This is a genomic window from Klebsiella sp. GFKo11 (assembly GCF_056490265.1).
In genome coordinates, this window is record NZ_CM151369.1 from 2,295,906 (window position 1) to 2,523,559 (window position 227,654).

The following is a 227,654-nucleotide window of genomic DNA, read 5'->3' on the forward strand; positions in this document are numbered from 1 at the left end:
TGTTGTCGCCATCATGGGTCATGATGTGCTCGCCAACCATTTTGCCGTAGAAATCCAGTTTGTTGCCGTTCTTATTATAGATTTCTGCTGCGTTAGCGGCACCAGCGACTAATAAAGCTGGAACCAGAATTGCCAGTACTTTTCTTTTCATTATATATATTCCCTTTTAATCATAATTAATATGAATGTTGTCATTCCCTCCGGGGAGACTATTTGATATTAGCGATTAAGTTCATTTTTCTTTAAATGAAAGATGTAAGTAAATTATATCTAATATTACAAAATGTTTCTGAGTGATTCTTTATATTTAAAATCTATGAATTTGTTTTAATTTATTTCTTGTGTTTATGTTTTTCAATAACATGAAGTTATGTGTTTTTATAAGTAATTTGTACTACTGATGAGATTTACAATTTAAATGATTTTGTAATCTATATTTTTGTGACTAATGTCCACGGGTAAATTCGTTTTTTGCATGCGCCATTTCAAAAGGATAGGGCGGTGAGACTTTACGGTGAATAAACCTAGGGTATTAATCTTGTTTAGGTGGAATCAGCAGGAAGTGCAGGCAAACTCTCACCTGCTTTCATCAATTTGCATTATTTAAAATAAGATAGAATTCATTGAAAATATGTGGCGATTAGCAGTAGAGCGAATGGAGCGAGAACCAGGCTTAAAGAGGATAGAGAGATCTGCTGCCTGGAAAGCATTTTTATTATACAATGTGACAAATATCACTATTTTTGACTGCTGTCGGCGGTATCTGTTGTTGAGTAAATGGAGAGTAAGCTAATGGAAGATAAAGCGAAACGGAGTCCTGGAGGTAAACTTGCGCTGTGGGCATTTTATGTCTTTTGCGGTTACTTCCTCTGGGCGATGGCGCGCTACTGGTGGGTTGTTGGGCAGATCCAGAGCGTACCTGGCGTGACGATTGACGGCGAGTTAGGTTCAACGGCAGGTAAATGGATCGGTGCATTGCTGGGTTTTTTGGTGTTGGGTATCGTTGGCGTCGTTCTCGGTGCGATCGCCTGGTACACGCGACCTAATCCACAGATGTATGAACATCACGATTAAAGTTGCTATGCTCGTTTCTGGCCTTATCACAAAGGAACGCGCATGGAACTTGTTGACTGGCAGCAGCGGTTTGAATCCTGGTTAATCGGACATCACTCGCAAGAGGATTCTGCTCACGATATTTCACACTTTCGCCGGGTTTGGGCAACGGCTCAGCAGTTGGCCAAAGATACTGATGTTGATCGGCTGGTGATCCTGACCGCCTGCTATTTTCATGACATCATCAGCCTGGCGAAAAATCATCCTGAGCGAAGTCGCTCCTCGGCGATGGCGGCGGAAAAAACGCTGGCCATCCTGCAGTCATCTTTTCCTGACTTCCCCGCAGACCGCTATCCGGCGGTCTTGCATGCTATAGAAGCGCACAGTTTTAGCGCTGCAATTCCCCCGCAGAGTGAAGAAGCAAAGATTGTCCAGGATGCCGACCGACTCGAAGCATTGGGGGCGATTGGCCTGGCGCGCGTTTTTGCCGTGTCCGGCGCGCTCAACAATATTTTGTTTGATGCCGACGATCCCTTTGCCGACAGACGCGAATTAAATGACAAGAAGTACGCGCTGGATCATTTCCAGTGCAAGTTGTTGCGCTTGCCTGAAACCATGCAAACCGAAAAGGGCAGGGCAATGGCGGTGCACAATGCGCGTTTTCTGGTGCAGTTTATGGCTAAGTTAAGTGCGGAGCTTTGCGGAGACCCTCTGGCCATTGATGAGGCGGTTTTACAGCGCTTTGATCCACTGGCATAAAACGGCTTGCGCTATTTATGGTAACCTCTGCAAAAATAGTCGGGCTGGTTGAGGTTATGTCGCAAAATTTATCCAAGGAAAGTCTCCCATCTTTGAAGGCCGAGCATAACGGAGAGGATGCCCAGGCGTTGTTGCGTCAGATGATGGCGATATACGATGTAAAAACGCTGGTGGCACAGTTAATCTCTGTTGGTGAGCAGCACTGGAGCCCGGCCATCCTGAAGCGCGTAGCGACGGTGCCTCACGCAGCAAATCGTTTAAACGCACAGGAGAGAGCCCATCTGTTGACGCTCCTGCCGCAGCCGCCAGCGCATCATCCGCACTATGGATTCCGCTTTGTCGATCTGTTTGCCGGTATCGGCGGTATTCGTAATGGTTTCGAGGCGATTGGCGGGCAATGCGTTTTCACCAGCGAGTGGAATAAGCATGCGGTGCGTACCTATAAAGCCAACTGGTACTGCGACCCTGAGCAGCATCGTTTTAATGAGGATATTCGCGATATTACCCTTAGCCATCGCCAGGATGTGCGCGATGAGGAAGCGGCGCAGCATATTCGCGAGGCTATCCCGCAGCATGATGTTCTGCTGGCTGGTTTTCCTTGCCAACCTTTTTCTTTGGCTGGCGTATCAAAGAAGAATGCTCTTGGTCGGGCGCATGGTTTTGCCTGCGAAACGCAAGGGACGCTGTTTTTTGACGTTGTCAGGATTATTGCCGCCAGGCAACCCGCTATTTTTGTGCTGGAAAACGTCAAAAACCTAAAGAGTCACGACAAGGGGCGAACGTTTCGCATCATTATGCAGACGCTGGACGAGCTGGGCTATGAAGTCGCCGATGCCGATCATACCGGAGCGGACGATCCGAAGGTCATCGATGGACGCCATTTTTTACCTCAGCACCGCGAGCGTATTGTGCTGGTTGGCTTCCGTCGCGATTTGCAACTGCATGAAGGGTTTACCCTACGTGATATCTCCACGCTCTATCCTGCTAAGCGCCTGACATTTGGCGAGCTGCTGGAGCCCGCGGTGGATGCTAAATTTATTCTCACCCAGGTGCTGTGGAAGTATCTCTATCGCTATGCGCGCAAGCACCAGGAGCGGGGTAACGGCTTTGGTTACGGATTAGTTGACCCTATGAATCCGCACAGCGTGGCGCGTACGCTGTCGGCGCGCTACTACAAAGTACTTGTAGATATAGTAAAAAAGGACCTCTGAACCCATTGTTATTTATGGCAAATGTATCATCTGTGTAATTCCGTCTATTTATAAAAAAGGACATTTGATGAGAAAAGAACGAACTTAGTCTTATTGGGGGAACACGCTTCTTTATGAAAGTATTTTATATTTCAAAAGTGATAAAAGAGCCATTTGAATGATTTATTTTACTAGTTTTCCAATAAGCTGGCTCAGTCTGAGCATGATTTTGAAAAAAATATTTTGATGAACTCCCTCGTTAATATCAATTACTCGTTCCTTATTGTTAAATACAGGAACCCAATATTTCGTTATATGGCTTTCATCAAAAAACAATGAATGACCGCCATTAAAATATCTATTTTTAATTTTCTGCCCATTAAATATTTTAAATCCAAGGATTCCAGCCAAACCGGAATTCTTGACTATCGCGCCATTGAATAATAATGGATAATCATGGATGGCACATTCATTTAAAATTTGCACATCACGATTGTTAGAAAGAAAATTAAACTTATAGTCTTCAGGTAAAACACTTCCACAAAGAATTATAAGGTCTAAGCTGTTTGTCAATCTATCATCATTTAATCTCTTAATGCCTTCCATCAATAAAAAAGTACCAAAACTATGTGCGACACAAATAATCTTATTGCTTCTATTATTATTGATCCATTGTTTTAGCTCAAGGGTAAAGTGATCTAAAATTTTATCTCGATTTTTTGACTTAAGAAATGAATAAGTGGAAATTAAAGTATGTTTATAATGAAAGAATGTCTGTGTTTGTGATTCAGAATTATTGACGATGATTCTCTCAATATCTTCTTGCCAAGAAGCATAACTTCTAATTCCATGAACAGTTAAAACTGAAATGTTATAATTACCTCTTTCATAATTTGAAAAAACAGTAAGAAAATGTTTGATTTCGGCTTTGGCATTATTCAACCAAGAATAATCACCAGCAGAACTCTGCTCTAATCTGAAACCTTTATCTTTAAACGCTGCAGTTCTTTGTTCAAGGTTATCAATAATAGCAGTATATCCCAAAATAAAACCTGGGCTTTTGACTTTATTTTTATAAATAGACTCAACAATTGCTATACCACCGAAATTATCCGGTTCCCCACCTGAAAGTTTAGGCAGTCCCATGTCTATTAAAGCAATTGAGTAATAAGTGCTTCTAAGAAGTCGAACTGCTGAATTAATGGAGTCACATTCATCAATCCATTTTACAGGAATATCATGTTCTTGATTTAGCAGTTGAATTATTTTGGTTCTACGTACTGCATCATCATCTACGACAATTATTTTATTCATTCTAAATCCAAAATGTTAATTATTTCTTTTTTCCAGTTAAGACTTGAGTTTTCATAAAATACGCAACCAAGTGCATTGTTTATGTATTTTTCTTTGAATATGTTTTTTATTGAGGTTAGGTCATAGCGTTTATCATCCTCAGCAAATGATTTATATTGGGTTAGGATGATGTATTTAATCTTGGACTTTTTTCTATGAATGTGTTTTGCTATCTCTAAACCACCGAATACCTTTGGATTACTTGGTGGTTGGCCTTGAGTTTTATCAAATGTAGGCAGGCTCATATCAATAATAGCTAAATCGAATTTTTCAGAATTTAGTATTTTAATACCGCTAGAGACTGAGTGTGCCAATGTGATTGTAGGGTCGGAGAATATTTCATTCATAAATATACGTATTTTATCACTCTTATATAAATTATCTTCAATGATAAGAATGTTCATATTTACTCCAAATTTATTACAATTATTTGTTTGAAAGTATCATCGTTTAATTCAACTGTAAATCGACTGTTTTTAAATCCATCTTGAATATTCTTAAATACTTTATATAGGCCAGTGCCTCCTTCCATTTTTAATCTATCACTATAATCGTTGTTGGGATATGAGTCGACTTCATCAGTAATATTTCTTTTAAAAAGTTCAAACCGCTTATCATAGGATATTTCATTTTCGACTGAAATGGTTAATTGTGAATCAATGACTGTAGTAGTAACGGATATAGGAGTACCAACGAGGTCTATACCATGTCTAAGGCAGTTATTATACATAGTTACTAGTGAACGAGTTAAATTTAATAACGAGGCATTACTTAGTTTTAAAGAATCATGCTCATTATTTCTTAACTCAATTTTTATTTTTTGGGGAGAGTAAATTCCTTCTATATAATCTTTTGAGGCAATGAGTAAAGTAGCTAATTCAATATCTTCATCTAATTCTTTACTTGGTCTACGAAACCAATTTTCAATGTCTGATAATTTTTCGCTGATGTTGAATTTTGCAAGTTGAATTTTTTCAGAAATTAATCCATTTTCTATAATTTTGTTATTTTTTGAAAGTGCACTTAATAATTTATCACACTCTGCTCTGAAGTTAGGTTTAACAGCCTCATTGATAATCGTTTTCATGACTATAAAACAATGGTCAAGTTGTCTCCAGATAAATTCTTCAATTGACTCTTTAAAGTCTTCATATGAAAAATTATTATTCCCTGTTGCCTCAATCATATTATTCATAAATTTCATTAATTCATTATATTTTTCTGTTGTAGCAGAAAATATAAATCCTGAAGTTGTTTTATTTTCTAAGATTGATTCTTTATTAGAAATTATAGGTATGAGAAGATCATTCGTATCAACAATAAATGAGTCAATTTTATTTGAGAATTCTTGAATGCAACTATTTAGATGTTCTTTTTCGTTAGTATCAATGTTACTAATTTTAGTTAACCAAAATGTCGGTTCCTCATATGTATTATCGCTGATTTTCAGCGTAACTAATGAATCAGCTTCAAAAACACTCCTTATTTGATTTGGCAATACCCCATGTCTAAATTCAGAGCTTAAATAGCGAACAAGGCCATATTCACTATTCATTATAAAGTCATTGATCATATTTGAATAAATAATCCCGTAATGATATAACTTCGCTTCATCTCCCGACTTTACATCAATTGTGTTTAAGCTTTCAGCGTCATTGCTATTATTTGAAGAAATATAATAATCTATATGTATAGAAAGATCATCGAGATGTATTTTTCTCACTGTTTCGTAAGCAAGTTTATAAAAGTCTGTCTTGGCTAGGAATATTCCATTGAAGTCTATATGGATCAAGTTTGATAAATGATGCTTGGTCAGTTTATTGACTAGCAGTTTACTGTATATTTTACCTTCTTCATTGTTGAGTGAAATGACTTCATCATCATTTAACTTAAATATAACTCTTTTCTCTATTAGGATATTTAATATTTTTATCCTTTCCGTTAACATTAATAGTATTATATCTATATTTTCAAGGCCACTAAGAATGTCTTCAACGCATACGTTCTTTAATAGAAATAATTCTTTACTTGTAATTTCATTTTTTAAATAAAATATATCACTGGGTTTTACAGCTTTAAAATTTTCTAGGTATCTATCTACAAAATATGATACATTACCAATGTAATCTTTATCAATGTGGCGAAAAATAAAATGGCTAAATATTGCTGCATTTAAACTATCAGCTGCAATTTCAACATCTTCGTCTAGCAAATATGCTAATTCTAAAACTGGGAATAAGATTAGACTTGAACTATTAATAAGTGCACTATCGACAATTCTACGAATAAGAAGATTATACTCTTTAATTTTAAATAGCGTTGACGCTATAATATAACACTTATCAGGAGGAGTGAGATCTTGCAAAGCATTTATTTTTTCTAATAGCTTTAGGATTAGCTCCTTATTTATATTACCATTATTAACTTCATTTGATAACTGGAGTCTTAGGTTTCTAGATTCCGAAAATAAATAATTTTTATCTTCGAAGATGTCATTGTTTATTAGGTGTCTATTAGAAAGTAGATTATCTAATCGAGCTTTGTTTTTTGGAGTGAAACAATATTCAGAATTACAGACGCTGATTAGGGATAGTTTTAGCTTTTCTGTATTTTGATACGGATAAGATGCATAAAAGCTAGGCAGAATTGGAATTATAAAATCAAAGCACAAATATCTAAACTTTAGATCTTCAACAGCTTCTATTGCTGAATAATATGATGACGGATTTCTATAAGCATTGATTAAATTAATTAACAATAAATTCATTAAATCATCTGCTGGCCTCGTTAACACTTCGCGAAGCTTAGTGCTATTTTCAAATAGTAATGACCTTGCATAAATCTCTAGTGTCGTAAAATTACTAGGATTGTCTAATAAGCTACTCTCACAAAGAGTAATTGTCTCATCATAGTCTCCTTGCGAGTATCTTTCTAAAATTATACTTTCATTATTTTTTACAATAACTTCAAATTTAAAATTCAATGAGTTGTGAAGTTTCTTCCAGTATGTTCCTTTTTCAATGACGGAAATCTCTTCGATAAATTGTCTTATGTCATGAGTAGTTTCTTCTTGGGTTACTATGTTCATAGTAATAACTTCCAAAAGACATCTCTTTATTATTTGATATTTGTCAATTGGAAACAATCGTTGTGAAAATTGTAGAACATTATATAGATCAATGTCTGGATCAAGGGTTGTAGGCTGTAAAATAAAAGATATAAAGTCTGCATAGTTAGTATACTGTTTTCTTAATCTATCAAGAGTATCTATTTTAATTTTTTGCTTATATGATAAACTACTAATAGATGTGTGTTTTTCAAAGAGATGATTTGTTATATGAAATATTCGAGGAAAATCTTTAACAACAAAATCTTCTTTAATGATTTTTGCACCGGAAGCTACATTTATCGCCATTAAAACGTCATAATACCATATGCTCTCCCCAAATTTTTCTTTTACTTCGTTGAGTAAATTATAACATTCCGAATATTCTTTTGTGACAAAAAAATTCTCAATGCGCATCTTATAATCATCAAATTCATGAAAGTGATTGATGTTATCTTTATAAAATTCTAGGAATGTGAATAATATGAAAGATGTTGGTACATCTTTTTCTAAAGTGGTACTTATAAAGTATTTATTAGAGAAAGAGTAAAGGTTTATTAACTTCCTGAATTGAACGTTTTTATAGCAGTCTCGTGAGAATGTTATATGTTCTCTATTGTTTATTTGCTTTAGTGCCATTTCTAATCTATTCAAGGCTGAGATTTTTCCTTGAGTGAATTTAGTTTTTGCATCTCCATAGCTTCCTAGTATTTTTTTTATTTTGTTTGAATTAATAAAGTTCTGAATGAAGTTAACCACAATTAATTTCCTTGAATATGGAATGGCTACCGCACTGACCGGAAGTCAGCATAAAATTATTCTATGAACGAATGATATTTTGGTCAACCAAAATCAGTGTACCATTACAAACGTCTCAAGTGCCCCATCGGAATATACCGGCCCAGTACCTCTCTAGGCCTATATCCGCATCACATCATGGGCATGGATTTTGTCTCTGGTGCGTTGGTGGATGGAAGGCGATTGTAAGTATCCCTGAAAAACGAACCATTCACTTTTAGAGATCTTCCGACATACTGATTATGTCCCCTGAGGAGATCGCTATGCGTAAGATCCGATTCACCGAGCACCAGATCATCGCCGTCCTGAAATCCGTCGAAGCTGGCAGGACCGTCAAAGATGTGTGTCGCGAGGCCGCTATTTCCGAAGCCAGTTGCTACAACTGGAAAGCGAAATATGGTGGGATGGAAGCCGCTGATATCAAAAAAATCAAAGATCTTGAGGACGAGAATCGTCGTCTGAAGCAGATGTTTGCCGATCTCAGCCTTGAATGTCGGGCACTGAAAGACGTTATCGAAAAAAAGCTTTAGAACCAGCGATAAAGCGGGAGCTTGTCAGCTATCTGACGGCACAATTTGCCATGAGCATCCGCCAGGCGTGCAGGACATTATCGCTGAGCAGGACGGTATATTTTTATCAGCCCGATACCCGGCGCGATGAACCGGTGATAGAGACGCTGGCAGAGGCGGCTGAACGCTATCCCCGCTACGGATTTAAGAAGCTTTTTCAGGTGCTGCGCAGGCAGGGCAATACCTGGAACCATAAAAGAGTTCACCGTATTTACTGCCTGCTGAAACTGAATTTTCGCCGTAAGGGAAAACAGCGCCTGCCGGTACGTAATCCGGCTCCGCTGGCGACGCCAGAGGCGATGAACCAGAGCTGGTCCATCGATTTTATGCACGATGCACTGGTGTGCGGCAGACGCTTCCGGACCTTCAACGTGGTGGATGATTTTAACCGCGAAGCACTGGCGATCGAAATTGACCTGAATATCCCCGCGCAGCGGGTCGTGAGAGTGCTGGAGAGGATCGTGGCGAACCGCGGATATCCGCTGAAAATGCGGATGGATAACGGTCCGGAGCTGATCTCGCTGACGCTGGCACAATGGGCAGAAGAGCATGGTGTGATGCTGGAATTTATCAGGCCCGGCAAGCCCACGCAGAATGCCTTTATCGAACGGTTCAACCGGACGTACCGGACAGAAATACTGGATTTTTATCTGTTCAGGACGCTGAATGAAGCACGGGAAATCACAGAGCGCTGGCTGGCTGAATATAACAGCAAGCGTCCTCATGAATCCCTGAATAACCTGACGCCGGAGGAGTACCGGCTGATGGCTGAAAAAACGGAAATCTCAAAAAGTGTGTGGAACTAAAACGGGTATGCTTACACGATCATCGAACTGCTCACGCATAGATATTTGAGGTTATGCGAAGGGCAGAACCTGCTCTCAATGGAGGTTGCAGAGATGCTTATGTAAGCATATCGCTTAACCAGATCATTCATTTTTAGAGCTCCCGGCATACTGATTATGTCCCTGGAGGAGATCACCATGCGTTAAGCCCGATGCACTGAACACCAGATCATCGCCGTTCTGATATCCGTCGAAGCCGGACGCATTGTTAAGGATGTCTGCCGCGAAGCCGGGATCTCTGAGGCCTCGTACTACAACTGGAATGCGAAGTTTGGCGGTATGGAAGCCTCTGATATCAAAAAGATGAAAGACCTTGAGGATGAAACAGCAGGCTGAAACAGATGTTTGCTGACCAGAGTCTCGAGTGCAGCGCACTGAAAGACGTTATTGAAAAAAACCTTTAAAACCAGCGATAAAGCGTGAGCTAGTCAGCTATCTGACGCAGTGGGCGCTGTACTGCCGGTTCGTAAACCAGGCCAGTAAGGGCAGGGACCGCTGTCGGGTTTTTGCCACATATACCTGCCTCTGCGGGCCGCACACACAGCATGCGGCACATGGCTTTAATACTGAATTCAACTTGGTAGTTATCGATAAAGATATACTTCATTTCAGGCGTTTCACGAAGTATGAAGCGGTGCCCATTTGGCCTATGGTTGCTATTTATCACGCTCAACTAGGCGGCGTTCGAGTTGGGCAATCTTCTCAGCCTGTTCGCTCTCGCGCTTATACGCGGTTGCCTGATGCTGCTGTTTGCTGCGCCAGTTAAAGCTGAGATTCATAATGACGGAGTCCACGGATGACAAGTAGACTGGCCCCATGAACCTCCAGACAGTTGGTATCACTTAAGTTAGTGATAGCCTTAATACTAGTTTTTAGACTAGTTGTTGGAGTCCGGATGATTGATGTTTTAGGTCCAGAGAAGCGCAGACGGCGCAGAGTTCAGGAAAAAATCGCCATTGTTCAGCAGAGCTTTGAGCCTGGTATGACTGTGTCTCTGGTTGCCCGGCAGCATGGTGTTGCTGCCAGTCAGCTGTTCCTGTGGCGTAAGCAGTACCAAGAAGGCAGTCTCACCGCCGTTGCCGCAGGTGAACAGGTTGTACCCGCATCGGAGCTGGCCTCTGCGATGAAGAAAATTAAAGAGCTGCAGCGCCTGCTGGGAAAGAAAACCATGGAAAACGAGCTGCTGAAAGAAGCCGTTGAATATGGCCGACAAAAAAAATGGATAGCGCACGTGCCCTTGTTGCCGGAGGATGGCGAATAAGCCTTGTCAGTCGTTTCCTCCTGGTCTCGCGTGCGCAACTGCATGCCATGGCCCGTCGGTCGAAGGACTGGCAGGATCGTCGATGCAAGCGCAAGCCTGATGATACTAAAGCGCTGGCCCGTATCCATACCGTTATCGGCGATCTACCCACCTATGGTTATCGTCGGGTATCCGTGGCGATTCAGTAATCAACGTGGGGAGCAGAGCACCCGCGGCGTATCAGTGGCAGTGTAATCAACAATTCGTCTATATGTTTTAGATACTGTATACATGAACAGTTTAATGTGATAGGGTAGTATTAGTGATTGAGCGTCACACATTCAACCCAGATGGAGTTAGTATGAAAGAGTTACAACCTGTGATTAATGAACTTATTCAACAATCACGGGGCGCAGATCAGCTTAAACAAAAAGAAGAATTGTGTCTTTTGAAAAAAGTTCTGGAGATCTATGACCAAAAGGTTGTGGCAGAAGTGTTACGAGCAGTGAGTGGCAGTGACTGGACTCGTGAAACTATCAATCGCTGGGTGAATGGCAAGTTAACAAATAAGCGATTGGTTGATGTCGAGATTAAGATGCTTAAGAGCCTTTTACCGTCACCGCCAGCGCATTATAATCAAAGTCGTTTTCGTTTTGTCGACCTCTTTGCCGGTATTGGCGGGATTCGTAGTGGTTTTGAGGCCATCGGTGGAAAATGCGTATTTACCAGTGAGTGGAATGAGTATGCCGTTAGAACTTATAAAGCTAATTGGTACTGTGATGAAAATGATCATATTTTTAACTCAGATATTAGAGATGTCACCCTGAGTAATCAGGATGATATCACTGAAGAACAAGCTTACACCCATATTGACAAAAGTATTCCTGATCATGATGTCCTGTTGGCAGGCTTTCCTTGCCAACCCTTCAGCCTAGCAGGTGTCAGTAAAAAGAATTCTTTAGGACGTAAACACGGGTTTGAATGCGATACGCAGGGAACACTCTTTTTTGATGTTGCCCGCATTATCATGGCAAAACAGCCTGCTGTTTTTGTCCTAGAGAATGTGAAGAACCTGAAGAGTCACGATAAAGGTAAAACCTTCCGTGTCATCATGGATACCTTAAATGAACTAGGGTATGACGTCGCAGATGCTGATTCTATGGGGGCAGATGATCCTAAAATTATTGATGGGAAAAATTTCCTTCCTCAACATCGCGAACGTATTGTATTAGTGGGATTTAGGCGTGATTTAAATCTCGCTGAAGGTTTCACTCTTAGGGACATTGTCAAAGAATTCCCACAACGGCGACCGGCAGTTAAAGATTTGCTCGATAAGGAAGTTAATGACAAGTACATATTGACGCCAAAACTCTGGGATTATCTTTATAAGTATGCTAAAAAGCATAAAGAAAAAGGGAACGGATTTGGATTTGGGCTTGTAAATACTCTAGATAAAACAATGAATTGCAGGACTCTTAGTGCTAGGTATCACAAAGATGGATCTGAAATTCTAATTGACCGTGGGTGGGATATGAGCATTGGAGAAAAGGAATTTAATGATCTTGAAAATATGGCTCGTCGTCCACGTAGGTTGACCCCTAGAGAATGCGCTCGACTAATGGGGTTTGAGCAGCCTGGAAAAGAAACTTTTCGGATCCCCGTATCTGACACCCAAGCATATCGACAGTTTGGAAACTCAGTCATTGTACCGGTTTTTGCTGCAGTGGCACGTTTACTAGATTCAAGAATTGCACGCGCTGTTGAAATCCGAAAATCAAAGAAACTAAGCAATGCAAGTTGATTGTTAAAAAAAGCGCCCATAGCGCTTTTTTTATACATTGAGTATCGTTAAATTAGAAGTAATCAACTAAGTATTGGTCGACATTATGAATAGCAGACTCAGCGAACATTTTATTTTTGCAGCAGGAAAATCGTTGAGTGCGGTTGATGCTGTACCCTCCAGATCTAATCAGCATGAGATAGGAGGATTGGTTAGAGTAGGCTTTGGAGAAGCAATAGGTGGCATTCCATCTGGGGAAAAGCTACAGATCCCATGTTTGATGGTTTGGTTATCTGATGATGACAGTCATCTGATAAGCACAACAGTAACTTGGTATGATGCAAGAGTTGGTAAAGCGCACCGTGCCCCTGAATACCGACTTTACTATCCAGGTAACGAAGTAACGGAACGGATCGGGGAAGGCGATTTTCTACTAACTGCTCTTCGGCATAACAACGAGTTGGTAATCTGTTTTGCTCCCAAAGATAGCCAAGTCGAATGGCAACTGCGGTCGTTATTCGGGCTTGCTTCAAGTAATATTGCAGATCATCATTTCCATGGTGCCGAGTTATCCGATAAAACGTTGTTGCTACCTATAAGAATTTTTCTTGAAGAAATTGGGATTATCTTCGAGCCTGAACCAGATCCCCGAGATGCAACTTTGGAGTGGTTGCTTTCTCGATATCCCGATGGTTTTCCTACCTCCAAAGTTTTTTCAGAATTGGCACGTGAGCGAGTTGGTCGCTATTCTGTTGGTGCACCCGATGAAACACTCATGGCCTGGCTGGAAGAAGAAGAGATGCTATTTCGTGTGATGGAAAGGCATATTGTCAGGCAGCAACTTCAGGCTGGATTCGGAGCTGAGAAAGATGATGTTGATGCTTTCATTCAATATTCTTTGAGTGTTCATAATCGTCGCAAGAGTCGTGTCGGTTTCGCATTTGAGAATCATCTCGAAACTGTATTTATGGAACATGGCCTAGTTTTTGAAAAAGGCAGTCGCTGTAATGTTACTGAGAATAATTCAAAACCTGATTTTTTATTTCCTTCATTTTCAGCCTACCATAACCAAGAGTATACTCAAAACAAGCTGATCCTTCTCGCCGCTAAAACTACATGCAAAGACCGCTGGCGTCAGGTTTTAGCAGAGGCTGCTCGTATTCCAAAAAAACATCTGATCACGTTACAATCATTAATAAGTACTAACCAATTAGAGGAAATGAGATATCACCAATTACAGTTGGTGATTCCATCTCCTGTACTTGCGCTTTACTCCCCTGACAGTCAGGGTTTCTTAATGCCCCTATCGGAATTTATTGGTGTCGTCAAAGGTACTACTCTAGTGTGATCAAAAAGTGTCATTTCATCTATGGGCTCAATTACTTTCAGTGAGTACCTACAGTGATCATGACCCCGAATTTGCTCCAGTCATAATCAGGAATAACCGGTTTCATATTGGCTGCATATTCTGGCACCCGACAGATTTTTCTGCAAATTCGGACGGGGTCATCTATCCCAGCGCCGAATGGGGACGTCTCTGGTTATAGTGTATGCGCTAGGCCTCGATTTTGCACCGTGCGTCCTCCAGGAACATAATTTGTATTAGCTCAAACTTGATCTGACGGTTTTCACTGGCAGCACACAATCAAATCTGACAGTCTGCTTTGAGCGAGGAGCGGAAGTTCGCATTTGTCATGACCGCCGGGATGCAGGACTAACATTGGTGCGTAATAATCAACGAGGATCAGTTCAAGCCTATTTCATCCCTTGATTTTTTCATTTCCTGTATGTGTAGTGGATCGGTAATTCAGGACACCTCGAAATCCTGTTAATGTTAAAACAGTGAAAATGAGGTGATGCATGATCAAAACTCGTCGGACTAAACGTACCTTTTCCCCGGAGTTCAAGCTTGAAGCTATCGAACAGGTGGTTAAATACCAGCGTGATGTCAGAGAAGTCGCGCTGGCACTCGAGCTCAACCCTGACCATTTGCGTAAATGGATACGGTTGTATAAGCAGGAACTTCAGGGTATTGAGCCCGCTGGTAATGCTATTACCCCTGAACAACGCGAAATTCAGCAGCTTAAAGCGCGGATAAAGCGCCTTGAGATGGAAAAAGAAATACTAAAGCAGGCTGCCGTGCTGATGAGCGAAATCCCCGGGAAGCCGTCGCGCTAATCACACGGCTGAAAGCAAAGTGGCCAGTGCGGGTTCTTTGTCATTTATTCGGTATTCACCGTAGCGTTTATTACGCGCAGGTGAAGCGTCCTGTTAATGTGCAAAGAATTGAATTACGAAGTCGGGTGAGGGCTTTCCATGCTCTCAGTCGTGGCGCAGCCGGTAGCCGGGCAATCAGTCAGATGTTGCGCCAGAGTGGCGTTGATGCAGGCCGGTGGCTGGCACGACGACTGATGCGGGAATGCGGGCTGACAAGTCGACAGCCGGTTAAACATCACTACCGGGTAAACGAAGACAAAAGTCCGCCATTGCCAAATTTACTGAACCGGCAATTTAACCCCGCCGCACCAAACCGCGTCTGGTGCGGCGACATCAGTTTTATTCGCCTGCAGGACAAATGGTGTTATCTCGCGCTCGTTGTTGATTTATATTCACGGCGGATTATCGGTTCAGCCCTCTCATTAACCGCTGATGCTGAGTTGGTGTGTAGGGCTTTGCGTAATGCACTGGAAACACGACCGCGTGATGGCCGCCTGCTGTTTCATTCAGATCAAGGTGTTCAGTATAAAAGCAATAAATACAGAAAGTTACTCTGGCGTTATGGGGTAATGCAAAGTATGAGTCGCAGAGGGAATTGCCTGGATAATTCGCCGATGGAAAGAGTCTTTCGCAGCCTTAAAAGTGAATGGCTTCCGAAAGGTGGTTATGGTGATTTTAGCCATTCGGTACGCGATATAAACCAGTGGATTAATGGTTATTACAACGTTTATCGACCTCACACGAACAACGATGGTTTACCGCCTTGCTTACATGAAGAAAAGTGGAAACAGGTTATCCCGGTGTCCTGATTTTGTGATCCACTACAATGGCCTTAAGGTGGCCCGCTCAGTTTTCGTTTCGCTGAAAGCGCATGCGGATGTTGCCGTGATAACGTTCTTGGATCGAATAAGTCATATGTAACTTAATGAGGTAAGGGTTATCCGGCACCGGCCTGCCACTCAGGGTGATGATATCCCCCTTGGTACTCTCCGCTATCGAAAGATGGTCAAAATAGGTGTCGTCCGTCAGAATAGCACAATGCAGATCTAGCCAAGGAGCGAAAATCAGCCGACAGAGGCCTTTACTCGTTTTCAGGTATTTATTGTTAGACTTATCAAAGCTCAATATGGCATCTACCGCCGCAGAATTCTCATAGCACCAAGCCTGATACTCATCGAAGAACGCTCTACCAGAAACTACCAGTTTACTGCCATTGTCGACAGTATCACTTTCACACACGAAAGTGAGGATATCTGCAAAATGGGCTACCTGCATATTGCATTCCGCGTCGCGACGCAACTGCGTTGAAAGAACGTCGTTCCAAATTATTTTCAGTGCGTTATCAGCCCAATAGCTGTCTTCATTATGTATTGGTGAGGTTTTTATCCCTCTGGCATAATATTCTTTATCGGAGATTGAGATGACTGTCTTCTCTTCGAAATCGTCAGTTTTATTACAGAACTGTGTACTGCTAAAGAGTGTCGTCAGAAAGTGTGTTTTGAGTTTTTCTCGGAACAAAATCGAGACGTTATGACCAAGAATGACAAGACGATCCTCATCAATTTCGGCTTTCTCAATATCCTGACGCTTGCTCTGCATCACAGCATCGCAATATGTAGCAAGCGTCTGTTGAAACCGGTCCTTGCAGGCTCCGAAATCTTCCTGATGGGGGAGCGCAAACTGAGTTTGTTGTTCAGTATGTTCACGCATGGCGTTCAGAGCATAGGCAACTCTCTCTTTTTCGCGGTAATCAAACATATCCCCTTCGAGAGATTGTTTACGCGGGAAGAAGCCCGCAGCGATATTTTTGATTACATCGAAATGTTTTATAACAGTAAGCGTCGGCATGGTTCCAGCGATCAGATGTCACCGACAGAATATGAAAACCAGTATTATCAACGGCTAGGAAGTGTCTAGATTATCCGTGGCGATTCAGCACTATTCCGCGCAGCTATTTAGTAAATTTTGGCCAAAAGGTAATTCTCAACGGCCAGATGCCCCGCTAACCTGGCGTATAAATCGAGTAATCGTTTAAATAGAATTTCATTATGCTCCTGGCGCACAGTTGGTTCTGATGAAATCATTAAATTGACAGCCGCAATCACATCGTCCAACTCCTTTCTGTATACATATGGCACAATAATATCATTCATCTCTTCGCGTATGACGCTATAATCGCAGACATTATTGTTTAAGCTATTATTTAACCATATCGCAAAGATCAATGAATCCAGTTTTTCTTTCGCTTGTCGATACTCTCTCATCACGACCTCCGCCAGGTTTGCACAAAACAAAACACCTTATATTACTTACCAGTTCAACATTATTTTTAATGCTGAACTTACTCAGAAGCCTGCTCTGTTATAGTAAACCTGCTTAATATCTTTGTTATAAGCACTGGCTATATCTTTTAGCTTCAGTCCCGCCAGGATAAAAGATATTAACAACGCATCTTTTTTAGATATTTCGACAAACCTTGATGCCGCCGCATAGATGATATCCACCGCAGATACCGGCATCCGCCTTTGCATCAAAGCTGAGCATACGCCTGAGAATCCCACATTCAATTGCGCCCCAAGAATTTCCAGATAAGATGCTTCCAGTTCGTTGAATCGGTACCCACCGGTTGAATAGACAACCACGCTAATAAGTGGGAAGTGTATTTTTATATAGAGTGCTGACTGAAGGACGGCTATGTTACTCCATGGATAATCGATAACGAGACATCGCAAATAATACTTTTCTGATGCTGCCATCACGTTACTAACGATAGCCTTAGGATCTTCAAACGAACAATATAAAATTTTTTCAGTGCATGTTGCCCTGCACTTCACCCTCGAAAAGTAACTATCAAACCCCAGATCAAAATATCCAGAACCAGAAATAACCAATAACATTATTCACTCCCTATGTAATATCACCACACCCAATCATGCGAATAATAATATGTCCAGACACTATAAAAAATCATACCCCATCGTTTCTTTTTACCAGGATGAGATACAGGGCTGAGCTTATCTCTAATACAAAATCAGTAACGTTCACATCGGCGTAAAAACCGCTATTGAAGAACCTATTCGCTTATCGCAAATGGTGAGCCTCAATAATACTTACTGTTCGCAGGTGTATTTCATTGTTAAATGACTTATCCTGTTCTGAGCGTGTCAGCGACGGCGCCACTTCTTAATTATAGGTAACCACAAACGTCGCACTCGCATTCGCCTGACCGGCGGTAACCGTCGATTCAGTCTGAATGTATCTTGCCTGATACTGGAAACTGTAGGCCGACTCACTACCTTTACTTCCCGACCAGATTGTCGCAGGTTCATTCAACACTATCGGGACGCTATTTTTTAATACCTGGACTCCAACCCCGGTCGCGGAACTATCATCACCACTATCATCTATTTTTATAATACCGTTTGCCGCGTGATTACCATCAGCCGTTGCATTAAATTGCATAAAGATGTTACCAACATTCTCGCAGGTGGTAAGATCTATATTGAACGGTACCATATTGGTGGTACTCCCAGGCCCCATAAATACGGACCTATTGTGTCTTCCCAAATTAACTTTAATATCAGCGTTACTGATTTTGCAGGTTGGGGACTTTACCGTAATGCACAATCCTTTTACACTAAACTTTAAGGCGTTGACCCCCTCAAGATAAATATCACCGAGATAATCATTCAGGCAATACTGGCCTGGAGGTGGTAAACCGCTGGTATCAGGAATGCGCCAAAAATAAATAGTGGGTTTTTTGCTTTCTGAATTAAAATACCTGCCCCCAGAAAAGGGGCGTGCTGTTGGATAAGGCATAAAAAGGGAATCGAAATCAATACCATCCTGTTCACCCATTTGAAAACTGTAACCAATCCCCGGTAGACGATCGATACTGTAAACATATCCTGGCTTGCTTTGATAAGCCGGTCCAACGGGAGCGCCACCAATACTATTGTAGCCACTCGGTTCTGAACCACTACAAGTTATATTCCATTCCGTATTATTGGTCAGAGTCATGCCGCCATAGGTGAATAATAAATCTCCAGGCTGGCGATTAAACACATCTACTGTAAAATATTTATTACCCAGATTGACGCTATATTCAATTGTTTTACCACTGGTCATCACGCATGCAAGTATTGTGGGGATATATCCTAGATACAGGAAAACAGATAACCCTAGTATCATTTCTCTTTTCATTTTTTGTCTTCCTTAATCATCTATTTGCAAAGGTTTCGGCTGGTCTGTTGATTAACGGAATACGCAAGCTGGCAACGCTGAACACTATTGTCGCCCCAGACCACATGTAAAACCCCCTTGATGTCCGGGACTCTGGCATATAGCAGCCCTCCTTGTCCCACGGCCCCGATGGCTATTTCTTTGCTGTCAAAGACCTCAGCACCCAATGGCGGCGTATTGCCATCACTGAGCGTGACATTGGCAAACCATGGGTAGCCAGTACGGGTCGCAAATTTTACCTTCACGGCCGCGCCTGAGTCAGGAACGACGACCGTGCTACTTGATACGATCTCAACTTGATCGCTAATTCCTTGCGGATCGAGATCCAGCCAGTTTTCTGTAAATGGGTTCAGATAAGGGATAATGGTGTAACCACGATTATCCACTGGACGTCCAATACGGTTGGCCACCGTTGCACCGGCAGCCTTAGGGGCCTGTACAATGGCGAATGTTTCACCAATATCAGGTGTCGCAATCACCCCTCCTTCATGCGCAACTAACGCGCCGGAAGTCCCAAGGGAGTACTGCTGTTGATTCTTGCCGGCGCTGGCGCTCGCATTCAGATAGGCATAATGAGTTCGGTAACTACCGTTTGCTCCAATGGAACTCTCATGGCCCCCTTCCTTTGGCATATCGTAACTTGTCGTCAGGCCATAGCTGAGTTCGTTCTTTTCACCCCGACTCCCAGTATAAGTCGCTTGTAACTGGTTGCCGTTATTCTTGTCATAATTGAAACGAGTATGAATATTGCCATTACCGCTAATAGGTATAGAGAAAGAAATTCCGACTATTTGGTTATTTTTATGGTTAGCATCCTGACTTTTCTGTGCATAGATATAGTAGCCCAGGCGTTTATAATTATTCGAATATCCTAGCTGATAGGAGTGATAGGTACCATGCTTCCAGTTTTCACTCCATATGCCATAAAATGACAAGCTACCGCCGCCGATTTGTTGCGATAGATTGGCTGTATACTTTGTCATTTCGCGGTAAGTATAGTTGTCATGGTCATTAGCCGATGCCGCATCACGAATTGAAATATACCTTGCATCGTTACTGTGACTCATTGATAAGGTAACTCGGGTATCACTGGTCAATGATTTTGTTGCCGAAACGCGCCAGCGATACCCATCCAGCCAGTCATTTTCAACAGTTTTCCAGGAGGAACGCGAAACATCGACAGCCAGTGCTCCCCAGTAAGTATTTAATGCACTACCGACAAGAGTGGAGTAATACCCATCGGTTCCATTTACCCCCATATAGCCGCTAATATAGTCATTAAAACCATACTGCAGAGTTAATTCTCCGAATCCCGGACGGTTTGAGATATAGCTGTCATCCAGATATCCCATCGACAAATCGTAATACAGCGCCTCCTTACGAACCAGGCCAGGTATGGAAGCATAAGGCACAGTAAACGTGTCCTGGCTGCCATCGGCCTCATGAATCGTCACGATCAGGTCGCCACCTGAATTCGTTGGATAAAGGTCCGCAAAGGAGAATTTACCTGGCGGAACGGTGGCCTCATAGAGTAAGGAACCATTTTGAGTGACGGTGACGCGCGCGTTTGTCCTGGCGATTCCCGTTACCGTGGGTGCAAAACCACGTCGTGACCCTGGCAGCATCCGTTTGTCAGTCGCAACCCTGGCGCCCACGAAGCTGACGCTGTCGAAGAAGGTGCCATCTGTCCATCCCTGCCCGAGCCTAAGGGTTGAGCTCAAATCGAAAATGCTTTTCTCGGCGTATGTCGAAATATTATCCCACTGAGTATCGTTATCATTTGCCTGATAACTAGACTGGTGGTAAAAGCGCCAGCCGTAAGCGCGAAAACTACTATCAAGCCCGACATAACTGTAATTATGACTATCGCCATGATTGATGCTCTGATAACTATTCGCCTGATAACGTAATACTGCTGCTGGAACACCAACATCGATACTCTCAGGATTAATCTCGCCTCGATACTTCGGTTTTTGTAACGCCTGCGGGATGGTTAAATTTAACGCATTCTCCCCGACGTCATAATGCCATGAAATGCCAGCATTGATCTGCGATAACTGGAGACATGAAGCCTTTTCTGGCCACGTTTTATCTTTAAGCCTCATCACTCTAAATAATACTGGTGTTATGCAGGGCTCAATTTTTTCTCCCACCTTCTGTAGCTCGAATTCAACTTCGCTCGCATACGAACCATTTAAGTAAAGCTTACTGCGATACTTCCCGACATTCATCGGATTACCATACTTAAATTTCTGGAGATCGATATGTGTCGCGTTATGCAAATGCGCACTATTGAAATTAAATGCGTCTTCTGACCATGCAACACCCCATGGTATTATTATTATTATTAACCCAACATTGATCTCCATGAATTTCATAATAATGTCCTTTACTGAGGATAATTATGAGTCACAACAGCACCATAATCATTGATGGTTGTAAAGCTGAACTTACCTGGCATGGCTTTCAGTGTATGCTCTTTATTATTTATGCTCATCGTTGAAAATGGCGCCACCATACCAGCAGGTTGTTTATTCCCATTAATCGTGATGCTATCAATGGTGATGTACCATGGAGATGGGTTATTCACAAAGAGTGTGTTATTATCATTGTGAAATTCCCAGGTTAAAGATTTGGCAGCCTCGCTGACATTTCCCTTTAATGTTATCGGACGATAAAATAACTTAATACGTGAACGAATCGATAACTGTAAATAGTTGCTACCTTGACTGTTTTTAGGCTCTGGCGGTATATCCAACATGTTAAACCAGTACAATGACTCACGATCTTGTGGAAGCGCGGCGCCGCTAAAAACCAGACGATAGGTCTGTCCTTTTCCTGGTTCAACACGAATAATCGGCGGCAGAACCACAAAAGGCGCCATGTCTTTGCCTGTATTATTTTGTATTGTGCCACCATCAACCCATACTTGCGTCAGTGACGGCATATCCCCTGAATTAGTGACTCTGACTGATACCTCTTTCCGGTCAGATGGAAAGATCACTCTGGTCCCATCAATGACAATATTTGCATTCGCGAAAGGTATATATACGAATAAAAGAAACGTAAAAAAGTAACGAGTCATATTTCAACACCTCCCTGTTCTCTGAGCAGGCAGCCCCTGCTGGAGCTGCCTTAACGTCTTACGGATAAACGATAGTGAAGTTCACGTAGGAACTCACTTTCCCAGCCTCAGCGGCATTTGTCGCAAAGTAACGTGCATAGAAAGGCAGTGTCGCAGAACCATCGACAGGCGTCACGACCGTTGAGTTACCACCCGTGACTTTTCCGGTCGTTGGATCAATGGTTTGGTTTGCAAGGTCAATTACACCATGATTATTATTCAGTAGCTCGATATCAACATTATCCGCGCCATTATCAGAGCCACCAGCAGGAATGGTATTTTTTAGTCGCCCCTCCGTTGAGACATATTCATTCGGTTCAAAATAGACCGAAACATCTGAAGCACTTGCACAATTTTCAAGACCAATAGTGAAAGGTGTTGTCCCCGCAGTTTGATTCGCGGCAGACAATGCAGACACCTGAACAGTGGGTAGTGTGACAATTTTATCTTTATCACCGCTGATGACAGTACAGGTATTAGTAATAATTTCACCATTGAAGGTCACTTTTCCATCAGCAGCCAGCGCCACTGTTGGGGCAAAGATCATTACTGCCGCTGCTGACGCCATTCCTTTGATGAACATGTTCATAATTAACCCCTTATCTGTAATTTTCAATAAATTTACGTAACACTCATCATCAAGTCACTTAAAAAACACAGCGAGATCCTCGAGGCATCACATTAAAATATTGAAATACGTAATTTTCATTACCTATGATCCATTTTGGAATATGCTGTGCAATTTCATTTTAAATTGTCTCTGGCATTTGTTCAAGGCTAAAAAGTAAGACATGTAACGATAAAATTTAAATAATCCTAAATGCTTGTATTTAAAAAAATAGACAATAGGCAGTTTTCATCATGAAAAACAATAGGTTATTATTAAGATTGCTATTGCAGCTAAAAATTTAAAAATGAGATACTGCACACTAATTATAATTAGCTACATTCTCATCCCCCAATCTACGCCGTCAAATTTTACTAAAAAGGGGATGTAATATTCACACTCAGTACTTACGGTGTGACCTGCTCCCCGTTGATTAATACACCGCGATGTTAGTAATGTCTTCATATTGACCCGCTCCCCGTATGTGATCCATTCATAATCAGGAATAACCGGCTTCATTCTGGCTGCATATTCTGGCAACCGGCAGATTTTTCGGCAAATTCAGAGGGCGTCATCCAGCCCAGTGCAGAATGGGGACGACTCTGGTTATAGTGTATGCGCCAGGCCTCGATTTTGCACCGTGCATCCTCCAAAGACATAAACCAGTTCTCGTTCAGACATTCCTGCCTTAACCTGCCGTTGAAGGACTCCACCGTCGCATTATCCGTCGGTGTTCCCGGGCGTGAGAAGTCGATTCTGATGCCTCTTTCGTACACCCATCTGTCCAGCATTTTCCCTGCAAATTCAGAACCATTATCGGTTTTCAGCAACTGAGGTAAAGGACGTCTGAGCGCTATGCTATTCAGCATTTCTGCCACTTCTGTTGAACGCAAATTCTGCCCCACGCAGATCCCCAGGCATTCGCGGGTGTACAGGTCGATAACCGTCAGCAGGCGCAGTCGTCGCCCGTCAAACAGCGCGTCCGAGACAAAATCCATGCCCCAGACGTGATTCGGATACAGACCCTGAGGCTGCGGTTGTCGGCGCTGGGCCGATTTATTGCGGCGTGGCCGTTTGAGGCGCAGCGACAGACCCTGCTCACAGTAGAGACGGTATATCCGTTTGTGATTATCGCGCCAGCCTTCCCGCCTGAGCATCACGTATACCCGGCGGTACCCGTAATGAACCCGGGTTTCGGTTATCTCACGGATGCGTAGCCGCAGTGCGCTGTCGTCGGCGGCCACAGAACGATATCGAAACGAGCTGCGGCTGACCCGCAGCGCAAAACAGACCTGTCTCTCACTGGCACCGTAGCGGGCTTGCAAATCCCTGACCCATTCGCGCAGGCGTGCCAGCGTCAGCTCTTTTTTGCCAGCACGTCCTGCAGCATCGCCTTGTCGAGGCTCAGATCGGCAACCAGCCTCTTCAGCCGCAGATTTTCCTCTTCCAGCTGCCGCATGTGTTTGAGTTCAGAAGGGGAAATGCCGCCGTATTTCTTACGCCACGTATAGAAGGTGGCATCAGAAATGCCCAGCTTACGGCAGACATCCGGCACGGACGTCCCCAGCTCAGCCTGCTTGAGGGCAAAGACAATCTGCTCTTCGGTGAATCGTGACTTTTTCATCGGCACCACCTCCGTTCAGGGGAGTGTTTATCATGCCGGAATTCTGTTTCTGAATGGAGCAGGATTTTGGGTCAGGGTCACTTCAGGTTGGTTGCTTATTCGGGCAACTAGCCCACTAAGGCTGCTTTTTGTTGAGCTCAGCAATCAGAGCTGCTTGCTCTGTTTCAGTCATGTTTGCTATCAGCTTGGCTAATTCTGCCGTCAATTCGCTTTCACAAAAGAAGTAGTTTATCGGAACTCCAAGTTCATCGGCCATGCGCTTAAGTGTATCGATATCCGGGATGTGCCTTCCTTTCTCGTAATGGTTCATGCGACCACTCGCTGAGCTTGGTTCCATACCAATTCGGATACCCAATTCTCGCTGAGTGATCCCGGCTTTGGTTCTGGCTGTTTTGAGCCTGTCAGGTATCGGGTTTGGGTGAGCCACGTAATCATCATCATTGCCTTAGAGTGCTTAGATTGTCTAAGTTTCGCCAGTTTCTGTATACTTAGCAATCCTAAGTTCATAAGTTTGGAATTTTGTTAATGAAGTCTGCAGTAAAGTTGCATCCCTATATTTATAATTTATTGATAGAAAAGGATTTTAAAGATTTCAGTACCACTCAGCTCAGGGATGCATTGCTGAAAATTACGGATGAATACAGCCAAGTGAGCGAAGCTAGGAAGTTCATCTATCGCCAGCTTCTTCGACTAGAAGCACTGGGATTTATATGTAAAATTGACAATAGGGATGGGCGGCCCAAGAAATTGTACAAAAAAACGGCGCTCTTTTATTCCGCGACATTCACATCGGGAAAAATACCCAAAAACTCACGCCTTCATACAGTGCCAGCAACACTTGACTCAGAAGCAGCTGATGTCGATATCTTTTTAAATGGCCTTAAAAAGGAAAAGCTAATTCATGAGGCCAAACTCGCCGTCGTTCTTAGCGAAATCGAGGAGTATAAGTCTCTTATGGAGCGCTTTCCAACTAAGCGAACTTATTTGACAGGCCTATATCAGCAGGCCAAAAATCAGTCTGCTACATTACTTGGTAGAGTGACGGCTTTATCAAAAGTACTTGGACAGGATAGCATTGAGAATCACATATGCTGAGGGAATGGCAGAATCAGTGTGCTGATGCAGCACTAAATAAATATCAATCGGGGTCGCCGCATTTTTTATGTCTTGCTTGCCCCGGTGCTGGCAAAACTGTAATGGCTGCTGAGGTTGCAAAGCGAATGCGAGAACTCGATCTAGTAGATATCATTATATGCTTTGCCCCTTCAACAGCAGTGGTTTCATCTATAAAAAGCACATTCTCATATGTTTTAAAAAGTAATTTTTGTGGGGGGCTTGGATCAGTTGGAGCTGCTTACACGTATCATAATCTCATGTATTTTGGTAATGAATTCTGGAATTCTTTACAAAGACACCGATTATTAGTGATATTTGACGAAATTCACCATTGCTCCGGTGATTCACTTGATAATGCCAATGTTTGGGGTGGGGAAATTCTTACTCACGTTCAAAAATGTGCAACATATACATTGGCATTAACCGGAACCCCATGGCGAACTGATAATGTGCCGATAGTATTATCAAATTACACCAATCCGGATGGTGAGATCTGCTGCGACTACATCTACGGCTTGCATGAAGCCATTATCGATAATGTTTGCCGCAAGCCTAAGATTGCGCTTATCAATAGCGATAATTTAGTTTTTTGTTCAGATACGGCTACAAAAAGTTTCGGATCTGTTTCAGAATTGTTGAGCGAAAATTTAATTTCCTACCAATCAATATTTTCGCACCCCGAAGCAATGAAGTATGTTATTAAAGCCGGGTGCGAAAAACTTCGCGAAATCAGACAGGTTAACTCTGATGCAGGGGGATTGGTAGTTGCTTCTTCAGTTGAACACGCGTACCAACTTCTGGCTATTCTGGAAAATGAATTTGCACAAACCGCAACGATTGTGACATATCAGGATAAAGAAGCACTTTCTAAAATAGGGTATTTCCGGCAAGGAACTACCGAATGGATCGTTAGTGTCGGCATGATAAGTGAGGGTGCAGATATTCCTCGGCTTCAGGTCTGCTGCCATCTGAGTACTGTTAAAACTGAACTTTACTTTAGACAGGTGCTTGGCCGAATTCTTCGTGTTAATCAAAGAAAAAATCAGGAAGCTTGGTTATTCACGATAGCTACAAAAGAATTAACATTATACTCTGAGCGGTTAGTTACGGATTTGCCTGAAGATTATAACATTTTGCAGGAAATACGTAAATCGGCATCAATTAATATAGGTGTTAATTTATTTGACTTATTAGAAGTAAAGCAGAATAATGATATGAATAAAGAGGGTGGTTTTTCTCTTAAAATGGATTTTAATGAAGGTCAGCAATCAATCTTCACTGTGAAAGAAAAAACTAATAGATTGAAGATAAATTCGTTTTATCAAAAAGTTATTGATGCATTTGTGTATCCTAATGGATGATTACCAGTGGCTCATGCAAACTGAAAATAACAGTAGATTACTGCAGGGAAGCATTCACCAGTTCGGCGCTTGTATTTAAATTCCCACCCATGTTTTAATGGGACTTCAAGTTAAATTATTTCCGTATTTGAGGTTACTATTTAAGATAGGTATGAATAAAAATAGCATTTCATTTGAAAGTTAATGTAAATTACATAGGAAATGCCACAGGGTTATTAGAAATACGCACTAAAATTTTGGATTTTAAACTAAGTGCCTGTTTTCGAGGATGCATAAATATCTCAAAAACAGGCCTGGATTTATAAAAATATCATTGACTTTATGTGTGTTGTTTACATTTCTTTAATTCCTGAAGTTCGATGATTAAACATATTTCTCTTGAAAGAGACTTATCAAGCTGATTTTTTAGTTCTAAATTTTCAAGACGGAGTCTTTTTATATCAAGTAGATCAGTGTCTTTTCCGTTATTTTTATAGCTATCAATTTTTTTAATTAAGTCGGTGAAAATTGGTCTGGATTTTTTTATACTACCCTTAGATTTTCCTGCCTCGAGTGAAACAGCGTCATAACTTATTTTCGTACCTAAAGGAACATTTACGGGAACATTTTTTATTAAGCGTTCTAAAGCAGAAAAATAAATATCAATATTTTTCATTTAATGTCTCCTGATTTTGAGTTATATACGTTGAGGTATTTTTCAAGCAATTGAAGATCTTGTTTTTCTGTTCTATAAGTTAAAGAATTTACATCAACTTTTTCTAATAATTTAGTTTGTGCTTGAATTACTAACTCAAGCTTGTCTTTTTTAATAATAGCGTTTTCACAACTTAAGCAACTAACTAAGGAACGCGTTGAACGTTGTGTACATACTTCTAATGTTGTACACCCGCCAAGACAAGTTTCAGTGTATGCCAATTGACCTAGTTTAAATAATCTCACAGTCTCTTTCTTATCAATGGATATATTATTTTTAATGTTATTTTCAATTATCCTTCCTTGTGTACCAAATAACTTATTATCAGATAGTAAGATTAAATCAACGTAATCCAGTGCCTGAGTATAATTTTGTATTTCTTGGTATTCTGCAGCAAAGTGAGACTTGTCATTCGAAACTAAATCCTGTGCAAATGCGCTTCCGCGAGAGTAGTAAAGAGTCATTTGAGTTGATAAGTGTTGTAATTGCCTGCGTAATGAAGTTAATGATACTAATCCAGATCTTGAAGCATATAATGCAAGAGAACGTCTAAATTGATGTGTCTGCAGAGGCCAGTATTGCCCGATATCAAATTTAGATTCAGCTTCCCAAGCTCTAAACGGGTCGATTTTCTTTAGTTCAGCGATGTCCTCTTTTGTTATCATGACATTTAGCCATGAAATTTTCTTCATTTCATCTTTTGGTGCTAACTCAGCAGGTAATATTATAGAGTTTTCTATTCTAGGTGCGGTTCTTACTATACCTAAATAAGATGTACGCACAAAAAGAGGGAGGTTGTGAACTTCATATGAAAAATCTTCTATTTGATTAACTATAAAGAGACTTATTTTACTGGAAATGCATGTGGCATTATAGCCAACTTCATTAGTAACCCATTTAGCCTCTCTTTCCGATAGTTTGGTCGTTCTACCATTTATAATGTAATGATTCTGACCATTTTTATGGTAGATTTGTCCGCAGTTAATATGTAAATTTGTTGCTTCATCTATTCTCATACCCGTGAAAACTTGGATTGCTAATCGGCATCTAAATAATATGCTATTTATTAGATATAATATTCCTTTGATATTTGCATTGGCACCAAAATAGTCAAATATAAACTCCAGGTTATATTTTCTTGTAATGTTGGCAATATTGTACTCTGTAGGAGTGTGAATATATCTAGAATTGTGTGAAAGCTTACATGTTTCATCGTATTTAGATTTTATTTCTAGCATGAACTGTAAAAGAATATCAATATTTTCAAATAGTACTTTTATGTCTGAGGTAATGCTATTAATATATGAGAGATAAATTCTTGGCGGGATTGGTGGGAATTGCTTTAGATTATTCCTGTAATTTATTAAAGTAATATTCATCTCGGTCAGTTTTTTTATATCACAAAATTCAAATGGCTTGTTTTCATTGTCAACATCATTGAAAGCCAATAAAAATCTCCTAACATCATACATTGTTCCAGGTTTCAAGGACATTAAACAGTTATTAAGATGCTGTTTAGATATTAATAATTCCGGGATGGTTATATTTAATTCAGTACAGTATCTGGCTAAAGTATTTAATGTAGAACCAAGATTAGATATATTCTTAACCTGATATGTCTTTCCATTTCTGTACCAGATGTAAGCAAAAATTAATTTTTTCAAACTAGAAATCATATTGTCTATAAGATCTCCTGTCTCACCTTTAGCCCAATGTTTGAATGAAAGTAGACAAGGGCGATTTTTTTATCGTAACAACTAAAATCCCACTCATCGTCAGAGTATATTGAAATAACCTCCCCATAAATACTTCGGCTTATAACATGGGATGGTAATGGGGTATGTTTATCCGGCAGATAAACAGGATCAGGTGGGGACATTTTTTCTGTAAGAAAAATATTAGCGGAAAGAACCTTGTTAGTTTTCATTTGTAATTGCCCCAATGTTTACTAGCATTTCTAATTTGCCTTCCCAATATGAGTCAAGATTTCCCTGTGTATACACTTCATGTTTAATCTTATCTACTAAATGGATATTAATTTCGGCTATGCAGTTAACTATTTCATCAATTCGTATCAATACAGGATCATAAATATTATGCCAGTCATCATAGGTTCTAGATAAACCTTGAGTATTCTCAATGCAATATTTACAGCTAAGAATCTTTCGTAAATCATTTTCATCTGCATGTATTAAGAAGTTAGCGCAAAATAAGCAACCCTCTGGTTGCTTACAATCTGATTTAAATGCCAACTCGCCAGAAATACTCGTCGGGTTATCAACGTCTTTGCATCCACCGACAGAGGTTAATGTTTTATGTGGAGCCTCTGTGCCCGTAATTACATTGGACAATTTGGTTAGAAAGTCACTAAGGTCCTCTGTTTGCTTAGTAAACGTTCCAGAAGAATAATGATTCAATATTGTCGATTCAGTATTTTGTAAAAGTTTCGCTGCAACAGACGGGTCTGCATTGTTAATTAGCCATTCAGCTTTCAAACATCTCCATTCTCGTGCAACAATTAAACCTTTCGTATAGCCTAGGTCAAGCATCAGGGATTTTATATTTTTAGATATATCAACCAGATCTTTATGCGATTCATACTTTTCACCAAAAGATGGTATTAAGAAATCAGATCGATCTCCGAGTAAGTAATAATGTCTTAACTTCAAGTAAATTTTAAAAGCTGGCAGGAATTTACTGGTTATTCTAAAGTGTGTTTTCTTATTAAATGATCTGAATTTTATTAAACAAAAATCAATGCTTTCCTTCTGAACACAATATTCTTCATTCCATTTTATATTTAATAGTTGAGTAGGGTTCATTCCTGTATTTGCTATTAAGAGAAAAGTAAAAGATGCAATTGCGTCACGTAAAAAGTCCCGTTTCTGTTGTGAATTGATATCTGTATCATAAGCATTCGTTTTCTTAAGAAGCAGTATTGAACGACGAATGGTTCTACGTTGAGTTTCGTGGTCAGTAATTCCAATATCCCTGAGCTCATTAGGCGTAACTATCCGACCATGTTTGTAATTAAAGCCAGAATTTACTTTTTTTTCCTTTGTTGTCCCATTATCATTTAAATTGGTCTGACACCAGCATTTTATTGGGAAAATCCAAACAGTATTTTCATGGATCTTTAGAAATTCAGGTACTTTCCATGCATAGGGATATGTCTTTTTATTAGTAATAAAATCATGTGCACCATTAATAACTGAATGTAATATTTGAATGTTTTCACTAGCGTGTAGGTCGTCGGGGGGGAGCGTTAACTCTCTATCTCTTAGGGATGTTTTCACTTTTGGAAAGCATTGATGTAGTTCTTCAGAAACTATTTCCTTTAACACGTTAATTAAAGTTTGTAGTTTATCTGTTATTGTGCTCGCTTTGTTTTTACCTAAAGCGACTTCCTCCCAACAATGATTGACATACGAATTAATTGCATCAATGCAACTCATTTCATTATCTAGACAGTTATGTATTCCTTTTGAATCACACCATCTGATAAATTGAAATAATCGTGATAAATTATACGATATTTTGGATTCGCGGATTCCTCCAAAAAGTAACTGATTTATTACGTATACGTATATCTTTCTTATGAGAGGTTTTCTGTTAATATTGATGTTATCTGCATATATATTGGAGCCACTTATTATTATTTGTTGATAAAATAGTGAGTTAATATAATGGTTTTTTCTGTTGAAATTAATTCCGATTATACTAAGATCTATTGGCTCTGAACTTTCGTTAAATGGTTGCGATATTATTGTTGACATTACATTCAAATTTTTCATAAACACTCCATATTGACATGTCCTAAAAGAATGTTAATATAATCCTCATAATTTTCTTGATGTGTCATTAATGTATCAAGGTTACTTTTATAATTTAAATACCTATCTGTCATTTCAGTAGAGGTATGACCCATTCTTGCTTTGACATACTCTCTGGCTTCATACAAGCTTTGCTTTCCTTCTTCAACTAATCGCATCTGTGACTCTGATAAGTTCATACCAAATGTAGCTCGTAAATCATGAAACCGGAAAATATACTTGTTATTAGATAATTTAACCCTCATTGTAGGAATAACTGTTTTAGAAATAAATTGTCTTACAGCCTCTCCATTGTGCATTGTTCTTTCATTAGACTGAGTATTGGATGATTTTAATGATTCCTTGCCAAGATAATATGGAACTCCTCTATTGCTTAAAAATAAGTAATCTTTGAATTCATGATTTTTTATTTTATTTACTCTGTTAAGGTAGCGTTCACTTAAAGTATAAACCCTAATTTTGTTATAGAGTAATTTGGGGAAGATAAGTATCAAATTCTTATCTTTCTTGGTATCAATACTTGTACCATGCCCAGTTGCTAATGTGAAACTACTATCACTGATATCTATTGGTTTACAAAAATGGGACTTTCTTAAAGTTAACACTGTTTGTATCCTTGCTCCAGTAAGCAATGCAATTAGATGGATTAATAACATTTCAGTGTTTCTGGTGTTATTTATTGTTTTAATTAATTCTAATTGCTCTTGTTTAGGTAAAGGTCTTAGTCTACCTTCATCGATTATCTCGTTAGAAAAAGGATCATAATTGGGGGAGGGTATTATTTTTAAATCAGTTGTTACTTTTTTAATATGAAAAGCAGAACCCTTTGCGTCATTGGTTTTTATATATAGGTCACGCTCATTCCAGAGCGGGTTTAATGGTTTAAAATAATTCTCCTCAGCTAAATAACGATAAAATTTAATCATTGAAGATACTCTTCTTTTTGCAGTGTGAGAACTAAGTTCATCATTTTGAACAAGAAGGAGTAAATAATTCCTGTATCGATATGTCGGCCGTAATAACTTCATTTTAGGAAAGCTAAACATATCTATGTTATTATCATCAATGTAATTTTTGAAATGAGTTAAATCTGACATGATGCTGTGATAAGTTGATATTTTATAGTTAAAATCGCTATTTGCTTTTGCAATTATGTATAAAATACCCTCACGCCATGGTGAGCCATCTTTGTTTATAATTATTGGAAAGTAGTTGTAGTTATAACTTTTGATTATCTTCCCATTTACTTTAAGGGGAGGTATAGCCTTTCTTGAGTAGCTGTTCTTTGAGTCAAGCTCAATGGTCTCCCCCTCAGGGTCATTTACATGAGTAACCTTTGTCATGGTAACTTGTCTTAAGGTTTTCTTCCGGTTTAGACTCATAGCAACTCCAACTGATTGATTGTCATTTTTTTAAATCTACAAAGTATGGTGCTTATGCTTGAATCTACAAGTAACAAAGATGGTGCGGAGATCCTCATCGATCGCGGTTGGGATCGTCCTCTGGGTGAAAAGCATTTTGATGACCCTGAAAACCAGCTTCGTCGTCCACGCAGGCTGACGCCCCGCGAGTGCGCGCGTCTGATGGGGTTTGAATCGCCGCAGGGCTATCATTTTCGCATTCCGGTTTCGGATACTCAGGCCTATCGTCAGTTCGGCAATTCAGTGGTGGTGCCGGTGTTTGCTGCGGTGGCAAAGCTTCTGGAACCGCGGATAGCGAAAGCGGTGGCCTGGCGCGAGCGCGAGGATAACCATGGCCGACGTCCACGATAAAGCCACCCGCAGCAAAAATATGCGCGCTATCGGCACGCGCGATACCGCGATTGAAAAACGGCTGGCGGGGCTGCTGGCCCACTCTGGGTTTTCCTTTACCGTCCAGGATGCCGCGCTACCGGGGCGTCCGGATTTTGTGGTGACCGACTATCGGTGCGTTATCTTTACCCACGGCTGTTTCTGGCATCATCATGATTGCTATCTGTTTAAAGTCCCCGCGACGCGCACCGGGTTCTGGCTGGATAAAATCGGCAAGAACGTGGTGCGCGATGGTCGCGATATTGGGCTGCTGGCAGAGCAGGGATGGCGGGTGCTGGTGGTTTGGGAGTGCGCGCTACGCGGGCGGCAGAAGTTAAGTGATGAAGCGCTTGGTGAGCGTCTGGAAGAGTGGATCTGCGGCGGTGGCGACAGCGCGCAGATCGACACTCAAGGCATTGGCCTGCTGAAGATTACTTCTCTGCCTTACAAGAGGTAATTTCGCTGCGTGCAGGGAACAGGTACTTCCCGAGCGTCACCAGCACCACTGCAAAGATAATAACCCCGAGCGCCAGCCACTCGACCGGCGACAGGCTCTCCCCGGCGAAACTGGTGCCGAGCAGTACAGCGACCACCGGGTTAACGTAGGCATAACTGGTTGCAACGGCTGGCGTCACGTTACGAATCAGGTACATATAGGCATTAATGGCAATAAGAGAGCCAAATATAGCCAGGTAGGCGACGGCCAATATGCCGGACCAGGATGGCATCTGGGTTAATTTTTCGCCAGTCAGCACGGAGGCGACCATCAGAACAATTCCTGCCGCCAGCATCTCAATAGCACCCGCCATCATCCCCGTCGGCAGCTCAACTCGCGAACCGTAGACGGAACCAAACGCCCAGCTCATCGAGCCGATAAGAATCAGCAGCGCACCCCACGGGTTGCCGTTAAGGTTGCCACCGCTGTTGAGCAGCACAATCCCCGCGAGGCCAATGGCGATACCTAACCACTCCAGCTTGCGAGTCGCAATACCAAAAAAGCGGCTAAAACATAGCGTGAATAGCGGTACCGTCGCGACCATCACTGCTGCAATCCCAGATGGTACGTGCTGGTGCTCGGCGAGGGTGACAAAACCGTTACCGACGGCCAACAATAAAATACCAATCAGCGCTGCGTTGAGCAGCGGTTTTCGCGCAGGAAGCTTATGCCCGGTTGCCAGCAGCCATGCGGTCAGCACCGCGCCTGCGGAAAGAAAGCGCACACCAGCCATCATCAGCGGAGGCCAACTGGTCACGCCAATAGCAATGGCAAAATAGGTGGAACCCCAAATGATATACAGCGCAAACAACGCCCCGATGAGCGGTAACAGCTGACGGGTAGACATACTTCCTCACGATGGTGCAGAGATAGAAAGGGGACACATAGTAAACGTGAAAACTATCGTGCTGGCGAGCGCTTTAATTCGCCTGCTATGGTTAAATTTTTGTTGACTCTAGACACCTGTGGGCGAAAAAGCGCTTTTGCTTCATACTTCAGGAGGAAAAACCATAAATGAAGGAATGCAATTTTGGCGGGAAGTAGTCTTTTAACCTTATTGGATGATATCGCAACTTTACTTGACGATATTTCTGTCATGGGAAAACTGGCGGCGAAAAAGACAGCGGGCGTGCTGGGCGACGATTTATCGCTTAATGCTCAGCAGGTTACTGGCGTGCGGGCTAACCGTGAACTGCCAGTAGTTTGGGGAGTTGCCAAAGGTTCATTTATTAATAAAGTGATCCTGGTACCGCTGGCGTTATTAATCAGCGCGTTTATTCCTTGGGCCATTACGCCGTTACTCATGCTGGGCGGCGCGTTTCTATGCTTTGAAGGCGTTGAGAAGGTGCTGCATACCTTGCAGGCCCGTAAACATAAAGAAGATCCGCAGGTTCGCCAACAGCGGCTTGAGGCTCTGGCAAACCAGGACCCAATGGCCTTTGAGCGGGATAAAGTGAAAGGGGCAATTCGCACCGACTTTATCCTTTCAGCTGAAATTGTCGCGATTACCCTTGGTATTGTGGCCGAAGCGCCGTTGTTAAATCAGATTCTCATCCTGTCTGGTATCGCTCTGCTGGTGACCGTGGGTGTGTATGGGCTGGTGGGGGTCATTGTTAAGCTCGATGATATGGGTTACTGGCTGGTGGAGAAAACCAGTACGTTGGCGCAGTGGTTGGGTAAAGCCCTGCTGGCTATTGCACCGCGCCTGATGAAAACCCTTTCTGTAGTAGGGACGCTGGCGATGTTTCTGGTTGGCGGCGGCATTGTGGTTCATGGAATTCACCCTTTGTACCAGGCCATCGAAAATCTGGCTCTGGGGCAGAATAGTATGATTGCTTCGCTGCTGCCGATGGTAGCGAACCTGGTACTGGGGTTCATCGTTGGTGCCGTGGTGCTGGCTGGCGTGAAAGCCATCGCCAGTTTGCGTCGCCCTGCGGAGTAAATTAGCTCCAGGCTGTGCAAAGTGGCTCAGCTTCGTCTAAGGTAAGTTTGTTTCTTCCTGATACCGGAGGCAAAAAATGGTCTTGTTGGTCAGTGATGAAGTAAGGCGGAAAAATGGCGGCCCACGCATGGTCGTGACCGGGTTCGCCAGCGGTATGGTCGAGTGTCGTTGGTATGACGGTCATGGTGTTAAGCGCGAAGCATTTCGCGAGGATGAATTAATCCGCGGAGGGGGAGGGAAGCCGAATCATTCCTGAACCTGATAAGCGCCCGACATGAGTCGGGCGTTTTTTATATGATTGAGTACCTGACTAATATGGGACGTTGATGACCTTTGCTTCTTTGACCGTGCTGCGAGAGAACGATGGATAAGCCGATGCGGGTGAACAAACTTCGCCATGTGTTAAGCCCAGGATATGTGGTTAATCTCTGCTTTTTTATCGTTTTCTGCTTTTCCACGCTGCTGATATGGCGTGAGGTCAAGATCCTGGAAGAAGCGTACGTTGCAAATCAGCGTAACAATCTTGAAAACGTCACCCATGAACTGGATGGCCTGCTGCAGTTCAATATCGACAGAATGATCTTTTTTCGCAACGGCATGCAGTCGGCGCTGGGAACTCCGTTGGATTTTGCGGTGCTGCGAAAGGCCGAGCAGGATTATTTAGAAAAGCGGCATGAGCCAATATGGTCCGTCGAGTTACATAACCGGCGGACGCTTCCCGTGTATGGTGTAGCCGATGCTTTTGTCGATAGTGACGATCTTCTTTCTCGCGATACTCCTTTTTCCGGTAATGAGCTGATGGCGAGCCTTGAGCTCGGGTATTTGTTGCGCCTGGCCAATAACAACCGGGGCTTTACCGAGCGTATGCTGTACGTTTCGCGCAGCGGTTTTTTTATCACTACGGAACCGCCGAAGAATTCGACTCAGGCGCTGGGGCTGTATTCACGGGCAATTAGCGCTTCGTGGTTTATTCAGCAAACGCAGCGTAATAACCCGGCTCGCGGTATTGTCTGGCAAACTTTTCCTGGTGATGAACCGCAGCGCGAAGCACAGGTGGTGACGGCCTCTATCCCTCTTGATTATCAACGCTACTGGCTAGGCGTACTGGCGATGGATTTCTCCGTACGCGAAATGAGGACCTTTCTTGTTAACGCAGTAAAGAATGGCCAGGAGGGTGAATATCAACTTTATGATAATCGCCTCAATTTAATTGCGTCTTCCGCATCTGATAACGTGTTAACCCTGTTATCACCGCAGGAACAAGAACAGCTGCGGAGTGCTTTTTCCCATGGCAATCAGGGGGGATTCGTTTATTAACCCGCTATATCAGCTGGGAAAAACTACGTAACTTTGACGGAGTGCTGCTGCGTATTCACTCGCTTAAAGAAGGTGTTCGCGATGATTTTGGCCGCATCACCATTGCTTTGATGCTGATGTGGCTTATGTTCACCCTGATGCTGATGATCTCCTGGCTGGTTATTCGCCGAATGGTGCGCAATATGAGCGTGTTGCAAACGTCTCTTGAGTGGCGAGCCTGGCATGATGCGCTGACGCGTTTGTTAAACCGCGGTGCGCTGTTTGAACGCGCTAGCGAGGCGACCAGCTTAAGCGAACGTCTGAAACGACCTATCGCGGTGATTCAGCTCGATCTGGACTATTTCAAAGGCGTTAACGATCGACACGGGCATCAGGCCGGCGATCGCGTATTGGCGCTGGTGGGCAGTACTATCGCGAGTCATATTCGCGAGGGCGACCTTGCTGGTCGGGTCGGCGGAGAAGAGTTTTGTATTGTGATGCCGAATACGACGCTACATGAAGCGGCAGCCATTGCAGAACGGATTCGAGTTCGCATCAATGGCCGCGAGATTTTACTGCGAAACAGGTCGAGTCTGCGTATTAGTGCCTCCTTTGGCGTAAGTAGTAGTGACGATTCAAATGAGTTCAACTTTGAAAACTTGCAGTCGATTGCCGATCATCGGCTGTACCTGGCTAAGCAAAATGGGCGTAATCAGGTCTGTGCTGAAGGATGATGTTACATTTGTATGGTGGATGAATTGTTCGCCAGGTCATCTTTGATAGTTACTTTTATGAGATTTATCTTAAAAAATATTTCCGTATGAACCGCCGTTCGTAGAAGAACGAACCGCACAATCCCTTGCCTGGTCAGCCTTGCCAGCGGTGATGGTGACATTAGGGATATTTCTCAATAATTTACTCCATGAATGACTATTGTCATGCAAAATAATTGAGGGTAATGTTTGCAACGCATCGGATTTCCTGGTGTAACGAATTTTCAAGTGCTTCTTGCATTAGCAAGTTTCATCCCGACTCGTGCGAGTCGGGATTTTTTTCGCCTGGAATTAGCGATTGATTTCAGTCACGCTGAAGTCATGAACATCAAGTTCAAAGGCTTCAGCCAGCTCGCGCCAGGTGTGATAATCACGACCATCAATGCTTACATGATGCGGATCGTCCCGCGCTCGCTGTACCTCACTTTCACTGATTTCATTAATCGCTGCCAGCAGGGCGTCAACATCGACACTTTCCCCGCCCTTGCTCTGTTTGGCGGTATTCATTCTGGCTACCTCGCTTAACCCGGATACGCTGTTTAAGTATAGATGGTTTACAAAAACATCAGTTATGGGGGTGAGCGCTGCGCGATCGTCCGTTTTGTTCTACACTGGCTCAAAAATAGAGGAGATGAGTTATGCAGGTAAACGATCGTGTCACGGTGAAGACCGATGGTGGCCCACGTCGATCGGGAGTTGTGCTGGCAATAGAGTCGTTTAGCGAAGGGGTAATGTATCTGGTATCGCTGGAAGACTATCCCCTGGGGATCTGGTTTTTCAACGAAATAGGGCATTCGGACGGCGTTTTTGTTGAAAAAGAAGATTAACGCTCAATCAGGCACGCTGGCGGCTTCTGCCGCCAGTACTCTTCAACGTATATTGACGTGGATCCCGGAAGTGATGTTCTCGGCCAGTCGCACAATGTGATAAATCACCTGCTTATTGTGAGTCTGAATTTTCTTTTTAATATTGCCTTTGTGCGATGAAACGGTTTTAGCCTTAATGTTCATCTGTGCGGAGATGTGGGTGGTCCCATATCCGGCCATCCACATCTGTAACATATTTGATTCAGTCTGGCTTAGGGTAAGCGTTGGGATATTAATCCGTGCAGTGCGATAATTCTCATACTTCAGGCGATTGGCCAGAATATCGTCAAGGTCTTTTGCAGTCAGTGATTTTGAGCTAATAAGCAAGTTTTTGCGTACCAGAAGATAGTGTTCGAAATGAATATTCGCCAGCGACATAAAGATAAAAAATAGCGTACCTGGATTCTGGTTGATGATTTGCCGGGTGATGCTTCCAATTAGTAGAACATGTGTTTTTCAATAAACGTCCCGATGACTTTTTCGTGGATCTCTACTGAACGCGAGAAGCAGATTGTTTTACGAGCCAAGCGCTTAATGCGGGTGCGCAGCGTCAGGTTATTGCGCTCAATCCGTTGGGTGAATATTTTTCCGGTCAGATGCTTATCCTTCGGCACCTCCCGGCCATAGCTGCCCCAGTCGTCGCTGGTGATCATGCCGATGTTGAATGGCGTAAGCAGTGCCAGTAGTTCCCGGCAGGTTTCATCGGTACGGGGACCAAAAGTGTAGGCCAGTACACCCCCTGTTTTGGTGTTATACGCGTACCAGAGCCAGTGTTGCCGGGCTTTACTGCCAACGAAACTCCATTGCTCATCAAGTTCGCAGATAAGCGCCACATCAGCATGAGCAACGGGCGAAGACGTTATTCGCTTTGGCGTGAGTTTTTTAAAGTCCGGATGACGGTGTTAATGCCAATTTTCAGTGTTCTGGCGGTATCGCGAACCCCGGCGCCATTGAAGGCCATTTCAGTGATCAGCTCTTTAATGCCCGGCTTACGGGCCTCATAAGTGTAAGTGAGCTGAAAAACGCGGTGGCAGTCACGGCAGCGAAATCTGTCATGGCCTTTAGGGTTCTGACCATGGCGGTAGACCTGTGCAGACTGACAACGAGGACAATGAATGTTAACGCTGGCCATGAAAGAACCTCAAAAGCCCGCATTATACATCAGATTCAACTAATTAGAGGCATCACCCCCAATCGGGTAAAACTGCACAAATCCATGATAATCGTTGACATGACCCATCCTCAATCAACACGTAACGATAATTTATCCTTCGCCAACAAGCGCGATGAAGTCCATTTTAGTTAGTCATAAACAAACAGCTGCTATGCTGGAACCATTAAGCAGTCTGAACTATTTCGAAATAATGCCTATAATCTGCCAGGAATATTCTCAAAGTAAAGGCTGTGAATCGCTATGTGGTAGATTTAAAAACAATAAATACCCGGTGCATATAAGGTTGCCATTTTTGGCTTATTTTAAAATAGGATTATCCTTATATTGAGTGCTTAAATTATCACCTTGTAAATGATGGGTTGAAATTGATGGGTAAGAATAATTGAACATATGCCTATGGAATGTTGATGCCACTTGCTTCTTATGTACGACGATCCTGCTTCATTCACCTCCTCCCCAGGAAGAGTGGCGGGCTTAACGCTTTAATGCCACAATGCTTTTTTATCGGTTTGTGGGATGAATGATGAAAAAGATTGTGTTTGCTGGCGCGTTGTTGGCTCTGACCGGATGCGTTCAGGTTGATAACTATAGCGATGTCGTTAAGGCGCCAGCGCCCGCAGGGCTGGAAGGATACTGGCAATCGGCGGGTCCGCAGAGTGAAATGATGAGCCCGGATGCAATTGCTAGCCTGATTGTGACCAAAGATGGCGATACCCTTGACTGCCGACAATGGCAGCGGGTGATTACCGTGCCGGGTAAATTAATGAAACGCGATGACGCGGTCTACAATGTGACCTCTGCTTTGGATGTTTATCCTGTCGAACGCGAAGGCAATACGTTACGTTACGATCGTATGACGCTAAAGCGGGTCGATCGCCTCACTCCAGAGTGCGAAGTGGCGTGGAAAAAGGCCGTGACGGATAAAAACGAACAATAGCTGATTAGCGGGCTGATTCCATTTTCAGCCCGCGATTTTCCTTTCTGCTAGAGCACTTCTTCAATTACCCAAACGCTAACGCTGCCGCCGTTACAGGTGAAAACTCCGTTGCCTTCATCATCGGTTTCAATCACTTCCTCGCGGTTGTTGAGAAAATCCCGCCAGCGCTTATTGCCATAGTTTGCGCCGAGAGGGAGTGATTTCTCTCCATCATCACCATTTGAAAGTACGACTACGCAGCCCGGATCTTCATCGGTGCCGCTGCGGCTGAAGGCGATACAGTTTGGATGATCGAACCATAGCGTCTGAACACCGTGAGCAAATTGCTGACGGGCATCGATCAGTTCGTGTAACTGCTCAATAACCGGCATTTCAATGGCGTAGGTCTGGCCGTCACCTCCGGTATCTTCATAGCTGGCACCGAAGAGGTCGGCATAAAAAACCGATGGCACCCCATTTTCGCGTAGCAGAATCAACGCGTACGCCAATGGTTTAAACCACGGTTCTACTGGCGCTTCAAGCGCCTGAAGCGGCTGCGTATCATGATTAGTCACCAGCGTTACGGCATGGAAAGGATCAGCTTCGACCAGCGTACCGCTAAAAATCTGGCTCATGTCATAGTCACGACCCTGGCGCGATGCCTCGTGGAATTTCATCTGCAGGGGCGCATCAAACAGCAATGTTTTACCGTCGACCAGCGCGATATATTGCTGAAGCTTATCCACCTCATGGGACCAGTATTCTGCAACGATAAACAGCGGTTTTGTCGCCACTTCCTGGACGTGGTCGATCCACTCTTTATAAAACCAGGCTGGAATGTGTTTAACTGCGTCAAGGCGGAAACCATCACACCCGGTCTGCTCCATGACCCAGCGCGCCCAGTACTTAATCTCCTCAGTTACTGCCCGATTGCGATAATCGATATTTTCGCCCATCAGGTAGTCGAAATTACCCATTTCATCATCGACCTGATCGTTCCAGCCTTCGCCGGTGTAGTCGTTGACGATTTTAAACACACCGTCTTCATCCGGATTTTCTATATGGTCGATTCCGCTAAAGCATTTGTAATCCCAAATAAACTCGGAGTATTGCCCTGCGCGAACGGGGAAGGTGTATCGCGTCCAGGCTTCGCACGCCACGATCTCCTCCGAGATTTGCGTGCGGTCTTGCTCATCGACACGTTGAATATGCACGGCCTCTTTTTCATCAGCCCCCATTTTGTGATTGACCACCACATCGAGCAGGATGGCGATATCGTGCTGGCGTAGCGCAGCAATGGCGGCCAGCAGTTGGGATTTATCGCCATACTTGGTCGCAACAGAGCCTTTTTGATCAAATTCGCCGAGGTCAAAAAGGTCGTAGCTGTCATATCCGACAGAGTAACCGCCGGAGGCTCCTTTGTAGGCAGGAGGCAACCAAATCATATTTATCCCGATTTCATTCAGGTTTGGCGCCAGGGCTTCGACTTCACGCCATAGTTCACCGCCGGTTGGGTAGTACCAGTGAAAACACTGCAATAACGTGGGGTTTTTCATCTTCCATGCTCCAGACGTCATCAAGCTGACCATTGCAGTATGAGAGATATCCAGCAAAATGGAGGAATTTACGCTTCGCTTTCACTATGTACTAAAAGGCATCGTATATAATTATTTGGAATAAGATGTAGCTTATCGATGTTGGTAGCTGAGGCTAACCGCCTTACACTAAAGCAAAATATCACTCTGTTAGGAGTCTCTATGAAATTAGCACTTCTGGGTCGCCAGGCGCTGATGGGCGCGATGGCCGTCGTTTTAATGGCTGGCGTCAGCACAAAAACGTTTGCTGCTGAAAATTTGCTCAATCAGGTTAAAGAGCGTGGCACCCTACGTGTAGGTCTGGAAGGCACTTATCCGCCATTCAGCTATCAGGGTGATGACGGGAAACTTACCGGTTTCGAAGTGGATTTTGCTAATGAGCTGGCGAAGCATCTTGGCGTGAAGGCCGATCTCAAGCCAACAAAATGGGACGGCATGCTGGCATCGCTGGATTCCAAACGTATTGATGTGGTGATTAATCAGGTCACCATTTCCGATCAGCGCAAGAAAAAATATGACTTCTCTACCCCCTACACTGTGTCCGGTATTCAGGCGCTGGTGAAAAAGGGTAACGAAGGCGTGATTAAAACCGCAGCCGACCTGAAAGGTAAGAAAGTTGGCGTTGGCCTGGGCACTAACTATGAAGAGTGGCTGCGCCAGAATGTACAGGGTGTCGATATCCGTACTTATGATGATGATCCGACGAAATACCAGGATCTGCGCGTAGGTCGTATCGACGCCATCCTGGTTGACCGTCTGGCGGCGCTCGATCTGGTGAAGAAAACCAATAATACCCTGGCGGTCACCGGTGAAGCTTTCTCCCGGCAGGAGTCTGGCGTTGCGCTGCGTAAAGGTAACGAAGACCTGCTGAAAGCGGTTGATGGCGCCATTGCGGATATGCAAAAAGACGGTAGCCTCAAAGCTTTGTCGGAAAAATGGTTTGGCGCTGACGTGACGAAATAACGACCAGCGGTGAAAAAAGGCGCTCTTGATAGCGCCTTTTTTTATTTCGCGCGTATCTGCGTGCATAATTAGGGATAACTCAGTCTGGAGGTCTTATGTCACTGCAAAATTTAACCCTTTTCCCGCGTCTGGAACTGATTGGCGCGCCAACGCCGCTGGAATACCTGCCGCGTTTATCCGATCACCTCGGTCGTGAAATCTTTATCAAGCGCGATGATGTTACGCCACTGGCGATGGGCGGCAATAAGCTGCGTAAGCTTGAGTTTCTGGCGGCAGATGCGCTGCGAGAGGGCGCGGATACGCTGATTACCGCAGGGGCAATCCAGTCAAACCATGTTCGCCAGACGGCGGCGGTAGCGGCCAAACTAGGCCTGCACTGCGTAGCGCTGCTGGAAAATCCGATTGGGACCCGCGCCGAAAACTATCTGACGAACGGCAATCGCCTGCTGCTTGATCTGTTTAATACGCAGGTTGAGATGTGTGATGCGCTGACCGATCCTAATGCCCAGTTGGAAGAGCTGGCGACCCGACTTGAAGCCCAGGGCTATCGCCCGTATGTGATCCCGGTTGGGGGTTCTAACGCCCTTGGCGCACTGGGTTATGTCGAAAGTGCGCTGGAAATTGCTCAGCAGTGTGAAGGGGCGGTTGAGCTGTCTTCTGTGGTTGTTGCATCCGGTAGCGCAGGCACTCATGCCGGCCTGGCCGTGGGTCTTGAACAACTGATGCCGAATGCTGAATTGATCGGTGTGACCGTCTCGCGCAAAGTTGCTGACCAACTGCCAAAAGTGATTGCGTTGCAGCAAGCGGTGGCAAACAGTCTGGAGCTGGAAGCCAGGGCAGGGATCCAGCTGTGGGATGATTATTTTGCACCTGGCTACGGCACGCCAAACGATGAAGGGATGGACGCGGTAAGATTGTTGGCGCAGCTTGAAGGTATTTTGCTGGACCCGGTATATACCGGAAAGGCGATGGCCGGGCTGATTGATGGTATCAACCAAAACCGCTTTAAGGATGAAGGGCCGATTTTGTTTATTCATACTGGCGGTGCGCCCGCACTGTTTGCTTATCATCCTCATATCTAATGCAGAACAAATAGAATGCAAGAGAGTATCCAACTGGTTATTGATTCCGCACCTTTTCTGCTGAAAGGTGCGGTATTTACGCTACAGCTCAGTCTTGGCGGGATGTTTTTCGGCCTGGTTCTGGGGTTTATTCTGGCGCTTATGCGCATGTCACCCGTCTGGCCAATCAAATGGCTGGCGCGGATGTACATCTCAATTTTTCGCGGCACGCCGTTGATTGCGCAGCTGTTTATGATCTATTACGGTCTGCCGCAATTTGGTATTGAACTGGATCCTATTCCAGCGGCGATGATTGGCTTGTCGCTCAATACTGCAGCTTACGCGGCAGAAACGCTGCGTGCAGCGATTGCCTCTATTGATAAAGGGCAGTGGGAAGCGGCGGCAAGTATCGGTATGACGCCCTGGCAGGCGATGCGTCGTGCCATTTTGCCGCAGGCTGCGCGCGTGGCGCTGCCGCCGCTCTCTAATAGTTTTATCAGCCTGGTGAAAGATACCTCGCTGGCGGCGACCATCCAGGTCCCTGAGCTATTCCGTCAGGCCCAGCTGATTACCTCGCGTACGCTGGAAGTTTTCACTATGTACCTGGCTGCTTCGCTGATCTACTGGGTGATGGCGACGGTGCTGTCGACGCTACAGAACTATTTTGAAAACCAGCTGAACCGCCAGGAGCGTGATCCGAAATGAGTGCCATCGAAGTTAAAAACCTGGTGAAACAGTTCCATGGTCAAACAGTGCTTCACGGTATCGATCTTGAAGTACAGGAAGGTGAAGTCGTGGCGATCATCGGTCCCAGCGGCTCGGGTAAAACCACCTTGCTGCGCAGCATTAATCTGCTGGAACAGCCGGAAAGCGGGACGATTCGTGTAGGCGATGTGACTATTGATACTGCACGCAGCATCAGTCAGCAAAAAACGGCCATTCGCCGCCTGCGCCAGCATGTAGGCTTTGTGTTCCAGAGCTTTAATCTGTTTCCGCATCGCACGGTGATGGAAAACATTATTGAAGGGCCGGTTATCGTGAAAGGGGAGGATAAAAATGAATCCATCACCCGCGCACGTGAATTGCTGGCGAAAGTGGGCCTGACGGGGAAGGAAAACAGCTATCCGCGTCGTTTGTCCGGTGGCCAGCAGCAGCGTGTGGCGATTGCCAGAGCGCTGGCGATGCGGCCCGATGTGATTTTGTTTGATGAGCCGACATCGGCGTTAGATCCCGAGCTGGTGGGGGAGGTGTTGAATACCATTCGTCAACTCGCGCAGGAGAAACGTACCATGGTTATCGTGACCCATGAAATGAGCTTCGCCCGCGATGTGGCTGATCGAGCCATCTTTATGGATCAGGGGCGTATCGTTGAACAGGGTGAGGCAAAATCGCTATTTTCCAACCCTCAACAGTCACGTACCCGTCAGTTTCTTGAAAAATTCCTGATGCAGTAGCCCTAATCCGCTGGCAGCGTTACGACTGGGAAAAAACGGTCGGACGCTGACAGATTATCGACGTTTCTGCCCATTTTTCTTTTCATCAGAAAGTTGAATGCTTTCGCACCGCTAAGAAGTCAGACCTGTTATGCACATCAAAGATTCCAGTGGCATCAGTCGGCATACTTTCCGACAGAATCCTCCCGTCGCGACAACTGCAATCTAATAAGTGCGATGGCTACGATATTTTATACATATAAATAAGATTTATGTGTTAGCTTTATGTATTTATAATAATGATTATCAATCAGGAGTTATTTGGTCAGTTATGAGGGACAATGATTTTTTCAGCTGGCGGCGGGAAATGCTGCAACAATTCCAGTCCGTTGCTGCGGGAGAGGGCGTTTATAATCTTCTTCAACAGCAATCAGAAGAACTGGAATATGACTACTTCGCGCTCTGCGTACGGCATCCCGTGCCCTTTACTCGCCCCCGGGTGACCCTGAAGTCGACTTATCCGCAGGCCTGGATGTCGCACTATCAAGCCGAGAATTACTTTGCTATCGACCCGGTACTACGCAGCGAAAATTTCCTTCGCGGGCATTTGCCATGGGACGACAAATTATTCCATGATACGCCTGAGTTATGGAATGGTGCTCGCGATCATGGGTTGCGAAAAGGCGTGACGCAGTGTCTGACGCTACCGAACCATGCCCAGGGATTCTTATCCGTTTCGGGCGAAAGTCGCAGTCCGGGCCCCCTGGCGGAAGATGAACTGGAGATGCGCTTAAGAACGCTGATTGAGTTGAGTTTATTGACGCTATTACGGCTGGAAGATGAGATGGTCATGCCGCCGGAAATGAAATTTAGCCGACGCGAACTGGAGATTTTGAAATGGACAGCGGAAGGAAAAACCTCGGCTGAGGTCGCTATGATTCTGTCTATCTCAGAAAATACCGTCAATTTCCATCAAAAGAATATGCAACGGAAATTCAATGCACCAAACAAAACGCAGATTGCCTGCTATGCCGTGGCAACGGGGTTAATTTGAGCTAATCCTTTGTTCTGCGTGCCAGACGTGATACCGGCTGTCAGTAATACTTTCAGCCGGTGAATACTTACTGACGATATGCCTGCTTAATTTGCTTGACGGTGCTGGAGAATACGGCGGCCTGAGCCTCATCTTCCATCTGCGCAATTTGCCTTTCCATTTTAATCATCACGCGACCTGCATCCGCCTGGCCCATGGCTTGAAGCATCAGCGTTAACAGCGCTTTCAGGCAGGAAACTTCCTGTGCCAGTTCTTGATTATTTTCTGCAGTGGAAAAATCTGGTGTGCTCATCGATATCCTCGTTTGCTCTCTGCGCAAATGCGCATTACTAAAAGTGAAGGCGGCGAAGTATAGCACAAGCAAAGGGAAAAAAAGGAGTGCTTGGTTTCTGTTCTTTCATCTAAGCTGTGAATGATTTAATTCACTGAATAATACGTATTCATGAGATCTAAACGCGTTAATTTTCTACACCAGTCCTCTATCGTTAATAATTGTTACATATCTTGTTTCGTATTTATCATCTGCGAGATGTGTTGTGTTCTTGCATAATCTGTATGATGAATGTTAAAAAATTTACATAATGCAAATCACTGTTATGTATGACTTTCCACTTAGTGTGCAGGCAGATTTCCATAAGTCAGTAAGAAATCTTTCATAGGACATTTTTTTGGCTTTTAAAGTTACGATAAAACCCGGTAATATGTATGCGATAAGCTATCAGTAGCGTTATCCCTAATTCTGGAGATTATTCCTTTGATCAACGTCCTTCTTGTTGATGATCACGAACTAGTGCGCGCAGGGATACGACGCATTCTGGAAGATATAAAAGGAATTAAAGTTGTCGGTGAAGCGTGCTGTGGTGAGGACGCTGTGAAATGGTGTCGCGCTAATCCCGTCGATGTTGTCCTGATGGATATGAATATGCCGGGTATCGGGGGGCTTGAGGCTACCCGCAAAATTGCCCGTTCCGTGGCTGACGCCAAAGTGATTATGCTCACTGTTCATACCGAAAACCCGCTTCCGGCGAAAGTGATGCAGGCCGGTGCGGCTGGTTACCTTAGTAAAGGTGCTGCACCGCAAGAGGTCGTGAATGCGATTCGCTGTGTGGCATCAGGCCAGCGCTATATAGCTTCAGATATCGCCCAGCAGATGGCGCTCAGCCAGATTGAGCCTGAAAAGGCAGAATCGCCGTTTGCCAGTTTGTCTGAGCGTGAATTGCAGATTATGCTGATGATCACTAAAGGTCAGAAGGTCAATGAGATCTCAGAGCAGTTAAATCTGAGTCCTAAGACGGTGAACAGCTACCGTTACCGAATGTTCAGCAAACTGAATATTCATGGCGACGTGGAGCTGACGCACCTGGCAATCCGCCATGGCCTGTGTAATGCGGAGTCGTTAGCAAGTCAGTGAGTGATGTTTTTGACGCAAAAGCTTTCCTGAAGACAGTGACCAGCCAGCCGGGCGTCTATCGTATGTATGATGCTGGCGGTACTGTCATCTATGTGGGTAAAGCAAAAGATCTGAAAAAGCGGCTCAGTAGCTATTTTCGCAGCAACCTGGCTTCGCGTAAAACCGAAGCGTTGGTGGCGCTTATCGCGCAAATTGATGTCACCGTCACGCATACTGAAACGGAAGCGCTGCTGCTCGAGCATAATTACATTAAGCTGTATCAGCCGCGTTATAACGTGCTGCTGCGAGATGATAAATCCTACCCTTTCATTTTCCTTAGCGGTGATACCCATCCCCGGCTGGCCACGCATCGCGGTGCAAAGCACGCTAAAGGCGAGTATTTTGGCCCATTTCCAAACGGCTATGCGGTTCGTGAAACTTTAGCTCTGCTGCAAAAAATTTTCCCAATCCGTCAATGTGAGAACAGCGTGTACCGCAACCGCTCGCGTCCATGCCTGCAGTACCAGATTGGTCGCTGTCTGGGGCCGTGTGTCGCCGGGTTGGTCAGCGAGGAAGAGTACGCTCAGCAGGTTGATTACGTGCGCTTGTTCCTTGCGGGTAAGGACGATCAGGTGTTAACGCAGTTGATCGCTCGCATGGAGAAAGCCAGCCAGTCGCTAGAGTTTGAAGAAGCTGCACGGATCCGTGACCAGATTCAGGCGGTACGCCGGGTCACGGAGAAGCAGTTTGTTTCTAACAACGGTGACGATCTTGATGTCATCGGCGTAGCTTTTGAGGCCGGAATGGCCTGTGTGCACGTACTGTTTATTCGTCAGGGTAAGGTGCTGGGCAGCCGCAGCTATTTCCCGAAGGTACCCAGCGGAACCGAGCTTGGGGAAGTGGTGGAAACTTTTGTTGGTCAGTTCTATTTACAGGGTAGCCAGATGCGAACGCTACCGGGTGAGATCCTGCTGGATTTCAACCTGGGCGACAAAACCCTACTGGCTGATTCGCTCTCAGAACTGGCCGGACGGCGTGTTAACGTACAGACCAAGCCTCGTGGCGATCGTGCTCGCTATTTGAAACTGGCGCGAACCAATGCCGCCACGGCGTTGACGACCAAACTCTCTCAGCATTCGACTATTACCCAACGCTTACAGGCACTGACGACGTTGCTTAAGCTCCCCGCCATCAATCGGATGGAATGCTTTGATATCAGCCACACGATGGGGGAACAAACGGTCGCGTCGTGCGTCGTTTTTGACAGCAATGGGCCGCTGCGGGCGGAATATCGTCGCTATAATATTACCGGTATCACTCCGGGTGATGATTATGCCGCGATGAACCAGGTTCTGCGCCGTCGTTACGGCAAGGCAATCGAAGAGAGTAAAATTCCTGATGTTATCCTGATAGATGGTGGTAAAGGGCAGCTCGGACAGGCGAAAATGGTCTTTGCCGAGCTGGATGTACCGTGGGATAAAAACCACCCTCTGCTATTGGGCGTAGCAAAAGGCAGCGATCGTAAAGCAGGGCTGGAGACGTTATTCTTCGAACCTGAAGGGGAGGGCTTTAGTCTTCCGCCGGATTCACCTGCGTTGCATGTTATCCAGCATATTCGCGATGAATCACACGATCATGCCATCACTGGTCACCGTAAAAAACGGGCGAAAGTGAAAAGTACCAGTACGCTGGAAACCATCGAAGGGGTGGGGCCAAAGCGCCGGCAAATGTTGTTGAAATATATGGGCGGTCTGCAGGGGCTACAGAAAGCCAGCGTTGAAGAAATTGCTAAAGTGCCGGGTATATCTCACGGTCTGGCAGAAAAGATCTTCTACTCGTTGAAACATTAGGGGCTCTGTAGCAACATAGGGCTAATTTTTACTTACAACAGATAGTTACCCGTTACTATGCGATTTAATATCCCTACGTTGCTTACTCTGTTTCGCGTCATTCTTATCCCTTTCTTTGTACTGGCATTTTACCTGCCGTTTGTTTGGGCTCCCTTTGCTTGCGCGCTGATTTTCTTTGTCGCTGCCGTAACCGACTGGTTTGATGGCTATCTGGCGCGTCGCTGGAATCAGAGCACGCGCTTTGGTGCCTTCCTGGATCCGGTTGCGGATAAAGTCATGGTTGCGATCGCGATGGTGCTGGTCGCTGAGCATTATCACACCTGGTGGGTGACGCTACCGGCCGCAACGATGATTGCCCGTGAAATTATTATCTCCGCCTTGCGTGAGTGGATGGCTGAGCTGGGTAAACGCAGCAGCGTGGCGGTTTCGTGGATCGGTAAAGTGAAAACAACGGCACAGATGGCGGCACTGGTGTGGATGCTGTGGCGGCCAAATATCTGGGTTGAATGGGCGGGTATTGGCCTGTTCCTCGTAGCGGCGGTGCTGACGCTGTGGTCAATGCTGCAATATTTGAACGCTGCACGCGGCGATTTGCTTGATCAGTGATCGTTTCGGCGCAATTTTCAGCAAACAACACAAGGTTTTAAAAAATAACGTTGACTCATTGCGCCAGGTAAGTAGAATGCAACGCATCGAACGGCAGCACGGTCTGCCAGACGATAACAAAATCAAGCGATTAGCAATTCAGCTTGGTGATGCGGGAATAGCTCAGTTGGTAGAGCACGACCTTGCCAAGGTCGGGGTCGCGAGTTCGAGTCTCGTTTCCCGCTCCAATATAAAAACATCGGCAATTGCGGGTGTTGCAGTATTAAGGCGCGTTAGCAAAGCGGTTATGTAGCGGATTGCAAATCCGTCTAGTCCGGTTCGACTCCGGAACGCGCCTCCAATTACTATCCCGAGCCCGGGTGGTGGAATCGGTAGACACAAGGGATTTAAAATCCCTCGGCGTTCGCGCTGTGCGGGTTCAAGTCCCGCTCCGGGTACCATTGGGATAAAGCTAATAAAATCAATGATAAGCAGTGTCGTGTAAAACCACCTACGGGTGGTTTTTTTATGCCTGAAATTCTCCTTTCCAAAGATGCGTCCGAAGATAATTTTTCAACGAACGCATAGCGATTCATTTTTTCTGACCGCCAACAACCGGCACAATTTTAGTTTTCCTGTCGTAAATCGCCGTTTGTCTCGAATTCTTATGGCCTGAAATTGCCTGTTTCTCCTCGAGGCTTCCTTCCAGATCAGAGACACCTTTCGCTTTCAGATCGTGGAAAGTGAAATCTATCTGCAGGTGTGGGTTCTTTTCCTGTGCTGCGATTTTCGCGTCGCGCCAGCGTGAATTAAAACCGTCGCGGGTGTATTTGCTGCCGCTGGTCTGGTGAATGACAAACAGGCTACGGATACCAGGCTTTAACGGCAGGGAACGGGCGAGGGCGACAGCGGCGCGCAGGCGTGGCGACCATGCTTTGATTTGCTTTACGCCTGTTTTTCCCTGGCGGATAAAGATCCCGGTTTCGCGTATCTGGTCTTCAGTCAAAGCCAGCACATCGCTTTGTCTGGCCAGACACAAATAAGCGATTTCCATGGTGGCGCGAACCACGTCCGGAGCAACGTCGTAAACCGCTTTATATTCTTCGTCGGTGATGTAACGCTCTCGGGCTGTCTCTTTAAACTTCTTAACGCCCTGACAGGGATTATGCTGGACGTAACCCCGCTCATAACCCCAGCGGAATACCCGCGAAAGAAAACTCTTTTCCCGGTTGGCCTGCGTTCGGCTGGACAGGCCGCGCTGATCCATGTAACGGCGGATATGTTCTGGTTTAATTTTATCAGGGTTAATTTTCCCAAAAACGGGTAGAACTTTGCCTGAATACTTTACATAGTCTTTTCTGGTTTCAGCTGCCAAATCCATAAAATCAGGGGAGCACATAAACTGATCGGCGAGAGTCTGAAAGGTTCTCCTCTCTTTTTCTTCACCCACAGCTTTTTCATATGCCAGCCAAACGGCTGATTGCGGCTCGGTTAGCGCGCAAAGCCGTATGGCTTTGTTATCCTTATTCCTGAATTCATATGCCGCTTTACCACGGTAGACGCGGGGCGGCATCCAGTTATCGGCAGGGTTTTTACGCTTTCCGGCCATTGAATACCGCTCCGAAATCTGGTTCTTCTTCCTGCAACTCTTCGGTGTTCTGGTTGCGGTATTTTATCGGGTTAGTGAAGTGGCCCCATGTTGTTTTGGGGTGCCCATCAGCCCTTTCTATGAAGAAGATACCAGCCCGGCGCAGTGCTTCGCATTGCCTGGTTTTAAGAGGGGTTCCGGTTAGTTCAATCATCTCCTCCCTTGAGATGATGTCGTTTTCGTGTCGCATGGTCTTTCCTCATCATGCCGACTATCGCGTTATCAGCTTCTTCGCATGCGCGTTCGATTTCAGTCCTGGTCAGGGTCTTCTTTCGTACGCTGGCGGATAACCGGCCAATCTTGATATCGAAATCTGAGAGCAATACAGCTCCCGGTTGCCATCGCAGCATAGCGTTCTCCGTTTTCAAAGGGGGCAGCTATGCTAGCGATGGTTGGTTTTTATTTCTGATTATGCTTAATCTGATTTGGTTTATTCCGTAGCGCACCATTTTCTCTGGTGATTTTCACGCTATAGGGAAAATGAAAATCAAACTCGCAACGTGCGCAGGCTTCGATCTTACCTTTGGTGCCATCAGGAAAAATAACGTGAATGGCATCCCCTCGCTTCAGGGTGATTTTGAGCATATCAGCGCACCTGTAATGAACGTTCGCCAATCTCAAGGCGAGCGCCCGGTACTGGTTTTAACAGTTCTTCCGGTATCTCTCCGCCGTCAGCGGTAATCTGGGCCGCTGCTGCCTGTGCCGATTCGATGATCTCCTTGATTGCCTTCTTATCTGGGATAATAACTGTTTTCACATCGACCAATTGAATACCATCAATTTCGTCAGGGATTTTTTCAACATCATCAATGATGACACTGACGCTACCTTTACGGGCAGTAAACGTGTTTTTGGCTGTTTTCAGCTTATCTAGCCCGGCCGCCATCAGGCAGGAGAGAATATACTTACGCAGAGCCTTATCCTTATTCTCAAAGGACTTCTTACGTTCGGCCAGGCGTTTTATTTCATCATCGCAGGTGCTGGCATTGCCGAGGTTATTACGTGCGATAACCATGATGGAATCCAGTTTATCGGCCAGTTCTCCTTCCATGCCTTCAAGGGTATCAGCGATCATTTCCGGAGTCAGTTCATCAGAGCTTTCCAGCAGTTGCAGCAAGCTCTGGTAGTCGGCAGCGATGGCAATAGCAGTGGTGGAAGTCATTATGCTTTCTCCTCGGATTTATTCAGTTCGGCGATACGTCCATTTTTGATATCAGTCAGGCGGCGTAACCGGCCACTGAGGTATCTAGAACGCTGAGTGTCACCTTTTGATTCTGCATCCTTGCGGTGCACTTCGAGTTTTCGGGCAATAGTGCCAAACACCTTTTCAACTTCGTTAACAGACACTCCAGTAGATAGGGTTTCAGCAACGGAGGTAAGGTCGTCGTCTAATTCCTGACGAAGCCGCACTATATCTTCAATGCTTTCGCTGGCTTTTTTGATTTCGAATATCTCATTCAATTTTGAGGTGTATTCATTGTCGTTATGCATGTTCATGTAAACGTCTGCACCAAATCCGAGGTGGGATAGTGCTTTGGTTGTAGCGTCAGTCAGTGATTTTTTGGCGGCTTCTTTCTCCATTTTTAATGCACCATCCCCCCCCTTGGTAATGTAATCCGTATGTCCATAAGCCGGAATGCGCCCCTTCTTTCCGTCCCGGAGGTACCAGAGTTCAATCCGAATTGTATGTACGGATAAACAGAATAATGAGCCATCCCCGTCCCTTACCGGCTTCTGGCCAATTATTTTTCCTGATTGGTCCTGTATTGGCTCCATAAGCGGCACACCTCGATCTATGCGCTCTCCTTTGATATCAACGCCCCAACCGGTTCCTTCCATTCCGAAAACTTCCGTTGCGCGCATCAGCATGTACTGCGCCCGGATTGAGTGAAGCCCTGCGCCGAAACTGTTCTTTTCGACGAAGGCCGGATCTGTTCGCTGGACTCGATTCCAGACACTAAGGTTTGCTTTGGCCTGGTCGTCACTCAATTCAGATAGATATGATTCAATTTGTTTTGAGGCTATATTTTCATTTGGTTGAGTTGCTGGAATCAAATCTCCGGCATCTGGCATGCGATCTTTGAGGTTGATATCACGAGCCAAACGAGCGGCTTCGCCTGCCACTTTTTCAGCCTTAACGCTTAACTTCTCTTCCGGCTCAGCCCCCTCGCCAGATGCATATACCCCATAGCCCATATCGTTGAGCGTCTCACGCGCCTGTTTGGCCTGGGTATCGGTTACAACCGACGGCGGCACTTCCTCTTTTTCGCCCACGTTTGAGGCGGTATTTTGCGTTGCCTCTGGTTCTTTAACGGATCCCGCCTCGGTTTTTTCAAAGCGGCCATTTGCCTCCAGCCATGAATCGATGTGGCGCCGCAGGCTGTCAGGGAAATGGTAGGTATCTTTCGCCGGTACGTTCTGCACCACACCGAAGATGCTGGCGCGGTCGTATTTGAGTATCTGCGGAGTGGTGTGCAGCGATGCAGACCAGCGTTTAAAGTCTTCCCGGTCATCGGAAATCATCTTCTTAGCGTCCAGAAGGTTTCCGGATAGTACCGGCGCATCAGGCGCCAGCGGGAGAAGGGCGGTAGCGATCTCCTGATCCAGCGTTGCATAAGTGTGTTTATACCCGCGCTTAGAAATTACCACGGGTGTTTTATCATCGGTGCTGGTGCTGAGAGCGGTATTTTTATATACGCCGGGGGCCAGTTCGTCGCGCTTGCCCGGATTCTCAAGCCAGCGTTTAACGAACTGAGAGATAGCCGCTTTGCCTGGCGTCTGGTTTTCAAAATGGGAGAAAATACCCTGAACAAGATTATTCAGTCCTTCCACGTGCATGCTTTGAACCGGGAAGTTATTTTGCAGGGCGCATAGCACGTTAAAGTTAAAGCGATCTTCCTCTTCAAATTCCCCATCGTGGTTTTTCAGGTTATCCAGATAATCCACAACCTGAGAATAAAGGTGGCCATCAATCGCAGCGGTGCTAAAAAGCAGGACGGCAGCAAAGCGTTCCTCTGCGGAAACGGTCATCAGGTCGATCACTTCATCGTCGGCAGGTAAACCAGCACTACTTCCGGAAGCTCTATCCTGCACAGTAGAAATCCATTTTTCACCGTCAAAAGTATGCTGCAGGGCGAATGACTCATCGAACTGGCCAACGGTAGGCAGCGGCTGGCCTTCAATATGTTCCCACAGTTTCGGTTTGAAATAGTTGTCACCATTGGCCGGGTATGACTCCCAGAGTTTGCCGGTCATAATGCTTTCGGCCACTTTTTTGTTTGGCGCATCGATGGCGATCGCCAGCTGCACGGCGCCGCAGTCTTTAATCGCCGATTTCTTTGGCTCAAATAAGCCGTTGTAGATGGTCATTGGTCTTTCCTCTTGGTTTCTGGCGCAGGTCACGCGCCGGTTAATTAAAACGGTACGTCGCTTTCTTCAATCGGAGAGTGATCGATGCACAGCAGCTGCTGAATCTGGTCTTCAATAACACCCAGCACCTTCTTTGCTTCGGCAGAGATTTTCTCTTTCTTCGCGCGAAGGGCATTAACCTGCATACCAATAATGTCGATTGGCTCTAAAGCCGGAATGGCAACCTCTACCGTTTTGGTAGTAACGAGGACATACAGATCAGGGTATTGCTGTGACATGTCACAGGTGAATGAGTGATAAGACGTTGGTAGATATGGGTTCGTTGTGGCCATAACGTAAACAGTTACGGGGATGGTAAGCGCTTCCATAGCGACTCCTTGTTGATGTATACTCAGAGCCGATCAGTGTTGACTCTGTCGGCATTGGTCTTTCCTCATCACAAGCTTGGTCGCTTGTGATAAGTCCGAATGGTTTGGTCACCGTTCGGGGTAACTGGCCCGCCTTGTGCGGGCCTTTTGCCATCTAAAGGTTGCCGGTCTTTCCCGGCTGTCAGGGCTGGTCATGCCCGTTGGTCATTGGTCTTTCCTCCCGGTCTTTCCCGGCGCCAGAGCTGGTCAGGCTCACTGGTCTTTCCTCACGGGGTCCCTCTTTTCGAGGGCTTCAGTTTTCACTGAAGGGTCGCATAAATCGTTACTGTGTTAAAAAAATGCCCGGGGCGCCCGGGCCAAGACTACACACAGCAATTCGTATTCGTTGCGGTCTTTCCCGCATGTCATCGTACTGTCGGCGACCCGAAGAATTGTTTGCCTGTCTTTTATCCACTTCAGGCTCAGTGGTATCCTCTAAGTCCCTACAACACAGAGGATTTAATGTGACTGATTCATCTATCCTGGAACGCATTGCAAAACTTGAACGCTGCCAACAAGCGAGCCAGCTAATCATTAATGCTCTTTGTCGTCGTCTCAGTGACGAAGAAAAGATTGAGCTAATGAAAGAAATGTCAGCTCAGGCCAAAAAGTATGGAGATCCTAAAATTTCAGAGATCGCTCAAGGGATCATCGCTGGCTGAGTCATTTCCTGGCACAACGTAGTAACCCAATGGGCGCGACTTAATTACTTGTCGCGCTTTTTTCAACACGATACTTGGGTAAAGCTGGCCTGGAGGACAAAGAGCCTCAGCCGCTAAAGCGATAGCTTCTGCAACCTTATCTGCGGTCCCACTCTCAATAAAATCTAAGCCCTTACTCATATTTTCACCTCACCCTTAACGCCGGGGCGGCGGAACGTTTCTGAACAACTGCCGCGTGGTTAGTGCGTCGTTGATGTGATGTAATTTAGGTAAATCTAACAAATTGGTCAATGATTAAATTAGAAAAAACGAACAGTATGGGCGTAAAAAAATACATCTATCTGATTAGAAAGGGATTATTTTTGTTTGCGGGCTTGCAGTAACTCTTCAAATAAACGATTGAAACCGTCTACTTTTTCGCGAAGTTCCGTTAAATGCCGCTCTTTTTCAGATTCAGGGAGTGACGAAAAGAGTTTTAAAAGCTCTGTTTCTCGTTCATCTAACGGCGGCGGGGTGTCTACCGGGGTTCCCGGAGTGGCGGATTCATCGCCGTAAAGTATCCAGGTAGGGCTGCATTGAAGTGCGTTACTTAAAGCGAATAGGTTTTTCCCGCCAGGCTCACTATCACCGGTCTCCCACTGGGAGATAGTGACGTGCGCGACGTTAACCAGCTTCGCTAAAGCGCGCTGAGTAAGTTTGAGATCTTTTCTACGCGCTCTGATGCGCTCACCTGGCATTGTCATAGTTAGATAATTCTAAATTTCCTTGACTTCGTTATCTCGAACACCTAATTTGTTAGGAAAATCTAACAGGAGGGTGTTTCATGTTAACAACTGATGCGATCAAATATTTTGGTAGTAAGAGAAAACTGGCTGAGGCCGCTGGCGTTAAGGCTCCTACTGTCTATGCGTGGGGGCGTTTGGTTCCTGAAGGTAAAGCGGCTCGTTTGTCTCTGATGACTGATGGCGAACTTGTTTATGACCCAAAGGCTTACCAACTGCCAGCCAAATCAGCTTAACAATTGGCGGCATCGAAATCTGATTACGCTTAATCAATTTTCAGCGACAGGAGACGCTCGAAGTGGAATACCTCGAAGAACTTAAACGAGAGATCTTTAACTGGGCAGCGGAAAGCGGGCAGGAGCTGGTTGCTATCGAGATAAGCCGCATGTGGTTTCGTCTTGGTGGTAATACCGGTTCGCTGAAGCTGCACCAGATCGAAGATGCAGATGGAAACGCCGACTGGCGGGCAATCAACAACAACCGCCAACAAATTTTTCGTTGGTTGCGAGGCGAGACCAAAGCCGCGAGAGCCAAAACTCTGGCGCTGGTCAAAGCGATGGAAGCGGCGCTGCCAGCAGAACGTTACGCGCGCTTGGGTATGTCCACCCAGTATTTAATTTGTGTGGCCATTCGTGAGTTTGCCGCGGCGATTATCGCGTTGTTACTCGACGCCAGAGACGGGCCGCAGCAAGTCGCCAGAGCATTGCAAGCTATGCGAGAAACACAGCGCCTGACCAGCGTTTAACCTGTACCGAGGAAAGACCAATGAGAACACAAGACCGCATCACCTGGCGGAACGGGTTTCGCCGGAACGGGGTACAAGTCCCGATAGAAGATATCGAATCGATTTTTGAGGAACGTCGCGCTGCTGCGCTGACAATCTGGGAACGCTATGAGCTGCGCAAGGCAGACCTGCAGGAAGCGGGACTCACCCAGAAAGAATACGAAATCGCCTGCCGCCAGCTGGCTGACTCGCTGGGGATTTGACTATGAGTATGACGCTTATGGCCAAAGCAATGGCAATCAAGACTGGAAACCCGATTCGAAAACTGGTGCTGATCAAACTGGCTGATAACGCCAATGATTACGGCGAATGCTGGCCGTCTTACAAACATATTGCGGATCACTGCGAGTGCAGTAAAAGCGCGGTGCGTGACCATATCGATGCGTTAATTTCTATGGGCCTGCTGGTGAAAGAAAATCGTCCGGGCGTAAAAAACGGGAAGGGTAACGCGTCGAATTTGTACTGTATGAAACTTGATAACCCTATGCCGCCAAAAAGCATAGCCCCTATGCCGTCAGAAAGCACAGGTATGCCGCCAAAAAGCATAGCCCCTATGCCGTGTGGCGGCACCAGAACCAGTCACTCTTTTGAACCAGTCATAGAACCTATAGATCCCCCTAACCCCCAGACGGGGGAAGGCGAAGAAAAAATTAATTCTGATGCTAAAAAAGCGCTGAAATTTTACAACGAGCAAACCGGTACCCGCTGCCGTGACCTGAAACCGTTTGTGATGATGCTGACGCCGACCACCACCCGGGAAGGTTACACCCTAGACGAATTGCAGTTAGTTATCCGCTGGGTGCTGGCCACATGGCGCCGCCGTGGCGATAGCCTGCCGAAGCCAGCGAACATCTGCCGGGTAAACCGCTTTGATGGTTATCTCGCTGACGCTGAAGCATGGGCGGTGACCGAAACCGATATTGATCCGGAAGCCGTTATGAACGGCTACAACGAAATTTTTGCTGATGTTCTGCCCGCTGCTGAACTGGACACAGACCGCCGCCGGATGATCACCAGTCTGGCCGCCCATATGAAAAACAAAACCACGGGCGCATTTCTGGGTTATTTCGAAAAATTCCGCGCTGACGCCTCCGATTTTTACTTTGGTGAAAATGGCGGATGGCGCGCCAGCTTTGACTACCTGATGAAGCCTGAAACATTGCGTAAAACTCGTGAGGGATCGCTATGACTCCGCAGGAACTGGAATCTTGTGTACTGGCTGGACTGCTGAACGGTGGAGCAAGTCCGGACGCTTTCGACGTGATCGCATCGACGCCTGAAGAATCATTCAGCATTGTTTTTCATCGTCGCGCCTTCTCGGAAATCAAAAAACAGGCGTTGACGAACGGTCTGATCGATATGCTGTTTGTCAGTGAGGCTCTGGGAGGGAGTAGCCTGGCTGATTTATCAGAGATTTCGCGTATGCCCGCCACGGTACCAAACCTGAAAGGTTACGCCGGGAAAATGGTTAAGGCGTGGCGCAGTCGCCGTATGGCTGAATTACTGCAACATGGTGCTGATGGTATCCGCCAGGCGAATAATCAGGAGCAGCGCGATCAGATTGTCGAAACTGCCGTGGCGCAGCTGCTGGACATGACCGGCGACACTGGCGACGTGCAGCCGGTACACATGAGCGAATTATTGCCGGTGTACATGGAAACCATGCAGAAGCGCATGGACGGCGAAGAGGGTACTCGCAACCTGAAAACCGGGATCGAGGAACTGGACGATGCGACCGGCGGAATCAACCTGCAGGATTTGATTGTCGTCGCCGGGCGTCCGGGCATGGGAAAAACAGAATTTGCGCTGAAGATTGTCGATGGTGTTACCGCTGCTGGCGGTGGCGCGTTGATATTCAGCATGGAAATGGCCGCTGCGCAAATCGTAGAACGCTCTCTGGCGGGTTCTGGCAACATGTCAGTGTCACGCCTGCGTAATCCCCTCGACATGCAGGACGAGGACTGGGCGCGCTTTACAGCGGCCATGGAGACCATGAACGGGCGCGATATCTGGATCGTTGATGCTACCGATCTGACGATTGAGCAAATCCGCGCCGTTGCCGAAACGCATAAGCGCCGGTATCCGCATCTGGCGATGATCGTTGTCGATTACCTTGGCCTGATTAAAAAACCGAAGGCAGAGCGTAACGACCTCGCGATCGCCCACATATCCCGAAACTTAAAAACTATGGCTATGCGCCTGCATACGCCGACGTTCGCGCTTAGCCAGCTTTCCCGCGCCGTGGATTCCCGCCCGGCGGCCCAGCGCCGCCCGGTCATGTCAGACCTGCGCGATTCCGGTTCCATTGAGCAGGACGCCGACAGCATCATGTTTCTGTACCGCGATGAGGTTTACAACCCGGAAAGCCCGGCGGCTGGCGTCGCTGAAATTATCCTGGGTAAAAGCCGCTTCAGCGCCGCAGGCGCAATTATTTATCAGGAATTTAAAAACGGACACTTTCTGTCAATGGATCAGCATGTTGGCAAAGAGAAAACACGTATCCAACTGGAGGCCGCGAAACCCCGGAAACAACCCCGTAAATACTCAGAGAAATTCAATACCGATGCATTTTAACCGCGCCTGACCAGCGCGATTTAACTGAGGAAAGACCAATGACCACGAATTTAAATTACCCAAAACCCGTAAAACCGGATGATGGCTGCAACTGGCTCCCCGTTATTCTCTGGCGCATGAACGCCGGCGCGCGCGCCCGTAGCCGTTCCGTGTTCGTTGCGGCGCCACGTCCGGCCCCTGTGCCCGGTATCACCCCGCAAAAACCGATTAAGCGTGAATTTATCGCCCCTACGGTTTCCGGCCGCAGGCGTAAAACCCACATCGGCACCGTGATTTATTCCAGAGGTGAAAAAAGCGTTCGCCTTAGCGAAGGTGCGACCGTCTGGTCTGCTGGCTCCAATGAGCATTTCGATAAAAAAACGGGCCAGCGCGTCGGCAGTATTGGCCGTCACCGTCTGGTGCTGGAGAGTATCCGCCCATTGCAGGCCAGCGACGCACAACAGGACGCCGGGAGCGTCACCGCGCAGCAGCTGGTATCCGTGATGAAAGGCAAAACGCTTTCTTACCAGGGCATTCTGGCATTAATCCAGAAGCACTATCCAGATTGTCAGGTGACGATTAAAGAACTTCACGATCGCGTATTTGGCATGTTCACGTCGAATTATGTGGGTATCACGCGTCACGACGATATGCCGCTGGTTCACTTCACGCTTAACAGCGTCGATCCCCGTTATTACATCGAGTCAGCGAAGAACAAGAGGGCATAAGGCATGGCCGGGCAATCAGATTACTTGCCGCCCGGCTTACCGCTTAATCGCGCCAAATGGCCGCAGGAGTGCCAGATCAAAGAGCACTACGACATGCGGGCCGCGGCACTCATACGCCAGCTGTTCGAGAAAAAAGTAACTCGACAGGCCATCGTAGAGCAGATTGCAGCGACGCCGGAAAGCTACCGGGAGTTTTTCAAAGAACGATTAAATTTTTGGCGGGAGAAGCGGACATGAAATTTTCAACACCTGATTTTATGCATTGCAGCCGCAGGACGCTGATGCTGTTCGTACTCAGTGCAAACGTTGTTGGCTGGATAGTCATTATCGCTCTGATATGGGCTGGATGTGAGGTGGCGCAGTGGGCGCTGGAATGTCTCCGCAGTAGTGGGGTGCTTGCGTGAATAACAAATACACCCTGATTTATGCGGATCCTCCATGGACTTACCGCGACAAAGCCAAAGACGGGGAACGCGGCGCCGGGCACAAATACCAGACCATGACTGTGCTCGATATCTGCCGTCTCCCGGTCTGGGAACTGGCCGCTGAAAGCTGCCTGCTGGCTATGTGGTGGGTACCGACTCAGCCGCTGGAGGCGTTGCGAGTCGTCGAGGCGTGGGGCTTCCGTCTGATGACCATGAAAGGCTTTACGTGGAACAAATGCTACAGCCGGCAGACCGACAAACTGGCCATTGGAATGGGCCATATGACCCGGGCAAACAGTGAGGATTGCCTTTTCGCAGTGCAGGGGAAATTACCCGCCCGACTGGATGCCGGGATCGTTCAGTCATTCACGGCCCCGCGTCTGGAGCATTCGCGCAAACCGGATATCGTGCGCGAAAAGCTGGTGCAGCTGCTGGGCGATGTACCGCGTATTGAGTTATTCGCCCGCCAGTCGTCGCATGGTTTCGACGTATGGGGAAATCAGTGTGATTCGCCTGCGGTGGCGCTGCTGCCGGGCATTGCTGAATATATCGGGGAGGTTGCTTAACCATGAAAAACACTATTCAGGATTTAATGAATCACCAGTTCGCCATGCTGGAGACCGTCACCGATCCCAATATCAAAGGCGACCTACTTCAGGAAGAGTTATCGAGGGCAAAGGCGGTAGTTGAGATCGTCGGGGTAATGGTCGGTACTTATCGCGTCGCCCTCGACGCTCAGAAGGCTATTTATGACGGTACCGCAGGCAATGTGCCTAAGATTATGGGGATCGAAAAATGATAGAGAAATACACTCCAGCCCAAGAGTTGTTTATCAGGCAGCATATCAAAAGCTCCACTGCGCGGGAATTAACTGAAATGTTTAACGCTCAATTTGGTACAAATAAGAGCGTGGGCGCTATCCGTATCTGGTGCAAATCTCATGGGTTAGGAAAGCAGTTTTTAATTGAGCCGCGCTATACCGATGAGCAGCTAACTTTCATTTATGCCAACAGGAATCTAACGAATGCTGAACTAACAGAACGGTTCAACAGGCGATTCGGTACCGATAAAAAACCTGACAATATCAAGGATGTAAAGATAGCTCGTGGATGGACTCGCGAACCTAAAGGCCGGAAACGCATTCTTCCCCAGTACATCACTGTTAATAAAGAGAAAATTAGACTCGATGTATACGTATATGAATGCGTACATGGAAAATTACCGACCGGTTATTCGGTTATACATCTGGATAATGATCTTAATAATAACAATATCGATAATCTGCGCGCTGCCCCTAAAGAAATTCACCGCCTGTTTTCTGGCGCGGGTTACTCTAAAATGCCGCAGGTGCTTGCTCCGGCGCTGTATGCACAAGTTATGCTCCGCCATGCGATTAAACGCTTGTCCAGTTAATTGGGGTGGTTAATGGCTAAATCATCCGCAGAACGTAAAGCCGCGCAGAGGGCGCGGCAGTCTGCCGCCGGGAACCGGAAAATTGAGCTGGTTCTCGACGCGCAGGAACTGGACATGCTGGCGCGTAATTGCGCCGCCCGGCGTCCGGGGCGTGAACCGTACGAACTGGTCGAGTACATCGCTATGCTGATCCGTCAGGATGATGCGCGGCTTAGTGGCCACATCAAATCGATCAGCAAACGTCTGTGTAGAAAATGCGGTGAGACGCTGCCGATCACCTCCTGCCCGTGTGCTGGTGATTCGCAATGCTGGGTAACGCGAGGGTGGCACGAAACCAAACTGTCAGCATAGCGAACAACCATACCAGATAAAACAGAACCGTCAGAAATGGCGGTTTTCTTTTGAATTCAATTGGATATTTTCAGATTTATTGTTGATTTTTAACGATTCGTGCTCTTAAAAATTTGCGCTCACTGTCAGTTGGTAGTATATATACTGTAATTTTATACAGTATTGTTGTTGAGGGAGAGGTAGTGGTTGATAAGAAAGACGCAGGAGACCTTCTCCCCGACGATGGTGATGTGCTGATAACGTGTGAAAATGGGAAGATTAAGAAGACGAGAATCGTCCATTCCGATGAGCACGTAGCGACACTTAACGCGTTGTTTGAATTAGCTAAATTGACGGGTTATACCATTATCAAACCAGACGGCAATATGCTATAATTACCCCGTTGGCCTGAACACCCAACACCATGTAATTCTGAACAATTGCTGCGCTAAAGGGGAAACCAATGGCGCAGTATTCTTTTGTAAAAGCACCCGGCGGTGTATTAATTCCGGCAGCGCCTGACGCCCGCGAATTCTTGGAAAAAAAAGTTCGCATGGGCGGTATTTTGTATGCAGATTTTAAGCAGGCAAGAAACCCGGCGTTCCACCGCAAATTTTTTGCCCTCCTGAATCTGGGATTTGATTACTGGCAACCTTCCGGCGGTGCAATATCGCCAGCTGATAAAAAACTGGTTCGTGGTTATGTGCAACTGGTGGCCCACTATGCCGGGCATGCAGACACGTTGCAGGAACTGGCGGATCAGTACCTCCGGGATGAGGCAGAAAAACGCGCAGGGAATATCAGCGCGGTTAAATCGTTTGAAGCATTCCGTTCCTGGGTAACTATCGAAGCCGGTTTTTATACCGAATACCAGATGCCTGATGGCACTAACCGCAAAGAACCCAAATCTATATCGTTCGCAAAAATGGACGATGTAGAATTTTCTCAGCTGTATAAATCCGTATTAGACGTCCTCTGGAATTTTATTTTATTCCGCACATTCCCCAATCAGCAGGCAGCAGAAAACGCAGCCTCGCAATTATTCAGCTATGCCGCCTGAGAAATATCGCCATGACCAAAGACGATAAGCGCTGGCTGGAAGACGTTGCATCACTGGGTTGCGTCGTATGCAGAAATCTTGGCTACGGCGCTACACCGGCAGAAGTTCACCATATCCGCAAAGGGCAGGGCATAGCCCAGCGCGCCGACCACAAAGAAACTCTCCCGCTTTGCCCTCCACACCACAGAACCGGCGGCCACGGCGTAGCTATCCACGCAGGGCAAAAAACATGGGAAGAAAACTACGGAACGGAGACTGAATTGCTCGAACAGGTCACTAACGAGGTAAAGGAATTACGCTTATGCAGAATTTAATTCCGTCTCTAAGAGCAGCAGATAACGCTAAAAAATGCGGTTGGCCAACGCGTCCGGAAAGCATGAAATTCTGTTCAGGCTCCTTTTTCATTCTGGCGGGCGGCGATTTTGCCCTTCTCTATGCTCGCGCACGCGCGCGTTTAGGGGGCTGATTTATGCCGCTGGTCGCCACCTTCCGTACAGACTGGTTCAGAGTCATTACCGACCTGACCAGAAAAAACCTCACCACTCAGCAAATCGCCGATGAACTTGGCGTTTCAAAATCCGCCGTCCTCGGCTGGAAATCTGGATCAGAGCCTCGCCATGGTCACGGTGAAGCGCTGATTGCTCTCTGGTGTCTGGCTACCAGCTCAGACCGTAAAAAACTCCCTACTGTGCTTTACCGCCAGTGGTGGACGTTCCGCCGCCCTGTTTTTGGTCGGGAAACTGACCAGAAGGGCAACACACAATGACGACTCACTAATTCAGGAGTGAAAAAAAATGGCTCGACCGAAAAAAATCGTTGAGACGCCGGGGCAGGAAAAAGCGGCTCTGGAAGAAAAAACGCTCGTTACAGAGGGGCAGTTAATTACTGCTGAACAGAACGGCGCGCAGCAGCAGGGGAACGGCAGCGACGAACAGACCGTGCAGCAAAAAGTTTCAACCCTGCTTGATGGTACTCAACTGGCAGAACGTAACGCCATTCTCGCCACGCTCAACGCGCAGGGCGCTGCTATCGTTGCCCGCTTCGAAGAGTACGACTTCACCGACATTATCGGCCACCCGCTGACCAACTGCCTCGACTTCCTCAATCTGGTACACAAAGCCACTGAGGTAAGGACTGGCGGTACGGCGGAGCAGGTGACAAACGAGGAAGGCAAAAAGCAACCCGTGCGCAGTGCGCCGGTATTAACCGAACACGGCTGGCACGTTCCGGGCTAAGGAGATTTTTATGTGTGGTGGATTTGACCCGAAAAAAGTTCTCGATCCTGCTGGTTTGTTCACTAAGGACAAAACCCCGGACGTACAGACAACTGACCCACAGGCTGAAGCCGACGCCGCGTCCAATGCTGCTGCACGTGCAGCTAATGCCGATGCAGCCGCGCGCAAAAAGCGCAAGGCAGGTTCTTCACTGCTGGCCAGCGGTTCTACTGGTGCCACAGATTCCGGCAGTTCTTTGCTGGCTTCTGGCGCACAGGCCGCAAAAAACACGTTAGGGGCTTAACTCATGGATCAACTCGCCAGCAGGCTAATCAAGCGCGCTGACACGCTGAAAGCAAATCGCCAGGTGCACGAAAGCGTCTGGCGGGAGTGCTACGACTACACCTATCCGCTGCGCGGGGCCGGGTTTTCGTCTGAGGTGCTGGACGCACAAAGCGCGAAACATAAGGTTGCAAAGCTGCTGGACGGCACAGCCACCGACAGCGCCCGCATGCTGGCGTCCGCGCTTATGTCAGGGATGACCCCGGCGAATGCTCAATGGCTGAACCTTGACAGCGAATTACTGCCTGATGACGCTAAGGCGTGGTTGTCCACCTGTGCAACGCTGGTAACGGCGTTAAATTTGCCGCGTTGCTCCGTCAGTTAATTGATTCACCCTCTGGCATGGTGGCAGTTGCGGAGAGAAACGGCGATATCGTTGGCGCGATAGCGGCGGTGGTGACCGATCACTATTTTGCTGATGCGACGATTTCCTATGAACTGGGGCTATACGTTGAAAAAGCTCACCGGGGAACGATGGCTGGTTACCGTCTGGCGAAAGAGTACATCGACTGGGCGAAAGAAAAAGGCGCTGACCAGATTGATATGGGTATTACAACCGGCATCGATGAAGAACGTACCGGGCGGCTGTATGAGCGGCTCGGGTTGCAACATGTCGGCATCGTCTTTTCTGGGGGTAAGTAATGGCATGGGTAGCTTTAGCATCCGCAGCGGTTTCAGCGCTGGGGGCGTTCAAACAGGGCAATGATGCACAGGCAGCAGCAAACTATAACGCCGCTCAGGCCAGCGCTGATGCTGATGCAAACACCGCCGCCGCCAAAGTGCAGGCGCAACGTATTCGCCAGCAGGGAGCACAACAGGCCTCTTCGGCGAATGCCTCATACGGTGCGTCAGGCGTTGAAGCTGGGGAAGGTACTGCACTTCGCGTTACATCCGGCATCGCCGGTGATGCTGAACAGGATGCATACACAACGATTTTGAATGGCGTAAATGGTTCTAACCGGATGCGTGCGCAGGCGCAGGCAGATGTGATTAGCGGCCAACAGGCTAAACAGTCCAGCATGCTTAGCGCTGGGGGTTCTTTGCTTTCATCCGGATCGAAGATGTACACCGGCTGGAAAACACGATAGGAGATAAAAACGTGAGAATACCAACGGGAAATTTTGGCAATTTAACCCCGCAAGCGCAGCAGAGCCGCGTATCTCTGGGTAATGTTACGGCGGTCGGTAACGCCCTTTCCGGGTTTGGTGCCGCGGTAGGGCAGGTTAGTGATGACTTGCAGCGGGTACAGGATAAAGCTGATGTAGCCGCGACGCAGGCGATACTAACGGATCTGGATGCTAAATCTAATGACCGTTGGGAAAACCCGCAAACCGGCGCGATGGTAACGCGACAGGGCTTTAATTCCTCTGGCGTAGTGACTGATATGGATAAGGCCGACGCTTCGGAATACGAGGAGGCCCGTAAACGAGTACCGCCCAGCCAGATTAACTATTTTGATGCGCAGTGGCAGGCTGGCCAGGTCCGCCGAACCAGCACCTACAGTTCGTTCGAGCGCTCACAGACAGATGCAGCCCAGCGCCAGCAGTTAAACGCGACGGTGAGCACCTCCGTAGAGCAAGAGGCCAGCGCTTACGATAACCCGATGCAGGCCAGTTTGATTCGTGGTGCCCGCAAGCACTCGATTGAATTATATGGCCAGGCTCGCGGGTGGAGTCAGGAAAGCATCGATGGCGCAATCTCCGAAGCAAACCAGAAAGCACTTGAGCAGCGCGCGCAGAACTATGCAGTAACAAATCCCACTGGCTGGTTGAATGGTGATTTTTCACTGGTAAACAGCAGCACCGGGGAGCTTGATATGCGCGCGGTTGGCCTGGTGGAATCCGGCGGCAAGCACCGTAATGCCGACGGTAGCCTCGTGCAAGGTCCCGTAACGAAGAGCGGGGAACGAGCACAAGGTGAATATCAGTTGATGCCGGATACAGGAAAGGAGCTTGCGGCTAAACGTGGCGTGGAATACAACCCCGATGACCCGGTGCAGCATGCGCAGCTGGCTCGCGATTATGCCGGGCAGCTCAGTAAAAAATACCAGTCAGAACCACTGGCCGGGGCCGCGTATAACTGGGGGATTGGTAACGTCGATAAACTGATCTCTAAAGTAGGCGACCCGCGCAAAGGCGAAATATCGATGGCTGATTTCGTTAAGCAACTGCCTGCTGAAACTCAAGGTTGGCTGTCCCGCTATAACAAAAACAAAACCGGCCTTGACCCCGTGGCTGTGAATAAAATCGACAATATCGCCGAGTCACAGATCCGCCAGCAGCGTACGGCGCTGCGCCAGCAGATTGACCCGATTCTCAATAATACGATGGCGCAGCTGTATAACGGCGAGGTGCCGGACGCTATGCCGAACGCTTCCACCATTCTGTTTGCATATGGTGAACAGGGGCAGACGGCGGTCAAGCAGCTGGATATTGCGATCGATAACGCCAGAACTTTCCAGGCTATTCAGTACGTCACCCCGGCAGAACAGCAGGCCGAACTGGCGAAAGTGAAACCGCAGGCAAACGACCCGGATTATGCGCTAAAACTTGATGCGCACGGCAAACTTAGTGCGCTGGTGCAGAAGAGTAACGCCAATATTCAGGCGCAGCGTGATGCTACCCGCTTTAACGATGCGCTGATCTCTGGCGAGAAACTCGACCCGAGCAACAAATCCATGCAGAAGGCGGCGGACAATACGACATCGGCGCTTAACTTCCGCATTAACGACGCCACCACTCACGACGCTATCGTGCAGCAGGTTAACCAGACGGGCATTATCCCGTCGCAGGTTACATCGCAACTGAATGCTATTTCTCGCTCTGACAGTCCGGATGTGGTGAAGCAGGGAGCTAATTTGTTCGATTCCCTGTACAGGACGGATCCTGCGTCTATTAGCGACATGCCAAAGGACATGCAAAGTTTTTATCTGACAGTTAAACAGTTATCCGATGCTGGAATGGCACCCGATGCGGCTGTAAAACAAGCACAGAACGTGACCTACAACCAGACCGACGCACTGAAATCGCAATTGTCTTCTACGCAGAGCACGAAGGAGTACAAAAAAGAGCGTGCCAGCGCGATGGATTCCGCAGTCAGCAGCATGAAACCGTGGTACAGCTTTGGCGGCCCCGCCGCGGATGACCAGAATCCTAATGCTGTAAAATTCCGTAATGACTACCAGTCACTGTATGACATTAATTATCGCAATTCGGGCGGTAACGCCGAATTAGCTAAAAAAATGACCAACGTACAGATATCCAGAACATGGAGTATTAGCGATGTAAATGGCAGTGCTCAGTTTATGAAATACGCGCCTGAAGCTCTTTATAACTACGGGCCGTCTGGTTGGCAGGCTGCGCAGTGGAAAGAAGAAAAAGAAGAACTAATGTATGGGGAACGCAGTAAAGAAATATTAACGAGCCCAACAGAGCTTGGAATAACTTCCGGGGCTGCGCCAGTAATAACCACCAATACACCTGAATCTCGTATCGGCGGAGAGCTAGAGATTACACCAGATTTGGATACCCATCGCGACCGCAAATATTCAGTTGTTGTTCGCATGAAAGATAAAGATGGAATCGAGAGCGTACAGCCTTATTACGATAAATTTGGTCGTCCCATGCGCTGGAAACCTGACATTGAAAAATGGGGGCCGTATCAAAAAATGCAGCAGGAGAGGGAGAAACAAGGCGAAGAGGAAATATCACGCGGTAAAGATATTCGGGGCTTTAAAGAAAAACATCGTGCGCTCGATGAACAGTATCAGCGCTTGCATGATGAGCGTATGAACAGGGTCAAAAACTACTTTTCATGGAGTAATGAATAATGCCTTTCTACCCACAATCTGACGAACCGCTAAGCGTAATGGATAATGCTCTTCAGGAGCCAACTGGTTTTGATGTATCTCTGCCTGAAGGAACCAACCCGGAACCGCTGCAACAGCAACCGTCTGTATGGGATGCCGCTTTTCGTCAGAATAACCTGCTGGCCGGAATGTTCCGCCCGGCTAAACAATTCGAACCGGCGGACGGGTATAACCCTTATTCTGATAAAAACGAACTAAAGGGGTACGAACAATGGGGATCCGCCTTTGCGGATTCAAAATCTCCAGAGGAAACCGCCTGGATTAAAAACCAGATAGACGATGAAAACGAAGACCGCCAGTTGCTGTCTGAAGCAGGCGCTGAAGGAACTCTGGCCAGTATCGCTGCCGGAATTATCGACCCTGTCACGGTCGCATCGATGTTTATTCCCGGTGCGCAGGGAAGCCTGGCTGCTCGTATTGGTTCTCAGATTGCTATTGGTGCCGCCGGTACTGCGCTTAGCGAAGTTGCGCTGAATAACCAGCAGTACACTAGGACGCTGGGGGAAAGTGCAGCGCACATCACAGCCGGAGCTATGTTCAGCGGTATTTTTGCAAGTGCTGGTGCAATGTTATCCCCCGGAGTCAGGGCCGCAGCCACGCGGGAAATGGCCGATGCACTTGAAAATGCAGGTATGGCTGACGCTATTAACCGGGGAATGGACAGCCTACAGGATGGCGGGAGCGTGGGTGCTATGCAGATCAGGCAGGCAACCCTTGACGATCTCACCCTCGACGGAGGAAAAGCGGCGGATATTGCGTTAAAAGCTGGCGGATACATGACACCTATATCACGGGTTATATCGTCGCCGTCTCGCAATGCGCGGATCACAGCGCTAGAGCTGGCGGAAAATAACTTTGCGCTGCGTGGTAATCAGCGCGGGTTCGAGACCCCCGTTGCCGCTGAAACCCGTGTGCGTGGCTGGCGAAGGGAAGAAGCTGCGGTGGTGGTAACCAATAAACAGGCGTATGCCAAATATAAAGCTGATGGCGGAGATCTCAATTACACCAGATTCCGCGAGGAAGTTGGAGACGCCATGCGAAATGGCGATATTCATGGGAACGCTGCTGTTCAGGATGCTGCACGTGCATTGCGTCAGGTGGTAGACAGGGTGAAAGTAGCCCAGCAGGATTTAGGTTTACTCCCTCCTGATGCGGAGCTAAAAGCGTTGGGACAGACCAGTTATTTTCCTCGAGTCTACAGAGTGGGGAAAATTGTTGAGGAGCGCGATAAATTCAGCGATCTTTTAGTTAACTGGTGGTCGCGTGGTGCTTCGGCTATGTCACGGGAAGATGCAGAGATCGCCGCAGACGCAACGATAAATAAAATTGTTGGAGCAAAAATCCCCCAGGATTTTACGAACGTTTTTACTGTTAAAGTCCCAGGAAGTTCCCGGCAGCGTACTTTAAATCTCCCAGACAATATGATGCGGGATTATCTGGAGAGTGATGCTAACTACGTATTGCAGAGGCATATCCGAGAGGCTTCTCCTGATATCGAGTTAACTCGTGTGTTCGGAAACCGTAACCTTGAGTCCCAACTTAAGGCGATACAGGATGAATACGATGAACTGATGCGGGCGCGCCCCCAGGATCAGGCTAAATTAGCCAAAGCCCGTGATAATGATATCCGGGATATTACGGCCATGCGTGATCGGCTGGTTGGTACGTATGGAATGCCTGACGATCCATCATCCTTTTTTGTACGAGCTGGCCGCGCTATGCGTAATGTAAACTTCGTAACTAAACTCGGCGGTATGACGGTTTCCGCTATTCCCGATCTCGCTCGAGGAGTGATGGTCAACGGGTTCAGTAAAACCATGAAGGGTTATGGTGCGCTGATATCCAAGTCGCCGGCGTTTGCAGCCAACAAAAGCGAAATGAAAAAGATGGGGGTTATGGTCGAAACGGTGCTTAACTCCCGTTCGCGTCTGATGGCTGATCTGGTTGATAGCTCTACTCGCACGAACGCGGCCGAAGCTGGGTTAGATCGCGTTACTGATGTATTCGGAAAGCTCACATTAATGGGGCAATACAACGACATTAACAAAGCGATTAACGGTATGGTAACCGCTGACAGTATTCTTTCCGGGGCGGCTCCAGCTTCCCGTATTGCGAAACTGGGTATCAGTCCATCTACAGCCGCGCGCATAAACGAACAGTTTCGTAAGCATGGTGAGGTGCTTGATGGTTGGCATATTGGCAATTTTGAAAAATGGGATGATGATTACGCTGCAGGTGTATTCCAGTCGGCAGTTTTGAAGGATACCAACAACATTATTATCACGCCGGGGGTAGGCGATACGCCACTATGGGCCAGTTCACCAATCGGACGCACAGTTTTCCAGTTCCGCTCCTTCACGACGGCATCATATAACAGGGCAACAATTGGCGGTTTATCAGAAGGTACCGCGCAGTTTTACTACGGCACAGCATTTCAGATTGCCCTCGGTGCGCTCACGTATGCGCTTAAACAGGCTGCGAATGGTAAAGAAATCGACTGGTCTCCGCAAAAACTGGCACTTGAGGGTGTTGACCGTTCCGGTATCCTTGGCCCGCTGATGGAATATAACAACATGGCTGAAAAGGCATCCGGCGGGATGGTAGGGCTAGGGCCATTGCTCGGCACCGGAACGCAGTCCCGTTACGCCAGCCGCGGCTTTATCGGTTCTGCTCTGGGGCCAACCTTTGGCCTGCTGGATACCGTTACAGATGTAACCGCCGGCGTGCTGAATGGCGACGCCGGCGACCGTGTGCTGCATAGCGTGCGAACGCTGTTACCCGGTAATAATCTGTTCTGGATTGCACCGCTGATTAACCAGGTCGACCCCGGTATGCGTTAATCGCAATCAGATTTATTTACCGTGAATGTAAATAACGGGGTGTCTACTGCCGAGTAAAAGTAATAGTGCAGTTTTACACCCCGCTGTTTGAAGGCATCAAAGTACCAATTGCCATACCCGAATGGTGCACAATATTTGTTCACAATTTGCTGTTTAGTTAATGAGATGGATTGTTTGTCAGGGATGTTAGCTTGAGTAACGGGTTTTCTGGTGTCGGTAGCACCTATGACTACCAGGAGAGAAACATCTTTTTCACCAACATCTAAAGCTTTTAAGCGCACGCTTCTATTGACAATTTCATAATTAGCCACGCCAACAATTTCTGGTTTGAGTGATTTTGCCATTTCCCCATCTGGAGGGAAGTCATATTTAACTTCTTTGGCGCATACGGTAGAAGTTACGATAAACAGTATTAAGGGGAATAAAGTTTTCACAGGGAGCCTCTGAATGAAAATAATTATATTAATGTCGGCTAGTTTTATACGTACATCGCTGCATATGCAATAGTCAGGATTCCGACCTCTAGCCCGGCACATTATAGCCCTATGGATAACCACGGGGCTTTTTTATGCATTCAGATTACAAAACCCGCCTGACCGCTCTTAGCGATAAGCTCACCGATGTAGTTCTTGAAGAAGCCGATCCGGATAACTGGCCGGGGGCAGGGAAGGAAATCACAAAGCACACCAAACAGGAACGCGGTGATCGGTACTGGCATAAGAAGAACGCGGCCGCATCGCTGACGCTGCTGGTAAAAGTCCACTCTCTGATTGGCATGCATACGCGCGGGGGAACACCTAAACCCGGCGGAGAGGATCCGGACGATGAAGCGTTCCAGTTAGGGCAGCAGGTAGCAGCTGCTGAACGTAAAGCGCTGGAAGTGATCGAGAGGCTGCAACAAAAAGGCAAAAAATGATTTCGTTCCTCGCCTTTTTCCTGATGTGGGCGGAGCGGATGAACTGGGATGTGCCGGACTGCCACTATAAAGCCTGCCACTGGCTGGAGCATCGCGGAAACCTCGCGGTGCTTCGCTGTTTTCGTGGCTTTGGTAAATCCACTATTCTGGGCGTTTATAACGCCTGGCGGTATTACTGCGATCGCCAGTACCGCATTCTGCACCAGTCGGAATCCGATACTACTGCCAGAAAGACCAGCCGCGACACCCAAAACGTTCTGCGCAACCATCCACTGACGAAAGGCATGTTGCCGGACGGCATCGGTACCATCGAGCAATGGTGGGTAAACGGCGCGCTGGATATGCGTAACGCCAGCATGTTCGCAAAAGGCATTCTGTCGAACGTTACCGGTGCCCGTGCCAACGAGTGCCAGAATGATGACGTGGAGGTACCCGGCAATATCCAGACTCCGGAGGCTCGCGAAAAACTGCGCTATCGCCTAAGCGAGCAGACGCATATTTTGATACCCGGTGGCCGAAAATTGTTTATCGGTACTCCGCATACCCACGACAGCCTTTACGATGAAAAAGAAGCGGAGGGCGCCGATTGCCTCACAATAAAGCTGTTCGATAAAGAGCATCGCGTCGAAGCGAAGAAGGCGACCAGAAAACGATACCGGGTACCGTTCCGCCCGGAATATGTTTTCGTTGGGATCCATAAAGCCGCCCGGCTTCTGGTCGAGGGTACTGATTACCGGTTGACTGAAGACGGTGTGGAATTTGCTGCACCGCCTGAAACGGTCGTGGATTTTTACGCCGGCTGCGCGTGGCCGGGCCGTTTCGATCATGATGAATTACTGCTGCGCCGTAAAGAGTGCCGCACAGTCAACGAATGGGATAGCCAGTACCAGCTGCACAGTAAACCGATTGGCGAAGTTCGACTCGACCCTGACCGTATCCGAGAATACAACGTACAGCCTGAAATCCGATACGCGAACCGCTCCTGCTCAATGTGGCTTGGCCAGACGCAAATTGTTGGCGCTGTCGCCTGGTGGGATGTGGCCACCGGCAAAGTTAAGGCCGACGCCTCGGCGTTCTCCTTGGTGTTCACTGACGCACGCGGGCATCTGTACTGGCATGTTTGCCAGGGGCTTACAGGCGAACTGGCGGAATTCGACGACAACGACAAAATCACCGGAGGCCAGGTGATGCAGATTAAAGAACTGGTGCTGAAGTATCAGATCCCGCTGGTATGCGTTGAGGTGAACGGCCCCGGCAGCTTTGCCGGGAAATTGCTGATACAGGCGCTGAAGGGGACCGGCTGCGGCGTACGGGAAGAGTTCAGCGTCACCAATAAACAGAAACGCATACTTGATGCATTCGAAGCGCCGCTGTCGTCGCGGTTCCTCTGGGCGCATACCGACGTGCTCGACGGCCCTATGTACGACCAGATGCGCGATTTTAACCCGGCGCTGACTAATCAGCCCGATGACTTTATCGACTCCGGCTCCGGGGCTATCAGCTCAACACCAGTGCGTATTGGTAAATTGGTCGGGATTCCGACCGCGCAGGCGCGGGAACATTGGCAACCAAACGATGGCGATCACATGGTCGCCGTAGATTACTAGCCGCCGGAGTCCCTCGTATGTCGGTACCGAACCAGACACCCTATAACATTTATACTGCCAACGGGCTGACCACTGTCTTTGCCTATGAGTTTTACCTGATCAGCGCCAGCGATATTCAGGTGACCATCAACGGCAACGAAGTAACATCCGGCTATACCGTGTCTGGTGTAGGGAGTACCAATGGCGGCGAGGTGACTTTTCTCACCGCCCCTGCCAATGGCGCTACTGTCATTTTTGAACGTGTTACGCCGACTTACAGGCTTACTGATTACCAGGACAACGGCGACCTGTTGGCCGATACGGTTAACAAAGATTTTGACCGCCTCTGGATGGCTATTCAGCGCGCATTCATTTATCTCGGCGTTGCACTTAGCCGCCCGCTTTTTGGTGGTGGACCATTCAATGCGGATGGTTACCGGATTGCAAATATTGCTGATCCCATTAATGATCAGGATGCAGCGACAAAAAAATTTGTTGTCGAAAATGGGAAAACAAATCTAGCGAGGACGCTACGCGTCCCGGAACCCAGCGTCGGAATGCTGCCTAGTGTTGCGGCCAGGGAAAATAAGATTCTTGCCTTTAATAGTCAGGGGGACCCCATACCTGTTCTTCCGGAGTCAGGAAGTGCAGCTGATGTGATGATCGAGCTGGCTTCGGATGTTATAGGGGCGGCATCGGTCAACTATATCCACGTATTCAACGTTCCCACCAGGCCATTTGCTTACTATCTGGCTAAAAACTCTGGCGATGTCATGCTGGCTATAAGAGAGGCTGCTGCCTCGGGTGAGGCTGTCATCTTCGAGTCCGGGAAAACATATGATATCGACGAGAACGACATCCCATTCGCTCAAAGGACAGGATTTATTGGCCCGGAAGGAAGTTACGTTAATTTCAATATAACTAATCCCGTGGGGACTTACGGTACTTTTGATTTGCGCACGAGCAATTCTCTCGGTGGAGGAAGGTTTAACCGGTTTCGTAATCTCCGGTTTCGATACCCCAATCAGGTAACTGCCTTAACAGACACAATAACCGCGCCTGTCGTGTACCCGCCTATTTTTCACGGTGGTGCATTCGAGTCCCGGTTTGAATGCCTGGATGTTGGCAACGCGTATTACGCATTTCGACTCGGGGGGATTGTTAATAGCGCTGACTCGGGATCTTCGTCAAGGGTTGTAATCGACCAGATAATCGGCGCACCTCTTTATATTGGGGTGTCATTAACTCAGGTTCTGGACGTTCCTGTTATCCAAAATATCCGGTGGAATTATAACTACGTTGCAGGAAGTACATCTCCATATAACTATGACATAACCCTAAAACAATGGATGCATGATAATGCCGTGGCGTTCAGGTTTGGGCGTATTGACTGGGCCACTATCAACAACCTGTTTGCTTACGGCTATTGCTATACCTTTTTTATGCAGGCATGGGGTTTTACAGGTTCTGCAGACAGGCTTAAATTCGTTGGTTGTACGGCAGATCATTGCGTATACCCAGTTTATGCGCAAAATTTTACCAATTACCTGATGTTTATTGCCTGCGGATTAACTGGCGATCGCGGCTCTGAGTTTTCCCGTATCGCTCCTAACATTATTTATATTAACGATGTTGGCGATCCAGACGCTGTCGTTTCATTCATTGGTTGCACATTAAATAACTTCACTGGTTCTGTAATAAGGACTAATGGTCCTACTGTAGAGCTTCTCGGTGGGAAAATCTGGGGTTTTGGTTATGACTCCAGTGCATCTCTAATCCGAAACGCCATTGAATTAACAGCATCAGCGACAGTAAAAATTAACGGCACCAAAATCTATGCGTCAGCGGGATTATATACACGTTGTGTGTATGACGGCGGCCATGGTAATTCTGAATTGCATATAAGTGGCGGCGCTCAGCTAATCGGTGCGACATACGAATCCTACCGATGGGATGGCGGTGTTGATGGGGGTAACAAAGAATACATCGAACGCGGCGTGACAATTACAGGTGCCACAACGTCCGTCAACATTCGCGGGGTCGCTTCTTTTTATCAACAGAAACATGAATACCCCAGCATTTCCATGCCTGTCTCTGGAACATATCAGTCTGGAGATGAAGTAAAAAATATGACCTTTACAATACAGGGGGTTGCGGGTTCTCGTTACGTGATTAAGAGCTGGCTACGCGTGACTACGGGTAGCTCACACGTTCTGAATGTTGACTGGGTTGCGCAGAAAGTACCTACCGGGGATTAATTATGAGCATTACCATCGCGAGAAAAATAACCCAACAAAACTCGGCATCATCGCTGGGTTTTCAGATTGAAGAGGCTGAAGGTGCTGTTGACGTAACCTATACCGCAAACTCAATCGTCTTTATATCTGGTGACATAGCCACGGTTGAGTTTGAAGTGACGGTGGCAGGGTACGGACAGACAGGTATTCGCCATATTGATTGCCCCTATTCGGGTGGTGATAGTCCGCTTGAAGACGCTGAAGAGTTTCTCAAGCAGGCAATCGAAGAGTTAGACGCTAAATCTGCTGAAATCGCTGCGAAAAAGCAACAAGAGGCGGAGCAAACAGAATTAGCCGAAGAAATGGCTAAAGGCTTAGTGAGTGATTCAGATGGGTAAAATTAACGCTCGGCAGTTAAAGGTGGGCCAGCGAGTAACAATCAGGACTCATGATGGTAAAAAACTCAGTGGCATTCTGGTTGATAAATGCGACTGGTCAGTCGGTTGTCCTGTGGTTGAAGCTAACGGTATTAAATACGGCATCGGTTATCAGGCTAAAATTTTAGACAACTCGATGTCGAAATTTTAACTTAGTCAGGATTCCGACCAATAACGCGCATTACCTTCAGTCACTACTCTTAGTGATCCCCATGGGGGTAAGGCATGCGAATGAAGAATTTGCCGGATGTGGCGGCGGGAACGTCGTATATCACGTCCACAGTTAGTGGCAGCTACTGGCTGCTACAACTTCTCGATAAGGTAAGCCCCAGCCAGTGGGCGGCTATCGGCGTTCTGACCAGTATCGTTTTTGGTCTGCTTACCTACCTCACCAATCTGTATTTCAAAATTAAAGACGACCGGCGGAAGGCACAGGACTATGAGCAACAAAGCTAAGTTCAGCGCCGCAATGCTGGCGCTTCTGGCCGCCGGTGCATCTGCGCCGGTGCTGTTCGATCAGTTTATCAGCGAAAAAGAAGGTAACGCGCTGGTGGCCGTTGTTGATCCCGGCGGTGTTTGGTCTTTGTGCCACGGAGTAACCGTAATAGATGGCAAGCGCGTCATAAAGGGACAAAGAGCAACCGAGGCACAGTGCAAGAAGGTTAACGCTATCGAGCGCGATAAAGCTTTGGCGTGGGTTGAAAAGAATGTGTATGTTCCACTCACGCCACCGCAGAAGGTCGGCATAGCCTCATTCTGCCCGTATAACATCGGACCGGGTAAGTGCTTCCCCTCGACGTTCTACCGCAAGCTGAATGCCGGCGACCGCAAAGGGGCATGCGCGGAGATCCGCCGGTGGGTATTCGACGGTGGCCGGGATTGCCGGTTAACCAAAGGACAGAAAAACGGCTGTTACGGGCAGGTTGACCGCCGGGAGCAGGAAAGTGCATTAACGTGCTGGGGACTGTACGAATGAACGGTAAAACCAGACTGTTGATTGTTGGGGGAGTGCTGGCGGTATGCGCTGGCATTTTCTGGGCGGGGTACTTGAAGGGCTGGTACAAGCATTCTGAGCAAGTAAACAGCCAGGCTAAAGAAAGGCTACCTAAGCAGGAAAAAGCGGTTGCCGCTGGCGAGCAGAAGGCGGCGACGGCGAACGTCGAAGCCAAAGTGATTTACCGTACTGTTTATCGTGATGTGGTGAAATATGTCAATGACCCGAATCGTACTGTGTGCAAGTTTGATAGTGACGCTGTGCAGCTGCGCCAACGAGCAATCGACGCGGCCAACGCCATCCCCGGATTTGATGAACCGGCCGTGCAAGCTAAGTAACGCTGGCGCAGATAGCGACGCTGATCTGCTGGCGGATACACAGTCAGCGGAGTGCGTGCGGGAGCTGCGTACCAATATCTACCGCTGGCAATCGTGGTATCGTGCTACTGAATAAATATTGAATTTGGGGTATGATAAGCGTCAGAAGATAGTCTAAAATATCGCTGTAACTTATTGTATTCATGTTGCTAATTTATTGGTGTATGTTCGGATTTATTTCATATCTAATTGATATTTATAATAACCACCACCAATTTAAAATCCCTCGGCGTTCGCGCTGTGCGGGTTCAAGTCCCGCTCCGGGTACCATTGGGATATAGCAGAATAATCAAAGCAATAAGCAGTGTCGTGAAACCACCTCCGGGTGGTTTTTTTGTTTTTGTCCCCAGTCTATTATTAAAAAGATTAACTCTCCTGAATGGGTGATGTCAGGTGGTTTTCTCTCGCTATTTCCGCTACTGTAAGCGCCATTTTTCTACGACCACGAGACTGTTTATGAAAACCGGACCCCTGAACGAAAGCGAAGTTGAATGGCTGGATGAGATCCTGTCGAAATATGCAGAAGAAGGCACCATCATGGATGTTGCCGAACTTGATGGATTGCTGACGGCAATTCTCTCCGGGCCGACGGAAATTGAACCTGCGCAGTGGTTGTTGGCTATCTGGGGCGGGGCGGATAAAGTGCCGCGTTGGGCCAACGATCGCGAACGCGATCGCTTTGTGAACCTGACGCTGCAACATATGAGCGATACTGCCGAGCGCTTAAGTGATTATCCTGAACAGTTCGAACCCATGTTTGGCTGCCGTGAAGAGGAAGGGCAGGAGTTAACCATCGTAGAAGAGTGGTGCTTCGGTTATATGCGCGGCGTCGGCCTCAGTGACTGGTCTGCTTTACCAACTGAGCTACAAGCTGAACTGGATGCCATCGCCCTGCACGGCACCGAGGAACGATTTGAAGCGCTTGATGAATTATCCGCTGAAGAGTTCATTGCCAGCGTAGAGCGTATTCGTCCGGCGGCTCTGGCGCTTTACAACTACTGGACTGAGCATGCTCAGCCGGCTGACGTCCAGCAGCCAATACGAAATGAGGCGAAAATTGGGCGTAACGATCCTTGCCCATGCGGTAGCGGTAAGAAATATAAGCAGTGCTGCTTAGCAAAATAAGTAAAGGGGCCAATTTGGCCCCTGATTTTTTATCCCACCGCAGGCAGCAATCCTGCGACGATAGCAAACTGAATGGCCACAATTCCGATTCCGCACAGCAGAACCAACCACAGCGCGGGTGACCCCCCAGCGACTCGCCAGGCGGAGTCAGGATGCTGCTTACGGCTTTTCATCACTAATAACGAAGGTAGCATTAGCGCCAATACTGCCAGCGCGACCCCTGCATAACCTAAGGCCATCACGAAACCGCGTGGATAGAATAGGGCGAACGCCAGAGGGGGTAAAAAGGTGATTACACCACTCTGTATACGCCCGGCCGGACCATTTTTACGTTGGAACAAATCGGCCAGGTAGTCAAACAGGCCAAGCGCGACGCCGAGAAATGAAGTCGCCAGCGCCAGGTCTGCAAAAAGATGAACCGCCAGCTCAACGTGCGACGAGGCAACGACTTCACGAATCGCTTCTAACAGCCCGTTGAGTCCGGCATTTTGTGCCAGCAGAGCGGTAAAAGTTGGAGAATCAATACTGCCCAGGGTTGCCAGTTGCCAGAAAATATAGGCAACCAGTGGAATAAAGCTTCCGATGACAAATACCCGACGCAGCTTGCGTATATCCCCGTTCAGATAGCTGACGACGCTGGGTATGCTGCCGTGAAAACCAAACGAGGTAAAAATTACTGGAATCGCCGACAGCGCCAGCCCTTGCTGTAGCGGCAGAGTCAACAAGTTTATCTGATGAATATGCGGTAGCAGAAGCGCCAGCATAATAGCGAGGAAAATGATTTTGGCGCTGAACAGAAAGCGGTTAAAGAGATCAACCAGTGACGTACCGATACAAACCACCGTCCCGCCGATGCCTGTAAACAGCAGTACTCCAACCGCAGGTGGTAGCGTCCAGCCCAGCCATTGATTGAGACTTGAAGCCAGCAGTTCACCGGCACCGCTAATATAGGCCGCGGTAAGTGCGTACAGTAAGAACAGCATGCAAACACCGGTGGCCCACTGCCCGTAACGCCCCAGATAGCGCGCCGCCAGGGAGCCCAGCCCCGTGTCAGCCGGAACGTGCTGATAAACTTCAAGCAACAGTAACGCGGTGTAACACATCAGCGCCCACAGGGCGATCAGCAAAACTAACGTTACGCCGAAACCTACGCCTGCTGATGCCAAAGGCATCGCCAACATCCCTGCGCCGATGGTGGTGCCAGCGACGATTAAAATACTACCAAGAGTGCGGTTCTTCACGCTTTTCTCTATCCATGACGGATTACACAATGAATTATGCCGCGCAGAGTATGTGAAATCAGTGATTTCGTCAAATGCAGGTTACAGTGTGTGTAATAATAAGTTTACGATTTTGAACGTTTACGTTAAGCCTGCGCTGGCGCAAGAATCGGAATAATAAGCGGGGTTATCCTGTGCGTTTTATGGGGGATATTATGCAATCAATTCATGGTCATGAAGTTCTACAGATGATGATCGCTTCAGGCGAACCTTACACCGTGGCCAGTCTGGAAGCGGCGATTACCAGCCGTTTCGGGACGGATGCACGATTCCATACCTGTTCGGCGGAAAACCTGAGTGCGGCGGAGTTAGTGGCATTCTTGCAGAAAAAGGGCAAATTTATTGCCGCAGAGGAAGGGTTTAATACGCACGAAAGTAAAATTTGTCGCCATTAATAGGGCGGCGATCGCTAAGCGTCGCCGCCGTCTTCATTAATTTTGGGTATCGAGCGTTGCCAGCTCTTTATCAATAAAGTACAGACCTTCGCCGCTTTTACCTGCGAGGGTCAGTTTATCAATAACGGATTTAAACAGTTTCTCTTCTTCATGTTGCTCAGCAACATACCATTGCAGGAAATTAAAGGTCGGATAATCCTGGCTGGACATTGCCGCATGAGCCAGTTCGTTAATTTTCTGCGTAATGAGTTGTTCGTGTTCGTAGGTGACGCGGAACAGGTCGTCCAGTGAAGTATATTCGGCAAACGGTGAGGCGATGGCATTGATGCACGGCAGGCTGCCGGTATCGGTCAGGTAGTCGAACAGACGCTGCATATGGGTCATCTCTTCTTGCGCGTGGCGGCGCAGAAACGCGGCGGCGCCTTCAAAGCTGTGGTAGCTGCACCATGCGCTCATTTGCTGATAAAGCAGAGAAGAATAAAGTTCAAGGTTCATCTGTGCATTAAGTTTGTCGATCATTTCAGTTTTCAGCATCTGGCTTGCTCCGCAAATAAAGTCAAAGGTGATTGTGCCGTCACTATAATTTGTTATTAATTTATTTGCAAAAAGTAAATTAATAAATTCATTTATTACTAATGCAAATGGGAATAACACGCATTGGCAATTTAATAAATAATGAGAATGGTTTTAATTTAATATTATCAATATTAATTATGGGTCCGACTTATTCTTGAAAAAGGGACGCGCGACTTCGAGTGGCTATGAGCGCTTGGGTTAGCCTGGTGAGAAAAGGGTGGGGGGTAAGAAAGCAACGCCCGGATGCTGTGGGAGATGAAAGTGTGAGGCGATATGCAATTTATAAAACAACTTTTCATAAAATTTGAAAGTATGTTCGTAAGGTAGTATTGTTCTTCACAACGTTAACGAACTATCGCGGGAAAACCCGCACAGCATTCAGGAGAGTAAAGCATGAAAATCGCACTGATGATGGAAAACAGCCAGGCGAACAAAAACGCCATCATCCTCAACGAGTTAAACGCTGTTGCAGACGAGAAAGGTTTTCCGGTTTACAACGTCGGCATGAGCGATGAAAACGATCACCACCTGACCTATATCCATCTGGGTATCATGGCCAGCATCCTGCTGAACTCTAAAGCGGTAGACTTCGTGATCACCGGCTGCGGTACCGGCCAGGGTGCAATGATGTCTCTGAACATCCATCCGGGCGTAGTTTGTGGCTACTGTATTGATCCTGCTGATGCGTTCCTGTTTGCGCAGATTAACAACGGTAACGCGCTTTCTCTGCCATTCGCGAAAGGTTTTGGCTGGGGCGCAGAGCTGAACGTACGCTTTATTTTCGAGAAAGCGTTCACAGGGCGTAACGGCGAAGGGTATCCGCCGGAGCGTAAAGAGCCTCAGGTACGTAACGCTGGCATTCTGAACACCGTTAAGGCCGCAGTAGTGAAAGATAACTATCTGGATACGCTGCGTGCTATCGACCCAGAGCTGGTGAAAACTGCCGTGTCTGGCCCGCGCTTCCAGCAGTGCTTCTTCGAAAATTGCCAGGACAAAGAGATCGAAGCGTTCGTTCGCCAGATCGTCGGTTAATCTCCTGCAAATATCCAGGGCCAGCGCTGCTGGCCTTTTCTTTTGGGCTATTTCTTTTTGTTGGACACGTTGCTACCGGCATCTTTTGCCAGGTGCAGGCTATCAATCATTCCCACCAGACAAATCAACGCAATAAAAATAAACGACAGACGGAAGCTGATCCCCGGCAGACTTGTGAGATTAAACCATTCACTGAACTTCTCCCCAATACGAATACCGATCGCCCCGAGCGTAATCCCAAGCCCAACGGCCAGCTGCGAAGCGGTGCTGAACAACGTATTGGCATAGCTCATTTGCGCCGAAGGCACATCGGCAAAAGCAAGGGTGCTGACGCCGGTAAATTGAATAGAGCGGAATACCCCGCCGAGATAGAGAATCACGAAAATCAGCCAGACTGGCGTTTGTGGTGTTAAAAAAGCGCAGGCCAGCAGCGAGAGTACATTCAGCGCACCGTTGATCAGCAGCAGGCGGCGAAAACCCAGCCAGCGAATTAACGGCGTTGTCGCGGGCTTGATGGTTAAATTACCAACGAAAACGGCCAGCACCAGCAACCCTGAGTGGAATGGGTCCATACCAAACCCGACCTGAAACAGCAGCGGCAGCAGGAAAGGGACGGCGCTAATTGAGGCACGGAACAGCGAGCCGCCGTACATAGTGACCTTGAAGGTCGGTATTTGCAGCGCATCGAGGCGCACCATCGGCCAGGCTGCGCGACGGAAATGGCGCAGTGAGAACAACATGCTGCCAAGGCCTAATACCAGCAGCGCCGGAGTTTGCCAACTCAAAGGTTGACGATCGCCGAGAAATTCCATGGCGGTGACCAGGCTAATCATGGCGATTGAAGTGGCAAGGAAGCCGGGAAGGTCAAAAGGCCGTGGTTCATCTTCACGAATGTTTGGGATGATGCGCAAAGACAGGGCCATAGCGATGAGCCCAAGGGGCACGTTAATAAAGAAAATCCAGTGCCAACTGGCATAGCTGGTGATAAATCCGCCCAGCGGCGGGCCGATAATGGGGGCCACTAATGCCGGCCAGGTCAGGGTGGCAATCGCCTTAATGAGCTGATGCTTCGGTGTCGTTCGCAAAACTGCCAGTCGGCCTACTGGAACCATCAGCGCGCCGCCTATTCCTTGCAGAATTCGCATCGCCACGAAGATGTCGACGTTGGTTGATAACCCGCAAAAAACAGAAGCCAGCGTGAAAATCGCCAGCGCGAGAGTGAAGATTTTGCGTGCGCCGAAGCGATCGGCTATCCAGCCGCTGGCCGGTATCAGCACGGCCAGCGTAATGAGATAGGCGCTAATACCGATATTGAGATCGACCGCTGTGACGCCAAAGTCTTTCGCCATGTCCGGCAGGGCAGTGGCGATCACCGTGCCGTCGAGGAACTCCATAAAAAACGCGCCAGCCACCAGCAGTGCGGGTGCTGAAAAAGAACGATCGTCCCTGGAAGAGATGTTTGTGCTCATTGTCGTGTCGCTGCCATAGCAAAGAGGGGCCAAACTCGACGCAGAGCATGTTGCTTTAACTGTTCGATTCAGCTCATTTTTGTTTAATATTTAAATTATTTTTGTAAAAACAGTGTGATTTGACGCATGTTCATATTGATTTTTGTGATGTAAGTCATATTATAGTCCTGTAGACATTAACACCTGCATAACAAAAACGGAGTCAATCCATGAAGCTGCGCAAAATCCTCAAAAGCATGTTTGAAAACTACTGCAAAACCTTCAAAGACGTACCCCCTGGCGGTATGTTCTGATAAAAAAACCTGCTGCGGCAGGTTTTTTTATCTCTTAAGATTTAGGTTACTATTACGCTCCTGAAAAAAGGAGTAAAAAATGTCTCAACATCTCACCGAAAATGACGAGTTGGTTTCCGACGTGGTTGCCTGCCAACTGGTCATCAAACAGATTCTCGACGTTATTGATATCATCGCCCCTGTCGAAGTGCGCGAGAAAATGACCACTCAGTTAAAAGCCATCGATTTTGCCAGTCATCCTGCATCGGCCGATCCGGTTACGCTGCGGGCGGTACAAAAAGCCATTGCCTTAATTGAACTGAAGTTCACCCCGCAAGGTGAGGCACACTAAATACATAGCCCCGCCATCAAGTGATGGCGGGGCGTCGTTATGTGGTTAGTGGGAAACGGCGGTACGGGCCGGCGTCTCCTGAGTATTGTTAAATAACTTGCTGTTGCCCCAGCACTCTTCGTAGCGGTGACCGACTAAATCTTCAACGATGAGGCGCACATCCGGTGTGATGTCGGCAATTTTGCCGCCAGCTTTAATCCGCGCGACTTCCTGCAAGACCACCATATGCGCTTTGCGATCCAGCTTCATCTGCTTACTGAAGACGATCGCCGCCAAAGCCAGCAGGACTACGCCCACACAGAACACGACCGCAATAGCGGTTACCGCGCTTTCAGGTTGCGTATGCGCTTTTGACTGGAAGCCGTAGAAGCTGAGGATAGCGCCCATTGTGAAGACGATGATAGAGCGTAGGATTTTCCCGGAAAAGGTCATTGCGCCAGCATAGATACCTTCACGACGACGGCCAGTATAGATCTCGTCAACGTCGGCTAAAAAGGTATATACGGTCCAGGGGATGTAGTACACGCCGCCCGTGCCCAGTCCGAACAGGACGGTGATACCAAACATCAGGATGGTTGCCAGATGTGCAGGCAAATGGAAGAACCACAGCGAGGTATAAAGCAGCACGGCAAAAATAACCACGCTCAGCGCCAGAATGTAGGGCTTACTAAACCCTTTTTTCACGCACAGGCCGATAAACAGCGCCGTAGAGACCAGTTGCAGGATGGAATTCAGGCTATTTAGCCCGGCGACCATCGCCGGATCGTGCTGCAGGACGAAAATAACAAAGTAGGTAAAGATAGACGCAAACAGCCATTCTGCGCCGAAACCACAGAGGTACATGCCCAGATGTTTACGGAACACGCGCAGATAAAAGGTAGAACGCATATCCTTCGCCAGCATAAGCAGAGTATTGAGTAAGCCTTTTTTCTCACTATTGCTGACTTCCTCTTCGCGCGGACGTTCCCAGCTGCAGTACCACAAGCAGGAGATCGCAACGATGAGAATGATCCCGTAGGTCAGGCCGGTCAGGAAAAATGGGGTCGCGGATTCTTTGCCGTAAAGCAGGATGAACTGACCTGGAATAAATGCTGCCAGGAAGTTAGCCAGTTTACCGAAGATCGCTTTGTAGCCAGTAAGCTTTGAGCGTAGTGAAAAATCGTCGGTCATTTCGGTCGCCAATGTTTCATAGGGGACCATGATCGAGGTATAAATGATTTCAAAGACTACATAAGTGCATAGGTAGTACCAGAACCCAAGACCTTCTACCCAAAGCAGCGGGTAGAACATCATGAGCGGAATACCGATTAATAAAAAGAAGCGGCGGCGTCCGAAGCGTTTGCCGAGACGCGTTTTACCAAAATTATCGGTGAGATAACCCATAAGAGGATTACTGATCGCGTCGATAATACTGGCGACGGAGAAAATGAGCGAAGCCTCGATCAGCGTCAGCCCACAAAATGTTGTATAAAAATAAAGCAGCCATGCGCCGCTGATTGCCAGCGCGCCGCTTCCCAGTAAATTCCCGCCGCCGTAGGCTAACTGATGGCGTAACAAAATCGGTCTTCCCTGCAGCCCCTGAGGGGCTGAAGCCGCGTATCTTGCCATTAAAATAAACTCCGTGTTTTAAATTTTTGAAACACTGTTTTTATATTCTTAAGTGATGGATTTGAACGTGATCTACATCACTAAAAACCGGCTAAATCCCATGCCTGAGCATTAATGAGATCCAGTTAAAAGTTTTTAATGCTTTTTAGGAATAAAAACGGCGCCGAAGCGCCGAAAAAGATGGGTTGGTGAGAATTGTCTATAAGGACATTGATGATATTAATATATGGTTTTTGGGCATTTATCAGCGATACACCATTTGCTGTGAGCGTTAATTATGTTGGTTGCTGACCAGATCTAACAAACGAAGGTCGGTTTGTTGCACGCACGTTCCATCCTTATCCGCATTGCGCACTTCATCGAGAATGGTTTCCAGCAGGATACCGTCCTGGCGCTGTTCTTTTTCCAGCAGCGTTAAAAAATGCCAGGTGGCATCGTCGCTTTGCGCTTTAGCTTCTTCCGTCAGGTCGATCAATATACTGCTGCGTTGCTGATAATCAGCAACGGTGGTAGCAAAAAGATCTTCGAGGGAAGCACACTCTGGTTGGCTGGAACCTTCAGATTTCACCACCGGCACGGCGCCGGTTTTTTTCATAAAATCAAAAACCCGCATCATCTGGGTTACCCTGGATTGCGCCCTGCTGCGCAAAAACGTTGCGGTACCGTTTAACCGTTGCTGAGTACACCACTCACTTAAATGTAGATATAAGTTTGATGCATGGAATTCAAGATTCATTTGGTTATTCAGTTTCTTAACCATTCCTGGGACGATCATAAAAATATCCTTATTAACCTGTAAAGGAGTCCTGGCTACACCCTGAATCATCTTCCTTAGAGAGTCTTAATTCGGGACACATGACGTGCAGGTAAAGTACCAGAATAATAATTATCTGTACTTCAAATATATGAGGGGTAATTAAATTGCGATTACCGATGAATGTAGAATAGCGCCACTGGGTGATTAAGGAAACTCTCATATGATGTTATTTACGTTTCGTTACACCATCCATAATTAACTTTATTTAAGTGTGTTTATGTAATGGTAACTATTTTTCATTAGGTCATCGTTGTTTTTATATACATGATTTTAAATGATATTTATTGCTTTTGTCGTTGATTTGTAGTAGTTCTAAGTAACTAAATGAAATTACGCTTCATTTATATTGGGTTATGGTTTTGATTGTGTGTTAATCTGTTCTTCGTAAAAGGTGTAAATTGCGTTAGATTATGTTTTTTGTGATTTTAGAAACAAGGCATAACGATAATTTAAAAAAATACTGCTTTTGTAAACACACGATTGTTATTTGGCTATCTGAAGGAGTCAGAAATGAAAAAAGTAGCGGTGCTGTTAGCACCTGGTTTCGAGGAAGGTGAAGCGATTGTGATTATTGATATTCTTCGTCGCTTGCACATCAATGTAGAACTACTGTCCTGTGCCGAATCGCGCGCGGTGGTGAGCTATCACGATATTCCTATGGTCGCAGACAGCACGTTAACAGAACGAGCACAGACGCTTTATGACGCGGTGGTTCTGCCTGGCGGCCCACAAGGAAGCGTGAATCTTGCCGCCAGCCAGGAAGTGGTGGCGTTTATTGCGGCCCACGACACAGCCGGTAAGCTGATCTGCCCAATTTGTTCGGCGGCGGCGCGGGTATTGGGCGGCAACGGTTTGCTGAAGGGGCGTCGCTATGTCTGCTCCGGGGATCTCTGGCAGAACGTGAGCGGGGGAGAATACGTTGATGCGCCGGTAGTGGAAGACGGCAACCTGATCAGCGGTAAAGGCTTTGGTTACGTTTTTGATTTCTCTTTCACCGTTGCGGCACGCTTGTTGGGCGATGAAGCCCCCGTGCGCAATCATGCCGAGCATATTTATTGCCGCTGGTGATGGAAAATCTGAATCCACAAGGATAAGTCTGCTGGTGATATAGATAATATTGCTAATGCGAGCGTTAATTGTCTGACAATTAGCGCTTTTTTTATGTCTTTTTTCGCTGTTTTTATGCACGCAATTACTGTAATTCCGCGATGTGATAGCGCTCTCGTATGGAGAAATAATTTCCGGTTAATACTATTTTAACAACGGCAGTAATGAATCAGGTTTTCCTAATGCCTTGTTTTACGTCCGATTAAAATTTTAAGTCTTATTATTCCCTACATAAAAGCGAATTAAAGCTGGAGTTTACCATGCACAAATTTACTAAAGCGCTGGCGGCGATTGGTTTCGCCGCAGTTATGTCACAATCAGCTATGGCTGAGACGCTTAAGCTTGGCTTTCTGGTGAAACAGCCCGAAGAACCGTGGTTTCAAACTGAGTGGAAATTTGCCGATAAGGCCGGTAAAGATTTAGGTTTTGATGTGATTAAAATTGCCGTACCTGACGGCGAGAAAACCCTGAATGCTATTGATAGCCTGGCGGCCAGCGGAGCTAAAGGTTTCGTTATCTGCACCCCGGACCCGAAACTAGGGGCTGCTATTGTCGCCAAAGCGCGCGGCTATGATATGAAAGTGATCACCGTCGACGACCAGCTCGTTAACGCCAAAGGCAAACCAATGGACAGCGTTCCGCTGGTGATGATGGCTGCCAGCGAAATCGGCGCCCGTCAGGGGCAGGAGCTGTACAAAGAGATGCAGAAACGCGGGTGGGACGTGAAAGATACCGCGGTCATGGCGATCACCTCTGATGAGCTGGACACTGCCCGTCGCCGCACCACCGGCTCGATGGATGCGCTGAAAGCCGCTGGCTTTCCGGAAAATCAGATCTATCGCGTGCCAACCAAATCTAACGATATCCCCGGCGCGTTCGATGCCGGTAACTCCATGCTGGTTCAACATCCGCAGGTTAAACATTGGTTAATTGTCGGCATGAACGACAACACCGTACTGGGTGGCGTGCGTGCGACCGAAGGCCAGAGTTTTAAAGCCACTGACGTCATCGGTATCGGCATTAACGGCGTGGATGCAGTCAATGAACTCTCCAAAGCGCAGGCCACCGGTTTCTATGGTTCTCTGCTGCCGAGCCCGGACATTCACGGTTATAAAACCAGCGAAATGCTCTACAACTGGGTAACGAAGGACGTCGAACCGCCGAAATTCACTGCGGTTACCGACGTGGTGCTGATTACCCGCGACAACTTTAAAGAAGAGCTGGCGAAAAAAGGGCTGTAAGGCCTGGTTGACCGGGCCTCTCGTATTAAGCGGGAGGCTCAGTCCAGAAAAGCGGAGTCGTTATGCAACAGTCTACCCCTTATCTCTCATTCCACGGCATCACCATGACTTTCCCGGGCGTTAAAGCGCTGTCCGATATTAGCTTTGACTGCTATGCCGGACAGGTTCACGCCCTGATGGGAGAAAACGGCGCCGGGAAATCTACGCTGCTGAAAGTGCTCAGCGGCAACTACATACCGACGGCCGGCAGCCTGCAAATCAGCGGCCAGCAGATGGCGTTTAACCACACCACCGAAGCCTTGAATGCCGGAGTGGCGATTATTTATCAGGAACTGCATCTGATCCCGGAAATGACCGTGGCGGAAAATATCTACCTCGGACAACTTCCACACAAGGGCGGGATCGTTAACCGCTCGCTACTTAATTATGAAGCCCGCTTACAGCTTGAGCATCTGGGACTCGATATCGACCCGGAAACACCGCTCAAATATCTCTCTATCGGTCAGTGGCAAATGGTGGAGATTGCTAAAGCGCTGGCGCGTAACGCCAAAATCATCGCCTTTGATGAGCCAACCAGCTCCCTGTCTGCGCGGGAAATCGAAAACCTGTTCCGGGTTATTCGCGAACTGCGCGAGGAGGGGAGGGTCATTATTTATGTCTCTCACCGTATGGAAGAGATTTTTGCATTAAGTGATGCCATCACCGTGTTCAAAGATGGTCGCTACGTGCGCACATTTGACAATATGCAAGAGGTTAACCACGACGCCCTGGTGCAGGCGATGGTGGGCCGTGAACTGGGCGATATCTACGGCTGGCAACCGCGTGAATACGGCAACGAACGCTTGCGTCTGGAGCAGGTGAAGGCACCGGGCGTGCGTCAGCCGATCAGCCTGTCGGTGCGCAGCGGTGAAATCGTTGGCCTGTTCGGGCTGGTTGGGGCCGGGCGCAGCGAGCTGATGAAAGGCTTATTTGGCGGCAGCAGGATAACCAGTGGCCAGGTCTACATTGACGGCCAGGCTATCGACATCCGCAAACCCGCGCAGGCGATTCAGGCTGGAATGATGCTCTGTCCGGAAGACCGCAAAGCCGAAGGGATTATTCCGGTTCACTCGGTGCGCGACAACATCAATATCAGCGCACGTCGTAAGCATATTCTTGCAGGATGCGTGATTAACAACGCCTGGGAAGCGGAAAATGCTGACCAGCATATCAAATCGCTCAACATCAAAACGCCGGGCCCGGAGCAGCTGATTATGAATCTCTCTGGCGGCAATCAGCAGAAAGCCATTCTTGGCCGTTGGTTATCGGAAGAGATGAAAGTGATCCTGCTCGATGAGCCGACGCGCGGCATTGATGTCGGCGCTAAGCATGAAATTTACAACGTTATTTACGCATTAGCGGCATCAGGCGTCGCGGTGGTCTTTGCCTCCAGTGATTTACCCGAAGTTCTCGGCGTCGCGGACCGTATCGTGGTGATGCGTGAGGGCGAAATCGCCGGTGAATTGTTGCATGAACATGCGAATGAACAGCAGGCATTGAGCCTTGCGATGCCCAAAGTGAGCCAGGCGGTCGCCTGAGTAAGGAGTTTATGATGTCATCAGTTACCTCTTCAGGTACTTCCCGGTCGGCTTTCAGCTTCTCCCGCATCTGGGATCAGTTTGGCATGCTGGTTGTTTTCGCCGTGCTGTTTATCGGCTGCGTGATTTTTGTGCCCAATTTTGCCTCATTTATCAATATGAAAGGTCTGGGGCTGGCTATCTCGATGTCCGGGATGGTGGCCTGTGGGATGCTATTTTGCCTGGCATCCGGTGACTTTGACCTGTCGGTTGCTTCGGTTATCGCCTGTGCGGGGGTCACCACGGCGGTGGTGATTAACCTGACCGAAAGCATGTGGATTGGCATTACGGCTGGCCTGCTGCTAGGGGCACTGAGCGGCCTGGTGAACGGTTTTGTCATTGCCCGCTTAAAGATCAACGCCCTGATCACCACGCTTGCGACGATGCAGATCGTTCGCGGTCTGGCCTATATTATTTCTGACGGTAAAGCGGTCGGGATTGAGGATGAGCGTTTCTTTACCCTGGGCTATGCCAACTGGTTTGGTCTGCCTGCGCCAATCTGGCTGACGGTTGGCTGCCTGATTATCTTTGGCCTGCTGTTGAATAAAACCACCTTTGGCCGTAATACCCTGGCGATTGGCGGCAACGAAGAAGCCGCGCGTCTGGCAGGCGTCCCGGTGGTGCGGACCAAGATTATCATTTTTGTCCTCTCCGGCCTGGTTTCCGCAGCGGCAGGGATTATTCTGGCCTCGCGTATGACCAGCGGTCAGCCGATGACCTCGATTGGCTATGAGCTGATTGTGATTTCGGCCTGCGTGCTGGGCGGCGTGTCGTTAAAAGGCGGGATTGGTAAGATTTCCTACGTGGTTGCCGGGATCCTGATCCTCGGGACCGTGGAAAATGCGATGAACTTGCTGAACATCTCGCCGTTCTCGCAGTATGTGGTGCGCGGCGTGATTCTGCTGGCGGCGGTAATCTTTGACCGTTACAAACAAAAAGCGAAACGTACGGTTTGATTATTCCCAACCTTTCAGTCTAATCCTAAACCATTGCCAGCGCCCGCTGAGCTGGCAATGACTATCAAAAATGGCGAGGCTGGTCACACTGTCTATACTTACATGGCTAACATTTAGTTAACACCCAGCATTGTGCTGGCCATGATAAGGAGGAACCAGGGTGGCTGACCAGATTTCCGTACCGCCTGCGTTAACCGGAAACTACGCTTTTTTCTTTGACCTCGACGGCACGCTTGCCGGTATCAAACCCCATCCCGATCAGGTGGTTATTCCTGCTGATGTTCTACAAACGCTGCGCCAGCTTGTGCAGCAGCAAAATGGAGCGGTGGCATTGATTTCAGGGCGCTCAATGGCTGAGCTCGATGAGCTTACCCATCCTTTCCGACTGCCGCTTGCCGGCGTCCACGGGGCTGAGCGCCGTGACATCAATGGTGAAACACATATCGTCACACTGCCTGACTCACTCCTCAAGACCCTTTCAACACAGCTGACAACGGCGATGGGTGCACTACCGGGTTGCGAGCTGGAAAGTAAGGGGATGGCTTTCGCGTTGCACTATCGCCAGGCGCCGCAGCAGCAAAGCGCGGTGCTAGCGCTGGCACAAGAAATCGTGCAGCGCCATCCTATTTTGGCGCTGCAGCCAGGTAAATGCGTGGTGGAGATCAAACCGCGCGGAGTGAATAAGGGTGAGGCGATTGCCGCTTTTATGCAGGAAGCGCCATTCAAGGGACGTAAACCGGTATTCGTCGGTGATGACTTAACCGATGAAGCGGGTTTTGGCGTCGTCAATCAATTGGGTGGCGTATCGGTCAAAGTGGCGGGTGGCGAAACGCAGGCGCGCTGGCGCTTGCCGGACGTGGCCGCAGTACATCTTTGGATAAATAACATCGCGAATAATGGGCAACAACCAGACGCGCTAACCGACAGGAGAGATGGCTATGGGTCGCTTAGTCGTAGTATCTAATCGTATTGCCCCGCCGGATGATAAAAAGGCCAGCGCCGGTGGCCTGGCCGTGGGGATTATGGGGGCGTTAAAAGCAGCGGGAGGATTGTGGTTCGGCTGGAGCGGGGAAATTGGTGACGACCAGCAGCCGCTGAAAAAGGTGACTCAGGGGAATATTACCTGGGCCTCTTTCAACCTTAGCGAGCAGGATCACGACGAATATTACAATCGTTTTTCCAATGCCGTATTGTGGCCCGCGTTTCACTATCGCCTTGATTTAGTGAATTTTCAGCGCGAGGCCTGGGAAGGGTATCAGCGGGTGAACTCCACGCTGGCTGATAAGCTGCTGCCGCTAATTGAACCTGACGACACCGTCTGGATCCATGATTATCACTTACTGCCATTGGCCAGTGAACTGCGTCAGCGCGGGGTAAATAATCGCATTGGCTTCTTTTTGCATATCCCGTTTCCGACGCCCGAAGTTTTTAATGCGTTGCCGCCGCATGCTGAACTGCTTGAGGGACTTTGCGATTACGACCTGCTGGGATTCCAGACCGAGAGTGACCGGCTGGCGTTTCTCGACAGCGTATCAATGCAGACCCGCGTGACGACGCGCGGTGGGAAAAAGCATCTCGCGTGGGGCAAGCCTTTCCACACAGAAGTTTATCCGATAGGCATCGATCCCGATGAAATTGCGCGCAGCGCAAAAGGGCCGTTACCGCCAAAACTGGCGCAACTGAAAAGCGAACTTAAGGGCGTACAAAATATCTTTTCCGTTGAACGGCTGGACTATTCGAAAGGGTTACCTGAACGTTTTCTGGCCTATGAGGCGCTGCTGGAGAACTATCCGCAGCATCACGGCAAGATTCGCTATACCCAAATTGCGCCGACTTCGCGCGGTGATGTTCAGGCCTATCAGGATATTCGTCATCAGTTGGAAACCGCAGCCGGACGGATTAACGGTCAGTATGGTCAGTTGGGCTGGACGCCGCTCTATTACCTGAACCAGCATTTTGAACGCAAGCTGTTGATGAAAATCTTCCGCTATTCAGACGTTGGCCTGGTCACGCCGCTGCGCGATGGCATGAATCTGGTGGCGAAAGAGTATGTGGCTGCCCAGGATCCGCAAAACCCGGGCGTGCTGGTGTTGTCGCAGTTTGCCGGCGCGGCAAATGAACTGCCTACAGCGTTAATCGTCAATCCTTACGATCGTGATGAGGTCGCTGCCGCGCTGGACCGGGCATTAACCATGCCGCTGGCAGAACGCATCACGCGCCATTCGGCTATGTTAGCGGTGATTAAAGAGAACGATATTCACCACTGGCAGGCGCGGTTTATTGCCGATCTAAAGCAGATTGAGCCAAGGAGCGAGGAGAGCCACTTAGAACGCAAGGTGGCGACCTTCCCCAAACTCGCCTAGAGGCTGAGCGGCTGGCGCCTCCCCGGCGCTAGCCCTTTTCAAGACAAACCAGCAGCACGTCAACGCCGCTGCTGCCGACGATATCCTTCGCCGAGCAGGTAGCGCGCGAAAACAGGCTTTGGTTGTGGTTACCGCAAATCACCAGGTCAACGCGATGCTGCTGGCAAAAATCCTTCACGTGATGACCCAACCCGCCGCTGGCGATAATCGTCTTCTCGATAGGATAATCGGCGTGGTGAGCGAGTTCGGCCAGAAAACCGCGCGTCTCTTCCTGCATTATTTCCCGTAAGTTTTCCATCATCGGCGCTGCAAACTGGTTATACAGCTCCGGGTCCGTCGCCAGCGTGATCAGGCTAACTTTAGCATTGACCGGACGGGCGATAGAAACGGCTTTTTGAATCAGCACCCGGCTTTCCGGGGTCGGCGCAACGGCGACTAACAGATGTGAGTAGGGCATCAAGCCTCCTTGAGATACGCAAAATAACCCTTTTCTATTGTCTTTACTCCGATTCCTTAGCTTTCGCAAGGTTTATCAGCAGCGGAAAAAAAGAGCTATGTTTCATCTGCAAAAGAGCTATTTCTCATTAATGGTCCGATCTTTTGCATTAAAAGAAACGTTGTTTTATAAATAAGTGAAGCGTGTTCCTCTACTCTTTGTATTTTTGCCATCGAACGCTTTTGGCTGGCAAAAATGAAAAGGTAACGCTGTTTCCATGCTCTTACTGTAGTCCTATATCAACTCCATTTTTGGCTGAAGTCGCCAAAAGGATTGTCGGAGTTCTCTAAAAAAAGACACAGGATTTACGGCGATGAAAACACGTAAAATCGGTTTGGTTAACTACCTTGCCTACGGATCGGGCGATTTCCTCGGTGCGGGGACCACAGCACTGACTGCAGCATGGCTGCTCTACTTCTACACCACCTTTTGCGGTCTTTCCCCTATTGAGGCGACGCTTATCTTTGCCACTGCCAGGGTTCTGGATGCAGTGATCAGTCCGCTGATGGGCTTCCTGACGGATAACTTCGGTTCGACCTGGCTGGGTAAACGTTTTGGCAGACGTAAGTTCTTTATCCTGCTGGGTATCCCGCTCGTCTTTAGCTACTCCATTATGTGGGTAGGGGACATGGGCTTCTGGTACTACCTGCTGACTTATCTGCTGTTTGATATTGTCTACACCATGATTCTGGTGCCGTATGAAACGTTGGTACCGGAGATGACCGATGACTTTAAACAGAAGACCAAATTCTCCGGTGCGCGTATTTCGATGGCGCAGATGTCGGCGATTCTGGCTTCCTTCCTGCCGGGCGTCCTGCTGACTATCTTCGGTAAGGATAATGCGGTCTCTTTCTTCTATGCGAGTCTGGTGTTCTCGGTACTGTGCGCAATGATGCTGACCTTTGTCTGGTTCTTTACCTGGGAGCGCCCGCGAGAAGAGTGGACGGAAGCGGCGCTACGGGCAGAAGAGGAGAAGCAAAACCTGACCCTGTCCCAGAGCCTTAACCGCCTGTTTATTGAGTTAAGCTCCACCTTGCGGATTAAGATTTTCCGCCAGCATCTGGGCATGTATCTGGGAGGCTATATCGCTCAGGACGTGTTCAACGCGGTCTTTACCTACTATGTGGTGTTTGTGCTGATGCAGGAAGCCTCCATGGCCTCTAACCTGCTCGGCACCATGGCTATCTTCCAGTTTATCGCGGTTATCGCCATGATCCCGCTGTGCATCCGCTTCGGACCTGCTCCATCGTACCGGATGGTGGTGGTGCTGTTTGGTCTGAGCTCGCTCTCCTACGCGGTGCTGTATTACGCCGGGCTCAGCGATGTTTACTCGCTGCTGCTGCTGATTTCCGCAGTTGCAGGCCTGGGACGCGGCGGTATCAACTATGTACCATGGAATACCTACACCTATATTGCTGACGTAGATGAAGTGATTACCGGACAGCGCCGTGAAGGGATCTTTGCCGGGATCATGACTCTAACCCGTAAAGCCTCCCAGGCGGGCGCGGTGATGCTGGTGGGGATCATTATGCAGTTTTCCGGCTTTGTCTCCGGACAGAAAACCCAGCCTTATGAAGTCAGCCACACAATCCTGCTGATCCTCAGCGTGGGGACATTAGTGGTGCTGGCCTGCGGTTTTCTTGTCTCTCTGCGTTTTAAGCTCAACCTGCAAACCCACAGCGTTCTACGTACTGAAACGCTCAAAATGCGCGAGTCTGGTCGTGCGCAGCCGGAAACGGCGACCGCTCAGGATCGTGAAGTGGTGGAGATGCTGGCCGGGATGCCGTACGAATCCCTGTGGGGCAACAACAATATCGGTTACCTGAACCGCAATAAACCTGCCGCGCCGCCGTTGAAGCAACGTTCAGAATTGAATTCGACATATAACAGAGGTTAAGGATATGAAGGTTTGGCCTGTCAAACATAGCCCATTACTGCGTCAGCCAGAGCGTTTTATCGCCCGTAATGAACTGCAAGCGCTGATCCAGAAGGTAACGCACAACCTGGTCAATATTAAGGATGAAAGCGGGCAATTTTTACTGCGCCTGGACGATGGGCGCATCATTGACACCAAAGGCTGGAACGGCTGGGAGTGGACCCACGGGGTTGGCCTGTACGGCATCTATCAGTATTACCAGCAGACTGGCGATATCGCGATGCGTGAGATTATCGATAGCTGGTTCACTGATCGCTTTGCTGAAGGAGCAACCACCAAAAACGTCAACACGATGGCGCCGTTTCTGACCCTGGCTTACCGCTATGAAGAGACGGGCAATAGCGCATATCTGCCCTGGCTCGATAGCTGGGCAGAGTGGGCGATGCACGATATGCCGCGTACCGAGTTTGGCGGCATGCAGCACATCACCCTGGCGGAAGAGAACCATCAGCAGATGTGGGACGACACGTTGATGATGACCGTCCTGCCGCTGGCCAAAATCGGCAAACTGCTCAACCGCCCGGAATATGTAGAGGAAGCGGTGTATCAGTTCCTGCTGCATGTACAGAATCTGATGGACCGCGAGACCGGACTGTGGTTCCACGGCTGGAACTACCAGGGGCAGCATAATTTTGCCAGGGCTCGCTGGGCACGCGGCAATAGCTGGTTGACGATTGTGATCCCGGATTTCCTTGAGCTGGTGGATCTACCTGAAAGCAGCGCCGTTCGCCGTTATCTGGTGCAGGTGCTGAATGCGCAGATCGCGGCGCTGGCCCGTTGCCAGGACGACAGCGGCCTGTGGCATACGCTGCTTGATGACCCAAACTCCTATCTGGAAGCATCGGCCACCGCCGGTTTTGCCTACGGGATCTTAAAAGCGGTACGCAAGCGCTATGTGAGCCAGGAATATGCAGAAGTGGCGGAGAAAGCGATTCGCGGTATCGTGCAGAATATCTCTCCTGAAGGGGAATTGCTGCAAACCTCATTCGGTACCGGAATGGGCTCGAATCTCGATTTTTATCGTGAAATTCCGCTCACGTCGATGCCGTATGGCCAGGCGATGGCAATTCTGTGCCTGACGGAATACTTACGGAAATATTTTTGAAAATTCGGGGAGGAGGCGAGCTGTGAAAAGGATATTAGCATTTTAGCCGGGTGGCGGCTAACGCCTTACGCCGGCCTACAAAACACGCAGTATCTGTAGGCCCGTGCAAGCGAAGCGCCGCCGGGCAATCTCTGTCATCGGTCTCAAACCCGGCGCTTGCCGGGTTTTTCCTGCAAATTACATACGCTCTACGGTCTCAATACCCAGCGTATCCAGACCCTGCTTCAGCGTTTTCGCGGTCAGCTGCGCCAGCTTCAGGCGGCTGTTGCGCGTCTCTTCGCTTTCGGCACTTAGGATCGGGCAGTGCTCGTAGAAACCCGAGAACAGGCCCGCCAGATCGTAGAGGTAAGAGCACATCACATGCGGAGTACCTTCACGTGCGACAACGGTTAGCGTCTCTTCAAACTGCAGCAGGCGGGCAGCCAACTGCGCTTCACGGTCCTCGGTGATAATAACCGGAGCCGCCGCCAGCGCGCTTTCATCGATATCCGCTTTACGGAATACCGAGAGCACGCGGGTATAAGCATACTGCATGTAAGGCGCGGTGTTGCCCTCAAATGCCAGCATGTTGTCCCAGTCGAAGATATAGTCGGTGGTCCGGTTTTTCGACAGATCGGCGTATTTCACCGCGCCAATCCCGACGGCGTTCGCCAGTTTTTCCAGCTCTTCGGCAGGCATATCCGGGTTTTTCTCGGCCACCAGACGGCGGGCGCGTTCCAGCGCCTCGTCCAGAAGGTCGGCAAGCTTCACGGTGCCACCGGCACGGGTTTTAAACGGTTTGCCATCTTTGCCGAGCATCATGCCGAACATGTGGTGCTCCAGCGGCACAGAATCTGGCACGTAACCTGCTTTACGTACGATGGTCCACGCCTGCATCAGGTGCTGGTGCTGGCGTGAATCGATGTAATACAGCACGCGATCGGCATGCAGATTCTCGTAACGGTATTTTGCGCAGGCGATATCGGTGGTGGTGTAGAGGTAGCCGCCATCCTTCTTCTGGATGATGACGCCCATCGGTTCGCCTTCCTTGTTTTTGTACTCATCAAGGAACACCACGGTTGCGCCTTCGCTCTCCACAGCCAGACCTTTGGCTTTCAGGTCAGCAACGATACCCGGTAGCATCGGGTTATACAGGCTTTCACCCATCACGTCGTCACGGGTCAGCGTCACGTTCAGGCGGTTATAGGTTAGCTGGTTTTGCGACATAGTTATGTCAACGAGCTTGCGCCACATTTCGCGGAAATACTCATCGCCGCCCTGTAGCTTAACCACGTAGCTACGTGCGCGTTCGGCAAAGGCTTCATCTTCGTCGTAGTGTTTTTTCGCTTCGCGATAGAAACCTTCGAGGTCCGCCAGCGCCATTTCACCGGCGTTTTCCTGCTGTTGTTTTTCCAGATAAGCGATCAGCATACCGAACTGGGTGCCCCAGTCGCCAACGTGGTTAGCGCGGATCACTTTATGGCCGAGGAACTCCAGGGTTCGCACTGCGGCATCGCCAATAATGGTCGAGCGCAGGTGACCCACGTGCATCTCTTTCGCCACGTTCGGTGCGGAGTAGTCAACGACCACAGTTTGCGCCTGCGGCTGAGCTACGCCCAGACGCTCTGATTTCAGCGCATTGCTGACGTTTTCCGCTAGGAATAGCGGATCGAGGAAAATATTGATAAAGCCCGGACCGGCGATTTCGACCTTGTTGGCAATGCCGTTCAGGTCAAGATGAGACAGTACCTGCTCTGCAAGTTGTCGCGGCGCCATGCCCAGTTTTTTAGCAACGGCCATCACGCCATTGGCCTGATAGTCACCGAACTGGACTTTTGCTGACTGGCGAACCTGAGGTTCGCAATCGGCGGGCGCACCTGCCGCGATCAGGGCGTGGCTGACTTTTTCTGAGAGAAGAGCCTGAATATTCACCGAAATACCTTACGTTTAACACACCGTGACCCTGACGGGGCGGCGCTGGAATGTGGACAAATAAGAGCGGGAGTATACTGCATTTGCGCCCATGAGTCAGCACCGCGCATAGGCTGCTAAGCCACACGCTTAATGAATAACTTTTCACAGGTTATTACTGAATATTGCGGGTTGGTCAGGCTGGGGAAACGCGCTAGATTAGCTCTTTTTAGCGAGTACCGAGGCTTACAATGGCGAACTGGCAGCAAATTGATGAACTGGACGATATTTCCGCGGACTTGCCGCGTTTCACCGAGGCGCTAAATGCGCTTGCTAGCCGGCTTGGTCTCGATATTGCGCCGCATGATGCCGACCATATTTCCCTGCGCTGCCACCAGAATACGACGGCAGAGCGCTGGAGGCGCGGCTTTGAACAATGCGGTACGCTGCTGTCGGAGAATATCATCAACGATCGCCCGATCTGTTTATTTAAACTGGATGAGCCGATTTGCATGGCGCACTGGCGTTTTAGCATCGTTGAACTGCCGTGGCCGGGCGAAAAACGCTATCCGCATGAGGGCTGGGAGCATGTCGAAATCGTCCTGCCAGGTGAGGCTGAATCGCTGAATTCCCGTGCGCTGGCGCTGCTTTCTGATGAAGGGCTCAGCCAGCCGGGGATTTTTGTGAAAACCAGCTCACCGAAAGGGGAACACGAGCGACTGCCGAACCCGACGCTGGCGGTGACGGATGGTAAGGTCACTATCAAATTCCATCCGTGGTCGATTGAGCAAATTGTCGCCAGCGAACAATCTGAACGGTGACAGTGTGAAGTGACGCGGCGTCTGCAGCAAAAAATCGTGACATTCTGTCGTGCCTGCGATGTCAACGGAGAGAAGAATGACTTTACTGGAAGTGTGCTGTTACAGCATGGAGTGCGCGCAAGAAGCGCAGCGTAGCGGTGCCGATCGCATTGAGCTTTGCGCCGCGCCGCAGGAAGGCGGCCTGACGCCTTCGCTGGGCGTTCTTAAATCGGTTCGTGATACGGTGATGATCCCCGTTCATCCGATTATTCGTCCGCGCGGCGGTGACTTTTGCTACACCGCAGGTGAGTTTGCGGCGATGCTTGATGATGTCATCGCTGTACGAGAATTAGGGTTTCCCGGGCTAGTGATCGGTATTCTGGATGCCGACGGCCAGATTGATACGACGCGAATGGAAAAAATTATGGCAGCAGCGGGAACCCTTGCAGTCACTTTTCATCGTGCCTTTGATATGTGCGCCGACCCGCGCCAGGCCTGCTCTGAGCTGTCAGATCTCGGCATTAAACGTATCCTGACATCAGGCCAACAGGCGTCCGCCGAAAAAGGAATTTCATTAATCAGGGAACTTATTTCCCGAAGCGATACTCCAATCATTATGGCTGGTGCAGGAGTCCGCGCTGCCAACCTGTCGGTGTTTTTGCAGGCGGGGGTTAAAGAGGTACACAGCTCGGCAGGCCAGTGGTTACCGTCGCCGATGCGCTTTCGCAACCCCGGATTATCGATGTCTACGGATGCCGACGCTGATGAATACTTACGCTACGCCGTGAATGGCGAAGCGGTAGCGGAAATGAAGCGTATTATTACCGCGCAGAGAGATTAAATAGTTTTTAGCTGCACATCATGTCGCCCAATATGATGATTGCCCGTACCAGGCCCCTGCCCATTAAACAGGGGCCTTTTTTTATCCAAAATCCGCGTTAGCTTATCATCCTGCTTTTTTCTTTCGCCGCTAACGACTGCTGCGTTTCTGGTTTGGTCGCAATAATCACCGCGCGCAGCGGGGCTGGGTAGCCTTCAAGCGTTTTACTGCTGTCGTTCGGGTCGAGGAATTCGGCCAGCGATTCGGTAGTCATCCACTCGGTGCGGCGCTGCTCGTCAGTTGAGGTCACACATGCATCAACAATGCGCACGTCGATAAACCCGCACTTCTCCAGCCACATCTTTAGCGCGGCGGCAGACGGGATAAAGTAGACGTTACGCATCTGGGCATAGCGGTCACCCGGGACCAGAACGGTATTTTCGTCCCCTTCAACCACCAGCGTTTCAAGTACCAGCTCACCGCCGGGAACCAGCTGATCTTTTAGCTGCCACAGGTGATCGAGCGGGGAGCGGCGATGGTAGAGCACGCCCATTGAAAATACGGTATCAAAGGCGTTCAGCGCCGGAAGTTGCTCGATGCCCAGCGGCAGCAGATGCGCACGCTGGTCATTGCCCAGCAGTTTACGTACCGCTTCAAACTGGCAAAGGAACAACTGCGTTGGATCGATGCCGACCGCCAGATGGGCTCCGGCGCCAATCATGCGCCACATGTGGTAGCCACTGCCGCAGCCGACATCAAGAATAGTGCGCCCGGTGAGGTCAGAAAGATGCGGCAACACGCGTTCCCATTTCCAGTCGGAACGCCATTCAGTATCGATATTCACGCCGTAAAGCGAATAAGGCCCTTTACGCCACGGCATCAAATTCTTAAGCAGATTTTCAATGCGCAGTCGGTGGCCCTCGCCGAGCGGTTTTTCGCTCTCAGCGGTCACGCTATGCAGCAGATCCAGGCGGTACGGCGCAAATTCAGGCAGAAATTCAACGGCACGTTCCCACTCACGATATTTGCCGTGCAGCGCTTCGCGTTGCCAGGTCGCAACCTGCGCGGGCAGGGTCTCCAGCCAGTGCGATAGCGGGCTTTTGGCAATCAACTGATAAAAATTGCTGAAATCAATCATGCCACTTCCCCGGATTTTACGGCGATTAACGACCCGAAGTTAAAGCACTGGAACCACAGTTCAGCATGTTCGAAACCCGCTTTACGCAGGCGCGCTTTGTGGGTCTCTACGGAATCGGTGAGCATGACGTTTTCCAGCATGCTGCGCTTTTGGCTGATTTCCAGCTCGCTATAGCCGTTGGCGCGTTTAAAGTCGTGATGCATGTTAAACAGCAGCTCGCCGACATTGTCATCTTCGAAGCTGAATTTCTCCGACAGCACCAATGCGCCGCCCGGATTCAACCCCTGATAGACCTTATCCAGAATGGCCTGGCGTTCGCCTGGCTCTAGAAACTGAATCGTGAAATTCAGCACCACCATTGAGGCGTTCTCAATAGTGACGTGGCGGATGTCGCCTTCAATAACGTCGACTGGCGTCGGCGCTTTATAGGCGTCAATATGACGACGACAGCGCTCGACCATCGCCGGGGAGTTATCGATAGCAACAATTTTGCAGCCAGAATGTGCAATGTTGCGGCGTATAGACAGCGTCGCCGCGCCGAGCGAGCAGCCAAGATCGTAGACCTGGGTGTCTGGCTGAACGAAGCGCTCAGCCAGCATGCCGATCATCGAAATAATATTGGAATAGCCGGGAACAGAACGCTGGATCATATCCGGGAAGACTTCAGCAACCCGTTCATCAAAGGTCCAGTCGCCGAGACTGGCAATCGGCGCGGAAAAAAGCGTATCGCGGTGAGACATAACGTTAAACCCGAAAAATCGAAAACGGCGTATTGTGCGCTAACGGACGGAGAAAACCAACTCCCAGGGCATATACCAGAAGTTAGCCAGCACCATCAGCAACAATGAGCACCAGGTGGCGCTCATGCCGGAACGACGCCAGCGATACAGACGATGATGAAAACCGTAAGAGTGCATCAGGCGTCCGGCAATCAGTAAAATTCCACAAACGTGAATCATCCAGATCTGCGCACCGTTCATTTCCATAAACAGTAGCAAAATCAGTCCGATGGGAACATATTCGACTGCGTTTCCATGTACGCGGATAGCAACCTGCAGCTCGCTGAAACCGCCGTCGCCGTAGCCGACGCGATATTGTGTTCGCAGGCGGACAACGTCGTAAGAAAACTTAATAAGCAATAACGCACCTAAAACGGCATACAGCGCGCTGACCATACTAAAAACTCCCTTTCATTCCGTCCGGTGGCTCCATTCAGGATAGCAGGATATCAGAAAAGAGTGCTTTGCTGCGGAATTGACGGCGCATCACCTATTTCCGGTAGGGCAGAGCGCAGATCGTTCCACAGAGTATCGACCAGCTCCGTAGCCTGGGCAATGTCTGGGGTGTGGAGGAATAAATACGGCGTTGTTGTCTGCGTCCACTGCGGTAATTTTTGCAACCAGACGCCAAAGAGATCGCGATTTTGCGCCATATCGTCGCTGCCGATAAAACGCACCAGCGGGTGGTGGGCCGTCACCAGCGCATGGACAGGTACTTTAGGCTTCTTTTTTTGCGCATCGATCATCGCCGGGGTTCGGGCGACGGCGCTATGCACCGGGCGGCTATCGAGGATCACGCGATTGACGCTACGCTGATGTAGTCCGCGATTGAATTGCTGTTCCGCTTCGCCTTTAGCGAAAAATTCCGGGTGTCGTACCTCAACACCGTAGCTGAACTCACGCGGAAGACCGTCGAGGAAGTTCCACAGGGCAGGGAGATCCCGTGGGCCGAAGGTGGCGGGCAGCTGTAGCCAGTATTGACCGATGCGCGATGCCAGCGGGGCCAGCCGGGTGAAAAATTCATGACTTAAGTCGTCGCAGTTGCGCAGCGCCGCCTGGTGCGAAATGGTAGCCGGAAACTTAAAGCAAAAGCGAAAGTCATCGTGAGTTTGTTCATACCAGCGGCTGACAATCTCGGCTTTCGGTAAGGCGTACAGGGTGGTGTTGCCCTCCACGCAGTTAAAGTGGCGAGCATACTCTTCAAGGCTGGTGATACCCAGGCGCACCCACTTCGGATGCGCCCACTGGGGAAGCCCAATATAAATCATAAAGCCGAAAGGACTTCCTCGGTGCTGCGCACGCGGGCGATACGCGGGAAGATATTCGTCATGCTGCCCTGGTGCTGGTCGGCGGAGGCTGCGCTGCAGGCGTCTTCGGCAATAATCAGATTAAAGCCCAGTTCCCAGGCGTTACGCGCTGTAGATTCGACGCCGATATTGGTCGAAATACCGCACAGAATAATGGTATCGATACCGCGACGGCGGAGCTGTAATTCAAGGTCGGTGCCGTAAAACGCGCCCCACTGGCGTTTAGTGACTTCAATATCGCTATCCTGCTTACCCAGCGCGAGCGGATAGGTCCACCAGTTTTCTGGCAATGCGTGCGCGCCAGCCTGGGCGTCAACAGGCTGCTTCAGTGCTTCAGCGAAATCAGCCGACCAGCCAACGCGTACCATCACCACCGGGGAACCCTGCTGGCGGCACTTTTGCGCCAGACGTGCCGCCTGGGCAACCACTTCATCGGCGCGGTGCGGACCACCAGCAAAGGGTAAAATACCTTCTTGCAGGTCGATGATCACCAGCGCGGTATTTTTTGCATTGAGTTCTAACATGATATCCCCGTATCTTCTTTTGTTGTCTGGCCGCTACAATACCGTTGCCGATCCTGCTCAAGGGTAACAAATTTTGTTAATTTTTGTGAGCACAGGCAATAAGCGCACGGCAAAGCAACGTAGCACGCTGTGCCGGGCTTATCGTACGGCATAATTTCCAGTATAATAGCCGCCTTTTTTCATTCAGTTGTGACATCAGCTAAAGCTGCGACCTCGTCGCCTGCAAGGCAGGCAACAATCCGCCTGCGGCTAAGTTAAGGGATATCTCATGCGTACAGAATATTGCGGACAGCTCCGTCTGTCCCACGTAGGGCAGCAAGTGACTCTGTGTGGTTGGGTCAACCGTCGTCGTGATCTTGGTAGCCTTATCTTTATCGATATGCGTGACCGCGAAGGCATCGTGCAGGTGTTTTTCGATCCGGATCGTGCGGATGCATTAAAGCTGGCCTCCGAACTGCGTAATGAGTTCTGCATCCAGATAACCGGCACCGTGCGTGCGCGTGACGAAAGAAACGTCAACAACGATATGCCTACTGGCGCAATCGAAGTACTGGCGTCCGATCTGACCATTATCAACCGCTCCGAAGCGCTGCCGCTGGATTCCAACCACGTCAACACCGAAGAAGCGCGTCTGAAATACCGCTATCTGGACCTGCGTCGCCCGGAAATGGCTCAGCGCCTGAAAACCCGTGCCAAAATCACCAGCCTCGTACGCCGCTTTATGGACGACCACGGCTTCCTTGATATCGAAACGCCGATGCTGACCAAAGCCACGCCGGAAGGTGCGCGTGACTATCTGGTGCCTTCTCGCGTTCATAAAGGCAAATTCTACGCGCTGCCGCAGTCTCCACAGCTGTTCAAACAGCTGCTGATGATGTCAGGCTTCGACCGCTACTATCAGATTGTTAAATGCTTCCGTGATGAAGACCTGCGCGCTGACCGCCAGCCGGAATTCACCCAGATCGACGTCGAAACCTCTTTCATGACCGCCGAGCAGGTGCGTGAAGTGATGGAAGCGCTGGTGCGCAGTCTGTGGAACGACGTGAAAGGCGTGGCGCTGGGTGACTTCCCAATCATGACCTTCGCTGAAGCCGAACGCCGTTATGGTTCAGATAAACCAGACCTGCGTAACCCGATGGAGCTGGTGGACGTGGCCGATCTGGTCAAATCCGTTGAGTTCGCGGTCTTCGCGGGTCCAGCTAACGATGCCAAAGGCCGCGTTGCGGCGCTGCGCGTTCCGGGCGGTTCCGCGCTGACGCGTAAGCAGATTGATGAATACGGCAAATTTGTGCAGATCTACGGCGCTAAAGGCCTGGCTTACATTAAAGTGACCGAGCGGGCGAAAGGCCTCGAAGGCATCAATAGCCCGGTAGCTAAATTCCTCAACGCCGAAATCGTTGAAGCCATTCTTGAGCGCACCGGTGCGCAGGATGGCGATATGATTTTCTTCGGCGCAGATAACAAAAAAGTGGTTGCCGATGCGCTGGGCGCGCTGCGTCTGAAGCTGGGTAAAGACCTGAATCTGACTGACGAAGCCAAGTGGGCCCCGCTGTGGGTTATCGACTTCCCAATGTTTGAAGACGATGGTGAAGGCGGCCTGACCGCGATGCACCATCCGTTCACCTCGCCGAAAGATATGTCTGCCGCCGAGCTGAAAGCGGCGCCGGAAGACGCTGTTGCTAACGCCTACGATATGGTCATTAACGGCTATGAAGTTGGCGGTGGTTCCGTGCGTATCCACAGCGGCGAAATGCAGCAGACCGTGTTCGGTATTCTGGGCATTAACGAACAAGAGCAGCGCGAGAAGTTTGGCTTCCTGCTGGACGCGTTGAAATACGGTACTCCCCCGCACGCCGGTCTGGCATTTGGTCTTGACCGTTTGACCATGCTGCTGACGGGTACCGATAATATCCGTGACGTTATCGCTTTCCCGAAAACTACCGCAGCTGCCTGCCTGATGACCGAAGCGCCAAGTTTCGCGAATCCGGCGTCCTTGGGCGAACTGGGTATTCAGGTTGTGGCGAAAGAGACAAAAGAGTCTCTGGAGAATAAGTAAGATGTCATTCAAGCTGCCCGTTTCCGTTCTGGTGGTGATTTATGCCGAAGATACGAAGCGGGTGCTGATGTTGCAGCGTCGCGACGATCCTGCGTTCTGGCAGTCGGTCACCGGCAGCCTGGAAGAGGGTGAAACCGCGCCGCAGGCTGCCGCGCGTGAAGTAATGGAAGAGGTCGCCATTGACGTTGCTTGTGAGCAACTGGCTTTGGTTGACTGTCAGCGCACGGTAGAATTCGAGATATTTTCTCATTTACGTCATCGCTATGCGCCGGGCGTCGAGCGTAATACGGAATTTTGGTTCCGTCTTGCGCTCCCCCATGAACGCCAGATTGTCTTTACGGAACATCTGGATTACCGCTGGGTTGATGCGTCGGAAGCCGCCACGTTGACCAAGTCCTGGAGCAACCGGCAGGCGATTGAAGAATTTGTAATTAACGCCAACTAATTTTCCCCAGAATTTTAGTTATCAGGAAGGCGGCAAGTTGGGACTTCACCCTGAGCTTACTTGGGTAAGTGATGGGTGAGGGCCAATGTAGCCAACGCGCCTGAGGGCTAAAAGGCGACGGAAAAAGGCTTTTTTGGAGATATTATTTTATGGCAGGTCATAGTAAATGGGCCAACACCAAACACCGCAAAGCGGCACAGGATGCCAAGCGCGGTAAGATCTTTACTAAAATCATTCGCGAGCTGGTTACCGCAGCGCGTCTGGGCGGCGGCGATGCGGGTTCTAACCCACGTCTGCGTGCGGCAATCGATAAAGCGCTGGCTAACAACATGACGCGCGACACGCTGAACCGTGCTATCGCACGCGGCGTTGGCGGTGATGATGACGCGAACATGGAAACCATCATTTATGAAGGTTACGGCCCTGGCGGCACCGCGGTTATGGTGGAATGCCTGAGCGACAACCGCAACCGTACCGTTGCTGAAGTGCGTCATGCGTTCACCAAAACCGGTGGCAACCTCGGAACTGACGGTTCGGTCTCTTATCTGTTCAGCAAAAAAGGCGTTATCTCCTTTGAAGCTGGCGATGAAGACGCAGTGATGGAAGCGGCGCTGGAAGCGGGTGCTGAAGACGTTGTGACCTATGATGACGGTGCGATTGACGTTTACACTGCATGGGAAGAGATGGGTGCTGTACGTGATGCGCTGGAAGCTGCTGGCCTGAAAGCAGATGCTGCTGAAGTTTCTATGATCCCGTCAACCAAAGCGGACATGGATGCAGAAACTGCACCGAAACTGCTGCGTCTGATCGATATGCTTGAAGACTGCGACGACGTGCAGGAAGTTTATCATAATGGTGAGATCTCTGATGAGGTCGCCGCAACGCTCTAATGTTGCCGACCGTTAAACGACTAACCGGAGGCGCGTGATGGCTATTATTCTCGGTATTGACCCGGGGTCGCGCGTCACTGGTTACGGCGTCATCCGTCAGGTTGGACGCCAGCTGAGCTATCTGGGCAGTGGATGCATTCGCACCAAAGTGGATGATTTACCGTCTCGCCTGAAGCTGATTTATGCGGGCGTCACAGAAATTATTACTCAGTTCCAGCCGGATTATTTCGCCATCGAACAAGTTTTTATGGCGAAGAATGCCGATTCGGCGTTAAAGCTTGGGCAGGCTCGCGGAGTGGCAATTGTCGCTGCGACGAATCAGGATCTGCCGGTGTTTGAATATGCTGCCAGGCAGGTGAAGCAAACCGTCGTCGGTATTGGCAGCGCAGAGAAGAGCCAGGTGCAGCACATGGTGCGCACGTTGCTCAAGCTTCCGGCTAACCCGCAGGCCGATGCGGCAGATGCTTTGGCTATCGCCATTACCCACTGCCACGTCAGCCAGAACGTCGCCCAGATAGGCGAAAGCCGTCTGAATCTGGCGCGTGGACGGTTACGCTAATCTATACCGCCTCGGCGACTACTGGCTGAGGCGTTTCTACTCCATTCGCTGAAATTAACTCTAAATTTGGATGCAGCCAGAGGCTGGCCGGAGTGACCGTTTTTCGTTCCCACGGAATAGAGCCTAAAAACCAAAACTTCCAGAATCGCAATTTTGCTTCCGGGTTACTGTGCAGCAGTTGTTCAAACGTTTCGACATTGCCCACCGGAATACATAACGCATCTTTATAAATATCAAACACAAATTTTGAACAGAACTGACGCGATGAATCGTATTTAAACCCTGTGTGATAAAGCTTATGCAGACGTGAGGGAACTTGTTCCATGAGCGAGAGCTTTTGCTCAGTGGTTAAATCGCCGCGCAGACGGCGAACAGCGTAACTATGGTTGGCTGAGCGGTGAATAAACTGCGTTAGGGTGGTTACTCCCGAAAGTGGGACCCGACTTTCCGCCACCAGGTAATCATCACCATTATGACCAATGATGATACCCACATGATTACACCAGCACTGAGAGGCCGTTGATATCTGGCCAAATAATGCAGTGCCAATACAGGTGAAAACAATATCTCCGGTTTCATATTTAACGGAGGAATCAATAAGCATTTTGTCATTCCTTTGGCTTTATACAAAAAGACGATGTATCCGCTATCATATCCTGGCAATTCGTCATTGATGGAAAAGCATTAGTAAAGATTTGATAAATAATATGTCATGACTTGGGGTAATTCATCTGTGTAAAAGGAGGAGCAGCAGGCCGTATTTTTTTGTGATGTATAAAATAAAATGCGTTGAAAATAATAAATACCTTCTTAAACTCTGCGTCTTTTATAGAATGAAAAATATTCGGAATGTAAGAGAATCACAAACGACGGAAGGATTATTTTGTGTGTGGTTAAAAATGCGCCACAAGGTTAGCCGTGTTCAGGTCAAACAGTTTGCGGACAGCAGATGTTAGGGGATAACGCATTTTTCATCTGGATATCTATCCAGCCTTTTTTTATGATACTGCATTAGACTTTCAGCCCTTAATCCAGGAGCTCCATGTGATAGGCAGACTCAGAGGCATCATTCTCGAAAAACAACCCCCGCTGGTTTTACTCGAAACGGGAGGCGTAGGCTATGAGGTTCACATGCCGATGACCTGCTTTTATGAGCTGCCGGATGTGGGCAACGAGGCGATAATTTTTACCCATTTTATCGTCCGTGAAGATGCTCAACTGCTGTTTGGTTTCAATAACAAACAGGAGCGCACGCTGTTTAAAGAGCTGATTAAGACCAACGGCGTTGGTCCGAAACTAGCGCTGGCAATCCTCTCTGGCATGTCGGCACAGCAGTTTGTTAATGCCGTTGAACGCGAAGAGCTGGCAGCGCTGGTGAAACTGCCGGGAATCGGTAAGAAAACTGCAGAACGACTGATCGTCGAAATGAAGGACCGCTTTAAAGGGTTACATGGCGATCTGTTCACTCCGGCGGCCGATCTGGTACTGACATCGCCCGCAGGTCCGGCTGACGATGATGCAGAACAGGAAGCGGTTGCTGCGCTGGTGGCACTGGGCTATAAACCTCAAGAGGCCAGCCGAATGATAAGCAAAATCGTTCGTCCGGATGCTAATAGTGAAACGCTAATTCGCGAAGCGCTACGCGCTGCGCTGTGAGGTAAGGGATGATTGAAGCTGACAGGCTGGTATCGGCGGACAGCACCGGTTTTGAAGAAGCGGCTGACCGTGCAATCCGTCCTAAAATGCTGGCTGAATATGTGGGCCAGCCGCACGTTCGCTCGCAAATGGAGATTTTTATCCAGGCGGCGAAACTGCGCGGTGATGCGCTCGATCACCTGCTGATTTTTGGCCCTCCAGGGCTTGGGAAAACCACGCTGGCGAACATTGTTGCCAACGAGATGGGCGTAAATCTGCGCACCACTTCCGGCCCGGTACTGGAAAAGGCGGGCGATCTGGCGGCGATGCTGACCAACCTTGAACCGCACGATGTCTTGTTTATCGATGAGATCCACCGCCTTTCACCGGTCGTTGAAGAAGTGTTATATCCGGCAATGGAAGATTATCAGCTGGATATCATGATTGGCGAAGGACCTGCGGCTCGTTCAATAAAAATCGATCTGCCGCCGTTCACTCTGATTGGCGCTACCACCCGCGCCGGTTCATTGACTTCTCCGTTACGTGACCGTTTTGGTATTGTGCAACGTCTGGAGTTTTATCAGGTGCCTGACCTGCAATATATTGTCGGGCGCAGCGCTCGTTTTATGGGGCTGGAAATGAGCGAGGAGGGGGCGCTGGAAGTCGCGCGGCGCGCGCGCGGTACGCCGCGTATTGCCAACCGCCTGCTCAGGCGCGTACGCGATTATGCCGAAGTGAAGCATGACGGCACCATTTCGGTAGAGATTGCCGCGCAGGCGCTGGATATGCTTAACGTAGATGCCGAGGGCTTCGATTATATGGACCGTAAGCTGCTGCTGGCGGTAATCGACAAATTCTTCGGCGGGCCGGTGGGGCTGGATAACCTGGCCGCGGCGATAGGGGAAGAGCGGGAAACCATTGAAGATGTGCTGGAGCCGTATCTGATCCAGCAGGGCTTTTTACAGCGTACACCGCGCGGGCGGATGGCGACGGTGCGGGCCTGGAATCACTTTGGAATCACGCCGCCGGAAATGCCGTAATCGTTGCCCGGGCGATGCCCGGACAACGAGTTTGCGTCAATGCTCGCAGGTCAGGTTGCGGATTTCTTGCTCATGCTGATAATAAACAACAGCGCGGCGCACAGCACCACCGAAGGCCCCGCCGGGGTATCGTAGAACGCTGAGAAGGTTAATCCACCCGTTACCGCAATTATCCCCACGCCAACCGCTACGCCTGCCATTTGCTCCGGCGTGCGGGCAAAGCGACGCGCCGTCGCTGCGGGGATAATCAACAGCGAAGTGATAATCAGCGCCCCAACAAACTTCATCGCGACGCCAATGGTTAGTGCGGTGACCAGCATTAAAAGCAACTTCACCCGCTGTAGCTTCACGCCATCAACAAAAGCCAGGTCCGGGCTGATAGTCATCGACAGCAGGTTGCGCCATTGCCAGAACAGAATCGCCAGCACGATAACGACGCCGATAGCGATTGAAATCAAATCTTCAGGCGTCACTGCCAGCAGATCGCCAAACAGGTAGGCCATCAGGTCAACGCGCACGTTCGACATCAGGCTGACGACCACCAGACCCAGCGACAGCGCGCTGTGCGCCATAATCCCCAACAGAGTATCTATTGCCAGGTGAGGGCGTTTCTCCAGCCATACCAGGCCGCCCGCCAGCAGTAACGTCACAACGATAACCGCATAGAAAGGGTTGACGTTCAGCAGTAAACCAAAAGCGACTCCGAGCAAAGAGGCGTGAGCAAGAGTATCGCCGAAGTAGGACATACGGCGCCACACGACGAACGAACCGAGCGGGCCTGCCGCACAGGCGAGCATAACGCCGGCCAGCCAACCGGGTAAGAGTAATTCAATCATCAGCGGTCATTTCCCCGACGCAGTACAATCCGCCCCTGCAGGTCGTGGCGGTGATTATGATTATGACGATAAATTCCCAGCTGTTCCGCGCCGCGCTGGCCGAACATTGAGATAAATTCCGGATGCATGGAGACCACTTCCGGCGCGCCGGAACAGCAGATATGTTGGTTCAGACACAATACTTCATCGGTTTTCGCCATTACCAGATGCAGGTCGTGGGAAACCATCAGCACGGCGCAGTTAAGCTCCTGACGCAGTTGGTTAATCAGATCATAGAGCGCCACCTGGCCGTTGACGTCCACGCCCTGGGTCGGCTCGTCGAGCACTAACAGTTGCGGTTGATTGAGTAAAGAGCGAGCCAACAAGACGCGCTGCGTTTCGCCGCCGGAGAGTTTTTGCATTGGAGCGTCGATCAGATGGCCTGCCTGAACGCGTTTTAGCGCGGGCAGAATGTCCCGTTTATGGGTACCCGGACGCAGGCGCATAAAGCGGCTGACGGTCAGCGGCATGGTGGCATCAAGGTGCAGCTTTTGCGGGACATAGCCGATACGCAGGTGACCATCCTGTTTGATAACACCGTCAGTTGGTGCTACCAGACCAAGAACAACTCGCACAAGGGTGGATTTGCCAGCACCATTAGGGCCCAGCAAGGTTAAAATTTTGCCTGGTTTTAAGGAGAGCGAAATGTCAGACAGCACGCGCCTTTGGCCGAAGACCACCGAGACGTTTTCCAGAGTTATTAGATTTGTCATGTCAAATTAAGGGTTGCACAAGCGAGTGAATGTTATAATATCACATCTTTCTCATTCATTACGATGATTAGACTCATTATGTTACATAAAAATACGCTTCTTTGCGCTGGACTTAGCGCCGCTTTTTTGTTCGCCCATTCACCGTTGGTAAACGCCGCAGTTGTCACATCGCTTAAACCGCTGGGCTTTATCGCTTCAGCCATCGCCGATGGCGTAACGGATACCCAGGTTTTGCTGCCCGATGGGGCCTCAGAGCATGATTATTCACTGCGTCCATCAGATGCAAAACGCTTACAGAACGCAGACTTAGTTGTCTGGATTGGTCCTGAGATGGAAGCGTTTATGGATAAGTCAACGCAAAGCATTGCGTCGAATAAAAAGGTGACGATTGCCCAGCTTGACGGCGTGAAACCGTTGCTCATGAAAGGGGCAGACGATGACGACGACCATGATGGTCACGATCATGCTGCCGATGAAAAAAGTGACGATGATCACCATCATGGCATCTATAACATGCATCTATGGCTTTCCCCAGAGATAGCGCGGCTATCGGCGGTTGCAATCCACGATAAATTATTGGAACTTATGCCGCAGAGTCGAGCCAAACTTGACGCCAACCTGAAGGATTTTGAGGCAAAATTAGCCGCAACCGACAAACAGGTGGGGACCGAGCTGGCACCGCTGAAAGGGAAGGGATATTTCGTTTTTCATGATGCCTATGGCTACTTTGAAAAACATTACGGTTTGACCTCATTGGGCCACTTTACCGTCAACCCTGAAATACAGCCTGGTGCGCAGCGTTTACACGAAATCAGAACACAGTTGGTTGAGCAAAAAGCAACTTGCGTTTTTGCTGAGCCACAGTTCAGGCCAGCGGTTATAGAAGCTGTCGCCAGGGGAACATCCGTGCGCATGGGAACCCTGGATCCACTTGGAATCGGAATTAAGCTGGGTAAAGAAAGTTATCCGCAATTCCTGAGCCAAATGGCGAATCAGTATTCAAGCTGCCTGAAAGGAGAATAACGAGGAAGTGAATACGTGCAACAGATAGCCCGCGCTGTCACTCAGGCATTTAACAATCTGCCACGACCTCACCGCGTTATGCTGGGGTCACTTAGCGTTCTTACCTTAGCGGTCGCCGTCTGGCGACCCTATATCTACCACCATCCAGAATCCGCGCCTATTGTCAGAACTATCGAGCTGGAGAAAAGCGAAATTCGCTCACTGCTGCCGGAAGCCTCAGAACCCATTGATCAGGCGGCGCAGGAAGAAGAAGCCATCCCACAAGATGAACTGGATGATAAAGCGGATAGCGATTCTGGCGGTCACGAGTACGTGGTATCCACAGGCGACACGCTCAGCAGCATTCTTAACCAGTACGGCATTGATATGGGCGATATCGCGCGGCTTTCCTCGGCAGATAAGGAACTGCGTAATCTGAAAATCGGCCAGCAACTCTCCTGGACTCTAACGGCGGATGGCGATTTGCAAAGCCTGACCTGGGAGATGTCGCGCCGTGAAACCCGAACCTACGACCGGGTGGCCAACGCTTTCAAAATGAGCAGCGAACTGCAAAAAGGCGATTGGGTCAACAATGTACTCAAAGGTACCGTTGGCGGCAGCTTCGTCTCCAGCGCCCGCGATGCTGGCCTCACCAGCACCGAAATCAGCGCGGTCATCAAAGCCATGCAGTGGCAGATGGATTTCCGTAAACTGAAAAAAGGCGATGAATTTTCGGTCCTGATGTCGCGTGAAATGCTTGATGGCAAACGTGAGCAGAGCCAACTGCTTGGCGTACGTTTGCGTTCCGACGGCAAAGATTACTTCGCGATTCGCGCCGAAGATGGCAAATTCTATGACCGCAACGGTACCGGGCTGGCAAAAGGCTTTATGCGCTTCCCGACCGCGCGTCAGTTCCGCGTTTCATCGAACTTTAACCCGCGTCGTCTTAACCCAGTTACCGGTCGTGTCGCCCCGCACCGCGGCGTCGATTTTGCGATGCCGCAGGGGACGCCGGTGCTGTCAGTGGGTGATGGTGAAGTGGTGGTGGCTAAACGCAGCGGCGCAGCAGGTTACTACGTTGCCGTTCGTCACGGTCGGACCTATACCACGCGCTATATGCACTTGCGTAAGCTGCTGGTGAAACCCGGTCAGAAGGTGAAACGCGGCGACCGCATTGCGCTGTCGGGCAATACCGGGCGTTCTACCGGCCCGCATCTGCACTATGAAGTGTGGATTAACCAGCAGGCGGTTAACCCGTTGACGGCGAAACTGCCGCGTACAGAAGGGCTTAGCGGTTCCGACCGTAAGGATTATCTGGCGCAGGCAAAAGAGGTTATCCCACAGCTTCGCTTTGACTAACAACCCGCCAGTTAAAGCCGGTGCCCATAGCGCGCCGGCTTTTTCTTTTGTACGTTACCCAACGTATCGCTAAACTAAGCCATTATCTTTATTGAGTGGAACTTCTGCGGATTGGGCATGGAAACGAAAAAAAATAATAGTGAGTTTATTCCAACGTTTGAAAAATCCTTTTTACTGCCGCGCTATTGGGGCGCCTGGCTGGGGGTTTTCGCATTCGCCGGTATTGCCCTGACGCCAGCCTCGTTTCGCGACCCTATTCTGGGCAAGCTGGGCCGCTTTGTCGGTCGCCTCGCAAAGAGTTCGCGCCGCCGGGCGCAGATCAATCTGCTGTACTGTTTCCCGGAAAAGAGTGAGCAGGAACGCGAAGAAATTATTGATCAGATGTATGCGTCTGCGCCGCAGGCGATGGTGATGATGGCTGAACTGGGTCTGCGTGACCCGCAGCGAATTCTTTCCCGCGTTGACTGGCAGGGCAAAGAGATCATCGACGAGATGCAGCGCAATAACGAGAAAGTGATCTTTCTGGTACCTCATGCCTGGGGGGTCGATATTCCAGCGATGCTGATGGCTTCCGGCGGGCAAAAAATGGCGGCGATGTTCCATAATCAGGGCAACCCGGTATTTGACTACGTCTGGAACACCGTACGCCGTCGTTTTGGCGGACGAATGCATGCGCGCAATGATGGCATAAAGCCGTTTATTCAGTCGGTGCGTCAGGGCTACTGGGGGTACTACTTGCCGGATCAGGACCACGGTGCTGAGCACAGCGAGTTTGTCGATTTCTTTGCTACTTATAAAGCGACGCTACCGGCGATTGGGCGTTTAATGAAAGTGTGCCGCGCCCGCGTTGTGCCGCTGTTCCCGGTTTATGATGGCAAAACGCATCGCCTGACGGTGCTGGTGCGCCCGCCAATGGACGACCTGCTGGAGGCGGACGATAACACTATCGCCCGGCGGATGAACGAAGAAGTCGAAATTTTCGTCAAGCCCAATACCGAGCAATACACCTGGATCCTTAAGCTGTTGAAAACCCGTAAGCCGGGCGAAATTGAGCCATATAAGCGCAAAGAGCTGTATCCGAAAAAGAAGTAATCCGCGTTTACGCGTGCGGACGAAAAAAAACCTGCCGGCGAACGCTGGCAGGTTTTTTTATGGCAGAGAAAAATTACTCGACGGTCAGGATACGGGTGGTGTTGGTGGTACCGATGGTGCTCATTACATCACCCTGGGTCACGATAACCAGGTCGCCGGTGACCAGATAGCCTTTATCGCGCAGCAGATTCACTGCGTCATGGGCTGCGGCGACGCCATCACTTTCGCTGTCGAAATGAACCGGGGTCACGCCGCGGTACAGTGCCGTCAGGTTCAACGTGCGTTCATGACGAGACAGCGCAAAAATCGGCAGGCCGGAGCTGATGCGCGAGGTCATCAGTGCGGTACGGCCAGATTCGGTCATGGTGATAATGGCCGTGACGCCCTTCAGGTGGTTGGCCGCATACATTGCTGACATCGCAATGGCTTCTTCCACATTGTCGAACTGGATGTCCAGACGGTGTTTAGAAACGTTGAGGCTAGGGATTTTTTCCGCACCGACGCAGACGCGGGCCATCGCGGCAACGGTCTCTGACGGGTACTGGCCTGCAGCGGTTTCTGCTGACAGCATTACGGCGTCGGTCCCATCCAGCACGGCGTTCGCCACGTCCATAACTTCAGCGCGGGTTGGCATCGGGTTGGTGATCATTGACTCCATCATCTGTGTCGCGGTAATGACTGAACGGTTCAACTGACGAGCGCGGCGGATCAATGCTTTCTGAATGCCGACCAGCTCCGGATCGCCAATTTCTACGCCGAGATCGCCACGGGCGACCATCACGACGTCGGATGCCAGAATCACATCATCCATTGCGTCCTGGCTGCAAACCGCTTCCGCACGCTCTACTTTGGCAACGATTTTAGCATCGCAGCCGGCATCGCGCGCCAGGCGGCGAGCGTAGTTCAGGTCTTCGCCGCAGCGCGGGAAGGAGACGGCCAGGTAATCAACGCCAATTTTTGCGGCGGTAATAATATCGGCTTTGTCTTTATCAGTCAGCGCTTCTGCTGAGAGGCCGCCGCCGAGTTTGTTGATGCCTTTGTTGTTGGACAACGGCCCACCAACGGTGACTTCGGTGAACACTTTCAGACCCTGCACTTCAAGCACTTTCAGCTGTACGCGACCATCATCCAGCAGCAAGATATCGCCCGGAACCACATCAGCCGGCAGGCCTTTATAATCGATACCGACTTTCTCTTTGTCGCCTTCACCTTTACCCAGGTTAGCGTCAAGCAGGAATTTATCGCCGATATTGAGGAAGATTTTGCCTTCTTTGAAGGTAGATACGCGGATTTTCGGACCCTGTAGGTCTCCGAGAATCGCAACATGACGACCCAGTTTTGCCGCAATCTCACGAACCTTATCCGCACGGATTTGGTGATCTTCCGCGGTACCGTGAGAGAAGTTCATACGTACCACGTTAGCGCCAGCGGCGATAACCTTCTCAAGGTTGTTGTCGCGATCGGTTGCCGGGCCTAAGGTGGTAACGATTTTGGTTCTGCGAAGCCTTCTGGACATGTAATACTCCGTTGACTGAAACAACTTTGGTGTTGCGTGAACATGGATTCGATAGCGCCAGCGAGCAAAGTTGCTATGCCAGAACATTACCGACGGTGTAATAGGTTACTGCTTTGTTTCTACTTTTATTGGTCATTGCTGTGTACACTGAGCTCTTTATCAAAGCGCGATTCCTTGAGCGCTTCCTTGACCCTCTTCAAGTTATCTCTGAATTTTGCGCCCCGACGCAGGGTAAAGCCGGTTGCCAGCACGTCAATCACCGTCAACTGCGCCAGCCGGGAGACCATCGGCATATAGATATCGGTATCTTCCGGGACATCCAGCGTAATGGCTAACGTTGACTCGCGAGAGAGCGGCGTGCCGGGAGAGGTAATAGCGATCACCATAGCATCGTTTTCACGGGCTAGCTGCGCCAGCTCCACCAGGCTTTTGGTCCGACCTGTGTGTGAGATAATCACCACGACGTCGTCGTCATTACAGTTCATACAACTCATGCGTTGCAGAACAATGTCGTCGGAGTAAATGACCGGTACGTTGAAGCGGAAAAATTTGTTCATCGCATCGTGGGCGACGGCGGCTGAAGAGCCGAGGCCAAAAAAGGCAATTTTTTTGGCCTGTGTTAACAGATCGACCGCACGATTGATGGCCGACATGTCGAGAGAATGGTGGACCTGATCTAAACTGGCCATTGCCGATTCAAAAATCTTCCCCGTGTAGGCCTCTACGCTGTCGTCTTCATCGACGTTGCGGTTAACATAGAGTGTCCCGTGTGCCAGGCTTTGGGCCAGATGCAGTTTGAAATCCGGGAAACCACGGGTCTCCAGACTGCGGCAAAAACGGTTAACGGTCGGCTCACTAACGCCAGCTTCAAGGGCCAGGGCCGCGATGCTCGAATGAATGGCCTGCGCGGGGGTTGCAAGGATGACTTCCGCCACTTTGCGTTCAGATTTGCTAAGGTGTTCCAGTCGGGACTGGATTTTTTCCAGCATGTTCATTATTAACAAGGCGCTCATCAATGGAAACGATTTCATTAATGGGTGAAATCATCAGGCGTTTTAGCAAGAATATACCTCTCCGTAGTCGGAAACGGTGAGGAATGACCTTAAAAAATGTTGTTTTTTTTCATTACATGATCAGAGTCGTATTTTAGTAACTGAGAATCGGTCGAAACAACGAACAATATTAGCCGTATGCCCAAAATGTCGCCCTGTATTTTTCCCCCTGTGCGATTTAGCCGCGGGAACCGGGGCAGAGGGTTTCGGGAAATTCGTAAACACAGTACGATGCAGTGAAAGAAAATTACAAATATAGCCTGGCACAAGCACCAGTCTATCAACTAAGGAGAATGACATGGCGGTAACGCAAACGGCCCAGGCATGCGATCTGGTCATTTTCGGCGCGAAGGGTGACCTGGCGCGACGTAAATTGCTGCCTTCCCTGTATCAGCTTGAGAAAGCTGGCCAGCTTCACCCTGACACTCGCATCATCGGTGTTGGGCGTGCCGACTGGGATAAAGACGCTTACACCAAGGTAGTACGTGAAGCGATGGAAACCTTCATGAAGGAAAAAATTGATGAAGGTTTGTGGGATACCCTGAGCGGGCGTCTGGACTTTTGTAACCTTGATGTCAACGACACCAAAGCATTTACCCGCCTGGGTAAAATGCTCGACCAGAAAGAGCGGGTCACTATCAACTACTTCGCCATGCCGCCAAGCACGTTTGGCGCGATTTGCAAAGGACTGGGCGAAGCGAAACTGAACGCCAAACCGGCGCGGGTAGTGATGGAGAAACCGCTGGGTACCTCCCTTGAAACCTCCCGCGAGATCAACGATCAAGTCGGTGAGTTTTTCGAAGAGTGCCAGGTCTACCGTATCGACCACTATCTGGGCAAAGAGACGGTACTGAATCTGTTGGCACTGCGTTTCGCCAACTCGCTGTTCGTCAATAACTGGGATAGCCGCACTATCGATCACGTCGAGATCACCGTGGCGGAAGAGGTCGGTATTGAAGGTCGCTGGGGTTACTTCGATCAGGCCGGGCAGATGCGCGATATGATCCAAAACCACCTGCTGCAAATTCTGTGCATGATTGCGATGTCGCCGCCGTCGGACCTGAGCGCTGACAGCATCCGCGATGAGAAAGTAAAAGTACTGAAGTCTCTGCGCCGTATCGACCGCACCAATGTGCGTGAAAAAACGGTACGCGGCCAGTACTCTGCCGGTTTTGCGCAAGGCAAAAAAGTGCCGGGCTACCTTGAAGAAGAGGGCGCGAATAAAGCCAGCCATACCGAGACCTTTGTGGCTATCCGCGTGGATATCGACAACTGGCGCTGGGCGGGCGTGCCGTTCTACCTGCGTACCGGCAAGCGTCTGCCGACCAAGTGCTCTGAAGTCGTGGTTTACTTCAAAACGCCGGAACTTAACCTGTTTAAAGAAACCTGGCAGGAGCTGCCGCAGAACAAATTGACCATTCGTCTGCAGCCTGACGAAGGGGTCGATATTCAGGTACTGAACAAGGTTCCTGGGCTTGATCACAAGCACAACCTGCAGATCACCAAGCTGGATCTGAGCTACTCAGAAACCTTTAATCAAACGCATCTGGCGGATGCTTATGAGCGTTTGCTGCTGGAAACCATGCGCGGTATTCAGGCGTTGTTCGTGCGTCGTGATGAAGTGGAAGAAGCGTGGAAGTGGGTTGACTCCATTACCGAAGCCTGGGCTGCCGATCGTGATGCGCCGAAGCCTTATCAGGCGGGCACCTGGGGGCCGGTCGCCTCCGTGGCGATGATCACCCGCGATGGCCGTTCATGGAACGAGTTTGAGTAACCGACAGGCTAATCCGGTTGAGTTATTTTACCGGTAACATGATCTGACGCAGAAAGTCGCGTAATTTTTAATCTTTTAAGCTCCGGGAGGATTCACCCCCGGAGCTTTTTTTATTACACTGCACTCAGTATTTTGCCCCTGAGCCCCGGTACTGGTGCCTTAAGCATCAAGAGACATCGTCAGAACGCTGTGGCCGGACAGATGAAATTTGAGGAGCCTTTATGAATTCTGAAATGTTACGGGTAACAAATCGCATTATCGAACGGTCACGCGACACCCGCAGCGCCTACCTCGCACGGATTAACCAGGCCAAAACTGACACCGTCCATCGTGCCCAACTGGCCTGCGGTAACCTGGCACACGGCTTCGCCGCCTGTCAGGCGGATGATAAAGCTTCGCTGAAAAGCATGCTGCGTAATAACATCGCCATCATCACCTCTTATAACGACATGCTGTCCGCCCACCAACCCTATGAATATTATCCGGATATTATCCGTAAAGCGTTGCACTCAGCTAATGCGGTTGGCCAGGTGGCGGGTGGTGTTCCGGCGATGTGCGATGGCGTGACGCAGGGGCAGGACGGGATGGAGCTGTCGCTGCTAAGCCGCGAGGTTATCGCCATGTCTGCCGCGATCGGCCTGTCGCATAATATGTTTGACGGCGCGCTGTACCTGGGGGTTTGCGACAAAATCGTTCCTGGCCTGACCATGGCAGCGCTTGCATTTGGTCATTTGCCGTCCATTTTTATTCCATCCGGTCCGATGGCTAGCGGTCTGGCGAACAAAGAAAAAGTACGCATCCGCCAACTGTACGCGGAAGGGAAAGTCGACCGCATGGCGCTGCTGGAGTCTGAAGCCGCCTCTTACCATGCGCCAGGCACTTGCACCTTCTACGGCACCGCCAATACCAACCAGATGGTGGTTGAGTTTATGGGGATGCAATTGCCGGGATCATCATTCGTTCATCCGGATGCGCCGCTGCGTGAAGTATTAACCGCTGCTGCTGCCCGCCAGGTAACCCGCCTGACCGGTAACGGTAATGAGTGGATGCCGCTGGGCAAAATGTTTGACGAAAAAGTGGTGGTCAATGGGATTGTGGCGCTACTGGCGACCGGTGGCTCTACCAACCATACCATGCACCTGGTGGCGATGGCGCGTGCGGCGGGGATCATCATCAACTGGGATGATTTCTCTGACCTCTCAGACGTGGTACCGCTGCTGGCGCGTCTTTACCCGAACGGCCCGGCGGATATCAACCACTTCCAGGCGGCGGGTGGCGTACCGGTATTGGTACGCGAGCTGATGAAAGGTGGCCTGTTGCACGAAGACGTTAACACCGTGGCCGGTTTTGGCCTCTCTCGCTACACCATGGAACCGTGGCTGAATAATGGCGAGCTTGACTGGCGCGAAGGGGCGACAGCGCCGCTGGACGACCAGGTTATTGCCACCTTTGACAAACCGTTCTCTCGCCATGGTGGCACTAAAGTGCTGAGCGGCAATCTTGGTCGCGCGGTGATGAAAACTTCCGCTGTACCGGTAGAAAACCAGATTATTGAAGCGCCGGCGATTGTGTTTGAGAGTCAGCACGACGTGCTGCCAGCCTTTGAAGCTGGGCTGCTGGACAAAGATTGCGTGGTAGTGGTTCGTCATCAAGGGCCAAAAGCGAACGGCATGCCAGAATTACATAAACTTATGCCGCCACTTGGTGTATTATTGGACCGCCGTTTCAAAATTGCGCTGGTGACCGATGGTCGACTTTCCGGCGCATCAGGTAAAGTTCCATCAGCAATCCACGTGACGCCTGAAGCGTACGATGGTGGTCTGCTGGCGAAGGTGCGTGATGGCGATATCATCCGCGTCAATGGACAGACCGGCGAACTTACGCTGCTGGTGGATGAGGCTGAACTGGCTGCGCGTCAGCCGCATATTCCTGACCTGAGCGGTTCGCGTGTGGGAACCGGCCGGGAAATGTTTGCTGCGCTGCGTGAGAAACTCTCCGGAGCGGAACAGGGCGCAACCTGCATCAATTTTTAAGACGATTCGATTTATAGATCTGGCGAGAGAAAATCTGATGAAAAACTGGAAAACAACTGCAGAAGCAATCCTCACCTCCGGCCCGGTTGTACCGGTAATCGTGGTGAAAAAGCTGGAACACGCTGTACCGATGGCGAAAGCGCTGGTTGCAGGCGGCGTACGCGTACTGGAAGTGACTCTGCGTACCGACTGCGCAATGGACGCTATCCGCGCGATCGCTAAAGAAGTCCCGGAAGCGATTGTTGGTGCGGGTACCGTCACTAACGTTGAGCAACTGAAAGAAGTCACCGAAGCTGGCGCGCAGTTTGCCATCAGCCCGGGCCTGACCGAATCCCTGCTGAAAGCGGCGACCGGCGAAGGCACCATTCCGCTGATCCCGGGGATCAGCACCGTATCCGAGCTGATGCTGGGTATGCAGTATGGCCTGAAAGAGTTCAAATTCTTCCCGGCTGAAGCTAACGGCGGCGTGAAAGCGCTGCAGGCGATTGGCGGCCCGTTCGCGCACATTCGTTTCTGCCCGACTGGCGGCATTTCTCCGGCTAACTATCGCGATTATCTGGCGCTGAACAGCGTTCTGTGCATCGGTGGTTCATGGCTGGTGCCAGCGGATGCGCTGGAAGCTGGTGATTACGACCGTATTACCAAACTGGCTCGCGAAGCGGTAGAAGGCGCGAAGTAATCTTCGCGCTTTAAACTGAGGCCCGGTCTGCGCAAGCTACCGGGCTTTTATATTTTATCCTGTCACCACGACCGCCGCTGCCGCCGTTTTGGCGCGCGCAACCGCTTCATCAACGCTATCTGCTATCGCCAGCGTCACGCCCAGTCGACGAGAACCGTCAATTTCCGGCTTACCAAACAGACGCAGTTGCAGACCTGCGCCAACCGCCGCCTGGATATTACTGAAGGTGACGTTCTGGCTACTTAACTGCGGTAGGATCACCGCCGAGGCCGCCGGGCCGTACTGGCGGATTGCGCCAATCGGTAGGCCGAGGAAGGCGCGAACGTGCAGGGCGAACTCTGATAAATCCTGCGAAATCAGCGTGACCATGCCGGTGTCGTGCGGGCGTGGTGAGACTTCGCTAAAAATTACATCATCACCGCAGACGAACAGCTCGACGCCGAACAGGCCGTGACCGCCCAGAGCCAGCACCACTTCGCGGGCTATTTCCTGCGCACGTTCCAGCGCCAAATCGCTCATCTGCTGTGGCTGCCAGGATTCACGATAGTCGCCATCTTCCTGACGATGACCGACCGGTGCGCAGAAATGTACGCCATCCACGGCGCTCACGGTCAGCAGGGTAATTTCAAAATCAAAATTCACCACGCCTTCAACGATAACGCGACCGGCTCCGGCGCGCCCGCCTTGCTGTGCATATTGCCAGGCTTCAGCCAGCTGTTCACTGGAGCGAATAAAGCTCTGACCTTTGCCGGAAGAACTCATCACCGGCTTGACGATGCACGGCAGGCCGATCCCTGCGACAGCTTCACGAAACGCCACTTCGCTATCGGCAAAACGATAGGCTGAGGTCGGTAGCTTCAGCTCTTCGGCAGCCAGGCGACGGATTCCTTCGCGGTTCATGGTGAGCTTCGCCGCCCGCGCGGTAGGGACGACCTTCTGCCCGGCTTGCTCCAGCGCCACCAGGGTATCGGTGGCGATAGCTTCAATTTCCGGTACGATGAAGTCAGGTTTTTCCTGTTCGATTAGCGCCTGCAAGGTTTCGCCGTGCAGCATATTGATGACATGTGAACGGTGCGCTACCTGCATCGCTGGCGCGTCCGGGTAACGGTCGACGGCGATGGTTTCAATCCCCAGGCGCTGGCATTCGATAGCTACTTCTTTACCCAGTTCGCCGGACCCCAACAGCATTACCTTTGTTGCCGCAGGGCGCAGCGCCGTGCCTAATACAGTCATAACTCTCTTCCGCAGTAAAAAAACATGCGCCGCATTATAAACGAAAACGTTTGCGTCTGTCTTTATATGCGTAATTTGAGTTCAGCGTGAAAATTTGCTATACTGTATAAAAATACAGTATAAAGAGGCTGCATCATGGCGGTTGAAATTAAATATGTGGTGATTCGCGAAGGTGAGGAAAAAATGTCTTTTGCCAGCAAAAAAGAGGCCGATGCTTACGACAAAATGCTCGATCTGGCGGAAGTGCTCAACGACTGGCTAGTTGACTGTCCGCTGACGCTTGATGAAACCCAGCGCGATAGCATGTCAATGTGGCTGGCAGAGCGCAAAGAGACCTTAAATCATATTCTGCGGTCCGGGAAACTGCCGGAAGCCGAAAGCAGCGCTGATGAACAACACGCCCAGGCGGAGATCGTCGAGGATAATGCCGACGCCGACACCGTCCTTGAAGTAGCAGCTGAAGTTCAGGCTAAACCACGTAAAGTAAAAGCCGCCTGAGTGTGCTCTCTGCCGCCGGGGTCTCTGGCGGCAAAAATTCGGTTAAGCCCCTTTCTGAGGCTAAATTTGCGCTTCTTTAGCAGTCCATAACATTTCCTGACATCGCGTCGTTTAGGCTGGTGGTATCGCTTATCGCGCAACGAGGAAAAGTATGGCTAACTGGCTTAATCAACTGCAGTCTCTGCTGGGTCAGCAGGGGCGGTCTTCTTCATCTGACGATCAACCAAGCGGCAAAAATCTGCTGTTGCCGGGTGCGCTTGGCGGGCTGGCAGGGCTACTGGTTGCCAGCAAATCATCGCGTAAACTGTTGGCTAAATACGGCACGGGCGCGCTGCTGGTCGGCGGTGGGGCGGTAGCAGGCAGCGTGTTGTGGAATAAATACCAGCAAAAAATGCGTGCAGGCTCGCCACAAGAACCGGCTTACTCACCTTCAGCCTCCGCGCCCGTTCAGGCGCAATCTTCAACGCAAGTCGAGCTCGACGCCCGCAGTGAACGGCTGATTATGGCGCTGGTCTTCGCCGCCAAAAGCGACGGGCATATTGACGAACGCGAACGGGCCAGCATTGAAGAGCAGCTACGCGCAGCAAACATTGACGTGCAGGGGCGGGTGTTAATCGACAGGGCGCTGTCTCAGCCTCTCGACCCTCAGCGCCTGGCGCAGGGCATCAGCAACGAGCAAGAGGCGCTCGAAGTGTATTACATCAGCTGTGCGGTCATTGATATTGACCACTTTATGGAGCGCAGCTATCTGAATGCGCTCGGCGAAGCGCTAAACCTGCCGCAGGACGTTCGCAAAGATATCGAACAGGATATTCAGGCGCAAAAACAAGCAATAGCGCCTTAAATCCTCACGTTTCGCTTGCATCGCTGGCGACTTTTGCCACCCTTATATACCTGTCATCCTTCAGCACGCTTTGGGGCATGCTGAAGGATAAATAATATAAGCCGCAGAAGACGAAGCAGATGCCACCAAAAGCAAAACGAATCCCTCATGCCATGACCTTACATGGCGATACCCGAATTGATAATTACTACTGGCTGCGTGATGACGAGCGCTCTCAGCCGGAAGTGCTTGATTATCTGCGCCAGGAAAACGAGTACGGGAAAAAAGTCATGTCTTCGCAAAGTAGTCTACAGGATAGGGTACTGAAGGAAATTATTGATCGTATTCCACCGCGCGAAGTATCGGCACCGTACAGCAAAAATGGCTATCGTTACCGTCAGGTCTATGAGCCGGGCTGCGAATACGCTATTTATCAACGCCAGTCGGTGCTAAAAGAAGAGTGGGATGAGTGGGACGTTCTGCTCGACGGTAACAAACGGGCGGCCGGTAGCGAGTTCTATACCCTCGGCGGCTTAGGGATCTCACCGGACAACCACATCATGGCGGTCGCGGAAGATTATCTTTCACGGCGGCAATATAGCTTGCGCTTGTACTCTCTGCACAACGATAACGAATACCCAGAGGTGCTGGAAAACGTCTCGCCTGATTTTGCCTGGAGTAACGATTCACAGACCCTGTGGTATGTGCGTAAACACCCGACCACGCTGCTGCCGTATCAGGTCTGGCGCCATCGTCTTGGTACCCCGGCCAGTTCAGATATCCTGGTATATGAAGAGCAGGACGATACCTTCTACGTCAGCGTTCACAAAACCACCTCCCAACAGTTTGTGGTGATTTATCTGGCCAGCGCGACCACCAGCGAAGTACTGCTGCTGAATGCAGAGATGACCGATGCCGAGCCGATCTGTTTTCTGCCGCGTCGCAAAGATCATGAATACAGTCTCGATCACTATCAGCATGCCTTTTATCTGCGATCTAACCGTGAAGGTAAGAACTTTGGCCTTTATCGCAGCACGCTGCGCGATGAGCAACAGTGGGAAACCTTAATTCCTGCCCGCCACGAGGTGATGCTGGAAGGCTTTACCCTGTTTACCGACTGGTTGGTGGTCGAAGAACGTCAGCATGGGCTGACCAGTCTGCGGCAGATCAATCGCAAAACGCGGGAGTCACAGGGCATTGCGTTTGACGATCCGGCCTATGTGACCTGGCTCTCTTATAACCCGGAGCCAGAAACTTCCCGTCTGCGTTACGGCTACTCCTCCATGACCACGCCGGATACGCTATTTGAACTGGACATGAATACCGGCGAGCGGCGGGTACTCAAACAACAGGAAGTAAAAGGTTTTGATGCCAGCCATTACCGCAGCGAGCACCTGTGGATCAAAGCTCGTGACGGCGTTGAGGTTCCGGTGTCTCTGGTCTACCGGCATGAACATTTCCGCAAAGGAGCCAGCCCGCTGCTGGTCTACGGCTATGGTTCCTATGGCGCCAGCATGGATGCGGATTTCAGCGCCAGCCGCCTGAGCCTGCTCGACCGCGGTTTTGTTTTTGCTATCGCTCATATTCGCGGCGGCGGCGAACTGGGCCAGCAGTGGTATGAAGACGGTAAGTTTCTATGCAAGAAAAATACCTTCAACGATTACCTCGACGTCTGTGATGCGCTGCTGGCGCAGGGCTACGGCGCGCCCCACTTATGCTACGGCATGGGCGGCAGCGCGGGCGGTATGCTGATGGGCGTAGCGATTAACCAGCGACCGGAACTGTTTCACGGCGTGGTCGCTCAGGTTCCTTTTGTTGATGTCGTGACGACGATGCTCGATGAGTCGATCCCGCTGACCACCGGTGAGTTTGAAGAGTGGGGTAACCCACAGAATGCAGAGTATTACCACTATATGAAGAGCTACAGTCCTTACGACGGCATCCTGGCGCAGGCCTATCCGCACATGCTGGTGACTACGGGTTTGCATGACTCGCAGGTGCAATACTGGGAACCGGCAAAATGGGTGGCAAAACTGCGCGAGCTGAAAACCGACGACAACTTGCTGTTGCTGTGTACCGATATGGATTCTGGTCACGGTGGTAAATCCGGACGCTTTAAAAGCTACGAGGGCGTGGCGCTGGAGTTCGCGTTTCTGATTGGCCTGGCGCAGGGGACGCTGCCAGGCCGGGCACAAGCGTAGAGCTGGTTACTCCCCGAGATAGTGTTTAAGCGTCAAGCGCAGCTCGGGGCTCATACGATCCAGGTTATTGAATAACCAACGCAAATAGCCGGGGTCGTTTTCCGCTATTTCAGAGACCGCCTGGCCGCGATATTTGCCGAAGGTGAAGGTGGATAGCAGCGCCGGGCGGCCGGTAATCGTGGCCATATCATCCGGCGACCAGCCGGAAGTTTTGATTATGTCGAGCAGCAGGGCGGCGGTGATATAGCAATCGTACAGCGCCCGGTGATGATGCAGCCCCGGTGGCGTGGTAACGCTGAGCTTGCGCGATTTATACAACCCCATGTTGCTGTACTTAATTCCCGGCCACAGGCGGCGCGCCAGCTTCATGGTGCAAATCCACTCGCCCTGCATTTCCGGCAGCACCCGACGGTCAAAGCTGGCGTTGTGGGCGACGTACCACGGGCTGCCCATGTACAGCGGCACAATCTCCTCAATCCACGGCTTATCGGCGACCATCTCTTCGGTAATATGATGAATTGCCATCGCCTGCGGGCTGATGGGGCGGTCGGGGCGAACCAGATGGCTCATCGGATTGGTAATTTGTCCGTCCACTATATCTACCGAGGCAATTTCAACAATGCCCCCCTGCAATCCGCAGGTTTCTGTATCGATTACGCGCAGCATGGCTTGCTCCAGGCCAAAGAAACCAGCGTAATAGAATGCGCAGGTCTTGCCAACTCAGATGTCCACAGGGGACGGGAATTATTTCTGTTTCGGCTCATACGGCAGGCGGGAAAGAGAAACTGATGCCAGACGATGGGCTATCAGCCGTTCGCGAAACCAGTCGCGCAGGTGCGCTGGCTGCTCTCTTTCGACTAAATCGGCGACTACCGGCATATTGTAGCGCTCTTTAAAGGCGACGCCGGCCGCAGCAAGATCGACATTCACTTTGTCCATCTCCTCCTGGGAAATTTTAGCCAGGTTCTTTTCCATCGGTTTCTCCTTTGATAATGCCGCAAAAAGTACTAAGCATACGGCAAAAAGGCAAGTCTCAGACGCTTAGCTCGACTGTGTCATTATACAGGGTTATTCTCTGTACTACATACATAACAAAAAGGAATGACGACTATGCCAATCATCGCCGGACGCGCGCTGCGTCTGTCTCTATTTCTCACCTGCAGCCTGACTGCAGCAGGCGCATTTGCCCACGCACACCTGCAACAGCAGCTTCCGGCAGCTAACGCTGAGGTGAATGCGTCGCCGCAGGCGCTGACGCTGAGCTTCTCCGAAGGAATCGAAACGCAATTTAGCGGCGTGACCCTGACCGGGCCGCAGCAGAAAACTGTTGCCCTCGGCAAACCCACCCGCGATGAGAGCAACAAATCCCAACTGACGGTGCCCGTCGAGCAGGCGTTAACGCCGGGTGAATATACCGTTGACTGGCATGTGGTCTCCGTAGATGGCCATAAGACCAAAGGACAATACACCTTTACCGTGAAGTAAGCCGATGCTTAGCGGAGTCTATGTCAGCTTACGTTTTATCCATTTTATCTCGCTGATGATCGCCTTCGGCTGCGTGCTTTACGGCGCGTGGTGGGCGCAGGTGACCTTGCGTCGTTTGCTGATGCAGCGCTTCTATCCGCTGATGCGCCATTTATTGTTGGCGAGCGCGCTGTCAGCGCTGTTGATGCTGATGGCGCAGGGTGGGTTAATGGGCAACGGTTGGCCGGATGTCTGGCAACCCGCCATCTGGCAGGCGGTTGCCGGGACGCAGTTCGGCAGCGCGTGGGTGTGGCAAATTTTGTTGGCCCTGGTCGCGCTGGTGGTGGTATGGCTGAAACCACGGCGTCCGGCCCGCTTGCTGCTGATCCTCCTTTGCGCACAATTATTGCTGCTGGCAGGTGTTGGCCATGCCGCGATGAATGAAGGTTGGCAGGGGATACTGCAACGGACAAACCATGCAGTGCATCTGTTTTGTGTCGCCAGCTGGTTTGGCGGTTTGTTGCCGTTTATCTACTGTTTACGCCTGGCGCATGGGCGCTGGCGGCAGGCCGCTATTTACACCATGATGCGTTTTTCGCGTTACGGGCATCTGGCGGTGGCCGGAGCCATCGCCAGCGGCATAGTGAATGCGCTGTTTATCCAGGGAGGACTCATCAGCGACTCGCCCTGGGGGCGGATGCTGTTGTTCAAATGTGCCCTGGTGGCCGCAATGGTGGCAATTGCGCTGGTGAACCGGTATGTTTTGGTGCCACGCATCTCGGCAAGCGGAACGCGGGCGGAACAGCTCATCGTGCGAACCACGCAGATGGAAATAGTATTGGGTGCGCTGGCACTGTTTGCCGTCAGCCTTTTTGCCACCTGGGAACCTTACTGAATTAACTGGTTAAATCATGAAAAAAATCGTTTTGGCACTGTTGTTATTGGCAAGTTCTGGCGCTGCGCTGGCGGCACCAAAGGTGATTACCGTGAGCCGCTTTGAAGTGGGTAAGGAGAGCTGGGCGTTTAATCGTGAAGAGGTGATGCTGACCTGCCGTCCAGGGAATGCGCTGTTTGCCATTAACCCCAGTACCCTGGTGCAGTACCCGCTAAATGAAGTCGCCGAGCAGCAGATGAAAGACGGCAAGACCAACGCCCAGCCGATTTCTGTGATCCAGGTCGATGATCCGCAGCAGCCAGGACAAAAAATGAGCCTGACGCCATTTATTGAGCGTGCGCAGAAACTCTGCTGATCGGTACTAGTATCCAACTGTATTTGCATGAAAAAAACCGCCAACGTCCCTTGCCGGAAGTGGCGGTTTTTTGTTGGCATTCGCAATTTTGACAGGAATTATTCGTCCACTTTTGTCGCGGACTGGAAAACCTGACACGGTAAACTATTCTTATAAGGCAAGGCGACTTAGCCTGCATTAATGCCAACTTTTAGCGCACGGCTCTCTCCCAAGAGCCATTTCCCTGGACCGAATACAGGAATCGTGTTCGGTCTTTTTTTATCTATTATTTATCAATTTGTTACATATCCAGGCCGGAAATAATCCTTTATTTGCATCAAGTGGCCTCTTCTTCTTATATCACAACAAAATCCTGCATAACATTCCCTTTACAGAAAACCAGCGTAATTCGACTTCAGTACGTCACGGTGATTTTGACGTTGTCGTTATAAGTCGCCGCGGGTAGATTTGCCTGTGTGGTATCTACTTTTAGCGTGTAGTTGACGTCCTGCGATGCTCCGGTACCGGAGGCGCTAAGATCGTTGCTTTGGGTCCATGCGCTGCCATTGAGTTGAAAAAATTGATATCGCAGGAAATAGCTCCGCATATTGACTGTGGCGCTTAACTGTCGCCAGTTGCCGTTGCTGGCGTTGTCACTTGCAAGATTGACGATGTAGGCAGCATTTTTGGTACAGCGAATAGAAAATTTACCGCTTATGTCGGCAAAGTTTGCTGGTATTGCGGCGGTCGCAAAAGCGACATCGGGATAGCTATCGATATAGCAGGAGTTGGTGACTTTCAGGGTCACGTTTATGGTTGAAATAAGGGGGGTAGCGGGGGGATCGCTACTTACCCAGGCACACACATTGAATAGTCCGACATAGCAGAGGCGATAATCCCACCGGATAGAGATCTGGTCAGTGTAGGTTCCAGCAGGAACATTGTTGCCGACGGAGATGCGGAAATAGAGCGGCAGCGTACCATCGGTTGAGTTAAATAATCCCAACAGATCGAGTAGCGAAGTTGATGTCCAGGGTATGCTGCTATTGACTCCAAAAACAGTGCCGCAGGACGAATCCTTGCAGATATCATAAGGCACATAGGCGCCACCGTTATCGCCGAGTAATCTCAGGGTTGTGCCATTGGCATTAGTTGCGGAAGTGATGTTGGCTGTAACGGTATTGGTGGCCAGGATGGCAATCAGCGGTTTGGTACAGGTAAATCCTGCGCCAGCGCTCACGCCCTGTTGTACAGTGGCGAGCGTGAAAGAGTCCACGGAGCCAAAGCTTGGCGAGCTGGGTTTAATGCTGCAATCGGCCAGCGCGCTGACCGATTGTGTCAGCAAAAATAGCGCAACACATAAAAATAGAAGGTATTTCAACGTTGTCTCCGTTGTTATCAGTTACAGCTAACCGGGCCGATCCGCTGCGGGACAGGCGTTGATTCCGGGAGTTCGAACTGCACGTGGCATCGCACTCCCCCGGCGTTTATCGTGACGTCATTTTTGCGTGTGAGATGCGAGAACCAAACCACGCCGTCGTAGCCCACCAGACCTTGCTGTTTACTGTTTTTCTCCTCAACCGGCGTACCGACCGGCAGCGGCTGCCCTTGGGCATCGACGAAGACAATCGTTGCCGAGCGCACGCGATTCACCGGAAAATCAACCAGCGCGCCGCTGCCTTCACGTACGGCAATACGTTTCTCCACCGTGGCGGCTTCGGTATCCGTTGGCAGAGGAAGCGTATCAAGGGTGACTTTTCCCGGGTACCAGGCCGCAGCCCAGGGGATCAGCAGATGACCGTTCTTATCCGTCACGCCGACCTTCCGGTTTTCATAATTAACCGCAATATTCGGGTAGTTGCCGGTGGAAACAACGATAAAGGCGTCGTTAATTTGCCGGGCGAAGAACAGACTGTTATCCATCAGCACCACTGAACCAGTAGCTTCAAACCAGCTGTGATGATCGTCACGTGAGCCGTAGTAGCCCCCGCTCAGCGTTGACACGCGGTTGATCCAGGTGAGATCCGCCTGGCTATAATTATCGCCGCCAACCGAGTGGGCGAGATTCCAGCCCAATCCGCCTTCTGCCGGGGCAGAGCGACTCACACTGATATTTTCTCCCCATTGACCGGAGCTGGAGCGCTGGCCGCTTAACTGCACTGAACTTTGCGAATCGAAGGGGATGATGACCTGCAACATGCTGGCGTAGCTATTTTCTTGCAGATCGCGGTTTACGCTCAGGCTGAAGCTGCTGCTTTTCCACAGGCTGCGGCTCCAGGAGAGGTTCATCAGGCGCGTTCGTGAATTATCCTCGGCCTTGATATCGAAGTAGCCAATGCTAAAAGAACCCAATACGCGTCCCCATGGACTCAGGCTCAGCGTGGCCTGGTCTGACTGGCGGCTTAGCATGCTGGTCGAGCCATAGGTGCTGAGGTTGTCATAGTTAGCGCTGCGTTGAATATGCTGGTAATTAATCCCCCAACTATTGCCATAGTAAGAGTAACCCGCAGTGAGCTGGTTACCATTTCCTTCGCCGCGGCTGGCGCTGGTCGACAGGCTGAGGGTCCCCAGATTACCCACGCCGATATCGCCGCCAACCCCGGCATTGGTTAATCCTTTGCGGTCTTCGCTATGCGCTGAGAGGGTTAGCCAATTGTTTAACCCATAGCGGTAAATCGCGCTTACCGCGCCGGTGCCATAATCGGCATTTTTGATGCCGTAATTGTTGCGCAGGGCGCCGACGGTGAAATCAAAATCGCTTAGACCCTCCTGCAGGAGGGTATTGGAGACGTAAAAGGGAATATTGGTGGAAACCTGGCGGCCAAGGGCGTCGGTCGTTACCACGGTAGCTTCACCCGCGCCGCTGATATAGGGCACATTGGTCAGCGTATAGGGGCCGCCATTAATCTGCGAAGAGCTGGTTTTAAAACCATTAATAAACAGGTCGACACTTGAAGGGACCGCCGCGCTGCCGGATAAGTTGAGCAGCGGATAAGTCACCAGATCCGGGCGAACGCTGAAATTGCGGCTCACGCGTAGTCCACCCATCCGCACGGAGCTGCTCCAGGTGAGCGCGTTGCTCACAACATCACCTGCCTGGTAGCTTATCATCCGCTCGCTATCGCTGTACTTCCACAGGGTGTCGTAGCGCATATAGCCCTGCTGCTCATAACCTGTTGAAGACCAGTTTTGTCGGATTACCGCATTATTGGAGAGGATACCTGCCGGGCCAAAAAGACGCGTTTCGCTGTAGGTGCTGGTGGTTTGCGTGCCGTCGGATGAAAAAAGGTTGTAGGCATCGTAGTTAAATAAAATCCCTGGACTGCTAATCGCGGCCTGGTAATTTTGCCCTGATGCCTCGCCGATTTTCTGCTCAGGAAGCCAGTTGTCCGGGACCTGCAGTTTGAGCATTTGCCCGGTCTGGTCATATTCCACCTTCACTGAAGGGAGGGTGGCGATATCCACCAGCGTGTCGCTGGTCTTCAAAGGGATATGCGACTGCTGCAAAACGCTGGCTGAGACCCAATAATGACCATTGATAACCTTGACCGGAACGGTACCCGCAGGGGTATTGCCGTTGACCGATAAACCGAGGTACAGCTCATATTCCTGCTTTTCGCTGTACGATGCCACTGGCGCAGGCAACGAATCGTAGGTTGCGGCGTAAGCTGTTACCGACGCAATCGCCAGCAGCCCCCCATAGGTCGCCCTTTTCAGGTCTCTCATGGTTAACGGTTCGCCGGAATTTCCACCGCCTGACCGTTATCGGTTAATTTAGCAAACAGATGCATCCCTGACGGAACAGCAGATTTGCCTGCGGTCGGAAAACAGTTTTTTTTCTGCGCCAGTACGTAGCCAAGAAGGCCGTTAGCCTGAGAAATTTGACTCTTACCGCTGGCGTTTGCCCAGTAAACCGAACTAAGTCGGGCGTGTTGATTGCCGGTATTGTCGATGCAAAGCGCCTGACGGCTATTCTGCTGGGAAAGTGACCAGCGCAGCGTTGTCCTGACCGCTTCGACTGAGCCATCGTTCTTTAGCGGCGTGATGCCTTGCCCATAGGTAAACAGCGGCAGAACGTAGCGCATGCGCATTCTCAGCCCTGCGGAGTTTTTATCCGTTTGCACTGCCGGTTGCGCAGGAGGGATCTCATCAATAACGATGCGGTAGGATTTTTCTTTTCCATTCGCGACGGGAGCAACGCGCATCAGTCGTACCAACTGGCGCTGTCCCGGCGCGACTGTGGTGAAGGGGGGACTGGCGACGACATCGTTTTGATCGGCATAGGCATCGGATGACGCTTTTTGATCCCAGGAAAAAACGCGCAGCTGTAAATTTACCGGCGTGTTGCCGCGATTCTCCAGCCACAGCTCAGAACCTTTTTCGTGGCTTTCGATAGTTTGAAATATCGGCCAGACCAGTACGGAACTGGCGGCCAGAACGGAAGCTGGGGCGGATAAAGCGAATAAAAACAGCGCAAATCTACAGCGAGTCATAGTTAACCTGTGCATTATCTAATAGGTCAGCGTGACGGTGACCGTGTCGGTATAAGAGCCCACCGCCGGGAAGCCATTCGTGGCAAAAAGGCGGCCATAAACCGTGTAGGTTTGCGTGGTGCTCGGAAATGATGCGATGCTCAAAGCCTGCGTGCTGTTACCCCATACGGTGGCACGGTTACTATCCTGATAAAGCTGATACGCAAGGGTGTTACCGCCGCCGTTCGACATATAACGCTGGGCTGCTGAGCCACCGTTAACGCCATAGTCGAGAGCGATTGAAATAGCGGTGCCTGGCGTGCAGGTCACGATAATCGACCCCGCGCCTGGCGTGCTGGCGACATCAACATTGCTGTAGAGCGATGACATGGTGCCGAAACTCAACGTGCCGAAATCCGTCGTTTGGGAGCCGTCTCCTGCGCCAAGCGCACAGCCTGCGGTTATCTGTGCGGAGACTTTAAACGTCTTCTGGGCAGTGGCTGCATGGGCGCCCGAGGCAAAAAGCAGAAATAATGTAAGCCACATTGGTCGAAGCATGACGCCCATTTCCCTTATGTCGTTACCAGGTTAACGTCGCGGTGACGATGTCGCTGTAGTTGCCTGCGGTAGGCGTATCCTGGTCTTCAGGGCGGATACGCGCAAAAATGGGTATCTCTTGTGGGCTGCCGGTTCCGGTGATTGCGATACTGCCGTCCGGCAGGATTTCGCTATTACGACCCACATCGGAGTACAGGCGATAGGCAATCAGCTCACTATCCGCTGTATTTTTCATATAACGAAGAGTTGACGATCCTTGCTGGCCACCATCCAGCGTCAGCGTTGATTGCAGCGCCGCGGTACAGGCGATGGAGACTGCGGTGGCTCCACCGCTGCCGACCATTCCGGCATCAATGGAGTTGGCTAAATCGCCGTAGGCGCCAAAACTGATGTTCCCCCATTTGTTAAGTTCTCCCTCTCTGGAACCATTCGACACCCGGCATCCGCTACCAAGCGTAAGCTGAACGCCAATCTGACCGCTTAGCGTGCCCGCGGCAAAAGATGGCTGAATGATGACTATTGCGCTTAATAAGCCGCCTAAGACACTGCGCGATATCGTTTTGACGTTCATGGAGAACCTCTTGATGGAAAGCCGCGGAAGAAAAACAACGATGGAGCTTTATGCTTTTATCACCGAACATGCGCTCCGGTTTAGTTGATTAACATATAACTACTTCTGCGAGATAAGCGTAATGTTGTATTATTAGCTGGATTTTTTTATTTTTATGGTTTTTAAATCTGTTAAATTTTAATTGATTGGACGTAAACACCTTGTGTTAATTTATTGTTGGTATTTTGTTTTTTCTTTGTGTGGTGATGTTGGAGGGGAGAATAAAAATTTTTTCTAGAATCACAATCAGGCGCAAATTTTGAAACAAAAAATATGGACAAAAAAGCAGGAATAGACTCTGAACGCATCGCTTTAGCGTAGGTAAGAGAGAAGACACCTGCACGAAATCAGGCCCATGGTGCAGGTGAAGTTTACGGGCCTACATCGGAAGTGGTTAAGTATATACATTTGTATGACAAATTAAATGATGAGCAAAAATTTATTTGCTTTTATTTGTTATGGATTGTTTCTGCTTATTGATTGAAGGGGTGAGAAGAAGATTTTCAGTCCAAAAATAACAATAAAATATTTATTCTGGTGCCACAAAGGAAGGGTACAGCCAGGTCTCGATAGTGCTTACTAAAACCCAGATTTCATCGCTGAAAATAAACCAAACGGCAACGGCTAAAATAATCAACAGCATAGCCAACAGGAAAATTTCTGTTTTACTCATAACTTCAATAGCTGCCTGGAAGAGTGCGAGGAAGCCATGATAGTAACGAAAGCACAGTAGAAGATGCAAACGCCGTGGTGCTAAACGGCGTTTATTCTGCGGGCTGAAAGCGATTAATCTGAGATATTAGCTCGCCAGCACCGCGACCTGAGCTGCCATATCATCCAACAGTTGGAAGCGGCGGCGGTATTCGGCGCGTTTTTTACTGGCAATGCTCTCCAGACTTTTTCGTTCCAGCCGTAGTGGCAAACGCCAGCGCCAGGCTCCGTCGGCAACACCCTCAATGGACTGCCAGAACTCATCATAACTGGCGTGAAAGTGACGTCCTTTGCTCAGACGATAGCGCAGTGCGCGGAATACGTGGCCGTTATCGCTCACGCCATATATGTCGTGAATATGACAACGTGCCGCCAGCAGCCAAATAAACTCCAGCAACAGGCGTTTGGGAAACAGCCCATGGCAGGCGCGAGTCGCGCGTTTGATCACCTCATGAGAGATGTTACTGCGCGGCCCTTGCAGACCGCCGATGGTTAGCTGCCATTGATCCTGCTGCCGGGTGACGCTAAAGGTCGCGCTGGCAAGCACGTTATTATCGCTGTCACGTAACCATAGGGTCGTTTCGCCTTCACGTTCGGCTTTGCCCGCAGAGGAAGCGAAAAGCGTAAACGGGGCATCGTCTTTGCCTGTAAGCGCCAGCAGCGGGATCTCTTTTGCTGAAGTCATAGCGGCGGCAAGGCGCGATCCGGGCAGCGAGTCGATAAATTGATAATGGTTGATAATCGCCTGCGCACGCTGGCTGGCGTTCAAGCCGCGCGTCAGATACTGACGATGGACTTTACCCGGCAGCGTTACCTGCGCGGCCAGTAGCTGATTGAAATCCGCACGCGCTGAAAGGTTCTCCAGCATGTCGCGCGTTGGTGTATAAAATAGGGCCGTGCGCAGTAAAAACTTAAGCCGGTAATTGCGTTTTTGCCAAATTGGCGCAGGAGTGATTCGGCCCATCACCAGATCGGCAATAAGATTTGAACGTTGCTCAAGTACGCTGACTGAATGCAGGCTGTTATCCGTCACGATGAATACCTCGTTATTATCTGGCCTCTATTCTATGGATATATCGTAGAGAGCTTAATGCCCCGGCGGACTATATTTGGCTTTCGTTTAAAATTGATTGAGGTATAAATTCACGAGCGCAACAGTGGCGGAATTTTCCTATAATTGTGTCAGGAGGACGATATTATGTATCAGCGTATTGAGGGTTCCGCCTGGCGTAATATCTGGCTAGTTGGCGACCTGCACGGCTGCTTTGCGCGGCTAATGGCAGCGCTTCGGGAGCGCAAATTTGACCCTTATCAGGATCTGCTTCTTTCGGTGGGTGACCTGATCGATCGCGGGCCGCAAAGCGCGGAGTGTCTGGATTTACTGCGCTGTCGGTGGTTTTACGCGGTGCGTGGAAATCATGAACAGATGGCGTTGGAGGTACTCGAGGGTAGCGACATGATGTTGTGGGGGATGAACGGCGGCAACTGGTATACGCAAAGCTCAGTGAATCAGCGGCGACACCTCGCGGAACTTATTGCCCGCTGCCGATACCTGCCGCTGATTATTGAACTCCACAGCGCAGAGCAGGTACATGTGATTGCTCATGCTGATTATCCCGCAAGGGTCTATCGTTGGCAGCAGTCGGTGGATGAGCATCAGGTGCTATGGAGTCGACAGCGCCTCACAGATCACTTTGCTGGCCGTCATGGTGCTATCGACGGGGCGGATCATTTCTGGTTTGGCCATACGCCGCTCAAACGGCGTTATGACAGCGATAACCAGCACTATATTGATACCGGCGCGGTGTTTGGCGGGGAGCTAACGCTGGTAGCGCTACAGTTAACTCATTAAAAGTCGCTGTATTCGCGGGCAGGAAGCCAGAAGCTATCTATAAAATCTTCTACCGGAAAGCAGCCCCCATGGCGTATCCGCTGGTCGTCCATCGCTCTCGTGCACTGTCGCTCGTTATCGTAAATATCCACCACGATATCCTCGCAACCCCCATCCAGGTAACAAATAAATAGCACTAAGGCAAACATCCTGGCCTCATGTCTGGAAAAACATATTGATAAGTGTAGGAGATGTCAGGGGCGTGGGGGGAATAAATAACCCGTCTCAGGCGACGGGTTCATTTGAGTCAGGCGAGGCGCATGACCCAGGCATCGGATTGGCGGTCGTAGTGCTTACGGTAGAGGACGGAATGTTCACCATCAAGAATGGCTGGCACGCTGGTGTCAGCATCCCACGCGTCAAGTTGCATACATAAATCCGGATCGGATTTACAGGGAATGCTTAACGTTCGCTCTCCCTGCTGTTCGCCGTGCAGCACGGCGTCGTCTATTTCAAACGCGCCAATACGTACATTGGTTTTGCTCATAAATTCACCCCGTTTGTCTTCTGAGTTGTGGTACGACCAGTTAAGGCCGACATTTTTCAGCGTAGACAACAGGGCGTAAACCGCCAGTTAAAAAATGCTGTTTTTTTGCACTCTGTCACGACTTGTCGGCAAAAAGCTTTCCGTCACGCACCAGCTCGCGGGGATAGCTGTTTTTTAAACGCGATCCGATTTTTTTCACCAGACCTAACGGCGCGCCCTGGAAAGTGATGATGGCATCATCCTGTTGCGGGAGCGTTTCAGGATAAACATCGCGCCCACGATACCACTCTTCCGCTTCGGCCGGGGTCAGTTCGAAAGGCCTGGCTGGTGCGGCCAGAGCAATAACCGCCTCGTGCTGCCAGCGATACCCTTTGTTGTAGGTTTCAGCCAGACGAACTCCGATGCGTGAAAAGCGAACTTTACCGAATAAACCTTCGAGTGCCTGGGGAAACAGCCAGATCTCTTTATCACGCTGCCACAGGGTATGGCTTGCATCCCATTGCAAGCCAACGGCGGCCGCGGCGGCAATGATGGCGGCGGACTCACGAGTTTTCAGCGGCATAAAGGGGAATTTGCCGACTTTATAACCCGGTGCCGGTAAAGACTCAATGGCCGCGGTTTTACGCAGGCGGGCGACGAAGAAGCCTTCGCAGTCAAAAATCTGTGGGAAGACGTGCAGGAACCCCTCTTCGGTTAACGCCTCACCGGCTTGCGGGAACAGCGAACCGAGCGGTAACACCTCCACTGCCTGCGGATAGCGCGCTAACAGCCCGTTGACGACCTCTTCGTTTTCCTGGCGATTCAGGGTGCAGGTGGAATACACCAGCGTGCCGCCGGGGCGAAGGGCGTGGAAGGCGCTGTCGATAAGCTCACGCTGGGTGACGGCGATCTCCTGGTTACTTTCAGGCGACCAGTTTTTCAGCGCATCGGGGTCTTTACGCACCACCCCTTCGCCGGAGCAGGGGGCGTCGAGCAGGATAGCGTCAAAACACTCTGGTAGCGCGGCACCGAAAACTCGACCATCGAAATGGGTCAGGGCGACGTTGCTTATCCCGCAGCGGCTGATGTTGGCGTGCAGGACTTTGACCCGGCTGGCGGAGTATTCATTCGCCAGGATCCCCCCCTCGTTACCCATGCGAGCGGCGATTTGGGTGGTTTTTGAACCCGGTGCGGCGGCGACATCCATCACCCGTTGCGGCATCTCTCCGTCGGTAAACAGCGCGGCAACCGGCAGCATGGAGCTGGCTTCCTGGATGTAAAACAGCCCGCTGAGATGTTCAGCAGTGCTGCCCAGCGGCAGGGCGTCTTCATCTTCGCGCTCGATCCAAAAACCTTCATCGCACCACGGAATCGGCGTCAGCTGCCAGCTGTGGGGAGCCACCAGCTGTAAAAAGTCAGCGACGGTGATTTTCAGCGTATTGACGCGGATACTTCGGCGCAGCGGGCGTTGGCAGGCGGCAATAAAGTCATCGAAAGAGAGATGCATCGGCATGGCCGCACGCATTTGAGCGAGGAATTCTTCAGGAAGATAGACAGCGTTTTGAGCCACGGGGAGCGCACCACAACAAAAAAGGGTGCGCAGTTTACCATAAACGCTCCGGCGTCGGACACCGGAGCGTTTTTACGCTTAACGCGGCAGGGCAGTGCCCCATTCACGCCACTCTTTCGGTTCGCTTTCCAGCAGCAGGAAGTGTTTACCATCCTGCGCTTTCGGCGCCAGCGGCGTGCCCGGCGGCGTGGCAAAGGCGATACCGCCGCGAATGAACTGATTAAAGGTACCGGTTTTCACCAGACCGCCAATCAGGCCAAAATCGAGGCTATAGCCGGAAGCCAGCCAGAACACGGAGTTATTACGCACCAGATATTGATAACGTTTACTGATGCGCAACTGCACCATCACGCGGTCTGACATTGAGCCGAGCATCAGACCCGTTACCGTACCCACTTCGAGCCCGCGGAACAGCACCGGCGTACCAATACCCAGTGAACCGGCCTCCGGCACTTCGACGATAATGCTCAGGCCATCGATATAACGAGAATCGCTAATCGTGGTTTCCTGAATTTCGAAATCACGACGCGGCGAGCCACGGCCCGGTTCCACGTTGATGTAGGCCTGGAAGAGGGTATCCAGGTGTTCGACGCCGGCTGCGGAAATCTGCGGCGTGATCACCGAGAAACGCGTCCCGGCACGAGCGAATGTATTGACGTACTCCGGATACAACACCGCTTTTGCCTGCACTTCGTTATTGGCGGTAATCAAATTCAGTGACTGAATCTGACCAATGTCGATACCCAGATAGCGAATTGGCATCCCTTCGGCCATTTTCCCCGCATCAAACGCATGTAGGGTTATCTGCCCACCCACCGCGCGGGCGGTGGTTTCGGACGCATACAGCACGCGTTTGTTGTCGATACGTGCGCTGGCGCTGGCCCCGCTCAGGTTATCGAAACTGATTGCGCCCTTCAGCGCCCGGGAAAGCGGAGAGGCCTGGACCGTCAAACCGCTGCCGTTAAGCTGTACTTTCGCACCGCCCTCGGCCCAGAACACGCTGTTGCTGGTTAGCAAATGGCGATATTCCGGTTTGATGTGGATGTTGATCTCAAAGGCGTTTTTGCGCGGCTGAACGGTAATGATTTCACCCACCGCAAATTTACGATACAACACCACGGAACCGGCTTGTACGTCCGGCAGCGTCTCGGCGGAGAGGCTGAGCGTAGTGGTTGGCAAGTCGCTCATGCTGTTTTCCAGCGCCTTTTCCAGGTTAGCGTAAAGTGGGTAGCGGCTTTGCATCGCCCCCTTTTCGCCTGGAATAATGCGGATCCCGCCGTTGACCCACTCGCTGGCGCTGGCCCCGAGGAACTGCACGCCGTCGAGGCCGACTTTGACATCGATACGACTATTGACCACGAATTTGCTATCGCCATGAACCAGTGAACGATACTCGGGCATGACCGCCACCTGGAAGGTGACGCCATCGGCATTCAGCTTGCGCTCCAGGACCTGGCCAATCTGGACGCCGTGCAGGATCAGCGGCTGTCCGGCATCGACACCGTAGCTTTCCGGCGCACTCAGCGTCACCGTGGCGACATCCGGTTCTTCGAGCAGCGATTTATCGGCAGGCAGCACCGCAAACTGGTTGCGCGGTTCGCCTTCTCCGGGCACCAGTTCAAAGGTTGTACCGGTCAGCAGAGCGCTGACGCTGGGATTATCCAGAGAAATCCTGGGTTTCTTCATCTGGATCAGCGTTTTCTCGCGCAGCAGGCTGACAACGCTTGGGTCGACGGTCATTTCGCCAGTCACTTTGCCATCGGGGTTGAGATTCAACTTGCTGAGCTGACCAACCTCCAGGCCCTGATACATCAGCGGAGTGGAGCCCGCTTTTAAGCCGGCACCGTCGGGAAGCTCCAGTTTCACCACCACGCCGCGCTGGCTGTGGGCCAGATCTTCATACAGGTGATAATCGGTGTTTTGCTGAGCTTCTGGCGAATTATCAGGGGAGTCAAAGGCAATTGCACCGTTCACCAGCGCCGAGAGGCTATCGAGCTGGACTTTTGCTCCGCTTAAGCTGACGTCCGCTTTCATGCCGGAAACATTCCAGAAGCGGCTCTCTTTTTTGACCAGATTAGTGAATCGCCGCTCGATCAGTACATCGATAGTGACGCCCTGATTGTTCGGATTAAGCGCGAAGTCATAAACCCGGCCGACCGGAATCTTACGGAAATAGACCAATGAGCCGCTGGTTAACGAGCCTAAATCCGCTGACTGGAGGTGAATCATCAGCTCACCATTATTAATGTGGTATTTCGGCTGAGTATCGAGGGCGACAAAGTGATCCTCGGGGTCACCCTGGCCGGGCATCATGCCGATATAGTTACCACCAACCAGCGCATCAAGGCCGGAAACGCCGGCCAGAGAAGCCTTCGGCGTCACCAGCCAGAACTGCGTATCCTTGCGCAGCGCATCTTTCATATCGCCTTTGACGCTGGCTGAAACCTCTATCTTACTCAGGTCTTTGCTTAGCGAGATATTTTCTACGGTGCCGACTTCTACCCCTTGATAGCGGATAGGCGTGCGCCCCGGCACGATACCATTGGCCGACTGGAAATCGATGGTAATCGTCGTACCGCGATCCTGATAGCTGGTCCAAATCAGCCAGGTGGCAATCATCAGCGCAATGACCGGCAGCAGCCAGAATGGCGAGATGCGGCGTTTGGTTTTAATTTTGGCCTCAGTCGGCGAAGCGGGCGTTTCCTGACTCATGTGCGTCCCAAAGTAAGCGGCTGTCCAGCCATTCAACAGCAAGGATAGTTAATATTACCGCGGCGCCAAAATAGACCGCGGCGGGCCCCATCGTAAAAGCGAGGAGCTGATCGCGGTTGATCAGCGACATGGTTAATGCGATGACAAAAAGATCCAACATAGACCAGCGGCCAATCCAGGTAATCAGCCGCAGTAACAGGATGCGGGTACGTAGCCCCTGTTCACACTTGAATTGTATGCTGACCAGCAGCGTAAATAACACAATAACTTTGGTGAATGGAACCAGAATACTGGCGATGAAAACCACCCCGGCAATGGCAACGTTGCTATTGGCCAGCGACATAATGCCAGAAAGGATGGTGTCATCCTGACGCGCGCCGTTGACGTAAATAATTGATATCGGCAACAGATTCGCGGGAATCAAAAAAATCATCGACGCAATCAGCGCCGCCCAGCTTTTTTGCAAACTTTGACGGCGTCGGTGGCGCAGGGGGGTGTGGCAGCGGCGGCAGCGCCCGCGTGAATCGCGGTGTCCGGTATAGTGGCAGCCCAGGCAAACTTGTAAATTGTTATCCGGCCTCAGCGCCGGGCGCTCGGGATAAAAACGCTCCCATAGCTCCTCAACGTTCAAATGGATAAGCGTCAGGATGCTGAGCAGGGTGAGCGCGATAAACGCAATCAACCCAATGCCGGGTTGCAGGAATGCATAATCCTGAACCTTGATAGAGGCAACGCCGATGCCGACCAGGTAAATATCCAGCATCACCCACTCTTTGAGCCGCTCCAGCATCAGCAGAACCGGTCGCAGATTCATCCCCAGCACGTTGCCGAGCCACAGATAGGCGATAGAGATCACCAGCAGGGTCGGCGCGCCAACGGCGCAAAATAACACCATTGCCGCGGTCAATGGATCGCCCTGACCGGTCATTTGCCAGATACCCTGGAGGACGTTCGCGTCGATACGCACGCCCAACAGGTGCAAACGCAGAAGCGGTTCAGTCCAGGCAAAAGGCATCAGTAGCAGCATGGTAATAGCCATACTCCCCAGGCGGGTAAGAGACCAATCGCGACCATCGCGCACTTTAGCGTTGCAGCGAGGGCACCAGGCACTTTGGCTCTTTTTGAGGACCGGTAAGCGGAATAGCAGGTCGCACTGCGGGCAGCGTTGATAGTGGGCGTGCGCAATAGGGGCGCTGACCGAATGTACGATCATTTTTTTCGCTGGCGTAATCCGGGGTGTTTTTAGTGGCATTGATAGCGTACGGAAATGAATGTATCTCTCTATCTTAACCCAGGAATGAATTCATCTTGAGCATGAATGCATTTAAAGCTTATTTTAGTAGGCTGTAAGTGTAAGGTAGTAAGACAACTAAGCGATTATAAAATGAACAAACAAGAATTCTACGCGGATCTGAACCGCGATTTTCAGGCGTTAATGGCAGGCGAAACCAGTTTTCTGGCCATGATCTCTAATACCAGCGCGTTGCTATTTGAGCGCCTGGCTGAAGTGAATTGGGCTGGCTTCTATTTGCTGGAAGGCGATACGCTGGTCCTTGGCCCGTTCCAGGGCAAGCTGGCCTGCGTGCGTATTCCAGTTGGACGTGGCGTATGTGGTACTGCTGTTGCAGAGAATCGCCTGCAGCGAGTGGAAGATGTCCACGCGTTTGACGGACACATTGCCTGTGATGCCGCCAGCAATTCGGAAATCGTCTTTCCATTGCGGGTGAACGATCAGGTTATCGGCGTTCTGGACATCGACAGTACGGCATACTCTCGCTTCACTATTGAAGATGAGAAAGGGTTGACTGAGCTGGTCGTGCATTTGGAAAAACTCATTGCTGCGACTGATTATCAAAAAATATTCACCCACGTCGCAGGATAATCAACGGATAACGTAGCATTTAGCGATGACGTCATTATAATGACGCCTGTTCATGCCTGCGGCTTGTTGGCTACGTCCGTTGTAATCAGGAAATTTCATGGAAAATCAACCTAAGTTGAATAGCAGTAAAGAAGTAATCGCGTTTCTGGCCGAACGTTTCCCTCAGTGTTTCAGCGCTGAAGGCGAAGCGCGCCCCCTGAAAATTGGTATTTTTCAGGATCTTGTTGAGCGTGTTGGCGGAGAGATGAATCTCAGTAAAACCCAACTTCGAGCCGCTCTACGTCTTTATACTTCGAGCTGGCGTTATCTGTATGGCGTTAAGCCTGGCGCTATCCGCGTTGACCTCGATGGTAACCCATGTGGTGAACTGGAAGAACAGCACGTCACTCATGCCCGCCAGCAGCTTGAAGAAGCAAAAGCGCGCGTTCAGGTACAGCGTGCAGCCCAGCAAGCGAAGAAACGCGAAGCCGCTGCCGCAGCGGGTCAGCCGGAAGGGGAGGTTCGTCGCGAGCGTAAGCCGCGTCCTCAGGTGCGTCGTAAAGAAGGCACTGAGCAGCGTAAACCGCGTCCGGCAGCCGTTGCCAAAGCGCCGCGTGAAGAGCGTCACACCCCGGTATCGGATGTGTCTGTACTGAGCGTTGGCCAGGCACTGAAGGTGAAAGCGGGCAATAATGCAATGGACGCCACCGTCCTGGAAATCACCAAAGATGGCGTTCGTGTACAGCTGACTTCTGGTATGTCAATGATTGTACGCGCAGAACACCTGGTGTTCTGAAACGGAGGCCGGGCCAGGCATGAACAAATTCTTTAAGCTCACCGCGCTTGCGGGCCTGCTAGCAATAGCTGGCCAGGCCTTTGCTGTGGACGATATTACCCGGATTGATCAAATCCCCGTGCTGAAAGAAGAGCCGCAGCACGCGACGGTGAGCGAGCGCGTGACATCGCGCTTTACCCGCTCTCATTACCGTCAGTTTGATCTCGACAACGCCTTTTCGGCAAAAATTTTTGACCGCTATCTGAATCTGCTGGACTATAGCCATAACGTGCTACTGGCCAACGATGTGGCGCAGTTTGCTAGTAAAAAGAATCAAATTGGCGATGAGCTGCGCAGTGGGAAACTGGACGTTTTTTACGACCTGTATAACCTGGCGCAGAAACGTCGTTTCGAACGCTATCAATACGCGTTGAAAGTGCTTGAACGTCCGATGGACTTTACCGGCAATGACAACTTCAACCTTGATCGCAGCAAATCCCCCTGGCCGAAAGATGAAGCCGAGCTGAACGCGCTGTGGGATGCCAAAGTGAAATTTGACCAGCTCAGCCTGAAGCTGACGGGTAAAGATGACAAAGAGATCCGCGAGACCTTAACGCGTCGCTACAAATTTGCGATTCGTCGTCTGGCACAAACTAACAGCGAAGACGTTTTCTCGCTGGCGATGACCTCCTTTGCGCGCGAGATCGACCCGCATACCAACTACCTCTCCCCGCGAAATACCGAACAGTTTAATACCGAAATGAGTCTGTCTCTGGAAGGTATTGGCGCGGTATTGCAGATGGATGACGACTATACGGTGATTAATTCACTGGTCGCGGGTGGTCCTGCGGCGAAGAGCAAAGCTATCAGCGTCGGCGACCGCATTGTTGGCGTTGGTCAGCCGGGTAAAGGCATGGTCGATGTGATTGGCTGGCGTCTTGATGACGTGGTGGCGCTGATTAAAGGGCCGAAGGGCAGCAAAGTTCGCCTGGAAGTTCTACCTGCTGGCAAAGGTGCAAAAACGCGCATTGTTACTCTGACCCGCGAGCGTATTCGTCTTGAAGACCGCGCGGTTAAAATGTCAGTGAAAACCGTCGGCAAAGAAAAAATCGGCGTGCTGGATATTCCTGGCTTCTATGTTGGCCTGACGGATGACGTTAAGGTACAGCTGCAGAAACTGGAAAAACAGAACGTCAGCAGCATTATTATCGACCTGCGTACTAACGGTGGCGGGGCGTTAACCGAAGCTGTTTCGCTTTCTGGCCTGTTTATCCCATCCGGCCCGGTTGTTCAGGTACGTGATAACAACGGCAAGGTACGTGAAGACAGCGATACCGATGGCGTGGTGTATTACAAAGGCCCGCTGGTAGTGCTGGTCGATCGTTTCAGCGCCTCGGCGTCTGAAATTTTCGCTGCCGCCATGCAGGATTACGGTCGTGCACTGATTGTTGGTGAACCGACCTTCGGTAAAGGCACCGTCCAGCAGTATCGTTCGCTGAACCGCATTTACGATCAGATGCTGCGTCCGGACTGGCCAGCGCTGGGTTCCGTGCAGTACACCATCCAGAAGTTCTATCGTATTAACGGCGGTAGTACTCAGCGTAAAGGTGTCACGCCGGAAATCATGATGCCGACCGGTACCGAAGAGCGTGAAACCGGCGAGCAGTATGAAGATAACGCGCTGCCGTGGGATAGCGTTAACGCCGCGACCTTCGTGAAATATGGTGATTTGACGCCATTTGAAGCGGAAATTCTGAAACGTCACGATGAGCGTATCGTTAAAGATCCGGAATTCCAGTACATCATGAAGGATATTGCCCGTTACAACGCGATGAAAGACAAACGCAACATCGTTTCCCTGAACTACGCACAGCGTGAGAAAGAGAATGAGGAAGATGATGCGATTCGCCTGTCTCGTGTGAACGATCGCCTGAAACGCGAAGGTAAACCTCTGCTGAAGAAACTGGATGATCTGCCGAAGGATTACCAGGAGCCGGACCCGTATCTTGATGAAACGGTTCATATCGCGCTCGACCTGGCCCATCTGGAAAAAGACAGGCCAGCGGTGGAACCGCCAGCTAGCAAATAAGCACCCAACGGGCACAAGTTATTGTGCCCGTTTTCATTTCTGCCGCCCGCCTGCTTTTTGCCTGAATCCAACAAAATGTCAACGTTTTTGATGAGCGTCAGCAAGGTGCTACAAAATGTAAAGTTGTGTTTTTTTCGTGACTTAGCGGGGCATGATGGTTGAAAATTGGCGTTCTACCCACACCATGTGGGTAATCGCATAGTGCGTTTTGTTAAATCGAGGTTAAAAGAAAATTATGATGCGAATCGCGCTTTTCCTGCTGACCAACCTGGCAGTGATGGTGGTATTCGGGCTCGTGCTAAGCCTGACGGGAATTCAGTCAAGCAGTATGACCGGGCTGCTGATCATGGCGCTGTTGTTTGGTTTTGGTGGTTCTATCATTTCGCTGTTGATGTCGAAATGGATGGCGCTGAAATCAGTGGGTGGGGAAGTCATTGAGCAACCGCGTAATGAAACGGAACGCTGGCTAGTCAACACCGTCGCACAGCAGGCGCGGCAGGCCGGTATTGGAATGCCGCAGGTGGCTATCTACCATGCGCCGGATATTAACGCTTTTGCTACGGGTGCACGTCGTGATGCTTCGCTGGTTGCCGTCAGCACCGGGCTGCTGCAAAACATGAGCCGTGATGAAGCGGAAGCGGTTATTGCCCACGAGATCAGCCACATCGCCAATGGTGATATGGTCACCATGACGCTGATTCAGGGGGTTGTGAACACCTTCGTTATTTTCATCTCCCGCGTTATCGCACAGATTGCAGCAGGTTTCCTCGGCGGCAACCGCGATGAGGGGGAGAACAGCAACGGCAACCCATTGATCTACTTTGCCGTCGCAACCGTACTGGAGCTGGTATTTGGTATTCTGGCCAGCATCATTACCATGTGGTTCTCTCGTTATCGTGAGTTCCATGCGGATGCCGGTTCGGCAAAACTGGTTGGGCGTGAGAAAATGATTGCTGCCCTGCAACGTTTGAAAACCAGCTATGAGCCGCAGGAAGCCAGCAGCATGATGGCTTTCTGTATCAACGGCAAAGCAAAATCCATGAGCGAGCTGTTTATGACGCACCCGCCGCTGGATAAACGTATTGAAGCCCTGCGTAGCGGGGAATACCTGAAGTAATTATCTGCTTTCGGTAATAAAAATAAAAAATCCGCAACCTTCGGGCTGCGGATTTTTTTATGCCTGATTTTGGTTGCGGCTTACAGTCTGGCGCGCGGCTGCGTGACGCGAAGGCCGCTGACGGCGGCAGCGACAACGGCAAGCGTGCCGGCCAGCAGAAGTGCGGTGTGGGTTCCGCTATTCCCCAGCAGGTTAAACAGCAATGCGACCAGCGCCGCGCCGGTACTCTGCCCCAGCAGGCGTGCAGTACCTAACATCCCACTCGCGCCACCGCTGCGATGGGCTGGGGCTGACGACACAATCGTATGGTTGTTTGGTGACTGGAACAGACCAAAACCTGCGCCACAGAGCGCCATTCGCCAGATGATATCCAGGTCCGAAGGGGAAGAGGGCAGTAAAGCGAGGCCAAACAGACCACAGGCCATCACAATCAGGCCAATTGCGCCCAACAGGCCGGCATGGACTCTCTCAATCAAATACCCTGCCAGCGGTGCCATCACCATCGTGGCCAGCGGCCACGGCGTCAGGAGCAGACCGGTTTCGACCTCACTGCGCCCCATCACGGATTGCAGGAAGAACGGCAGCGAAACCATCGCCAGCATCTGGGCACAGAAGGAGCAGATAGAGGTACAAATCGAAAGCGAAAACAGCGGAATGCGCAGCAGATCAACGGGTAGCAAGGGGACCGGCATCTGGAGTTGACGACGAACAAAAAAGAATCCAACGACCAGCATCGCCACGACCTCAGCCAGAACCAGTTGTGTAGACTGGCCCTGGGCAAAGCCGCCGAGGGCAGTAATCAGCAGGCCAAAAGTCAGCGCATTCATAATTGCACTGGGCAGATCGAAGCGGGTAATTTTACTCCGCCCGGCGTTGACTGGCAGATAGCGCATTGCGAGGACCAGCGAAATGATGCCCAGCGGAATGTTAATCAGGAACAGCCATTGCCAGGAGGCAACGGAGAGAATCGCTGCGGCAATTGTCGGCCCTGCCGCGGATGATACCGCCACGACAAAAGAGTTGATCCCCATTCCGCGACCGAGAAACCGCTGAGGGTAAATCAGGCGTATCAGTGCGGTATTGACGCTCATCAGCGCCGCACCGCCAAGACCCTGCGCGACGCGTGCCAGAGTCAACATTTCCAGACTACTGGAGAGCGCGCAGGCGAGCGAGGTGAAGGTAAATACTACCAGTCCAATCTTATAAATGCGTCGGTAGCCGACCATATCGCCGAGAAAAGAGAGCGGTAGTAACGCGATAACGATGGCAATTTGATAGGCATTAACTATCCAAATAGACGATGCCGGAGAAGCATTTAAATCGCTGGCGATTGTCGGCAGCGCCACGTTGGCGATAGCACCATCCAGTACCGCCATCGTCAAACCTAATACAATGGTCAGAATTGCGCCGTAACGCTGCGGTAATGGCAGCCCATCGGAAGTGTTTTTATCCATGTGAAATCTATGTCTTAGTGAAAACTATTTACTGGACAATAATTTTAGCATTGATTATTCAGCGGCATGTCGCAGATTTGTAACGAATAGGCAGAAGAACGATTGCGGGTATCGGCATGCGAATTTATAATAAAAACCGGTTCTAGTTTTTATAAAACAGTTGCGATGAGGTGATAAATGGCAGTTGCAGATTTGGATAAACAGCCAGATTCTGTCTCTTCGGTGTTGAAGGTTTTTGGCATTTTGCAGGCGCTTGGCGAAGAGCGTGAAATCGGCATTACCGAACTGTCCCAGCGCGTCATGATGTCAAAAAGCACCGTTTATCGCTTTTTGCAGACCATGAAATCGTTGGGATATGTGGCACAAGAAGGCGAGTCTGAGAAATATTCCCTGACCCTGAAGCTGTTCGAACTGGGCGCGCGGGCATTGCAGAATGTTGATCTGGTACGTAGTGCGGATATTCAGATGCGCGAGCTTTCTCGCCTGACGAAAGAGACGGTCCACCTGGGTGCTCTGGACGAAGACAGTATTGTCTACATCCATAAAATCGACTCAATGTACAACTTGCGCATGTATTCGCGCATTGGTCGCCGCAACCCGCTGTACAGTACCGCTATCGGTAAAGTTCTGCTGGCGTGGCGCGATCGCGCAGAAGTTGAGCAGATTCTCGAAGGCGTAGAGTACAAGCGCAGCACTGACCGCACCATCACCAGTACTGAAGAGTTGTTATCGGTTCTGGATAAGGTCCGTGAACAGGGTTATGGCGAAGATAACGAAGAGCAGGAAGAAGGGTTGCGCTGTATTGGCGTGCCGGTTTTCGACCGCTTTGGCGTGGTTATTGCTGGCCTGAGTATCTCTTTTCCGACGCTGCGTTTTTCTGAAGAGCGTTTGAACGAGTATGTTGAGATGCTGCACACGGCAGCACGTAAGATTTCTGAGCAGATGGGTTACAACGATTATCCGTTCTGACAGGTCTTAATTGTTGTGAATTCGGGCTACTGACATTGTAGCCCGAATCATAACTAGCCGTTATCAACAACCGTGACGCTTTTTCGCAGAATAGGGCAATCGGTAATGCCGATAATACCGCTACTGGAATGAACATATTGTGCGGTGCTGATGCCGCGAGCCGTAAGATATTTACATTGCAATCCTAGTCCTCCGGCATTCTCACTGCTGCCCATTAATACGCCGTAACCGCTTAATAATACGCCGATCCACAAGATAGCCAGCACCACAATGGTACGTATGATCAATCGCATTGTTGCCTCAATATTTGTATTATCCTTGCGTTAATTCTGACATGAACACGAGTTGATACAAGTCTATGATTCCTAAACTTGCCTTTCGTATTACAGTTAGCCGCGGTTTAAGAAGGTCATGTTATCCTGGCGACATCTGATACTGATGCGGAGAGTGGAGTGAAAAAATTACGGTGGGTTTTGCTGATAGTTATCATAGCGGGTTGTTTACTGCTATGGACTCAGATGCTTAACGTAATGTGCGATCAGGATGTACAGTTCTTCAGCGGCATCTGCACTATCAACAAGTTTATACCCTGGTAAGACATTTTTAATATGACCGATTTTCTTCTGCTGTGTGGGTGGTAGAATGAACGCCTTCTCTTTGAGGTGGTGAAATGAGTGAGTTATTAAATCCTGGGATCGTAAATCTGGCGTCAGTAGCATTGTCGGTTGTGCTGTTGCTTGTCGGCCTGTTGTTGTGGTTTTTTGTTAATCGCGCCAGCTCGCGCGCCAATGAGCAGATTGCTCTGCTGCAAGCCTTGCTGGATCAGCAAAAGCGGCAGAATGCGCTGCTCCGCCGTCTGTGTGAAGCCAATGAGCCTGAGAAAGAGGACGTTGCCGAGCCTTCTGCAATCGAGAAGGGAAAAGGCGACGACGACTTCATCCGCCTTGTCGCAGAACGGTAATCCGACTGACAGGTGTGCACCGCTGCGGTGTGCGCCTGCATATCAGCTGACTATAACTAATCCTTATCTATTTACCCGCTTTCAGCGCCAGTCTGAACTGTTAAGATATGATTTCCTCCGCATGCTTCTGTGATTTGTTTAGACACGCAAATAAAAGAATTATGATGTGGGTCAATTGCCAGAACAAACATCATGTCATCAATACTTCATTATTATCGTGCAATGTAGACAATATTTTGAGCACTTTAATTAACGCGTTTCATTATTATGGAATGCGCATAGTTAACGCGAATTTTCAACTATCGATATGAGCTTTTATGTGCATCATTATGCAGTTTTCTTTGTATACCCCTAAAATTGGCAGTTCGTATGCGAACCGACGACAACACTCTGAAGTCGTTGAGCTATGTTGAAAAAGTTGCAGTTCTGGAGGATGTGTTATTGCTGGAACCGCATGACAGTGAAGGATTTGTCTGTGGGAGCTAAGACGCATAAATGTGCAGATGATCAAATGATTATCTTATAATCTGTGCGAGCGATCGAGACCCGTCCAAAAATGGCTTGCCATTATTTACGTTGTATGTGATAACACCGTTCGGGTTAAACGAGGTACAGTTCTGTTTATGTGTGGCATTTTCAGTAAAGAAGTCCTGAGTAAACACGTTGTCGTTGAATACCGCTTCTCTGCCGAACCTTATATTAGTGCCTCATGCAGTTATGTGTCAGTTTTATCTATGTAAGCGCCTAAGGGCGAAGAAAGAAAACAGTCTAAGGAATTTTGCAAATGGCAAAGATTAAAGGTCAAGTTAAGTGGTTCAACGAGTCTAAAGGTTTTGGTTTCATTACTCCTGCTGATGGCAGCAAAGATGTGTTCGTACACTTCTCTGCAATCCAGGGTAACGGCTTCAAAACTCTGGCTGAAGGCCAGAACGTTGAGTTCGAAATTCAGGACGGCCAGAAAGGTCCAGCAGCAGTTAACGTAACTGCTATCTGATTCAAGACCACTGAATCTTGTAAGAAAGCCTCGCCTGTGCGGGGCTTTTTAGTCTCTATTGCAAAACGTTTCTATTTTCCCCCCTCCGTTGTGCTTTGTTGCAAAACAACACCCTTATTCGCATTGTTTAGCAGTCTTTTTTGCTTATTTTCTGTTAAATCAGAGGGTTGCAAAATAATGATGGAGCTAAGGTGCAAAAGAACAAAATTAAGTCAGCCGCCAATTTTACCCCGATCCGTTTTGGGTTGCTGTGCGTGGCGATTCTCAGTTGTCTTGGGCTGCTATTGGCTCGAGTGGGCTGGCTACAAATTGTCTCCCCAGACAATCTGGTTAAACAAGAAGATATGCGCTCCTTGCGCGAGGAGCCTGTTGACGTTCAACGTGGGATGATTAGCGATCGCGAAGGCCGCCCGCTGGCGGTTAGTGTACCGGTAAGCGCGATTTGGGTCGATCCGCAAACGACCATCGAAAAGGGTGGGGTGGGGTACGGTCCCCGCTGGCAGGCCATGGCCGAGGCTTTACACCTCAATCTCAACGACCTGGCCCACCGTGTTGAAGCGCATCCTCATGCGCGGTTTCTCTATCTGGCACGCCAGATAAACCCGGAGCAGGCGGAATGGATCGATAAACTTCATCTACCGGGTATTAATCTGCGCGATGAGTCGCGCCGCTTCTATCCGGCTGGTCACGTCGCCGCTAACCTGCTTGGTTTTACCAATATCGACAACCAGGGTATTGAAGGGGTTGAGAAAAGTTTTAATGCCCAGCTAACCGGTAAGCCGGGGCGTCGGCTGGTACGTAAAGACCGTCATGGCAACGTTATTGAAAACATTACCGAAATGGCGGCGGTTCCTGCCCACAATTTGCAGTTGAGCATTGACGAGCGGCTGCAAACGGTGACTGAAGATGCGCTGGACAATGCCGTGCGCTGGAATAAAGCGGAGTCGGGAGCGGCAGTGTTGATTAAAATCGACACCGGAGAAATTCTGTCGATGGCCAGCTATCCGGATTTCAACCCTAATAATCGCGATGATGCGAAGCTGGATGACTTCCGCAACCGGGCGATCAGCGACACCTTTGAGCCCGGTTCAACGGTCAAACCTCTGGTGCTGATGACTGCGCTTCAACAAGGTATCGTACAACCAGATAGCGTGGTGGATACCCACCCCTTTGTGCTGGATGGTCACCGCATTCGCGACGTGGGTTACTATCCGGAATTGACCCTCACCGGCATCCTGCAAAAATCCAGCGATACTGGGGTTTCGCATTTGTCGCTGGCGATGCCGGTCCAGCATCTTATTGATACCTATAAGGCATTCGGTTTTGGCGACTCTACCGGATTGGGGTTGACCGGCGAGAGCGCGGGGCTGATGCCGCAGCGTCGCTATTGGGGGCAACTGGATCGGGCGACTTTCGCCTTCGGTTATGGTCTGATGGTGACGCCGCTTCAGTTAGCACATGTTTATGCCACAATTGGCGGCTATGGCATCGAGCGGCCGCTGTCGATCACGCGCATCGACCCGCCGGTCATTGGCACTCGCGTGATGCCGGAGCAAATCGTACATGAAGTTGAGCACATGATGGAGAGCGTGGCCTTACCGGGCGGCGGCGGGACTAAAGCGGCGGTGCGCGACTATCGGGTGGCGGTGAAAACCGGCACCGCTAAAAAAATCGGTCCGGATGGTAAATACATTGATAAGTACGTTGCCTATACCGCTGGCGTTGCGCCGGCCAGCAACCCGAAATTTGCGCTGGTGGTGGTGATGAACGACCCCAGCAACGGGTCGTATTACGGCGGGGCGGTTTCTGCGCCGGTATTCAGCCAGATCATGGGCGATGTGCTGCGCCTGGAGAACGTTATGCCGGATGGAATGCCGCAGGATTCAGAAAACCTCATCGTAATGCACAACGGCGAGGCCTTGTCCCCCGCGCTGTAACAGTGGTCTGAAAGGGCGAATAGCGCTACACTTTCGCCCTTTCAGCGACACCGGAGTTGTCATGTCTTACAGTTGCCCACTTTGCCACGCGCCGCTTGAGCGCCGCGACAATAGCTATATTTGCCCACAGCGGCATCAGTTCGATCTGGCGAAGGAGGGCTACGTTAATTTGCTGCCGGTGCAGTTTAAGCGGTCTCGCGATCCTGGCGACAGCGCGGAGATGATGCAGGCCCGTCGGGCGTTTCTCGATGCGGGTCATTATCAACCTCTGCGAGATGCTATTAGCGCTTATCTGCAAACCTTCGCTCCGATTGATTTACTGGATATCGGCTGTGGGGAAGGGTATTACACTCATGCTTTTGCCGCCATAGCCGCCCATAGCTGGGGACTGGATGTTTCTAAATCCGCTATTCGCGCCGCGGCTAAACGTTATCCGCAAGTCAATTTTTGCGTCGCATCCAGCCAGCGTTTGCCGTTTGACGATGCCAGCCTTGATGCGGTCGTGCGAATTTATGCCCCGTGTAATGCTCAAGAACTGGCGCGTGTTGTCAGGCCCGGCGGCTGGGTGATCACCGCGACGCCTGGTCCGCGTCATTTATTGGAACTCAAAGGATTAATTTACGACGACGTGCGCCTGCATGAGCAGAACACGGAAGAGATGACGGGATTCACGTTATGCCACCAGCAGCAGCTGGCCTATCCGATGCAGCTAAATGGAAGTGAGGCAGAAGCGTTACTACAGATGACGCCGTTTGCATGGCGGGCAAAACCGGCAGTTCGAGAAACCTTACGTCAGCAGGAACTATTTGGCTGCCAGACCGATTTTGCTATTCACTGCTGGCAGCGCGATGCCTGATGGCTAGCCGGCAAAATGGCTCCAGAGTATTTGGGCGCCAATGCCAATCAGAACGATACCACCCAGTATTTCGGCCCGTTTGCCCAGCAGCGGGCCGATAAAGCGTCCTACCATAATGCCCAGCGTCGACATCATCAACGTGGCACAGCCGATGGCCAGCGCGGTGGCGATAATATTGACCTGCAAGAACGCCAGACCAACGCCGACAGCCATGGCATCAAGACTGGTGGCGAAAGCGGTGGTGACAAGCAGCCAGAAACCGTGACGGCGGGGAGCTTCACACTCTTCGTCGTCGCTGCCGCGAAATCCTTCGATAACCATACGACCGCCGAGAAACACCAGCAGTATGAAGGCAATCCAGTGATTCCATTCGAGAACGAACTGGCTGGCCAGCATCCCCATTCCCCAACCGACGAGCGGGGTGAGCGTTTCGATAGCGCCAAAGATGAGCCCCGTGCGCAAGGCTTCGGAAAATTTGGGTTTATGGAGGGTCGCGCCCTTACCGATAGAAGCCGCGAAGGCGTCCATGGACATGCCGAAGGCAAGAAGAATGGTAGCGGAAATATTCATTAGAGCGTCCTGACCGGGGATAATCCATATGACACATCGCTACCCCCAGTAAGCATACGCAGCTCATCCTGATGATGAAGCGCTGCGTACAGCAGTGATGTGTCTATGGTCTCGCCTGATTGAATACTTTCTTCAACCCGTACGTGCCACGTTTTGCAACGAGTATGTTGACACGTACATTTCCTGACTGGCAGGAAATCGGCTACTCCCCAACGACGGGCGCAACCTTAACATAATTTTAGAATATAAAACAATAACAGAGTTAGGTTATTTTGATAACCAAATGATAACGATTTTCATTTTAATTTAGGCGTGAATGACTCGTTAATAAATATGAGGATATTTGACGGATGAAATATAGCACTGGCTATACATCATCCGTTGGGAAATAGTGAGATATAGCGTGAGCTATATTTTTAACTCATTGAGTTGAAACGAGAAGTTTGTATATCTTCTCCAGATCGTCGATATTGCGCACACGAATAAGTAAACGGCGTTGCTCTAATTGCATCACCAGCACGCCATCTTCCGATAAATTCATCTCTTTAATTCGCTTATATTCAATCCAGATATTGGCGAAGAAAAAACCACTCTTTTTGAAGATGATCTTCGGAGTGCGGATCCAGAACAGATACAGTCCCATTAATGCCAGGGCAGATAATAACCAGGTGGTGACAAGTTCGCCCTGGTTGGCCATATTGTTGTAAATCAGTATCCCGATAAGGCCGACGAAGATAATGCCATCAACACGACTGCGGCGGAGCAGGGGGATAGCCAGCAGACTTGGGCCGTTACGACGCGGCATAATGAACTGGTCATAAACCGCAAAGGCGAGCAGAACGAGAATAAACAGGATTAACACCAGGTCCGTGATTGTCATCCATCCTCCAAATAAAAAAGCCGGGGGCAAGCCCCCGGCGCACAGCACAATAATTACAGGCCCAGCAGGCCGACAGCGTAGCCCGCGATACCGATGACGAAGAAGCCAACGATGATCCACAGGGCGTTTACTTTTTTACGCAGCAGCCACATACAAGCGAAGGTCAGCAGCAGCGGCACCAGGCCCGGCATCAGCTGGTCAAGGATAGTCTGCACGGTAGTGACGCGAGTCTGACCATCCTGACCGGTGATGGTAGAAACCACCAGCGGGATGTTCACGTGCGTCCACTTGTTAACCAGCGCCCCCATAACAAACAGGCCGAGGATTGACGCCCCCTCTGTCAGTTTCTGCAGGAAGCCGCCGCCCATATCTTTAACGATGTCGATACCTTTACGATAACCGTACGCTACGCCGTAGTAACGGGTCAGCAGACGTACTGCGTTAAACAGGATAAAGAACAGCAGAGGGCCAAGCAGGCTGCCGCTCATCGCGATACCTGCACCCAGCGCAGCGAATACCGGACGAACGGTACCCCAGAAAATTGGGTCGCCTACGCCTGCCAGCGGACCCATCAGACCGACTTTGATACCGTTGATGGCACCATCGTCGATTTCTGCGCCGTTAGCACGCTGCTCTTCCATCGCCAGCGTTACGCCGAGAACCGGCGCGGCAACGTATGGGTGGGTGTTAAAGAACTCAAGGTGACGTTTAATCGCCTGTTTACGCGCATCGTTGTTCTCAGGATACAGGCGACGAATTGCCGGTACCATAGAGAAGCAGAAGCCCAGCGCCTGCATACGTTCGAAGTTCCATGAACCCTGGAACAGGTTAGAACGAATGAACACGCCACGAATATCACTCTGAGTGAGTTTTTTCTCGGTGGTATTTTTAGTCATATCAACCATTTCGCTCACCTGTTAGTCCAGTTCGTTATCGAGATCGTTATTACCAGCAGCCTGCGCTGGCGCACCCGCTACGCGGTTATATTTCGGGCTCAGCTGGATGTAGAGGACAGCCATTACTGTACCAATCACGCCCAGAGCAACCAGGTTGAAATCGGTGAATGCAGCGGTAACGAAGCCCAGGTAGAAGAACGGCATCAGGTAGCCTGCGCGCATCATGTTGATGACCATCGCGTAACCGACTACCACGATCATGCCACCTGCGATGTTCAGACCGCCGGTTACCACTTCAGGAATGGCGTTCAGCAGACCCTGTACTTCGCTAGTGCCGACGGAGATCGCCACGATAACCGCCGGGATAGCGATACGCATGGCCTGCAGGAACAGAGACGAAACGTGAAGCCAGGAAATGGCCGTCAGGTTTCCGCTCTCTGCGGCTTTATCCGCAGCGTGCTGGAAAGCAACGGTGATGGTACGAACGATAATGGTCAGAACCTGGCCTGCTGCTGCCAGCGGGATAGCCAGCGCGATACCAGCGCCAATGCTCTGGTGACCTGCGATAACCAGAACGGTTGAGATGATTGACGCTAAAGCGGCATCAGGCGCAACGGCGGCACCGATGTTCATCCAGCCCAAAGCGATCATTTCCAGGGTACCACCGATGATGATACCGGTTTTCATATCACCGAGAACGGCGCCAATCAGCGTACAGGCCACCAGCGGACGGTGGAACTGAAATTCATCAAGTACCGACTCCATACCCGCAATACACGCGACGATGAACACCAGCACAATCTGAAGAAGGGTAATCTCCATTGTACTTCTCCTGTTGATTAAGTCTTAAGTTGAAAATTGGGTTGCGAATCGCGGGGTGACTTATTTCACCTTGGCGATCAGATCCATCATTTTCAGTTTCTGGTCGGTGGAAACTTTACGTGCTTCCAGTTCGATACCGCGTGCGTCCAGTTTCTTAAACGCTTCAATATCTTTCTCATCGACCGAAATAGCGTTGTTCACCTGCGTTTTGCCCTGACGGAAAGCCATACCGCCGATGTTGACAGTGGTGATGTTCACCCCACCTTCAACAACGCGCTCAACGTCAGTTGGGTTAGTAAACAGCAGCATGATGCGCTCGCCTGCGTATTTCGGGTTGTTATAGACACGAATCATCTTCGCGACGTCTACAACGTGGGCGGTAACGCCCGGAGGAGCAACCTGAGTTAGCAGCGTTTTACGCACGGTGTCTGCCGCCACTTCGTCGCTGACGACGATAATGCGGGTAACGTTAGTTTCTTTTGTCCAGCGGGTAGCGACCTGACCATGGATCAGACGGTCATCGATGCGTGCCAGCCCGATGACCATATAATCTTTCGGCCCCATTGGTTTCAATGGTGCTGCCGCTTTCGGTGCTGCTGCCTGAACCGGTGCCGGGGCGGCCTTTTCCACCAGCTTCGCTTTCAGTGCTTTCACGCCTTCACGGCCGGTTTCCACCGCCAGCGCGACCAGTTCATCGAACGACGGGTTATCGTCGCGCGCCATCAGTGTTTCCACCAGCATCGGGATGTTGACACCCGCGATGACTTCATAATGTTCTTTATCGACGACAATGCGGCTAGCTGCGTTAAACGGGCTGCCTCCCCATGTATCGACGAGAAATAACACGCCTTTTGCTGTATCCAGCTTCGCTAGCTGAGCGTTGTACTTCTCAATCAACGTTTCTGCGTTTTCGCCAGGAACGAAATCGATCCAGCCAACGTTTTCCTGCTCGCCCAGCAGCATTTCTGCCGTTTTCAACAGCTGTTCTGCAGCCCAACCATGTGTGCCTATTACAATAGCAATCGTCACTTGCTACCTCCTTTATAATCGTGAATGCATCATCTGTTGTGATACATACTGAATCACTCTTGCGAACAAAATCGATTCAGTAAGGGTGTAAGATATAAAGTAATTACTACAGCGAATTATTTTAGACAGTGAAAAAATAATTAATGTGATGAAGCTCCGCTAATGATGTATAAGTTTGGGATTATTTTGCAGCGCAAAAAATAGTCTTAGCTATTGCAAAGACAGGTAAATTTTTTCCAATCTGGCTCTATATTTTGATATGTTTACGTTCCGTTTAATTACTCAGGAGTATAGGGCATAGCCCGCTATATGGATCGTCACCGACGTCTTTTCACCTTCAGGCACTCGTCTGCCGCCATCATCTGCTACGTTTTTTTACCAGCAACAAGTGTCTCGTCTGTGCATGACACAGCGATGACTATGTCTGTCGTTAACTGGAGCTGCTCATGGAATTCTTAATGGATCCCTCTATTTGGGTTGGCTTGCTGACGCTGGTCGTCCTCGAAATCGTGTTGGGTATCGACAACCTGGTGTTTATTGCCATCCTTGCTGACAAGCTGCCGCCAAAACAGCGCGATAAAGCGCGTTTGATCGGCCTCTCTCTGGCGCTGTTTATGCGTCTGGGCCTGCTGTCGGTCATCTCCTGGATGGTGACGTTAACCAAACCGCTTTTCAGCGTTGCCGATTACGCGTTTTCCGGGCGCGACCTCATCATGCTGCTCGGGGGGATATTCTTGCTGTTTAAGGCGACCACCGAACTGCACGAACGGCTGGAAAACCGCCAGCATGATTCCGGTCATGGTAAGGGATACGCCAGTTTCTGGGTGGTGGTACTGCAAATCGTCGTGCTTGACGCCGTGTTCTCGCTGGATGCCGTCATTACGGCTGTCGGGATGGTTAACCATCTGCCGGTGATGATGGCGGCGGTAGTGATTGCGATGGCGGTGATGCTATTGGCTTCGAAGCCGTTGACCCGCTTCGTCAACCAGCATCCGACGGTCGTCGTGCTCTGTCTGAGCTTCCTGCTGATGATCGGTCTGAGCCTGGTGGCTGAAGGTTTTGGTTTCCATATACCGAAGGGGTACCTGTACGCCGCAATTGGTTTCTCGATAACCATCGAATTCTTCAACCAGGTTGCGCGCCGTAACTTTATCCGCCACCAGTCGATGCTGCCGCTGCGTGCGCGAACCGCCGATGCGATTCTGCGTCTGATGGGCAGTCGTAAACAGAACTCCGTGGTACAGGATGGCGATCGTCCGTCAGTGGTGCCGGTATCGGATGGTGCTTTTGCCGAAGAAGAACGCTATATGATTAACGGCGTCCTAACCCTTGCCCAGCGTTCATTGCGCAGCATCATGACGCCGCGCGGGGAAATTAGCTGGGTGAACGCCGAGCAGAGCGAAGAGGAAATTCGTCGCCAGCTTCTGTCTTCACCGCATAGCTTGTTCCCGGTATGCCGGGGCGAGCTGGATGAAATCATCGGTATCGTCCGTGCGAAAGAGATGCTGGTGGCGCTGGAAGCGGGGGATAACGTTGCTGCGCTGGCCTCGGCTTCTCCGGCGATCGTGGTTCCGGAAACTTTGGATCCGATCAACCTGTTGGGCGTGCTGCGCCGTGCTCGTGGCAGCTTTGTTATCGTGACCAACGAGTTTGGCGTGGTGCAGGGGCTGGTCACGCCGCTGGACGTGCTGGAGGCGATTGCCGGTGAATTCCCTGACGCTGACGAAACCCCGGAAATAGTCATTGATGGTGATGGCTGGCTGGTGAAAGGCTCAACCGACGTGCATGCGTTGCAGCAGGCGCTGGGGCTGGATCATCTGGTTGATGAAGATGAAGATATCGCAACGGTTGCCGGGCTGGTGATTGCGGTTAACGGCCACATTCCTCGTGCGGGTGATGTGCTTGATTTACCGCCTTTGCAGTTCACGATTGTCGAAGCCAACGACTACCGTGTCGACCTGGTACGGGTTGTGAAAGTACGCCAGGATAACGACGAAGAAGAGTAATGGTTGAACCCTGTCGGCTTTATCATGAAGCCGGCAGGGTATTCCCTACGTAAATACCCCTTTGTGTTTTTCAGATGCCAGCCACTGTGGAAAGTCGTCTATTGGCATCGGGCGGGCATAATAAAAACCCTGCAATAAATCCACGCCATTTCTGCGCAGGTACTCCTCCTGCTCCCGGGTCTCGACTCCCTCAGCAATCGTGACAATTTTTAGCCGACGCGCAAGGGCGATGATCATATCGGTCACCGTGGCGTTGACGCTATCGATACCAATAGCGCTGGTGAAAGATTTATCAATTTTCAACACATCAGGACGCAGTTTTTCCAGCCACGAAAGGGAACTATTGCCAGTGCCAAAATCATCAATCGCTAGCTGTACCCCCTTGAAATGCAGGTGTTCAGCCATATGGTGATCGCCATCCTGTAGCACGTCACGTTCAGTGAGTTCGACAACCAATTGTTGTACCGGATGCGCGCTAAACCAGTAATGGTGCAGGTCGCGCAGCAGTTCGCCATTGGCGAAGTGGCGGGCGGCGACGTTAATCCCGATGTGAAAATGTTTGTCCTGAGGAAACAGCGCTAATTTATGTGCGGTTTGTGAAATCACATAGCGGGTGAGGGGGATAATCAGGTTATAGCCTTCAGCAATGGGAATAAAAACATCCGGTGAAATAGCCCCTCGTCGCGGATTATTCCATCGCAGCAGTATCTCAACTCCACAGCACTTTCGGGTATGCAGGTCTTGTAAAGGTTGGCACCAAAGCTCGAACTCGTGCGCAGTAATGCCGAGATTAATTTCGCGAGAGAAACTCATTCGTCCCGCAGTCGCCAGCCAGGCGATGCCGGTCATTAACATGCTAAGGATCAGCGCCAGCGGCAATTCATTGGGAAGATCGCTAAGGGCGACCGCCGAGGCTCCGGGACCGCTGACGTTGATAGTAAAAGGAAATTCTGTGGAACGCTGGCGGTAGATAATCTGCTCTCCCGGCAACATCTCCTGGCTTACCAGACCCGAACCGCTGATAAAGCTTTTCTCGCCAACCTGCAGGCCAATCCCGGTAATTAACGATGATTTTGCATTGAAAATTAACCCACCTAACAGCTCAATATTGATGAGCAGCAGCACGCCGTCAGCACCGCTAAGCGAGGCGGGATACCACTGAATAAGTACCGGGGTTCCTTTAAGCAGCGAAGCGTCGTAGCTGAAGACTAACAGGGGATGATTTGTCGGTAATGCAGGCTGTAGTTGATGTACCGGAATATGGCGCTGACCAAAAATACTAGAGCAATAGAGCTGGTTTGACTGGACCAGCGCAATGGAGCGTACTGTTTGCAACGATGAGGCCAGCTTGCGAAGCGCAAGGTGGGCATCCTGACAGGGTTGGTTCACCAGATGAAGCAGTGCAGTGTGCTGAGCGGCCAGGGGGCGCAAAATATTATCCATCGCCTCCACCATTTTGTTGGTGCTCGTCTGGACACGCTGCTGATTTAAACTACGCTGCGAAATAAATCGAATCACTAACGTTGTTGTTAGCGTTAATAGCGCCACGAGCAAACATACCAGGATACGTTTCCTGCGGTATGTCGTGATGACTTTTTGTGCAGTCTGCATGCGCGACGCCTTGTCGGCTAGAACGTGTCAATGAGAGTAACAGCCGCCATAGGGCAAGAGTAGTGGGAATCGATAAAAAAGAAGAATGCGTCCGATGGACGCATTCGTTTAAATAATCATTAATCGCACTGAACTTTGATAGCCAGGCCGCCGCGCGACGTTTCCCGGTATTTGGCGTTCATATCTTTACCGGTCTCATACATGGTCTCAATGACTTTATCGAGGGAGACGCGCGGTTCGCTGGTTCGGCGCATTGCCATTCGGGTGGCGTTGATCGCTTTAACCGAGGCAATCGCATTACGCTCGATGCAGGGAACCTGCACCTGTCCGGCTACCGGGTCGCAGGTAAGACCGAGGTTATGCTCCATCCCGATTTCCGCGGCCACGCAAACCTGCTCCGGGCTGGCTCCGAGGATTTCAGCCAGGCCCGCCGCCGCCATTGAGCAGGCCACGCCGACTTCACCCTGACAGCCAACTTCCGCACCGGAAATTGAAGCATTCATCTTATACAACGCGCCGATAGCGCCAGAGGCCAGGAAGTAGCGAATATAGATATCCGGGCTGACGGACTCGATAAAGTGGTCGTAGTAGGCCAACACCGCCGGAACAATACCGCAGGCACCGTTGGTGGGCGCAGTCACTACGCGGCCACCGGCGGCGTTCTCTTCATTGACCGCCAGGGCGAACATGTTGACCCAATCCACCACGTTCATCGGATCGTTAGAGAGTTTATCGCTGGCGACCAGCAGACGCCGCAGCGCCGAGGCGCGACGAGGAACGCGCAGTGGTCCTGGCAGCACGCCTTCGGTATTGATGCCGCGATCGATACAGGCGCTCATGGTGTGCCAGATGTTAGCAAAGTAATCTTCAATCTCTTTTTTACTGTGCAGCGCCAGCTCGTTCTGCATCACCATGCCGGAAAGCGACATGCCGGTTTCTTTGCAGTAGCCCAGCATCTCCTGCGCGGATTTAAACGGGTATGGGACGCTGACTTCACCAACATTTTCTTTGCCGAAATGCTCTTCATCGACGATAAAGCCCCCGCCGATGGAATAATAAGTTTTGCTGTAGATTTCTTTATCACCAGCCCAGGCGTGAATGGTCATGCCGTTCTCGTGCAGCGGCAGGTTATCGCTACGAAAACGCATACCGTCATCCTGCGGGAAATCGACCTCATGCTGCCCTTGCGCCAGCAGCAGGTGACCGCGCGCTTCAACGTCGCGGATAAATGCCGGAATTGCGTCAATGTCGACCGTATCAGGCTGATTGCCTGCCAGTCCCATAATAATCGCAATATCTGTGTGGTGGCCTTTGCCGGTTAATGACAGTGAACCGTAGACGTCAACCGCCACGCGAGTCACTTCATTAAGCAATCCCTTTTCGACCAGGTCATCGACGAACTGTTTACCGGCCTTCATCGGGCCTACAGTATGGGAAGATGAGGGACCGATCCCCACCTTGAACATGTCGAATATACTAATCACGATAACACTCCTGACAGGGTTACCGCGGGTGCGGTAACGATGTAATAACTGCGCATAGTGTAAGAGGGAACCGTGCCATCAGCTTAAGTATTCACATGAATTAAACTAATGGATAACCGAGAATTTACTAATGCTGAGAGCATCGTCCAGGTTTAAGTATAGTTAAGGACGGGAGCCTATCTGTAGCGCCAGTTCACGAATAATGCCCGCGGTCATGCCCCAGACAAAATAATGCTGATACCACGACAGCCAGACGCGATGTGAATTACCGCGCCGATGAATATCCAGCGGGTGATAGCGCCCGAGTCGCAGCGCCTCAGCCAGCGGCATTTCGAAGACTGCCGCGACTTCATCCTGACTGGCATGATAGTGCAGATTAGGCGGGATAATCCCGACCACCGGCGTCACCTGAAAACCGGTTACGCTATCAACTGGCGGAAGAACACCAATAATTTCAACGGACTCTGGTGGTATCGCTACTTCTTCCTGCGCCTCGCGCAGCGCGGCGGCAATAAGCGTGGCATCGCTGTTATCCACCGCGCCGCCTGGGAAAGCAACCTGTCCGGCATGTTTACGCATCAGCGGCGAGCGTTGGGTTAGCAACAGGCCCGGCTGCTGACGGCGAACAATTGGCACCAGAACCGCAGCCTGACGCTGGTTGAGCGCATTGGCTGTGGGCTGTGGTCGCAGAAGCTGAAAACGAGAAAGAAAGTCGTCAAGGTCGAGGGCGCTGTCCGCCATGTTCTAGCTCTCCAGTTGATGCAGGATACGATTAACTTTATCAAAAGTTTCCTGATATTCCGCTGCTTCTTCGCTATCGGCCACAATACCGCCACCGGCGGAGCAGAAAAGCTGCCCCTGCCTGGCGGTGAGCGTGCGGATGGTGATGCTGGTATCCATATTGCCGCAGAAGCTGATATAGCCGACGCTTCCGCACCACGCATTGCGCCTTTGCGGCTCCAGTTCATCGATAATTTCCATCGCTCTGACCTTCGGCGCGCCGGTAATTGAGCCGCCGGGAAACGCTGCGCGCAGCAGGTCGGTAGCGTGAAGATGAGCGGGCAATCTGGCGGTAATGGTGCTCACCAGATGATGTACGGCAGGGAACGGTTCAACGACGAACAGTTCGGGGACGCGAACGCTACCGGGCACGGCAACCCGGCCAATGTCGTTGCGCATTAAATCGACGATCATCAGGTTTTCTGCGCGGTCTTTCGGCGAGTTCGCCAGCTTTTTCGCCTGCTGTGCATCCAGCTCGGGGTCGGACAGTCTTGGCAAGGTGCCTTTAATCGGTCGGGTCTGGATTTCACTTTGATGTAGCTGAATAAAGCGCTCGGGCGACAGGCTCAATATTGCCCCTTCAGGCAGGCGGATAAAGGCGCTGAACGGTGCGCGATTGGCGCGATTAAGCTGGCAGAACGCTTGCCATTCATCCCCGCGATAGCTGGCCTTAAAACGCTGCGCCAGGTTGACCTGATAGCAGTCGCCGCTGTGCAGATAAGCCTGAATCTGGCGAAATTTTTTGCCGTACTCCTCGCGGCTCATATTTGAGCGCCACGGCGAAGTCAGTTCAAAAGGCTCTACGACCGGGGCTGATTGCGCCTCCAGCCACGCAAGGCAGCGCTGCGGATCGTCATAGCTGATTAACGACACTTCCTCGCGCTGATTGTCGACAATTAATGCCCAGTCATAGATCCCCACCGCCATATCCGCCAGGGCGATATCCGCATCCGCCTGCGACGGTAGCGTTTCAAAACGCCGCCCAAGATCGTAGCCGAATAGCCCCAGCGCGCCGCCAAGAAACGGCAGATGCGGGTGAGCTTGCGGTTGCAGATTATGCTTCACCAGTTGTTGATGCACGAGCGCGAGCGGATCGGCGCTTGACGTTGTGGTCGTTTCGCCCTCGCTTATAACGGTAGTTTGACCGTGGGTCACCAGCGTTGCGCACGGCTGAGCGACGATAACGTCAAACCGACTATGTGCATGATTGGCAAAACCAGAGTGCAGCAGCATTGCCCAGGGTTGTGAACTTAATGGCTTAAAATAATGTTCAGCGGCATCCGCACGCCAGGGCAGGGAAATAATCGCGGGGGACAACATCGTCTTCTTCAATCCTGATTGTTACCGCCTGCTGGTATACTAGAGGACGGCGTGAAATAATTACGCCCCACAATGTAGCAGGAGTGAGTGATGTTTGCAGGTTTACCTTCGCTGAGCCACGAGCAACAGCAAAAAGCAGTAGAACGAATTCAGGAACTGATGTCGCAGGGCATGAGCAGCGGCGAGGCTATCTCTTTAGTGGCTAACGAACTGCGCGCCTCGCATACCGGCGATCGGATTGTGGCGCGCTTTGAGGATGAAGACGAGTAAGCTAATACCGTCATTCGTGTCATGCCACCTTCCTTAGGCAGAAGGCGGAAAGTCAATTGATGACATCAGGTAGCCGTTCGGGATCGTCGTGTAGCGTTATCTGCGCCATGCTTTCGCCACGCCAGTAGGTGAGCTGTGTGCTGGTAGCCGTGTGGTTCACGCTGACCTCGGTTAACGGCGCAGACTTCGTCAGGTCCCACAGACAGACAAATCTCGCCTGCGGTAGATGGTTGCGTAACACCAGATAACTGAGATTGCTTACCGCCGGGTTATCCGGAGCCAACCCTTGCCACAGCTCACCGTCACCCGCCAACCACAGCGCTACCGTATCGCCGTCACGGGCAAAATGGCGTGGCTGACAGCCGTGCAGCGGCGTCATGGTGGAACCTTCCATACCACGCAGTGGCCCGCTGAGCGAGAAGGGCTGCGGCGTGCCGCTCTGGTCCAGCGCCTGTGCCGCCAGATGTAGCGTCCAGTCGAGCTGCTGGCGATGCGGGTTCTCCACCGTCGACAGGTCGATCAGCACATCGTCCAGCCACAGTAAGCGGCGGCGAAAGCGCACTTCGCGCCAGGCATTAACGTCCCACTCGACCCGCGAATGGCTGTTCAGTTCCGGTGGCGGTTTGCTCCAGTCTACTTCGCTGTCCAGCCAGAGATAATCCTCGCCCATATGCCAACCCAGCACATCCGGGCTAGCCGGAGGTTGGTTGGTCTGATTGACCGTCAACGTGTTATGGGTGGCACTATTCTTGTAATAGTCATAGTGCATTTTGGCACCGTAACCGGTGGTACCCATGTCCGGCAGCAGCCAACCCTCGCGCTGCCAGAGTATCAGCCCCAGCCGGTCGTAATGGTCGTGCTCGCCGCCCCACGGACTATGTTTAATCAATAGCACCTCTTGCGGCCGTCGCCAGAGCGTGATCCCCGCACCCGGCGCAAACAGCGACTGCTGAGGGATAAGTGCCAGCGTGGTTTCCGGTAGCGGCCGATCGCGCCACAGCAGCGTTTCGCGCTCGTCAGGCTCCGCGTCGGTAAACTGCAACACCGCGGCGTATTGCGGGTCGTGCCAGATAAACCAGGCAAACTCGTACAGATCCCGATGATGCAGTTTCTCCTGTCCGGCAAGGCAGTCATTCAGCCGTGGGAAGGTGCCATCCGGTAACAGTAATGAGAGGGGAAACTTCAGCATCGGCTGATACCACGGGCCATCAATCAGGCTCCAGCGGGTGCCGCGCGCCAGCTTCTCGAAGGCAAAGAACCCCTGCAGCGCGTAGTAGTGGTAATGTACTGACCCCTCAAACCACAAGCCTTCCGCCAGCAGCCCATGCTCGAGTTGCCAGCGCAGGCCGTAGGGTTGGTTAACGGCAAACTCCAGTAGCGCATCATCTTCAAGGACAAAACCCAGCACGCCGAGCGCAGCGCTGATTTTCACCTCGTGATTATGAATTTGCGGGCTGCGATGCTCGCGTAAAAACGTCGCCGCGCAGCGCAGCAGGTTTTGGCTGATGTGCTGCTGTTCGGCGGGTGTTAAACCGTCGCGAATAAGGTCGTATCCCAGCGCCATCTCCAGAATACAGTTCGCTTCACACAGCGTTTGGGCGTTCATTTTCCCCGGACCGTTGTTGGGGATATCGCCGTGGACTTCATAGGCGGGGTACACGTCTGCATACCCCATCAGCAACGTGCGGACTTTATCGCGATACACCGTTTCGCCGGTCAACTGCCACAGCAGCCCCAACTGCTGACAGGCGCTGGCGTTGCGTCCGTTCATCTCCCGCCACCAGGCTCCGTCCCACGGCTCGCCGCTAAAAACTTCGCCGTCAACCGGGCAGGCGTGATGATGAGGGGAGTCTGCCTGCCAGGTGAGCCGCACCCCATGGTGCGGGCAAAAATAGTAGAGATTCCAGCTCGCAATACCGGTTTGCGGGATGCACACGGCGGCGTCGAGCATCGGTTGTGCATTCTTCACGAGCTGTTCAATCAGGCCGTTATTGCCGGCTGCACGTCTGGCAATGTCGGGCCATAGCCCAGAAAATTGTTTCATCAGTGGTTATCCTTGACCTCTGCTGACGCGGGAAGCGGGGCGATGAGCGTGGTGATATCGTCAGGGTATTTCGCGCGCAACCACTGGGCTTTTTCGCGGAATAACATGTCATCCGGCCAGGCGTGGGCGGCGGTGGCAATATTACGCAGCGCTTTCTTATCGTCCATTTTGTCGAGGTCTTTCCACGGCCATGGCGTATCGCTGTTAATAAATCCAGCGACATACTGATAGCTCTTGCGCAGGCTATGGTCGTCGAGGGTGAAGTTCCAGATATCAACGCCCGCTTTCTCACCCAGACGCCCCAGGCGGTTGTAGGCTTCGAGGTTGAAGTTGCTGTAGTGCCACGGACGGGTACGCTCAAGCTCCGCCATCTGACGCCCTTCAACGTCAAACTGTCCGGCAATGCGCCGCAGTTGCGTGATAGTTAAACGCTTTTTCGCCTCATCGGTTTTGCCGCTGAACAGGGCAAACGTAGCGGCCTGCATGTCAAAATAGGTGCCGTGGTTGTTATGCCAATTCTCTTCTTCAAAACCGTTCTGGCTGGTGGTCATCCAGTGATAAAACTCACCGAACCACTGCTTAAGCTCAGCCACCTCGGTCTCGCTTAATGCGCCGGAGGATTGCAACACCGCGATAGCGTCAACCACCTCAACCAGCGCCCGGCTGTCGATGATACCAATGCCGCGTCCGGTATTAATGCCAGGGATCGCTTGCGCGTATTGCAGGTTTGGCGTCATGCGAGTTTCTGGGTTAAGGAACCAGCTTTTAATCTGCTCGGCAGCTTTCTGCGCATAGCGATTATCCTCAGAGAAATACCACGCCAGCGCCAGCGTGGACACATCGTTACTCATCTTCACCAACCGGTTTTTGTCGGTGGCATCGCTGTTGGCGTCCGGGTTGGTTTGCCCATCTTTGCGAATGTACGGCAGTCCGTCTTTCGTGTTCGGGTCTGGCCACCAGTACGGTGGGAAACTGTAATAGTCGTGCTTGTTGCCGCTGGCGGCGACCAGCGTTTTATCCATCACCGAAAACAGCGGGTGTTTTAATGCAAGGTCCGCTTTTTTTAACAGCGCGCTTTGTGCCTGGACAAATAACGGGTCTTTGGCGGCGATTTGCTGGCGGCTGAAGGCCAAATCTTTGCCATCGAGCGTATAAGGCTCGGCGGCGTACAGTGATGTGCTTAAACCAGAACAAAGCAGCGCAATGCCGAATATTCTCCGGTGAGGTATTGAGTTCATCGTGATAACCCTTCTGCAAATAAGAGAAAAGATAACAACAGAATTATACCTGCCACGTATTTAAGAGGCATAAGAGACAGGCGGTTTAATTAAAAATAATGTGTTTATGAAAGCGATGCGGTGCAGTGTAAAAGACAAAGTTATTTTTTTTGTGATGAGTGTCAAGCTTATCGCTATGGATAAAAAATGACGCATTTAATGCAAGGTGAGTCACAGAATTAAGCGTTTTTCTATTTTTGTTTAAAATTTTAACGGAATTGGTAAAAACACAACACATTGATTTTAATGAATTAAAATTCAATGTCACTTTTCGTGTCACGTTTGTGTGTGACCTGCTTCAATTTTTTGATTTTTGAAATACGATTTCTTTTTTGTGTGGTTGTATTGGGAAATATATTTCTATTTAATGATCGTAAATATTTTTACGCATATTGAATTAATATCGAAATGATTTTTATTTTTCTCTGAAAATGTACTTTTGCGAATTTAATTACCTTTGTGCCCAACAATAAAGGATATGCAATCATGTCTGCGAATAAATTACGTTCATTGTTACTTCTTTCCGCTCTGGGACTGGGCGTCGGGCAGAGTTACGCCGCCACAACCCTTAACGTCTGGATCCGTGCAAGCAACGACTCGAAAAATATCTACAAACAAGAGGCGGAAAAGTTTGAAGAAAAAACCGGAATCAAAATCGAATACTTCAACGCGACCACCGATTTCGAGCAGCGTCTGGCACGTGCCACAGCGGGCAACGCCTTACCTGATCTGATCTTTAACGATGCGGCATCGCTGGGGCAGTTTATCCAGCTCGGTATTGCTGATGAAATCGACCCCAAAGCGATAAACGGCGGCGACGAGCTCTATCAGACGGCCTGGAACAGTACCCGCTATATCGACGGCAAATATTACGGCGTGCCAACTTCGGCACAAACCTTCGCCCTGTTCGTGCGCAAAGACTGGCGTGAAAAGCTGGGCTTGCCGTCGCCGAAAAGCTGGGATGATATCCAGACCCTCGCCAAAGCCTTTACCACACAAGATCCTGACGGCAACGGTAAAAATGATACCTACGGTTTTATCGTCCCGGCGTCCACCACCCGTGGCTATGCCAGCTGGTTTATGAGCAGCTTTATCTGGCAGGCTGGTGGGGATTTCGTCAGCGACCATAACGGTAAATTCAGCGCCTCGCTCAATACCCCGGAAGTCGCTCAGGCGATGACTTTTATGCGCACCATGATGTGCGAAAAAGTGACTCAGCCGGGAGCCATTAACGCCACGACTGCCGATGTTATCCCGTCATTCCGTTCAGGTCAGAGCGGCATGTTCTTTAGCGGCCCGTATCACATTGCGCTGTTTGATAAAGATCCTGGGAAAGACAACTTTGAGGTTGTGCCTGTCGTTGGGCCAAAAGGTGAGGCCACTCTCGCCGAAGGCACCACGGTCTTCATGATGAAGAGCAGCAAGCAGAAAGATGCGGCGCGCCAGTTTATCGAATTTATGATTTCGCCGGAAGGTCAGGAAATTGGTATGGGCAAAGGCAGTAAACATATTCCCGTTGTCCGCCTGCCGGTGAATAAGAACGTCGATGTCAAAGCGGTGTATCAGATGCGCGCTGGGAAACCTTCGCCAAATTGTACAACGAGCAGGGTCGCTATGTGCCGCAAATTCCAAACTGGACGCCGGTACGCCAGGTGGCAGCCGATGGCTTTAACCGCATCTTTGCCGACTGCAACAGCGACATTTCTGCTGAGCTGAAAACGATTGACGGCAAGGTGAACGCTGAGCTGGAAAAACAAAATGTGCTGGCTAAGTGAGGAATGACGTTATGACGCTGCACGAGACGAAGTCCTCGCCGCTAAAGCAAGCCGCTTCGCCTGACGCGAGTGGATGGCTGACGGCAAAACGCAAGCGGGCGCTGATCCCGTGGCTGTTTCTGGCCCCCGCGCTGATTATTTTTAGCTGGTTTAAGTTCATCCCGATGATTCAGGGTCTGGTGATGAGCTTCTACAAGGTCAACTTTAATCAGCCGAATGAGTGGGTGGGGTTTGCCAACTTTACCCGCGCCTTCGCCGACGTTGAGCTGCATGCGGCGGTGGTCAATACGCTGCTGTACGTGGTGGTCACCATGTTCGCCGCCGCAATACTCGCGTTCTTCCTCGCCATGCTGCTGGAAGGCCCGGCGCGCCACCTGCGCTTTATCCGTACCGCTATCTTCTTACCGGCGGTGACCAGCGCGGCGATTGTCGCGGAAATGTGGCGCATCCTGTTCAACCCAACGCCAAACGGGGTGATGAACCATATCCTGAGCTGGTTTGGCGTGGCGGATCAGGGTTTTCTCGCCAGCTCTGACCAGGCGCTGGGGGTCATTATGCTGCTGCATATCTGGAAAGCGGTGCCGTACAACATGGTGATTTTTATCGCCGGTCTGGCGGGCATCAGCCGTGATCTGTACGACGCCTCAAACGTTGACGGCGCGAACTGGTGGAACCGCCTGCGCTACGTCACGCTGCCGGGCATGATCCCGGCGCTGTCGGTGGTGCTGATGCTCTCCTTTATTCGTGGCTTCCGCGTGTTTGCCGAAGTGTACGCCACCACCGGCGGCGGGCCGTCAAACTCTACGGAAATGGTGATGACCCACATCTATAAACTGGGTTTCGAGCAGTTTGACTATGGCTACGCCTCGGCGGTGTCGTTCCTGCTGTTCACCTTTACGGTGCTGTTAACCATTTGTCATCTGACGCTGAAAAAACGTATCGCACGTTACTAAGGAGCCGTGATGTTAAGTAAACGTTGGGATACCGCAGGGCGCTGGTGCATCTACGCGCTGCTGCTGATTGTCTTCGTCGGGCCGTTCTGGGGCATTGTCGCGACCGCTTTTAGCGGCGCGCCGGTGAAGCCGGGGGAACTGTTGGCCTGGCCAAATCAGTTCTCCTTCGAGAACTTCATCTTTGCGTGGATGGATATCGGCGTCTGGCAGTACTTGCTGAACTCGATTCTGGTGGTGTTCTTCGGCACCGTGTTGCAGGTCTCAGTCAGTGCGTTGGCGGCTTATGCGCTGGCACGTAAAAAGTTTCGCGGCGTGGCGCTGGTAAGCCTCGTTATCCTCTCCACCATGATGCTACCGGAAGAGGTTATCGCCATTCCGCTGTACATGATTATCAACTGGCGGCTGCCGTTTATCGACGCCTCGCTGTACAACAGTTACCTCGGGATGATCTTGCCGGTGGTGGGCTGGGCGTTCTCCATCTTCGTGCTGACCGAGTTTATGTCAGCCATTCCGAAAGAGCTGGAGGAGGCGGCGCGTATTGATGGTGCTAACGAATGGCAGATTTTCTTCCATGTGATCCTGCCGCTGGTGAAACCGGCGCTGGGCACGGTAGTGACCTTTGGATTCATTATGATTTGGGACCAGTACCTGCTGCCGCTGATTGTGGTTAACCAGGACAGCCTGAACACCATTCCGGTGATCCTCGGCACGCTGCGTACCGATGAGAGCATCACGCCGAACATTTTTATCGCCATTACGTTACTGGCGATGCTGCCAAGCATCATCGTCTATCTGGGTCTGCAAAAACATTTTAATCGCGGGATTATGTCCGGCGCGGTCAAAGGATAAGGGGTTAGCGATGGGATCGGTTGTATTGAATAGCGTGCGCAAGTCATACGGTGATGCTCACGTCATTAAGGATGTGTCGTTGACTATCCCGGACGGTGAATTTTGCGTCCTCGTCGGCCCCAGCGGCTGCGGTAAATCGACGCTGCTGCGGATGATTGCGGGTCTTGAAGAAATTTCCGGCGGTGAAGTGCACATCAACGAACGTAACGTCACTGAGGTTGAGCCGAAGCTGCGCGATATTGCGATGGTGTTCCAGAGCTATGCGCTGTACCCGCAAATGACGGTGCGTGAAAATATGGGTTTTGCCCTGAAGATGGCGCGCCTGCCGAAAGCGGATATCAACCATAAGGTTAACGAGGCGGCGGCGCTGCTGGGGCTGGAGCCGCTGCTGGAGCGTCTACCGAAAGATCTCTCCGGTGGTCAGCGTCAGCGTGTGGCGATGGGTCGTGCCATAGTGCGCAAGCCGCAGGTGTTTTTGTTCGACGAACCGTTATCGAACCTCGACGCCAAATTGCGTACCCAGGTGCGCGGCGAAATACGCGAACTGCACCGCCGGTTAAAAACCACCTCGGTGTACGTGACCCACGATCAGATCGAAGCGATGACCATGGGGCAGATGATTGTCGTGCTGCGCGACGGGCGCATTGAGCAGGCGGGAACGCCGCTGGAGCTATACGACCAGCCCGCGAATCTATTTGTTGCCGGTTTTATCGGCTCGCCGGAAATCAACCAGCTACCGGGTGAAGTGGTACTGAACGCCAGCGGGACCAGCCTGCGCCTGAAAGATGGTTCGCTGCTGGCGCTGCCTGCCGGGTTGCAGGTGAAAAACGGTCAACAGGTGGTGTATGCGATTCGCCCGGAGCAGGTCAACGTGGTGCACGAAGCCCGCGACGACGCGCTGGCGGCGAAAGTGACAGCGGTGGAGAATACCGGCTCGGATATGCAGCTATTCTGCGACACCGGCGGTGGGGCGTTCACCTCGGTGTTCAAGCAGCGTCTGCCGGTCAAAGAGGGTGATAACATCTGGCTGCAGCCGAAGCTCTCCGGCGTGCATCTGTTTGACGCGCAAAGCGGCCTGCGCATCGCGTGTGGGGAGGAAAAATAAGGTGGCGATGAAGCTGTACACCCTGGATGAAGCCTGTCTGGAAAATGCTCGCGCAAGCTTAAAGCAGCCATTCTCGCCGCTCCAGTTGGCGCTGAGTCAACTGGTCTCTGAGGCCGATGTCGTGAGGCGCGAACCGCCGGAAAGTGTGGTGCATAAAAAATTGCGCCCGGCGAGCGGTGACGCGCACGATTACTACAGCCTGGGCACCTACTGGTGGCCAAATCCACGGCGGCCGAACGGGCTGCCCTATATCCGCCGCGATGGGCATATCAATCCGCAGTGCGAGAATAACGACACCGACACCTCACGCATCATCCGCATGTGCGAGCGCTGCCTGACGCTGGGGTTAGCCTGGTACTTTACCGGCCAGCGGCAGTATGCGCTGGCAGCGGCACAACAGATTCGCTGCTGGTTCCTCGATGCGGATACGCGAATGAATCCGCATCTGAACTACGGCCAGGCGATCCCGGGGATTGTCTCCGGGCGCGGCACCGGGCTTATCGATACGCGTCTGCTGTGGATGGTGGTGGATACCATCGGGCTGATTAATGCCGCCAGCGTTCTGGATACTGACGATATTATCGGCCTGCATCAGTGGTTTCGTGATTTTAACCACTGGATGTACTACAGCGAAATCGGCCACTCCGAATACGTCTGGCACAATAACCACGGTACCTGGTACGACGCTCAGCGCACGGTTAACGCACTATTCTATGGCGATAAGGGGCTGGCGGCGCGCATCATCGAGCAGGGGATTACCCAGCGGATGGCGGCGCAAATTGACCAGGACGGTAAGCAGACGATGGAGCTGGAGCGCACCATTCCGTTCCACTACTCGCTGTTTAACCTGGAAGCGCATCTGTTGCTTAACCGTTACGCCGAGCACGTGGAATTTGACCGCTGGAATCACATTCGGGACGGGCGCGGGGTGAAACAGGGGATTGATTATCTGGTGCCGTTTATTCGCGAACCGGATCTTTGGCCGTACAGTGATTTGCAGGGGATTGTCTGGGATAGCGCGCTGCGTCTGTTGTTGCAGTCGGTTCGTGGTTATCCGAAACAGTCGGCCAACTATCGTGAAGTGCTGAAGTGTTTGCCGCGGGAGACTTTGCAGCTCAAAGAACAGTTAATGTGGTGTCCGGGCTGATAGCCCGGAATATTCCCGGCGGCGCTGCGCTTGGCCGGGCTACTACACTCCGGGGCATTGTATTTTGTAGCCCGGGCGAGGCGTTTACGCCGACCCCGGGGAAGTTCGGCGCAAAAATTTACACCGCGGCAATAATCTTAATCTCGACTTTGTACTTTGGATTCATCAGTTTGGCCTGTACGGTGCAGCGCACCGGCGCGTGGCCTGCGACAACCCAGGCATCCCATGCCTGGTTCATCGCCGCAAAATCAGCGCCGTCGGCGAGGAAAATAGTGGCATCAAGAATGCGTGACTTGCTGCTGCCCTGTTTTTCCAGCACTGCGTCAATCTGCGCCAGAGTGTCAGCGGTTTGCGCGCAGGCGTCGGCATCCAGATTTGATGGTACGCCGGTGTAGTACAGCGTCTGGTTGTGGATCACAACATCAGACCAGCGGGCTTCGGCATCGATACGCGTAATTGTCATTTTTATTTCCTCTTTATTCCGGTTCATCAAACTGCGGCCAGACTGCCACAATGTTTCATCTGCGTCACTACCCGTACTGGCGAAAACCAGCCCACCCTGACATAATCACTGTCCAAATAACCAGGGGGTAATGTGATCGACGATTTTGCAGCAGACGGCCAGTTGGCCAGCGCGATTGCGGGATTTAAACCACGCGAGCCGCAGCGCCAGATGGCTTTCGCCGTCGCCAGCGCGATTGAAGAAACCCGTCCGCTGGTGGTTGAAGCGGGAACAGGAACCGGGAAAACTTACGCGTACCTGGCGCCAGCGCTGCGCGCAAATAAAAAAGTCATCATCTCCACCGGCTCGAAAGCGTTGCAGGATCAGCTCTATAGCCGGGATTTGCCCACCGTGGCCAAAGCGCTGAAGTTCGCCGGGAAGCTGGCCTTGCTGAAAGGGCGCTCGAACTACCTCTGCCTTGAGCGTCTTGAACAACAGGCGCTTGCCGGGGGCGACCTGCCGGTGCAAACCCTCAGCGACGTCATTCTGCTGCGATCGTGGTCTAACCAAACTATTGATGGCGATATCAGCACCTGCGTGAGCGTGGCGGAAGATTCTCAGGCCTGGCCGCTGGTCACCAGCACCAACGACAACTGTCTGGGTAGCGACTGCCCCCTGTATAAAGATTGCTTTGTCGTTAAAGCGCGGAAAAAGGCGATGGATGCCGATGTGGTGGTCGTTAACCACCATCTGTTCCTCGCCGATATGGTGGTGAAAGAGAGCGGCTTCGGCGAACTGATTCCGGAAGCGGAAGTGATGATCTTCGATGAAGCGCATCAGTTGCCGGACATCGCCAGCCAATATTTTGGTCAATCGCTCTCCAGCCGCCAGTTGCTGGATCTGGCGAAAGACATCACGATTGCTTACCGTACTGAACTGAAAGACACCCAGCAGCTACAGAAATGCGCTGACCGTCTGGCCCAGAGCGCGCAGGATTTTCGCCTGCAATTAGGCGATCCGGGCTATCGCGGTAACCTGCGTGAGCTCCTGGCGGATAACAATATTCAGCGTGCGCTGCTGCTGCTCGATGATGCCCTTGAGCTGTGTTACGACGTGGCAAAATTGTCTCTCGGACGCTCAGCGCTGCTTGATGCTGCCTTCGAGCGGGCGACGTTATATCGCGGGCGGCTTAAACGGCTGAAGGATACCAATCAGCCCGGTTACAGCTATTGGTACGAATGCAACTCCCGCCACTTTACGCTGGCGCTGACGCCATTGACGGTGGCGGATAAATTTAAAGAAGTGATGGTGCAAAAACCGGGGAGTTGGATCTTTACCTCGGCGACGCTGTCGGTTAACGATGATCTGCACCATTTCACCGATCGTCTGGGAATTGGCGAAGCGCAAACGCTGCTGCTGCCCAGCCCCTTTGATTATGCTCATCAGGCGCTGCTGTGCGTGCCGCGAAATTTGCCATTGCCCAATCAACCCGGTGCAGCAAGGCATCTGGCGGCGATGCTCAAACCGCTGATTGAAGCCAACGATGGTCGCTGCTTTATGCTGTGCACCTCGCACGCCATGATGCGCGATCTCGCTGAACAATTCCGCGCCACCATGACGCTGCCGGTTCTTTTGCAAGGGGAAACCAGTAAAGGCCAACTTTTGCAGCAGTTTGTTAGCGCGGGTAACGCCCTGCTGGTGGCGACCAGCAGCTTCTGGGAAGGGGTGGACGTGCGCGGTGATGCGCTCTCACTGGTGATTATCGATAAACTGCCTTTCACCTCACCGGACGATCCGCTACTCAAAGCGCGAATGGAAGACTGCCGTCTGCGCGGCGGCGACCCATTTGATGAGGTTCAACTGCCGGACGCGGTTATCACCTTAAAACAGGGCGTCGGGCGCTTGATTCGCGATATTGACGATCGCGGCGTGCTGGTTATCTGCGACAACCGCCTGGTGATGCGTCCGTATGGCGCAACGTTCCTCGCTAGCCTGCCGCCCGCGCCGCGAACTCGCGATATCCGTCGGGCGGTGCGTTTCCTGGCGGTGCCGCCAGCGAGGTAATGCGTGGCAAAATGTGGTAAGCTGCGCGCCATTTTGTCAATCTGCGAGAGCGTGACGACCCATGCAAATTTTGGCTATCGATACCGCCACAGAGGCCTGCTCTGCGGCGCTGTGGAATGATGGCACCCTCAGTGCTCATTTCGAAATCTGTCCCCGTGAACATACTCAACGGATCCTGCCGCTGGTGCAGGATGTCCTCAACGAAAGCGGCATCATGCTTACTGAACTCGACGCGCTGGCCTTTGGGCGCGGTCCTGGTAGCTTTACCGGCGTGCGTATCGGTATCGGTATTGCTCAGGGACTGGCGTTAGGCGCAGAGCTACCGATGATTGGTGTTTCCACGCTGGCAACCATGGCGCAGGGCGCGTGGCGTAAAACCGGCGCAACCCGCGTTTTGGCGGCAATTGATGCCAGGATGGGCGAAGTCTACTGGGCGGAATATCAGCGCGATGAGCAGGGCGTCTGGCATGGCGAAGAGAGCGAAGTGGTGCTCAAGCCGGAAGGCGTCAGTGAACGCCTGCAACAGCTCGAAGGGCAGTGGGCGACCGTCGGTACCGGCTGGCAGGCATGGCCAGATATGGCTAACGATTCCGGACTAACATTAACTGATGGTGAAATTCAGTTACCGGAAGCGCAGGATATGCTGCCGCTGGCTTGCCATCTGCTCACGGTAGGGAAAACCGTGGCCGTTGAGCACGCAGAACCAGTTTATTTACGTAATGAAGTCGCCTGGAAGAAACTTCCTGGCCGCGAGTGAATCTCAGTAACTAATAAGTCTGAGAAGAAGGAAGGAGTCGCGTCATGGCGGGTCAAAAAACGGTAGTACGTTGGTTAGTCGCGACAGCGGTTGTCGCTACGCTAAGTGGGTGTGCTTCGGTACCGGATGCTATTAAAGGCACTACCCCGACGCCGCAGCAAGATTTAGTCCGCGTGATGAACGCGCCGCAGCTTTACGTCGGTCAGGAAGCGCGGTTTGGCGGTAAGGTCGTCAGCGTACAGAATCAGCAGGGTAAAACTCGCTTAGAGATTGCCACTGTCCAACTGGACGGCGCAGCGCGTCCGGAACTGGGTGAACCTTCGCGTGGGCGTATTTTTGCCGATGTAAATGGTTTTATCGATCCGGTTGATTTTCGCGGTCAACTGGTGACCGTGGTTGGCCCGATAGTCGGCGTCGTGGACGGTAAAGTTGGCAACACACCGTACAAATTTATGCTAATGAATGCCAGCGGTTACAAGCGCTGGAACGTCGTGCAGCAGGTGGTGATGCCGCCGCAGCCCATTGATCCGTGGATGTTTGGCCCGCGTCCGTGGGGCTACGGATACGGCGGTTGGGGCTGGTATAACCCAGGCCCTGCAGAAGTCAGAAACGTCGTAACTGAATGATTTTGTAGTTTTTATAAACAAAAAGAAACAGCGGCTGGTCCGCTGTTTCTTTGTTTTCAGTCAAATAAGAAAAATAAATAGTGACGCGCTTCGCAACCTGTAAAACGCTTAATTAATAAACTGGTACGCTGAGTTAATATAATGTTAACAAAATGTTTGTTGATCAGGGGTTGTGATGACGACGAATAATTATTTCAGAGGTGATGCAGTGAAAAAGGTTTGGCTAAACCGTTATCCCGCGGATGTTCCTGCGGAGATAAACCCTGACCGCTATCAATCCCTGGTTGAACTGTTTGAACAATCCACCACGCGCTATGCCGACCAACCGGCATTTATCAACATGGGCGAGGTGATGACTTATCGTAAGCTGGAGGAGCGCAGTCGGGCGTTCGCCGCTTATCTGCAGGAGGGCCTGGGCCTGCAAAAAGGCGACCGCGTCGCCCTGATGATGCCCAACCTGCTGCAATACCCGGTAGCGCTATTTGGTATCCTGCGCGCGGGCATGATCGTGGTGAACGTGAACCCGCTGTACACGCCGCGTGAACTGGAACATCAGCTCAATGACAGCGGTGCCGCCGCCATTGTGATTGTCTCCAACTTTGCGCATACCCTTGAAAAGGTCGTCGATAAAACCCAGGTTAAGCACGTGATTTTAACGCGCATGGGCGATCAGCTTTCAACGGCGAAAGGTACGCTGGTTAACTTCGTGGTGAAGTACATTAAGCGCCTGGTGCCAAAATACCACCTGCCGGATGCTATCTCATTTCGTAGTGCGCTGCAGAACGGTTACCGTATGCAGTATATCAAGCCCGAAATCGTCCCCCAGGATCTCGCTTTCCTCCAGTACACCGGCGGGACAACCGGCGTAGCGAAGGGGGCGATGCTGACCCACCGTAATATGCTGGCGAACCTTGAGCAGGTTAACGGTACCTACGGGCCGCTGCTGCATCGTGGAAAAGAGCTGGTGGTTACCGCGTTGCCGCTGTACCACATCTTTGCGCTGACCATGAACTGCCTGCTGTTTATTGAACTGGGCGGGCAGAACCTGCTGATCACCAACCCGCGCGATATCCCGGGTCTGGTCAAAGAGCTGGCGAAATATCCCTTCACCGCGATGACCGGGGTGAATACCCTGTTTAACGCATTGCTCAATAACAAAGAGTTCCAGCAGCTCGACTTTTCTTCTCTGCATCTTTCAGCGGGCGGCGGGATGCCGGTGCAGCAAGTGGTTGCGGAGCGCTGGGTTAAGCTGACCGGGCAATATCTTCTGGAAGGCTATGGCCTGACGGAGTGTGCGCCGTTGGTGAGCGTGAACCCGCATGACATCGACTACCACAGCGGCAGTATTGGTTTGCCGGTACCCTCGACTGAAGCCAAGCTGGTCGATGACGACGATAATGAAGTCGCGCCGGGAGAACCGGGCGAGCTGTGCGTCAAAGGCCCGCAGGTGATGCTGGGATACTGGCAGCGTCCGGACGCCACGGCTGAAACCATTAAGAATGGCTGGTTGCATACCGGCGATATCGCAGTGATGGATGATGAAGGTTTTCTGCGTATTGTCGACCGTAAGAAAGATATGATCCTCGTGTCCGGTTTCAACGTCTATCCGAATGAAATTGAAGACGTGGTGATGCAGCATTCTGGCGTTCAGGAAGTTGCCGCCGTTGGCGTACCGTCAGGAAGCAGCGGTGAAGCAGTGAAAATCTTCGTGGTGAAAAAAGACGCCGCGCTGACGGAAGAGATGCTGATTACCTTTTGTCGCCGTCAACTGACCGGTTACAAAGTACCTAAGCTGGTCGAGTTTCGTGATGAACTGCCGAAATCCAACGTCGGCAAAATTTTACGTCGAGAACTACGTGACGAAGCTCGCGCTAAAGTAGACAATAAAGCCTGAAGCTATGAGTGAATCGCCAGACGCCGGCTAAGCCGGCGTTTTTTATGGGCGCAAGTTAAGAGAGTATGATGTGAACTATCAGATGATCACCACCGACGATGGCCTGCGCGCCATCTGTGAAGCGGCAAGCGCGGTCCCGGCGGTTGCGCTGGATACAGAGTTTGTCCGCACCCGCACCTATTATCCGCAGCTCGGTCTGCTCCAGTTATTCGACGGTGAACAGGTTTCTCTGATTGACCCTTTGGTTATCACCGACTGGGCGCCAATGCGTGAACTGCTGTTGAATCAAAATGTGACTAAATTTCTGCATGCTGGCAGCGAAGATTTAGAAGTGTTTCTCAACGCCTTTCATCTGATGCCACAACCGCTGATCGACACGCAAATTCTGGCTGCTTTTTGCGGTCGCCCGATGTCATGGGGGTTTGCTGCGATGGTTGAAGAGTATACCGGCGTAGCGCTGGACAAGAGTGAATCCCGTACCGACTGGCTGGCACGCCCGCTGACCGAACGCCAGTGCATTTATGCTGCTGCAGACGTCTGGTACCTGCTACCGATTGCCAGCAAATTGATGGCCGAGACCGAAAGCGCAGGCTGGCTCTCTGCGGCGCTGGATGAATGTCAACTGATGCAGCAGCGTCGTCAGGAAATCCAGGACCCGGCGCAGGCATGGCGCGACATCGGCAACGCCTGGCAACTGCGTACCCGTCAATTGGGCTGTTTGCAACTGCTGGCCGACTGGCGTTTACGTAAAGCCCGTGAGCGCGATCTGGCCGTCAACTTTGTGGTTCGTGAAGAGCATCTGTGGAACGTGGCGCGCTATATGCCAGGCAGCCTGGGTGAGCTGGATAGCCTGGGATTATCGGGTAGCGAAATTCGCTTCCATGGCAAAACGCTGATAAGTCTCGTCGAAAAAGCGCAGGCGCTGCCGGAAGAAGCGTTACCAGAGCCGCTACAGAACCTGATTGATATGCCGGGCTATCGCAAGGTGTTCAAGGACATTAAAGCGCTTGTACAGGCTGTCAGCGCCGAGAAAGGGGTCAGCGCAGAACTGTTGGCGTCAAGAAGACAGATTAACCAGCTGTTGAACTGGCACTGGGGGCTGAAAAACGGCAACGGTCAACCTGAACTCGTTTCCGGCTGGCGTGGTGAATTGATGGCCGATCGTCTGAATGCATTATTAAGTGAGTATCCGCGCTAACCAGCACCAGGCTAATGTTTCAGACAAAAAAACCGGCTTCGCACAGCGTTGCCGGTTTTTTAATGACATTTTCGGGAGCTAAAGGGTCAGGGTTTCGACTCTTCGGTTTCCGGCAGAGTCACGTTCAACTCCAGAATCGAAATATCACCGTCTCTCTGCTCCAGCTGTACGCTGACCATTTCCGGGTCGATCTGCACGTATTTACAAATCACTTCCAGAATATCTTTGCGCAGCTGCGGCAGATAATGCGGTTCGGCATCGCCGCGACGACGCTCTGCAACGATGATCTGCAGGCGCTCTTTCGCAATATTGGCCGTGTTCTTTTTCCGCGAGAGAAAAAAGTCGAGTAATGCCATAATTTATCCTCCGAACAGGCGTTTGAGGAAACCTTTCTTCTCTTCTTCAATGAAGCGGAAAGGACGTTCTTCTCCGAGCAGACGTTCAACCGTATCGGCATAGGCTTTACCCGCATCCGAGGCATCATCCAGAATAACCGGTTCACCCTGGTTCGATGCGCGCAGTACGGACTGATCTTCCGGAATCACGCCCACCAGATTGATGCGCAGAATTTCCAGCACGTCTTCCATGCTCAGCATGTCGCCTTTGTTAACGCGGCCTGGGTTGTAACGCGTCAGCAGCAGATGCTCTTTAATCGGATCTTCGCCTCTTTCTGCCCGGCGGGATTTGGAGGCCAGAATGCCGAGGATACGGTCGGAGTCACGAACGGAGGAGACTTCCGGGTTGGTGGTGATGATGGCTTCATCAGCAAAGTACAGCGCCATCAGCGCACCGGTTTCGATGCCTGCAGGGGAATCACAGACGACAAAATCAAATTCCATCTTTTTCAGTTCTTCGAGAACCTTATCCACGCCTTCGCGGGTCAGGGCGTCTTTATCACGCGTCTGGGAAGCCGGGAGGATAAAGAGATTCTCGGTGCGCTTATCTTTGATGAGCGCCTGGTTCAACGTGGCATCACCCTGGATGACGTTAACGAAGTCATAAACGACCCGGCGCTCGCAGCCCATAATCAGGTCAAGGTTACGCAGGCCAATATCGAAGTCGATAACGACCGTTTTCTTTCCCTTCTGCGCCAAACCAGTAGCGATGGCCGCGCTGGAGGTGGTCTTGCCAACGCCTCCTTTACCCGAAGTCACAACAATAATGCGTGCCATAGAAATTCCTTGTTAAAAAGGGATTAATTCAACGATTGAATTGTCAAAGCGCTGCCGCCCAAACGCAGGCGCGCCGCTTTGCCATAAAATTCGGCCGGAATGTTATCACTCAGCCAGTATTCCCCCGCGATGGACACCAGTTCCGCCGAGAGGTTAGTGCAAAATATTTGGGCATCTCTGTCGCCGCCAGCCCCGGCAAGCGCCCGTCCCCGCATCATGCCATAGACATGAATATTACCATCGGCGATAAGTTCCGCTCCGGCACTCACATGGTTTGTAACAATTAGATCACAGTGTGGCGCATAAATGCGCTGACCGGAACGTACCGGCTGATCAATCAAACGCGTTTTTGTGATCTGATTAACAACCGGCGGCGGGGCGACAGGTTCAGGTGCTGCCTGACGGGTTATTTTTTCTTTCCCTTCGGTTAATAAAGGGATCCCGGCGCGGTCAATTTCCGTTTTCAGGCGAGGAAGTTTACACCCGCTCACACCCATAATACGCAAACCGGTGACCGCAATCGCTTCATGAAGAGCGCGCCAGTCGACGGCATCTTCAATGCTGCTAATATTCACAACCACCGGAGCATGACGTAAAAAGGCGGGGGCCTGGGCGATTTTGTCTTCTAACGCCTGACGAATAACCTCGGGATTTGCATCGTGCAAATGAACGACAGATAAGGTGAAGCTACTGCCCTTAAGTTCGATTGGCGTATTTGACATCCTGGCCTTACTCAATTTGCTGTTTATCACCCGCCGAAGTGCGGTGATATTCCGAAGACTAAAAGGCATGTTATAGTCACTCATATATTGAGGCAAGTGACCACAGGTCTAATTCCGAGTAAAACTATGTTTTGTGTGATCTATCGAAGTACTAAACGTGAGCAAACCTATTTATATGTCGAAAAAAGGGACGATTTCTCCCGCGTTCCCGACGAATTAATGCAAGGCTTCGGTACACCAAAATTGGCAATGATTCTGCCGCTTGATGGGCGGAAAAAAACCATTCACGCCGACCTGGATAAGGTTAAACAGGCCCTGACCGAACAAGGCTATTACCTGCAACTTCCCCCTCCGACTGAAAATTTACTCAAGAAACACCTGGCGGAACAGGGGAATAAATCTGATTAACCCATAGAGGGATAAAAATGTACCAACATCATAACTGGCAGGGTGCGTTACTGGATTATCCGGTGAGCAAAGTGGTTTGCGTGGGCAGCAACTATGCCAACCACATTAAGGAGATGGGCAGTGCAACGCCGGACGAGCCGGTGCTGTTTATTAAACCTGAAACGGCGCTATGCGATATCCGCCAGCCGTTGGTGCTTCCTGAAGGATTGGGTTCGGTACATCATGAAATCGAACTGGCGGTGCTGATTGGCAGCACGCTGCGTCAGGCAACCGAAGATCATGTGCTAAAAGCGATTGCAGGTTATGGCGTGGCGTTGGATCTGACTCTGCGTGACCTGCAGGGTAAATTGAAAAAAGCCGGTCAGCCGTGGGAAAAGGCGAAGGGTTTTGATAACTCCTGTCCAATCTCCGGATTTGTTCCTGCGGCAGAATTTCACGGCGACGCGCAAAACACGCCGTTGAGCCTGAAGATTAATGGTGATGTGCGCCAGCAGGGCACAACCGCTGACATGATCCATAAAATTGTGCCGCTTATTGCCTACATGTCGCGCTTCTTCACTCTGAAGGCGGGTGATGTGGTGCTGACCGGCACGCCGGAAGGCGTAGGTCCGCTAAGCAGCGGCGACGAACTGGAAGTGGGTTTCAACGGATTATCGTTGACCACCCGCGTGCTGTAACGTCCGCTTGCCGCCTTCTCCGGGCGGCAAAACTTGCATCGGCGTGCCAGACTGGTTATAAGGTGCACCCTGAATTGCAATGACGGACATCCCAATGAGCGAACAACCTTTCTGGCAACAAAAAACACTGGATGAAATGACCGACGCGGAGTGGGAATCACTGTGTGACGGCTGCGGACAGTGCTGCCTGCATAAGCTGATGGATGAGGATACCGACGAAATCTACTTTACTAACGTCGCCTGCCGTCAGCTTAATATCAAAACTTGTCAGTGCCGCAACTACGAGCGCCGCTTCGAATATGAACCGGACTGCATTAAGCTAACCCGCGACAATTTACCGACGTTTGAATGGCTGCCGCCGAGCTGTGCTTATCGCTTACTGGCTGAAGGTAAACCGCTGCCGCACTGGCACCCGTTGTTGACCGGCTCGAAGGCCGCGATGCATGGCGAACGTATCTCCGTTCGCCATATTGCCGTTAAAGAGTCCAACGTAGTGGACTGGCAAGATCACATCCTGAATAAACCAGATTGGGCGCAATAAGGCGCTCAGTTAATCTTTCTTCGCGTGAAACAGCCCGCTTTCGCCGTCAGCGTCATCTTCAACCCAGAAATTGATATTGAACTGCGCATCGTCGCTTAACTCAATACGATGCCAGTACTGCGGCGGGCTGGTGGCGAACTGACCGGCATTGATGACCACTTTCGCCTCTGGCTCCGTCGCCTGCTCATCAGCAAAACCATAGTACGTCACCGTTCCTTCCATGACGCAAAGCTGGCCGAAAATACCGGCGGCGGTATTGTGGTGCGTCAGCAGAGCGGCAGGAACGTTCTGTTTGGTGAAGAACGGGGTGGAGCGTTTTACTTTCCAGTTAGCGGGAATACGCAGATGAGACATCATAAGCTCCTTAGTGAATACGAATAAGATGTATTTAATATGAAACTTTAAGGGGCTGACGTCAACTCGCAGGTAAAAAAAACGCTCCCGAAGGAGCGCCTTAGTTGTAACTGGTTTTAGCGGCCGAAGAGATCGCGCTTTTTCGGCTTGAACGGCTGAGCGATAAGCACCAGTACGCCGATAACCAGGTAGGCGGCAAAGATCCCAACCAGCCACTGCGGCATTTCCAGCGTCAGGAACTCCCACTGGCGCACGGAACAGTCGCCGGTAGCGACGAATACCTGAGGCAGCCATTTATCCAGCGGCAGCCAGGTTGGGAAGCGCGCGGCAAAATCACAGGTCTGGAAGGGGGAAGGGTGAAGCTGGATCATGGTGTGCTCCCACGCCAGCTGTAGCCCGCGTAAGGCGCTGTAGAGCCAGATAACTATCGCCACATACCGCAGCGGTGATTTCGGGGCAATGGCGCCGACAATACCAGCACCCATCACGCCGAACAACGCGCTGCGCTCGTAAATACACAGTACGCACGGTTGTAGCAACATCACGTGCTGGAACCACAATGCAACCAATTCAAGAATAAACGCGGTTAGCGCCATCAGGAGCCAGGCACCGCGTCCCCTTGAGCACTGGTTTAAAAATCGCAACATAATCATTTCCCTGGAACATGCTAAATCATGGCAGTGTAAACGAAAACCGAAGCGACGCCAGCAGCTAGTCTGAAAATATTACGTAAACGAATATGGAGTACCCAAACTTGCCGCCTGGGTACTCCCGTTTTTATTTAAGCAACTGTGGCGTAACCAGCCAGCCTTGATCAAGCATCCACTGAGTGGCTGGCATCAAGCTAAACTCGACGCATGCCAGACCTACCAGGGCCAGGACGATGGTATAAGGCAACGCCATCCACACCATTCGACCATAGGAGAGACGGATCAGCGGTGCCAGAGCGGACGTCAGCAGGAACAGAAATGCTGCCTGACCATTCGGCGTGGCAACAGACGGCAGGTTGGTACCGGTATTAATGGCCACCGCCAGCAGCTCAAATTGCTGCATGCTGATGGTGCCTTGCTCCAGGGCTGCCTTTACTTCATTGATGTAGACCGTGCCAACAAAGACGTTATCGGAAATCGACGACAGCAGACCGTTAAACAGATAAAACAGTGACAGCTGGGCATGTGGCGAAGCCTCCAGGACAAATTCAATCACCGGGGCAAACAGCTGCTGATCGATAATCACTGCCACTATGGCGAAAAAGACCGTCAGCAGTGCGGTAAACGGCAGGGCCTCGGTAAACGCTTTGCCGATAGCGTGTTCATCGGTTATCCCAGAGAAAGTGGTAGCCAGAATGATCACCGAGAGGCCAATCAGGCCAACTTCAGCAAGGTGCAGCGCCAGCGCTGCGATAAGCCAGACGCCAATAATACCCTGAGCGATAAGACGCAGGCGATCCTGGCGACTACGAGTCTGGCGGCTGCGATCGTCGAAATCTTGCAGCACTTTACGCACGGTGGGTGGCAGCGGTTCGCCATAGCCAAAGATACGGAACTTCTCCAGCAGCAGACAGGTGACCAGGCCGCACACGAATACCGGCAGCGTGACCGGAATCATACGCAAGAAAAACTCACCAAATTGCCAACCTGCGGCTTTGGCGATAATCAGGTTCTGCGGCTCGCCGACCATGGTCATTACGCCGCCAAGCGCTGTGCCAACCCCGGCATGCATCATCAGGCTGCGCAGGAAACCGCGAAATTGCTCCAGCACATCGCGATAGTGCTGATCGATATGGCTATCGTCGAGCAGATCGTCATCGTCCGGCCGTGCCGAAGCAACCTTATGGTAAATGCCATAAAAGCCAACGGCGACGCTAATCACCACCGCCACAACGGTCAACGCGTCCAGAAAGGCGGAAAGGAAGGCGGACGCGACGCAAAACGCCAGCGACAGCAGCATTTTGCTGCGAATGCCTAATAGCAGACGGGTGAAGATGAACAGCAGCAGCTGTTTCATGAAGTAGATACCCGCCACCATGAACATCAGCAGCAGCAGGACTTCAAGATTACTGGCAACCTCTGCCCGGATATGCCCCGGACTGGTCATACCAATAAAAACAGCTTCAATGGCCAACAGACCGCCCGGCAGCAGCGGATAACATTTGAGAGCCATCGCCAGAGTGAAGATAAACTCGATAACCAGCAACCATCCGGCAATAAACGGATGAAGATAAAACACTATCGGGTTAATAATTAAGAAAATGATGAGAGTGAGCTTATACCAGTCCGGAGACTGGCCAAGAAAATTGCGCCATAGGGCGCGACCATAAGAGATTTCCACGACAGACATCCTTTCTCCGTCAAAATTGAAACAAGATTTTATACGTTACTATATGCAAGATTACCAGTTGCGCAAAAAGGGGCGCAACTTTCTTCGCATCGCGTTCATCAGGAAGTGAAAGTGTGAAATGAAAAGTTGAAAATGAAACGGCGATCCCTTTTTAATTACTTTCAGGCGCTATCTGCCCTATAGCGGCTCTGGTATGATGAGTAGAATTTGCAACGCTGTGTAATGGAAATCTTATTATGGTCATTAAGGCGCAAAGCCCGGCGGGTTTCGCTGAAGAGTACATCATTGAAAGTATCTGGAATAACCGTTTTCCTCCCGGCACGATCCTTCCCGCTGAACGTGAACTTTCTGAACTGATTGGTGTGACCCGTACAACCTTACGTGAAGTGTTGCAACGTCTGGCCCGCGATGGCTGGTTGACCATTCAGCATGGCAAACCTACGAAGGTGAATAATTTCTGGGAAACCTCAGGGCTTAATATTCTTGAAACCCTGGCGCGCCTCGATCACGATAGCGTGCCGCAGTTGATTGATAATCTGCTGTCGGTTCGCACCAATATTTCAACTATCTTCATTCGTACCGCTTTCCGTCAACATCCGGACAAAGCGCTGGAAGTGCTGGCTCGGGCGCGCGAAATCGAAGATCATGCCGATGCCTTTGCTGAGCTGGATTACAACGTTTTCCGCGGTTTGGCTTTTGCTTCAGGCAACCCGATTTATGGCCTGATTATCAATGGGATGAAGGGGCTGTATACCCGAATTGGCCGCCACTACTTTGCTAATCCCGAAGCGCGTAGCCTGGCGCTTGGCTTCTATCACCAGTTGGCAAAAGTGTGTGAAGAGGGCCTACATGAACAGGTTTATGAAATCGTGCGTCGCTACGGGCATGACAGCGGTGAGATTTGGCATCGTATGCAGAAAAACCTGCCGGGCGACTTAGCCATGAATATGCGTTAAGCAAGACCATATGATAAAAAACGCCCGGCGAGAAACCGGGCGTTTTGCTTTTCAGGGTTATAGCGGGTTTTGCCGCGGCGGAGTGCGTTCGAGCAATTCAACGCTGCCATCGGCATTTTGTTGTTCCAGCAAAACGTCAAATCCCCACAGTCGGTGCACATGCTTGAGGACCTCACGGCGTCCCTTATCCAGCGGCACGCGGTTATGCGGCACGTAGCGCAGAGTTAACGAGCGGTCGCCGCGCAGATCGACGTTCCACACCTGAATATTCGGCTCAAGGTTGCTCAGGTTGTACTGTGCTGAAAGCTTCGCGCGAATCTCACGATAACCCTCTTCATTATGAATAGCTGAAATTTCCAGGTAGTTATTGTGATCATCATCCAGAACGGTAAAGAAGCGGAAATCACGCATGATTTTTGGTGACAGGAACTGGCTGATGAAGCTCTCATCTTTGAAATCACGCATCGCAAAGTGCAGGGTTTCTAACCAATCGGAACCGGCAATATCCGGGAACCAATATTTATCCTCTTCCGTCGGCGACTGACAAATACGTTTAATATCCTGGAACATCGCAAAGCCCAGAGCATACGGGTTAATCCCGCTGTACCACTGGCTATTGTAGGGCGGCTGGAACACGACATTGGTGTGGCTGTGCAGGAACTCCAGCATAAAGCGCTCCGTCACTTTTCCTTCATCATAAAGATGATTAAGGATGGTGTAGTGCCAGAACGTTGCCCAGCCTTCGTTCATGACTTGCGTCTGCTTCTGCGGATAAAAGTACTGGCTGACTTTGCGCACGATGCGCAGGATTTCACGTTGCCACGGTTCCAGCAGCGGCGCGTTTTTCTCCATGAAATAGAGCAGGTTTTCCTGTGGCTCGGAAGGATAGCGGCGCGCCGCTTCAATGGTTTTTTCCTCCTCGCGCTTCGGCAAGGTACGCCACAGCATATTCACCTGGCTTTGCAGATACTCCTCACGGCTTTTCTGCCGCGCCTTCTCCTCCTGGAGGGAGATTTTCTGCGGGCGTTTGTAGCGGTCAACGCCATAGTTCATTAGCGCATGACAGGAGTCGAGCAGCTTTTCGACTTCATCAACGCCGTAGCGCTCTTCACATTCGGTGATGTATTTACGCGCAAAGATCAGATAGTCAATGATCGAGCTGGCATCGGTCCAACTGCGGAACAGGTAGTTGTTTTTGAAGAACGAGTTATGTCCGTAACAGGCGTGCGCCATCACCAGTGCCTGCATGGTAATGGTGTTCTCTTCCATCAAATACGCGATGCAGGGGTTGGAGTTAATGACGATTTCATAGGCCAGACCTTGCTGACCATGTTTGTAGGCTTGCTCGGTCTCGATGAATTTTTTACCGAACGACCAGTGCGGGTAGTTAATCGGCATGCCGACGCTGGAGTAAGCATCCATCATCTGCTCGGAAGTAATGACTTCGATTTGGTGCGGATAGGTGTCAAGACGATACAGCTTCGCTACCCGATCGACTTCTGCCAGATAGGTCTCCAGCAGCTCAAAAGTCCAGTCGGGTCCATCGCTTAAACGGGTTGTGTCCTTGTTCATGGAATCAATCGTAGCCATTAGCGCGCCCTCGTTGTTGATGGTTCTCTCTGTACGGAAAACCTCATAACAAGCATAGAACACGGTGCTACAAACTGCGTCCGCCAGCAATTTCTTTTCTTCGCGATTTCACAATCTTAAAGGCGTTATTCATCACTTTAATCAGAATTTTATTCTGCGGAAAAATGAAGCGTAGCAGGAGATAGTAAAACATTGGTGTCAGGTATCGCGCGGCGTCGTGTGAGATAAGTCACCATAAATAAAGCGTATGTTGAATAATATTTTCATCTGAGTTATCAATTTGTAATCAGATGATTGTTCTTTAACTATTACGGAGTCGCTATGCGAATCGTCATACTGGGAAGTGGGGTGGTTGGGGTCGCGAGTGCATGGTATTTAAGCCAGGCAGGACATCAGGTGACGGTTATCGACCGCCAACCGGGTCCCGCTGAAGAGACCAGCGCTGCTAACGCCGGACAGATCTCTCCGGGCTATGCCGCACCGTGGGCGGCACCAGGCGTGCCGCTGAAGGCGATTAAATGGATGTTCCAGAAACACGCTCCTCTGGCCATCGGTCTGGATGGCACCCAGTTCCAGTTGAAATGGATGTGGCAGATGCTGCGCAACTGCGACACTCGTCACTACATGGAAAATAAAGGGCGCATGGTACGGCTGGCGGAATATAGTCGCGACTGCCTGAAAGCGCTGCGCGAAAGCACCGGAATCCAGTATGAAGGCCGTCAGGGCGGCACCCTCCAGCTTTTTCGTACCGACAAACAGTTCGAAAATGCCACCCGTGATATCGCGGTACTGCAGGATGCGGGGGTGCCTTATCAACTGCTGGAAGCGAATCGACTGCTGGAAGTTGAACCGGCACTGGCTGAAGTGAGCCACAAGCTGACCGGCGGTTTGCGCTTACCGAATGATGAAACGGGTGACTGCCAGCTCTTTACCACGCGTCTGGCGTTGATGGCTGAGCAGGCGGGCGTGACTTTCCGGTTTAATACTTCAGTAGATGCTCTGTTATATGAAGGAGAGCAAATCTCCGGTGTGAAGTGCGGAGCTGAAATCATCAAAGCCGACGCTTACGTCATGGCTATGGGTTCATATTCAACGGCGATGCTGAAAGGGCTGGTGGATATTCCGGTTTATCCGCTGAAAGGCTATTCACTAACGATTCCAATTGCACATGAAGACGGCGCGCCGGTATCGACTATCCTTGATGAAACTTACAAAATCGCCATCACCCGCTTTGATAATCGTATTCGCGTCGGCGGGATGGCGGAGATTGTCGGTTTTAATAAAGAGCTGTTGCAGCCCAGGCGTGAAACGTTGGAGATGGTGGTACGCGATCTGTTCCCGCGCGGTGGACACGTTGAACAAGCGACATTCTGGACCGGGCTGCGCCCAATGACCCCAGATGGTACGCCAGTGGTCGGTCGCACAGCGTATAAAAATCTGTGGTTGAACACCGGGCACGGTACTCTGGGCTGGACGATGGCTTGCGGTTCCGGACAGTTGATTAGCGATCTGATTTCCGGGCGTACTCCAGCGATCCCGTATGATGATCTTGCCGTTGCCCGCTACGGCCGTGGTTTTATCCCGACTCGCGCTCAACATCTGCACGGTGTTCACAATTAACAAGGAGCTTTCATGTCCCGTCCAGTCAAGGCCAGCATTGATATGTCAGCCTTACGACAAAATCAGCAAATTGTTCGCCGCGCGGCACCCGGCTCGCGCCTGTGGGCGGTCGTTAAAGCGAATGCATATGGCCACGGTCTGGCGAGGGTCTGGAATGCGTTAAGCGCGGCAGACGGTTTCGCCATGTTAAATCTGGAAGAGGCGATCCTGCTGCGTGAACTGGGCTGGAAAGGGCCGATACTGATGCTGGAGGGTTTCTTCCATGCTGATGAACTGGCGCTGTTTGATAAATACCGCCTGACGACCAGCGTGCACAGTAACTGGCAAATAAAAGCGCTACAGCAAGCAAAACTCCACGCGCCGCTTGATATTTACGTCAAGGTTAATAGCGGCATGAATCGGCTGGGCTTTATGCCGGACCGTCTGCAAATCGTCTGGCAGCAGCTACGGGGGCTCAAGAACGTCAGTGAAATGACGCTGATGTCGCACTTTGCCGAAGCGGAAAATCCGCATGGAATTGTGGAGCCGATGCGGCGCATTGAGCAGGCTGCCGAAGGGCTGGATTGCCCGCGATCGCTGGCCAACTCAGCGGCAACCCTGTGGCATCCGGAGTCGCATTTTAACTGGGTCAGACCGGGGATTGTGCTCTATGGCGCTTCGCCTTCCGGTCTGTGGCAGGATGTGGCTAATACCGGGCTGAAGCCGGTGATGACGTTAAGCAGCGAGATTATCGGCGTGCAGAATCTGAAACCCGGTGAAGCGGTGGGATATGGCGGCATTTACAGGACTACGCAGGAGCAGCGAATTGGCATCGTGGCCTGCGGATATGCCGATGGTTATCCCCGTTTAGCGCCGAGCGGTACCCCAGTGCTGGTTGACGGCATACGCACGACAACGGTAGGGCGAATATCGATGGATATGCTGGCGGTGGATTTAACCCCTTGCCCGCAGGCGGGGATTGGCACACCGGTCGAATTGTGGGGTAAAGAGATTAAAATTGACGATGTCGCTGCGACCAGCGGCACCGTCGGTTATGAACTCATGTGCGCTCTTGCGCCGCGAGTGCCGGTTGTGACAGTGTAACTTAATGTGAGGCGGATCACTCCGCCTCATCTTCCGCCATCCGAACGCCGACTCTCAGGACGTGATCTTCCTCTTTTTCCGCCACCGTCCACACCATCCCGGCAAACTCCACCTGATCGCCGACAACCGGTGCTGCGCCTAATAGATGCTGGACAACGTCGCCTAGCGACTGCTGCTGGTCGCGGAACTCTTCGCCGCCGTCAATGCCGTAAATCTGCGCCACATCGGCGAACTTCGCGTTGGCATCAAGAATGAAATCACCGAAGAAACGCTGATCGAGCGCCACCGGCGGCGACTGGCTAAACATTTTACCCAGTGCGGGCAGATCGCGCTCGCGGCCGATTACGCAGAGAATGTCGCCTTCCAGCAGGCGCGTGCTGCCGGTGGGGTGCAGCAGAACGTTGTCGCGAAACAATGCCGCAATGCGCGTTTCCGGTGGCATATGCAGATCGCGCAAGGCCGCACCAATGCACCACTTCTCAGCGCTGAGCTGATAAACGAACTGTTCCCACGGATTCTCCGGGTGAATATCCAGCCCGACGCGGGAGATAGGCGAACCAATCGGCGGCACCACCACTTTGGCCTTTTTCGCCGCCCACGATAACGATGTTCCCTGCAGCAGCAGCGATACCAACACCACGAAGAAGGCCACGTTGAAGAACAAGCGCGCGTTCTCCAGTCCTGCCATCATCGGGAAGACGGCGAGAATAATTGGCACCGCGCCGCGCAGGCCGACCCAGCTGATGAAAATGCGCTCGCGCAGATTAAAACCGCGAAATGGCAGCAGACCGGCAAACACCGACAGCGGTCGAGCGATAAAAATCATCCACATCGACAGGATCAGCGCCGGGATAGCGATGGGCCAGAGATCGGACGGTGTCACCAGCAGACCAAGCACAAGGAACATGGCGATTTGCGCCAGCCACGCCAGGCCATCAAAGTTTTGCAGAATGCCGTGGCGGTTACGAATCGGTCGGTTGCCCAGCAGGAAGCCGCACAGATACACTGCGAGGATGCCGCTGCCGTCCAGTGAGGTGGTCACAGCAAAAATCATGATCCCGCCGCTCAGCGCCAGCAGAGGGTAAAGACCGGTAGGCAGCACAATGCGGTTGATCATCTGTAGCAGCAGATAGCCGCCGCCGAGACCAATGGCAATGCCCAGTCCGAACTGCTGCACGATATGCACCACGAATATCCAGCTCAGGCCGGTTTCGTGCTGCTGAATCATTTCGATAAGAGTAATGGTCAGGAACACCGCCATCGGATCGTTGCTGCCGGACTCTATCTCCAGCGTGGAGCCGACGCGTTCGTTCAGGCCTTTGCCACCAAGCAGTGAGAATACCGCCGCTGCGTCGGTCGAGCCGACGATTGCGCCGATCAGCATTCCTTCAATCAGATTGAGGTTGAATAGCCAGGCTGCCATCATGCCGGTCAGGGCGGAGGTTATTAATACCCCCACCGTGGCGAGTGAAAGCGCGGGCCACAGAGCAACGCGAAAGGAACTGGCCTGGGTGCGCATCCCGCCATCCAGCAGAATCACCGCCAGCGCCAGGTTGCTCACCATATAGGCGAAAGGATAGTTGTCAAACGGGATGCCGCCGATACCGTCAACGCCTGCCAGCATCCCAATAGCTAAGAAGATAACCAGAATGGGGATGCCGAGGCGTGAGGAAAAGGAACTTAATAAGATGCTACAGGTTACTAAAACAGAACCCAGAATAAACAGACTAATGACCGCAGCGGCGTCCAATGTTGACGTACTCCTTACTGGCGTGAAGATTAATTAAAAACTACACCATTTTAACAATCTGACGCTTATCAGGATATGCGTTAGAGGAATTTTTATTCGGCCAGCACCGGATGCCCGCTAATGGTTAACGTGGTGATGGACGCGTTGTTCACCAGCAGCGCCCGCGCACCGAGCGGTAGGGTCACGGTACGCTGTTCATGGCCGAAATCCAGGCCGCTGATGACAGGGATGTTAAGCTGCGCGCGAAGGTAGTCGTATACCATCGGCAGGTCATATCCGGCGTCGTAGTCATTGGCGTTTGCTCCGGTAAAGCCGCCGAGAATAATCGCCCGCTGGCGCGCCAGAATGCCGCTATTGAGCAACTGCAACAGCATTCTTTCGACGCGGAACGGATGCTCGTTAATATCCTCCAGGACCAGAATGCCGTCGCTAATTTGCGGTAGCCACGGCGTACCGATAAGCGAGGTCAGCATCGCCAGATTACCGCCCCATAGGGTGCCGTCGGCGCGACAGCTCGGCCCATCGCCGTGCCATTCAAGCGTAAACGCCGGATTATGCAACGCCTGCCAGAAATGATGATCGGTAAATTCATTAAGCGTTTCAGCGCCAAAGTTTCCGGCCAGCATCGGGCCGCTAAAAGTGATTATGCTACCCTTTGCCAGCAGGCCCATTTGAATGGCGGTGAAATCGCTATGGCCGCAAATAAGTAGAGGATCCTGCAGCTGGCGAGCGACCAGCGCCGGCCAGTCAATGTGCGGCAGCAGGCGAGTCGCGCCGTAGCCACCGCGTACCGCCAGCACGATGCGGTTTTTGCCGTCGAGAGAGGCGAGCTGGTTGATATCGGCAAGGCGTTCACTCTCAGTTCCGGCGAAACGCAGCGCCCGGCGAGGGATAACCTCTTCGTGCGTGACCTGATGTCCGGCCTCCTGCAGACGTTGAACGCCGCGGTTCGCCGCCTCCTGATTGATGCAATAACCGGAAGGAGCGATGAGATAAAACTGAGACATGACAATTCCTTGCTAAGAATGAAAGGGTTATCATGCCGCCTGGAGCGTTTATTGTCATCTTCAGGCGGCAAACTTCAGCCAATAAGGATAGATGTGTGAAATTGAGATGGTGTGTTTTTTTAGTGGTCTTGTTGGCCGGTTGTAGCTCGAAACATGATTATCGTAATCCGCCGTGGAACGCGGAAGTCCCGGTTAAGCGGGCGACGCAGTGGATGCCAATCAGTGAAAAAGCCGGTGCGGCGTGGGGCGTTGACCCGCAGCTGATTACCGCAATCATCGCCATTGAGTCCGGTGGCAACCCGACGGTGGTCAGCAAATCGGGCGCGGTTGGCCTGATGCAACTTAAACCTTCGACATCCGGTCGCGACGTCTACCGGCGCATGGGCTGGAGCGGCGATCCTTCGGTGAGCGAGCTGAAAAATCCTGAGCGCAATATTTCCATGGGCGCCGCTTATCTGAGCATCCTTGAAAACGGTCCGCTGGCCGGTATTAAGGACCCTCAGGTGATGCGTTATGCGGTGGTGGTTTCCTATGCCAACGGCGCGGGCGCGCTGCTGCGCACGTTCTCGTCTAATCGCCAGGATGCGATTGATGACATTAACGATATGGATGCCGATGATTTTTTTGAGCACGTAGCGAAGAAACATCCAGCCCCGCAGGCCCCGCGCTATATCTGGAAGTTACAGAAAGCGCTGGACGCGATGTAAGATATCCTTTCCCCCCGCAGGTATTGCGTCCTGCGGGGTAAACTCTTCAGGCAACCTAATCCTCTGTGTGAAGCGAAGTGATATCGCTTATCGGCCCAATCAACTCTTTATATTCCCGATAGTGCTCAGGAAGGGAGTCCACGCCGTTTACCGCAACATAGAGCATGGCCGTGGCGTCATCCATTTCATCCCCATTGCCCGCGAGTTTTGCTCGTAAAGCATCAATGCAGGCATGGGCGGCATTATGAGAGATACCGTTGAAATCCAGACGGTTTTGCTCCCATATGGTGCTTATCCATAATGGCAACCACAGCGAACAGCCTATAAGCATTAACAACCAACTAAAGATGCTGTCGGCGATGTTGTGATAGATAAGCACCCTACAAACTAATATTGCTCCCAGGGTAATCGAAGGAATGCCGATCATCAGCACATTACACCAGCGGCGTAGCGGGCTTATGGCTATACCTGCGTTGCGTATGTGTTCCTGCCAGATGTTGATTCTGGCGATGCTGAGGCTGGAGGGCAGATCTTCGTGACACGGTTTTCGTACCTCGAAATGGTCAAATAATATTCTTTCTATAACGTTCATTTCGCAGGAGGCATAGCGGCCATTGGCTAAAACCAGCGCGGCCTCTGGGCTCCACAGATATTTTTTATATAATAAGCTAAACATTGCCAGATGAATCACCCTTGTCCCTTCACCATCAATCCACGCCAATAACCACGGGTCGATATCGGTAACGTTCAGTTGAGTTTTAGCCGCAGGCCGCGTAAGAATGATAATAATCCCTATAAGAAAATAAATGACCGGAATGATAACAACGAAACAGCCGAGAAATGCCAGAGGATGCATATGCATAATAAAATCCCACACGATATTCCCCTTTGGTTAATCGAGCCGTTGCACAGAAAAAGGATAATTTACCGACCTGATGATTTCCTGGTATTCGCGATATCTCTCGGGGAGCAGGTTGGTTTTGCCGATGGCGACGCAATAGTCGGCTGTTTCGTCCGTTATCTCCTCTGCGTCAGTGATGAGCTTATCCTTTAACTTTTCTACATAACCGCGAAGAAGATTAATGGAGATTCCTTCCCGGTCCAGGCTAGTGAGATTCAGCGTGATAAATAACATGAATAACCACCACAGACCCGAGCAGACAAACATTACAAGCCAGCTGAATACGCTGGAATTCAGCAGAGCGTCATTATCGAACAACGTTTTCCAGGCTAAGGTGGCGATTAAAAAAATCGAAGGAACGGCAATCAGCAGCGTGTTCCACGTTTGTTGCGTGGGGCTTAGCATCAGGTCTGCGCAGCGGGTATCTTCAGACCAGTGATTTTTCTCGGCGACGTAGAGGGTTATGGGTAAATCCTTGTCGCTGGGTTTTGGCGTAGAAAAATGATCAAAGAGTATTTTTTCTACACAGGTCATTTTGTTCTCGGCGTACTGCTGATTTGCGCATAGCTCGATACCCTGGGCGGAGTGAATAATAGCGACGTAGTTTTTTCTTAATAGCCTGAACATCGCCAACTGAATAACGCTGGTGCCTTTATTATGCAGCCAGGCTAAAAAAGAGGGAGGAATGGAATAGGGGGGCGGTACCGGAGTGCCTTTCTCACAAGGGCGAGCCATCTTGATAATGATATTTACCAGGATATATATCACCGTGGTGGATAAAACGTAATAGCCCATAAAGGATAATGGATGTAAATCGGAGATAAAACTGACGGCTGTTTTCACTTTTTATTCCTTGTGCCAGTCATGACATGATTTTTCGGGAGATCCTTCCCGGTAGCCAGAGTGGTATGGTGCTCAAGATACCCGTAAAAAGATAACAGCGGAAATACTCTAAAGGAAGATGCGCGACGGAGGCCCGCCGCGCGAAGGTTTATTGTGTGGCTTTTTTATCCTCTGGCGTAGCCGGTTCATTCGCTGCGGGCTGAGTCATACTGTTTGCCGCCTGACCGACGTCGTCATTTGCCGCCGGGCGCGTAGTGGGAACGGAGTCACACGGTTTCTCTTTCGGGCACAGCAGATCCAGCATCTTCAGCGTGACGCCGTTGGTCCAGCCAAAGCCGTCCTGTAATGGATATTCGCCACCGCCGCCGCCGGTACCCGTCGAGCTGACATCATACTTTTCAACCAGCTTCTGCTTGCTGTCGTAGGTGTGCTGAACGTTGCTCAGGAAACGCCAACTCACCTCCATGGCTATTTTCTCCTGACCATATTTTTGCAGGCCCTCAGCGGCGACCCACTGAAGCGGTGCCCAGCCGTTCGGCGCATCCCACTGCTGGCCGCTGTTCACGGTGGTGGTCGTTATGCCGCCAGGTTTGAGCAAGCGGGCTTCCGTAGCGGCGGCGACTTTCGCCGCGCGTTCGCTGGAGGCGGCGTTGACGTACAGCGGGAATAGCGCCGCAGCGGTCAGCTGATTGCGTACCTTATGACTTTTCAGATCGTAATCAGCGTACCAGCCCTCTTTATCATTCCACAGGTATTGTTCCAGCGCTTTCTGCCGGGCGTTGGCTAAGGCGTCAAACTGCGCGGCTTTTGCGTTGTCTCCCGCCGCTTTACTGGCGCGAGCGATGGTTTTTTCCATATGGAACATCAATGAGTTCAAATCGACCGGAACGATGCTCGTGGTGCGGATGGTGCCAAGCTGCTGAGGATTATCCATCCAGCGGGAGCTGAAATCCCAGCCGGAAGCTGCGGCAGAACGCAGATCGCGATAGATCTCAGTCGCCGGACGGTTAGGGTTATTTTTGGCGGTCGTGACATCATCCAGCCAGGATTCCGGGCGAGGGGTGTCGTTATCATCCCAGTAGCGGTTTAGCAGCGCGCCATCAGCCATGCGCACCACGCGCTTGTGCGCGCCGCCGGGCTCAAGCGCCTGCGCGCCATCCATCCAGTACTGGTACTCTTTCTCCATCTGGGGCAGCCATTTTTTAAGCGCCTCGTCACCATCATGTGTCGCCAGTAGTTCAACCATAAACGAGAAAAACGGCGGCTGCGAGCGGCTCAGATAGTAGGTTCGGTTGCCGTTGGGGATATGGCCCCAGGCGTCAATTTCAGCGGCGAAGTTGGTGACCATATCTTCGATTTTATCCCAGTGCCCGCTCTCCGCCAGGCCAAGCATGGTGAAATAGCTATCCCAGTAGTAGACCTCGCGAAAGCGTCCGCCGGGAACGACATAAGGTTTTGGCAGCGGCAGCAGCGAATCCCATTTTTCCACTTCCACGGTACTGCGGGTGAGCACCGGCCACAGCCCGTCAATATGCTGGCGTAACGTCTGCCCCTTTGGCGGCACGTACTGGTCGCTCTCTCCTGGCAGGGTAAAGTTGAGTTCGACGAAGTGGCGTAAGTCGAAGCTGGTCTGATTCTTCTGCATGCGGTAATCAGCAAGGATCATCAACGGGTCGCTGTTAGGGACGGCATCGGCGAAGGTTTTCTGGTCGGAGAAGAGTTTAGCGCTTTGCACATCGTTAAACAGCGGGCCAAGCAGAACGTCCGGTGATTGCGGGGTTGGACGAGGCTCTTCAGCCTGTACCGTCAACGTCGCCAGGGTGAAGAGCGCGCCGCCGAGTGCCAGACGTAGAACATAAGGCAGGGTTGCGGGGCGATGGGAAACAGAACACTTCATTGATGGTTCTCCTTATCATGTAGACTTTGCGCCACTGCATTCGGTTATCAGAAAACCTTAGACGAATATCCGCCGCTGCGCGTGTCGGAGGTAACATTTTGCGCCAAAACAGACTATTTACCGTAGACCTGCCATCAATGATGGAAACATTATTTTGGTGAATATAGAAAATTGATAAAAAACGTAATCCACTAGTAAGAAAAATAAATAGACAAGCACTATGGCATTCTTATATGGGGGTTTTTATAACCTCAGCCCTTTTACTCAAAAATAAGCTGCCACGGATTAAAACATGTGATCTGACAAACAAAAATCCGCGCATTAATACCGTTGACGCCTGACAGGATCACATAAATAAAAAAACATAAATAATTTATAAAAAAACATAATGGCATCAGTACTCCAGATAAGTGAAAAATGCAGACATTACAGAAACCGGTTTCATCTTTTGCATAAAGGAGTGGTGTATGTCTGCTGGCGACAAAATTTCAGTCAGAGAAAAAGTAGGTTATAGCCTGGGGGACGCGGCAAGTCATATCGTGTTTGACTCATCCGTGGCCATCCTGGCCTACTTTTATACCGATATTTATGGTCTACCGCCCGCCGTTATGGGGACGATGTTTTTGCTGGTCCGTCTGCTGGATGCGATTACCGATCCGATTATGGGGGCCATTGCGGATGCCACCTCAACCCGCTGGGGGCGTTTCCGTCCGTGGCTGCTGGCTATTTGCGTCCCATTTGCGGTGAGCTGCGTACTGGTTTACTCCATTCCATCTTTCTCCGATTCAGGCAAAGTGGTTTATGCGGTAGCGGCATATATATTTATGACGTTGATGTATACGGCCATTAATATTCCTTACTGCTCGCTGGGCGCCGCGTTGACTTCCGATCCGCGTGAAAGTCTCTCCCTGCAATCCTGGCGTTTTGCCATCACCCCAATTGGTGGTGCGCTGGGTACCGCATTTATCCTGCCGCTGGCTGACTTTCTTTATCCGGGCGACCGTGCTACCGGGATTCAGGTCTCCATGGCGTTATTCGGTGTTATCGGTTGTCTGATGTTTATTATCTGCTTCGCGACCACCAAGGAACGCGTTCAGCCGATTAAAGAAGAGAATCTGAATATTACTCGTGACGTCAAAATTCTCTTCCGTAACGATCAGTGGCGTATTCTTTCGGTCTACAACTTTATGATGCTGGTTGCCGTGGTGATTCGCGGTGGTGCGGTAGTGTATTACGTCAATAGCGTGCTGAATAAAGGCGCTGATGTGATAACGATATTTATGCTCGGCGGGATGTTTGCCTCAATGCTGGGTTCTGTGCTGGCAAAACCGTTCGGTACGCGTTATTGCAAAATTAAATTTTCCTTCTGGGTTAACCTGATTACTGCTGCGTTGGGCGTAGTGTGCTTTATGGTTCCAGTGCAATATTGGATTCTGGTGCTTGGCGTACATATTCTGATTTCCATCATTCAGGGTGGTAACGGTGCGTTGCAGTGGTCCATGATCACCGATGTCAATAACTATGGCGAATGGAAAACCCAGCGCCGTATTACCGGGATGAACGTCGCGGCCAATATTTTTGTTATCAAACTGGGCGTGGCCGTAGGTGGCGCAATCCTCGGCTGGGTGCTGGCTTACTACCATTATGCCGCTAATACCGCAGTGCAGTCGGCTTCAGCCGTGCAGGGCGTGATGCTGTTGTTTACCCTTGTTCCCTCCGTGTTTTATGTTCTTACCGCAGTATCCATTCGGTTCTATGGCTTAACCGAAAATAAAATGAATGGCATTGTTGATGATTTGAAAAACGGAACTTTCGCAGAATCCTGATAATACAAAAGCAGGTTTAGGGGTTATATAGATTATTTTCTACATAGCCCCTGCTATGCCCAGGATGAAAGAAATAAACAATAACGAAATTAGGGATGGTAATAATGAAAGTGAAATATCTAGCTCTGGTTATTAGTGCCGTATTTTCCACTGGCGTAATGGCAGCAAAAAATAGTCCCTCCGAAGATATTAATAAACGCCTTGCTCAGCTCGAGCAAAGATTAATTAACGCTGAACAACGCGCTGCGGATGCGGAAGCTCAGATCCAGACGCTAACGCAGCAGCAGGCCGTCGCGGCGAAAAATGCCCCGACAGTGAAGGTAGAATCAGCGGAGCCTGTCGCTCCGGGGACTGAACCGACCAAACTGACGCTATCCGGTTATGGCGATATTAAGTTTTATGGCGATGTGGAATTCAATATGGACGGCGCCAGCAGCAGCGGTAGCCTGACTTCGGTAAAAACCTCCGCCAATAAAGACTGGGCACCGGGTAATAACGAGCGCTGGGATATCAACGGTCGTCTGCTGTTGGGTTTTGACGGAATGCGCAAAATGGATAACGGCAATTTTGCCGGTTTTTCCGTCCAGCCGCTGGCCGATCTGACCGGCAAAATGAATCTTGATGATGCGGTCTTCTTCTTTGGCCAGGAGAATGACTGGAAGGTGAAGGTGGGGCGCTTTGAGGCCTACGATATGTTCCCGCTGAATCAGGATACCTTTGTTGAATACTCTGGCAACACCGCCAACGATCTCTACAGCGACGGTTACGGCTATATCTACATGATGAAAGAAGGGCGCGGTCGTAGCAGCAGCGGCGGCAACTTCCTGATGAGCAAAACCGTTGATAACTGGTATTTCGAACTCAATACTTTGTTGGAAAATGGCAGTACGCTGTTCCAGGACGAGCAGTATCACGGTACCGATCTGGAAAATGAGAAAAACGTTGCCTATTTGCGCCCGGTTATTGCGTGGAAAAGCGGGCGCTTCTCCACGGCCATCGCGATGGAAAGCAACGTGGTTAACAATGCCTACGGGTATCACAATGCTAAAGGCCAATGGGTCGACCAGTCCAGCCGTACCGGTTATGGCTACACGATGACATGGAACGGACAAAAAACCGATCCGGAAGATGGCGTCGTGACTAACCTCAACGTGGCTTATATGGACGCTGAGGATGAAACTGACTTCACCGCTGGCGTGAACTCACTGTGGCATGGTTTTGAGCTTGGTTATATTTACGCGCACAACAAAATTGAAAGCTTTAACACCGCCAATTTTGCCGCTAACTGCGATGATAACTGCTGGATCTCCGATCCGGGCGACTACGACATCCACACCATTCATGCTTCGTACCTGTTCCCGAACGTCATGAATATGAAGAACTTCAACGTCTACCTGGGTGCCTACGCGTCATGGATTGAGTCCAATCCGACCCACGGTGACGGTAATGAAGACTCCCGTTACGGCGGCCGTCTCCGCTTCAAATATTTCTTCTGATCAAAACAGAGCCCGCATTTTTGCGGGCTCTGCTCATTATGCCATTTAGCCTCCCACGGAGGCGCGAGTTAACAGGACGACACCATGTTTGACAGTAAAGCGGGAACCCCGCTGGAAGGGTTTGCTGAATTTGCTACCGCCGCCGCCGCCGAAGGCGCGGTGTTGCTGAGAAACGATCGCGGCATGTTGCCGCTTAGCGCTCAGCAGCCCGTGTCAGTGTTTGGCCGCACGCAGATTAACTACTATCGCAGCGGTACCGGTTCGGGCGGGGCGGTCAACGTGGTGAGTCATACCACCTTATTACAGGCTTTACGGGCGCGAAGCAGTGGAACGCTCAATGAGTCACTGGCCGCGCTTTACGAGCAGTGGGTCAATAATCACCCGTTTGATAACGGCGGCGGCGCATGGGCGGCTGAGCCCTGGTTTCAGCAGGAAATGCCGCTGAGCGATGAACAGATTCGTCAGGCGCGAGCCGTTTCAACGCAGGCGGTGATTGTGCTGGGGCGTACCGCAGGTGAAGATCAGGACAATGCTGATGTCGAAGGGGGCTATCGGTTAACCGCTGATGAGATGCGCCTGCTGCACCAGGTGTGCCGTGAGTTTGATGAAGTCGTCGTGGTGCTGAATACCGCCGGACTGATTGATTTGTCGTGGGCCGACGATCCCCTGTTGCGTAAGCACATACGCGCGTTACTGTACGTCTGGCACGGCGGCTCCGATGGCGCGCAGGCGGCAGCCTCGCTACTGTATGGCGATGTGACGCCTTCCGGCAAGCTGGTCGGCAGCATCGTTATGTCGCTGGATGACCATCCGGCATCACCCTGCTGGGGAGCACAAGCGCAAAATCTCTATCAGGAAGATATTTACGTCGGCTATCGCTATTTTGAAACCTTTTGCCCACAACGCCTGCAATTCCCTTTTGGTTTCGGCCTCTCTTATACCCGTTTTACCCTGCAATCAGCGCGGGCAGAAGCTTTCGGCGACCATATTCAGGCGTCGGTGACGGTCACCAATAGTGGCGACGCTTTCTCGGGGAAAGAGGTGGTACAGATTTATCTTCAGGCACCGCAGGGCGTGCTGGGGAAACCTGCGCGCGTGCTGGTGGCTTTCGCCAAAACGCGTCTGTTACAGCCGGGAGAAAGCGAAACCTTAACCCTGCGTATCCCACTGGAGCGCTTTGCCTCGCTGGACGACAGCGGAGCCACCGGACATTCCCATTGCTATGTGATGGAGCCGGGGCTTTACCGCCTGCTGATGGGCAATAGCGTTCGCGATTTGCAATTGCTGACGGTTGACGGCGAAGCCGGGTACACGCAGAAGACGCTGCGGGTCCTCTCTCGCCATCAGCAGGTACTGGCGCCGACGGTGCCGTTTGTACGCATTAAGCCGGTTGCCGATGGCGATGATGGCAGCTATCAGATTGAGTGGGAGGATGTTCCGCGTCAGGAGATTAATCTGCGTGCGCGCATCGAAGAGCGTCTTCCACAGACCATCACGCTCACCGGTAATCAGGGACTGACTCTTAGCGACGTCGCCGAAGGACGCGCTACGATGAACGCGTTTATTGCCCAGCTGTCGGTTGAAGAGCTGGCCTGCCTGGTGCGCGGGGAAGGGATGTGCAGCCATAAAGTGACCCCCGGCGTCGCATCGGCCTTCGGCGGGGTAGCCGACAGCCTGTTGGAAAAAGGCATTCCGCTGGCATCGACCGCCGACGGCCCTTCAGGTATTCGCATGGATAATGGCGCGAAGGCGACCCTGCTCCCCAGCGGCACGCTGCTGGCTTCCAGTTGGGACCCGATTCTCGTTGAACGGCTATATGTCATGGAGGGCAAAGAGCTGTTGCGTAACGGCATCGACCTGCTGCTGGGGCCGGGGATGAATATCCAGCGCCACCCGCTCAACGGCCGCAATTTTGAATATTTCTCCGAAGATCCATTGCTGACCGGGATGATGGCGGCGGCGGTGGTTCGCGGCATTCGCAGCGGCGGCGGAATTGCGACGCTTAAGCACTTTGCCTGCAATAACCAGGAGTTCGCCAGAGCCAAAGCGGACTCGGTGGTGTCGGAGCGCGCGCTGCGTGAAATCTACCTCAAAGGCTTTGAGTACGCGGTGAAATCCGGCGGCGCTAGCGCGGTGATGACCGCCTATAACCCGGTCAATGGCCATCACGCTGCCTCTAATTACGATCTGACCACCACCGTGCTGCGCGAGGAGTGGGGCTTTCGCGGGATTGTGATGACCGACTGGTGGGCAACGATGAACGATCCGGTCAGCGGCGGCGCGGCAAGCACCCACAACACTGCGGCGATGATCCGCGCGCAGAACGATCTTTATATGGTGGTGAATAATAACGGCGCGGAGGTTAATGCGGGCGGGGATAATACTCTGGAGGCGCTGGCAAAAGGCCAATTAACCCTGGGCGAGCTTCAGCGCTGTGCGATCAATATTCTCGACTTTATCATGCAGACCCAGGTCTTTAAACGCGGGGATAAACCGCGTGCGGATATCATTCGCCTGGTGGCAGAACCCGGGCGCGCTGGAACCTGTCAGGGGGCAATTAAAATTGCCGAGCAGTCGCGGCTGCGCTATGACGAAGATCTGGTGTTGAGCGTTGAACAGACGGCGATTTATGACGTACTGGTGAGCGTGTACGCTAACGGCGCGGCGCTGGCGCAAACCGCCTGCAATCTGCTGCTTAATGACCAGTTTGTGGCGACGATCCAGACCAACGGCACCCTCGGGCGAGAAATCGTACAGAAGCTGTGTCGGCTTGAGCTGCAACCGGGAAAATATCGCGTCGGCTTTGATTTTATCAAACCGGGTCTGGTGGTGGACTGGCTGGAGCTGAGACACGTTAGCGATTAACCATTGTTGACGTTGAGATAGTGTGCTCGCATTTCTGCCGGGCGGCGGCTAGCGCCTTGCCCGGCCTACATTTTTCTGCGATATCAGCGAAGCTGGTCGCATCGCCTGAATTATCTTGCCCCATATTGGTGCGCTTGCTGCCGGAGTAAGCGAGAAATAAGCAAACTATCTGATTATTTTATGTGCGATCAAGCGATGTGATGTGATGGCGTTGCGCGACGTAGCGGCATGACGTTACCTGGCATAATTAATGCTTATCTCTTCCCGGGATTACCCCAAAGTGAGTACAACCGGAGGAGACGGCCATGATAAAAATAACGCTTCCTGACGGGCATTATTATGATGAGATGCTTACCGCGCAGGGAGAGCAGCGTCAGCACTATAACGCCTGGTGGCAATGGTTTCGCAGCACCGATCAATTCTCTATCCGGCAGAAAAAAGAGCAGGCGGAACTGCTCTTTCACCGTATCGGCATCACCTTTAACGTCTATGGCGAAGATGAAGGGACCGAGCGCCTGATCCCCTTTGATAGCGTGCCGCGCATTATTCCTGCTGGAGAGTGGCAGCGACTTGATCGCGGCATTCGCCAGCGGGTAAAAGCGCTCAACGCTTTCCTTTACGATATCTACCACGAGCAAAATATCCTCCGCGCGGGGCTGATTCCGGCACAGCAGGTGCTGGCGAACGAACAGTATCAGCCCTGCATGCAGGGGATCAATTTACCCAACAATACCTACGCCCATATCACCGGGGTGGATATGGTGCGTAATAACGACGGCCAGTATTACGTGCTGGAGGACAATCTGCGCACGCCTTCCGGCGTCTCGTATATGCTCGAAAACCGCAAAATGATGATGCGGTTGTATCCCGAAATGTTCGAACAGCACCATATTGCGCCAGTGGAGCGCTATCCCAGTTATTTATTGCAAACACTGCGCGAAAGCTCGCCGGTGGACGACCCGTGCGTGGTGGTGATGACGCCGGGGCGGTTTAATAGCGCCTATTTTGAGCACAGCTTTCTGGCCCAGCAGATGGGGGTTGAGCTGGTAGAGAGCGCCGATCTGTTTATTAAAACCGGGGCGGTGTATATGCGCACCACCGAGGGGCCGCGACGCGTCGATGTGATTTACCGCCGTATTGATGATGACTATCTTGACCCGCTGGCCTTCCGCGCCGACTCCATGCTAGGCGTACCTGGGCTTCTGTCGGTGTATCGCGCCGGAGGCGTGGTGCTGGCGAATGCTATCGGTACCGGCGTCGCCGACGATAAATCGATCTATCCCTACGTGCCGGAGATGATTCGCTTCTATCTGGGCGAGCAGCCGATCCTGAGCAACATTCCTACCTGGCAATGCCGTAAAGCAGAAGACCTCAGCTACGTGCTGAGCAACCTTGAGCTGATGGTGGTTAAAGAGGTTCACGGCGCAGGCGGCTACGGCATGCTGGTTGGCCCGCGCTCAACCAAAGAGGAGCGCGAGGCGTTTCGCCAGCGCCTGCTGGCGAACCCGGCGAATTATATCGCTCAGGACACTCTGGCGCTGTCGACTTGCCCGACCTTTATCGACGAGGGTCTGGCGCCGCGCCATATCGATTTGCGGCCCTATGTGCTTTCGGGGCAAGAGATCCGCCTGGTGCCCGGCGGGCTCACGCGGGTGGCGCTAACCGAAGGCTCGTTGGTGGTGAACTCGTCCCAGGGCGGCGGCACCAAGGATACCTGGGTGATGGAGGATGATGAATCATGTTAAGCCGCACAGCGAGTGAACTCTTCTGGATGGCGCGCTACCTTGAGCGCGCAGAAAGCTATGCCCGGGTGCTGGATGTCACCTGGAAGCTGTCGATGATCCCGCGCCACAGCCAGCAGTCGCGGGATTTAGCCTTACCGCTAAATTTGTCGCTGACCCATGAGCTGTTTCAGGCGCGCCACGCGCGTTTCACCATGAGCAACCTGCTCAATTTTTTCGCCCTCGATGGCAACAACCCGTACAGCATTTTTAGCTGCGTCGAGATGGCGTGGAACAACGCCCACGCGGTGCGCGGTAGCCTGTCGGCGGAAGTGTGGGAGAGCATCAACGCCACGCGAATTGAGCTGCGCAAACTGCGCCAGCGGGGAATCAGCGAGCTGGGCAACGACGCTTTTTTCGAATGGGTGAAAGAGCGGGTGCATCTGTTTCGCGGTGCGATACTTGGCACGCTGCTGCGCAATGATGCGCTCAGCTTCATCGGCATCGGTACGCTGATCGAGCGGGCGTCCTCCACCGCGCAACTGTTGTTGATTAAGGATCAGCAGTTAACCAACGATCCGGACCCGGTCCGCGAGTATTACCGCCTGGATACGCTGCTCAACGCGGTCAGCGCCCGCGAGGCGTATAACAGCATTTATCGCCAGCCGGTGAGTCGCGAAACGGTGATGGAATTGTTGATTCTACGTAACGATGTACCCCGTTCGCTGCGCGCCAGTATTTCCGATCTGGTCGGGCAACTGGAACAGATCGCCAACGATCGGTCACACCTACCGCTGCGCCTGGCGCATCAGCTCAACGTCGATTTACGCTTTAGTACTCGCGACGATCTGGTTCAGGCGGATTTACAGGTCACTCTCAATGAACTGCTGGCGCGAATTAACGCGCTTTCAGACAGTATCAGACAAACTTATCTGGAGGCGTTATGAAACTGGTTATCGATCACCTGACCCGCTACGGCTACGATGAAGAAGTGAAGTTTTCTACCCAGTACTTACGCCTGACCCCGCGCAGCACCGGGCGGCAGAAAATTGCTTCCTGGACGCTGACTCTGCCGGAGGGGGCGGCGGTCACCACCACCGATGCGTGGGGCAACGTCCTGCACGTCTTGACGCTGGATAATCCGCATAGCGAGATGACTATCCGCGCCAGCGGGGTCGTTGACATCGCTGAAGACGGTGAGGATATCGGCGTCGATGAACAGGAGTTGCTGTCACCGCTGGTCTTTTTACGCAGTACGCCGCTGACCCGCGCCGATGGTCCGATTCGCGAATTTGCTCAGCGCTGGTATCAGGCTGGCGCCCAGGAAGAGAGCCTGAACCGGTTAATGGCGGAACTGCTGATTAGGATGCCATACTCGCCGGGAGCGACGCAGGTGCAGGATTCCGCCGCCGATGCGTTTGCGCGGGCGAAAGGCGTTTGCCAGGATCATACTCACGTGTTCCTCGCCTGCTGCAGGGCGCTGGAGATCCCGGCGCGCTACGTCAGTGGCTATGTTTACAGCGATAACGCCCAGCATGTCGCCATGCACGCGTGGGCTGAAGTATGGCTAAACGGGCGCTGGCTGTCGTTTGATATCACCAATAATACCCGCAGGCTGAACCAGCATCTGCGGCTGGCGACCGGGCTGGACTACCTTGATGCCTGCCCGGTACGCGGCACCCGTCTCGGCGGCGGTGGCGAAATTATGTTAACCAACGCTGAAGTGCGCGAACATTCGCAACAGGCGCAGCAGCAATAACGGCAGGAACGAAAACGATGACCTACTGTGTGGCCATGTGCTTGTCAGATGGACTGGTATTTGCCTCAGACTCCCGCACCAATGCGGGAGTGGACCATATTGCAACCTTTAAAAAACTGCACGTTTTCCATCAGGACGGCGAACGGGTCATGGTGCTGCAATCTGCAGGTAACCTGGCCACAACCCAGAGCGTGATCAGCCTGCTCAGCGGGCGCATTCGCACCCAGCAGGAGCCGAATCTGATGCAGGTGACTTCGCTTTACGATGCAGCGATGTTGATCGGCAAAACCCTGCAGGAGGTGATTCAGCGCGACAGCAGCAATCAACAAAACTGTGGTAACACCAACTTCAACTGCAATCTACTGCTTGGCGGGCAGATTGCCGGGGAAACGCACCGCCTGTTTCACATCTATCCGGAAGGTAACTTTATCGAAGCCACCCGCGATACGCCTTATTTCCAGATTGGCGAGAGTAAATACGGCAAACCGATTATTGATCGAGTGCTGACGGTGGAGACGCCGCTGGAGCAGGCGATGTGTTGTGCGCTGATTTCCATTGATTCAACGCTGCGCAGCAATCTGTCGGTGGGCCTGCCGCTGGATACGCTGCTTTATCGCAGCGGTAGCCTGAGCAGCGCCGGGCAACATCGCATTACCGAAAGCGATCCTTACTTCAACAGCATTCGTAAAGCGTGGTCCGAAGGGTTGCAAAGCACTTTTTTGACGCTGCCGCCGTTCACGCCAGGCGGCCAGGGTCAGGTGGAAAAGTAGCGTCCCGGCGTCATGCCGGTCATGGTGCGAAAAAAGTAGATAAAGGCGCTATCGCTGGCGAAGTCAAGCGCCTGGGCTGTATCGGTAATGCGCTTTCCGGTTGCCAGCATCTCGACGGCTTTCATTAATCGCCACTGTTGACGCCATTGCTGGTAGGTTATGCCGGTATCGCGGCGAAACAGCCGACTAATGGTTTTTTCGCTGGCACCGCAGCGGGCAGCCAAATCCCTAAGCGTTGGCGGTAATGCGATGCCTGAAAGCATCGCCAGCCGTTTATCCTGCGGTAGCGCGAGCATCATCGGTTCCCGGGCTGCCGCGTTAATTTCGGCCTGACACAAGGCGGCAAGATACCGTGCCGGCTCGGCTTCCCAGTCGGTATCCCAGGGGCTGGCGCTGATGCGTTCTAATAGCTCGCGCAGCAGCGGCACAACGTTCAATATCGCCGACTGGGGCGGCAGTGCGGGGTAGCGCTGCGGCTGAAACCAGACAGAACGGTAGTCGACAATGTTTTTCATCTCCGCGCGATGGGGAATCCCCGCCGGGATCCACGCCGCCCGCCCTGGCGGAAGCAGACACAGCAGAGCGCCATCGTTGAGCGTCAATCGCACGCATCCCTGACGGGTAAATAGAATCTGCGCCATTCCATGCTGGTGAGTACCAGAATCGTGATCCCCTAATGCTGATTGCACGCCAATCAGGCTGTTTGTTAATGCATCCGGATTGAATGCCGCCTTCGCGTCAAGCCAGGCCATAATGTCCGATTTCCGATATTTAAAGTCATTATGTTTATAATGTTCGATAAATCGCTTACCTACAATAGCGCCTCTTATTATCAGGAGGTGGATATGTTGGGGCATTCTGCGATGGTGCTGGTCACCGCACTGCTGATGTTCCCGCAAATTGCGGAAACGATTTATAGCCCGGCGCTGACCGATATCAGCACCCATTTTTCCGTTAGTGCGCCGCAGGCGGCGCAAACGCTTTCCGTCTACTTTATCGGTTTTGCCGCAGGCGTTCTGTTCTGGGGCGGATTTAGCGATCGCTACGGTCGGCGTCCGGCGTTACTGGCCGGGTTAGGCGTTTACGCGATGGGGTGTCTGATGGCCCTGTGGGTGGCGGATTTTTCGCTGTTGTTAATGGCGCGGATAGTCACAGCCTTCGGCGCGGCGACCGGTTCAGTGGTGACGCAGACGGTTCTGCGGGACTGTTTTAGCGGGCGACAGCTGGCGGGTATTTTTTCGTTTATCGGCCTGGCGCTGGCGGTGAGTCCGGCTATCGGGGTGTATATCGGCGGCGGGCTCACTGCCATCTGGGGCATGCGCGGCGTGTTTAGCGCTCTGGCGCTTCTGGCTGCAGCGCTTTTGCTGTGTAGCCTGTGGTTGATGCCGGAAACGCGGCCAAAAAATGTCGGGGGAGGGGCGTTTCTTGCCGTGCTGCGACGGATGGTTGTTGATAAAAAAATTGCGCTGGCGGCAATACTGATCGCGGCATTTAACGTCAGCCTGTTTAGCTATTACAGCCTGGCTCCCTTTATTTTTGCCAGTCCGGGGCTGGATGCTCTGACGTTTGGCTATAGCGGGATGGCGCTGGCTGCCGGTTCGCTGCTCGGCGCGCTGCTTAACCGCCGGCTGCTGCGCCTGAATGTTTCGCTGGGGCGGATACTGACGATTGCGTGCTTTTTTCATCTGGTCGGCGGCATCGCGGTGTACGCACTGCGGGAATCAATATGGTTTGTTCTGCCGGTATCGTTGGTCACTCTCGCTTATGCGATGGCGATCCCGCTGGTGCTGGGGTCGGCGCTGAGCGCCTACGGCGACTGCCGGGGCACCGCTGGCGCCTTTTTCGGCCTGTTTTATTATGTGCTGATTGGCGCCGGTCTGCTGGCTGCCGGATGGGGGCAATCGCTGGGGGCAGCGTTACTGACTTGTGCCGGACTGAGCATTATTGCGGGATGGCGATATATCACTCCTCTCCACAAGGAGTAAGGCCGATTTCTGGCAAAGCTAAGTGATTTAAATTCTTTGTTATTTAACGCGTTATCTCACATCTTCGGGGGAGCAAAACGATAACGCGAAAAGGTAGTGGCAGGAATGGCAAAAAACAGGTCGGTCTATTTGCACCCGCAGCAGCGAGAGCGGATTCATCATCTTTCCCGTAGCTGGCTGTGGCGAAGTGAACTGCCGACCTGGCTACTGATTTTTGCGATTTACGGCGGCTGGTTTTCCTCGCTGATCTGGTGGCGGGCGCTGGGGCTTTTTCCTGCCACGTTGCTGCTTATCTGGTTTACCGCCTGGTACATGTCCTTGCAGCATGAGCTTATCCACGGTCATCCCACCTCGCGCCCGTGGTTTAATCAGCTTCTGGGGATGCTGCCGCTGGCGGTCTGGTATCCCTATGGCCTGTATCGCGACTCGCATCTGGCGCATCATCATAACCATCTGCTGACTCAGCCCGTTGATGACCCGGAATCCTACTATTTTACCCCGCAGAGCTGGCAACGTTTTGCCCCCTGGCAGCGCAAGCTTATTCATCTGCGTAATACGTTTATTGGCAGGTTGCTGGTGGCGCCGCTGCTGGATATTGCCCAAACCCTCGCGAGCGCGCTCGCGGCGTTTCGTCGCCGACAGCTTAAAACAATGGCGATGTGGCTGGTTCACGGCCTGCTGCTGGTGGCACTGTTTTCGTGGATGGCGCAGCAGGGGTTTTCGCCGCTCTATTTTGTGCTGGCTGTCAGCTATCCGGCGCTGGCGTTGACCAAAGTTCGCTCCTTCCTTGAACATCGTGCAGCGGATGATCCGTTGGCCCGTTCGGTGATTAATGAAGCCGGGCTGGTCTGGCGAGTGCTGTTTTTGAATCTCAATTACCATTCAGTGCATCACGATTTACCGGGCGTGCCGTGGTACGGGCTGCGAAATATCTATCTGCATCATCAGGCGGATTACCAGCAGCGTAACGGTGGGTTTGTGGTACGTGGATACGGTGAATGGCTGCGGCGTTTTTTGGCGAAATCGGTGGAGGTGAATGCCCATCCCGGTTTTAACCAGCAGAGTAAGGGGGATGAACATCATGAGTGAACGGCTGGCGTTTCCGATGTATGCGGTAAATGAGCAGGATACCCTGGCGCTATGGTGGGCGGTCCGGGAACTGCTGGCGGCGCGCGGCGTGGCGGCTGAAGATATGCTGTCATATTCGGTTCCCGAAGATCTGTTGGGGCATTGGCGAAACCCGGAGCTGCTGCTGAGTCAGACCTGCGGCTATCCGCTGGTGACGCGGCTAGCGGATGTACAAACGGTGGGCTGTTTTCACTATTCGGCGCCGGGCTGCGAAGGGCGAAATTACCGTAGTCTGCTGGTGGTGCGGGAAGCGCAGAGCCGGCAGACGCTGGCTGATTTTCGCGGGCGTCGGGTGGCGTGTAATTCGCCGGATTCGCAGTCCGGTTATAACGTGCTGTTAAAAATGGTCACGCCGCTATCGCGCGATGGGCGTTTCTTTTCAACGGTGGTGTTCAGCGGCAGCCACCGGCAATCGCTGCGCGAGCTTCAACAGAGAACGGCGGATATCGCCGCCATTGATTGCGTGACCTGGGCGCTGTTACAGCGTCATCAGCCCGATGCGCTGGCGGGGCTGGCGGTTATTGCGCATAGCCCGTTGGCGCCGGGATTGCCGCTGATTACTTCGGCAAAGACCCCGGCGGCGACGTTGGGTGTGCTCAGAGAGGCGCTGCAGCAGTTGGTTAGCGATGAACACTATCGGTCGCTTTGCGAAGCGCTGTTTATCAGCGGCTATAGCGATATACGGCGTGAGAGCTACCTGCCGCTGCTGGCGTGGCGCGAAGACGTTGCGGCGCGGGGCCTCGCGCGGCTATAAGCGCTTTCCCGGAGGCGGCGCTTGACGCGCCTGTCCGGGCTACCGTCCTGCAGACGGCGCGGAACCCGTAGCCCGGTCAGCGCAGCGCCACCGGGACGAAGCAGCGCATGATGTATCAGGTTTGGCTCATTTCCCGGAGGCGGCGCTTGACGCGCCTAGTCTGGGCTACCGTCTTGCAGAGGGCTGTGAACCCGTAGCTTGGTCAACGCAGCGCTACCGGGAAGAAACCGCACCGAAGTTTCAGACACAGCATATTCCCCGGAGGCGGCGCTTGACACACCTGTCCGGGCTACCGTCCCGCAGAGGTCGGTGAAACCGTAGCCCGGTCAGCGCAGCGCCAGCGGGAAGAAACCGCGCTGAGGTTTCAGACACAGCACATTCCCCGGAGGCGGCGCTTGACGCGCCTGTCCGGGCTACCAGCCCGCAGAGGTCGGGGAACCCGTAGCCCCGGTAAGGCGCTAGCCGCTACCGGGGAATAGCTGCGCTATGACTCCTGCGGTTTGCCATCCCGGCGGGCGAAACTGTTTTCGACGACTGGCAGACCAAGCTTTTCGCGCAGGGTTCCGGACGGGTAGCATTCCCGCATCGCGCCGCTGCGTTGCAGAATAGGCACTACCTGCTCAATAAAGCGGTCAAAATCTCCCGGCAGCAGCGGGAACATCAGGTTGAAACCGTCAGCCGCGCCAGCGCGCCAGGTTTCCGTCAATGCGCTGGCGACCTCCTCGGCGCTGCCGATCAGCAGCCAGCTATCGGAACTTTGTAACAGCTGCTTGCCTAACTCCAGGACTGTCAACTGCGGATCGTAATCGCGAATAAGCTTGAGCGCGGTGCGGATCCCATCAAACGACGCCTCATCTGGCAGCGGCGGCAGCGGTTGGTCAACGGGATAAGCGGATAAATCCATGCGCAGATAGGAAGAGAGCAGGTCGATGGCCATCTGGTCGCTCATCAACTGCTCGTTAAGCCGCTGGCGCTCCTCTTTTTCCGCATTTGAATTGACCACCACTGGTAAAACCCCGGCGATGATTTTGAAATGCGCCGGATCGCGCCCGTGGCTGCGCAACCGCTGGTTCATCTCTTCGCGGTAGGCCAACCCCTCTTCAATAGATTTGATAAACACAAAATGCATATCGGACCAGGCGGCAGCGAGATTTTTACCTGCCTCTGATGACCCGGCCTGCACCAGCACCGGATGTCCCTGCGGCGGACGCGGCACGTTTAGCGGTCCACGAACGCGGAAGAACTCGCCCTTAAAGTCGAGATGATGCACCTTGCGCGAATCGGCAAACAGCCCACTGGCTTTGTCGTAGAGCACCGCGCCGTCCTCCCACGAATCCCATAATCGTGTGACAACATCAATAAATTCCCCCGCGCGCTGGTAGCGATTGCCGTGTTGCGGGAGCTGGTCAAGACCGAAATTGGCCGCTTCCTCCTCCAGCCACGAGGTGACAATATTCCAGCTGGCTCGTCCGTTGCTGAGAAAGTCGAGAGAGGCAAAATAGCGAGCGAGATTATAGGGCTCGTTATAAGAGGTGGAGGCCGTTGCCATCAAACCAATATGTTCCGTCACCGCCGCGAGGGCGGAAAGCAGAGTAATAGGTTCGAGCCGGGCGTTGGCGTAGTGGGTTAAACCGCTGGGCACGGTATCCCAGATGGAGATATGGTCGGCGACAAAAATAGCATCGAGGGTGGCGGCCTCGGCTTTGCGGGCTAGGCCGGCATAGTACTTGAGGCTGAAGATTTCTTTCTCCGGCGCCAGCGGGTGACGCCAGGAAAAGCGGTAGTCACCCTGCGGATTGAAGAAGAAAAGGTTCAGGATCATATGATTATTTGGCATTTTCTCGGCTCAGTTGGAGGTAATGCCTTCCCTGGCTCGGCGGCAATCAGTTGCCATTGAGGTTCGTTTTGACCCACTGTTCGGCTACCGCCGCCGGGTCTTTATGCTGTAAATCGACCTGCTGGTTAAGCTCGATCAGCGCGGCGTTGTTGAGCTTGTCGGAGACCTTGTTAAGCACTTCGCTGATTTTGGGCGTCAGGCTGGCTTTGCGTACCAGCGGCACCACGTTCTGGCTCGGCTGTTCATGTTTATCATCCTCCAGCACCACCCAATCTTCTTTGGCGAGGTTACCCTGGGTTGAAACTACCGTGGCGACGTCGATTTTGCCGGAGTTCAGCGCCAGACGGGTCAGCGGACCGCCCATATCCAGAGATTTCACTGCTTTAAACTCAAGCCCATAGACGCGCTTCAGGCCCGGCAGGCCAAGGGCGCGCACCGGGAATTCCGGTGGTCCGCCGATGACCAGTTGCGGCGCGATAGGCTGAAGGTCGGAAAGCTTGCTGAGATGATATTTTTTCGCCGTTTCTGCCCGCACGGCCCAGGCGGTAATGGACGACGCCGGAGAGGGATCCAGTAGCGTAAAATCAGCAGGCAGCGCTTTGGCTAACTCCGCGCTAACGTCGCTCTGGCTGGTGGCCAGCGTTTTGCCGTCGTAATAGTTCAGCAGGGCGCCGAGATATTCCGGAACGATATCAATTTCGCCGCTCTGCAAAGCCGGAATAATAATCTCGCGATTGCCAAGGTTAAGACGGGTTTTTACTTCAATATCATTTTTCTTTAGGGCGCTGGCGTAAATATTGGCGAGAATTGAACTTTCGGTAAAATTCGCGCCGCCAATTGTGATGCTCTGAGCCAGAGAGCTAAAACTTAAGCTTAATAATCCTGCGGCGAAAACCGAAAGACGGAAGTGACGACGTGCGGGAATGCCAAATAGCTGCTTCATAATGCCTCTTTACCTGCAGGTGGTTTATTGTTGTGGGGAAAAGAATTAATTTATTTGCGCGATTGGGGCGTGGGTGACGCGCCGGGTCATTAATGAAAAAAGCAGTTCGCAGCCGATAGCCAGCAGCGATACCACCAGAGATCCGGCAATGACCTGGGGAATGTCGCGCTGTCCGAGCCCGTCAATCAGAAAGCGTCCGAGGCCTCCAAGTCCTGCGTAGGCGGCGACGACGGCAGTGGCGATCAGTTGCACCAGCGCGGTCCGCATTCCTGCGAGTATCAGCGGCGCGGCGAGCGGTATTCGCAGCTGCCACAGGCTTTGAAACGGCGTCATGCCCAGCGCTTTTGCCGCATCGCACAGCTGGCGGTCGGCATGATAAATTCCCACCCAGGCGTTAGTCAGGATCGGTGGAATCGACATCGCCACCAGAGCGGCAAAGACCGGAATATCATTAAAGCCAAAGATAATAATGCATAAGAGAATTAAGCCTAAAGATGGAATGGCGCGGCCAATGTTAAACAGGTTAATAATTAAAAATGCGCCTTTTCGCCAGTATCCAAGAATAATGCCTAACGGTAACGCAATGGCAGAAGCAATAATCATGCTGATCAGTACATAATAAAGATGTTCGCGCAGGCGGAGTAATATTCCCGCATCGCCGGTCCAGTGCTGCGGTTGTAAAAACCAGTGCAAGGTTGCCAGTATAATATCCATTAACGAGTCCAGGGTGTAAGCCAATAGCCGACGTGGGCAATAAGCGAATCAAACAGCAGGGACAGCATAAGGCTGAGTGCCAGGCTGACCACAATCGGAGTCACAAAATCCTGGTTAAACCCGGCGAGCAGGAGCTGCCCGAGGCCGCCCTGACCAATTAAAGCGGTAACCGTCACCAGCCCGACCAGCGTCACCGATGCGATGCGTAACCCGGCGAATAGCGATGGTGCCAGCAGATGCAACTCAACATCCACAAACCGAAACCAGCGGGTATAACCCAGCGCGCGCGCCGATTCCAGCACGGCTGCGGGGAGTTTCTCAATTCCGGCGATGACGTTACGCAGCAGGATGAGCAGCGAGTAGAGCGTCAGCCCGATGACAGACGTCGTCAGCGACAGCCCGGTAAACGGCAGCAATAAAATAAACAACGCCAGCGATGGGATGGTAAACAGTATTCCGCAAAGGTAGATCAGCGGTTGGGCGACCAGGGGCCAGCGCAGCGTCAGGCTAATCAATACGCCAGTCAATACGGTACCGAAAAACAGCGAAATGGCGACCAACTGCACGTGCTGCCACAGCAGATCGGCAATCATGTTTTTATTGTCGAAGACCCACGACCAATCAATCATAGCGGTGAAGATCCACGTGGCCTTCCAGCACATTCTGCAACAGGGCGTGGGAGATACTGCCCTGATACGCCCCGTCGGCATCAACATGAACCACGACGCCGCCGGGCGCATCCAGCAGCGCGCTGTAGGCAAAGCGTAGCGTGTTGATTGCCGCCAGCGGCGCATCGAGCGGCAGCGTGCGGTGTTTAATGGGATCGAACCAGTTCAGCGGCCGCCGTTTTCTATCCAGCATCAGGCGCAGCGGGCTGGCGACCGGCGGATGCTGACTGGCGATGGGGGAAAGATTTTCATCAATGAGCGGTACGTCATGGCGCGGGAGCTGTCTGACCTGAATCCTCCCCAGCCGTTGCAGATTAGGCTCTGGGCCGATAAAACGGCGCACAAAGTCGCTGGCTGGGTGCGACAAAATATGGTCCGGCGTATCGAACTGCGCCAGCACGCCGCCCTCCTGGAAGATAGCGATTTTATCGCCGAGGCGGATGGCTTCATTAATGTCGTGGGTCACCAGCACGATGGTTTTATGCAAGCGCTGTTGCAGCAGCAGTAGCTCATCCTGAAGACGCTCGCGCACTACCGGGTCGATGGCGGCAAAAGGTTCGTCCATCAGCAAAATTGGCGGGTCAGCGGCCAGCGCTCTGGCTATCGCTACACGACCCTGCTGGCCGCCGGAGAGCTGATGCGGGTAGCGGGACAGCACATTGCGGTCGAGTGACATTAAATCGACTAATTCGTCGATTCGCGCCTGAATGTGCTTTTTGCTCCAGCCGAGAAGGCGAGGAACCGTGGCGATATTTTGCGCCACCGTACGATGCGGGAATAGCGCGGCGCTTTGCATCACAAAGCCAATTTTGCGCCCTACCTGAATAATATCGGCGGCGGCAATTTTAACTCCCTGAACATAGACATCGCCGGAGTCCGGAATATCCAGCTGATTAATCATCCGCAGGATAGTTGTTTTTCCGCAGCCGCTGGGGCCAACGAAAGTGCACAGTTCGCCATTATTAATCACCAGCTTAAGGCCGCGAATGGCCGCATGCGCGCTTCCGGGGTAGGTCTTGTGAATATTGTCGAGTTTAATCATATCGCCGTCGCGCCCTGAATGTTCTTTTCATGGAAAACATGAATAGAGCACAAGCTACAGAGGCGGCGATTAACGAGCAAATATGATATTTGCATTTGCAATGCCGTGATTTGAATTAAAGGCCGCACTCGTGTACGGCCTTTATCGTAAGAGTTATATCAGGAAATAGTTAAGGGCGGAAAATGCGATCATGCCGACAATCACCGTGGCGAACAGACTGCGCGTCACAACGCCGGCAATGGTGGCGGCAAGAGCGGCCAGTAGAGAAATACTGATCCCCGAGCTGGTCAATGCCGGTTTACCCAACAGCTCCGCGGCAATAATGGCCGCCATAATGGCGGAAGGAATAAAACTGAGCCATTGCTGCAGGGCCGGAGCCAGGCGAAATCGCGAAAGCAGTAAAATCGGTACCGTGCGCATCAGTGCGGTGACCAGCGCTGAGGCAAGAATGGCCAGAATGATATTGCGTTCCATCTTATTTAGCCTCCTTGCAGAACAGACGTAATCCTGTTGTTGCCAGCGTCGCCGCAACTGAGGCCGCGACGATGACCACGATGCTCATATCAGTGTGCCCGGCGGTGAACAGCGTAATCAGCACCGCCACGGCAATGCTGAAGGTTTCCAGCATCTTACGCTGGCTGGCAAACCACAGCGCCAGAACCAGCCCGATAAACATCGATACCAGGCTAAAACTTAACCCCTCCATCAGCGATGGCGGAAGCGCGGAGGCCAGCCCTGCGCCCACGATACAGGCGAGGATCCAGTTCAGCCAGGCGGCAAGGTTTAGCCCGAGCATCCACGAGTAAGGAACACCGTTGTGCACGCTGCCGCGCTGTACCGCCACGCCAAAAGTTTCGTCCGTCAGCAGCAGCCCGCTAACAATCTTTTGCAATGGACTATATTGGCGAAAGAACACGCTCATGGCCGAACTCATCAACAGATAGCGCAGGTTAACCAGCAGCACGCTGAGCACCACCGAGGCCATTTCCGCGCCGGTTGCCCACAGAGAATAAAACAAAAACTGCGCCGAGCCTGCGTACAGCGCGCCTGCCAGTAGCGCCGTTTGCAGCGTGGTAAACCCGGATAAGGTTCCGATAGCACCGGCGGCGAAACCAATGCTCCAGTAGCCGGGAATAGTGGGCAAACAGGCGATGACCCCGGCGCGAAATTCCGCCATAGCCTCATCTCTTGATGAGGTCTTGTTATTTATCAACATCAAATAGTCCCATAGAGTGCGTTGCTGAATGGTAATCTTAAAAAATTGCTGGAAACGTTATAGTAAAATCCTGCGCATTTACGCAAACATTCCGCTTCGGGGATTAAAGGGTATCAAAGTGGGAAAAGAGGTTCGCGACGACATCAAGCTCTGGCGGGATAGTGAATTACACGGTGGAATGGAGATCCTGCGTGCATCCTGCTACGAGCATAGCTATCCGCCGCATTTTCATGACGAATATGTGATAGCCGCTTTTGCCCGTGGTGCCCAGCGCACGCGTATTTGCCGCGAGCGGGGCGTGGCAGCGGCAGGCACGGTGATGGTGATCATGCCCGGTGAGGTGCATACCGGCGAAGCGGTGCAGCGTGATGAAGGCTGGGATTACTGTGCTTTTTATCCTTCTGCTGGCCTGATTAACGAAGTGGCGGAAACGCTGCTCGGCGGCAAAGGTGAGGTGAATTTCGGTGGAGAGGGGATGCGCCATGACCCCATGATAGCGCGAAGCATGCTCCAGGCTTCCGCCGTGCTGGGCGCCAGTCACGATCCGCTGGAAAAAGAGTGTCTGATGTATCAGGTGCTTAATCTGCTGGTGGGGCGTTATGCCGAGCGCAGCGTTCGCGGAGGTCGACGGCCAGTCATCAGGGCCGATATTCGCCGGGCAATAGAGTTTCTGCACTGCGCCTATCAGCAGCCGCTGTCGGTTAAGGATATTGCGGCGGTAGCCGGGCTGAGCGAGTTCTATTTTATGCGTACTTTTCAGGCGCAGACCGGTTTATCTGTTCACCAGTATCTCACCCAGCTAAGGCTTGTCAGGGCAAAAGGACTCCTGGCTAAAGGCGCTGAGGCGGCGCAGGTGGCGACAGAGGTCGGGTTCTACGATCAAAGCCATCTGATTAAATCTTTCCGCATGCACTTTGGCACCACGCCGGGTCTCTTCGCGGCGGCCTCACTTTAAAAAGGGCTGGGATGACGTGCGTCGATCCTCTCACCGCTGATGGGATGCGCAAAATGCAGTTCGCTGGCGTGCAGCATCAGGCGCGTTGCCCCTTCGCTGCCCAGACCGCCGTAGAGATCGCAGCCTAAAATGGGGTGACCCAACTGCTGGCAGTGGATGCGCAGTTGATGGGTGCGCCCGGTTTCCGGAGTCAGCTGTACCCGGGTCAGCGGTAATTCACTTTCAGAGTAGAAGCGCTCAATAACCCGATAGCGTGAGCGGGCAGGTTTACCACTGAGCGCGCAAATCGTCATCAGGGGAAACAGCGCCGGATCTTTGGCAATGGGCGCGTCAATTATCCCATCGTCATTGGCCAGATGACCGCACAGCAGCGCGCTGTACACCTTGGTTACCGCGCGCTGGCTAAACTGCTGGCAAAGGGCCGCATTGATAGCCTTATTGAGGGCAATCACCATCAGACCCGATGTACCGAAATCAAGGCGATGGACCAGCGTGCAGCCGGGAAATTGTTGCACCAGGCGATGATGCACCGAGTCGAGATTAAGCGGGTTTTTCCCGGACAGGCTGAGCAGCCCCGAGGGTTTATCGATCAGCAGCAGATGCTCATCCTGATAGAGGATGTCGATTTCGGCGTGGCACGGCGGAGCGACAAAGGTATCGATAATCGTAGACATCAGGCTGCACGGGTAGAGGGTGGATGCGGATAATAGCGAATTTTCTGCCGCCAGGCGAATTACGCGCTAACGGTATTGCTGGCCTTAATGTG

Annotated in this window: 222 protein-coding genes, 3 tRNA genes and 12 pseudogenes (2 of these 237 cut by a window edge); 137 read left to right on the plus strand and 100 right to left on the minus strand. The window is 51.1% G+C overall.

Annotated features, from left to right (window positions below):
* On the minus strand, window positions 1-151 hold the 5' portion of the coding sequence (locus tag AC07P6_RS11005; RefSeq protein ID WP_478316272.1) for a porin. The gene continues 905 nt to the left of window position 1, outside the view; 151 of the gene's 1,056 nt are visible here — the first part of the coding sequence; the start codon lies at window positions 149-151; its stop codon lies off the left edge, out of view.
* A gap of 641 nt (window positions 152-792) precedes the next feature.
* On the opposite strand from AC07P6_RS11005, the gene drpB reads away from it, so the two are divergent.
* From drpB to dcm, 3 genes and pseudogenes are all read left to right on the plus strand, one after another.
* Window positions 793-1,074 (plus strand): cell division protein DrpB, encoded by a 282-nt coding sequence (drpB, locus tag AC07P6_RS11010; protein ID WP_182239685.1) that lies wholly within the window; start codon window positions 793-795, stop codon window positions 1,072-1,074.
* 42 nt (window positions 1,075-1,116) lie between these two features.
* The gene (locus AC07P6_RS11015; protein ID WP_478316274.1) at window positions 1,117-1,812 is read left to right on the plus strand and encodes a phosphohydrolase; all 696 of its coding nucleotides are present in this window, start codon (window positions 1,117-1,119) and stop codon (window positions 1,810-1,812) included.
* Window positions 1,813-1,868: 56 nt separating this feature from the next.
* Window positions 1,869-3,002 (plus strand): annotated as a pseudogene (gene dcm / locus AC07P6_RS11020) (DNA (cytosine-5-)-methyltransferase); the annotation flags it as partial.
* A 183-nt stretch (window positions 3,003-3,185) separates the two neighbouring features.
* On the opposite strand, the gene AC07P6_RS11025 reads toward dcm, so the two are convergent.
* The 3 genes from AC07P6_RS11025 to AC07P6_RS11035 are packed head-to-tail and all read right to left on the minus strand — an operon-like array spanning window position 3,186 to window position 8,220.
* Window positions 3,186-4,316, minus strand: a complete 1,131-nt coding sequence (locus AC07P6_RS11025) for a response regulator (RefSeq protein ID WP_478316276.1) — start codon at window positions 4,314-4,316, stop codon at window positions 3,186-3,188.
* Window positions 4,313-4,759, minus strand: coding sequence for a response regulator (locus AC07P6_RS11030; protein ID WP_086074174.1), 447 nt, complete (start codon window positions 4,757-4,759; stop codon window positions 4,313-4,315). Before AC07P6_RS11030 ends, AC07P6_RS11025 begins: the two co-directional genes overlap by 4 nt.
* A gap of 2 nt (window positions 4,760-4,761) precedes the next feature.
* Complete coding sequence (locus AC07P6_RS11035) at window positions 4,762-8,220, minus strand: hypothetical protein (protein ID WP_478316278.1); 3,459 nt, start codon at window positions 8,218-8,220, stop codon at window positions 4,762-4,764.
* A 302-nt stretch (window positions 8,221-8,522) separates the two neighbouring features.
* On the opposite strand from AC07P6_RS11035, the gene AC07P6_RS11040 reads away from it, so the two are divergent.
* Window positions 8,523-9,634, plus strand: a protein-coding gene (locus AC07P6_RS11040; RefSeq protein WP_478316280.1) for an IS3 family transposase whose coding sequence is annotated in 2 segments (ribosomal slippage) — window positions 8,523-8,784 and window positions 8,784-9,634 — 1,113 coding nt in all. Because the reading frame shifts where the segments join, the coding sequence is not laid out codon by codon here.
* A gap of 207 nt (window positions 9,635-9,841) precedes the next feature.
* Window positions 9,842-10,112, plus strand: a pseudogene (locus tag AC07P6_RS11045) (transposase); the annotation flags it as partial.
* 70 nt (window positions 10,113-10,182) lie between these two features.
* Here AC07P6_RS11045 and AC07P6_RS11050 read toward each other — a convergent pair.
* A pseudogene (locus AC07P6_RS11050) lies at window positions 10,183-10,468 on the minus strand (IS3 family transposase); the annotation flags it as partial.
* A 100-nt stretch (window positions 10,469-10,568) separates the two neighbouring features.
* On the opposite strand from AC07P6_RS11050, the pseudogene AC07P6_RS11055 reads away from it, so the two are divergent.
* The 4 genes and pseudogenes from AC07P6_RS11055 to AC07P6_RS11070 all read left to right on the plus strand — a co-directional run.
* Window positions 10,569-11,104: pseudogene (locus tag AC07P6_RS11055) on the plus strand (transposase); the annotation flags it as partial.
* Window positions 11,105-11,274: 170 nt separating this feature from the next.
* A complete protein-coding gene (locus AC07P6_RS11060; RefSeq protein ID WP_478316282.1) occupies window positions 11,275-12,714 on the plus strand; it encodes a DNA cytosine methyltransferase in 1,440 nt (479 codons plus the stop codon).
* Window positions 12,715-12,799: 85 nt separating this feature from the next.
* Entirely contained in the window at window positions 12,800-14,041 is a 1,242-nt protein-coding gene (locus tag AC07P6_RS11065; RefSeq protein ID WP_478316284.1) for a type II restriction endonuclease, read from the plus strand.
* A gap of 512 nt (window positions 14,042-14,553) precedes the next feature.
* Window positions 14,554-15,719 (plus strand): IS3-like element ISKpn37 family transposase gene (locus AC07P6_RS11070; protein ID WP_139153319.1). Its coding sequence is split into 2 segments (ribosomal slippage): window positions 14,554-14,818 and window positions 14,818-15,719, totalling 1,167 coding nucleotides; the frame shifts between segments, so codons are not numbered across the junction.
* Window positions 15,720-15,756: 37 nt separating this feature from the next.
* Here AC07P6_RS11070 and AC07P6_RS11075 read toward each other — a convergent pair.
* Window positions 15,757-16,185 (minus strand): hypothetical protein, encoded by a 429-nt coding sequence (locus AC07P6_RS11075; protein ID WP_478316286.1) that lies wholly within the window; start codon window positions 16,183-16,185, stop codon window positions 15,757-15,759.
* 462 nt (window positions 16,186-16,647) lie between these two features.
* Between AC07P6_RS11075 and AC07P6_RS11080 the strand changes: the two are divergent.
* Window positions 16,648-16,827 (plus strand): annotated as a pseudogene (locus AC07P6_RS11080) (IS3 family transposase); the annotation flags it as partial.
* Between the two features lie 38 nt (window positions 16,828-16,865).
* Here AC07P6_RS11080 and AC07P6_RS11085 read toward each other — a convergent pair.
* The 8 genes from AC07P6_RS11085 to AC07P6_RS11120 form a co-directional block, all read right to left on the minus strand.
* Window positions 16,866-17,174 (minus strand): hypothetical protein, encoded by a 309-nt coding sequence (locus AC07P6_RS11085; RefSeq protein ID WP_142489627.1) that lies wholly within the window; start codon window positions 17,172-17,174, stop codon window positions 16,866-16,868.
* A gap of 81 nt (window positions 17,175-17,255) precedes the next feature.
* On the minus strand, window positions 17,256-17,807 hold the full coding sequence (locus AC07P6_RS11090; RefSeq protein WP_478316288.1) for a hypothetical protein: 552 nt from the start codon (window positions 17,805-17,807) through the stop codon (window positions 17,256-17,258).
* Window positions 17,808-18,093: 286 nt separating this feature from the next.
* The gene (locus tag AC07P6_RS11095; protein ID WP_478316290.1) at window positions 18,094-19,113 is read right to left on the minus strand and encodes a fimbrial protein; all 1,020 of its coding nucleotides are present in this window, start codon (window positions 19,111-19,113) and stop codon (window positions 18,094-18,096) included.
* A 20-nt stretch (window positions 19,114-19,133) separates the two neighbouring features.
* Entirely contained in the window at window positions 19,134-21,530 is a 2,397-nt protein-coding gene (locus AC07P6_RS11100; protein ID WP_478316292.1) for a fimbria/pilus outer membrane usher protein, read from the minus strand.
* An 11-nt stretch (window positions 21,531-21,541) separates the two neighbouring features.
* Complete coding sequence (locus AC07P6_RS11105) at window positions 21,542-22,237, minus strand: fimbrial biogenesis chaperone (RefSeq protein WP_105902572.1); 696 nt, start codon at window positions 22,235-22,237, stop codon at window positions 21,542-21,544.
* A 58-nt stretch (window positions 22,238-22,295) separates the two neighbouring features.
* Entirely contained in the window at window positions 22,296-22,865 is a 570-nt protein-coding gene (locus AC07P6_RS11110) for a fimbrial protein (protein WP_142489631.1), read from the minus strand.
* 533 nt (window positions 22,866-23,398) lie between these two features.
* Window positions 23,399-24,507, minus strand: a protein-coding gene (locus tag AC07P6_RS11115) for an IS3 family transposase (protein ID WP_478316294.1) whose coding sequence is annotated in 2 segments (ribosomal slippage) — window positions 23,399-24,246 and window positions 24,246-24,507 — 1,110 coding nt in all. Because the reading frame shifts where the segments join, the coding sequence is not laid out codon by codon here.
* A gap of 115 nt (window positions 24,508-24,622) precedes the next feature.
* Entirely contained in the window at window positions 24,623-24,934 is a 312-nt protein-coding gene (locus AC07P6_RS11120) for a helix-turn-helix domain-containing protein (RefSeq protein ID WP_086073813.1), read from the minus strand.
* A gap of 98 nt (window positions 24,935-25,032) precedes the next feature.
* Between AC07P6_RS11120 and AC07P6_RS11125 the strand changes: the two genes are divergently transcribed.
* Both AC07P6_RS11125 and AC07P6_RS11130 read left to right on the plus strand, forming a co-directional pair.
* A complete protein-coding gene (locus AC07P6_RS11125) occupies window positions 25,033-25,602 on the plus strand; it encodes a hypothetical protein (RefSeq protein ID WP_086073812.1) in 570 nt (189 codons plus the stop codon).
* Window positions 25,596-26,984: a DEAD/DEAH box helicase gene (locus AC07P6_RS11130; RefSeq protein ID WP_139840814.1), complete on the plus strand. Its 1,389-nt coding sequence runs from the start codon at window positions 25,596-25,598 to the stop codon at window positions 26,982-26,984. The genes AC07P6_RS11125 and AC07P6_RS11130 overlap by 7 nt, the downstream gene beginning before the upstream one ends.
* A gap of 319 nt (window positions 26,985-27,303) precedes the next feature.
* On the opposite strand, the gene AC07P6_RS11135 is transcribed toward AC07P6_RS11130, so the two are convergent.
* The 4 genes from AC07P6_RS11135 to AC07P6_RS11150 form a co-directional block, all read right to left on the minus strand.
* Window positions 27,304-27,639 carry a hypothetical protein gene (locus tag AC07P6_RS11135; RefSeq protein ID WP_478316296.1) on the minus strand — a complete coding sequence of 112 codons (336 nt, stop codon included), beginning with the start codon at window positions 27,637-27,639 and terminating at the stop codon, window positions 27,304-27,306.
* Complete coding sequence (locus AC07P6_RS11140; protein ID WP_478316298.1) at window positions 27,636-29,354, minus strand: site-specific integrase; 1,719 nt, start codon at window positions 29,352-29,354, stop codon at window positions 27,636-27,638. Before AC07P6_RS11140 ends, AC07P6_RS11135 begins: the two co-directional genes overlap by 4 nt.
* A 240-nt stretch (window positions 29,355-29,594) precedes the next feature.
* Window positions 29,595-31,472 (minus strand): hypothetical protein, encoded by a 1,878-nt coding sequence (locus AC07P6_RS11145; protein ID WP_478316300.1) that lies wholly within the window; start codon window positions 31,470-31,472, stop codon window positions 29,595-29,597.
* On the minus strand, window positions 31,469-32,854 hold the full coding sequence (locus tag AC07P6_RS11150) for a tyrosine-type recombinase/integrase (protein WP_478316302.1): 1,386 nt from the start codon (window positions 32,852-32,854) through the stop codon (window positions 31,469-31,471). Before AC07P6_RS11150 ends, AC07P6_RS11145 begins: the two co-directional genes overlap by 4 nt.
* A 111-nt stretch (window positions 32,855-32,965) precedes the next feature.
* Between AC07P6_RS11150 and AC07P6_RS11155 the strand changes: the two are divergent.
* Window positions 32,966-33,283: pseudogene (locus AC07P6_RS11155) on the plus strand (DNA cytosine methyltransferase); the annotation flags it as partial.
* Window positions 33,264-33,758 carry a very short patch repair endonuclease gene (locus AC07P6_RS11160; protein WP_478316304.1) on the plus strand — a complete coding sequence of 165 codons (495 nt, stop codon included), beginning with the start codon at window positions 33,264-33,266 and terminating at the stop codon, window positions 33,756-33,758. The pseudogene AC07P6_RS11155 and the gene AC07P6_RS11160, both read left to right, overlap by 20 nt.
* Here the strand turns inward: AC07P6_RS11160 and yedA are convergent.
* Window positions 33,733-34,644 (minus strand): drug/metabolite exporter YedA, encoded by a 912-nt coding sequence (gene yedA, locus AC07P6_RS11165; RefSeq protein WP_478316306.1) that lies wholly within the window; start codon window positions 34,642-34,644, stop codon window positions 33,733-33,735. The genes AC07P6_RS11160 and yedA overlap by 26 nt on opposite strands.
* 183 nt (window positions 34,645-34,827) lie before the next feature.
* Here yedA and AC07P6_RS11170 point away from each other — a divergent pair, with 183 nt between their 5' ends.
* The 3 genes and pseudogenes from AC07P6_RS11170 to dgcQ all read left to right on the plus strand — a co-directional run bounded on the left by AC07P6_RS11170 (window position 34,828) and on the right by dgcQ (window position 37,769).
* Window positions 34,828-35,739, plus strand: coding sequence for a DUF808 domain-containing protein (locus AC07P6_RS11170; protein WP_304260046.1), 912 nt, complete (start codon window positions 34,828-34,830; stop codon window positions 35,737-35,739).
* 76 nt (window positions 35,740-35,815) lie between these two features.
* Window positions 35,816-35,995 (plus strand): YodC family protein, encoded by a 180-nt coding sequence (locus tag AC07P6_RS11175; protein WP_110274359.1) that lies wholly within the window; start codon window positions 35,816-35,818, stop codon window positions 35,993-35,995.
* A 107-nt stretch (window positions 35,996-36,102) separates the two neighbouring features.
* Window positions 36,103-37,769: pseudogene (gene dgcQ / locus AC07P6_RS11180) on the plus strand (cellulose biosynthesis regulator diguanylate cyclase DgcQ).
* 330 nt (window positions 37,770-38,099) lie between these two features.
* Here the strand turns inward: dgcQ and yodD are convergent.
* Entirely contained in the window at window positions 38,100-38,315 is a 216-nt protein-coding gene (gene yodD, locus AC07P6_RS11185) for a YodD family peroxide/acid resistance protein (protein ID WP_112213244.1), read from the minus strand.
* 131 nt (window positions 38,316-38,446) lie between these two features.
* On the opposite strand from yodD, the gene dsrB reads away from it, so the two are divergent.
* Window positions 38,447-38,635, plus strand: coding sequence for a protein DsrB (dsrB, locus tag AC07P6_RS11190; protein ID WP_112213245.1), 189 nt, complete (start codon window positions 38,447-38,449; stop codon window positions 38,633-38,635).
* A 42-nt stretch (window positions 38,636-38,677) separates the two neighbouring features.
* Here the strand turns inward: dsrB and rcsA are convergent.
* Both rcsA and AC07P6_RS11200 read right to left on the minus strand, forming a co-directional pair.
* Window positions 38,678-39,103 (minus strand): annotated as a pseudogene (rcsA, locus tag AC07P6_RS11195) (transcriptional regulator RcsA); the annotation flags it as partial.
* Window positions 39,104-39,111: 8 nt separating this feature from the next.
* A protein-coding gene (locus tag AC07P6_RS11200; RefSeq protein WP_087786203.1) for an IS1-like element IS1N family transposase occupies window positions 39,112-39,806 on the minus strand; the annotation gives its coding sequence in 2 pieces (ribosomal slippage) (window positions 39,112-39,560 and window positions 39,560-39,806; 696 coding nt in all).
* A gap of 562 nt (window positions 39,807-40,368) precedes the next feature.
* Here AC07P6_RS11200 and yedD point away from each other — a divergent pair.
* Complete coding sequence (gene yedD, locus AC07P6_RS11205; protein ID WP_181485751.1) at window positions 40,369-40,785, plus strand: lipoprotein YedD; 417 nt, start codon at window positions 40,369-40,371, stop codon at window positions 40,783-40,785.
* A 47-nt stretch (window positions 40,786-40,832) separates the two neighbouring features.
* Here yedD and amyA read toward each other — a convergent pair whose 3' ends face one another.
* Window positions 40,833-42,320, minus strand: a complete 1,488-nt coding sequence (gene amyA / locus AC07P6_RS11210; protein WP_478316308.1) for an alpha-amylase — start codon at window positions 42,318-42,320, stop codon at window positions 40,833-40,835.
* A 201-nt stretch (window positions 42,321-42,521) separates the two neighbouring features.
* Here amyA and tcyJ point away from each other — a divergent pair, with 201 nt between their 5' ends.
* The 5 genes from tcyJ to sdiA all read left to right on the plus strand — a co-directional run bounded on the left by tcyJ (window position 42,522) and on the right by sdiA (window position 46,870).
* On the plus strand, window positions 42,522-43,322 hold the full coding sequence (gene tcyJ, locus AC07P6_RS11215; RefSeq protein WP_181485753.1) for a cystine ABC transporter substrate-binding protein: 801 nt from the start codon (window positions 42,522-42,524) through the stop codon (window positions 43,320-43,322).
* A 95-nt stretch (window positions 43,323-43,417) separates the two neighbouring features.
* Window positions 43,418-44,404, plus strand: a complete 987-nt coding sequence (gene dcyD, locus AC07P6_RS11220) for a D-cysteine desulfhydrase (RefSeq protein ID WP_478316310.1) — start codon at window positions 43,418-43,420, stop codon at window positions 44,402-44,404.
* Between the two features lie 15 nt (window positions 44,405-44,419).
* The gene (gene tcyL / locus AC07P6_RS11225; protein WP_110274350.1) at window positions 44,420-45,088 is read left to right on the plus strand and encodes a cystine ABC transporter permease; all 669 of its coding nucleotides are present in this window, start codon (window positions 44,420-44,422) and stop codon (window positions 45,086-45,088) included.
* Complete coding sequence (tcyN, locus tag AC07P6_RS11230) at window positions 45,085-45,837, plus strand: L-cystine ABC transporter ATP-binding protein TcyN (protein WP_182239662.1); 753 nt, start codon at window positions 45,085-45,087, stop codon at window positions 45,835-45,837. Before tcyL ends, tcyN begins: the two co-directional genes overlap by 4 nt.
* 310 nt (window positions 45,838-46,147) lie before the next feature.
* Complete coding sequence (gene sdiA, locus AC07P6_RS11235; protein WP_112213252.1) at window positions 46,148-46,870, plus strand: quorum-sensing transcriptional regulator SdiA; 723 nt, start codon at window positions 46,148-46,150, stop codon at window positions 46,868-46,870.
* Window positions 46,871-46,937: 67 nt separating this feature from the next.
* Here the strand turns inward: sdiA and AC07P6_RS11240 are convergent, their stop codons facing one another.
* Window positions 46,938-47,162 (minus strand): DUF2594 family protein, encoded by a 225-nt coding sequence (locus tag AC07P6_RS11240; protein ID WP_110274347.1) that lies wholly within the window; start codon window positions 47,160-47,162, stop codon window positions 46,938-46,940.
* Between the two features lie 462 nt (window positions 47,163-47,624).
* On the opposite strand from AC07P6_RS11240, the gene uvrY reads away from it, so the two are divergent.
* The 6 genes from uvrY to AC07P6_RS11270 all read left to right on the plus strand — a co-directional run bounded on the left by uvrY (window position 47,625) and on the right by AC07P6_RS11270 (window position 51,156).
* Entirely contained in the window at window positions 47,625-48,281 is a 657-nt protein-coding gene (gene uvrY / locus AC07P6_RS11245) for a UvrY/SirA/GacA family response regulator transcription factor (protein WP_110274346.1), read from the plus strand.
* Window positions 48,278-50,110: an excinuclease ABC subunit UvrC gene (gene uvrC, locus AC07P6_RS11250; protein WP_181485757.1), complete on the plus strand. Its 1,833-nt coding sequence runs from the start codon at window positions 48,278-48,280 to the stop codon at window positions 50,108-50,110. Before uvrY ends, uvrC begins: the two co-directional genes overlap by 4 nt.
* 57 nt (window positions 50,111-50,167) lie before the next feature.
* Window positions 50,168-50,716 (plus strand): CDP-diacylglycerol--glycerol-3-phosphate 3-phosphatidyltransferase, encoded by a 549-nt coding sequence (gene pgsA / locus AC07P6_RS11255; RefSeq protein ID WP_112213254.1) that lies wholly within the window; start codon window positions 50,168-50,170, stop codon window positions 50,714-50,716.
* 151 nt (window positions 50,717-50,867) lie between these two features.
* Window positions 50,868-50,943, plus strand: a tRNA-Gly gene (locus AC07P6_RS11260).
* Between the two features lie 39 nt (window positions 50,944-50,982).
* Window positions 50,983-51,056 (plus strand) — tRNA-Cys (locus AC07P6_RS11265).
* A 13-nt stretch (window positions 51,057-51,069) separates the two neighbouring features.
* Window positions 51,070-51,156 (plus strand) — tRNA-Leu (locus AC07P6_RS11270).
* A 131-nt stretch (window positions 51,157-51,287) separates the two neighbouring features.
* On the opposite strand, the gene AC07P6_RS11275 is transcribed toward AC07P6_RS11270, so the two are convergent.
* The 6 genes from AC07P6_RS11275 to AC07P6_RS11300 form a co-directional block, all read right to left on the minus strand.
* Window positions 51,288-52,304, minus strand: a complete 1,017-nt coding sequence (locus tag AC07P6_RS11275; RefSeq protein WP_151391738.1) for a tyrosine-type recombinase/integrase — start codon at window positions 52,302-52,304, stop codon at window positions 51,288-51,290.
* Window positions 52,288-52,533, minus strand: coding sequence for a DUF4224 domain-containing protein (locus AC07P6_RS11280; RefSeq protein WP_103468774.1), 246 nt, complete (start codon window positions 52,531-52,533; stop codon window positions 52,288-52,290). Before AC07P6_RS11280 ends, AC07P6_RS11275 begins: the two co-directional genes overlap by 17 nt.
* Window positions 52,534-52,742: 209 nt before the next feature.
* A complete protein-coding gene (locus AC07P6_RS11285) occupies window positions 52,743-52,928 on the minus strand; it encodes a hypothetical protein (protein WP_069135238.1) in 186 nt (61 codons plus the stop codon).
* Between the two features lies 1 nt (window position 52,929).
* Window positions 52,930-53,505, minus strand: a complete 576-nt coding sequence (locus AC07P6_RS11290; protein ID WP_154950714.1) for a siphovirus Gp157 family protein — start codon at window positions 53,503-53,505, stop codon at window positions 52,930-52,932.
* Complete coding sequence (locus tag AC07P6_RS11295) at window positions 53,505-55,712, minus strand: hypothetical protein (protein WP_478316313.1); 2,208 nt, start codon at window positions 55,710-55,712, stop codon at window positions 53,505-53,507. Before AC07P6_RS11295 ends, AC07P6_RS11290 begins: the two co-directional genes overlap by 1 nt.
* Before the next feature lie 44 nt (window positions 55,713-55,756).
* The gene (locus tag AC07P6_RS11300) at window positions 55,757-56,080 is read right to left on the minus strand and encodes a hypothetical protein (protein ID WP_478316315.1); all 324 of its coding nucleotides are present in this window, start codon (window positions 56,078-56,080) and stop codon (window positions 55,757-55,759) included.
* A 503-nt stretch (window positions 56,081-56,583) separates the two neighbouring features.
* Between AC07P6_RS11300 and AC07P6_RS11305 the strand changes: the two genes are divergently transcribed.
* Window positions 56,584-56,781 carry a hypothetical protein gene (locus AC07P6_RS11305; protein WP_478316317.1) on the plus strand — a complete coding sequence of 66 codons (198 nt, stop codon included), beginning with the start codon at window positions 56,584-56,586 and terminating at the stop codon, window positions 56,779-56,781.
* Between the two features lie 356 nt (window positions 56,782-57,137).
* On the opposite strand, the gene AC07P6_RS11310 is transcribed toward AC07P6_RS11305, so the two are convergent.
* Complete coding sequence (locus tag AC07P6_RS11310) at window positions 57,138-57,518, minus strand: helix-turn-helix domain-containing protein (protein ID WP_409226733.1); 381 nt, start codon at window positions 57,516-57,518, stop codon at window positions 57,138-57,140.
* An 86-nt stretch (window positions 57,519-57,604) separates the two neighbouring features.
* Between AC07P6_RS11310 and AC07P6_RS11315 the strand changes: the two genes are divergently transcribed.
* From AC07P6_RS11315 to AC07P6_RS11425, 23 genes and pseudogenes are all read left to right on the plus strand, one after another.
* Window positions 57,605-57,799: a Cro/CI family transcriptional regulator gene (locus tag AC07P6_RS11315; protein ID WP_041165548.1), complete on the plus strand. Its 195-nt coding sequence runs from the start codon at window positions 57,605-57,607 to the stop codon at window positions 57,797-57,799.
* Between the two features lie 62 nt (window positions 57,800-57,861).
* On the plus strand, window positions 57,862-58,308 hold the full coding sequence (locus AC07P6_RS11320; protein ID WP_015365920.1) for a toxin YdaT family protein: 447 nt from the start codon (window positions 57,862-57,864) through the stop codon (window positions 58,306-58,308).
* A 20-nt stretch (window positions 58,309-58,328) separates the two neighbouring features.
* Entirely contained in the window at window positions 58,329-58,550 is a 222-nt protein-coding gene (locus AC07P6_RS11325; protein ID WP_032752645.1) for a hypothetical protein, read from the plus strand.
* A 2-nt stretch (window positions 58,551-58,552) separates the two neighbouring features.
* Window positions 58,553-59,536, plus strand: coding sequence for a helix-turn-helix domain-containing protein (locus AC07P6_RS11330; protein ID WP_164880257.1), 984 nt, complete (start codon window positions 58,553-58,555; stop codon window positions 59,534-59,536).
* Window positions 59,533-60,921, plus strand: coding sequence for a replicative DNA helicase (locus AC07P6_RS11335; protein ID WP_110534525.1), 1,389 nt, complete (start codon window positions 59,533-59,535; stop codon window positions 60,919-60,921). Before AC07P6_RS11330 ends, AC07P6_RS11335 begins: the two co-directional genes overlap by 4 nt.
* A 38-nt stretch (window positions 60,922-60,959) precedes the next feature.
* Window positions 60,960-61,628, plus strand: coding sequence for a hypothetical protein (locus tag AC07P6_RS11340; protein WP_474523328.1), 669 nt, complete (start codon window positions 60,960-60,962; stop codon window positions 61,626-61,628).
* Between the two features lie 3 nt (window positions 61,629-61,631).
* Complete coding sequence (locus AC07P6_RS11345) at window positions 61,632-61,865, plus strand: hypothetical protein (RefSeq protein ID WP_047723467.1); 234 nt, start codon at window positions 61,632-61,634, stop codon at window positions 61,863-61,865.
* The gene (locus AC07P6_RS11350) at window positions 61,862-62,032 is read left to right on the plus strand and encodes a hypothetical protein (RefSeq protein ID WP_177932245.1); all 171 of its coding nucleotides are present in this window, start codon (window positions 61,862-61,864) and stop codon (window positions 62,030-62,032) included. Before AC07P6_RS11345 ends, AC07P6_RS11350 begins: the two co-directional genes overlap by 4 nt.
* Entirely contained in the window at window positions 62,029-62,619 is a 591-nt protein-coding gene (locus AC07P6_RS11355) for an MT-A70 family methyltransferase (RefSeq protein ID WP_478316321.1), read from the plus strand. The genes AC07P6_RS11350 and AC07P6_RS11355 overlap by 4 nt, the downstream gene beginning before the upstream one ends.
* A gap of 2 nt (window positions 62,620-62,621) precedes the next feature.
* Window positions 62,622-62,852, plus strand: coding sequence for a hypothetical protein (locus tag AC07P6_RS11360; protein ID WP_004141582.1), 231 nt, complete (start codon window positions 62,622-62,624; stop codon window positions 62,850-62,852).
* The gene (locus AC07P6_RS11365) at window positions 62,849-63,466 is read left to right on the plus strand and encodes an HNH endonuclease (RefSeq protein ID WP_474523326.1); all 618 of its coding nucleotides are present in this window, start codon (window positions 62,849-62,851) and stop codon (window positions 63,464-63,466) included. The genes AC07P6_RS11360 and AC07P6_RS11365 overlap by 4 nt, the downstream gene beginning before the upstream one ends.
* A gap of 12 nt (window positions 63,467-63,478) precedes the next feature.
* On the plus strand, window positions 63,479-63,817 hold the full coding sequence (locus AC07P6_RS11370; RefSeq protein WP_102811710.1) for a hypothetical protein: 339 nt from the start codon (window positions 63,479-63,481) through the stop codon (window positions 63,815-63,817).
* A 182-nt stretch (window positions 63,818-63,999) separates the two neighbouring features.
* Window positions 64,000-64,191, plus strand: a complete 192-nt coding sequence (locus AC07P6_RS11375) for a hypothetical protein (RefSeq protein ID WP_032409886.1) — start codon at window positions 64,000-64,002, stop codon at window positions 64,189-64,191.
* 68 nt (window positions 64,192-64,259) lie between these two features.
* Window positions 64,260-64,856 (plus strand): DUF1367 family protein, encoded by a 597-nt coding sequence (locus AC07P6_RS11380; protein ID WP_478316324.1) that lies wholly within the window; start codon window positions 64,260-64,262, stop codon window positions 64,854-64,856.
* A gap of 11 nt (window positions 64,857-64,867) precedes the next feature.
* Window positions 64,868-65,170: a Ref family recombination enhancement nuclease gene (locus AC07P6_RS11385; protein ID WP_041165551.1), complete on the plus strand. Its 303-nt coding sequence runs from the start codon at window positions 64,868-64,870 to the stop codon at window positions 65,168-65,170.
* Between the two features lie 155 nt (window positions 65,171-65,325).
* Entirely contained in the window at window positions 65,326-65,622 is a 297-nt protein-coding gene (locus tag AC07P6_RS11390; RefSeq protein ID WP_015365933.1) for a hypothetical protein, read from the plus strand.
* A gap of 28 nt (window positions 65,623-65,650) precedes the next feature.
* Window positions 65,651-66,091: a hypothetical protein gene (locus AC07P6_RS11395; RefSeq protein WP_478316326.1), complete on the plus strand. Its 441-nt coding sequence runs from the start codon at window positions 65,651-65,653 to the stop codon at window positions 66,089-66,091.
* Window positions 66,092-66,101: 10 nt separating this feature from the next.
* Window positions 66,102-66,374, plus strand: coding sequence for a hypothetical protein (locus tag AC07P6_RS11400; RefSeq protein ID WP_478316328.1), 273 nt, complete (start codon window positions 66,102-66,104; stop codon window positions 66,372-66,374).
* 3 nt (window positions 66,375-66,377) lie between these two features.
* Window positions 66,378-66,701, plus strand: a pseudogene (locus tag AC07P6_RS11405) (portal protein); the annotation flags it as partial.
* Window positions 66,702-66,754: 53 nt separating this feature from the next.
* Window positions 66,755-67,054, plus strand: coding sequence for a GNAT family N-acetyltransferase (locus tag AC07P6_RS11410; RefSeq protein ID WP_478316330.1), 300 nt, complete (start codon window positions 66,755-66,757; stop codon window positions 67,052-67,054).
* Window positions 67,054-67,500: a hypothetical protein gene (locus AC07P6_RS11415; protein WP_478316332.1), complete on the plus strand. Its 447-nt coding sequence runs from the start codon at window positions 67,054-67,056 to the stop codon at window positions 67,498-67,500. The genes AC07P6_RS11410 and AC07P6_RS11415 overlap by 1 nt, the downstream gene beginning before the upstream one ends.
* A gap of 11 nt (window positions 67,501-67,511) precedes the next feature.
* Window positions 67,512-70,241, plus strand: coding sequence for a transglycosylase SLT domain-containing protein (locus AC07P6_RS11420; RefSeq protein ID WP_478316334.1), 2,730 nt, complete (start codon window positions 67,512-67,514; stop codon window positions 70,239-70,241).
* Complete coding sequence (locus tag AC07P6_RS11425; RefSeq protein WP_478316336.1) at window positions 70,241-73,120, plus strand: hypothetical protein; 2,880 nt, start codon at window positions 70,241-70,243, stop codon at window positions 73,118-73,120. Before AC07P6_RS11420 ends, AC07P6_RS11425 begins: the two co-directional genes overlap by 1 nt.
* Here AC07P6_RS11425 and AC07P6_RS11430 read toward each other — a convergent pair.
* Window positions 73,117-73,554, minus strand: a complete 438-nt coding sequence (locus AC07P6_RS11430; protein ID WP_181245128.1) for a hypothetical protein — start codon at window positions 73,552-73,554, stop codon at window positions 73,117-73,119. The genes AC07P6_RS11425 and AC07P6_RS11430 overlap by 4 nt on opposite strands.
* A gap of 134 nt (window positions 73,555-73,688) precedes the next feature.
* Here AC07P6_RS11430 and AC07P6_RS11435 point away from each other — a divergent pair, with 134 nt between their 5' ends.
* The 9 genes from AC07P6_RS11435 (at window position 73,689) to AC07P6_RS11475 (ending at window position 80,792) form a co-directional block, all read left to right on the plus strand.
* Window positions 73,689-74,036, plus strand: a complete 348-nt coding sequence (locus tag AC07P6_RS11435) for a hypothetical protein (protein WP_086893363.1) — start codon at window positions 73,689-73,691, stop codon at window positions 74,034-74,036.
* Entirely contained in the window at window positions 74,033-75,643 is a 1,611-nt protein-coding gene (gene terL, locus AC07P6_RS11440) for a phage terminase large subunit (protein WP_474523316.1), read from the plus strand. Before AC07P6_RS11435 ends, terL begins: the two co-directional genes overlap by 4 nt.
* 17 nt (window positions 75,644-75,660) lie before the next feature.
* Window positions 75,661-77,880, plus strand: coding sequence for a hypothetical protein (locus AC07P6_RS11445; protein WP_478316338.1), 2,220 nt, complete (start codon window positions 75,661-75,663; stop codon window positions 77,878-77,880).
* A gap of 2 nt (window positions 77,881-77,882) precedes the next feature.
* The gene (locus AC07P6_RS11450; RefSeq protein WP_156234726.1) at window positions 77,883-78,257 is read left to right on the plus strand and encodes a hypothetical protein; all 375 of its coding nucleotides are present in this window, start codon (window positions 77,883-77,885) and stop codon (window positions 78,255-78,257) included.
* A complete protein-coding gene (locus AC07P6_RS11455) occupies window positions 78,250-78,447 on the plus strand; it encodes a hypothetical protein (protein WP_156234727.1) in 198 nt (65 codons plus the stop codon). The genes AC07P6_RS11450 and AC07P6_RS11455 overlap by 8 nt, the downstream gene beginning before the upstream one ends.
* Window positions 78,448-78,527: 80 nt before the next feature.
* Window positions 78,528-78,752, plus strand: a complete 225-nt coding sequence (locus AC07P6_RS11460; protein WP_156234728.1) for a class II holin family protein — start codon at window positions 78,528-78,530, stop codon at window positions 78,750-78,752.
* On the plus strand, window positions 78,736-79,272 hold the full coding sequence (locus AC07P6_RS11465) for a lysozyme (RefSeq protein WP_156234729.1): 537 nt from the start codon (window positions 78,736-78,738) through the stop codon (window positions 79,270-79,272). Before AC07P6_RS11460 ends, AC07P6_RS11465 begins: the two co-directional genes overlap by 17 nt.
* Complete coding sequence (locus AC07P6_RS11470; protein WP_156234730.1) at window positions 79,269-79,628, plus strand: hypothetical protein; 360 nt, start codon at window positions 79,269-79,271, stop codon at window positions 79,626-79,628. Before AC07P6_RS11465 ends, AC07P6_RS11470 begins: the two co-directional genes overlap by 4 nt.
* Before the next feature lie 495 nt (window positions 79,629-80,123).
* Window positions 80,124-80,792 (plus strand): YecA/YgfB family protein, encoded by a 669-nt coding sequence (locus AC07P6_RS11475; protein ID WP_434662794.1) that lies wholly within the window; start codon window positions 80,124-80,126, stop codon window positions 80,790-80,792.
* Between the two features lie 29 nt (window positions 80,793-80,821).
* Here AC07P6_RS11475 and tyrP read toward each other — a convergent pair whose 3' ends face one another.
* Complete coding sequence (tyrP, locus tag AC07P6_RS11480) at window positions 80,822-82,033, minus strand: tyrosine transporter TyrP (protein WP_478316341.1); 1,212 nt, start codon at window positions 82,031-82,033, stop codon at window positions 80,822-80,824.
* Between the two features lie 194 nt (window positions 82,034-82,227).
* On the opposite strand from tyrP, the gene AC07P6_RS11485 reads away from it, so the two are divergent.
* Window positions 82,228-82,467: a YecH family metal-binding protein gene (locus AC07P6_RS11485; protein ID WP_110274341.1), complete on the plus strand. Its 240-nt coding sequence runs from the start codon at window positions 82,228-82,230 to the stop codon at window positions 82,465-82,467.
* Between the two features lie 36 nt (window positions 82,468-82,503).
* On the opposite strand, the gene ftnA is transcribed toward AC07P6_RS11485, so the two are convergent.
* Entirely contained in the window at window positions 82,504-83,001 is a 498-nt protein-coding gene (ftnA, locus tag AC07P6_RS11490) for a non-heme ferritin (RefSeq protein ID WP_110274389.1), read from the minus strand.
* A gap of 435 nt (window positions 83,002-83,436) precedes the next feature.
* Here ftnA and AC07P6_RS11495 point away from each other — a divergent pair, with 435 nt between their 5' ends.
* Window positions 83,437-84,075 (plus strand): RpiB/LacA/LacB family sugar-phosphate isomerase, encoded by a 639-nt coding sequence (locus AC07P6_RS11495; RefSeq protein ID WP_110274340.1) that lies wholly within the window; start codon window positions 83,437-83,439, stop codon window positions 84,073-84,075.
* A gap of 47 nt (window positions 84,076-84,122) precedes the next feature.
* Here the strand turns inward: AC07P6_RS11495 and AC07P6_RS11500 are convergent, their stop codons facing one another.
* Window positions 84,123-85,544: an MFS transporter gene (locus AC07P6_RS11500; RefSeq protein WP_478316343.1), complete on the minus strand. Its 1,422-nt coding sequence runs from the start codon at window positions 85,542-85,544 to the stop codon at window positions 84,123-84,125.
* A 209-nt stretch (window positions 85,545-85,753) separates the two neighbouring features.
* Here AC07P6_RS11500 and azuC point away from each other — a divergent pair, with 209 nt between their 5' ends.
* Window positions 85,754-85,837 carry a stress response protein AzuC gene (gene azuC, locus AC07P6_RS11505; RefSeq protein WP_004136622.1) on the plus strand — a complete coding sequence of 28 codons (84 nt, stop codon included), beginning with the start codon at window positions 85,754-85,756 and terminating at the stop codon, window positions 85,835-85,837.
* 79 nt (window positions 85,838-85,916) lie between these two features.
* On the plus strand, window positions 85,917-86,168 hold the full coding sequence (locus tag AC07P6_RS11510; RefSeq protein ID WP_110274338.1) for a DUF2766 family protein: 252 nt from the start codon (window positions 85,917-85,919) through the stop codon (window positions 86,166-86,168).
* Window positions 86,169-86,213: 45 nt separating this feature from the next.
* Here AC07P6_RS11510 and AC07P6_RS11515 read toward each other — a convergent pair whose 3' ends face one another.
* Window positions 86,214-87,725, minus strand: a complete 1,512-nt coding sequence (locus AC07P6_RS11515) for an MFS transporter (RefSeq protein ID WP_478316974.1) — start codon at window positions 87,723-87,725, stop codon at window positions 86,214-86,216.
* A 322-nt stretch (window positions 87,726-88,047) separates the two neighbouring features.
* Entirely contained in the window at window positions 88,048-88,551 is a 504-nt protein-coding gene (locus AC07P6_RS11520) for a non-heme ferritin-like protein (RefSeq protein WP_478316345.1), read from the minus strand.
* A 552-nt stretch (window positions 88,552-89,103) separates the two neighbouring features.
* On the opposite strand from AC07P6_RS11520, the gene AC07P6_RS11525 reads away from it, so the two are divergent.
* The 6 genes from AC07P6_RS11525 (at window position 89,104) to otsA (ending at window position 95,876) form a co-directional block, all read left to right on the plus strand.
* Window positions 89,104-89,661 (plus strand): DJ-1/PfpI family protein, encoded by a 558-nt coding sequence (locus AC07P6_RS11525; RefSeq protein ID WP_304260011.1) that lies wholly within the window; start codon window positions 89,104-89,106, stop codon window positions 89,659-89,661.
* A gap of 299 nt (window positions 89,662-89,960) precedes the next feature.
* Entirely contained in the window at window positions 89,961-90,941 is a 981-nt protein-coding gene (locus AC07P6_RS11530) for an arabinose ABC transporter substrate-binding protein (RefSeq protein ID WP_434662805.1), read from the plus strand.
* 62 nt (window positions 90,942-91,003) lie between these two features.
* Entirely contained in the window at window positions 91,004-92,518 is a 1,515-nt protein-coding gene (araG, locus tag AC07P6_RS11535) for an L-arabinose ABC transporter ATP-binding protein AraG (protein WP_182239646.1), read from the plus strand.
* Between the two features lie 14 nt (window positions 92,519-92,532).
* On the plus strand, window positions 92,533-93,513 hold the full coding sequence (gene araH / locus AC07P6_RS11540) for an L-arabinose ABC transporter permease AraH (RefSeq protein WP_110274331.1): 981 nt from the start codon (window positions 92,533-92,535) through the stop codon (window positions 93,511-93,513).
* Between the two features lie 160 nt (window positions 93,514-93,673).
* A complete protein-coding gene (gene otsB / locus AC07P6_RS11545) occupies window positions 93,674-94,477 on the plus strand; it encodes a trehalose-phosphatase (RefSeq protein ID WP_110274330.1) in 804 nt (267 codons plus the stop codon).
* Window positions 94,452-95,876, plus strand: coding sequence for an alpha,alpha-trehalose-phosphate synthase (gene otsA, locus AC07P6_RS11550; protein WP_478316347.1), 1,425 nt, complete (start codon window positions 94,452-94,454; stop codon window positions 95,874-95,876). Before otsB ends, otsA begins: the two co-directional genes overlap by 26 nt.
* Before the next feature lie 28 nt (window positions 95,877-95,904).
* Here the strand turns inward: otsA and uspC are convergent, their stop codons facing one another.
* Window positions 95,905-96,333 carry a universal stress protein UspC gene (gene uspC / locus AC07P6_RS11555; RefSeq protein ID WP_182239640.1) on the minus strand — a complete coding sequence of 143 codons (429 nt, stop codon included), beginning with the start codon at window positions 96,331-96,333 and terminating at the stop codon, window positions 95,905-95,907.
* Between the two features lie 352 nt (window positions 96,334-96,685).
* Between uspC and AC07P6_RS11560 the strand changes: the two genes are divergently transcribed.
* Window positions 96,686-98,269, plus strand: a complete 1,584-nt coding sequence (locus AC07P6_RS11560; RefSeq protein WP_182239638.1) for an MFS transporter — start codon at window positions 96,686-96,688, stop codon at window positions 98,267-98,269.
* A gap of 4 nt (window positions 98,270-98,273) precedes the next feature.
* A complete protein-coding gene (gene bglB / locus AC07P6_RS11565; protein WP_478316350.1) occupies window positions 98,274-99,413 on the plus strand; it encodes a beta-galactosidase BglB in 1,140 nt (379 codons plus the stop codon).
* A gap of 177 nt (window positions 99,414-99,590) precedes the next feature.
* Here the strand turns inward: bglB and argS are convergent, their stop codons facing one another.
* Window positions 99,591-101,324 (minus strand): arginine--tRNA ligase, encoded by a 1,734-nt coding sequence (gene argS, locus AC07P6_RS11570; RefSeq protein WP_478316352.1) that lies wholly within the window; start codon window positions 101,322-101,324, stop codon window positions 99,591-99,593.
* A 230-nt stretch (window positions 101,325-101,554) separates the two neighbouring features.
* Between argS and AC07P6_RS11575 the strand changes: the two genes are divergently transcribed.
* Both AC07P6_RS11575 and cutC read left to right on the plus strand, forming a co-directional pair.
* Complete coding sequence (locus AC07P6_RS11575) at window positions 101,555-102,124, plus strand: VOC family protein (RefSeq protein ID WP_475699930.1); 570 nt, start codon at window positions 101,555-101,557, stop codon at window positions 102,122-102,124.
* 76 nt (window positions 102,125-102,200) lie between these two features.
* Window positions 102,201-102,944, plus strand: a complete 744-nt coding sequence (gene cutC / locus AC07P6_RS11580) for a copper homeostasis protein CutC (RefSeq protein WP_478316354.1) — start codon at window positions 102,201-102,203, stop codon at window positions 102,942-102,944.
* 97 nt (window positions 102,945-103,041) lie between these two features.
* On the opposite strand, the gene cmoB is transcribed toward cutC, so the two are convergent.
* From cmoB to AC07P6_RS11605, 5 genes are read right to left on the minus strand one after another with little or no spacing between them, the layout of a single operon-like run.
* Complete coding sequence (gene cmoB / locus AC07P6_RS11585) at window positions 103,042-104,061, minus strand: tRNA 5-methoxyuridine(34)/uridine 5-oxyacetic acid(34) synthase CmoB (protein WP_478316356.1); 1,020 nt, start codon at window positions 104,059-104,061, stop codon at window positions 103,042-103,044.
* Window positions 104,058-104,801, minus strand: a complete 744-nt coding sequence (gene cmoA / locus AC07P6_RS11590) for a carboxy-S-adenosyl-L-methionine synthase CmoA (protein WP_182239626.1) — start codon at window positions 104,799-104,801, stop codon at window positions 104,058-104,060. The genes cmoB and cmoA overlap by 4 nt, the downstream gene beginning before the upstream one ends.
* 39 nt (window positions 104,802-104,840) lie before the next feature.
* Window positions 104,841-105,236 (minus strand): MAPEG family protein, encoded by a 396-nt coding sequence (locus AC07P6_RS11595; protein WP_110274320.1) that lies wholly within the window; start codon window positions 105,234-105,236, stop codon window positions 104,841-104,843.
* Window positions 105,237-105,289: 53 nt separating this feature from the next.
* The gene (locus tag AC07P6_RS11600; protein ID WP_478316358.1) at window positions 105,290-106,108 is read right to left on the minus strand and encodes a DUF72 domain-containing protein; all 819 of its coding nucleotides are present in this window, start codon (window positions 106,106-106,108) and stop codon (window positions 105,290-105,292) included.
* A complete protein-coding gene (locus AC07P6_RS11605) occupies window positions 106,105-106,671 on the minus strand; it encodes a hydrolase (protein ID WP_434662840.1) in 567 nt (188 codons plus the stop codon). The genes AC07P6_RS11600 and AC07P6_RS11605 overlap by 4 nt, the downstream gene beginning before the upstream one ends.
* Window positions 106,672-106,939: 268 nt before the next feature.
* Here AC07P6_RS11605 and aspS point away from each other — a divergent pair, with 268 nt between their 5' ends.
* The 4 genes from aspS to ruvC all read left to right on the plus strand — a co-directional run bounded on the left by aspS (window position 106,940) and on the right by ruvC (window position 110,621).
* Window positions 106,940-108,727 (plus strand): aspartate--tRNA ligase, encoded by a 1,788-nt coding sequence (gene aspS / locus AC07P6_RS11610; protein ID WP_478316360.1) that lies wholly within the window; start codon window positions 106,940-106,942, stop codon window positions 108,725-108,727.
* A gap of 1 nt (window position 108,728) precedes the next feature.
* A complete protein-coding gene (gene nudB, locus AC07P6_RS11615; RefSeq protein ID WP_181485778.1) occupies window positions 108,729-109,172 on the plus strand; it encodes a dihydroneopterin triphosphate diphosphatase in 444 nt (147 codons plus the stop codon).
* A gap of 149 nt (window positions 109,173-109,321) precedes the next feature.
* Window positions 109,322-110,062, plus strand: coding sequence for a YebC/PmpR family DNA-binding transcriptional regulator (locus AC07P6_RS11620; protein WP_182239618.1), 741 nt, complete (start codon window positions 109,322-109,324; stop codon window positions 110,060-110,062).
* Window positions 110,063-110,099: 37 nt separating this feature from the next.
* Complete coding sequence (gene ruvC, locus AC07P6_RS11625; RefSeq protein WP_110274314.1) at window positions 110,100-110,621, plus strand: crossover junction endodeoxyribonuclease RuvC; 522 nt, start codon at window positions 110,100-110,102, stop codon at window positions 110,619-110,621.
* 1 nt (window position 110,622) lies between these two features.
* On the opposite strand, the gene AC07P6_RS11630 is transcribed toward ruvC, so the two are convergent.
* Window positions 110,623-111,225, minus strand: a complete 603-nt coding sequence (locus AC07P6_RS11630; protein WP_478316362.1) for a YebB family permuted papain-like enzyme — start codon at window positions 111,223-111,225, stop codon at window positions 110,623-110,625.
* Between the two features lie 440 nt (window positions 111,226-111,665).
* Between AC07P6_RS11630 and ruvA the strand changes: the two genes are divergently transcribed.
* The gene (gene ruvA, locus AC07P6_RS11635; RefSeq protein WP_304259972.1) at window positions 111,666-112,277 is read left to right on the plus strand and encodes a Holliday junction branch migration protein RuvA; all 612 of its coding nucleotides are present in this window, start codon (window positions 111,666-111,668) and stop codon (window positions 112,275-112,277) included.
* Between the two features lie 8 nt (window positions 112,278-112,285).
* Window positions 112,286-113,296 (plus strand): Holliday junction branch migration DNA helicase RuvB, encoded by a 1,011-nt coding sequence (ruvB, locus tag AC07P6_RS11640; RefSeq protein ID WP_110274311.1) that lies wholly within the window; start codon window positions 112,286-112,288, stop codon window positions 113,294-113,296.
* Between the two features lie 50 nt (window positions 113,297-113,346).
* On the opposite strand, the gene znuB is transcribed toward ruvB, so the two are convergent.
* Together znuB and znuC are read right to left on the minus strand one after the other, a co-directional pair.
* Window positions 113,347-114,132 (minus strand): zinc ABC transporter permease subunit ZnuB, encoded by a 786-nt coding sequence (znuB, locus tag AC07P6_RS11645; protein WP_182239610.1) that lies wholly within the window; start codon window positions 114,130-114,132, stop codon window positions 113,347-113,349.
* Window positions 114,132-114,884 carry a zinc ABC transporter ATP-binding protein ZnuC gene (znuC, locus tag AC07P6_RS11650; protein WP_181485783.1) on the minus strand — a complete coding sequence of 251 codons (753 nt, stop codon included), beginning with the start codon at window positions 114,882-114,884 and terminating at the stop codon, window positions 114,132-114,134. Before znuC ends, znuB begins: the two co-directional genes overlap by 1 nt.
* A gap of 78 nt (window positions 114,885-114,962) precedes the next feature.
* On the opposite strand from znuC, the gene znuA reads away from it, so the two are divergent.
* The 3 genes from znuA (at window position 114,963) to lpxM (ending at window position 118,337) form a co-directional block, all read left to right on the plus strand.
* Window positions 114,963-115,907 carry a zinc ABC transporter substrate-binding protein ZnuA gene (gene znuA, locus AC07P6_RS11655; protein ID WP_478316364.1) on the plus strand — a complete coding sequence of 315 codons (945 nt, stop codon included), beginning with the start codon at window positions 114,963-114,965 and terminating at the stop codon, window positions 115,905-115,907.
* Between the two features lie 15 nt (window positions 115,908-115,922).
* Window positions 115,923-117,245 (plus strand): murein DD-endopeptidase MepM, encoded by a 1,323-nt coding sequence (gene mepM / locus AC07P6_RS11660; protein WP_304259958.1) that lies wholly within the window; start codon window positions 115,923-115,925, stop codon window positions 117,243-117,245.
* Between the two features lie 117 nt (window positions 117,246-117,362).
* A complete protein-coding gene (gene lpxM, locus AC07P6_RS11665; protein WP_142514107.1) occupies window positions 117,363-118,337 on the plus strand; it encodes a lauroyl-Kdo(2)-lipid IV(A) myristoyltransferase in 975 nt (324 codons plus the stop codon).
* A gap of 73 nt (window positions 118,338-118,410) precedes the next feature.
* Here the strand turns inward: lpxM and pyk are convergent, their stop codons facing one another.
* Both pyk and AC07P6_RS11675 read right to left on the minus strand, forming a co-directional pair.
* Window positions 118,411-119,853, minus strand: a complete 1,443-nt coding sequence (gene pyk, locus AC07P6_RS11670; protein WP_110274305.1) for a pyruvate kinase — start codon at window positions 119,851-119,853, stop codon at window positions 118,411-118,413.
* 125 nt (window positions 119,854-119,978) lie between these two features.
* Window positions 119,979-120,884, minus strand: coding sequence for a MurR/RpiR family transcriptional regulator (locus tag AC07P6_RS11675; RefSeq protein WP_167492752.1), 906 nt, complete (start codon window positions 120,882-120,884; stop codon window positions 119,979-119,981).
* A gap of 319 nt (window positions 120,885-121,203) precedes the next feature.
* Here AC07P6_RS11675 and zwf point away from each other — a divergent pair, with 319 nt between their 5' ends.
* From zwf to AC07P6_RS11690, 3 genes are all read left to right on the plus strand, one after another.
* Entirely contained in the window at window positions 121,204-122,679 is a 1,476-nt protein-coding gene (gene zwf / locus AC07P6_RS11680) for a glucose-6-phosphate dehydrogenase (protein ID WP_110274303.1), read from the plus strand.
* Window positions 122,680-122,900: 221 nt separating this feature from the next.
* The gene (gene edd, locus AC07P6_RS11685) at window positions 122,901-124,712 is read left to right on the plus strand and encodes a phosphogluconate dehydratase (protein WP_142514106.1); all 1,812 of its coding nucleotides are present in this window, start codon (window positions 122,901-122,903) and stop codon (window positions 124,710-124,712) included.
* Between the two features lie 37 nt (window positions 124,713-124,749).
* On the plus strand, window positions 124,750-125,391 hold the full coding sequence (locus AC07P6_RS11690; protein ID WP_110274301.1) for a bifunctional 4-hydroxy-2-oxoglutarate aldolase/2-dehydro-3-deoxy-phosphogluconate aldolase: 642 nt from the start codon (window positions 124,750-124,752) through the stop codon (window positions 125,389-125,391).
* Between the two features lie 54 nt (window positions 125,392-125,445).
* Here AC07P6_RS11690 and purT read toward each other — a convergent pair whose 3' ends face one another.
* A complete protein-coding gene (purT, locus tag AC07P6_RS11695; protein WP_304259946.1) occupies window positions 125,446-126,624 on the minus strand; it encodes a formate-dependent phosphoribosylglycinamide formyltransferase in 1,179 nt (392 codons plus the stop codon).
* A 135-nt stretch (window positions 126,625-126,759) separates the two neighbouring features.
* Between purT and AC07P6_RS11700 the strand changes: the two genes are divergently transcribed.
* The 3 genes from AC07P6_RS11700 to ptrB all read left to right on the plus strand — a co-directional run bounded on the left by AC07P6_RS11700 (window position 126,760) and on the right by ptrB (window position 130,146).
* The gene (locus AC07P6_RS11700; RefSeq protein ID WP_478316367.1) at window positions 126,760-127,122 is read left to right on the plus strand and encodes a YebG family protein; all 363 of its coding nucleotides are present in this window, start codon (window positions 126,760-126,762) and stop codon (window positions 127,120-127,122) included.
* Between the two features lie 151 nt (window positions 127,123-127,273).
* Window positions 127,274-127,966: a tellurite resistance TerB family protein gene (locus AC07P6_RS11705; RefSeq protein ID WP_478316369.1), complete on the plus strand. Its 693-nt coding sequence runs from the start codon at window positions 127,274-127,276 to the stop codon at window positions 127,964-127,966.
* 119 nt (window positions 127,967-128,085) lie between these two features.
* Window positions 128,086-130,146, plus strand: coding sequence for an oligopeptidase B (gene ptrB / locus AC07P6_RS11710; RefSeq protein WP_478316371.1), 2,061 nt, complete (start codon window positions 128,086-128,088; stop codon window positions 130,144-130,146).
* A 6-nt stretch (window positions 130,147-130,152) separates the two neighbouring features.
* Here the strand turns inward: ptrB and exoX are convergent, their stop codons facing one another.
* Both exoX and AC07P6_RS11720 read right to left on the minus strand, forming a co-directional pair.
* A complete protein-coding gene (gene exoX, locus AC07P6_RS11715; protein WP_182239597.1) occupies window positions 130,153-130,812 on the minus strand; it encodes an exodeoxyribonuclease X in 660 nt (219 codons plus the stop codon).
* A 78-nt stretch (window positions 130,813-130,890) separates the two neighbouring features.
* Window positions 130,891-131,121 carry a DNA polymerase III subunit theta gene (locus AC07P6_RS11720; RefSeq protein WP_110274295.1) on the minus strand — a complete coding sequence of 77 codons (231 nt, stop codon included), beginning with the start codon at window positions 131,119-131,121 and terminating at the stop codon, window positions 130,891-130,893.
* A gap of 135 nt (window positions 131,122-131,256) precedes the next feature.
* Here AC07P6_RS11720 and yobA point away from each other — a divergent pair, with 135 nt between their 5' ends.
* Genes yobA through AC07P6_RS11735 form a run of 3 tightly spaced genes read left to right on the plus strand, consistent with a single transcriptional unit; the run spans window position 131,257 to window position 132,860 of the window.
* Complete coding sequence (yobA, locus tag AC07P6_RS11725) at window positions 131,257-131,631, plus strand: CopC domain-containing protein YobA (protein WP_478316373.1); 375 nt, start codon at window positions 131,257-131,259, stop codon at window positions 131,629-131,631.
* 4 nt (window positions 131,632-131,635) lie between these two features.
* Window positions 131,636-132,505, plus strand: coding sequence for a copper homeostasis membrane protein CopD (copD, locus tag AC07P6_RS11730; RefSeq protein WP_478316375.1), 870 nt, complete (start codon window positions 131,636-131,638; stop codon window positions 132,503-132,505).
* A gap of 16 nt (window positions 132,506-132,521) precedes the next feature.
* The gene (locus tag AC07P6_RS11735; protein ID WP_181485795.1) at window positions 132,522-132,860 is read left to right on the plus strand and encodes a YebY family protein; all 339 of its coding nucleotides are present in this window, start codon (window positions 132,522-132,524) and stop codon (window positions 132,858-132,860) included.
* Between the two features lie 394 nt (window positions 132,861-133,254).
* Here AC07P6_RS11735 and AC07P6_RS11740 read toward each other — a convergent pair whose 3' ends face one another.
* From AC07P6_RS11740 to AC07P6_RS11770, 7 genes are all read right to left on the minus strand, one after another.
* A complete protein-coding gene (locus AC07P6_RS11740; protein ID WP_478316377.1) occupies window positions 133,255-134,220 on the minus strand; it encodes a Csu type fimbrial protein in 966 nt (321 codons plus the stop codon).
* 17 nt (window positions 134,221-134,237) lie between these two features.
* Entirely contained in the window at window positions 134,238-136,565 is a 2,328-nt protein-coding gene (locus AC07P6_RS11745) for a fimbria/pilus outer membrane usher protein (protein WP_478316379.1), read from the minus strand.
* 2 nt (window positions 136,566-136,567) lie between these two features.
* On the minus strand, window positions 136,568-137,332 hold the full coding sequence (locus tag AC07P6_RS11750; RefSeq protein ID WP_304259923.1) for a fimbrial biogenesis chaperone: 765 nt from the start codon (window positions 137,330-137,332) through the stop codon (window positions 136,568-136,570).
* 18 nt (window positions 137,333-137,350) lie between these two features.
* On the minus strand, window positions 137,351-137,869 hold the full coding sequence (locus tag AC07P6_RS11755) for a Csu type fimbrial protein (RefSeq protein WP_478316381.1): 519 nt from the start codon (window positions 137,867-137,869) through the stop codon (window positions 137,351-137,353).
* Between the two features lie 22 nt (window positions 137,870-137,891).
* The gene (locus tag AC07P6_RS11760) at window positions 137,892-138,440 is read right to left on the minus strand and encodes a Csu type fimbrial protein (protein ID WP_181485800.1); all 549 of its coding nucleotides are present in this window, start codon (window positions 138,438-138,440) and stop codon (window positions 137,892-137,894) included.
* A 568-nt stretch (window positions 138,441-139,008) separates the two neighbouring features.
* Complete coding sequence (locus tag AC07P6_RS11765; RefSeq protein WP_142514101.1) at window positions 139,009-139,152, minus strand: Ecr family regulatory small membrane protein; 144 nt, start codon at window positions 139,150-139,152, stop codon at window positions 139,009-139,011.
* Between the two features lie 126 nt (window positions 139,153-139,278).
* The gene (locus AC07P6_RS11770; RefSeq protein WP_478316384.1) at window positions 139,279-140,223 is read right to left on the minus strand and encodes a VirK/YbjX family protein; all 945 of its coding nucleotides are present in this window, start codon (window positions 140,221-140,223) and stop codon (window positions 139,279-139,281) included.
* Window positions 140,224-140,388: 165 nt separating this feature from the next.
* Here AC07P6_RS11770 and pphA point away from each other — a divergent pair, with 165 nt between their 5' ends.
* On the plus strand, window positions 140,389-141,042 hold the full coding sequence (gene pphA, locus AC07P6_RS11775; protein ID WP_304259915.1) for a protein-serine/threonine phosphatase: 654 nt from the start codon (window positions 140,389-140,391) through the stop codon (window positions 141,040-141,042).
* Here the strand turns inward: pphA and AC07P6_RS11780 are convergent.
* The 5 genes from AC07P6_RS11780 to yebS all read right to left on the minus strand — a co-directional run bounded on the left by AC07P6_RS11780 (window position 141,039) and on the right by yebS (window position 147,081).
* On the minus strand, window positions 141,039-141,230 hold the full coding sequence (locus AC07P6_RS11780) for a YdfD/YebW family protein (protein ID WP_110274283.1): 192 nt from the start codon (window positions 141,228-141,230) through the stop codon (window positions 141,039-141,041). The two genes, pphA and AC07P6_RS11780, sit on opposite strands and share 4 nt — an antisense overlap.
* Before the next feature lie 98 nt (window positions 141,231-141,328).
* Complete coding sequence (locus AC07P6_RS11785) at window positions 141,329-141,568, minus strand: YebV family protein (RefSeq protein WP_110274282.1); 240 nt, start codon at window positions 141,566-141,568, stop codon at window positions 141,329-141,331.
* 115 nt (window positions 141,569-141,683) lie between these two features.
* Complete coding sequence (gene rsmF, locus AC07P6_RS11790; protein ID WP_478316386.1) at window positions 141,684-143,117, minus strand: 16S rRNA (cytosine(1407)-C(5))-methyltransferase RsmF; 1,434 nt, start codon at window positions 143,115-143,117, stop codon at window positions 141,684-141,686.
* Between the two features lie 78 nt (window positions 143,118-143,195).
* Entirely contained in the window at window positions 143,196-145,829 is a 2,634-nt protein-coding gene (locus tag AC07P6_RS11795; protein WP_478316388.1) for a PqiB family protein, read from the minus strand.
* Window positions 145,798-147,081: a membrane integrity lipid transport subunit YebS gene (gene yebS, locus AC07P6_RS11800; protein ID WP_182239573.1), complete on the minus strand. Its 1,284-nt coding sequence runs from the start codon at window positions 147,079-147,081 to the stop codon at window positions 145,798-145,800. Before yebS ends, AC07P6_RS11795 begins: the two co-directional genes overlap by 32 nt.
* 132 nt (window positions 147,082-147,213) lie before the next feature.
* On the opposite strand from yebS, the pseudogene AC07P6_RS11805 reads away from it, so the two are divergent.
* The 4 genes and pseudogenes from AC07P6_RS11805 (at window position 147,214) to htpX (ending at window position 151,671) form a co-directional block, all read left to right on the plus strand.
* Window positions 147,214-147,727 (plus strand): annotated as a pseudogene (locus tag AC07P6_RS11805) (GAF domain-containing protein).
* A gap of 81 nt (window positions 147,728-147,808) precedes the next feature.
* Window positions 147,809-148,486, plus strand: coding sequence for an RNA chaperone ProQ (proQ, locus tag AC07P6_RS11810; protein WP_110274277.1), 678 nt, complete (start codon window positions 147,809-147,811; stop codon window positions 148,484-148,486).
* A gap of 19 nt (window positions 148,487-148,505) precedes the next feature.
* Window positions 148,506-150,554 carry a carboxy terminal-processing peptidase gene (gene prc / locus AC07P6_RS11815; protein ID WP_478316391.1) on the plus strand — a complete coding sequence of 683 codons (2,049 nt, stop codon included), beginning with the start codon at window positions 148,506-148,508 and terminating at the stop codon, window positions 150,552-150,554.
* A gap of 235 nt (window positions 150,555-150,789) precedes the next feature.
* Complete coding sequence (gene htpX / locus AC07P6_RS11820; RefSeq protein WP_110274275.1) at window positions 150,790-151,671, plus strand: protease HtpX; 882 nt, start codon at window positions 150,790-150,792, stop codon at window positions 151,669-151,671.
* 80 nt (window positions 151,672-151,751) lie between these two features.
* On the opposite strand, the gene AC07P6_RS11825 is transcribed toward htpX, so the two are convergent.
* Window positions 151,752-153,125 (minus strand): MFS transporter, encoded by a 1,374-nt coding sequence (locus AC07P6_RS11825; RefSeq protein ID WP_304259910.1) that lies wholly within the window; start codon window positions 153,123-153,125, stop codon window positions 151,752-151,754.
* Window positions 153,126-153,302: 177 nt separating this feature from the next.
* Here AC07P6_RS11825 and kdgR point away from each other — a divergent pair, with 177 nt between their 5' ends.
* The gene (gene kdgR, locus AC07P6_RS11830) at window positions 153,303-154,094 is read left to right on the plus strand and encodes a DNA-binding transcriptional regulator KdgR (protein ID WP_110274273.1); all 792 of its coding nucleotides are present in this window, start codon (window positions 153,303-153,305) and stop codon (window positions 154,092-154,094) included.
* Between the two features lie 53 nt (window positions 154,095-154,147).
* On the opposite strand, the gene AC07P6_RS11835 is transcribed toward kdgR, so the two are convergent.
* The gene (locus tag AC07P6_RS11835) at window positions 154,148-154,387 is read right to left on the minus strand and encodes a YobH family protein (RefSeq protein WP_181485811.1); all 240 of its coding nucleotides are present in this window, start codon (window positions 154,385-154,387) and stop codon (window positions 154,148-154,150) included.
* Window positions 154,388-154,546: 159 nt separating this feature from the next.
* Here AC07P6_RS11835 and mgrB point away from each other — a divergent pair, with 159 nt between their 5' ends.
* From mgrB to rlmA, 6 genes are all read left to right on the plus strand, one after another.
* Complete coding sequence (mgrB, locus tag AC07P6_RS11840; protein ID WP_002911375.1) at window positions 154,547-154,690, plus strand: PhoP/PhoQ regulatory lipoprotein MgrB; 144 nt, start codon at window positions 154,547-154,549, stop codon at window positions 154,688-154,690.
* Window positions 154,691-154,764: 74 nt separating this feature from the next.
* Window positions 154,765-155,055, plus strand: coding sequence for a YebO family protein (locus AC07P6_RS11845; RefSeq protein ID WP_304259908.1), 291 nt, complete (start codon window positions 154,765-154,767; stop codon window positions 155,053-155,055).
* A gap of 623 nt (window positions 155,056-155,678) precedes the next feature.
* On the plus strand, window positions 155,679-155,795 hold the full coding sequence (locus AC07P6_RS11850; RefSeq protein WP_071530300.1) for a DUF2627 domain-containing protein: 117 nt from the start codon (window positions 155,679-155,681) through the stop codon (window positions 155,793-155,795).
* Between the two features lie 44 nt (window positions 155,796-155,839).
* Window positions 155,840-156,049, plus strand: a complete 210-nt coding sequence (cspE, locus tag AC07P6_RS11855; RefSeq protein WP_001062678.1) for a transcription antiterminator/RNA stability regulator CspE — start codon at window positions 155,840-155,842, stop codon at window positions 156,047-156,049.
* Window positions 156,050-156,240: 191 nt separating this feature from the next.
* Window positions 156,241-157,986 carry a peptidoglycan glycosyltransferase FtsI gene (ftsI, locus tag AC07P6_RS11860; RefSeq protein ID WP_478316394.1) on the plus strand — a complete coding sequence of 582 codons (1,746 nt, stop codon included), beginning with the start codon at window positions 156,241-156,243 and terminating at the stop codon, window positions 157,984-157,986.
* Between the two features lie 61 nt (window positions 157,987-158,047).
* A complete protein-coding gene (rlmA, locus tag AC07P6_RS11865; protein ID WP_304259897.1) occupies window positions 158,048-158,842 on the plus strand; it encodes a 23S rRNA (guanine(745)-N(1))-methyltransferase in 795 nt (264 codons plus the stop codon).
* Between the two features lie 3 nt (window positions 158,843-158,845).
* Here the strand turns inward: rlmA and mntP are convergent, their stop codons facing one another.
* The 5 genes from mntP to manX form a co-directional block, all read right to left on the minus strand.
* Window positions 158,846-159,412, minus strand: coding sequence for a manganese efflux pump MntP (mntP, locus tag AC07P6_RS11870; protein ID WP_110274268.1), 567 nt, complete (start codon window positions 159,410-159,412; stop codon window positions 158,846-158,848).
* Between the two features lie 421 nt (window positions 159,413-159,833).
* Window positions 159,834-160,292 carry a DUF986 family protein gene (locus tag AC07P6_RS11875; RefSeq protein ID WP_478316397.1) on the minus strand — a complete coding sequence of 153 codons (459 nt, stop codon included), beginning with the start codon at window positions 160,290-160,292 and terminating at the stop codon, window positions 159,834-159,836.
* A 53-nt stretch (window positions 160,293-160,345) separates the two neighbouring features.
* The gene (locus AC07P6_RS11880; protein WP_110274266.1) at window positions 160,346-161,197 is read right to left on the minus strand and encodes a PTS mannose transporter subunit IID; all 852 of its coding nucleotides are present in this window, start codon (window positions 161,195-161,197) and stop codon (window positions 160,346-160,348) included.
* A 12-nt stretch (window positions 161,198-161,209) separates the two neighbouring features.
* Window positions 161,210-162,010, minus strand: coding sequence for a PTS mannose/fructose/sorbose transporter subunit IIC (locus AC07P6_RS11885; protein WP_110274265.1), 801 nt, complete (start codon window positions 162,008-162,010; stop codon window positions 161,210-161,212).
* Window positions 162,011-162,070: 60 nt separating this feature from the next.
* On the minus strand, window positions 162,071-163,039 hold the full coding sequence (manX, locus tag AC07P6_RS11890; protein WP_304259892.1) for a PTS mannose transporter subunit IIAB: 969 nt from the start codon (window positions 163,037-163,039) through the stop codon (window positions 162,071-162,073).
* Window positions 163,040-163,485: 446 nt separating this feature from the next.
* Between manX and yoaE the strand changes: the two genes are divergently transcribed.
* Entirely contained in the window at window positions 163,486-165,045 is a 1,560-nt protein-coding gene (gene yoaE, locus AC07P6_RS11895) for a CNNM family cation transport protein YoaE (RefSeq protein WP_434662887.1), read from the plus strand.
* 45 nt (window positions 165,046-165,090) lie between these two features.
* Here yoaE and AC07P6_RS11900 read toward each other — a convergent pair whose 3' ends face one another.
* The 4 genes from AC07P6_RS11900 to pabB all read right to left on the minus strand — a co-directional run bounded on the left by AC07P6_RS11900 (window position 165,091) and on the right by pabB (window position 170,240).
* Window positions 165,091-166,656 carry an EAL domain-containing protein gene (locus AC07P6_RS11900; protein WP_182239553.1) on the minus strand — a complete coding sequence of 522 codons (1,566 nt, stop codon included), beginning with the start codon at window positions 166,654-166,656 and terminating at the stop codon, window positions 165,091-165,093.
* 119 nt (window positions 166,657-166,775) lie between these two features.
* Window positions 166,776-168,140 (minus strand): L-serine ammonia-lyase, encoded by a 1,365-nt coding sequence (sdaA, locus tag AC07P6_RS11905; RefSeq protein WP_478316400.1) that lies wholly within the window; start codon window positions 168,138-168,140, stop codon window positions 166,776-166,778.
* Between the two features lie 162 nt (window positions 168,141-168,302).
* A complete protein-coding gene (locus tag AC07P6_RS11910) occupies window positions 168,303-168,881 on the minus strand; it encodes a CoA pyrophosphatase (protein ID WP_142514092.1) in 579 nt (192 codons plus the stop codon).
* A gap of 3 nt (window positions 168,882-168,884) precedes the next feature.
* A complete protein-coding gene (pabB, locus tag AC07P6_RS11915) occupies window positions 168,885-170,240 on the minus strand; it encodes an aminodeoxychorismate synthase component 1 (protein WP_478316402.1) in 1,356 nt (451 codons plus the stop codon).
* Window positions 170,241-170,330: 90 nt separating this feature from the next.
* Here pabB and AC07P6_RS11920 point away from each other — a divergent pair, with 90 nt between their 5' ends.
* Window positions 170,331-170,510 carry a YoaH family protein gene (locus AC07P6_RS11920; RefSeq protein WP_110274258.1) on the plus strand — a complete coding sequence of 60 codons (180 nt, stop codon included), beginning with the start codon at window positions 170,331-170,333 and terminating at the stop codon, window positions 170,508-170,510.
* Between the two features lie 52 nt (window positions 170,511-170,562).
* Here the strand turns inward: AC07P6_RS11920 and AC07P6_RS11925 are convergent, their stop codons facing one another.
* Window positions 170,563-172,554 (minus strand): heparinase II/III domain-containing protein, encoded by a 1,992-nt coding sequence (locus AC07P6_RS11925; protein WP_478316404.1) that lies wholly within the window; start codon window positions 172,552-172,554, stop codon window positions 170,563-170,565.
* Window positions 172,554-173,792 (minus strand): alginate lyase family protein, encoded by a 1,239-nt coding sequence (locus AC07P6_RS11930; protein WP_478316406.1) that lies wholly within the window; start codon window positions 173,790-173,792, stop codon window positions 172,554-172,556. Before AC07P6_RS11930 ends, AC07P6_RS11925 begins: the two co-directional genes overlap by 1 nt.
* Before the next feature lie 525 nt (window positions 173,793-174,317).
* On the opposite strand from AC07P6_RS11930, the pseudogene AC07P6_RS11935 reads away from it, so the two are divergent.
* From AC07P6_RS11935 to AC07P6_RS11955, 5 genes and pseudogenes are all read left to right on the plus strand, one after another.
* Window positions 174,318-175,606: pseudogene (locus AC07P6_RS11935) on the plus strand (ABC transporter substrate-binding protein).
* Window positions 175,607-175,617: 11 nt separating this feature from the next.
* Window positions 175,618-176,559, plus strand: coding sequence for a carbohydrate ABC transporter permease (locus AC07P6_RS11940; RefSeq protein WP_228727498.1), 942 nt, complete (start codon window positions 175,618-175,620; stop codon window positions 176,557-176,559).
* A gap of 9 nt (window positions 176,560-176,568) precedes the next feature.
* The gene (locus AC07P6_RS11945; RefSeq protein WP_004121979.1) at window positions 176,569-177,408 is read left to right on the plus strand and encodes a carbohydrate ABC transporter permease; all 840 of its coding nucleotides are present in this window, start codon (window positions 176,569-176,571) and stop codon (window positions 177,406-177,408) included.
* 10 nt (window positions 177,409-177,418) lie between these two features.
* A complete protein-coding gene (locus AC07P6_RS11950) occupies window positions 177,419-178,513 on the plus strand; it encodes an ABC transporter ATP-binding protein (protein ID WP_478316409.1) in 1,095 nt (364 codons plus the stop codon).
* Window positions 178,514-178,520: 7 nt separating this feature from the next.
* On the plus strand, window positions 178,521-179,660 hold the full coding sequence (locus AC07P6_RS11955) for an alginate lyase family protein (RefSeq protein WP_478316975.1): 1,140 nt from the start codon (window positions 178,521-178,523) through the stop codon (window positions 179,658-179,660).
* Window positions 179,661-179,778: 118 nt separating this feature from the next.
* Here the strand turns inward: AC07P6_RS11955 and AC07P6_RS11960 are convergent, their stop codons facing one another.
* Window positions 179,779-180,123 carry a RidA family protein gene (locus tag AC07P6_RS11960; protein ID WP_004113724.1) on the minus strand — a complete coding sequence of 115 codons (345 nt, stop codon included), beginning with the start codon at window positions 180,121-180,123 and terminating at the stop codon, window positions 179,779-179,781.
* 132 nt (window positions 180,124-180,255) lie between these two features.
* On the opposite strand from AC07P6_RS11960, the gene AC07P6_RS11965 reads away from it, so the two are divergent.
* The 5 genes from AC07P6_RS11965 to rnd all read left to right on the plus strand — a co-directional run bounded on the left by AC07P6_RS11965 (window position 180,256) and on the right by rnd (window position 186,641).
* A complete protein-coding gene (locus AC07P6_RS11965) occupies window positions 180,256-182,166 on the plus strand; it encodes a DNA repair helicase YoaA (protein WP_182239538.1) in 1,911 nt (636 codons plus the stop codon).
* 61 nt (window positions 182,167-182,227) lie between these two features.
* Window positions 182,228-182,923 (plus strand): tRNA (adenosine(37)-N6)-threonylcarbamoyltransferase complex dimerization subunit type 1 TsaB, encoded by a 696-nt coding sequence (gene tsaB, locus AC07P6_RS11970; RefSeq protein WP_478316411.1) that lies wholly within the window; start codon window positions 182,228-182,230, stop codon window positions 182,921-182,923.
* Window positions 182,924-182,967: 44 nt separating this feature from the next.
* Entirely contained in the window at window positions 182,968-183,549 is a 582-nt protein-coding gene (locus AC07P6_RS11975) for a Slp family lipoprotein (RefSeq protein WP_112213326.1), read from the plus strand.
* Window positions 183,550-183,757: 208 nt separating this feature from the next.
* A complete protein-coding gene (fadD, locus tag AC07P6_RS11980) occupies window positions 183,758-185,443 on the plus strand; it encodes a long-chain-fatty-acid--CoA ligase FadD (RefSeq protein ID WP_478316977.1) in 1,686 nt (561 codons plus the stop codon).
* Between the two features lie 82 nt (window positions 185,444-185,525).
* The gene (gene rnd / locus AC07P6_RS11985) at window positions 185,526-186,641 is read left to right on the plus strand and encodes a ribonuclease D (RefSeq protein ID WP_181486393.1); all 1,116 of its coding nucleotides are present in this window, start codon (window positions 185,526-185,528) and stop codon (window positions 186,639-186,641) included.
* An 86-nt stretch (window positions 186,642-186,727) separates the two neighbouring features.
* On the opposite strand, the gene minE is transcribed toward rnd, so the two are convergent.
* From minE to minC, 3 genes are read right to left on the minus strand one after another with little or no spacing between them, the layout of a single operon-like run.
* Window positions 186,728-186,997, minus strand: coding sequence for a cell division topological specificity factor MinE (minE, locus tag AC07P6_RS11990; protein WP_004103270.1), 270 nt, complete (start codon window positions 186,995-186,997; stop codon window positions 186,728-186,730).
* Window positions 186,998-187,000: 3 nt separating this feature from the next.
* Window positions 187,001-187,813, minus strand: coding sequence for a septum site-determining protein MinD (gene minD / locus AC07P6_RS11995; RefSeq protein WP_110274247.1), 813 nt, complete (start codon window positions 187,811-187,813; stop codon window positions 187,001-187,003).
* Window positions 187,814-187,836: 23 nt separating this feature from the next.
* Window positions 187,837-188,535 carry a septum site-determining protein MinC gene (minC, locus tag AC07P6_RS12000; protein ID WP_181486394.1) on the minus strand — a complete coding sequence of 233 codons (699 nt, stop codon included), beginning with the start codon at window positions 188,533-188,535 and terminating at the stop codon, window positions 187,837-187,839.
* A 126-nt stretch (window positions 188,536-188,661) separates the two neighbouring features.
* Between minC and AC07P6_RS12005 the strand changes: the two genes are divergently transcribed.
* The 3 genes from AC07P6_RS12005 to AC07P6_RS12015 all read left to right on the plus strand — a co-directional run bounded on the left by AC07P6_RS12005 (window position 188,662) and on the right by AC07P6_RS12015 (window position 190,161).
* The gene (locus tag AC07P6_RS12005; RefSeq protein ID WP_110274245.1) at window positions 188,662-188,943 is read left to right on the plus strand and encodes a YcgL domain-containing protein; all 282 of its coding nucleotides are present in this window, start codon (window positions 188,662-188,664) and stop codon (window positions 188,941-188,943) included.
* A gap of 17 nt (window positions 188,944-188,960) precedes the next feature.
* Window positions 188,961-189,620: a fumarylacetoacetate hydrolase family protein gene (locus AC07P6_RS12010; protein ID WP_434662902.1), complete on the plus strand. Its 660-nt coding sequence runs from the start codon at window positions 188,961-188,963 to the stop codon at window positions 189,618-189,620.
* Window positions 189,621-189,714: 94 nt separating this feature from the next.
* Window positions 189,715-190,161 (plus strand): YcgN family cysteine cluster protein, encoded by a 447-nt coding sequence (locus tag AC07P6_RS12015; protein ID WP_142670527.1) that lies wholly within the window; start codon window positions 189,715-189,717, stop codon window positions 190,159-190,161.
* Between the two features lie 9 nt (window positions 190,162-190,170).
* Here AC07P6_RS12015 and AC07P6_RS12020 read toward each other — a convergent pair whose 3' ends face one another.
* The 3 genes from AC07P6_RS12020 to nhaB form a co-directional block, all read right to left on the minus strand.
* Complete coding sequence (locus AC07P6_RS12020; RefSeq protein WP_478316980.1) at window positions 190,171-190,515, minus strand: TehB family protein; 345 nt, start codon at window positions 190,513-190,515, stop codon at window positions 190,171-190,173.
* A gap of 116 nt (window positions 190,516-190,631) precedes the next feature.
* Window positions 190,632-191,162, minus strand: coding sequence for a disulfide bond formation protein DsbB (gene dsbB, locus AC07P6_RS12025; RefSeq protein ID WP_110274241.1), 531 nt, complete (start codon window positions 191,160-191,162; stop codon window positions 190,632-190,634).
* 130 nt (window positions 191,163-191,292) lie between these two features.
* Window positions 191,293-192,846, minus strand: a complete 1,554-nt coding sequence (gene nhaB / locus AC07P6_RS12030) for a Na(+)/H(+) antiporter NhaB (RefSeq protein ID WP_478316982.1) — start codon at window positions 192,844-192,846, stop codon at window positions 191,293-191,295.
* 245 nt (window positions 192,847-193,091) lie between these two features.
* Here nhaB and fadR point away from each other — a divergent pair, with 245 nt between their 5' ends.
* Window positions 193,092-193,811, plus strand: coding sequence for a fatty acid metabolism transcriptional regulator FadR (fadR, locus tag AC07P6_RS12035; protein ID WP_110274240.1), 720 nt, complete (start codon window positions 193,092-193,094; stop codon window positions 193,809-193,811).
* 57 nt (window positions 193,812-193,868) lie between these two features.
* On the opposite strand, the gene AC07P6_RS12040 is transcribed toward fadR, so the two are convergent.
* Window positions 193,869-195,401, minus strand: coding sequence for a SpoVR family protein (locus AC07P6_RS12040; RefSeq protein ID WP_110274239.1), 1,533 nt, complete (start codon window positions 195,399-195,401; stop codon window positions 193,869-193,871).
* A 321-nt stretch (window positions 195,402-195,722) separates the two neighbouring features.
* Between AC07P6_RS12040 and AC07P6_RS12045 the strand changes: the two genes are divergently transcribed.
* Both AC07P6_RS12045 and dadX read left to right on the plus strand, forming a co-directional pair.
* Entirely contained in the window at window positions 195,723-197,021 is a 1,299-nt protein-coding gene (locus tag AC07P6_RS12045; RefSeq protein WP_182239530.1) for a D-amino acid dehydrogenase, read from the plus strand.
* Between the two features lie 12 nt (window positions 197,022-197,033).
* The gene (gene dadX, locus AC07P6_RS12050; RefSeq protein ID WP_304259865.1) at window positions 197,034-198,104 is read left to right on the plus strand and encodes a catabolic alanine racemase DadX; all 1,071 of its coding nucleotides are present in this window, start codon (window positions 197,034-197,036) and stop codon (window positions 198,102-198,104) included.
* An 82-nt stretch (window positions 198,105-198,186) separates the two neighbouring features.
* Here dadX and AC07P6_RS12055 read toward each other — a convergent pair.
* Both AC07P6_RS12055 and ldcA read right to left on the minus strand, forming a co-directional pair.
* Window positions 198,187-199,854 (minus strand): annotated as a pseudogene (locus AC07P6_RS12055) (potassium/proton antiporter); the annotation flags it as partial.
* A gap of 92 nt (window positions 199,855-199,946) precedes the next feature.
* Window positions 199,947-200,861 (minus strand): muramoyltetrapeptide carboxypeptidase, encoded by a 915-nt coding sequence (gene ldcA / locus AC07P6_RS12060; RefSeq protein WP_478316416.1) that lies wholly within the window; start codon window positions 200,859-200,861, stop codon window positions 199,947-199,949.
* Between the two features lie 95 nt (window positions 200,862-200,956).
* Here ldcA and emtA point away from each other — a divergent pair, with 95 nt between their 5' ends.
* Window positions 200,957-201,568: a membrane-bound lytic murein transglycosylase EmtA gene (gene emtA / locus AC07P6_RS12065; protein ID WP_478316418.1), complete on the plus strand. Its 612-nt coding sequence runs from the start codon at window positions 200,957-200,959 to the stop codon at window positions 201,566-201,568.
* Between the two features lie 55 nt (window positions 201,569-201,623).
* Here emtA and AC07P6_RS12070 read toward each other — a convergent pair whose 3' ends face one another.
* The 3 genes from AC07P6_RS12070 to AC07P6_RS12080 form a co-directional block, all read right to left on the minus strand.
* The gene (locus AC07P6_RS12070; protein ID WP_478316420.1) at window positions 201,624-202,445 is read right to left on the minus strand and encodes a DUF2207 domain-containing protein; all 822 of its coding nucleotides are present in this window, start codon (window positions 202,443-202,445) and stop codon (window positions 201,624-201,626) included.
* A gap of 15 nt (window positions 202,446-202,460) precedes the next feature.
* Window positions 202,461-203,312 (minus strand): hypothetical protein, encoded by an 852-nt coding sequence (locus tag AC07P6_RS12075; protein WP_478316422.1) that lies wholly within the window; start codon window positions 203,310-203,312, stop codon window positions 202,461-202,463.
* Between the two features lie 148 nt (window positions 203,313-203,460).
* Window positions 203,461-205,209 carry an alpha,alpha-trehalase gene (locus AC07P6_RS12080; protein WP_478316424.1) on the minus strand — a complete coding sequence of 583 codons (1,749 nt, stop codon included), beginning with the start codon at window positions 205,207-205,209 and terminating at the stop codon, window positions 203,461-203,463.
* Window positions 205,210-205,676: 467 nt separating this feature from the next.
* On the opposite strand from AC07P6_RS12080, the gene AC07P6_RS12085 reads away from it, so the two are divergent.
* The 7 genes from AC07P6_RS12085 (at window position 205,677) to AC07P6_RS12115 (ending at window position 215,646) form a co-directional block, all read left to right on the plus strand.
* Window positions 205,677-207,035, plus strand: coding sequence for a glycoside-pentoside-hexuronide (GPH):cation symporter (locus AC07P6_RS12085; protein ID WP_434662918.1), 1,359 nt, complete (start codon window positions 205,677-205,679; stop codon window positions 207,033-207,035).
* Between the two features lie 104 nt (window positions 207,036-207,139).
* The gene (locus tag AC07P6_RS12090; RefSeq protein WP_478316426.1) at window positions 207,140-208,531 is read left to right on the plus strand and encodes a carbohydrate porin; all 1,392 of its coding nucleotides are present in this window, start codon (window positions 207,140-207,142) and stop codon (window positions 208,529-208,531) included.
* Window positions 208,532-208,615: 84 nt separating this feature from the next.
* Window positions 208,616-211,396, plus strand: coding sequence for a glycoside hydrolase family 3 protein (locus tag AC07P6_RS12095; RefSeq protein WP_478316428.1), 2,781 nt, complete (start codon window positions 208,616-208,618; stop codon window positions 211,394-211,396).
* A 305-nt stretch (window positions 211,397-211,701) separates the two neighbouring features.
* Complete coding sequence (locus AC07P6_RS12100; protein ID WP_181485837.1) at window positions 211,702-213,141, plus strand: circularly permuted type 2 ATP-grasp protein; 1,440 nt, start codon at window positions 211,702-211,704, stop codon at window positions 213,139-213,141.
* Entirely contained in the window at window positions 213,135-214,064 is a 930-nt protein-coding gene (locus tag AC07P6_RS12105) for an alpha-E domain-containing protein (protein ID WP_182239514.1), read from the plus strand. Before AC07P6_RS12100 ends, AC07P6_RS12105 begins: the two co-directional genes overlap by 7 nt.
* Window positions 214,061-214,876: a transglutaminase family protein gene (locus AC07P6_RS12110; RefSeq protein WP_181485839.1), complete on the plus strand. Its 816-nt coding sequence runs from the start codon at window positions 214,061-214,063 to the stop codon at window positions 214,874-214,876. The genes AC07P6_RS12105 and AC07P6_RS12110 overlap by 4 nt, the downstream gene beginning before the upstream one ends.
* Before the next feature lie 17 nt (window positions 214,877-214,893).
* Complete coding sequence (locus AC07P6_RS12115) at window positions 214,894-215,646, plus strand: proteasome-type protease (protein ID WP_182239510.1); 753 nt, start codon at window positions 214,894-214,896, stop codon at window positions 215,644-215,646.
* Here AC07P6_RS12115 and AC07P6_RS12120 read toward each other — a convergent pair.
* A complete protein-coding gene (locus AC07P6_RS12120; RefSeq protein WP_304259844.1) occupies window positions 215,631-216,398 on the minus strand; it encodes an AraC family transcriptional regulator in 768 nt (255 codons plus the stop codon). The two genes, AC07P6_RS12115 and AC07P6_RS12120, sit on opposite strands and share 16 nt — an antisense overlap.
* A gap of 93 nt (window positions 216,399-216,491) precedes the next feature.
* Between AC07P6_RS12120 and AC07P6_RS12125 the strand changes: the two genes are divergently transcribed.
* The 3 genes from AC07P6_RS12125 (at window position 216,492) to AC07P6_RS12135 (ending at window position 219,513) form a co-directional block, all read left to right on the plus strand.
* Window positions 216,492-217,631, plus strand: coding sequence for an MFS transporter (locus AC07P6_RS12125; protein WP_478316432.1), 1,140 nt, complete (start codon window positions 216,492-216,494; stop codon window positions 217,629-217,631).
* A 105-nt stretch (window positions 217,632-217,736) separates the two neighbouring features.
* Window positions 217,737-218,720, plus strand: coding sequence for a fatty acid desaturase (locus AC07P6_RS12130; RefSeq protein ID WP_478316434.1), 984 nt, complete (start codon window positions 217,737-217,739; stop codon window positions 218,718-218,720).
* Window positions 218,713-219,513: a phosphate/phosphite/phosphonate ABC transporter substrate-binding protein gene (locus AC07P6_RS12135; RefSeq protein WP_478316436.1), complete on the plus strand. Its 801-nt coding sequence runs from the start codon at window positions 218,713-218,715 to the stop codon at window positions 219,511-219,513. Before AC07P6_RS12130 ends, AC07P6_RS12135 begins: the two co-directional genes overlap by 8 nt.
* A gap of 484 nt (window positions 219,514-219,997) precedes the next feature.
* On the opposite strand, the gene AC07P6_RS12140 is transcribed toward AC07P6_RS12135, so the two are convergent.
* From AC07P6_RS12140 to AC07P6_RS12170, 7 genes are all read right to left on the minus strand, one after another.
* Window positions 219,998-221,350, minus strand: coding sequence for an LLM class flavin-dependent oxidoreductase (locus AC07P6_RS12140; protein ID WP_478316438.1), 1,353 nt, complete (start codon window positions 221,348-221,350; stop codon window positions 219,998-220,000).
* A gap of 46 nt (window positions 221,351-221,396) precedes the next feature.
* Window positions 221,397-222,293, minus strand: coding sequence for an ABC transporter substrate-binding protein (locus AC07P6_RS12145; protein ID WP_434662945.1), 897 nt, complete (start codon window positions 222,291-222,293; stop codon window positions 221,397-221,399).
* A gap of 45 nt (window positions 222,294-222,338) precedes the next feature.
* On the minus strand, window positions 222,339-223,007 hold the full coding sequence (locus tag AC07P6_RS12150) for an ABC transporter permease (RefSeq protein ID WP_304259837.1): 669 nt from the start codon (window positions 223,005-223,007) through the stop codon (window positions 222,339-222,341).
* Window positions 223,007-223,636, minus strand: a complete 630-nt coding sequence (locus AC07P6_RS12155) for an ABC transporter permease (protein ID WP_478316442.1) — start codon at window positions 223,634-223,636, stop codon at window positions 223,007-223,009. The genes AC07P6_RS12150 and AC07P6_RS12155 overlap by 1 nt, the downstream gene beginning before the upstream one ends.
* The gene (locus AC07P6_RS12160; RefSeq protein WP_478316444.1) at window positions 223,629-224,717 is read right to left on the minus strand and encodes an ABC transporter ATP-binding protein; all 1,089 of its coding nucleotides are present in this window, start codon (window positions 224,715-224,717) and stop codon (window positions 223,629-223,631) included. The genes AC07P6_RS12155 and AC07P6_RS12160 overlap by 8 nt, the downstream gene beginning before the upstream one ends.
* Before the next feature lie 153 nt (window positions 224,718-224,870).
* Window positions 224,871-225,191 carry an AzlD domain-containing protein gene (locus AC07P6_RS12165; protein ID WP_181485848.1) on the minus strand — a complete coding sequence of 107 codons (321 nt, stop codon included), beginning with the start codon at window positions 225,189-225,191 and terminating at the stop codon, window positions 224,871-224,873.
* Between the two features lies 1 nt (window position 225,192).
* Complete coding sequence (locus tag AC07P6_RS12170) at window positions 225,193-225,933, minus strand: AzlC family ABC transporter permease (protein ID WP_182239492.1); 741 nt, start codon at window positions 225,931-225,933, stop codon at window positions 225,193-225,195.
* Between the two features lie 178 nt (window positions 225,934-226,111).
* On the opposite strand from AC07P6_RS12170, the gene AC07P6_RS12175 reads away from it, so the two are divergent.
* Window positions 226,112-226,888, plus strand: coding sequence for an AraC family ligand binding domain-containing protein (locus tag AC07P6_RS12175; protein WP_182240816.1), 777 nt, complete (start codon window positions 226,112-226,114; stop codon window positions 226,886-226,888).
* On the opposite strand, the gene AC07P6_RS12180 is transcribed toward AC07P6_RS12175, so the two are convergent.
* Together AC07P6_RS12180 and AC07P6_RS12185 are read right to left on the minus strand one after the other, a co-directional pair.
* Window positions 226,885-227,562 (minus strand): RluA family pseudouridine synthase, encoded by a 678-nt coding sequence (locus tag AC07P6_RS12180; RefSeq protein WP_434662957.1) that lies wholly within the window; start codon window positions 227,560-227,562, stop codon window positions 226,885-226,887. The two genes, AC07P6_RS12175 and AC07P6_RS12180, sit on opposite strands and share 4 nt — an antisense overlap.
* Before the next feature lie 59 nt (window positions 227,563-227,621).
* Window positions 227,622-227,654: the final stretch of a LysR substrate-binding domain-containing protein gene (locus tag AC07P6_RS12185; RefSeq protein WP_110274211.1), read on the minus strand. The gene runs 861 nt beyond the window's last position; 33 of the gene's 894 nt are visible here — the last part of the coding sequence; its start codon lies off the right edge, out of view; the stop codon is at window positions 227,622-227,624.

What these genes read in the sequence shown, in the direction of transcription:
- AC07P6_RS12095 (WP_478316428.1), top strand. Translation starts at nt 208,616, where the DNA reads ATGTTTGACAGTAAAGCGGGAACCCCGCTGGAAGGGTTTGCTGAATTT.
- ftnA (WP_110274389.1), bottom strand. Translation starts at nt 83,001, where the DNA reads ATGCTGAAAACTGAAATGATCGACAAACTTAATGCACAGATGAACCTT.
- AC07P6_RS11345 (WP_047723467.1), top strand. Translation starts at nt 61,632, where the DNA reads ATGGCCGGGCAATCAGATTACTTGCCGCCCGGCTTACCGCTTAATCGC.
- AC07P6_RS11690 (WP_110274301.1), top strand. Translation starts at nt 124,750, where the DNA reads ATGAAAAACTGGAAAACAACTGCAGAAGCAATCCTCACCTCCGGCCCG.
- AC07P6_RS11850 (WP_071530300.1), top strand. Translation starts at nt 155,679, where the DNA reads ATGTGTGGCATTTTCAGTAAAGAAGTCCTGAGTAAACACGTTGTCGTT.
- AC07P6_RS11455 (WP_156234727.1), top strand. Translation starts at nt 78,250, where the DNA reads ATGGGTAAAATTAACGCTCGGCAGTTAAAGGTGGGCCAGCGAGTAACA.
- otsA (WP_478316347.1), top strand. Translation starts at nt 94,452, where the DNA reads ATGGGTCGCTTAGTCGTAGTATCTAATCGTATTGCCCCGCCGGATGAT.
- exoX (WP_182239597.1), bottom strand. Translation starts at nt 130,812, where the DNA reads ATGCTGCGCGTAATCGATACAGAAACCTGCGGATTGCAGGGGGGCATT.
- AC07P6_RS11130 (WP_139840814.1), top strand. Translation starts at nt 25,596, where the DNA reads ATGCTGAGGGAATGGCAGAATCAGTGTGCTGATGCAGCACTAAATAAA.
- AC07P6_RS11150 (WP_478316302.1), bottom strand. Translation starts at nt 32,854, where the DNA reads ATGACAAAGGTTACTCATGTAAATGACCCTGAGGGGGAGACCATTGAG.
- copD (WP_478316375.1), top strand. Translation starts at nt 131,636, where the DNA reads ATGCTTAGCGGAGTCTATGTCAGCTTACGTTTTATCCATTTTATCTCG.
- AC07P6_RS11075 (WP_478316286.1), bottom strand. Translation starts at nt 16,185, where the DNA reads ATGCAGGTAGCCCATTTTGCAGATATCCTCACTTTCGTGTGTGAAAGT.
- AC07P6_RS11920 (WP_110274258.1), top strand. Translation starts at nt 170,331, where the DNA reads ATGTTTGCAGGTTTACCTTCGCTGAGCCACGAGCAACAGCAAAAAGCA.
- yedA (WP_478316306.1), bottom strand. Translation starts at nt 34,644, where the DNA reads ATGTCTACCCGTCAGCTGTTACCGCTCATCGGGGCGTTGTTTGCGCTG.
- yoaE (WP_434662887.1), top strand. Translation starts at nt 163,486, where the DNA reads ATGGAATTCTTAATGGATCCCTCTATTTGGGTTGGCTTGCTGACGCTG.
- ldcA (WP_478316416.1), bottom strand. Translation starts at nt 200,861, where the DNA reads ATGTCTCAGTTTTATCTCATCGCTCCTTCCGGTTATTGCATCAATCAG.
- azuC (WP_004136622.1), top strand. Translation starts at nt 85,754, where the DNA reads ATGAAGCTGCGCAAAATCCTCAAAAGCATGTTTGAAAACTACTGCAAA.
- lpxM (WP_142514107.1), top strand. Translation starts at nt 117,363, where the DNA reads ATGGAAACGAAAAAAAATAATAGTGAGTTTATTCCAACGTTTGAAAAA.
- znuC (WP_181485783.1), bottom strand. Translation starts at nt 114,884, where the DNA reads ATGACAAATCTAATAACTCTGGAAAACGTCTCGGTGGTCTTCGGCCAA.
- araH (WP_110274331.1), top strand. Translation starts at nt 92,533, where the DNA reads ATGTCATCAGTTACCTCTTCAGGTACTTCCCGGTCGGCTTTCAGCTTC.
- AC07P6_RS11765 (WP_142514101.1), bottom strand. Translation starts at nt 139,152, where the DNA reads ATGAGTAAAACAGAAATTTTCCTGTTGGCTATGCTGTTGATTATTTTA.
- tsaB (WP_478316411.1), top strand. Translation starts at nt 182,228, where the DNA reads ATGCAAATTTTGGCTATCGATACCGCCACAGAGGCCTGCTCTGCGGCG.
- AC07P6_RS11415 (WP_478316332.1), top strand. Translation starts at nt 67,054, where the DNA reads ATGGCATGGGTAGCTTTAGCATCCGCAGCGGTTTCAGCGCTGGGGGCG.
- AC07P6_RS11365 (WP_474523326.1), top strand. Translation starts at nt 62,849, where the DNA reads ATGATAGAGAAATACACTCCAGCCCAAGAGTTGTTTATCAGGCAGCAT.
- AC07P6_RS11510 (WP_110274338.1), top strand. Translation starts at nt 85,917, where the DNA reads ATGTCTCAACATCTCACCGAAAATGACGAGTTGGTTTCCGACGTGGTT.
- znuA (WP_478316364.1), top strand. Translation starts at nt 114,963, where the DNA reads ATGTTACATAAAAATACGCTTCTTTGCGCTGGACTTAGCGCCGCTTTT.
- AC07P6_RS12130 (WP_478316434.1), top strand. Translation starts at nt 217,737, where the DNA reads ATGGCAAAAAACAGGTCGGTCTATTTGCACCCGCAGCAGCGAGAGCGG.
- AC07P6_RS11525 (WP_304260011.1), top strand. Translation starts at nt 89,104, where the DNA reads ATGAAAAAAGTAGCGGTGCTGTTAGCACCTGGTTTCGAGGAAGGTGAA.
- minE (WP_004103270.1), bottom strand. Translation starts at nt 186,997, where the DNA reads ATGGCATTACTCGACTTTTTTCTCTCGCGGAAAAAGAACACGGCCAAT.
- AC07P6_RS11395 (WP_478316326.1), top strand. Translation starts at nt 65,651, where the DNA reads ATGGCTCGACCGAAAAAAATCGTTGAGACGCCGGGGCAGGAAAAAGCG.
- AC07P6_RS11630 (WP_478316362.1), bottom strand. Translation starts at nt 111,225, where the DNA reads ATGCTTATTGATTCCTCCGTTAAATATGAAACCGGAGATATTGTTTTC.
- dadX (WP_304259865.1), top strand. Translation starts at nt 197,034, where the DNA reads ATGTCCCGTCCAGTCAAGGCCAGCATTGATATGTCAGCCTTACGACAA.
- AC07P6_RS11175 (WP_110274359.1), top strand. Translation starts at nt 35,816, where the DNA reads ATGGTCTTGTTGGTCAGTGATGAAGTAAGGCGGAAAAATGGCGGCCCA.
- AC07P6_RS11960 (WP_004113724.1), bottom strand. Translation starts at nt 180,123, where the DNA reads ATGACAATTACGCGTATCGATGCCGAAGCCCGCTGGTCTGATGTTGTG.
- AC07P6_RS11885 (WP_110274265.1), bottom strand. Translation starts at nt 162,010, where the DNA reads ATGGAGATTACCCTTCTTCAGATTGTGCTGGTGTTCATCGTCGCGTGT.
- AC07P6_RS11575 (WP_475699930.1), top strand. Translation starts at nt 101,555, where the DNA reads ATGGCGAACTGGCAGCAAATTGATGAACTGGACGATATTTCCGCGGAC.
- tcyJ (WP_181485753.1), top strand. Translation starts at nt 42,522, where the DNA reads ATGAAATTAGCACTTCTGGGTCGCCAGGCGCTGATGGGCGCGATGGCC.
- sdiA (WP_112213252.1), top strand. Translation starts at nt 46,148, where the DNA reads ATGAGGGACAATGATTTTTTCAGCTGGCGGCGGGAAATGCTGCAACAA.
- AC07P6_RS11330 (WP_164880257.1), top strand. Translation starts at nt 58,553, where the DNA reads ATGAGTATGACGCTTATGGCCAAAGCAATGGCAATCAAGACTGGAAAC.
- AC07P6_RS11025 (WP_478316276.1), bottom strand. Translation starts at nt 4,316, where the DNA reads ATGAATAAAATAATTGTCGTAGATGATGATGCAGTACGTAGAACCAAA.
- AC07P6_RS11090 (WP_478316288.1), bottom strand. Translation starts at nt 17,807, where the DNA reads ATGTTATTGGTTATTTCTGGTTCTGGATATTTTGATCTGGGGTTTGAT.
- AC07P6_RS11595 (WP_110274320.1), bottom strand. Translation starts at nt 105,236, where the DNA reads ATGGTCAGCGCGCTGTATGCCGTTTTAGGTGCGTTATTGCTTATTAAG.
- AC07P6_RS12020 (WP_478316980.1), bottom strand. Translation starts at nt 190,515, where the DNA reads ATGTCTCATCTGCGTATTCCCGCTAACTGGAAAGTAAAACGCTCCACC.
- AC07P6_RS11370 (WP_102811710.1), top strand. Translation starts at nt 63,479, where the DNA reads ATGGCTAAATCATCCGCAGAACGTAAAGCCGCGCAGAGGGCGCGGCAG.
- AC07P6_RS11065 (WP_478316284.1), top strand. Translation starts at nt 12,800, where the DNA reads ATGAATAGCAGACTCAGCGAACATTTTATTTTTGCAGCAGGAAAATCG.
- AC07P6_RS11760 (WP_181485800.1), bottom strand. Translation starts at nt 138,440, where the DNA reads ATGAACGTCAAAACGATATCGCGCAGTGTCTTAGGCGGCTTATTAAGC.
- AC07P6_RS12090 (WP_478316426.1), top strand. Translation starts at nt 207,140, where the DNA reads ATGAAAGTGAAATATCTAGCTCTGGTTATTAGTGCCGTATTTTCCACT.
- AC07P6_RS11750 (WP_304259923.1), bottom strand. Translation starts at nt 137,332, where the DNA reads ATGACTCGCTGTAGATTTGCGCTGTTTTTATTCGCTTTATCCGCCCCA.
- AC07P6_RS11705 (WP_478316369.1), top strand. Translation starts at nt 127,274, where the DNA reads ATGGCTAACTGGCTTAATCAACTGCAGTCTCTGCTGGGTCAGCAGGGG.
- AC07P6_RS11930 (WP_478316406.1), bottom strand. Translation starts at nt 173,792, where the DNA reads ATGAACTCAATACCTCACCGGAGAATATTCGGCATTGCGCTGCTTTGT.
- AC07P6_RS11125 (WP_086073812.1), top strand. Translation starts at nt 25,033, where the DNA reads ATGAAGTCTGCAGTAAAGTTGCATCCCTATATTTATAATTTATTGATA.
- AC07P6_RS12010 (WP_434662902.1), top strand. Translation starts at nt 188,961, where the DNA reads ATGTACCAACATCATAACTGGCAGGGTGCGTTACTGGATTATCCGGTG.
- AC07P6_RS11340 (WP_474523328.1), top strand. Translation starts at nt 60,960, where the DNA reads ATGACCACGAATTTAAATTACCCAAAACCCGTAAAACCGGATGATGGC.
- edd (WP_142514106.1), top strand. Translation starts at nt 122,901, where the DNA reads ATGAATTCTGAAATGTTACGGGTAACAAATCGCATTATCGAACGGTCA.
- AC07P6_RS11425 (WP_478316336.1), top strand. Translation starts at nt 70,241, where the DNA reads ATGCCTTTCTACCCACAATCTGACGAACCGCTAAGCGTAATGGATAAT.
- AC07P6_RS11110 (WP_142489631.1), bottom strand. Translation starts at nt 22,865, where the DNA reads ATGAACATGTTCATCAAAGGAATGGCGTCAGCAGCGGCAGTAATGATC.
- AC07P6_RS12165 (WP_181485848.1), bottom strand. Translation starts at nt 225,191, where the DNA reads ATGGAACGCAATATCATTCTGGCCATTCTTGCCTCAGCGCTGGTCACC.
- yedD (WP_181485751.1), top strand. Translation starts at nt 40,369, where the DNA reads ATGATGAAAAAGATTGTGTTTGCTGGCGCGTTGTTGGCTCTGACCGGA.
- AC07P6_RS11910 (WP_142514092.1), bottom strand. Translation starts at nt 168,881, where the DNA reads ATGGCGGACAGCGCCCTCGACCTTGACGACTTTCTTTCTCGTTTTCAG.
- tcyN (WP_182239662.1), top strand. Translation starts at nt 45,085, where the DNA reads ATGAGTGCCATCGAAGTTAAAAACCTGGTGAAACAGTTCCATGGTCAA.
- AC07P6_RS12135 (WP_478316436.1), top strand. Translation starts at nt 218,713, where the DNA reads ATGAGTGAACGGCTGGCGTTTCCGATGTATGCGGTAAATGAGCAGGAT.
- AC07P6_RS11140 (WP_478316298.1), bottom strand. Translation starts at nt 29,354, where the DNA reads ATGATTTCTAGTTTGAAAAAATTAATTTTTGCTTACATCTGGTACAGA.
- drpB (WP_182239685.1), top strand. Translation starts at nt 793, where the DNA reads ATGGAAGATAAAGCGAAACGGAGTCCTGGAGGTAAACTTGCGCTGTGG.
- mntP (WP_110274268.1), bottom strand. Translation starts at nt 159,412, where the DNA reads ATGAATATTTCCGCTACCATTCTTCTTGCCTTCGGCATGTCCATGGAC.
- htpX (WP_110274275.1), top strand. Translation starts at nt 150,790, where the DNA reads ATGATGCGAATCGCGCTTTTCCTGCTGACCAACCTGGCAGTGATGGTG.
- minD (WP_110274247.1), bottom strand. Translation starts at nt 187,813, where the DNA reads ATGGCACGCATTATTGTTGTGACTTCGGGTAAAGGAGGCGTTGGCAAG.
- AC07P6_RS11605 (WP_434662840.1), bottom strand. Translation starts at nt 106,671, where the DNA reads ATGTTAGAACTCAATGCAAAAAATACCGCGCTGGTGATCATCGACCTG.
- znuB (WP_182239610.1), bottom strand. Translation starts at nt 114,132, where the DNA reads ATGATTGAATTACTCTTACCCGGTTGGCTGGCCGGCGTTATGCTCGCC.
- ruvB (WP_110274311.1), top strand. Translation starts at nt 112,286, where the DNA reads ATGATTGAAGCTGACAGGCTGGTATCGGCGGACAGCACCGGTTTTGAA.
- pgsA (WP_112213254.1), top strand. Translation starts at nt 50,168, where the DNA reads ATGCGATTTAATATCCCTACGTTGCTTACTCTGTTTCGCGTCATTCTT.
- AC07P6_RS12015 (WP_142670527.1), top strand. Translation starts at nt 189,715, where the DNA reads ATGAGCGAACAACCTTTCTGGCAACAAAAAACACTGGATGAAATGACC.
- bglB (WP_478316350.1), top strand. Translation starts at nt 98,274, where the DNA reads ATGAAGGTTTGGCCTGTCAAACATAGCCCATTACTGCGTCAGCCAGAG.
- dcyD (WP_478316310.1), top strand. Translation starts at nt 43,418, where the DNA reads ATGTCACTGCAAAATTTAACCCTTTTCCCGCGTCTGGAACTGATTGGC.
- amyA (WP_478316308.1), bottom strand. Translation starts at nt 42,320, where the DNA reads ATGAAAAACCCCACGTTATTGCAGTGTTTTCACTGGTACTACCCAACC.
- AC07P6_RS11460 (WP_156234728.1), top strand. Translation starts at nt 78,528, where the DNA reads ATGAAGAATTTGCCGGATGTGGCGGCGGGAACGTCGTATATCACGTCC.
- tcyL (WP_110274350.1), top strand. Translation starts at nt 44,420, where the DNA reads ATGCAAGAGAGTATCCAACTGGTTATTGATTCCGCACCTTTTCTGCTG.
- rlmA (WP_304259897.1), top strand. Translation starts at nt 158,048, where the DNA reads ATGTCTTACAGTTGCCCACTTTGCCACGCGCCGCTTGAGCGCCGCGAC.
- AC07P6_RS11400 (WP_478316328.1), top strand. Translation starts at nt 66,102, where the DNA reads ATGTGTGGTGGATTTGACCCGAAAAAAGTTCTCGATCCTGCTGGTTTG.
- AC07P6_RS11485 (WP_110274341.1), top strand. Translation starts at nt 82,228, where the DNA reads ATGCAATCAATTCATGGTCATGAAGTTCTACAGATGATGATCGCTTCA.
- AC07P6_RS11280 (WP_103468774.1), bottom strand. Translation starts at nt 52,533, where the DNA reads ATGCGACACGAAAACGACATCATCTCAAGGGAGGAGATGATTGAACTA.
- AC07P6_RS12170 (WP_182239492.1), bottom strand. Translation starts at nt 225,933, where the DNA reads ATGTTGATAAATAACAAGACCTCATCAAGAGATGAGGCTATGGCGGAA.
- AC07P6_RS11160 (WP_478316304.1), top strand. Translation starts at nt 33,264, where the DNA reads ATGGCCGACGTCCACGATAAAGCCACCCGCAGCAAAAATATGCGCGCT.
- pabB (WP_478316402.1), bottom strand. Translation starts at nt 170,240, where the DNA reads ATGTTGTCCCCCGCGATTATTTCCCTGCCCTGGCGTGCGGATGCCGCT.
- AC07P6_RS11720 (WP_110274295.1), bottom strand. Translation starts at nt 131,121, where the DNA reads ATGGAAAAGAACCTGGCTAAAATTTCCCAGGAGGAGATGGACAAAGTG.
- AC07P6_RS11780 (WP_110274283.1), bottom strand. Translation starts at nt 141,230, where the DNA reads ATGTTTGCCTTAGTGCTATTTATTTGTTACCTGGATGGGGGTTGCGAG.
- AC07P6_RS11735 (WP_181485795.1), top strand. Translation starts at nt 132,522, where the DNA reads ATGAAAAAAATCGTTTTGGCACTGTTGTTATTGGCAAGTTCTGGCGCT.
- AC07P6_RS11880 (WP_110274266.1), bottom strand. Translation starts at nt 161,197, where the DNA reads ATGGTTGATATGACTAAAAATACCACCGAGAAAAAACTCACTCAGAGT.
- AC07P6_RS12100 (WP_181485837.1), top strand. Translation starts at nt 211,702, where the DNA reads ATGATAAAAATAACGCTTCCTGACGGGCATTATTATGATGAGATGCTT.
- AC07P6_RS11350 (WP_177932245.1), top strand. Translation starts at nt 61,862, where the DNA reads ATGAAATTTTCAACACCTGATTTTATGCATTGCAGCCGCAGGACGCTG.
- AC07P6_RS12140 (WP_478316438.1), bottom strand. Translation starts at nt 221,350, where the DNA reads ATGCCAAATAATCATATGATCCTGAACCTTTTCTTCTTCAATCCGCAG.
- AC07P6_RS11030 (WP_086074174.1), bottom strand. Translation starts at nt 4,759, where the DNA reads ATGAACATTCTTATCATTGAAGATAATTTATATAAGAGTGATAAAATA.
- pyk (WP_110274305.1), bottom strand. Translation starts at nt 119,853, where the DNA reads ATGTCCAGAAGGCTTCGCAGAACCAAAATCGTTACCACCTTAGGCCCG.
- AC07P6_RS11290 (WP_154950714.1), bottom strand. Translation starts at nt 53,505, where the DNA reads ATGACTTCCACCACTGCTATTGCCATCGCTGCCGACTACCAGAGCTTG.
- AC07P6_RS11520 (WP_478316345.1), bottom strand. Translation starts at nt 88,551, where the DNA reads ATGATCGTCCCAGGAATGGTTAAGAAACTGAATAACCAAATGAATCTT.
- AC07P6_RS11900 (WP_182239553.1), bottom strand. Translation starts at nt 166,656, where the DNA reads ATGCAGACTGCACAAAAAGTCATCACGACATACCGCAGGAAACGTATC.
- araG (WP_182239646.1), top strand. Translation starts at nt 91,004, where the DNA reads ATGCAACAGTCTACCCCTTATCTCTCATTCCACGGCATCACCATGACT.
- AC07P6_RS11620 (WP_182239618.1), top strand. Translation starts at nt 109,322, where the DNA reads ATGGCAGGTCATAGTAAATGGGCCAACACCAAACACCGCAAAGCGGCA.
- AC07P6_RS12005 (WP_110274245.1), top strand. Translation starts at nt 188,662, where the DNA reads ATGTTTTGTGTGATCTATCGAAGTACTAAACGTGAGCAAACCTATTTA.
- AC07P6_RS11495 (WP_110274340.1), top strand. Translation starts at nt 83,437, where the DNA reads ATGAAAATCGCACTGATGATGGAAAACAGCCAGGCGAACAAAAACGCC.
- AC07P6_RS11755 (WP_478316381.1), bottom strand. Translation starts at nt 137,869, where the DNA reads ATGCTTCGACCAATGTGGCTTACATTATTTCTGCTTTTTGCCTCGGGC.
- AC07P6_RS11470 (WP_156234730.1), top strand. Translation starts at nt 79,269, where the DNA reads ATGAACGGTAAAACCAGACTGTTGATTGTTGGGGGAGTGCTGGCGGTA.
- AC07P6_RS11145 (WP_478316300.1), bottom strand. Translation starts at nt 31,472, where the DNA reads ATGAAAAATTTGAATGTAATGTCAACAATAATATCGCAACCATTTAAC.
- AC07P6_RS11060 (WP_478316282.1), top strand. Translation starts at nt 11,275, where the DNA reads ATGAAAGAGTTACAACCTGTGATTAATGAACTTATTCAACAATCACGG.
- AC07P6_RS11095 (WP_478316290.1), bottom strand. Translation starts at nt 19,113, where the DNA reads ATGAAAAGAGAAATGATACTAGGGTTATCTGTTTTCCTGTATCTAGGA.
- AC07P6_RS11445 (WP_478316338.1), top strand. Translation starts at nt 75,661, where the DNA reads ATGTCGGTACCGAACCAGACACCCTATAACATTTATACTGCCAACGGG.
- AC07P6_RS11560 (WP_182239638.1), top strand. Translation starts at nt 96,686, where the DNA reads ATGAAAACACGTAAAATCGGTTTGGTTAACTACCTTGCCTACGGATCG.
- AC07P6_RS11380 (WP_478316324.1), top strand. Translation starts at nt 64,260, where the DNA reads ATGGCGCAGTATTCTTTTGTAAAAGCACCCGGCGGTGTATTAATTCCG.
- AC07P6_RS11700 (WP_478316367.1), top strand. Translation starts at nt 126,760, where the DNA reads ATGGCGGTTGAAATTAAATATGTGGTGATTCGCGAAGGTGAGGAAAAA.
- rnd (WP_181486393.1), top strand. Translation starts at nt 185,526, where the DNA reads ATGATCACCACCGACGATGGCCTGCGCGCCATCTGTGAAGCGGCAAGC.
- AC07P6_RS11325 (WP_032752645.1), top strand. Translation starts at nt 58,329, where the DNA reads ATGAGAACACAAGACCGCATCACCTGGCGGAACGGGTTTCGCCGGAAC.
- AC07P6_RS11465 (WP_156234729.1), top strand. Translation starts at nt 78,736, where the DNA reads ATGAGCAACAAAGCTAAGTTCAGCGCCGCAATGCTGGCGCTTCTGGCC.
- aspS (WP_478316360.1), top strand. Translation starts at nt 106,940, where the DNA reads ATGCGTACAGAATATTGCGGACAGCTCCGTCTGTCCCACGTAGGGCAG.
- AC07P6_RS11530 (WP_434662805.1), top strand. Translation starts at nt 89,961, where the DNA reads ATGCACAAATTTACTAAAGCGCTGGCGGCGATTGGTTTCGCCGCAGTT.
- AC07P6_RS11390 (WP_015365933.1), top strand. Translation starts at nt 65,326, where the DNA reads ATGCCGCTGGTCGCCACCTTCCGTACAGACTGGTTCAGAGTCATTACC.
- AC07P6_RS11360 (WP_004141582.1), top strand. Translation starts at nt 62,622, where the DNA reads ATGAAAAACACTATTCAGGATTTAATGAATCACCAGTTCGCCATGCTG.
- AC07P6_RS11845 (WP_304259908.1), top strand. Translation starts at nt 154,765, where the DNA reads ATGAGTGAGTTATTAAATCCTGGGATCGTAAATCTGGCGTCAGTAGCA.
- AC07P6_RS12175 (WP_182240816.1), top strand. Translation starts at nt 226,112, where the DNA reads ATGGAGATCCTGCGTGCATCCTGCTACGAGCATAGCTATCCGCCGCAT.
- uspC (WP_182239640.1), bottom strand. Translation starts at nt 96,333, where the DNA reads ATGCCCTACTCACATCTGTTAGTCGCCGTTGCGCCGACCCCGGAAAGC.
- zwf (WP_110274303.1), top strand. Translation starts at nt 121,204, where the DNA reads ATGGCGGTAACGCAAACGGCCCAGGCATGCGATCTGGTCATTTTCGGC.
- AC07P6_RS12045 (WP_182239530.1), top strand. Translation starts at nt 195,723, where the DNA reads ATGCGAATCGTCATACTGGGAAGTGGGGTGGTTGGGGTCGCGAGTGCA.
- AC07P6_RS11240 (WP_110274347.1), bottom strand. Translation starts at nt 47,162, where the DNA reads ATGAGCACACCAGATTTTTCCACTGCAGAAAATAATCAAGAACTGGCA.
- AC07P6_RS11745 (WP_478316379.1), bottom strand. Translation starts at nt 136,565, where the DNA reads ATGAGAGACCTGAAAAGGGCGACCTATGGGGGGCTGCTGGCGATTGCG.
- AC07P6_RS11950 (WP_478316409.1), top strand. Translation starts at nt 177,419, where the DNA reads ATGGGATCGGTTGTATTGAATAGCGTGCGCAAGTCATACGGTGATGCT.
- AC07P6_RS11675 (WP_167492752.1), bottom strand. Translation starts at nt 120,884, where the DNA reads ATGAAATCGTTTCCATTGATGAGCGCCTTGTTAATAATGAACATGCTG.
- AC07P6_RS11105 (WP_105902572.1), bottom strand. Translation starts at nt 22,237, where the DNA reads ATGACTCGTTACTTTTTTACGTTTCTTTTATTCGTATATATACCTTTC.
- purT (WP_304259946.1), bottom strand. Translation starts at nt 126,624, where the DNA reads ATGACTGTATTAGGCACGGCGCTGCGCCCTGCGGCAACAAAGGTAATG.
- AC07P6_RS12125 (WP_478316432.1), top strand. Translation starts at nt 216,492, where the DNA reads ATGTTGGGGCATTCTGCGATGGTGCTGGTCACCGCACTGCTGATGTTC.
- AC07P6_RS11310 (WP_409226733.1), bottom strand. Translation starts at nt 57,518, where the DNA reads ATGCCAGGTGAGCGCATCAGAGCGCGTAGAAAAGATCTCAAACTTACT.
- AC07P6_RS11300 (WP_478316315.1), bottom strand. Translation starts at nt 56,080, where the DNA reads ATGGAAGCGCTTACCATCCCCGTAACTGTTTACGTTATGGCCACAACG.
- AC07P6_RS11275 (WP_151391738.1), bottom strand. Translation starts at nt 52,304, where the DNA reads ATGGCCGGAAAGCGTAAAAACCCTGCCGATAACTGGATGCCGCCCCGC.
- AC07P6_RS12040 (WP_110274239.1), bottom strand. Translation starts at nt 195,401, where the DNA reads ATGGCTACGATTGATTCCATGAACAAGGACACAACCCGTTTAAGCGAT.
- AC07P6_RS12120 (WP_304259844.1), bottom strand. Translation starts at nt 216,398, where the DNA reads ATGGCCTGGCTTGACGCGAAGGCGGCATTCAATCCGGATGCATTAACA.
- proQ (WP_110274277.1), top strand. Translation starts at nt 147,809, where the DNA reads ATGGAAAATCAACCTAAGTTGAATAGCAGTAAAGAAGTAATCGCGTTT.
- yobA (WP_478316373.1), top strand. Translation starts at nt 131,257, where the DNA reads ATGCCAATCATCGCCGGACGCGCGCTGCGTCTGTCTCTATTTCTCACC.
- yodD (WP_112213244.1), bottom strand. Translation starts at nt 38,315, where the DNA reads ATGAATACCGCCAAACAGAGCAAGGGCGGGGAAAGTGTCGATGTTGAC.
- AC07P6_RS11410 (WP_478316330.1), top strand. Translation starts at nt 66,755, where the DNA reads ATGGTGGCAGTTGCGGAGAGAAACGGCGATATCGTTGGCGCGATAGCG.
- AC07P6_RS11835 (WP_181485811.1), bottom strand. Translation starts at nt 154,387, where the DNA reads ATGCGATTGATCATACGTACCATTGTGGTGCTGGCTATCTTGTGGATC.
- AC07P6_RS11285 (WP_069135238.1), bottom strand. Translation starts at nt 52,928, where the DNA reads ATGCTCAAAATCACCCTGAAGCGAGGGGATGCCATTCACGTTATTTTT.
- fadR (WP_110274240.1), top strand. Translation starts at nt 193,092, where the DNA reads ATGGTCATTAAGGCGCAAAGCCCGGCGGGTTTCGCTGAAGAGTACATC.
- AC07P6_RS11955 (WP_478316975.1), top strand. Translation starts at nt 178,521, where the DNA reads ATGAAGCTGTACACCCTGGATGAAGCCTGTCTGGAAAATGCTCGCGCA.
- pphA (WP_304259915.1), top strand. Translation starts at nt 140,389, where the DNA reads ATGTATCAGCGTATTGAGGGTTCCGCCTGGCGTAATATCTGGCTAGTT.
- AC07P6_RS11940 (WP_228727498.1), top strand. Translation starts at nt 175,618, where the DNA reads ATGACGCTGCACGAGACGAAGTCCTCGCCGCTAAAGCAAGCCGCTTCG.
- AC07P6_RS11335 (WP_110534525.1), top strand. Translation starts at nt 59,533, where the DNA reads ATGACTCCGCAGGAACTGGAATCTTGTGTACTGGCTGGACTGCTGAAC.
- cspE (WP_001062678.1), top strand. Translation starts at nt 155,840, where the DNA reads ATGGCAAAGATTAAAGGTCAAGTTAAGTGGTTCAACGAGTCTAAAGGT.
- prc (WP_478316391.1), top strand. Translation starts at nt 148,506, where the DNA reads ATGAACAAATTCTTTAAGCTCACCGCGCTTGCGGGCCTGCTAGCAATA.
- cmoB (WP_478316356.1), bottom strand. Translation starts at nt 104,061, where the DNA reads ATGATTGATTTCAGCAATTTTTATCAGTTGATTGCCAAAAGCCCGCTA.
- AC07P6_RS12160 (WP_478316444.1), bottom strand. Translation starts at nt 224,717, where the DNA reads ATGATTAAACTCGACAATATTCACAAGACCTACCCCGGAAGCGCGCAT.
- AC07P6_RS11450 (WP_156234726.1), top strand. Translation starts at nt 77,883, where the DNA reads ATGAGCATTACCATCGCGAGAAAAATAACCCAACAAAACTCGGCATCA.
- cmoA (WP_182239626.1), bottom strand. Translation starts at nt 104,801, where the DNA reads ATGTCTCACCGCGATACGCTTTTTTCCGCGCCGATTGCCAGTCTCGGC.
- ruvC (WP_110274314.1), top strand. Translation starts at nt 110,100, where the DNA reads ATGGCTATTATTCTCGGTATTGACCCGGGGTCGCGCGTCACTGGTTAC.
- AC07P6_RS12145 (WP_434662945.1), bottom strand. Translation starts at nt 222,293, where the DNA reads ATGAAGCAGCTATTTGGCATTCCCGCACGTCGTCACTTCCGTCTTTCG.
- ptrB (WP_478316371.1), top strand. Translation starts at nt 128,086, where the DNA reads ATGCCACCAAAAGCAAAACGAATCCCTCATGCCATGACCTTACATGGC.
- terL (WP_474523316.1), top strand. Translation starts at nt 74,033, where the DNA reads ATGATTTCGTTCCTCGCCTTTTTCCTGATGTGGGCGGAGCGGATGAAC.
- dsrB (WP_112213245.1), top strand. Translation starts at nt 38,447, where the DNA reads ATGCAGGTAAACGATCGTGTCACGGTGAAGACCGATGGTGGCCCACGT.
- AC07P6_RS12155 (WP_478316442.1), bottom strand. Translation starts at nt 223,636, where the DNA reads ATGATTGATTGGTCGTGGGTCTTCGACAATAAAAACATGATTGCCGAT.
- AC07P6_RS11975 (WP_112213326.1), top strand. Translation starts at nt 182,968, where the DNA reads ATGGCGGGTCAAAAAACGGTAGTACGTTGGTTAGTCGCGACAGCGGTT.
- AC07P6_RS11435 (WP_086893363.1), top strand. Translation starts at nt 73,689, where the DNA reads ATGCATTCAGATTACAAAACCCGCCTGACCGCTCTTAGCGATAAGCTC.
- kdgR (WP_110274273.1), top strand. Translation starts at nt 153,303, where the DNA reads ATGGCAGTTGCAGATTTGGATAAACAGCCAGATTCTGTCTCTTCGGTG.
- AC07P6_RS12085 (WP_434662918.1), top strand. Translation starts at nt 205,677, where the DNA reads ATGTCTGCTGGCGACAAAATTTCAGTCAGAGAAAAAGTAGGTTATAGC.
- AC07P6_RS11295 (WP_478316313.1), bottom strand. Translation starts at nt 55,712, where the DNA reads ATGACCATCTACAACGGCTTATTTGAGCCAAAGAAATCGGCGATTAAA.
- AC07P6_RS11475 (WP_434662794.1), top strand. Translation starts at nt 80,124, where the DNA reads ATGAAAACCGGACCCCTGAACGAAAGCGAAGTTGAATGGCTGGATGAG.
- AC07P6_RS12180 (WP_434662957.1), bottom strand. Translation starts at nt 227,562, where the DNA reads ATGTCTACGATTATCGATACCTTTGTCGCTCCGCCGTGCCACGCCGAA.
- dsbB (WP_110274241.1), bottom strand. Translation starts at nt 191,162, where the DNA reads ATGTTGCGATTTTTAAACCAGTGCTCAAGGGGACGCGGTGCCTGGCTC.
- AC07P6_RS12080 (WP_478316424.1), bottom strand. Translation starts at nt 205,209, where the DNA reads ATGAAGTGTTCTGTTTCCCATCGCCCCGCAACCCTGCCTTATGTTCTA.
- AC07P6_RS11945 (WP_004121979.1), top strand. Translation starts at nt 176,569, where the DNA reads ATGTTAAGTAAACGTTGGGATACCGCAGGGCGCTGGTGCATCTACGCG.
- AC07P6_RS11500 (WP_478316343.1), bottom strand. Translation starts at nt 85,544, where the DNA reads ATGAGCACAAACATCTCTTCCAGGGACGATCGTTCTTTTTCAGCACCC.
- AC07P6_RS12110 (WP_181485839.1), top strand. Translation starts at nt 214,061, where the DNA reads ATGAAACTGGTTATCGATCACCTGACCCGCTACGGCTACGATGAAGAA.
- AC07P6_RS11825 (WP_304259910.1), bottom strand. Translation starts at nt 153,125, where the DNA reads ATGGATAAAAACACTTCCGATGGGCTGCCATTACCGCAGCGTTACGGC.
- yebS (WP_182239573.1), bottom strand. Translation starts at nt 147,081, where the DNA reads ATGCCACTAAAAACACCCCGGATTACGCCAGCGAAAAAAATGATCGTA.
- AC07P6_RS11100 (WP_478316292.1), bottom strand. Translation starts at nt 21,530, where the DNA reads ATGAAATTCATGGAGATCAATGTTGGGTTAATAATAATAATAATACCA.
- AC07P6_RS12105 (WP_182239514.1), top strand. Translation starts at nt 213,135, where the DNA reads ATGTTAAGCCGCACAGCGAGTGAACTCTTCTGGATGGCGCGCTACCTT.
- cutC (WP_478316354.1), top strand. Translation starts at nt 102,201, where the DNA reads ATGACTTTACTGGAAGTGTGCTGTTACAGCATGGAGTGCGCGCAAGAA.
- AC07P6_RS11385 (WP_041165551.1), top strand. Translation starts at nt 64,868, where the DNA reads ATGACCAAAGACGATAAGCGCTGGCTGGAAGACGTTGCATCACTGGGT.
- AC07P6_RS11600 (WP_478316358.1), bottom strand. Translation starts at nt 106,108, where the DNA reads ATGATTTATATTGGGCTTCCCCAGTGGGCGCATCCGAAGTGGGTGCGC.
- AC07P6_RS11795 (WP_478316388.1), bottom strand. Translation starts at nt 145,829, where the DNA reads ATGAGTCAGGAAACGCCCGCTTCGCCGACTGAGGCCAAAATTAAAACC.
- minC (WP_181486394.1), bottom strand. Translation starts at nt 188,535, where the DNA reads ATGTCAAATACGCCAATCGAACTTAAGGGCAGTAGCTTCACCTTATCT.
- AC07P6_RS11135 (WP_478316296.1), bottom strand. Translation starts at nt 27,639, where the DNA reads ATGAAAAATATTGATATTTATTTTTCTGCTTTAGAACGCTTAATAAAA.
- AC07P6_RS11085 (WP_142489627.1), bottom strand. Translation starts at nt 17,174, where the DNA reads ATGAGAGAGTATCGACAAGCGAAAGAAAAACTGGATTCATTGATCTTT.
- AC07P6_RS11015 (WP_478316274.1), top strand. Translation starts at nt 1,117, where the DNA reads ATGGAACTTGTTGACTGGCAGCAGCGGTTTGAATCCTGGTTAATCGGA.
- AC07P6_RS12115 (WP_182239510.1), top strand. Translation starts at nt 214,894, where the DNA reads ATGACCTACTGTGTGGCCATGTGCTTGTCAGATGGACTGGTATTTGCC.
- AC07P6_RS11785 (WP_110274282.1), bottom strand. Translation starts at nt 141,568, where the DNA reads ATGAGCAAAACCAATGTACGTATTGGCGCGTTTGAAATAGACGACGCC.
- nudB (WP_181485778.1), top strand. Translation starts at nt 108,729, where the DNA reads ATGTCATTCAAGCTGCCCGTTTCCGTTCTGGTGGTGATTTATGCCGAA.
- AC07P6_RS11925 (WP_478316404.1), bottom strand. Translation starts at nt 172,554, where the DNA reads ATGAAACAATTTTCTGGGCTATGGCCCGACATTGCCAGACGTGCAGCC.
- AC07P6_RS12150 (WP_304259837.1), bottom strand. Translation starts at nt 223,007, where the DNA reads ATGGATATTATACTGGCAACCTTGCACTGGTTTTTACAACCGCAGCAC.
- AC07P6_RS11875 (WP_478316397.1), bottom strand. Translation starts at nt 160,292, where the DNA reads ATGACAATCACGGACCTGGTGTTAATCCTGTTTATTCTCGTTCTGCTC.
- AC07P6_RS11315 (WP_041165548.1), top strand. Translation starts at nt 57,605, where the DNA reads ATGTTAACAACTGATGCGATCAAATATTTTGGTAGTAAGAGAAAACTG.